We start from the raw sequence: 214,898 nt of genomic DNA, 5'->3' as shown, positions 1-214,898 counted from the left end.
CACGATCAACATCCCGTTCTCGCCAACTGATCAAAACCAGTCGGCCGACTAAATCCCCGGGATGAAGGGGTCCTTTTTGCACGCCGATCACCCCACGAAGGGGGTGCCTATTGCACGCTGATCCTCACCCGGCGCGACCGATCGTTTTAGCTGGGTCAGACGGTGACCCGTGCTTGTAGAAAAGATTGGCTCCTGTCGGCAACCGATAGCGCCGTGCTAGAACCTGGAACGGCGGCTACGCTGGGTAGGTGCCCGAAACCTGCTGGCCTCCTCACGGCCAAAATAGCTTGTTTGGACACCTAAAGGTGTCAGCTACCTGCTCTTATCAGAGGAAGGCAGAACAGCGACACACATCTCGCTTAAACGCAAATCGCCGGCGCTCACGAGAGAAAGGCGATGGAAAGCAATTCTCGATTGGCAGATCAAGCAGCCCATCGGTCTAGGTCAGGAAACAACGGCAGGACCGGAGGATCATAAGGTTCAACCACATGCGGGTCGAACGTTCCGACGGTGACCCATTCCATGCGCCATTCGACATGAACTGCGTCACTTTCAAACCGTACAATCCCAGCGCCATCGCGCACCACTTCCCATCGGCAAAGGAGACGTTTGTCATACGTCCCCATCAGAAGCGTCCCATCGCTTAACCCAATCAAGAAACGTTCATCTGCGTCATAGGGCACGGTCAGGACGGTTTCCACGTCGCCCGACACGCGCAACCGCACGCTGTCAGAGATAGGACGGATCAAGACGCACATTGCAGAATCACTCTTTCCCACATGAGAACATTTAGGGAACATGCCGCAAAGGAAAGGAGTCGGCAATGGTGATAATCGATGGATCGTTTCTCTTGGGAGTCGCAGCAGTCCTCCCCAGCATCGCGCCCTTGTGGTGCAGCGTGAAAGGTGCAGCGAAACACACAAACGTGGAAAGGATCAGCTCAAGCAACCTCCCACAAGATAAATCGTTGAGAAGGCGGACAGCCAGAGAGGTATCATGACCCAAAAGCCAGCAGTGCCGCCGGCAAGCCGAGCGCCTTACCTGCCCCATCCGGCGCCCCACGCGGAAAACATTCAGGCTGATCCGACCGCCGAAAGCACTGAAGTGGCGCAGCCTAGCCAATCGCCAAAGCGAGTTACAGCACTCGGTGCCGCCGTAGGTATAGGATCGGCCGCGATTGTCGCGGCATTGCTGTACGTGCGGCATAGGAAAGCATGAACCCGACCTGGCCCAGCTCTCAGCACCGGGAGGAGGGCCCGGTTTTAATTCCCCGTAATCTTTCATTACCGGTGCCGTTCACACGCCGTAATCGGAATGAGCGCAGGTTCGCCATAACCGCCATAAACGTCACTGAGCAGCCAGCTACGCTCGGCGTCTGCCTCCCCCTGGCCGATGCTCTTCCACCAGAAGCGCAACGCTGCATCCCAGCGATACCCCCGCGCCTTCAGACGATCCTTGGCATCGAAAGGAGCATCGACGGCATTGACGCGCCAGGTGGGCTGCTCAGAGCAAGCAATCAGCTTGGCGAGGATCGTCTTGCCCTCCGGCAACCCGTGCGAAAGCAGATACAGAAGGGCAAGGATATCGTTTTCGGCCCGGTGCCCCTCGTAGAACCACCCACATTGCGCAACGAGATGCGCAAGCGCGCGCCCCTCGAAACCAAGCTCGAGCCAGTCCAGCTCGGCCATTGAACAGGCCCATGGCTTGCCGGCAATGGCTGGCAGGCGACGATCAACAAATGGCCGGTCGAAAGCGGCATTATGGGCAACGATGATGTCAGCGGAGGCAAGTATGTCCACGGCCGCAGCATCGTCGATAGCCTGGCCTGCAAGGTCTTCCGCCGTCAGGCCGGTCAACCTCGTGATCCTGGGGTCCAGCGGCATGGCGGGATCCTCACGCCAGACGCGGGGGGTGCCTACCTGAATAATGCGCCCTCGTGCGTCGAACCGGAAGCGCTGGACAGCCAGCTCGATGATGCGATCCGCATCATGGTTCAGCCCGGTTGTCTCAACGTCGATCACGACGCCAATCCGGCTCGGGACGGATGGGACCGCCTCATGGAAGGCCGATACCGGCATGAGGCGCCGCTGCACGCGGAAGTCAGGATGTGCGCCCAACAATTCGGCCGCATGCGCATGGCGATCATGGACGGCGTTCATGCTGCCTCGACAACCCTGAAGACGGCGCCGCTTCCTGCGTCGCGCACGAGATCGACCCTCTTTCCATCCCAGTGATAATCCAGATGTCGCCCCTGAACAGGACCGGACGCGCAATCCGGGTAGAAGAGAGCGACGCATTCCCCACCCGTCTGTCGAACGCTTGGATAGGCAATGCCATCTGACCCTCCAGCCCGCAGCCGCGCCGCGAGTTGCTGCGCCGTTCCATAGCTATTCGCGTCAAGACAGGCCCGGAATTCCTCCCTGTCGTCACGAAGATCGTGAAGCTCGGCATCGACCTTCATCACGATCTCGCGGAACTGAGACGTCCAGCCCGCTGGCTCGCTGGTCCTCGCCATGAAGGCCGCATGGTGATGGATCGTCTCGAACAGCGCGGTTTGATAACTGCGCGCCACGTACAGGACGCCAAATTCTCCGCCCGAGAAGCGGCTCGGCCGATCGATACTGACATGCGTGAACGATGCCATCAGATATGAGGCACCACCACCTCCAACCCGGCGCGCCGACGGCACAAGATCGATATTGCCGACGGATGCCATGATGCGCGGGTTCGTCTTCTGCTCTGCCGAAAGCAGAAGGGGCCAGTCGGCGGGGTCCGCAATATCCTCGAACAGGTCGATGGGAGGATAGATGCTGCGGATGATCCTGACCGCCCCCTCCCATTCGACTTTGCTGACCGGCGGTTCGTCTTCCGTCGTCACCAGCCGCCACGCTCCGCGTCGAGATAGCGCCGGACCCGCATGATATCGGTCAATTCCCCCCCGATCATCACCTGCAAGGCGCTGGCGCCGCCAAAAGCGGCATTGGGGGCCTTGATCCAGTCATAACCGCGCTGCGGCTCCTGAAAGATGATCCGTAGCGCCTTGTGGATACCCATCAGGTTGGAAAGCCGGGCCAGCCCGTCGCGCGAGATACGTCCCGGACCCTCCGCCTTCCATCTACGATAGGTCCGCACCGGCATGTCGGTCAGCACGGCCGCCTGCTCATCCGTGACACCCCACCGCGCAAAGAGGTTGAGCGCCGCACGAAACAGCGCGCCACCCTCTTCCTGCGAAATCGGTTCTGGCCGGAAAGGGGCCGGAACAGTGTCAATCCGCTGCAACATCGCCATATGCGCCTCCATTTGGCATGATATAATTCATAAAATGCCATTTGGCAATAATGGGGCAGTCGGGGAGCTGAGAACGCTCAGGTACCGAACTTCGGACGGATTACCTCCGCGCCATCACGCAGCCTGACAAGATGATCGGACCACCATTGGGCCATCCGCACCCGCTCTTCCCAATGCGCGCCGCGATGATACGCCGCTCTGACACTGTCGCGCTCACGGTGGGCCAGCGACCGTTCGATGGCATCGGGATGCCAGAGCCCACTTTCGTTCAGCAGCGTACTGGCGATCGACCTGAAGCCGTGAGAGGTCATTTCCTCATTCGTGAAGCCCAAGCGCCGAAGGGCTATGTTGAGCGTGTTCTCGCAGATCGGTTTGAAAAACGTCTTGTTTGCCGGAAACAGGAATGTCCCCGGATTATCCAGCGCCTTGAGCTCCTTCAGCAAGGCGATCGCCTGCGTGGATAGCGGCACAGTGTGAGGCACGCGCATCTTCGTTCTCTCGCCCGGCACGCGCCATACCTTGGCTTCGAAATCGATCTCGCACCATTCTCCCTTCCGCAACTCTCCCGGCCGCAGATAGACGTGAGGAGCAAGCTGAAGGGCGATCCGGGTTTCGATCTTGCCGCCATAGCCGTCGATCGCGCGGAGAAGTTCGCCGACCTTCACCGGGTCTAGCAATGCCGCATGGTGCTTGACCTTCGGCGTGGTGAGTGCGCCTCGCAGGATGTCGGCCGGATTGTGCTGGGCGCGCAACGTGGCAACCGCGTAACGGAAAATGCGCCCGGAGAACGAGCGGAGGCGGATAGCCGATTCATGGTGGCCTTTGCGCTCCAGACGCTTGAGCGACTGGAGAAGCTCATGGGCGGTAATGTCGGCTATCGGCCGATGCCCGATGGAGGGATCGAGGAGATCGCGAAACCATCGCGCCTTCTTGAGAGTGGCAGGGGCCTTCGCCTCCCGCTCCATCTTTTCGATGAATTCGTCCGCCACGACCCGGAATGTGGTGCGGGCCGCCAGTTCGGCCTCCACCTTCGCCTGCAAACGGACGGCCAGGGGGTCTTGCCCTCCGCTCAACTGCTCGCGCGCTTCATCCCGCTTCTTGCGCGCCTCCTTCAGGCTCACATCGGGATAGCGGCCAAGCGCCATCTTCTTCTCTATGCCGTGAAACCGGAATTTCACCCGCCACAGATAGGAGCCCGATGGCGAGACAAGCAGGTACAGACCCTTCTCGTCAGCGACCTTGTAGGGCTTTTCCCTGGGTTTGAGTGCATTGATCTGAACCGTTGTAAGCATCTGGGGGCCTCGACTCAAAAATGTCAAAAAGGCCCCCAATCCGAGGCCCCCAAATCACCCGGATAGGGGTGGACAGGAGCAAACGACACCGGAAAGCCGATGCCCAATTATACCAGTTTTTCAGGGGTTTTTCGAGGTTTCAGGCCCCTCGAAAAGGGCAGTTCTGGTGCCGCTTACGTGACTCGAACACGTGACCCTCGCATTACGAATAAGAGGTTCAGCATAGTCATACGCAGTCACATGCCATCGCGTATCGCTTCTGTTTCTTGGGTGTTCCTGTAGTGTTTCGTCATATGTCGTCGCACGTCTTCACATGTAACCGCCAGCGTGATATTCCTGTGCTTATCCAGAAAGAGGTAAGCCCATGGCAACAGGGAAGATCACGAAAAGGGCTGTCGATGCGGTGCCAGTGCCCGCTACCGGGAAGCGCAGCCACCTATGGGACGACAGCCTAAAGGGCTTCGGCCTGATGGTGACGGACAAGGGCGCACGGTCCTATATCCTGCAATACCGGATCGGGGGGCGTGGCAATCCTACCCGCCGCGTGACCATCGGCAAGCATGGATCGCCATGGACGCCAGAGGCGGCACGGAACCGCGCATCCGAATTGCTGGAGCAGGTCCGCCGCAAGGTCGATCCTTTCGACACAGAGCGGGAGAAGGTCGAAACGGCGAAGGCCGAGAAGGAAAGCAGAGCCGCGCAGAAAGTCGTGTTGAGCCGCCTCGCCTTCGATACCATCGCGGACAATTTCATCAGCGGCTATGCGAAAAAGAACATCAAGCGCTGGAAAGAGTATGAGGGCGTGATCGCCCGCGACCTGAAACCGGCTTTTGGTTCTACCCCCCTCCCCTCCATCGCGTCGGCGGATATTTCCGATCTGCTGGACCAGATTGGAGAGCGCGGATCGTCCACCGCCCTGCGCGCCTACAATGTCCTGCGGGCTATCGACGTCTATGCGCTGGAAAAGGAGAAGAGGCATTATAAGGTCGCGCAATCGCCGCTGGCCGATGTTCAGCGCCCCGGCACGGTTGCAAAGCGCGAACGCCATCTTGCGGACGATGAACTTGCAGGGGTGTGGCAGGCTGCGGGCGGCATGGGCTGGCCGTTCCTCCCGATCATCCGCCTCCTGATCCTGACGGGCCAGCGCCTCCGCGAAGTCGCACATATGGAATGGAAGGAACTAGACCTGAAAGCCGCGACGTGGCTCATCCCCGGCGAGCGGACAAAGAACGGTCAGACAACCCTTGTCCCACTAAGCCCCGAGGCCTTGGCGATCATAACCGATCTGCCGAAGATCAAGAATGACCATGACCTTGTGTTCCCATCATCGAGTGGAACGGCCCTAACCGCTTTTTCAAAACCAAAGGCCAAGCTGGACGCAACCATATTGGCGCAGATGCAAGAAGCCGCGCAGGCGACCGGTGGCGATGTCGAGAAGGTGCAGTTGAAAGATTGGCGCTTCCACGACTTGCGCCGAACGCTGGCGGTGGGCTGTCAGAAGCTCGGCGTTCCCGTCGAAGTCACAGAGGAAATTCTGAACCACCGATCCGGCACCCGCGACGGGATCGTGGGCGTCTATCAGGTCTACCGCTTTCAAGACGAAAAGGCGGAAGCGCTGACCGCATGGGGCAAGCGGGTGAAAGCGCTGGCAGCGAGGCAGGCCAGCCCGGCGAATGTCATTGATATAGTGAGGTGGCAGGCATGAGCGGGGTTAGCATCACGCCTCCGCAAGACCCTACTCGGTTCTGCTATGGCGGGCGCCTGCTGAATATCCCAATATCGTCGGACGGCTCGTCATGGCCGGTAGCATCTGACGAATATCTCTATTGCTGGCAGGCGCTAATAGAGGTGGGTAAAGCGCTCTATGGTGATGAATGGTCGTTTTATGATCTTCTCGCGATGGTGCCACAAAGGCCGCCCGGGATGGTGCGCGCCGAAGCCCGCAGTCCGGTGAAAGAAGATGACGCCTTTTGGGACCGCGAGGCTAAAAAATGGCAAGGGAATTGGAATGCTCATAAGCGCGTGAGTGCCGCAATCGAGTGGTTCGGAGATGAGTTACGTAATAGTCGGGTTGCTGCCTTCACACTTAAGTCCGGGCGAATGCTGAAAGTGGAGCAGGGCTATTGGTTCGGGAAGGCCGCGCACGACGCTGCATTCTCGGCGGGCCAGATTGGCGGCTACTTCCTTTTCATAGGCCGCGATGAACTGATGGCGAGGCTGGCGCTGATCCGCGAACCAGAAATTGCCGTTCCATCGACGGCGGAAGGGCTGCACCTATCGCCCTACATGAAACTCATGCTCGCGATTGTGGAAAACTCCAAGATCAACCCAGACAACCAGCCTTCCATAGATTCACTGAAAGCGGAAGTCGCCCAGCTTGCGCCGAACTTTGGTTTGCAGGTCAACCCTTACTATGCGGATAGAGACCGTCCAGAGTATAAAGCATGGTCCCCCGACAAGGGCTATGCTGAATTGAGCGGCAAGATGCTCGACGCGATACCGTCGCTGGTGAGAGAAATTCCGAGCCAAGTTCGGAGGGGGTGACCCCTTCGAATGGCTGTTTTCTGTCATTTTCTAGCAGGGTGACCCCTTAATCAACGTCGATGGCATGGCGAGAAGGTCACCCCCTGACCCTCTCCGCAGGCCTAAATTCTGGTAGCAAATCGTCATCCGACCTCAGACGTAACCACGCAATTTCGCTGGTCATGATCTGGGCGAAGGATCGATTATGACGCAGGCATATCTTCGCACGCCTGATGCCGCGAAATATCTGGGCATCGGCAAAAGTACCCTGGAACGGAAGCGCATTGAGGGCACAGGCCCCTCCTTCCGTCGCCTCGGCTCCAAGATCGTCACCTACGCGGTGAAGGATTTGGATGCTTGGGCAAGCCAGCAGGTTCTGGAATCCACCTCGCAGGTTGCCGCCTAATGCCGCTCGTTACGGCACGGTGCACCGATAGCACCCCAAAACGAAAGGGCCGCCCCGGCAAGAACGGCCCCCTCAAAAACACTCTCAACAGCACAGACAAGGATAAGGGTTCAGACTGGCGGGCGCAACTGCTGATGCAGCGCCATCACGTCTCGCCCAGCGTTGGCGACCTGATCCTGTCCCTCCATTTCGGGGAGGTGTACGATGCAGCCTGAAACCCCCGAATGGTTCAACATCTGCCTGCTGATGCAGGACATGGGCCGCAAGCTCCCGCACGATTGGGACCATACTCCCGATTTTTGGATGGGCGCTGTCCAGCAGCTTGCCGAAATGACGGTCGCCCTTCGCGGCAAGATGCCGATCGAGCAGATTGGCGCGCTGATCGGCGCAGGTGGCATGATGATCGCCCAGGCCGAAAGGCAGGTTGATGCCGCGAACCTGACCGCCGCCTTGTTCTCCCGGATCAATGGAGGTGCCAATGACTAAGGAAACGAACGTCATGGCCCTGTCCGTGCTGATGAATGAGGCAATGGAACTGGCGCAGGGGAAAGCCTCGGAGGCGGCTGTTATGCTGATCGACGCGGCAATTTCGATTGCTGTTTCCACGCTTGGCGCAAGCGCCCGCGATCTGTCTGGCGATCTGGCTCAGTACATTGTGGACCAGACAATCTATGCGACGGGAGGCGCTGACAATGCCTGACCGTATCGTCATCGCCAAGGCCGCGATCGGTGGCCGCTTCATCGTCAGCTTTGAGCCGCGCACGGTCTCATGGCCCAGCCTTGAGTTCCGTAAGCACGGCGAGGCCAAGCGCTGCGCCGACGCCCGGCACGCTGCCCATGGCTGGCCCATCATCGACCAGACGACGGAAGGGGGAGCGGAATAATGGCCCCCTTCATCGACCATAGCGCAGCCGCCTTGGCGCTGCTGAACAGCGGCGAGCTCCTGACCCGAAAGGCTGGTTCCTTCCTCGGTCAACTCGCCGTCGATCCCACGCCCATGACCCCGGCGCAGGCTGAATGGCTTGCCAAGCTGCTCGACCGGGCCGGGCTTCCTCCTGTCGCGGGAGATGAAAATGTCTGATCTGTTCGACCGTGAATTCCATGCAAGCCGTGCAGGCGGCTATTCCTCTCCCGGCCATGTCTATCCAAATACTCCCGGCTTCAAGGGGTCGGCGGAGACGGGCCGGGAAGCCGCCGAAGCGATCAGCGATAAGCTGGGCAGGCTCCAGCGCCAGGTGTTTAATGCGGTGAAGGGCCGTGGCACCAACGGGCTGACTCCGGAAGAGGCGGCGGATTTGCTCGCCATCGATCGCGTGTCCGTCCAGCCCCGCTTCTCGGAACTGAAGGCGAAGGGTCTGATTGCCGACAGCGGCAAGCGCCGGGTGAACCCCTCCAGCCGCAAGAGGGCGGTGGTCTGGGTCATCCGGGAACTGGCTCCGAAGATGGAGGCGGCCCATGGGTGATGTCGTCGCCTTCGTCCGTCCCGATGCAGCGCAAGAGCCTGCGGCGGGCGGAACCATTCATATCTGGATGGGGAAACCCCAGCATTTCGAGATCGGGCACGAAAGCCGCTCCGGGAATAGCTGGGGATATTTCGCAGCCTTCACCAGTGCGGAGGCGGCCATAGGCGCCGCCTACCGGCTGAACCGGGAAGAATTGGGCGGGGAAGCGGAGGTTTATATCCCCGATGCGATCCGCGCTCATATGGCGGGAGGTGTCGAGCCATGAGGGAATTTTCCTATCAGACTCAACGCCCATATCGTTCCGCCCCAATGGAACAAGATACGGTCGCGGCCTTCCTATCGGCCATGGAAGCGGCAGGGATGCGTCCCGCCGAGCCTATCGCGGATCGCCTTGGCTCTGACCTGATCCGCTTCGCATGCGACGGTGACGGCAAGGGCAAGCGCAATGGCTGGGCGATCCTGCACATGGATGCCACCCCAGCCGGGGCGTTCGGCAATTATCGTCTGCAAATATCGGAACGGTGGCGCGCTGGTACTGTCGAGCGCCTGACGCCAAAGGAGCGTCGGGAACGTGCCGCCCGTTACCGCGCAGAAAAGGTGAAGCGGGATGCCGCCAAGCTGGCCGAACAGGGCGAGGCGGCGGAACAGTGCCGGGTCAGGTGGGCCAATGCGAAAAGCGCCGATCCCAGCCACCCCTATCTCGACCGCAAGCGGGTATCGGGTGAAGGGCTGCTTCAGGAAGGCAACCGCCTGCTGGTGCCGATGTTCGATGCTGGCGGGGTGCTTTGGAACCTCCAGGCCATTGCGCCCGATGGTTCGAAGCGCTTTGCCAAGGGCGGCAGGCAAGCGGGCCTGTTCTGCCTGATCGGCCAGCCTGACGCGGTGGTGATGGTTGGGGAAGGCTTCGCTACCTGTGCCGCTGCGCGCCGGGCAACGGGTCATGCGGTGGCGGTTGGCTTCTCCGCGAAGAACCTGACAGCAACCGCGCTGGCGATGCAGGCCGCCTATCCTGACTGCGATCTGGTGATCCTCGCGGATGATGACGCGCACCTGATCGACCATCCGACAATCAAAGCAAATGTGGGGCTGGAAGCCGCCCGCGCCGCTGCTCAGGCAGTTGGTGGACGTGTGGCGCTTCCGGTTCGGGAGGACAGCAACAATGGCTAACGTCGCAACTGCCATGGACATGGCGGACATGAAAGATGACGCGGCGATGGCCGACGCCATCAACATCGGGTCGAAGCGGGAGCCAAAGCTCCCCAGCGGCTATTATATCAAACCTGACGGCCTCTATTTCGACGGCGGCGAAGGTCCGGAGAAGATCGCGGGGCCGGTGCGCGTGGTGGCTCAGACCCGCGACCGCAACAGTCAGGCGTGGGGTCTTCTCCTGCGCTGGCGTGACGATGACGGGGTGGAGCATCAATGGTCGCTGCCCCGTTCGCTGATGGCGGGCGATGGTCGCGAGGTCCGTTCCGCCCTGCTGGACGGCGGGCTTTATGTCAGCCCCAGAACCAGCCACCGCAATGCGCTGCAAACCTTCCTTGCATCGATCCGGGTAGAAGATCGCGCCCGTGCCGTAACGCGGGTGGGCTGGACCGATGGCGCTTTTGCTCTGCCGGATCGCACCATCGGGGAAGATGGGCATCTTGTGGTCTATCAGGGCACGGCGGCGCTCGATCACGAATACAGGGTGAGCGGGGATCTAGGCCAGTGGCAGAAGTCCGTTGCCGTTTATGGCGTCGGCAACAGCCGCATCGCCGTGGCGCTCGCTTCCGCCTTCGTCGGGCCACTGCTGGCTGCGATCGGGGAGGAAGGTGGCGGCGTCCATTTCCGGGGTCCGTCATCCATCGGCAAGTCCACCACGCTCCTTGCGGCGGCGTCGGTATGGGGTCCGCCCTCCTTTGTCCGCCAGTGGCGCGCAACCCAGAACGGGCTGGAAGGTCTGGCGGAGCAGGCGAATGAAACCCTGCTGATCTTGGATGAACTGGCCCAGCTAGACGCGAAGGAAGCGGGCAGCGTGGCCTATCTGCTGGCGAACGGGACCGGCAAGTCCCGCGCCTCGCAATCGGGTGAAGCGAAGGCCGCGAAGCGCTGGCGGGCATTCTTCCTGTCATCGGGTGAGATCAGCCTGAGCGATCACGCAAAGTCCGATGGCCGGGGCCGCCGATCCGCCGCCGGGCAGGAGGTCCGCATTCTCGACATCGAGGCGGACGCGGGCGAAGGGCTGGGCCTGTTCGAAACACTGCATGGGGCGGCGACGGGGGAAGCCCTGTCCCGGATCATCAAGGCGGGTGCAGCCGAATCCTATGGGATAGCGGGACCGTCTTTTGTCGAACGCCTCATTGGTCGGCTTGACGTGGTCGCACAGGGGGTGCGCCAAGGCATCGACGCATTCGTAGCTGAGAACATGCCCAAGGGCGGCAACGGCCAAGTGTCGCGGGCCTGTCGCCGGTTCGGCCTGATTGCTGCTGCTGGCGAAACTGCCGCCCGCCTTGGTGTGCTGCCATGGGGTGAAGGCGTGTCGATCGACGCGGCGAAAAAGGTATTCTCCGCATGGCTCGTCTCTCGCGGGGGCGTCGGCGCGGCGGAGGATGAGGCGGCGGCCGATCAGGTGCGGACCTTCCTCATGGCGCATGGCATGTCCCGCTTTCAACCTGTCCACGATGACACATCGGCGCCGATCTATAATCGAGCCGGGTTCTGGCGTGCCGATGCCATGGAGCGGCGTGAATATCTGATCCCGGCTGCGACGTGGAAGGGGGAAGTCTGCCAAGGCATGGACCCCAAATCGGTCGCTCAAGTGCTGGCTGCTCGCGGCTTCCTCGGCGTCGATGGCGCGGGCAAGTATTCCGTCCCGGTCACGGTCCCCGGCATCGGCAAATCGCGCTTCTACATCGTCCTCCCTGCCATCTTCGGAGAAGAATGATGAAGGTCGAATGGCTCGACTCCCTACCAGATATGCGTGTTCCGGGTGTTCCCGGTGTTCCGCCGCAGAAAACCGTGGGTTTCGCTGGAACACCTACTTTTTCGCGAGGTGTTCCCGGTGTTCCGGAACACCTGCCGGAACACCTTGGAACACGGATTGGAACACCAATTGAAGAACGCAAAGCATTGAAAAACAAAGAGGAACACACGGAACACCAAGAACACCCAAAAAATAGGCATGGTCCTGTGTTCCTGCTGGAAGAATGGGAGCGCGGCGTTGCATCCCTTGATCCTGACCACCCATTGGGCGGCTATGATCCTGACCACTGGCGGCGGATCGTCCGCGACTGCGACAACCTGATTGCGGACTTCGGTAGGAGCGCTGCGGCGCTAGGCTGGTCGACCATCGACCTATTCGGTTTCGATCCAGCGGGCGGCATTGTCGCTGGCCTGATCCGGCGTCTCGATGGCGGGCGGATCATTGCCATGGATGATAACTGCGCAACCTATCGCTGGCCCTTCTCGGATCGGACCAGCCGGTTTGCGCGGGGCTATCTTGAGAACTGTCTGGCGCAGCAGTTCGTGCCGGTGTGGGAGTTGGGGGTATAATGGCAAAGCAGCCGAAAAATATCGGGCGAAATACGGACGGCACTTTTGCGGAGGGCAATTCGCTCGGCGGCAAAACCCCCGGCGCACGCCACAAGATCACGCGGGCAATCGAAGCTTTGCTGGACAAAGATCATGAGGCGCTGACCCGCAAGGCCATCGAAAAGGCGCTGGAGGGTGACATGGTTGCGCTTCGCCTGTGCCTGGACCGGCTGGCCCCTCCCCGGAAGGACGCGCCCGTCTCGATCGCGCTGCCTGCCGTTCGCTCTGCGGCTGATGCGGTGGAGGCATCAGCGGCCATTCTCGCGTCGGTCGCGGCGGGAGAGATCACCCCGGACGAAGCGGGGCGCGTCATGGCGCTGCTGACCGCGCACAAGACCATAGTTGAGGCTGGCGATCATGAAGCCCGGATCGCGGCCTTGGAAGCCAGGGCGAAATAGGAGGTGAGTATGGCGAATTTCGACAAGCGGCTTTCCGTACTGGAGGCTGGCTATAGCGATCCGCAGCGGGTGGATGCCGTGTTTGCGGGAGAGGCTGACATTTCCGCTTGGCTGCTGTCCGACAGCGGCGACCCGGCCGACCGGGGCGCGGTATGGGATTATATTCTTGGTGCGGTCGATGGGCGCTCAAAGGGTCTGCCGTCTGATATGGGCGGGCGTCATGTCGAATATTAAAAGGCGGCTGGCCGCGCTGGAAATGGCAAGCCCGCATGGCCCGGCGATATGGCGGCGGATCATCCAGCATAGCGACCAGACGGAAGACGAGGCGATAGCTGCCTATGGCCGTGATCGGATCGCACCATCCGATAGGCTGATCATTCGCAAGATCGTGGATCACACAGTCCAGCTAGGAGGGTGAAGTGGGGAATATCGAAAAGCGGATCAGCGCCTTGGAAGCTGTGTCGGGAACAGATGCCGGGCCGTACATCATCGAGATTGTGCGCGGTCAGACCCTCACGAAAAGCGAGGCCGCTGCACGCGAGCAGCAAAAGCCAGACGGCCCGGTGACCCGCATCGAATTGGTGGGCGTGCTGCCGGAAGCGGAGATATTGCCGATGGTGCGGGCTGAATAAAATAACGGGTGAAAAACAATCATCCGGTTTCAAAGGGCTGTCGCCGCTTTTCTAAAATAGAGGGAAATAGACATGCCCGAATAAAATAGAGGGCGGAAATACGATTAGCCCCGCATCATGAAGGGGGTTGATGCGGGGCTACGGGACCCTCCAAGGGAGAGGGAGGGGCATCATGGTCAGCCCCGCCTGATTCTACCATTCAGCGATGGATATAATCCCGAATTGCAGGCGGCCAACCGGCATACATCGTGCGCCATATCGTTCTGCGGCGCGTCCGCTGCTACAATCGTCCTGCTCTTGTTGCCCCGCGTCCACCCCGGCGCGGGGCTTTTGCTTTCAGGGGTGTGCCAGCGCGCTCTGCATGATGCTGGTGGCGGCGCTGAACATGGCATCGACGGCGACGATGCCAAGGATGCCAAGCGCCAGAGCGAAGATGATAAGGCTATACCGCATGGGGAGATTATCCTGTCGGCTGGGCCTGAGCGGAAATTGACAATTCGAATCAGTGCGTTCGGATTGAATCGCTCAGTCGATGAAGGGACGCCCCGATCCTTTCGAACCGGGGCGCTGGTCACGCGCTCTATTGCGCTTTGCTCTCGCAGCGCTCGGCAGCGGCGCGAGCGGCGCTAACTCCGATCGGACCCGTGTAGGGCATCACCTCGTTAATCTGCCCTTCGTCCTCGACGTTGCCGCCGCCCGGGTCGCTGACGGGACATCCGGGACCGGCCATGTAGGTGTTGTGGACGCAAAAATCGTCCTCACCCATGGAGCCGTCCAGTTCATCGCCGTTCGGCCCTAGGTCGAGATCGCCGTCCATGGCGTCCATGTGATCGATCATCCGTTGAACCAGCCGCCCAAGCTCTGGACGGGATAGGCTCGGAATGACGGTCAGCAGGGCCGCCAGCGTCGGAACGGGTTGAGGCTGGCGCTTGTCCCTGCGTCGGCGGGTGATGGGGTTCCTACGCGGCTGGTAGGCTCTGGCGCGTGGTGCTTTGCTCGCCATGGTCAGACCCTCCCTTCCAGCTTGTCCAGAAAGGCGACGATCCTTTCCCGCGTTGCATGGCGGATATTTTGACCATCCCCGATCCGGTACATGAGGCTGGGATCGTTGTTCAGCTTCAATCCGAAGCTGCGCGCCGAAAGACCGTGCGCGCCCATCGCCCGATGGATGCGGGGAAGGAGATCGTCGGCAGATATGGATTTGCCCTTCGGACATGCATCCGGGTTCTGCTCTATTGCCTGAATGAAAGCCCTTACTCGGGCCGCAACGCGGGATGATGGATCGCGCCCCTTGCGTAGATCGCTGACCAATCGCCCGTCGCGCACGGCCTCTTTGCCGAATGTGGTTGCCGTCATGCCGGTGCGCTTCAAGACCCGCTCAATCTCCATCAGGATCGGGGGCGCATAGCTGGATGGTTCACGAACAGGCCGGGCAGAAGGGAGGCGACCTTTGGGAACCGCCACGCGGCGCGGTGTGGGTCTATCGGTTTGTTGATCCGCTGACTGCGAAGCGGGGACGGGCACGGACGAAATTCGTTCGCGCTTCTCCTGCAATCGGCTGTTGATCCATTCAATATCGGGATCGGGTTGGATGGATGGCCGTGCGTGCGCCAGGGCGGAATAGTTCTGACGGTAGATCAGCATGGCAGCGCCTCCTTTGGGTTGGAGGCAAGCAGGAGGGATTTGACCGCATCCCGCTTCGTGAGGTCGCGGTGCAGCGGTCGCTCATGCTGGACAAGGGCGTCTCGCTCCTGTTCGGTGATCCGCAGCGACCAGTGCAGCCAGACGCTATCGCTGTTGACGGTATAGCCGCCGCCAAGCTCGACATAACGGGCCAGCCATTCGGCAGGGTCAAAGGGGCGTGCGCCATCGGTGGGGGCCGAAGCCCCCTGATGAATGTTCGCGATGTGCATGGCTCAGGCCTCCCCGGTGATGGAGGTCAGGAGGGGCGCAAAATCGCCCTCGTCATCCCCGAACTGGTCGATCAGCAGCCGCAGCTTGTGGGCGATGATGTCTGGATCGCGGGAGGGGTAGGCGATGATTGCCTTAATCGCGGCTATGTGCGTGTCGTGCGCCACGCTCCAGACTTCTTCCGTTTCTGCAACGCGATATTGGCTATTCAGCGCGGCGGTGGTCTGGTCGCGCTTCGCCTTCATCAATTTAGGGAAGGCGTTGTAGTCGACCATGCCCGCGTTGATGCGACAGTCGCCCTCTTCGTGGGCGGGGCGCGCATCGATGAATTTGTAGGGCTTGCCGTGCTTGTCGTCCCACTCGGCCTGCCAACCTTCCATGAAGGAGGCGCGGGCGTTGGAAAAGCGGCCGAAAGCATCGTCTGCGGCTTTCCCTGCCTGCTTTGCGGCGGCAGCGGTGCGGCGCTCATCCTCCAGCAGCGCCAGCCATGCCGGGTCTTGTGTGGTGGTCGGGGTGCAGACCAGCCCGGTAGCGGCGCTGGCAACAGGTGTCGCAATTAGAGACGGTGCGATAATCAGAGCGCGCATGACTTCGCGCCGCGAACTGTGTAGTTCGTTCATAGCTTCAATCCCTCTATATCAGGGGTTGCGGTTAGCGCCGGGCGGGAGGGGCCTAATCCTCCTTCTCGGCGCGTCGTTATATAACGACGGCTTGTGCTGACCTGTCAAGCGCGTTATATAACGGGAATGGTTTTATCGAATGCTGAGCGGCAGGCCCGCTACCAAAAGCGATTACGCGAGCGCGCTGCGCTTTCGCAGGCTGGCGTCCTCCCCGCTGACATCGATCGCGCTGTGCAAATTCTCTATGAAGGTATCCGACAAGATCAGGGTGATTTAAGCCTCCCCCCATGGAATGAATGGGTCGCCGGTCTAGACAAAAAGTCGGCTCAGAAAGCGGGGCGCGAATGGTTTGAGTTGGTGCCTGACAGGGACGACCCTGAGGATTACCCCGATTGCATACCGCTGGAGGATCGGCAGTTTCTTGCGAAGGTCGGTGCTGTGATCCGGGCGGCGCGCTGGCCCGCCAGCCATCGGTAATTAAGGGATCAGGCCCGCGATCCAGCGGCCAGCCGAAACAATGCCGGTGGCAATCGCCGCAAGAGACAGGCAGGCCAATAGGGCAAACTCGATCCGCAGCGGCCAAGGATTGCCCCTGTTCCGGTTCACAAGGTCGTCATGCCGGTCTTTCCAGCGGTAGCGATAGCGGCTCATTATTTCCGCGTCTCCTCGCAAACCTTTATCCCGCCCAGCCCAGGGCGGGCTTCGCATTTATACCCGCACTCGTAGTCGCCCCCATCAGGATCGGGCAGCGATCTCAGGCGACTGATCGCGGCGCTCTGGCAAAGCTCGAACGTCTTGAATCCGGCGATCTCTTCATGCTTGGTCAAGTCGTTCGCGTCTGGGTATATGAAGGCATCCCACTGATCTGGCCTGCTATCGCAACCGGAAAGGACACAGGATAAACCAAACGCAGCGATTAGCTGGAATTGCTTCGAACGCATCACCGGCAGTCCGCCGCCAGAAGTCCGCCATTGTCCCAGCGCTCGACGTAAACCGCCTGCCCGCGCCTGATCTGCTCGCAGGCGACATTGCGACCACCGACATATACCTGGGCAAGCGTCCGCCCATATCGATCCTGCCCGACGCGCTGAACGCTGATCCGACCGCCCATCATCGTTTGAAGGCTGCGCTTGCTGGCCTGTCCGTCACCGGGGACGCATTGCCGGAAGCTGGGGCATTCGTGAATCTCGGGCGCATCAATGCCAAGGAGGCGGATGCGTTCGCCGTCACAGCGGAGCGTGTCACCATCGACCGCGAAGCATGAGGCGAGGATCAGGGCTAGGGGAAGCATGGCCAGTTACTGCTGGCGATAATCCAGAACTGTGCGCAGCGCTCTTCCGGCATCCTTATTGGTGATGAGCCAAGGCAATGCTGTGAACACCGAGATGACAGCTATGTTCTCCTCTGACCCAAGATAGGGTGCGCCTATCAGCACTGCTAAAATCTTGACTGGGATTGCGGCGACGATGAAGGCGGCAAAGCCCGTCACCACCAGCATGCCTAGGAAAACCATCCCGGCTTTCCAGCGCTCGATTGCATCAGCAGCGCGATCTCCAGCGGCGGCGAGTTTACTGGTTGATTTGTCCATGGATCATTCCTCCCGGCACGAATTTCCCATGACTTCCGGAAGCTGGCAAGCCCGGCCTTGGCGCTGTCCCGATCTGGCTCATGGGCGCCGTCTGTCCTGCACTCATCGAAGGCCGACTTCGTAGAGCAATACGCGCGCGCGAGGCGGGGTATTTTCACGCGTCCCGACTCGGCAGAAAACCCGGATTTTCTTTGCTCCCGTATAACATGAGTGGTACTCTGATACCCGTCAAAGGAGCCAGTCATGCGGGAACAGGTACACACATCGCTTACCGCCTTTCGGATCAACCCGGCGCTGCTCGCCGCCGCCTCTGCAAAGGCGAAGAGGGAAGGCGTCACGTTATCGGAACTGCTGCGTCATGCGGTGCGCAAGGAAGTGAGGGATGCGGCATGATTACCAGCTTCGATCCGAACGACGCCATGGGGGACTTGTCGCCCCTGATCCGGGACGCGGCATCAGGCGACATGAACGCCCAGCGTCAAGGATGCTTCCTCGCCTGGCAAGGCATGAAGGAAGCCGTTGGGCGAGGTTCCTTTGCAATCGCTCATGGCTGCGCAATTGAAATGATGTTCTGGGCGCGGCTCGCGGCCAGCCACGGCGAGGATCAGGACGTTCTGACCCTCGCATCCGCTCTGTCCTATCTGGCTGAATATTGGGGCTATGACCAATTGGGGGCAGTGTACGGCAATGATCTGCTGGCCGAAGCTACTGCCCTTTTGGACCGCTTGGCATCGGACGGCAACGAAGCTGCTGCGAATGGGCTGAACCTGCTCGCGCAGGCGGTGGCCCCCCACATTTTTCAAAAAGCTAAGGAGATCGCATAATGGCGATGGCATTCAACGGTGTTGGTCGCGTGCCCGGCCTGTTCGGCTTGCCTCCCCGTTATTCGACGCCGGGGATTGGTGATGAGTTGCCTGTGGGTGGCAATACCCCGGCGTCCGATAGCATGCCCCAAGGTCTGGGCTTCTTTGGCGTCCCGCGCTTCGGTGCGCAGGCGATGGGGGATACCCCTGTTGGCCCGTCCCCGGCGAGCGCCCCCGCCAGCGGCTTCCCCGCATTGCCCGCTCCTGTCGTGGGAGGCTTTGGCCCGCCTGCTGGTGGCATCCCGAACAATCAGGGTTCCCCCATTTCGTTGATGCCGCTCGATATGCCGCTGCAAAAGCCCATTATGCCTGAGGCCCAACCGGGGCCGGAATTTGTGCCTATGGCACCACTGCCCGGCATTGCGCCCAAAAAGCCGGGGTTCTTTGGCAAGGGCGGTGCGGGATGGGACGTGATCGGCACCATTGGTGATGCCCTGTCGGCTGCGGGCGGCGGGCGGCCTGCATATTGGCCGATGAAAATTCATCAGCGCCAGCAACAGGCGGAATGGGATCGGCAGGACGCGCTGCGCCGTCAGGATCGCCAATGGGCGGTTGAGGATCGGGATTACAAGGCAAACCGGCCCCGCTATTTCGCGTCGGGCCGTGATCAGGTGGAATATGATCCCGCCACCGATATGGCGAGGGTCATCTATGACGGCCCGGCCGACTTTGAGGAATATGCGTCCACGCTGGGCCTCGAACCGGGGACCGACGAATACAACGAAGCGGTGCAGGACTTTCAATTGCGGGGCAACGGCCCGACCGCGCAGGCGGGGCGGCGGGAAATGGAAACGCTCCGCCAGGGCAACCGGGTTTCGCTGGAGGGCGTCAGGCAGCAGAACCGTGCCGCGCTGCGGGGCATGCCGACCTATGCCAATCTGCATCCTCGGCCTGCCGCTGCGGGCGGCGGGGGACATGGCGGGCCGCCGCGCTCAACCGGGAATGTCTATGCTCCGATCCTCGCCAAGATGGCTGCGGGGCAAACCCTGACGCCGGGTGAGCAACAGGTGATCGGTCTCTATGGCCGGGGCGGCCGCAGCGGGAGGACTGGCACGTCCTCGTCTGGCGGCGGCAACCCCATCGCAACCGACGCCAAAGGCAACAAGGTCCAATATGATCCCGCGTCCAAATCGTGGAGGCCTGTCCGCTGATGGCTGGTGACATTCCCCCGCCGCCTCCGGGTTTTCAGTTGGCTCCGCCTCAAACGCGCCCCGGCATGTTTGCAGGGAAGCGCAAGGACGTAGCGTCTTTTGTCCCGCCTCCGCCCCCCGGTTTCAGCTTGGGGCCAACAGGCGAAGCCCATGACGGCGACACGTTCCGACTGAACACAGGGCAGAATGGCCGGCTGTTCGGCGCTGATGCTTTTGAGCTGGATCAGCAGGGCATGCAGGGCGGGCAGATTATCCCGCTCGGCCAGCAGTCACGCGCAGCGCTGATCCCTTATCTTCGCCCTGACGCTACGGTGACGCCGACAGGTTCCAGCACCTACGGGCGTCCGGTGGTTTCGCTGTCTGCTGCTGGCGCTGATGCCGGGCGGAACATGATCCTTTCCGGCAATGCTCTGCCGACGCCGCAATATCTGGCGGCCGATCCGGCGCGACAGACTGACTATATCGGTGCGCAACGCGATGCCATCGCGGCGGAGCGCGGCGCATATGCCGGAACCTATCAGAACCCATCCGATTACCGGAAGCAGGGCGACAGCGCCCCGAAGCGCGGCAAGATCGCGATGACGCCGCAGCAGGCGGCGCAATATACCGCTATGCTGGTCAATCCCAAGACGACCCCGGCGCAGTTGGAGGGGTGGGCGAAGGGCCAAGGGCAGGCAATTACGAACGCGGCGAATATCCTGTCGTTCATGCGGCGCAACCCGCACGCGAAGGCGGCCACCTATTTCCAGCAGGCCGACGTGACGGGCGCCCCTGTCCTTCCGGATCGTCATAATGTCGTGGAACGCAATCTTGGCTCTCTCAACGAGGGGTTGGCCGAAGTCTTCGGCTTCCCGGTCGATGCGATGAACGCGGGGCTTCGTCTGACCGGATTGCCTATGTCGGATCAGCCCATCATGGGTTCGGACTGGATCAAGGGCCAATTGCACAAGCTGGGCGTCGGTCAGTACGATGAAGGATTTGCGCCGCGCTCAGATGCGGAGCGATATGCGCAAGCCTTCTTCCGGGGCACAGGTCAGGCGGTCTTGCCGGTGGGCGGTTCGCTGGCGGCTGGAACCAGAATGGCCGCCTCCGCCCTCCCATCAGTCCTTGAGACCGGGGCGGTTCGTCAAGCCCTGCGCAATGCCACGATGGAGGCTGCTGCCCGTCCCGGCGGGCTGATCGCTGGTGAGGCTGGCGCGAATATCGGCGCGAACCTCGCCGGGCAGGCCGCTGACGACTATGCGCCCGGCAACCCCTACGCCCAGATGGGGGCGCAACTGGCCGGTGGATTAGCTGGCGGCTTCGGGGCGGGTTTGCTCGCGGGTCGGATGGGTGGGCGTCCCCCGCTTCCATCTTCGCGGATGCCATCGCCTGAACCCTTCGATGGGCCGCCTCCCTCTGTGGCGAGCCAAGGCATGCAGGCGGACATTCCGCCACCTCCGCCCGGCTTCCGGATCAGCATGGAGAGTGAGGCGGCAATGCCCTCGCCTTCCATCTCTTCCCCGCGTCTGGTCGATCGCATCGACGTGAACGATGGGCCGCGTCCGCTGCTCGATCCCGCAACGGAGATGCAGCGCCGCGCCATGGCGGAGCGGGTGAACCCTGCCGATCTGCTGCCGCTTCCTTCCAATGTCGTTGCCAGCCAGGAAGAGGCCGCATCGATCGGTGCCGGACTCTATCCGCCGATCAAGGCGCCCAACGAAGCGTTGGCGCTGGAAAGCCGGATGCTGCCGCGTGGCGACGATCCGGAGCGGACCTTGCCGAAGCGCGGGCCTGCTGATCTTGTCACCTTCCTGCGCAGTCAGGGCGGCGTCATCGATCAGGGCGGCGAACTTCGGGCCTTGGGGATCAGCGATAATGCCGGGCGCGATCTGGACTTTGCACGCGGGGAACGGCGCTTCGGCAAGTTGGTGGATAATGAAAACGGAATGCCGCTCGATCAGGCGGCGGACCTTGCATGGCGTTCGGGCTATTTCCCCGACCATGCGGAGCGCCCGACCATCGGGGAATTTCTGGATGCCGTCGACAACACGAACCGGGGCGTCAATCGGTCCTTCCGTCCTGACGATCTGGCGGAGGTCGACGCCTTCAACGCTGCTCGCGATCAGCGGTTTGCAGTCGAGCGGGCGCGGGATCGGGGGACGCCTCTTGCGGAGGATCGCGGCCAGCCCGTCAGCATGGACGATCTGGAAGCGAACCAGCCGCCGCTGTCGGCCTATGAGGAATGGGGCGATCAGGCTCCGGACTTCGCGGGCAACATCCGCCTGTCGAAGTTGGACAGCCCGCAGTCGATCCAGCGCGCATTGAGCCAGGTCGACCGCATGACGGGTGGATTCGACGCAGCCCGGCGCGGTCGCATCACTCAGGCAGAGACGCAGAGCCTTGCCGATGAATTGGGGATGACGCCCGATCAGTTGCTATCGCGGCGCAAGGGGCAGGCGTTCAACGCAGAGGAAGCACTGGCCGCCCGTCAAATCCTCGCCAAGTCGGGCAATGAACTGGTGAACATGGCGCGGCGCATCCAGCGCATGGACGATCCGGGCGAAGAGGCGCTGTCGACCTTCCGGCAAGCGCTGGTGCGTCACGTCGCCATTCAGGAACAGATTGCCGGGGCGACGGCGGAAGCCGGACGGACGCTCGCGCAGTTTCGCATGGTGGCCGATGGTCGTAATGTGCGCGGCAATGTCCTCAACGCCCTGTCGGAAGGGGGCGGGGGCAAGAACCGTCTGAAGGAAGCCGCCGACCTGATCCTTGAAGGCGACAAGATCGATCCGGGTTCGATGAACCGCAACGCCGCCCTCGCTCTCAAGCCGGGTTGGGGTGACAAGTTCAAGGAGTATTGGATCAACTCGCTTCTGTCTGGGCCTCAAACCCATGTGGTCAATGCCGTGTCGAACACCATGACGGCGCTCGCACAGATACCGGAGCATGCCATTGCCGCGTCCTTCGGCGGCGTCCGCAATCTGGCGGCGCGGGGCAAGGTTGCTGACCGCGTGCTGTTTTCCGAATTGGGGGCGCGATCGGTCGGGCTGATCCAGGGCGTGAAGGATGGATTGCGACAGGCGGCGCGCACCATGCGAACGGGCGAGGCGTCGGACTTCGCGGGGAAGGTCGATACCGTACATCAAGACGCTATCGGCGGCGTGGCGGGCAAGATCATCCGGTGGCCTACACGGATGCTGTCCTCGTCGGACGAACTATACAAGGCGATGGCGCGGCGCATGGAGTTGAACGGGCTTGCGGTCCGGAAGGCCGCAGCGGAAGGCCTGCGCGGTGAAGAGGGTAAGCGCCGGGCTGCTGAACTGGTCGCGAATCCTACCGATGAGATGCTTGAACAGGCATTCGATTATGGCCGCTATCTGACCTTCCAGCGCCCGCTGGGTAAGGTAGGCAGGGCCGCCACGATGTTGAGCAATTCCAGCCCGGTCATGAAGATGGTTCTGCCGTTCGTGCGGACGCCGACCAATCTCCTGAAATTCTCACTGGAGCGCTCGCCCGCTGCGCCGCTGCTGTCGGAATGGCGTCGTGACTTCCGGGCAGGCGGAGCGAAGCGCGATCTTGCCGTGGCCCGCGCCATGGTCGGATCGGGTGTCGGTGCGCTGGTGATGGAACTGGCTTCGCGGGGGCTTGTGACCGGCAACGGCCCAGCCGACGAAAAGGCCCGCGCCCTGATGCTGGCCGATGGCTGGCAACCCTACTCCATCAAGATCGGGGACGAATATCTTAGCTACCAGCGCCTCGATCCCTTCGCCTCCACCCTCGGCGTAGCGGCCGGGATGGTCGAGTTGCAGGATCATATGACCGAGAAGCAGCGCGAGGACGTGGCGCTACTGGTTACGGCCTCTGTCATGCAGAACCTTTCCAGCAAGACTTGGCTTTCCGGGCTGGGCGATCTGGTGGACGCGGTGAACGATCCGGGCCGCTACGCCAATAGCTGGTTGAAGCGCACGGCGGGATCGCTGGCCATTCCTGCCGGTGTCGCACAGTTGGCGCGGACGGCTGATCCGACGCTCCGGGAAGCGGATACGGTCCTTGATGCTGTGCGCCGCCGCGTGCCGGGCCTGTCGCAATCCCTACCGGTACAGCGGGACGTGTGGGGCCGCCCTGTCACCAGCGAAGGCGGGGTTGGTCCTGACATCGTGTCGCCCGTTTGGCTTTCGACGCGCCAAGGCGATCCGGTCAACAATGCCCTGCTGAACGCAGATGTCACAGTGCCGTCCTTCGTCCGCAAGGACATGACGCCAGAAGAATATGGGCGGTTTCGGGAGATGGCTGGCGCGACCAGCTACAACGACATTGCCGGGCTGATCGGTTCGCCGGATTGGGCCGGGATGCCGGGTGACGATCAGCAGGAGGCGGTCAACAAGATCGTCAAGGCGGCCCGGAAGCTGGCGAAGGAGAATATGGGCGTCGGCGCGGGATCTATTCCGCCACCCCCTCCGGGCTTCTCGATCCCTCCGCCGCCACCTGGATTCACGATCCAATGACGGCGCCCCGCCGTTCCCTTGTGGGCCGCATGTCGGGCTGCTAGAATCGATCCATGGCGCTCCCGAACATCTATCAAGTCACCATGGTTGCGATGCCGCTCGTCTTTGGCAGCATCGCGTTGACTGTCGCAAAATGGCAGGGCCGGAAGCTTGATGCACTGCTTGCGAAAGGGCGCGCAGAGCAACAGCGGACGGGTGAATGAGTACCGACGAATTTCGTCGGCACTCGCTGCGACCATAACTTAAACTTAGTCTTCTGGTTTCTGCCGGGATGGCAATATCTTCCCCCGCTGGGGGATCACGCAAATCTGGGCCACGCTCACTTCCTCAAATTGAGGAAGTCAGACTGCGGACGAAACTCGTTCGCACTCCGGGGTCGCCTCAGTTTTGAGGGCGCCTACCGAAACGAGCAAAATGGGCAGGAACCAACGTCGCACGCTGCGACATTGGTTTTTCGGAAAATGTCGAAAAAGCCTTCGTCCGTTTCCCGGACGATAGATCGCCCCGCTGCATCCGCCGTTTCGATATCGGTATACTGGAGCCAGGAATTTGCGACACCAAGGCGCAGCCCCTTCATCACTAATGAGGGCTGGGGTGCGTGTTCAGCACGCCCCCTTGATCGGGTTTCGCGGCCCTGCCGTAAAACTGCCCCTGACGCTCTTTGCGCAACACAGGACGATCGAACGAATTTCGTCCGATGGTCCAGATTTGGATCATCCGCCGCCTTCCGGAATATTCCCCGAATTTGGGGAATACCCAAGCGTCCGAATTTCAGGCGGCCGGGGAGTGATTGTACAACCCCCAATGGGGGACGTGCCTATGGTTTGCCCGATTTGGCGAGCAAAGCGCAGCGGCGATGACCAGACTTTTTTGGACAACACCCAAAAAGCCACCATCCGGATCGCGGATAGTGACCAGCCAGACGAAATTCGTTCGCTTGGTCTGGCGCGGCGCTCTACCGCGACGTTCGCCCCAGCCTGTTACGAACGTCACGGGCTTAATTTTAAGCCGATGATCGTTGAGGAGGTTGCGTCACGGCCTGAGATGCAACCTGGCCATTCATGTGCCTTTGACGAATCACCCGCGCATTTGGTAATGAGGTGTCTGTCCTTTGGGGCGCTCCCAGAGGATGGTGGGCACCCAAGGTGCCCGCCTTTGTTCAACTCATGGAGGAGCAAAGTGCGCAAAGTTCCAGATCGGGCGTATTACGAGCGCCGCGCAAGAGCGGAAACCCGCAAAGCCGCTCTTACCGACGATGCAGTTTCCAGGCGAGTGCACCTGGTGCTGGCGGCCAACTATCTGAAGATGCTGAACCAACTTGACGAAGAGGCTAAAGCCGCCTGAGTCAATTCCAGTCCCCTCCTGCCCCCGCTTTGGCGGGGGTTTCTTTTGCCTATAGTGCCCCGTGCGACGAGCCGAGGAACACCGTCGCTCTCCCAAGGGTTCTCTCCCTTGTGCTACCCGCACATGAGAGGATTAATGAAATGGCAGACGAAAACCAACGCCAGCAAGGCGGCCAGATGGGCAACCAACAGAACCAGAACCCAGGCCAGCAGCAGCAGGACCAGGATCGCAAACAACAGGGCGGCAGTCAGCAAGGCGGCCAGCCTGAAAGGAATCCGGGACAGCAGAACCAAGAAGATGAACGGCGCCGCCAGCAGGGTGGTGGGCAGCAGGAACGCAAAGACGATCAGGGCGGACAGCAGAGGTAAACCTCTCCGCTGCTAGTTATACTTGCCCCGCTTCGGCGGGGCTTCTTTTGCGCTCGCCATGTCTGAAATTCTCGGGCCATCTCGCGATGCATGCGCGCTAACCGCCGATGCCGCGCAGCGATCAGCAACCCGCTAAATTCGACCGCATCCCTATGCTCCTCCGAGGCGCGGCGGACATGGTACTCAAATTGTGTTTCGATGCTCATTAGGTCTCCCGGGAGCGGGAGCAGCTATCTCTCTGTCGCTAGCGCGCTCATTATGGCCAGCGATCTGTCCGGTATATCAGCTTTGAGTGGCTGAGTCTGTTCTTCATCTGCCAACCCTCGGGGCGGCCGAACGGCAAGATTCGCTGGGTTGAAGACGCTCAAGCAAACCTATCGTCCCAAGGGCGCTTCCCATATCCTGCCCAGATGATGACCCGCGATCAGGAGCTATGGGGCATGGCGTCGGTGCTGCTGCGCCAGCACGGCGACCGTGCGCCGGTCGTGGTGGCGGAGAGGATCGGCCAGCTTGCCAGCGAGGGGAAGGCCGAGGGTGTGGCGATGTGGAAGGAGGTTGCGCGTCGGCTGGAGCGACTGATCGGGCAGGAACCGACCCAGTAGCGCGAGTTTTCTCCCCGCGCTTATCGCGTGCTTATCCAGGGCCGTTGATGAAAATGACCTATCGCCAGATGCTGCTAAGTGCTTGAAAACTGGTGCCGCTTACGTGACTCGAACACGTGACCCTCGCATTACGAATGCGGCACCAGCACCGTTTTTCACAGAAAATTGCGCCGAAAATGCGCGGTTTTCCGTGAACAACCGTAGAACAAATGGCAATCTGTGATCCCAGCGCGATCCCAGAAGAGGCATGCTTCCCCTCCCCCCGCTTAATGCTATACCCGGCCGTCCGTTTCGAGGCACGAGCGACCGATGGGCATCACACAAGGCAATATGACCGATCAGGAGCAATGGGCTGCGGCGGCCCGTTTGCTGGAGGTCCATGGCGATGACGTCGGAAACGTGATCGTTCGGCAGGTCAGGGTGCTCTTGGATCGCGGCGATCAGGCCTCCGCGAAGGACTGGATTGACATCAGCGTCAAGGTCCAAGCGCTCTTTAGCCCCGCAGGAGATGCGTAGCATTCATGCCGCTGGACGATTGGGAGCTATGGGCCTGCGCCCAACAGGTCATAAAACAGCATGGGGCTAAGGCCCCGCTGCACGTCGCCAGCCGCATCGGCGAACTGGCCACGGCAGGCGATCTTGATGGCGTCCAGACATGGCAGGCCATAGCGGAGCGCGTCGACCAATTGATGGACTATCGATCCGGAAGGCCGCTAAGCAAGCAGTAGGTTGCACGAACCAGGCAGCGCATTATGTTGCCGGTACAACAGGTCGCGGAAAATAAACATGGAAGAGGATGGTCTTTGTCCTGAAGTGGCCCGCGCCTATGATCGCGCGCGACGACTTCTAAAGGCCCAGATGGTTCACGAGCGAGCGGGCAGGATCGACATCCTTGTGCGGGATGTTTCTGAGCGTGGGCTCGGAGGTAAATGTGCGGCCGAAATAGCAGTTGGTGATCGAGTTACGATCCAAATTGCGGACTGTGATCCGGTGAATGGAACCGTAATGTGGCGGAAGGGGCACGGCTTTGGAGTACATCTAGACTCGCCGATCCGCCCGGCTGATCTGCGCCATCGAGATCTGCCGGCGACCCAGTATCAGGTTCCGACGCTCTTCAGGCCAACCCTTTCATTTCGGCGCCCCGGATTCGGGAGCAGGCGATAGCCCTGCGCGCTACCGGCTGACACACTGTCCGAGTGCGAGTCCCAGCAACGATAATTGCCACCCCGTAGAGCAGGGAAGGGGATTTAGGGGATGAGGGATTATTCCAGCCCGAAATCCCCTTGGTCGCCAACCTGCGGGAAGCGCTTCTGGAAAAGGCGCTTAAACTGAGAAACATTGTCCGATATGGCCATCAACGTCATGACTTCCTGCATCTGACGCTTGAGCTTCTGGATGCCATAATCGAAACTGAGATGCTGGTGGAAGCGCGCACGCCGATTGCCGCGCCGGTCGACCTTGGGGTTCAACTGGTCCAACTCATCCAACACCGCACCATTTTCCAACGGATGATAGACATATTTGCGGGTGAACAATGCGAAATGCTGAGGCCTATTCTGAATGACAATGCCCGTGCTGGTGCGGGTCATTCTCTTGCTGCCATACAACTCATTCAGGCGGTCATAATATTCATCCGGAAACTGTTTTTCCCACTCTCTCTTTTCAGCCTCAACATATTGCTGGACCAACAAGCGAAGGGCATCCGGGCCACGCACCTCTTGGAAGCCGGTGGCCTCATCGATCAGCGCCGCAACACCGACTTTAGCGAAGGCATTGAGCAAGATTCTTGCTTGAGCGGCAAGAAAATCCTGAGAATTTGTCAGCTTTCCGCCTTCATCGGCGCGGACAATCGCTTTGCAGACCTCGACTAAAACCTCAGCGTCATATCCATGGGCCGAATCCAGGGTTAAAGGCTTGAAAATCACGGGATTTTCAATGATTTCGACCAGTTTTTGGCCTAGTTCGGATCCAATGCCTTTCCGGGTCATCGACCGCAGGAACGCATTGCCGCCAGCAGATTTGAGGTTGAGGGCTTTCGCCATGCCGCGCTTGTGGATTAGGCGCCGGCCGTCTGCGAGGACGTAGCAATCCAGCTCGACTTCACCCACAATCATCTTGCCCTGGTGCGTGGCCTTAGGGAGGTCGGTAGCCACCTCTTTCTTGCCCCACCGCGCTGACGCCGCCACCTGGGCAATCGCCTTGCGCTCATCAGGGGTCAAACTCTTGGCCCGCGCTTCTCCGCCCTTCCTGCGATCGTTCATCTTCCACCTATGCTTGCTGCATGAAATTATGGCTTCATGCTTGCAAATGCACTTGTGCCTGTCAAGTGCTCCAGTTCGGCGGGCTTTTTTGCGCCCCGTCTCCCCGCAGGCTTTTTGTGCGCTAAAAAACAACCCGGCAGCTTTCACCACCGGGCCAGGAGAAAGGCTTGAAGCCTTCGGGTCGCGGGCGCGCTCATATCGCCATCGCAAGGATTCGCCTTGTATGGACCGGACATATTGCTCCGCTTCGTTCAGCCGATCCCTATTTCATCGGACATAATCTCGGAGTGCCGGGCGCATGATCTTAAGCGGTATTGCCGGTGCAGGCGCCTACCTACGTGCGACCCAAACTAGCCCCTCATCCCTTTCTGGGCTTGCAGGACAGCCCAGCGTTCCCCAGCCGGGCCGCCCGAGACTCAGTGCCAGCTAGCCCCCATCTCCTCCAGCCAGACGCTGGAGGATTCATCCACCAGCATATCGATGCGCCGCAGGTCGCTATCGGCACCGATCGTTTCATCGAGAGATCGGGAGAGATAGGCGTTTGCAAACTCCTGAAGCGCCCGATTGCCGAACGACCGCGCCCGTTTCTCTATGTCCCTGATCGGGACGCTACCGCTGACGACCGCTAGCATCAGATCGGCGGCGGCATCGGCCGCGATGTCGCGTGGCAGGGACGTACCGATCGCCTTCACGATCCTGTCTTGCAGATCATGCAGTTGCCGCGCCCTGTCTTGCCTCCGCCTGAATGCATTGCTCTGGTTTGCGGGAAGGCTATTGGACCGGCGCCAATCCAGTACAGCCGCCGCTGAAACGCGCTGCTCCTTAGCGATATGCGGGTCCCGCCATTCCAGATCATACAGAAACTTGCGGCACTGAGCGACAGGACGCGGGGCCTTCTGGACCACCGTATTCACTGGAAGACCATTACGCTTCCTCCAATGCGCTACCGCATTCGGGCTGACCTGCTGGATGCGGGCAATTTGACCATCATTGAGACCCTGCTTGTAGAGCTTTTGACGTTTAGACGTTTGGTTTTGCATTGCATTTCTCCCGCCGACTGCATGCCGGTGGAAGGTTGCATGATCCTTCTTCTCGCTGCTTGCGCCGCCTTTTTGATTGATTGTGGCAGCGTGACGCTGAAGCGGCCGGTTCGTCGCGCAAGCGAGCGGAACTGCCGTCAACCTGATTGGCGATAGCCGAAATGGCTCCGTCAAATCCCATCGACTCAGCAGCGACCAATCGGGCGAGACTGATCAACATTAAGGACCAGCAACGGGCGGGGGCGTAGCCTAACTGCTTCAGGGACGGGGCGGACGGAGGCTTGTCTTGTCACGAAGGGCGGGCCTCCGTCTTAGCCACGCAATAGATTTTCCGCTGTTAGCGCGTCGGTCGCGAGGATGGTTCTCGGCACCGCAAAGGGCGGCCTTCGTCGTGTTCGCCATGAGACCTTCCACGTGCGACAAAACATCAATTACTGTTTGCGCAACGGCGGCTTGACCGATGGTGCCGCCTGCAAAGCAGGCATCGGATCGGCCGTGTCGCTCACAAGATGGCGATGAACTGCCTCATCCAAAAGGGCCTGCCTGTAATCGGCTTGCGCCGGGCTCAGGGCGACGTTTCGGATCGCGGCCAGAAGCTCAGCATCGCTCATGCCGATAACTTTGGCAGCAAACATGATCGGATCGGACGTACTCATCAGATGGTCTCCACTTTATGCGGACAGACCGGTCAAGCCGTGGTCAAGAGGCTTGGAGTCGTTGGCTTGGTTAACTGATCATACATCGTTTTGCGCTCGACGCCTATTTCTGAGCGCCTAAGCTTTATTTGTCCCTTTCGTTGCTATGTCTCAGACCGTGACGTAACAAAGTCCCGATTTGGCGAGCAGTTTGCGCCATGGCGCCGCAAACCCGCCCTCCGGCCGGCCATCCTAAATGTCGCCGCGCAGGCCTCGCCTATTTCATGTGCCTTTGACGAATCACCCGCGCATTTGGTAATGAGGTGTCTGTCCTTTGGGGCGCTCCCAGAGGATGGTGGGCACCCAAGGTTCCCGCCTTTGTTCAACTCATGGAGGAGCAAAGTGCGCAAAGTTCCAGATCGGGCATATTACGAGCGCCGCGCAAGAGCGGAAACCCGCAAAGCCGCTCTTACCGACGATGCAGTTTCCAGGCGAGTGCACCTGGTGCTGGCGGCCAACTATCTAAAGATGCTGAACCAACTTGACGAGGAGGCTAAAGCGGCCTGAGTCAATTCCAATCCCCTCCTGCCCCCGCTTCGGCGGGGGTTTCTTTTGCCTATATTGCCCCGTGCGACGAGCCGAGGAACACTGCCGCTCTCCCAAGGGTTCTCTCCCTTGTGCTACCCGCACATGAGAGGATTAATGAAATGGCAGACGAAAACCAAGGCCAGCAAGGCGGCCAGATGGGCAACCAACAGAACCAGAACCCAGGCCAGCAGCAGCAGGACCAGGATCGCAAACAACAGGGCGGCAGTCAGCAAGGCGGCCAGCCTGAAAGGAACCCGGGACAGCAGAACCAAGAAGATGAACGGCGCCGCCAGCAGGGTGGTGGGCAGCAGGAACGCAAAGACGATCAGGGCGGACAGCAGAGGTAAACCTCTCCGCTGCTAGTTATACTTGCCCCGCTTCGGCGGGGCTTCTTTTGCGCTCGCCATGTCTGAAATTCTCGGGCCATCTCGCGATGCATGCGCGCTAACCGCCGATGCCGCGCAGCGATCAGCAACCCGCTAAATTCGACCGCAACCCTATGATCCTCCAACGCGCGCCGTGCTGGCGGCGGCTACGCAGGCGTGAAGGACGCCCTCTTCAAGCTGGAAGTCCTGATCGTCGGCGGCCTTGTCATATGGGGCAGCGCGGAGATGGTCATAGGGTTGTTCAATTAGCCGCGATCGTGACGGAACGGGCATGACGCTTGAGCGCTTCTGTCTTTGAAGGAGCCGCGTCATGATCGCCGAGTTCACCCTGAACGACGGAAATCCTGTCTCTGTCAACATGGCTCAGGTCGACTATTTCCAGCCGAGCGTTGAGGGAACCCTGATCGCCTTTTCTGGTGGCCGCCGTCTGGAGGTCCGCGAAAGCTATGACGCCGTGGCCGAGGTGCTGAACCCCGAGCGGCAGGCGGGTCTTTAGAACAACGACAGCCCAGCCGGTTCACTCCCCTTGGCGCGATACCAGGGGCGGTCAGTCGCTTCGATGACCATGCGATCGGCAGGATATGGCCGGTTGAACTGATATAGATCCTCCAGCGGCGCATGGAGCCATGCCTCCCAATCCTGCGTATCTAGGATCACTGGCGAGCGATCGTGAATGTCGCATAACTCGGGCGCATTGTCCGTCATCACCCCGGTATAGACGGCGCCCCATTCGTCGCTGTTCGTCCAAAGGCCCGCCCATGCGAATATCGGCTGGTCCTTCACCGACAGCCAGGTCTCCGTCATCCATCCGGGCTGACCGACCGCCTCGGCATAGCGCGCTGTCGGGATCAGGCAACGATTCGCCGGGTGAATAGCCCATCGCTTCCAATAGGTGCCCAGCTTGTCGAACCGGGCATTGTTGACCGGCTTCGGCTTGAGCGGCTGACCGGTCCGTTTGCTCTTTTGAGCCAGAGGGAAACCCCAGGTCATCTGTTCGAGAACGCGCTCGCCATCTTCCAGGCGAACGACCGTGCCGGGCTGGGCCGGATGCGTTTCCAGCGGCCCTTCATTGAAGCGCATACCGCGCCGGGCGCCGAACAGCTTCAGCACCGCCTGCGTGTCGCCCCGTTCTGCCCTATTGCACATGGACTTAGCCTGAGACGCGCCCAGCCGAGAGTCAATATGCTTGACCGACTCGAAATCCGTTCTTCATATGTTCCCTATCGGAGAAGATTTATGGAACGAATTGACGACATTCGCGAGGCGGTCGCGGATGCGCTGGAGAAGCGCGGCCATGACAACCGCGAGTTCCTGCGCGAGATAAGGGCAGGAGACCGGGACGATGGCCCCTTCATGCTGGGCGCGCTGGCGTGGGACGCCCGATTGAGCGATGCGAACAAGTGATGTGGCGCGCTATGATGACGACCTCAAGCTGGCGACGTGCATCTTCGAAGCCGCCGCATGGCACTATTCCGTGCGAGTCGTCTGCCGTTGCCGCCGCGAAGGCTTGTTCGATGCGCATGGCCTATGGTGGAAATTCCAGCGCAAGGGCTGGAGCGACGATTTTCGCGAGGCGAAGCGCCGCCTCTACTGCCGGGCCTGCACGCAGCGGACGGGCCGGAAGGTCCGGCCGATCACCATGGAGACCAGCAACAAGCCTGCAAAAATTCGTTTGCCGCTTCCCGATGAACGGGAATGGAAACGGGCTGTGAGCCGCTTTAGAGGATAGGAGCGCGACATGACGAATGAGCAACTGGAAGTGCGGGCCGCCTTCGACACGATCGCGGCGCGTCTGGATCAGGGCATCGCGGAATTTGATACCCGGTTCCAGATTTCCGACCTCTGCCGCACGCTGGGCATGGACCTGACCGACCTTGCCGACGGCATGCACGACGAGATGATTTTCAGCCTGGTACGCGGCGATGCAGAGACCGAACTGCTCTACACCTATATGCCGGGCGAAAGCGGCGACTTCGATCACCGCTATGACCTGACGGAGAAGCTCAAGGGCGAACCGGTCCGCGCAAGGAAATGGACCGTTCCGTCAGCCCATGAGATGCAGATGACGGACCTCTCTGCGCATAAATTGGGCTGAGCGTGGCTGGCGATCGATCGGCCGCATTGATGGCGGCCAGGGCGCGGGCTCAGCGCTACAGAGATATGTTGCCGACATTCGAAGAGGTCAATGACAAGGCCTACGGCTTCACTCGCGGCGATCTGGATTTGCTGCTCTGGGAAACCGCGCAAATGACCCCCTTATCGGCGGATGACCTCCGGATGCATCTGAAGGTGCAACTGACACGCTATCACAAGCGATTTGCCGAGACCGTGACGGGGCACAGGAAAGGTGAGCGCGACAGGATCGGCCTGCTGGTGTCCGAAATCACCCGAGGATGGGAAAGGTATCGCATCCATGCCCCCGAGGTCGGCGTGCGCGGGGTAGCGCCCTTGCAGGATTGGGTGGAGAATCTGCTCGGACATGAGGGCGTGGAGCGGATCGAACCGAAGTGATTATTATTACTGCGGATAGGTGATCGGGCACACCCGATCGAGCGTGGCCAGTGCAACAGCAGCGGCGGCGCGCACCTTATCGGCCTTGGCGCAGTTCACTTCCATGGATTTGCAGCCGACCAGCAGGGTGCAGAGCAGCGCGAGGGGAATCAGGCGAATCATTGTTCGTCTCCATCGAAGGTGCAGCCAAAAAAGGTGATCAGATAGGGGAGCCAAAAGAAGATCATGGCTTTGGCTCCGGCGCGGGCGGATCGGCCGGCGGCGCGTTGGCAAGGCTCTGGCCCATCCGGTCCAAACTGCGCTGGGTCAACCGCTCTTTGATGGCGGACACGATCGCCATGAGGATCGCGGTGTAGGCCGACGCCTCTCCCGCGTGGTTCGCCTCGATGGCGCCGTGCATGACGTACAGCACGCCGCCCGCGATGACCGACAGCAGCATGATCTCGCTGAAATGGTCGGTCGGCGGCTTGATGGTGATGATGGGTCGGGTCATGCCGCCCTCCGCACATAGGCGGCGGCGATATTCTCCGCATAATGGTTGAGCGCGGAGGCGGTCCCGTTATAGCCGTCCGCGAACGGCTTGCAGGTCGCCGGGTCAGCGCTGATTCGCTGAAGCGCCCGCTTCAACCCGCGCCCGGTTATGAAACGGGTGAACGCGTCAAGCTGGTCCCCCTCCGTCTGACACTGGCGCCAGGCGAAAGACCAAGCGTCCGGCGCATCACAGACGGCAAAGTTCTCGCCCAGGATCTGGAACGCGCCATAGCTGGCCGACATGAAACCGGCGTCCACGTCCAGCGCGACAGCATCGAGCAGTTGCTGCCAGCGTCCGGCCTGCGACGCGGGATAGAGCTTCCGGTTCCATGACCGGGATGAGAGGCGCGGATGACTGGCGTCATAGCGATGCCCCGTCGACCGGCTGAACCGATGGGGCTCGAACAGGATCGCAGGCCGCCCATCAATGAACGCGTCTCCGGCCGCCTCGACATCATAGACAGCCCAGACCTTCGCGGGATCGACCGATAGGTCTTTCGCCGCCTGGGCGATGTCGGCCGCCGTGATGGGATAATCCGGCCCGTCGGTCAGGCAGGCCAGCAGCGCCGCCTTGCTCGCGTCCTGAAACAGCCCGTCGATCGAGCCGTGATAATAGCCGCGATCCGCCAGGCGCCGCTGAAGCGTCGCTTGATCCATGAATTGCTCCTGTGGTGATCGAGCGCGGCGGCCGACTATTCGCCGCCAATGGGCCGCTTGCCCGTCGCGATGTCCTGCAGGGTGCGCTGCGCGCTCAGTTCGGCCTGCACTTCCTCGCGGATTTGCTGTTTCCGCCGCGTTGCCTCGTCAGCGATCATGACGTCGACCTGACGAACGAACCTGTCCGTTACCAGCTTGACGATGCGGTCGGCGCCAACGGTAGCAGCCGAAGCGACCAGCGCCGCAGCCTCGCCCTCGATGCCCATGCGGCCGATCAACCAATAGGCGATCAGTGCCACCATCGGCAGCAACAGAAGGTCGGCCAGCAATAGGTATCCCCGTATTTTGACGCCCTTCTTCATCAGCAGGGCATATTTTGCGGCCAGCCCGCAGGTCAGGCCAATCACGATCCACCCGTATTTCACGGCGAACGCCTCAATTGCTGGACTCACCCCCGGCGCTCCCTGTTGTGGTAAGATGATGGCCATGCGGTCTCCGCTGCGTCGCTGCGCGCATGAAAAAGGGGCGCTGGAGCGCCCCATGGTCAGAACACGGTCGGCCATGCCTAGCTGACGATCGTTTGCCGCCTGCGAAGCGAATCGTACCCGCCGCCGCTCCCCGGTCCCCCGTTGAAATTGAATATCACGGCATTCGCTACAGGCGGCCCATAGCTGCCCCTGAACTTGACGACGACGGCGTTTCCGGCCGGAGGCGTGTAGATCATACCGGCACCACCTGATCATAGATGATCGCGTTAAAAGGCGGATCGATCGCCACGGCAAAGACGCTGGTTCGACCAAGGGCAGGAATGCTGAAATTGCCCGACCCGTCGCTGACATCCTCCCCGATCTTCTCGCCGGTATGGACGTCATAGAGATAGACCGCCTTGCCGGGCACAGGGGTTCCATATTCCTGCACCTGACCCGATACGCTCGTCGCGGGGCTGGCGGGCGCCCAGACCCGGTTGCCGCCATACCATCCGCCGTCGTCATTCAACCAGGCCGACAGGAAGGAAGGCGTCGGCGTGGCATAGGACTGCTGCTTTTCCTGCGTCCCATTGATCGCGCCGCCCTGCTGCGCCGTGATCGACTGGAAGCCGGTCGGCGGCGTGCCCGCGAAGCTGTCGAAAGCGGCGGTGATGACTGTCCCGGTTGCCGAGGCGGTCACGGCGGGAGCGACGTTCATCGCGCTCAGCGCCGTATAGTCGATGCCCTCCGCGTTCGTGACTGGATCGGCGGTAGGCGAGTTGTTCCAGTTGCCGCCATTGACCCGGAACCAGACCCGCCGGTTTATGACGTCGATCGCCATGTCGACGCGGTCGCCCTGCGCATAGGTCGCGAGGGTTGTGATCGTCGCATTGTTCCGGGCCACGACGCCGCTCGAACGATAGGACAGGCCTTCATTGCTCGTCCCCATGACGACGCCGCCCGCCATATTGTAATAGACGTTGACGAAGCCGACGCCAGACGTCCCGGTCAGCGTCGTGATCGTGAACTCGCAATAGGTCAGGCCGGAGATGCGGCGGGCAGCCGCCGCCGTGCCGACACCCGAGGACGTGGCAACAAGGTTGCCCCCGCTCAGCGCCATGGTGGCTGACTTGTTGAGGGTATCGAACGCCGTCGGCATGCCTTAGCTCCAGGTATCGGAAGTCTCGATGACGACCTGGGCCTGACCGGGCGCATAATTGTTCGCCATGTAGATCCCCAGCGTCTGCTGGCAGAGCAGCGATTTCCCGCTCATATTCCCGGTTCCGCTGAACGTGTCGTTGTGGTTCATCGGCAGGAAATGGCAGGCGTCCCAGAGACCCTTGAGATAGCCCCGGACGAAGCCGTTGTGATGAACCCAGACCGGCGAAAGGAACATGCCGCTGTTGGGCGGCGCGGGATAAGGGAAGGAACTGGGCGTGTCGGCGTTGCCGCCGGTACTCCAGCCGCCGTTGCGGCCCATGTTCATGCCGATGCCGCCGTTCTGCGTCTTCTTGAACTGGTCGGAATGCTTGCCGAAATTGATCGAACTGCCGACGCCATTATAGTTCCGCGCCAGATAATGCCCCATGATGGTCGAAGCCAAACAGGCGCCGCTGACAAGATTGACCTGCGAAAACGGTTCGTAGAGGTTAAACGTCGGCCCCATATTGCCGGCGCCGCCCTCGCCCGTGTTTTCGAACGGGCGACCGATCAGCGCGCAATTATACTGATCGGACGAACTATAGGAGAAGAAGTCCCCGAACATCGTGGCGAACGCCATGATCGGCTGCGTCTTGTCGCCGGTCTCGATGAAGAGGTAGAAAGTGTGTCCGTCAGCGACGATCGTCCAGGCGCGGGCCGTGCTGTCGGCCGTGGTCGACTTGCGAATGACCAGCATGCCGATGCCAACACTCGACTGACCCGATGTCGGCCACTGACCGGAACCGGTCCCCAAGCCGGTAGGAGCTTCGAACCCGCAGAAGCGCGCTTCGCGTGCCGCCGCCGCGCCGGGCGCGGCATCGTCAATATAGACACTAAAGCCAGTCCCGCCCGCCGCCATGGTGTAGACGCGCTTATTCGTGCCGGTATAGGCGATCGTCCAGCCAGCGGCGGCCTTGGCGCCGTAGCCGTTGACCAGCACCGCATCGAGCACGGTCAGGAGGGAGCCGACCGTACCGTTGAGCGTAGGGGCGGAAGCATCGGTAGAACGATAAACGCGAACAGTCATTGGACGATTCCCACGATGGTGATTGCGACATTGGTGATGGCTGCGTCAGCAGAGGCGGGGCCGACGACCTTGATCACGTCACCCTCTGCGACGCTCTTCGCGGTCCCGCCGACCGTGACGAAGGTGAAGACGCCTCCGGTCGAAATAGTGATGGTGCCGATGGACGAACCGTTCTTCTGAACATCGAGCGCGAAAGTCGCGGCGGGATGGACTTCTACCGCCCCCCTGCTGGCGGGCGCGCCAAAGTTGGCCGGTATCTCGAAATCTTCCGTCGCAATATGCAGGGCGAGAACTTCGGACGACGTCGGCGCGGTCGTGAAGAAGAAACCGATGCGATATTGCACGCTGATCGGATCAAATCCGAGGCTGTTCAGATAGACAATGAACGCGTTGATTTCGGTGACCAGAGTCGGCCACGCCTCAACAAAGGCTTCCGCCGTGCCGGAAAAGGTCGTCGGGCTCTGCGATCGGAGCGGTGGCGGGGGAAGCGGCGTGATGGGCGATGCGGGCATATCAGTAACCCTCCGCGATCCAGAAGCCGGTTGCGGACGAATCGTCGCCGTTCGACCAACTGGCCGTCGTATCGGTGTTCGAATAGATGGTGGGACCCCGCGAAACCTGACCGAAATTGGACGGATCGCTGGTGCCGTTCATGATGCATGAAACCTTGGTCGCATCCGTGAATGCGACGGGAAAGGTTAGCGTGCCCGTGCTGTTACCGGCGCAGGTGACCCGGCCCCATTGGCGGAGATACGTCACCCCGCCGATGGTCGTGGCGATGCAGATGCCGTTCGCATTGCTGGTTACCGTCGGCACGGCGAGCGCGCCGAGCGTCGTCAGGGCGGTGGCTTGATCCGGGTCATTCAGCAAGTTCATGATGAACGACGAAACAGCGCTTTCCAGCAGATATTGCGCATGGGGATCGCTGGCCGCGACATGGGCCGCCATCGCGGAACCCACGGACCCGGTTGCCTCAAAATCCCCATAGCTCGCCATTGCCGCTGTGCCGAGACCCAGCCCCACGGTCCGCATGTTGGCCTGGCTCGTTTGTGCCAGCAGCGTACGAGCGACCGCCGTCAGGTTGGTGAGCGCCGACGATCCGGTGCCGGTAAAATAGGCCAGCCGGTCCGCTGCTGGGGTCAGGCCGCTGAGCGCGACCAAGCCGGGATCGGCATAGGCAGGCGCGGCGGCGATCAGAGCGGCGGCCGTCTGCAATTCAGCGATGAACACGTTCAATTGTTGGGAAAGCACCTGCATCGCCACGACGAAGATGTCCGCACGATCGGCAAACGTGTCCGGGTCGCTATCTCGCTGCGGCGGATCGGGCAGGATGTCGATTTCACTGAATGGCATCAAACCATCCCTTCAAGCTCAAGATTGACATAGGATTCGTTCGGACCGGCGAACTGCCACGACCAATCCTTGATGAAGCCAAGGAGCCAGGTTGCCCGGTAGGCTTCGACGCCGATGAACACGGTTGGCGTGGCGCGAACGGATTTCAGATAATCGGTGATCGCGTCGACGTTGCGTTCATCGACCGAGACCTTCAGTGATTCCCGGTTAGCATAACCGCGCTTGACGATCGTGAAGGCGCCGAACTCGTCTTGCTCGAGACGGCTGAAGTCCTGAATGCCGATGCTCGCGGGATAGATGACCTTGCCGATATTGCGTGACAGTCCGGCCGCGACCGTGCCCACCTTGGCGATGCCATCCGGTTCGGTGACGATCGTGCGGACGGTCGGATTGATGTTCGTCGGGAGGTCGGCAAAGGTCCAGTCGCCGTAGCGCGTGACCGGCTGGAAGAAATATTCCCACCACGTACTGACTCCCCCGCTCGAAACGAGGTTGACGGTATCATTGTAGATTTCGCCATCCGCTTCTGTCGACATGATCAACTGCACGGTCGCGGCGGTCATATTCAGAACGGACACAGCATTGACGCGGCCGGTCACATCGAAAGTGGTGTCGATGCTCTCGCCATTGGCCGTCTGCGAACTGCTGGCCCGATCGAACATCAGGAAGCGGTTCGTCGGCCCCAGATCGAGCCACCACGCCGCATCGGACAGGCTATGTCCGGTGTTCGCCGCCTGGAGAGACTGATAGGCGTGGTTCGTCGCCGTGCTGATGACAATCGCGTTGACCGCGTAGGTCGTGCCGCTGTCCCACTCCGCATAGCTGTCGGCCAGATAGAGCCAGAAGTCGTCATCAGTGACCGCGTTACCGACATTTCCGGCGACGAGGCTTTCATAGACCTTGTAGGTGAACCCGTCGCCCTGGAGGACACTGACGCGTGCGCCGTCCGCATAGGTCGTCCCGCCCGCGTAGGCGGCGGGCGGCACGTCCGGGACGTTGCTCGCCACCAGATTGGACCCGGTCACCTCGACCGGCGGAACGAGCCTCATGCTGCCTCCGTCGCGAGCGGGCTGGTCGTGTCGTTGCGGACCGGCATCCCCGAATTGTCCCAGCGGCGGAATTGGCGCTCGACCCATTCCCCCTGTTCGATCAGGCGCTGGTGATAGACCGCCAGTTCCGCCTTCATGCTGGACAGGATGTCGGTGTTCGCGGCGATGGCGTCGATCTGAAGCTGGGCATATTCAACCTGGCTGTCCGCCGCGAAGATACCGCCGTCGGTCGCCGCCAGGACTTCGCCCAGGGCGCGGCGATATTCGAGTTCGGACGAGGCATTCGCCTTCGCCGCGTCGAGGAAGGCGGTCGCGTCATTGCGCAGCGCGCCCAGCGCGTCGGCATCTCCCGTACGAGCCATTGCGGCGGTGTTGCGGAACTGGCTGGTGACGAACGCCAGACTGCTGGTCGTGCCGCCCAACAGTTCGTTCTTGAACGCCTTCAGGCCATCCGCCAGCGGCCCGAATTTCTCGATGACCGCCCGCGCATCTTCCAGTTGATAGATCATCTTCTGCATGGGACGCAGGCTGTCCTTCATCGCCGCCAGTTCATGGAGGCGGGACAGGGCGAGCGCGTCCTGATCGCGGCCGATCAGTTCGAGGAAGCGGGATTCCTGCGCGCTCTGATTGGCCAGATCGTCAATGACCTTCTGCGCCGCCTCATCCATGATGTCCTTGCGCTTGAGGGCGAGAAGCTGCTCAAGCTGGGCATATTCCTCCGCCGATGCGCCGGCTTCCTTGAAGATGTCGCGAAGGTCATCGAATTGCTTGATGAGTTGGTCCAGCGCATAGGCCGTTGGGTCCAGTCGCTGCTGCAAATCGGTGAATACGCCTTCGAACGACAGCGCCTTGGACAGCTTCGTCTGGAGATCGCCCGACGCTTTCAGCAGGTTCTGCGTCGAGTTGCGAATGCCCGTGATGGCCCCGCGCTCGATCGCCGTCTGGATCGCGAAGGCAATGGCGCCCTGCGCATCATCATCGAACTCGGTCGCGCCGTTCTTCTTCTTGAGAGACGTGCCGGTCGTGTTGACGCGCCAGTCGCCATGGCGCTGGCCAATCGTGATGTTGCCGAAGTCCCCCAGCGCGCCGCCGAAAGCATCCGCGATCTGGTTGAGCGACGACATGACATTGTCGCCCACGGAGACCGCTGCCCGTTCCGCTGCGCCGCTGTTGCCGCGTGCCGCCGACGCGCCGCTGGCCGACAGGTCGACCGCGCCCCATTTGACCTTCTTCATGAGCCCGCCCACGACGCCGCCCAGCAGGCCGCCAGCGATCGAACCGAGAGGCCCGGCCATCCCGCCCAGCGTCTTGCCGAAGAGGTCAGTGAGCGGCTTCTCAAGGAACTTCGTCCCCAGCTTGCCGCCCAGCGCGCCGCCGATCGAACTTCCGAGCTTCTCGGTCTTGCTGTCCATGCCCAGCATGCCGGCGGAAAGGTTGCCCGTCGCGGCATCCGCGAGGACAGTCGACAGACCCTTGAAAAACTCGCTGTCCTTGCCGAACACGTCCTTGAGTTCGTCGCCTATGGTGCGGGCGAACTCATTCCCCTGCGCGTCGAACCCGGTGACGCCAGAAGGCATACCCAGCAGCGTGCCGAGCTTACCGCCGACGCCGGAGAAGTTGCCGGTCTTCAACCCAGACAGGGCGCCCGCGAGCGACCCGAACAGGCCGCCCATGCGGCCGACGGCGTCAAGCTGCTGGAGATACACCTCCAGCTTCTGCCGCTCTATCTCAAGCTGTTCCTCGCTGGCCTTGGTCGCTGCTTCGCGGGCGGCCTTATCCTGGTCCTGCCAACTCTGCATGTCGTCGCGCCATTCCTTCTGGCGCTTTTCCATTTCCTGCGCGAGTTTCCAGACATTGCCCTGAGCTTCAGCCCGAGCGTCCATCATTTCCTTGTAGATCTTATCTTCGTCGTTCGCGGCCTTCGCGGACTTGTCCTTGCGGTCCTTGATCAGTTCGTCAGCCTGCTTTTTCAGGCGGGCGTTGCGCCGGGCGATGGTACGATCTTCCCAATCATCAAACGCGCCCATTGCCTCAGCCCGGCGCTTGTCGAAGCTGTTCGACCACGCCGCCGCCACGGCGTTGCCCGCCGCGCTATATTGGAGTTTCATGTCCGACAGGTCGATCGCGGAAACCTGAGCGAAGTTGGTGCCGAGGACTGCGTTCGCGCCCTTGGCAAGCAGGTTAACCCCGTAGATTGCCGCGTTGACCATGCTCTGGAGCGCGTCGATCGTCTTGTTCGCCGCCAGCCGCACCGTATCGCCAAGGAGCGCGGGCAGGTTTTTCCAAATCAGGCCGATATTGTCATAGGTCGCAGCGAATGCGCCATAAACCGACGCAACAGCATCCTTGAACTGGTCGTAAAGCCATTTCGCCGTTGCGCTGACCCAGCCGCGCACGGTCTTGAACACGTCATCGAGGCCAAGCGCCTCCTTGATCATGTCCCAGGCTGCACCCGCCGCATCTCCGAGCGTCACATGCGTGTCGGTGAGCTTCTTCGCCTCTTCGGTCGTCAGGCCCAATGACTTGATATAGTCATCAACTGGAGCCTTCTTTTCAAGCGTGTCGCTGAAGCCTTTGAAGGCGAGCGCCGCACCGCCAGCGGCGACGCCAGCCCCCAAGACAAGCGGATTGGCGATAAGGAATCGGCCGATGATGCCGCCCACCTGCTTGACCAGCCCACCTACCCCGATACCGGCCTGCATCATGATCCCGCTGATCTGCGAGCCCTGCTGGACGAACGCGGTCAATGGGTTTGATCCAGACGCGATCTGGACGCCCAAGTCCTGAAACTGGAATGCCAAGTTCTGGATATGGTGCCCGGCGAGTTTACCGCCCTGACCAAGCTTCGCGAAATTGTCGTTTGCGGCATTCACGCGGCGACCAATGTCGTCGGTCGTGTCCCCGACGACCCGCTTCACCTGGCGCATGTCCTCTTGCAGTCGCGCAAGTTCCGCGACAATTTCAATGGATAGAGTACCTGCTGGAACGCCGCCGGACATACCCGCCTCCCTATTTATTGATCTTTCGTGCGGATTTGGCGCCCTGCGCCTTCTGATTGGCCGCCATCGCCCGGAACATTCGCTCGAACTGCTTGGAGACCGCTTCATCGTTATCCGCCCGCGTCGTGAACGGCGCCGGGCATGCAGGCTCTTTGGCCTTGTTCATCTGGTCGAGAAAATCACGCGACAGGCGCCGCAGCGTTCGGGCTTCCCATGTGGTCAGGTTTATACCGATCTGGCGGGCCCAAGCTTCTATCTCACCCCACGCGAGGACCGCTGGCCCCATGCCGGTGGAGGCTGTTGGGCCGATCTCCATCAGCCAGTCTGTCAAATAGGGCGTGGGATTGGGAGGCAATTCGACCGCAATCCCGTCCTCTTTCATTCGGAGAAGGCGGATCGGCGGTTTTTGCTTCTGCCCTTTTGCGGCGTCCGGCGCAGTGTTCAGCCACGCCAGTTGCCGGACATAAAGGCTCAACTCGTCGCTGAGCCCTTGGTAAAAGCCGACCAGTCGGTGACCTCGCCATAAACATGGTCGCGGATGAAGCCGAGCGCATCATCCTCATAAATGGCCCGCACCAGACCCTTCGCCTCCGCGTCCGGATGACTGATGTCGCCATTGAAGCTGATCGTCACGCGGCACAGAAATTCAATCTGGTCCTCAGTGGCCTTGCTGATGGCGGCGTCCACCTTGCCGCCATTCTTGCGCAGCCGTTCGGCCCGCTTGCGGTTCGTGTCCGCCTGCGCCTGCTGCCACTGCTTGGTGCCGGGCGAATAGGCGGTGACGGTGATCGGGTCGCCTTTATCGTTGGTCAGCGGAGCGCCGTCGCCGTCCTTCAGGTCGATGACGCCGGTATCGGCAGCGCGCTTTTTCGTAATATCGAAAGACATTCTCACCTCTCACGGAAGGGTGCCCGCCGCCGCTCCGTGACGCGACGGCGAGCGCAACAGGCCCGGCAAGGGGCCGGACCAAATCAACTCACGGATTTTCGGGATCAGCCGGCGGGAACCGCCACAACGCCGTCTTCGGTGTCGCTGACGATCGTATATTCAATCGTGATCGAGCGGGTGGAAGCCGTGTTCACGTCGCCATAGGTCTTCGGCCCGCCCATGATGAGGGCGCGGGCGTAGATCTCGCCATGCTGGGGGTGGCTGAGCTTGACCGAATAGGCGCTGTCGCTCTCGCTGGCGGCGTCCACCAGCGTCTGACCGGCATCGTCGCCGTCGATCGTGAAGACGATCGTCTGGCTCCCCAGATTGTAACCGCCCTTCGCCTTGGCCTGCCCACGCGAGGCGACGTAATAGACCGTCACCAGTTCGTAGACGCGGCTGGGGATTTCCCCCAGGTCGGTGACCTTGCCGATATTGGTGAAGGTCAGGGCCTCATAGCCCGCTTCATTGTAGGTTGCCGGCGCAGCGGCGGCGAGTCCGACCGTCGCGCCGGCCGAGGTGGCGAAACCATCCATTTTCTTTCACTCCAGGCTGTAAATGCTCCAGATGGAGCGGGCGCCACCGTCACGGCCGGGGCTGTTCATCCCTTGACGGGAAGGTCTATGCGTCCTGCGTGTAGTGGACGCGGAAATCCTGCGTTTGAATGTGGATCGAGGCGCTTTCGATCATCAGCCATGCGCCTTGACCGTCGGTCCGCACGCTGACCGCCTCGATGCCCTCGACAGTGGGGCGCTTGGCGTCGCCTGCGGACTTCACGGCCTTGAGCACCGCCTTCATGGTCGGATAATCCTCCGCCATGATGGTGACCTGGATACGGTCGCTCGTGATCCGCTTGGCTTCGTCGGGAATGAACTGGACGTCGACGCTCGACACGGCGGCGACCGCCACGGCAGGAAGGGCAATCCCCTGCGGCAGAACGCCCGCCATCATGCGCTCGATCGGCACCAACGCCAGCAAGTCGGCGTCGGCCATCAACAGTTGCAGGACGGCGGCCTCTCCGTTCATTCCTCTACCTCGTCAAGCTGGGCAGGCGCGGTAAAACCGGTCTTGTCCTTGAGATAGGTACGAATGCGCCCCGCGAATGCCTGGACGGCTTCCTCCGCCTTCGTGTCCAGCGCCGGGCGCATGAACGGCTTCGCGGCGAAACCGGGATGCTGGATAATGCCCGAGACAAAATCGTCACCGATCTTCATCACGCCGCCCTCGACCTCGCCCCGGCCCTCAAACGCCTTGCGCACAGCGACACGGCCCTGTCCTGCGCCTGTACGGGCGATCAAGTGGGGGGCGACGCCCGATTCAATGAACTTGCCCAGGAAGCTATGCGGACCGGCAAGACGGACCTTGATCGTCACCCGGCCGCCTTCTTCAACCTTAGGGCTCCCGGTCTTGATCGCCTTCGCCATTTTGCCGCTGGCCCGCGCCGCGTTCAGGCGCGCCTCGTCGCGGACCGGCTTAGCCGCGGCTGTCAGCCCGGAGCGCACCGCGCCATTTTGGATGCGCTTGGGGAATGCGTCCAGAAAGGCCATCGTTTCCTTGATGCCCTTTACCGGGATCGTGCGGCTCACCGCGTTTTCCGGCGCCTTGCCGCGCCCTGGGCGGCGGTGGATTCCGCGCCCGACTTCGACCCGCCAGCGACGCCGTTGCCGTCATGGTCGAGCGGGTCCGGCGCTGGCACGATCAGCTTCGAGCGGCGCAGCGCCTTGAACCGATGGCTGGGAATGGTGGCGGGAACGACGGCGCCCGCCTTGGCCTTCACCTTCCCATCGTCATAATCGACCGCGAACAGAAATTTCATGGCTCCTGACCTCCAGTGCTGAGTTCTTCGGCCATCATCTCCCACTCCTTGCGGCGGCCCTTCATGGCTGGGCCGGACACGATCCGGAGCTTGCGGCCGTCAATATCGATCTGCATGTCTGACGTGATGTCGATGCCATCGACATAATCGATGCGGACCCGCGCCGGACGCCGCTGGATCGCAAGATTTTCGTCAAGGCTTTCCGCCCGCGACGGGAGGACGTCCATCACCTCCGCCCAGGCCTGAGAATGCTCGACCCATGACCCGCTGTTCGTGCCATAGACCGCGTTCCGCACCTTTTCGCGCCGCATGAAGATGATCAGCGTATCGCGGGCGCCGGACGTCATCCGATCAGCCTCAATCGGTAGGGCATGCAGAGCATTTCGACCGCCATCGGCACTTCGGTCAGAGGGCGCTCTGAAACGGACTCGCGATTATTGTACCAAGACCCGATCAGCAGCAGCATCGCTTGCTTGAGGCTCTGCGGCACGGCGGCGGCATCACTATAGCCCGCCGTGACAGTCACGCCGACGGGGCCGTAGGTGGTTGGCCAGACGGAACCCATCGCGGGCGCGACGTCAGCCGATGCGTTGCCGACGACAAGGCGAGCGTCGCCAATATTCTGCGTCTCGCCCGCGCTGTCGACATAGGTGACGGCGATAACGGCGTCGGCGGCGATCGGCCAGGCGTGCAGGGCCAAATTGCAGAAGGCGTCAAAGCGTTGCGTGATTTCAAGCGGAACGAGTAGCTGGCCGGTAAAATTCTCAACCCATTCGCGAGCGGCGGTAATCAACCCGCCAATGAGCGCGTCCTCCGCATCCCTGACGACGCGGAGGTGCAGCTTCACTTCGTCAAGGTCGAGCGGTTCAGCCATTATGCCGCGACCGCCGCCGAAGCGTTCGACGTAGCACTGGCGGAACCTGTGCTGTTGGTCGCAGTCACGACGCAGGTGATGACCTTGCCAACGTCACCAGATACCGGGACATAAGTCGTCGCCGTCGCCCCGCCAATATTGACGCCGTTCGCCCGCCACTGGCGCGCATAGGTCGCGCTGTTCCCCGCCCAGGTGCCATTCGTCACGGTCAAGGTCTGCCCTACCTGCGCCGTACCGGTGATGGCGGGCGCAACCGTGTTGCGGGGAATGGTTCCGGCTTGCGCAGCGCGGCGATACGCCGCCGCGCCCCGTGCGCGTGCAATCGAACCGCCCATATCAGCCCTCCTTCTTCGCCGGCTTGCCAGATGGCTTGCTAGCGGGTGCAGGCTTCTCGCTGGTCTCGGGTTCGGAATCAGCAGCGCCCAAAATTTTGACCGCGCCGAAATCCTTGAGACGCTTCGCATCGGTCGCGTCGAACTCAACTTCCGCGCCAATCGGTTCATCATCGAGCGGACGGAGCAGTTTCACTTTAACTTTGCCGGTCATGGTGATCTCCTTTCCATGGAGGGCAGGCGCCCCCGGCGCCGGCCTTCAATGAAATGGGGAGGACGAAACGCCCTCCCCATCGAGATTAGACGCGGCCCAGATCGCCGTAGACGAAGCTCTGCGGACGATAGATCGCCAGTGCGAGCCGCTCTTCGGCCATGATCGTGACCTTGTTCTTGATAAAGTTGTCCTGATCTTCGTTCGAGACGCTGACCGTCGCATCCATGCGGTCGAAAATCTGCGCGCCCAGATCGAAGGCGCCGACCAGGAACTTGTCTTCGGTCATCGCCTGCGTCGGGACAACCGGCAGGCCCCACAGGGTCGGCGCGATTGCACCCTGAGGATTGCCGATCAGATAGCCGCCCGCCGCGTCCTTCAGCATTTCCATCACCGCCCAATCGATCGGATTGAGGACGATGCCGTTCGCCGGATATTCGGCCAGGACGACCTGAAGGATACCGAGCCGGATCGTGTCGAGCATATTGGCGCTCGCCAGCGACGCAGGGGCGGAATATGCCGTGGCGGCAGTCACAAGGCCGGTCAGGTTCGTGCCCGTCCCCGAACCGTTCAGAAGCTGGGCCTCTTCCTTGAAAGCCAGGCCGTAGCGCAGGCGCTGGTCGATCACCGACCGCAGACCCGGAGCATCCGCGAGGATTTCCGACGACATACGGAACCAGTGGGCAATCTTGCGGACCGGCGACGTCGCCTCTTCGAACTGCAGTTCCGACTGAGGCTTGGCCGCGCCCTCCGCGACGGTCGCCGCGTTGTTGGTGAACACCTTCTCCCGATCATATTCGATCGTGTTGCTGGTGGTCTGGCCGGGTGCGATCAGAGCCCGGACGGTCAGGCGGCGCTGCGGCAGCGGCACCATGGCGGGGCGCGTGTCATTCTCGATCAGCGCGCCGGCCGATCCGGCTGCGTCGGTCGACAGGGACGTGATGTCCTTGACTTCGACCGTGATGCGCCCACGCGGGTTCGGCTGCTCCGCAAAGCTCTTGAACTCCGCCGAATTGACATAGGTCGAGCCAGCCGACTGCGGACCAGTGTTTTCACGACGGTCGGTCGCAATCTTCTGCTCCAGTTCGGTGAGAAGCTGCTTGACCTCGTTCGCGCCGGTCAGCGCGCCGTCGATCTGCTCCTTAAAGGACTTGGAAGCCTCCTCGCCCTTTTCAGCCATGCCGAGAGCGCGCTCAGCGAGGGCCTTCACCTCATCGAACTTCTTGTCGACAAGCGCCTTCGTTTCAGCGGCCAGTTCGGCCGCCGACTTCGTTTCGGTAGTCATTGATTTTCTCCCTTGGGGATGAGCCTCAGGCGGATAGTCCCGCCCGTAATGCCGACAGAAAGTCGGCGCCGGTTGCTCCGCCGGGCTCACCCCGGAGCAGATGCGAAAGACCCTTGCCTGCAATGGCAGTGGCCTCTGACTTCGAGAATCCAGCCTCGCGCAAGAAACTCTCGAATTGCGACAGCGAAGGCAGGCCGCCCTCGCGAATATTTTTGACGTCGGTGATGGTGGCCAGCGGGTTCATGCCGACGGACACAAGGGATACCTCATGCAGATCGAGTTCGATAAGCTCGCGCACCTTGCCGTCCATCCGCTTGCGGAGCAGGTCATAGCCGATCGAAAGGCCGCTCAGTGCCTTGTCGCGGACCAGCTCATAGGCCTCGCCGCCATCGCGGGTCTTGGTGCTGATCTTTCCCTCGACAGAAAGGCCCGCATCCGTCTCCGCGATCTTGCCCCAGCGGCCGATCGGGCGGCGCATGTCGTGAAATAGCAGCATCGGGACCGACGATTTGGCCTGAAGCGACTTGGCGAACGCGCCTGAGACGATTCGGTCGCCGCCATAGTCGACATTTCCATAGGCCGCCGCGACGCCCTCGATATAACCGGCTTCGTCCAGGTTCTTCACCTCGAACGCAAAGGCTGAGCGTTCCATCATTCTTCCTCCTGCCCCGATTGAGTGATGGGCACGTTCTGCATCTGCATGCGGGGCACGTCGCCGCCCGCGACGGGGGGCAAATTCTCCAGTGCACGGACCTCGTTGATGGTCGTCCAGCCGTTCGCCAGACCGGACTGGTAGAAAGCCGCCCTTGCCTTGCTGTCGCCCCGCAGCAGACCCTCAAGGTTGAACTCGATCTTGACCCCTTCGACCCGGTCGCGGGCGCTCAGAAGCTGCTTTTCGAGCGCCTGTTCGATACGCTTCAGGCGGCGGCGCAGGGAGAATTTGACGAAACCCAGCGTCTGCTGCTCAAGGCCAGTGCCCCAGGAGGTGCTATTCTCGGTATGGCCGACCATATGCGGGGGGATGCCGAACAAGCGGCAAATCTCTTCGACCGAGAATTTCCGGCTTTCCAGCATCTGGGCGTCTTCGGGATTGATGGTGAGTTGCTCCCACGTCATCCCGCGATCCAGCAGCATGGGGCGCCCGGCCTTCATGGCGCCCACAAACTTCTCGTTCAGTAGATCCTCCGCAACCTGGCGCTGGGGGCCGGTCAGGCTGTCGGCGGTTTTCAGAATGCCGGACGGACGCACGCCATTTTCGAAGAACGCCGACGCCGCGCCATCCGCAAATGCGGCCGCGTCCAGAGTGGCGCGGCAGGCCGCCAGCGTGGACACGCCGGACATGGCGTCGCCAAGCGGGCCGCGAATATGCAAAATCTGATCGCCGGGACGGGTGAACTCCTTCCCGTTTTCGCGCCAGGTGTAGCGTATCCTGCCGTTGACGCGCTCCGCCTTGACTGCGTCGGGGCGCAAGGGAACGAGCGATCCGATGTCGCCATTCACCCGCTGCTCGATCAGCGCATAGGCATTGCCCTGCAACTCGATCGCGGCGACTTGGTATTCCCAGAAGTCCAGCGCCGTCTGATCCCAATTGGCGCTGTCATGCAGGACGAAATAGAGAGGATGATCCCGCGCTACCGAGCGCGAACCGTCGCGGTTCGTCCGGTAGACCATGAGCGGCAGCGATGCGATCGTACCCGCCAGCAGATTGATGCATGCCCATACGGCGGACAGACCGACCACGCTTCCGCTCCGGCGCGCAACCGCGTCAGCGAACGATTCTGTCGTGATCTGGCTAGTCGTGAAATTTGCGCCGGTTTCAGTCGACGCATTGCCTCCCCGCCAAGGCAGAATGTCCTTTCGCCCACGCGGGGCCTGCCAATGGGACTCCGCCAGCGCGGCTCGCCGGCTGAGATTATAACCGGTCATGCAGCGAGCCCCGCCAGCCAGTCATCAATGCTGACATCTTCCGTCGGCAGCATTTTGGGCGCGAGCGAATGCACCGTGGCGTCAATGCCATCAATCTTGTTCATCGACATTGGCGTCTCCTTCTTCGGGAGGATCGATCCGTCGATGCGGCGGTCCACGACCGCATTCCCGACGCACCACGTCATCACTGGATTGTTGTCGTGACGGAGCAAATGAGGTCCGCCGTTAACCCGCGCTTCCAAATTTCGGGCGGGGTTCGTTACATTCTTCGCGTTCTTCGGCAGGATCGATGCAAATCCGGTCCCGTCATCAAGGTCGGCATTAAGCCGGACGGCCATTTCTTCCGCCGCCGAGAAGTGATCGAATACAGTGTTATTGACCCGCAACACTGACTTGAGGCGACGGATCAGCCGCTCAACCCGCATCTGATCGACCCAATCGCCCGGCGTCAGGATCAGTTTTCCCTGCTTATGCCATTGCCGATACAGTTCGACATTGTTGCGGTCAGTCTGCCCGTCCCGCTGCAAGACGGCGGCAGGCAGGAAAAACCATGTCTTGAGCAATAGCTGATCATCCGGCGTGATGGCCGACAGCGCCAGCGCGGTAAGGTCGCTCTTGTGGGCGAGGTCGGCGCCGATGTCGCAGTCCAGTCCGGCGAAGTCACGCAGCCTCAGGCTATTGTCACCGCACGCGTTCCACTTCGGAACGCTCAACCAGGCAGTCGCCGCCGACATCCACCGATTCAGACGCTTGGTGAAGAACTCCCCTTCCTCCCCTGGGGCGCCTTTTGCTTTGATCGCCAGACGCCGCATAGATGCGAGGCTGGGCGTGATCGGCATGAGCGGGTTGGCCTTGGGCCAATTCCGCTCATCATAAGGATCATCGCCAACTTTACGCTCCGGGGTGAAATCCTTCGGACCATCCAGCGTGAAAATGATCCCGAACACATGGTCAGCGACGATCGCGCCATCGAGCATTTTAGTCGTGAACGTCCGCTGCTCGAAACAAACGCCATCCAAAATGTAGCCGGCCGTCGTGATCTTCCAGTAAAGCGGGTTGCGGCGGGCGCCGTCCGCCGAATGCACCACGTCGTACAGGCCGCGATCCTTATGGGCATGCAGTTCGTCCAGCACGGCAAGGTGAGGGTTATGCCCGTCCTGTGTGGCGGACTTGGAATTGATCGTCTGGATCGTGCCGCCGTTATCGCCGCATGTGATCGCCCGCGCCCATGCCTTCAGACCGAAGGCGTCCTGAAGATCAGGCGTCTTCTGCACCATCAGCTTGGCGGGGTTGAACACCTTCTGCGCCTGTGCGCCGGTCGTTGCGCCGATCAGCGTCAACGGGCCGGGTTCGTCCTCGCAGCAAGTGCAGTACAGCACCACGCCAGCGGTCAGCGTCGACTTGGCGCCCTTCCTCGCCATCTCGATATATGTGTCGGTAAACCGGCGCAGGCCGGTCACCTTGTCCCGCCAGCCGAACACCATGGCGAGGATGAAGATCTGCGGCGGCTCTAGCCGAAGCGTCGGCGTCTCCCAGCGCCCCTCGACATGCGGCAAGCCTTCAATGAAATCGCAGACGTCATTCGCGTGCCAGGGATCGAACTTGTACGGCCAATCCTTGCTTTTCGAGCGCGCCAGGTCGTCAAGATGACGCTGGGCGGCGAGCCGAACCCATTTGCAATGGTGAACCTGCTGCTTATCCGCCGCCGCCTTCTTGGCATATGCCAGGGCAACAGCGGCATAGTCACGCCCGGTTTCGATTGCCGTTGCGGGCAAAGCGGTTTGCCGACTTCGCGCCATCGCCAACTCCAACACCGACACGGCTCTTCGGCCCGGCGATGCGCAGCAATTCCTCATGCTGGCGCAGGACGGTCAGATATGCGGCGGGCGGCGGCTCGTCATCAGCCTTGAACGCGGCGCGAACCAGCGCCTCCAGCGAACAGTATCGCGCAAACATCGCGCTATCGACTTCCGTCACGCCCGCCGCCATGACGCGGGGCAGAACTTCCTGCCAGACGTCGATCGCCTCCGCCGTCAGATAGTCCGGCATGCGAGGCGGATCGCCGGGGACGACAATCTCCACCTTGCCCGCATCCCGATAGGGTTTTAGAGTGCCACGCGCCTTCTTTTCAGATGGCGGATCGGCCTTCCGACCACGCTCCATATCACCTCGTCATGACGTTGCGGGCGGCGGTCAAAAATTCAAATCGGCCCGGAAGTTTAAATCGTGCGCGCAAAAAAAGTGGACCAAGCGCGGTCCTGACACCCGGAAGGGGGGACTTTTGACCCGCCCCCCCCCGGTCTCGTTGCGCGACTGCGTAATAATGTTGCGCGGGGTCAACCGGGCCGCTGGCCTGCGCCGACCCGCTCATGAGGCGCGGCGTCTTCACCCCTGAAACCGACCGTCACGACGCCCTGCACGGTCTCCCTCAACAGTTCGTTGTGCCATCCGACCGGACGGCCCTCCGCGTCGCGCACATAGCGCTCCACGGTTCCAGCCTCGATGTCATAGGCGGTCACGCCGTCCTGCGCTGCTCCATCGAGATAGACGACGAGGCGCGTCCCGACGCTGCGATAGAAGTCGTGATCGTCCACCGACAGCCGCATAGGGATGGCGGCGCCGATGGGCTCCGCCTTCTCGTCCGCCTCGACAATGGTGTGGCACCCTGCGATCAGGCCGACCAGCCCGACGGCGCGAGACGCGAGCCATAGGCGCAGGCGAGTGATGCGCACGAACCGGAACCGCAGCGTGATCTGTCCAATCAGGCGAGGCATGGACGCGGTCAGTTCAGCCATTGCTCATTCCCCTGTCTATGCGCCTTGGCCTTGCGGTGATGCCGCGTGCACGCGCCGACTCCTCAGCAGTCTTTGCATCGTGGCATGGCTTGCAGATGCCCTGGTAATTGTCCCTGTCGCCTGTACCGCCTTCACTCAGAGGTTTAATATGATCGGCTATGGCGGACGCTGTCACTCGCCCTTGCTTCTGGCAGGGGCGGCAGAGCGGTTCCTCCCGCAGCACGATAGCCCGCATCCGCTCATGTTCGCGGCCATAGCCGCGCTCCTGCCTGCTCTTGCGGGTGCTGGCCCATGCCTTGGCGCGGGGCCGCTGCTTCAGGGCGGGCGGCCTGCTGGGCATGCGCCTATTCCTTTTCAGGGGTGAGGGAATACCTCGAAGACGCTGGACGCGATCTGCATGACCCAGGCGGCAAAGGTAGCGCCGAAGAAGGCAAGGAGCAGCGTGAACGCGAGGATCATTGCGAGACGGGCTTCCATGTCGCGATGATGATTGAACGAGTCCACCGACTGAAATTGAAAATCTGACTCAATCCTGCGCTATTGAGTCACCGGCTCTATCACCAACCATTCGTCCGGGTTCGTAACCTCGGTGGCGCGGATCGCGGTCATGGACCCGCTGCGCCGACTGACCACGACCATTGCGTCCCCGCTTCCTCGGTTGCGGATGATAGAACCGATACGAAGCTCAGCGATGTCGGCCTGGTCCATGGGGCGAACCTTCATGCTAAGCTCCTGTCTTTCGCATCACGAATCAGGGGGATCAATGAGCGAACAGATCAAAGCGCACCGCGTGGAAGGGCTCAATTTCACCAGAGCCGATGACGGTCAGCACGCACTTATCCGCTTTCGAGCTAAGCCCAACTTCCCGGATGGAGGCGACACGATATGGCTGGCATTCACGAATACGATGCTGCCCTATCTTGCCTCGTTAGCAGTCCAAGCTCTCCCGCAACCCGTCGGTGGAATGACTCAGGACGTCCCGGCCGCCTTCTCGCCGGATGAAGTGCAGTTCGGCGTTGGTCCACAAGGCGAACTGGTTCTAACCGTGACGCTTGAGAAGGGCGCGGCACTTTCATACCGGCTGGACAGCGGCCAAGCGCACGGACTGCTTGCAGGGCTTCAGGCCGCTTTGGCGCCTGAAACCTTGCCTCAGTCGCCTCCGATGGGGAAAGCAAACTGACGATAACTGCCGCTGGCCCCTCCATCTCAGGGGTTACCGAAAGGCCAGCGGCTTCCACCGTTGCCGGGGGAACTGTCGTGACGCGGGCCGGGCTTGATACCGGCTGCTGGCGGGTGTCCCTCTGGCTGTACCCGTCCGCTGCTGGTCGGGGGCCTTGGCTGGTGGTTCGGTTAAGCCAGCGTTCCTTGGCCTGCGCTTCCATCAGCGCCGCCGCGTCACAAGCCCGCTAACTGGAACGGCGCATGCACCGGGACAAACCAGTCAGAGCGGGAACATGAAACCAATGAAAAAGGCCCACGCGTTTCCGCTGGGCCTTCTGTGGACGCAATGATCCTAGGGCTTTTTTGGACGATTTCGTGGCCACTTGCAAGAGGGTTTTTACAACTCCCGCTTGGACTTAAAGCTCTTTGCGTCTGCCTCAAACTGGGCGGCCCATGTTTCCTCCGCCATCGTGAAACCTGCGTCGGGATGGAGACGCTTCACAGCACAGAGCAGCGGTCGTGCGAGATACTCCATCACGCGGAGTTGCTTTCCATTGCCGTCAGTGATGTCCCAGCCGAGCCGCGACCAATATTCGTCAGCCTCGTCGCGCATCAGCTTGAGGAACTCGAAACGGGGATCGTCCATGGCGATTTCATCCTCGATGTCGATCTCGCACACGCCGAACAGATCTTCAGCGAGGTCGTGAGCCCACTCGATTAGCTCGTTCTTCCAGCCGTGCTGCTCCACTTCCCATTCGAGCACCCCGACGCCGGGTTGATTACGCAAGCAAATTAACGCCATCAGGCTACCCCGTTTATTCTCGACCGAATGATCTCAGCGATGTCTGTCCATTCTCGCAACATACCACGATCGTTCAAGAACGCGGCGTCGATTGGTGGCATCGTAGGCGCGCTGGACGTATCTGCGTGGATGAGATTTTCATGCTGCTGTTCAACCTCATTACGCGACAGCCGGATCGAAGGATTGAGCCAAGTCGGCGGGACCGCCTGGCCATGGTTCATCGCCTCGATTTCCTCACGCCCGACCAATGAGAACGCAGCGGCCACGCACAGCGGCCAGCGATCTATTGCAGCTATGAGTTCGCGCCGCGCCCGCCGGTTATGGACGCGATAACGCCGGGCTGCAACCGTGAACCCGACGGCGTCACCTACGATCATATCCAGCACCATCTGCTTGGGCATTGGCAGCAGGTCGCGCCAATAGCCATAGGCCAGGTGCATTCGGACGCGCAGCACGCCTTCCGCCGCCCGGCCGCCACCGCGTGACTGATCGACGCGGGCTTCAAGACTCGCGACCTTCACTGCCACGTCGGCCTCCAGACTGCGATAGACGTTCGCGATCTGGGCGGCCCATTCAAGCTGATCCTTGTCAATCGTCCCGTTGCGATGGAGCTGGATCAGCGCGCCGTCATGGGTGCGGGTGGATCGCTCCCACGTCTCAGGCGTCCCATACGCCTTGTGGTCCCACGCTTCGCGCACCCGCACAGCCTCCTCGATGCCGGGCTCCAGCCGCATAGGACGCTCCACCATCTTCGGCTTGCTGCGGCCCTTCCGCTTACCCTCCATCACGCGTTCAACTGGACGCGGAAGGCCCAGCACCAGATGCTCGATCCGCTGCTGCTCACGCTTCCGCGCCGATGCAAGGCGCGACATGCGGGCGTTGAACCGCGCTACTCCTTCCGGGTCCGCCGCATAGGCCGCCGCGAGATCAGCGCGAGCCTTTGCGATCCGTTCTGCCCGCGTCATCGTCTTGTCCGTCACCGCTTCATGCTCCCCAAGTCTTCGATCACATCATCAATCCGTTCGCAGGCATCACGCCGCATCTCAGCCGCCAGCGTTGGCATGGCGCCGTTCATGCCCTTAATCAGCAGCTTGACCGCCGTCAGGGAGGCGGCAAGGTCGGCGGGGGTCGGGCGGGAGCGCTTCACGATTTTCCCCCAACGGCCCGAAGCGGTGGATTATGCTTGCGCAGCCAATCCTGACGGCAATATCGCCACCAAAAAGCACCCGCATCTTTCGGCGCGACATGGTCCGGGTTCGGGGCTTGATCCCTCATCCGGATCAGTTCGTTCGACGCGACCAGCACTTCGGCCTGCCAGACGGCTCGATCGTCCCGCAGAACGAAAACGGAGCCGGAACCGCCAAGGCAGACCGTCCCAGTCATCTTGTGAAACGAATATCCAGGTGTGTCGAAGCGGACCCGTGTTCCTTCCGAGAAATGCCGGTCGCACCTGGTCATGGCCGTGGAAACCCATCCCAGCGGCGATTGAGGAAGACATGGGCATGCACGTCATCCAAGCGCTCTTCGACTTCGAGAATGACCCGATGCACCAGCGGATCGCCGCCGATCGCATCAAGCGTCAGCCCAATGTGGTGGATGGCAAAGAGCATGCCGGTCATGCGGTCGCGCACATCGGGATGTCGCGTGATCGCTGGCACTGACCCTGCCAGCACTTCCCCCTGATGCTCCAGGCGTAGCGCCTCGTATAGATCCGCCATCTGCTCAGCGACCTTCGAGATTGCAGTAGGAGAAATCATGCCCAGTCCCTTTCGATAGAGAGTTTGAGCAGTTCGGGGGCCGGGCGCTGTTGGCCACCGAACAGGCGATGCCTAGGGCAGAACAAGTCATCCAGCGCCAGCGCCAGATGCCCCACCGTCTGGGCGTCGCCCCAATTCTTCGCCGCGATATGGCTGATCCAAAACAGCAGACTTTCCGCCGTCTCAATCCGCTCGATGTCGACCTCGTACCGGGCACTAAGCGGATCGTCATGATCCCGGCAGAGGCACAGGACAAGGCGCTCGGTGTCGAGCAGCCATGGCCCCCAGCGGTGGAGATGATTGAACTTCGCCGCTGGCGTCGGAAAGTCGCTGAACCGCATCAACCGGAAGCCTCCGGCCGCGCTGTGATTTTCACCGATCATGGTTGATCTCCCTGCGGGCCGTCTCGCGCGCCCGCGCGGTTAGAGTTATTAATATACCTGAAGGGATATCCCCCCTTTCAGGGGGGTATCCCGTACAGGGCGCGCATACGTGCGTGACGGTGCGCGCACGCGTGAGGCAAGACCTTGCCGGAACTTCCGGAACCCCGTCTTCCGGAAACCTCCGGAACCTCCGGAACGAGGCGCAGTCGTCCGTCAAAGCTGAAGCCATCGGCCCACCTCCACGAACTCCTTCATCTGGTCGTGCGAAGTCTTGCGCTCCACGATTTTTAGAGCGCCTTCCCTGATCCAGACCGTCAGCATCTTGTTGATACGGCGCTTTTCCGCATCGTCATGGGGATCAACATCAAGGACTTTGGCGACCAGCTTACCGACCCAGAATGTCGATGCGGAATGCTTCCGCGCCTCCTTCGGGGCTGCTTCGATCTGCTGCTGGATGAGATAGAGTTGCCGGGCCGTGACGCCCGCAAACGTGTCTGGTGCTTCCCAGCACTCTATCGCGCCGATATTGTCCTCGGGGCCTGTGTCGTCCCCGTTACCGAGCCCCACGCCGATGAACTGAAACCAGTTCGCTGACGATGGCGCTGGTGCCTTGTTATTCTTGTCGTCATAGACGGAGAAGAACCGCTTGCGGTCGCACTCCGGTATCCGAAATTCCTCTGCCACCTCCTTTGTCATCTTCTGGAAAACCAAGCACGAGCGTGCCGCATTGATCATCGCGACTGCGCCGCGAGCATCGAATGCTGACGGCTCCGATCCGTTCGGCTTGCGCACGTGATGCGCGAGGCTGACTGCGCAGTTCGTTTCATGCGCGATGCGGACCCACTCTTTACTGACCGCATCGATCGCACCGTTGTTGTTTTCATCGACTGAATGACTGGACACGAAGGGGTCAATGTCGAGATAATCGATCTCGCGTTCGCGGATGGCGTCGATAAGCGCACAGGATACCGGCCGCTGCAAGGTGAAGCCACCGGTCTTGTCCTCGACAGCCAACTTCAGGATCGGCGATGAAGGGCTGTCGACACCGTCGATGAACAGCCGGCCGCCCAGATCGTCCATGGTGAGGTCCCATGCCTTCAGGAATGCATGGACGGTCTTCTCGACCTCCTCCATTTCGTCCTCAAGGTTCCAGAGCCACACCCGATGCGGTCCGTTCCAGACATTTGTGTTCAGCAGATTGCGGCCAGTCACCATGCAAATCGCACGACCGACCTTGTAGGTAGTCTTGCCAGCAGCGCCGGGCGCAATGACGGACGAAACCTGCTTTCGGCGCAATTCGTACCCATATAGGAATTGTCGCCTGGGGATCGTTGATGGATCTCGCCATGTGAAGGGCGTGGGCGCGATGGCGAGCGGCGATGTCTCCATAGTGACGCTGTGGTCAGGGGCCACGGGCCCGAGCCACCGTGCCGCATCCAGTGCGGCTCGAACGGCAGCGCTACCGAACTCACGCTCATCATCCTCGAAGTCGCGGGCCACGCTCATGCCGCCCTTCCGAGAGGAAATGCCACCTTCGCGCCGATCTCATGCGCTGCCGCTTCAGCAACCTCTCGGCCGATGTTCTTGGGCAGATGACTGTCATCGTCACCGCAGATGATGAAATGAAGGTCCGGCCGGGCGCTATTCCAAAGCCTCGCGACCGCGCCGAGGTTCTTGGCCGAGAAAGCAGCGATGCATGGGTACCCAGTCGATCGGCAAACCGCCGCCATGGTGGCGACACCTTCCCCGATGCAAACGATCTCACCTTTGCGGCTCATGTCCCCCATCAGGAAGAACAGCCCGTCTGTTCGGCCCCCGCGCAGGAAGCGCTTCGTGCCGTCGCCAGCAATCCGCTGGAGATTCCAGAGAGATCCCGATCCGTCGTACATTGGAACCAGCAGCCGGCCTTCGCGCTCCCGAAAGAGAAATGGGTCGAGCCTTTTTCGGGCGAGATAAGGATGCTCCAGCGAAACAGGGGAGGCGCTGCTCCAAATGTCACGAGCGTCACGCGCAGCCTCGCCCTCGCTTCGCTCACGCTCTTCCTTTCGTTTGGCTTTCGCCGCAGCCCATTCCTCCTGAAGCTTGCGTTTCTCTTCAGGCGACAGGGATAGATCCCGATCGACCCGCCATTTGCGGCTGATGCCTAGGCGATAATTGCCGAATGCGCCTGCGGGGCGGTCATCTAGATAGAGGATAGCCCATCCGTTCTGTCGCCCCTTTCCGTCTCCGTCGCTGTGGAAGCGGATCAGTTCGCCGGACGCGAGCCGCTGAGCAATTGGTTCGGTGGGCTTTACGCCCTCCATCTCCATCGCGCCAATGAAGTCGGCTACAGCCGTATGCCATTCCCCCGCCATCTGCGTCACTCCGCGTCCGCTGGGGCTGCCAAATAACTTAGGGCGATCGGCGGAAGAGATTTACCCTTTCGACGCGCCAATTCAAGAATAGCGGGCCGTCTCCAGCGAGGGATCGAGCCCTTCGCCTTCCAGGAATATACCGTCTGGTACGGATCGCCCGTCTCGGCTGCGATGGCCTTAACGCCGCCGATGCTATTGAATATCGCTGCTACTGGCTCCATGAGCGCCATACATAAGCGCAATTCCGAAATTCGAAAAGAGGGTTAATTCTGTTTTTCGTAATTAACGGAGCTTGCAGATTATGATATTGCGATATCATGACCGACTTGCTCACAACCGAAGAACTGCTTGCTGAACTCAAGCGCCTTGGCGTCAAGGGGAAGGAAATCGCAGTAGTGCTGGGGATTGCGCCATCGGCGGTCACCGGGCTCTATCGCGGGACGCGGCAGCTCAAGCTGGATGAAGCCAGGAAGCTGATGCAGTGGATCTCCGGCGAGAATACAAGGGAGATACCGCTCATAGGAATGGCAGGGGCCGGACGCTGGGTCGAGGCAGTCGAACTGACAGACACGCGGCTGGAAATTCCCAAGGTGATCGACGCTCCAGGTACCTTCGCGGTGACGGTTGCGGGTGACAGCATGAATCTTGTTCTACCCGAAGGGGCGTTTGCGATCGTAGACGTGAAGCAGAATGAGCTTTTTAGCGGTAATATATATCTCCTTAAGAACGAGGAGAACGAAGCCACGATCAAGGTCTACCGCAACGACCCGGCCCGCTTTGAGCCGCAGTCGACCAACCCGGAGCATGAGCCTATCATCCTCGGAAACCGGAATTATCAAGTGATTGGGCGCGTCACCGGAGCCCTCCAAAAATTCTGATAAAAAGAATTTGACGATTCTGAAAATCGAAATTATTAACCAGTTCCGTTAGCCGGGACTCGTTTTCCTGTCCCGACTAACGGCAGGAGTGAGCGTCCGCAGCCCCATTGTACGGGGCGGGGCAAAGTATCTCCTGTCACTCAGACACAGGAGACCCCGACTATGCCTAACGGCAACCAGTCGCGGAGCGATCACGCTTCGCGAGAAGCGACCCCGCGTCTTGCTATTCCCACCTTGGCCGATCTTCGCATTATGGAAGGCATTGCGCCCTTCAAATATGCGGATGCGGATGAATTTTCCGACCAGGGTTTCGCGCTGCTTAGCCTCTTGAGCGCGAGCTTTCGCAACAGTTCCGCGATGGGCGCAGATGGGATCGAGCGCTCCGGGTTGCACCACGAAAACCTCATCGAAACCAGGCGTCACGACATAATCGCCCAGGCGCTCGACGGCATCTCCACCCTCTTCGCGCTGAGCGTCCATTATAACGACGTCCATCGCGCCGAGCGGTCGAACGCCGAACTCGATCTCCGGGAGGGCCGTTGACATGGCGCTACCCCCGGAAATCACTGCGATCTTCAGCGACAGTCCAGCAACTGCCCTGTCTTGGGCGAAAGCTATCCTGGTCGCTCAGTCTGCCGCTTTCGAGGCGGAGGACAATCTTCAGGCCAGCGCCACCGGAAACGCCGGCATTAGCGAGTTCGGGAACCTCCGGTGGATCATTCACGCCCAGGTTCTCGATGCTGTGGCTGGACTGATCGGCGTTGCCGAACTCATCACGAAGGAGGCTTGATATGCTCTCCAATACCATTGTGCGTGGCGACGCAGCCTTTCGTCTCCCGTCCGTCCCCGCCGGCACAAGCCTTGAACTGGCCAATCACTATGAAGCCATGTCGCGGGCCTTTTCTGCGGACGATGGCTGCGAATGGCAGAGGGCAAAGCGGGCGATCCGTGATTTTCGTCCCCAGTGTGGTGCGGACCTCGCGGTCAAGTTGGTCGCAGCATTGCATGAAACAGCCCCGGTTTTGACGAGCGGCACCACAGGCGAGGCGGCGATCAATCCTGGCGAGTTTCCTACCGACCTCGCGTTTCAGATGATCGCCACGGCAGTCAATGATGCCCTTACGCTGGATGTCCGTGCCGAATGGAACCGGAGGTTGGCGGCCTTTGATGAAGCCCGCGCCGCCGACATCGCCCATGCCAAATTGCGTGGCATCGACTGGAGTTCGACCAAAGAACAATTGGACGCCGGTTATGCCAACGCCTCGAAGGAGGTATTGGAGGAGGATGATCGGCTTGGCGAAGTTGCCTGCCAAGCAGAGGACGCCCTCATGGAGTGGCCGTCGCCAGATGCCGCCGCCTTCGCGCTCAAGGTACTCTTGGCCCATGATCGGAATATCGGCCGGTACGAGGAAATCATCCATGAAGAAGCAAAGCGTTTCAGCGGGAGGATTGCGCGATGAGCATTCTGACCGATGTGGAAACGCTGGCCGCGCCGACCGAACACCCTGACAACAAGATACTGGCTGCGTGGACTGCGTTCACCGATCGCCATTGGGAGACGATGAACACCGATGATCCAGGCGACAACGAGGCCGCCACGATCCTCGATACGCCCGCCCAATCTCTGGCCGGTGTCATCGTCAAGCTTCGGATGCTCATGTTCACAAGCACGGGCGTCAGCCGCATCGAGGCGACGGCGCTAGGTGCAACAGTTCCCGGCTTTGAAGAAAGCATCCGGGGCGACGACTACGTAACTGAACTGGTTTGGTCGGCCATCAAAGACCTCAAAGCGATGGAGGCTGGGCGTGCCTAACCTGCTCCGCGCTTGTCGGACGTGCGCCTATTGGCGTGCCGGCGCCTTGCCGGACACGGCGATCCCGGCACTTGATGAAAGCGCCGATCACATGGGCGTCTGCGAGAATATCGTGCCCATGGTGTTCATCATCAACGGCGGCCCGGTGACACTCCAACCGACCATCCACGGTTCCCGCCGCTGCGCGGAATGGACGCCGGATTGGCCCGGTGACGAAGATGACAACGGAGGCGGTGAGCCCGCCCCTGACCCGGCAATCAACCGTGTCCGCCAAATTTTCCCGATCCGCCCTGTCCCGACCGCAGCATGAAGGAGCGATGCCCCATGCCTACCGCTGACGCCACGAAGCGCGACTATACCGCCGCTGAAACGCAGGCATATGAACGCTACATCAGCGCCGTCGCTGATCACAACATCGTCTGCGCCCGATCCGGCGCCACCACCCGCGAGAAGATGGACGCCGCATTCGTCATGGACGCCCGGTTCCGGGAGTTCTGCGAGACAGCCGGGCTGGCGATAGGCCAGCCGCGCAATCCGGCAGACACGGCACGCATCGCTTCGCTGGAGGGCGAAGTTGAGAAGATCACGAACGCGGCCCGGAAGGTCGCGGAGGCGATCCGCAGCGGCGTGTCGATGCTACACGGCATCGAGAGCATCAGCGTCTTTCAATATCTCCCCGCCGACGAATCTCTCCACGACGATCACAACGCGTGCTGCACGTTGCTGGACGATGCGACCACTGTTTTGCGCGTGGCGCTGCGGGAGGCGAGCGAGCTGTGAGCGGCATTACCGTCACCCTGCGCGAAGCCTTCGCCTTCATGGCCTGGCGGCGTAATCCGTCGCGCGATCCGCGCTTCCGGCATCAGACCGCCGAACAGGCGATGGCCGATGCGGAACGGCTCGCCAAGGAGCGCCCCGGCTCGACGTACATCGTCTTGCAGGAAATCGCACGGGTGACGGCCGCAGATAGCAATTCAGTTCCAGCCGCGCAGGCCTCTGCGGCTGGTGGAGCCGGGCGGCGTTTGTCCCCCCTGCCGTCCGGCTCCAAAGGGGGTGCGTGATGCGGATGCATCTTGTCTTCGCGGGCATGCTGGCTGGCTACCTCCTCTTGCTGCTGATCGCGTTCCGGATCGCCATCCCTGCGCTGGTCAACATGCAGAACGATGGCGCGCTCATCCTCGCCATCCTGCTCGCCTTCGCCTTGGCGGCGCTCCCATTTTTCGTGTGTTTTTTGATGGAGAAGAATGATGAAGATTAAGACCGTTCTGACCGCGTCGCTGCTGGCGATGTCTCTCGCGGCTTGCACCCGCGTCGATCCCGGCCATGTCGGGGTGAAAGTCAATCGCTACGGCTCCAGCGCTGGCGTTGAGAGCAAGGCTCTTGGCGTCGGCACCTACCAGACTATGTTCGGCGTCGATATTTACGAGTATCCGATCTACACGAACAACTATGCCTGGACGCGTGGCGGCAGGGATAGCGACGGCAACGAACTGCCGAATAATGAGATGGCGTTTCAGGACAAGAATGGACTGATCGTCACCGGGGACGTGGCGGTGGCCTACCGCGTAGATCCGATCAAGGCGCCGGTCCTGTTCCAGAAATATCGCACCGATATGGACGGCATCGTCGCCGGCCCGCTGCGCAACGCCGTCCGCTCAGCGATCGTGGACACGGCTTCGAACATGACGGTCGAGGAGATTTACGGCCCGAAGAAGACTGTCCTCATTAATCGTTCGCTGCTTGCCGTGCGCAGGTATTTCGAGCCGTTCGGCCTGCATGTCGAACAGCTTTATTGGGCTGGCCCGGTTCGTATCCCTGAGAATATTTTGGAGCGCATCAACGCCCGCGCCCAGAACGAACAGGCCGCCATCGCGGCGCAGGCGAACGTCGCCACGATCGAGGCGCAGGCCCGCGCCGAAGTGGCCAAGGCCGAAGGTCAGGCGAAGGCTCAGACCGTCCGCGCCCAGGCGCAGGCAGAAGCGATGAAGATTCAGGCCCAGGCGCTCGAAGCGAACCCGAAGCTGGTCCAGTACGAATGGGTCCGCAAGTGGGACGGCCGGATGCCCAGCACGGTCTTCTGCTCCACCGCGAACCCCTGCGTTCAGGGCGGGCAGTAATATGATGGGCAACCTCCCCGTGCAGGCGGGTGCCCGTCTGGCGATCCAGCCGGCCGGGGAGGATGCCGCCGATCGCAAAGCGGCTTGGGCGCTCTGCCGCCATGAAAGCTGCGGCCATCGCTGGGTCGTGGTCTATCTGCCCATGGACCTGATCAAAGCCGCGACCGCGATGAAGCGGGCTACTTGTCCCATGTGCGGCGACACCCGGCCGTTCGCCTATGCGCCGCCAGTGGACAAGTCGGCCGAGCCTGAAATCGGGTGCGATTATTGCCGGAACGATGGGCCGCTGGTGCATGGCGGCACTCCCCGCTGCCCCCGCTGCGATGCGGAGTATCCAGAGGAGGATGGCGCTGATGCCTGACCTATTCGGTTATCCGCACACGCCTGGCGCCAAGGCCCGCGACACGTCGTTTCAGGCGGCGGAAGAGACGGCGGACAAGGCTCCGGTCATCCGCGCTCGCTGCCTCAAGGTGCTGGAGCATTCCAACGGCCTGACCGCCGATGAGGTCGCCGGTCGACTTGGCCTGTCGATCCTGTCCGTCCGACCGCGCATCACCGAACTGGCCCGCGACGGCAAGGTCCGGGACAGCGGTGATCGGCGGCACAACGCCAGCGGCAAGCGGGCGATAGTCTGGGCTCCCGTCACCCCGGCCCGGCTGCGTAGGAGCCCGGCGCGGTGAAACCGGACGATGACATTCGGCAGGAGGTCCGGCGCTGGCCAGGTGCAACGGTCATCTTTGAAATGGGCGGCAAGCATCGGCGCGCAATCTTCAAATTCAATGGAAAGGAACGCTTTGTGACAATGCCCACCTCACCGGGCGACACCGTCCACGGGCCGAAGAATAACCTAGCTATCATCCGCCGCAGCTTGAAGGCGCTTGGCGCGATCCGCGTCGCCATTCCGATCGGGCGCGGGCGCAAGCGCTGGCGCAATCCCGGCGTCATGCAGCGCGTGGTCGTGGCGGGTGAGCCTGCCCCGGTCATGCCGGACCCTTGGGACCCGCTGCGCCAACTGCGCCCCGATGACAACCATGTTGAGCTTGATGAGCGTCAAGGTTTTTCCCACCGCCGGGAAAAACCCTGCGACTGCCTTTCCTGCGCATCGGACATGAAGGGCATCTATCCCTGTCTACTGGAGGACGACCGTTGACCGAGAATGCGACCCTAACCGCCGTCGCGGTGGCCCGGCATGTGGAAACCCTCCTGCCGCCCCTCCCTGAATTTCTGTCGGCGCCTGATGCAGCCAGTCTGCCCGGCGCGGGCCTGGGGCCATCTGTTACAGTGCCCGCCATCTATCTGCACATCATCATCAAGGCGTTCGAAGGTGAGACGCTTGAGCGCCAGCGCAAGGAGATGGAAGATAAGATCGACAGCGCAGCGCTGAAACCGAAGTCCGAACTGGACGATGATCAAATCACCGCGCTCGCCGTGCATCTGGCGGCAGATGCGCACCGACGGTCATTCGAACCGCAGGAAGCGGCAATGTCGCTCTGGAAGGCGGCGGCGACGATCGCCGTCGCGCATATGCCCGCCGACACTGCCTTGAACGCGCTTGACGGCATTCACGCTATGACGCGGGCCGATGTCGCCCAAGCAATCGGCATGGGAGCCACGAAGCAATGACCGATTTTCAGCCCACAGGCGAGGTCGTCATCTTCGTGCGCGAGGAAGGCTTTTACCCGATCCAGCTTTCCGGCCTGAAGCCGCCTGCGGAGGAAGCGGCGGAACATGCCGTCTGTAATCCCGGCACTCTGCGCATCGAGGACATGGGCGGCAAGGTCATCTGGCCGGAGGGGGTAAAGCAATGAGCGAGGGGACTGGCATCCTCTTGCTGCTGGCGATCATCTGGATCGGCTGGCCCCTTATGCGGATCGCGGAACATCTGGGCGCGCTTCGGGCGCTGGCGGAAAGGAACCGGAAATGACCAACCTTCTCGACCTTGCTGCCCGCCTCGAAGCGGCCTGCGACATCACGGGCAAGCCGGTCGGCCGCCATATGGTTCCGGGTCTAAAGGCAATGTCCACAGCTTTCGCTGAGTCAGATGAACAGGAGGCGCGGGAGCTTGCTGAGACGCACGATTGCATGGCCCGCTGCATTGAGAACGAAGCTAAGCTGTTCGATGATCTGGCCGCCTGCGCCAAAGAGGCCATCGCCGCGCTACGGTCCCATGGAATCCCAAGGGACATCAGCGCAGCGCCGCCGGGTGACGGCTGGATATTGGGCTATGATCCGAGCATCGCGGATGATGGGCGATCCCCCTGGGTTCCGATGACTCGCGGCGATGGCGGCTGGTATGACGACGGCGTCGATGACTATCAGCCGACAATGTGGGTTCCGCTCCCCGATCCCCAGCCGGAGCCTTCAGGCTGGCGGCCAGCGGAAGGTCATGTTGAGATCGCGGCCGGCATGCTCCGGGGAAGGCCGGTCTTCATCGCATCCATCATCAAGCCGGACGGCACGCAGGACATTCCCCGCGACTGTCGGCTGGCGAACACGGCCGAGGGCATCCGGGCAGAAGGGTTTTCATGGGCAAGCGACCTTAACCTGCCTGTCGTGGATCTGATCGACGCCAATGTGGTTCCGTTCCGCCTGGGGGACCAGCAGTCATGATGATCCTGACCCGCCTCGACGCATGGCTGGGCATGACCCTGTTTCACCCGCCAATCATCCTGCTCTGCCAGCTAACGCGGCAGACGCAATACGCCATGTATCGGGCGCTGTGGTTCTTCGCCTGCTGCCATGCGACCTATTACGCGAAGGATGCCGGCTGGGGCGTGGCTGTACTCATGTGGCTCTTTACAGTCATTTCATTCCTGAGCGCGGCGATCGAGCCTGACCGGCCGACCAGTTCATGGGGAGGCTTCCGCCTGTTAATCTGGACGACGCTGCTCATCGCGACGGTATCGCTACTGAAGGGCACCGACGCATCCGCCGTCGCGGTCCGGAACCTCATCATCCTGTTCGCGGAGTACGCCGCGACCATCAGGACGATACCGCCTCGCCGGAAGCGCGAGCGGCGTTCCAGTGCTAAGGAGGCCCGCGCTTGAACTCTGGCCCCTTCACCGCGATCACGGACGCATTGGAGCGGGCGGCCCGAAATGGGACACGTGCGCACTTGAGCCCCGATCTCGTTCGCGCCCTCATCGCTTCTGATGCATATTCCCTGCTCCTGGCAGACAGGAAGAAGGAGATAGTTTCAACATGGCAGGACAACGAAGAAGCGTTGCCCCGGCCGGTCGAACCCAGCTTGGGCCATTCTGGCTTTGGTATAGGGCCGACCGCGACGACTGGCGCATATGCTGGTACGATGACGGCGGAGGAACGGGAAGCCGTCGGACACGCCGCAAGTCAACGGGCATTGGAGGCGGTCGGCAGGATAGGCCGCCGCAAGAGGCGCAAGACGCCCTAGTCGCGCACTATGAGGCGTGGCGCCAGCCGACGCATGAGCCGACCAATATCGCGATGGTTGAGGCCATCATGGCGGACTGGCTGGTCGAGCATGCCGAAAAGCATCTCGCGGACCCGACGCGTTACGCGAACTCGATCGCGCATTGGCTGCGCTTCTTTAGGTCTGAGCGACAGGCCGGACGCCTGACCGGCCCCCCAACAGTTTCAGACATCAAGAAGGCACTTGTCGAACGGTTCATATCGCTGCGCCAGTCCGAAGGGGCGAGCCTGTACACGATCAGCCGCGACATTGCTGCGCTCCGCCAGCCACTGAATTGGGCGTGGAAGGATGAGCGCATAGAAAGCGCGCCATTCGTACCGGACGTGAAGGGCAAGCCGGAAGGGAAGACGCTCGTCTATACTCCGAAGCAGATCGCCGCGCTTCTCGATGCCGCACGGGCAGAGCCCGACCGCGAACATATCGCCCTGCTGATCATCATCGCGCTCAGCACGCATGGCCGGATCGAAGCGATACTCGAATTAACCACGGACCAGATCCAGGACGGCCTAATCTACTTCAACGCCCCAGGACGGGCGCAGACCAAAAAGCGCCGCTCGATCGTGACGATCGCGCCAACGCTTGCTCCGTGGCTGGCGGACCTTCCGGACGGCAAGGTCATCCAATGGAAGAAGCCGAAGCGCAACCGCACGACCGGCAAGCTCGAATATGAGTTGCTGCCAGCCGGAAGCGTGAAAAGGGCATTTGAGAACTGCCTTTTGGCGGCCGGGATCAGCGCCGTGGAGACGGACGACCTGGGTGAACCCGTCTGGCTTCCAGCACGCAAGAAATTGGGCGAGAGTAAGCCACGCCCGAAACTCGTTGGGTTGGGATCACCGAATACGCTGCGTCATACATGCTCGACGGAGATGCACCGAAGAGGCGTCCCGGAAGCCCAGATCGACACGGCGGCCGGGCACAGCGGCGACAGCACGAACAAGAAGCACTATCGCCACCTGCGACCCGATTACCTTCAGGACTTCATCGCGGGCGTCGAATCATTCTGGGCCGACGTGGGACAGTTCACCACAGCCCATTTGCGATCCCATAGTGATCCCAAAATCATCCCGATCGGCGCAGCAAAGGCCAGCCGCTCCAAGAAAAAGTCCTGATTTCAAAGGGAAGCTCTGGTGCCGCTTACGTGACTCGAACACGTGACCCTCGCATTACGAATGCGATGCTCTACCGACTGAGCTAAAGCGGCGTTGGGGCGGGCAGATAACAGTGCTTGGGCTGGAGGACAAGCCGACAAATGCGATTCACCCGTCCCATCCCTCATCAAACCGCATCGGACCATCATTTCGCCCCGCCTTTACGGCCTGTTTACCATCCCGTGGCACTGTCGAGTCTGAAGGAAAAGCTTTTACCTGGGCTAAGGACCGATTGATGGACACTCTGCGGGGGCATGAAGTCGCGGATGACGAGGATGATTTCGGTCCTGCCGACGACGCAGCGATCGAAACGCCGCCCCTCGTCGGCTCCGACGAGCGCCGGATGCAAGTGCGCGCCTATAATTATTGGGCGTCGCTGCTGGGCGACCGCAGCTTGCCCTCGATCGAGGATCTGGCGCCGGAGGATCTGGAGGATTTCGGCCCGTACAGCGTCCTGCTCGACTTCAGCACGGGCCTTGAAAATCCCGCCATCGTCTATCTCGGCACCGCGCTGCGCGAGGAGTGCGAGATCGAAGGGCAGATTCAATATATCAACGATGTCCCTTCGCGCTCGCTGCTGTCGCGGCTGACCGATCATTATCTCCAGATCATCGCCAACGCCGCGCCGATCGGCTTCGAGGCGGGCTTCGTCAATCAACGCGGCGCGGAAATTCTCTATCGCGGCATATTGATGCCCTTCTCCTCCGATGACGAGACGATCGATTTCGTCTTCGGCGTCATCAACTGGAAGGAAGCGGCCAGCCAGGCCGTCACCGCGGAAATCGACCGGGAGGTGGAAGCCGCCCTGCTCGCCAGCCCTGCCGCGCCGCCGGTCGCGCCGATCTGGGCCGACGGTCCAGCCGCCGACGATTTCGACACGCTCGACCTCACCGGCATGGAAAGCCCGGATGAGGACGCCCCGTTGGCCGACTGGCTCGCCCTCGCGCGCGACAGCGCGGAGCAGGCCCGCACCAGCGAAGCGCGCAGCCATGCCGCGCTCTACCGCGCCATCGGCCTCAGCTACGACTTCGCGCTGGTCACCATTGCCCGGCCGGAGGAATATGCTGAGCTGCTGGAAAATAGCGGCCTCAAGGTTCAGGCACGCGCTCCGATGACCGCTGTGGTGAAGCTGGTCTTCGGCTCCAGCTACGACAAGACGCGCATCACCGAATATGCGACCGCGCTGGATCATGCCCGCGCGAACGGCATCCAGCTTGGCGCCTTTGGCGACTATCTCGCACATTATGATGGCGGCCTCAAAGCCCTGGTCCGCGACGAGCGCGCCCAGCGCCGCACCGACGGCCCAGCCAAGCCAGACCGCCAGCAGACCGCCCGCGCCGCGATGAAGGCCGCCGCCGTGCTGGACCCCTACGCGGTCGCCACCGATGGCGACGGCCTGGCCGTGGTCATCGCCCGGCGCGAGAAGGACGGATCGCTCGCCATTGTCGGCGCCCTACCGGAAGGGTCGGATCTCAGCCAGCGCGCGATCATCGCCGCGGCGAGTTAGGGTTCCCCAAACCCACGTCCAACCTTTGGCCCGTGCTCCTGCCTCCGCAGCGGAACGAAGATATTGCCATTCGAATAGAACACGCCTTAATCACGGCCCAAACCTCTTTTATCGGCAGAAACCGCCGCGCCGGATTGACAGAACGGGATCATGGTCCGATTCCGTGCATTATCCTCCGGGACGTTCGTCCCCCATGCTGCGCTGCATCATATTGTTACAACTTTAAGTAACTTTATTTCTCACCCTGGGTTGAGCCTCAAGACGCAGTGGCGCATAGTGGATGGCATCGGTTTGAGAAGTCGCGTGGCGGTTCTCCGGCGCCTTCTCCGTTCACAAGAAGCGGGAACAAATCCCGCGGGTAAGAGGCAAGCGCATGACGGCATTGGCTGAATCGAGGCAGGTTGACCACAGCATTCACGACGCGCTGGAAGCGGCGCTGGCACGCGGCGCGCTCCCGGGCGAGAGTGAAGGCTTCGATCAGGACGCGATGCTGGAGGCCGCCGGCTTCATAGCGCGCGCCGCCGCGACCCGCCGCCCCGGCCATGTCGCCATCGCCATGGAGACGCTGGGCGAAGGGGCGACGGGGCGCTTCATGCGGATCGCCATCGTCAATGACGACATGCCCTTTCTGGTGGATAGCATCGCCAATGCGCTGGCCGCCGCCGACATCATCATCCACCGCCTGCTGCATCCCGTCCTTTCTGTCGAACGTGACGCCCAGGGTCATTTGAAGGCGATATTGAAGGATGACGCCGCCGGCGCGCGCCGGGAATCGATGATCTATATCGAGGCGGACCGCGCCGACGCCAAGGCTCGCCGGGCGCTGGAAAAGGCGCTGGAAGGCACGTTGGCCGATGTCCGCGCCGCCGTCACCGACTGGCCGAAAATGCGCGAGGCGATGGCCGCCGATGCCGACGCCGTGCCCGATGAGGAAGGCGCGGCGCTGCTCCGCTGGTTCCTCGCCCGCCATTTCACCCAGATCGGCCATGAACGCCGCGACCGCGGCGGCAAGGCAGATGTGCGCATCGGCATCTGCGGCCTGCACGACCAGCCGCTGCTGGCCCCCGCCACGATCGAGGCCGCCTTCACCTGGTTCGAGGAAGGCAAGCGCACGCCGCTGATCATCAAGTCCAATCGCCTCTCCCGCGTCCACCGCCCGGTGCTGCTGGACCTGATCGTCGTCCCCGTGCGGGAGGGCAAGCAGGTCACCGCCCTGTCCATCCACGCCGGCATGTGGACCAGCGCGGGGCTGGCGACGACGCCGGACAAGGTGCCGCTGCTGCGATCCGCGCTGTCGGCGCTGATGGACAAGTTCAATTTCGATCCGCACGGCCATGCGGGCAAGGTGCTGACCCATGCGCTGACCGCCCTGCCCCATGATATTCTTATCGGTTTCGACCGCGAGACGCTGGAACGGCTGGTGCTGACCTTCATGTCGCTGACCGACCGGCCGCGCCCGAAGCTGGTGCTGGGGACAAGCGCGCTCGCCCGCCATCTCTACGCCTTCGCCTGGCTGCCGCGCGAGGAGCTGACCACGGCCCGGCGCGTGGCGGTGCAGGACATGCTGTCCCAGGCCTGCAACGGCCCGGTGTTGAGCTGGTCGATTGCGCTGGAGGAAAGCGGCCTCGCTTTGCTGCGCATCACGCTCGACCTGCGCGGCGAAGGCATGGTGCCGGACGAACAACCGCTCGACCGGCAGTTGAAGCAGATGGTGCGCGGCTGGCTGCCCGCCGTGGAGGAAGCGCTGGCCGACGGCGAGGAGGCGGGCCGCGCGGCGACGCTCGCGCAACGCTACGCGCCTGGTTTCCCCATGGGCTATCGCAATGGCGCGGGTCCGGTCGAGGCGGCGACCGACATCCGTCTGCTCCATGGCCTGTCCGGTCCCGGCGACAAGTCGATCCGCATCTACCGAAATGGAGACGACGCGCCCGAACGGCTGCGGCTCAAACTCTACAGCCATGACGCCATCGCGCTTTCCGAAGTGGTGCCTGCCTTCGAGAATTTCGGTTTCCGCGTGATCGACGAGATGATGACGGCGGTGGAGGGCGGCACGCTCGGCCATGTCCAGCGCTTCGTCCTGGAACTGCCCGCGGGCGGCAATGCCGATGCGGTGATCGCCCGTGCCGACATCGTCACCGAAGCCATTGCGCAGGTCACCGAAGGCGTGGCGGAAAATGACCGTTTCAACGAACTGATCGTGACCGCCGGCCTCGACCAGCGATCGGTCGTGCTGCTGCGCGCGCTCTTCCGCTATCTGCGCCAGACCGGCATGGCCTACGGTATGGCGACCTTTGCCGAAACGCTGCGGCGCGAACAGGTCATCGCCCGCCAGCTCATCGAACTGTTCGAAGCGCTGCATGACCCCGATGCGAAGGATGGCGCGGCCCGCGCCCAGGCCGCGCAGACCGCCATTGACGAAGGCCTCGAAAAGGTCACCGCGATCGATGAGGACCGCGTGCTGCGCCTGCTGCGCGCCGTCATCACCGCGACGCTGCGCACCAATTTCTACGCCCCCGCGGCGCAGGAAGCGCTGGCGTTCAAGCTCAACAGCGCTCTGATCCCCGGCCTGCCTGCACCACTGCCGTGGCGAGAAATCTGGGTCTACAGCCCCCGTGTCGAGGGCATCCATCTGCGCGCCGGGCCAGTGGCGCGCGGCGGGCTGCGCTGGTCCGACCGGCGTGACGACTTCCGCACCGAGATACTGGGGCTGATGAAGGCGCAGCGCGTCAAGAACGCCGTCATCGTGCCGACGGGCGCCAAGGGCGGCTTCTATCCCAAGCAGCTCCCCAGCCCGCAGACCGACCGCGACGCCTGGTTCGCGGAGGGCACGGAAAGCTATCGCATCTTCATCCGTTCGCTGCTCTCCGTCACCGACAATATCGACAAGGGCAAGGTCAAGCATCCCGCGCAGGTCGTCATCCATGACGGCGACGATCCCTATTTCGTCGTCGCCGCCGACAAGGGCACGGCGACCTTCTCCGACGTCGCCAACGCCATCGCATTGGAGCGGAATTTCTGGCTGGGCGACGCCTTCGCCAGCGGCGGCTCCAACGGTTATGACCATAAGGCGATGGGCATCACCGCCAAGGGCGCGTGGATCAGCGTGAAGCGCCATTTCGCGGAAATGGGCGTCGATGTGCAGAGCGAGCCGGTGCGCGTCGTCGGCTGCGGCGACATGTCGGGCGACGTGTTCGGCAACGGCATGCTGCTGTCGAAAGCGATCAAGCTGGTCGCCGCCTTCGATCATCGCCACATCTTCCTCGACCCCGAACCCGATCCGGCTAGGTCGTGGAATGAACGCAACCGCCTGTTCCAGCTCCCCCGGTCTAGCTGGGACGACTATGACAAGAAGCTGATCTCCAAGGGCGGCGGCGTCTTCTCGCGCAGTCTGAAAAGCATATCGCTGACCCCGGAAGTGCAGGCCATATTGGGCGTCACCGACACGGACATGGAGCCGACCGCGCTCATCGCCGCGATCTTGAAAAGCCCCAACGACCTGCTCTGGTTCGGCGGCATCGGCACCTATGTGAAGGCCGCCGCGCAGAGCCATGGCGACGTCGCTGACCCGGCCAACGACCGCCTGCGCGTCAATGCCGAACAATTGCGCGTGAAGGTGGTGGGCGAAGGCGCGAATCTGGGCACCACCCAGGCCGCGCGCATCGCCTTCTCCCTGCGTGGTGGCCGGATCAACACCGACTTCATCGACAATAGCGCGGGCGTCGACTGCTCGGACAATGAGGTGAACATCAAGATCGCGCTCAACAAGGAAATGGCGGAAGGCCGCCTGCCCTTCGATGATCGCAACAAGCTGCTGGTCAGCATGACCGACGCGGTGGCCGACATCGTGCTGGAGGACAACCGGCTCCAGGCGCTGGGCCTCTCCATCGCGGAGGCGGGCGGCGCCGCCGACCTTGCCAGCTATGTGCGCCTGATCGAAACCTTCGAAGAATCAGGCCGGCTGGATCGCCAGGTTGAGGGTCTCGCCGCCAACGACCAGTTGCTGCGACGCGGGCAGGATGGACTTGGCCTCACCCGCCCGGAACTGGCGGTGCTGCTGTCGACGGCCAAGCTCGCCTTGCAGGACGCGATCGAGCATGGCGATCTCGCCACCGACGCCAGCATGGACGGCGAACTCGCCGCCGCCTTCCCCCCCGCGATGCGGAAGAAGGAAGCCGACGCCATCGCGGCCCATGCGCTGAAGAAGGAAATCATCGCCACCAAGGTCGCGAACCGCATCGTCAACCGCCTCGGCCTTATCCATCCGTTCGAATTGACGGAGGAGGAGGGCTGCTCGCTGGCGGATCTGGCCAGCGCCTTCCTGATCGCGGAGCGGCTGTACGACATCCACCGGCTATGGGACGATATCGACGCGGCAGAGATGTCCGAAGCCGCGCGCCTCGCCCTGTTCGGTGACATCGCCAGCGGCATGCGGGCGCAGATCGCGGACATATTGCGCAGCCTGTCCTCCGGCACGCTTCCGCAGGCAGGTCATGCCGCGCTGGCCAAGGGCGTGGGCAAGCTGGCGAAGCAAGTGGACGACCTGCTCACCAGCGAAGCGCTGCGCCGCGTTACGGCTGTGACGGATCGCTTGCTGTCGCTCGGTGCGCCGGCAGAACTCGCTCGCCGCACCGCAGGGCTGTTCAAGCTGGACGGCGCGGTCGGCATCGCCGCGCTGGCGGGGCGCCTGTCGGTCGATGAGGTCGCCCTCACCCGCGCCTTCACCCATCTGGGCGAAGCGGTCGGCATCGATTGGGTCCAGTCCACCGCAGCGCGCATGGAGCCGTCCGATCCGTGGGAGCGGCTGCTGATCTCCGGCGTGGCGCGCGACATGCAGCAGGTCCGGCTCGATTTCCTTGCCCTGGGCAAGGGCAAGGACATCGGCCATCATGTCGAAGAATGGCTGAAGGAAAAAGGCGCCCGAATCCAGCAATTCCGCGCCCTCGTCCACCGCGCCAAGGCCGCGGCGACGCCCAATGTCGCGATGCTGGCCGAAATCGCCGGTCAGGCGCGCGGGTTGTTGGGAAGGTAAAACTGCCCGTCATTCCCGCGAAAGCGGGAATGACGGCTTGCCGGATTATTGCGGCGCGTCCGCCGTTCCCTCAATCACATCCTGCGGCGTGACCTTGCCCAACCCCGGCCCATAGACCGGCACCACAGGTTGCTCGGGCTTGCGTCCATGCAGCGCCTCGATCTCGGCCTTGCGCTGGTTCAGATACAGCTCGCGATAGAAGGCATAAGGGTTTTCCTCATCGCGGATCTGCTGGATCGTCTCGTCAAAGGCAGCGCGCTGGCCCAACTGGTTCAGGATCGTCGCCGGGATCACATATTTGGGCTCGTTGAACGGCTTGCCGATCGCGAAGGGCACGATCATCTTGTCCACCGTATCCCCGATAACGTCGCGCAGCGTCGTCGGCCCGATAATCGGCAGATACATGTAAGGCCCCGGCCCCACGCCATAATAGCCCAGCACATTGGCAAGCCCATTGGGCCGGTAGGGCAGGAAGAAGGGCTTGCGTTTCGCCACGTCGAACAGCCCGGCCACGCCCAGCGTCGTGTTGACGGTGAAGCGCCCGACCGTCTCCATCGCCTTGCCCGGTTTGAACTGGAGCATATAGGCCAGGAACACCACAGGCTCCTGCAGGTTGGAGAAGAAGTTGCGGAACCCCTTTCGCACCGGCTTGGGCAGACCCTTGTTATAGGCCTTGGCGACCGGCTCCACGACGGCCTTGTCGACCGCCTGTACCGTCTCGAAACTCTTCATGTTGAGCCGTTCCATCGGGTCGCCCGGCGGCGGAGTCGTGCGACCGGTGACGATGATGTCGCCCGTCCGCGCCGCCGGAACGGCAGGCTGGTTGCCGGTGCCGGGCAGGTTCGGCATCACCGGCGGCGGTGGCACGACCAGCACTTGCGGAGCGGCCTGCGGACTGGACCCTGCTTCGGTCGCCTGCGTCGCAACGGGTGTCGCGGGTTGCGACGCACCGGCCGCCTCCGCTTGCGCACCCATCATCAACATTCCAGCGGCAATGGCTGGCGTCAGCATATGTTCGTCCTTTGCGGGTAAGCCATCGGAACCGATGACGTTTTCATGTCACCCCCGTTTCAAAGGCGGCTAGTTGGGATGGCGCCACCCGTCAATAGCAGGACGCCGCAACCCCCAGCCAGCCGCCGCCGCCCGGCAACGATCCGGCTTCGCATCGTACATTTTGATACAATTTTGGCACAGCGGCAGGTTTGCAATTGCGAGTCGTTCGCGTTATGCCGCCAGCCTCATCCCCTACAGGACTCGTCCCGCTCCCGATGCACGCCCCCGTCCGCGCTCAGCCGAACAAGAAGAAGAGCCCCAAGGCCTTCTGGCTGAAACAGCTTCACACCTGGCATTGGGTGAGTTCCGCCATCAGCCTGATCGGCCTGCTGCTGTTCGCCTTCACCGGCATCACGCTGAACCACGCCGCCGATGTGGAGGGTTCGCCGCAGACGGTCACCAAATCCGCCACTTTGCCGCCCGTCCTCTTGAAACGGGTCGCTCCGGATGATGCGGTCTCCGACACGCCCGACGCCAAGAAGCCCCTTCCCGCCCCCGTCGCGCAGTGGATCGAAAAGCAGATCGGCCAAAGCGGCAAGGGCGAAGCGGAATGGTCGGCGGATGAGGTCTATCTCGCCCTGCCTCGCCCTGGCGGCGACGGCTGGGTGTCGATCGACCGGCATAGCGGCGAAGTCACCAGCGAAGCGACCAGCCGGGGGTGGATCAGCTATTTGAACGATCTGCACAAAGGCCGCAATGCGGGCGAGGCGTGGAAATGGTTCATCGACATCTTCGCCGTCGCCTGCTTCCTCTTTGCGCTCACCGGCCTGCTACTGCTGTGGCTCCATGCCAGGAAGCGCCCGACCACCTGGCCGCTGGTCGCCATGGGCCTCGCCATTCCGGCGATCCTCGCCATCATCTTCATCCATTAAGCGGGAATTTTCACCTCATGCAGATCAGCCACAAGATCGTCCTGACCGGCGGCGCGGCATTGGGCGCGGCCACCGCCCTCGCCGCTCCCGCGACCGCGCAGACGCTGGACGTCACGCTCACCCTGCCCCGCTTGTCGGTGGCCGAATATCACCGCCCCTATGTGGCGATCTGGCTGGAGAAGGAGGGCGCGCCCGCCCGCACCCTGTCGGTGCTCTACGATGTCGACAAGCGCAACAATGGTGGCGCCAAATGGCTGCGCGACATTCGCATGTGGTGGCGCGCCTCGGGCCGATCGCTGACCTTGCCCGCCGACGGCATATCCGGCGCCACCCGCGCGCCCGGCACCCATAAGCTCAGCTTCACCGTCGGCAAGGGCGGCATGCCGACGCTGACGCCTGGCAAATATACGGTGGTGGTGGAGGCCGCCCGCGAAAATGGCGGCCGCGAACTGGTGCGGGTGCCGCTCAACGTGACCGTCGCAGGGGGCAAAGGCAGCGCCACAGGCAAGTTCGAACTGGGCGCGGTCAGCGCCGTCCTGTCACGTTAAGCCTGCCTCCTCCGTGTTCCTGCGCAGGCAGGAATACGGCTTAAATTATTCGAGATATCCCAAGGAGATAAGCCGATGACCAAATTCCGCAAGCTCCTGCTGCTCGCCGCCGCCACCGCTTTCACCCTGCCGCAAATGGCAGGTGCCGCGCGCCCCTGGATGCTGCCGTCCGAAACCATGTTCGCAGGATCGGGCAATGAATGGCTGACGGTCGACGCCGCCATTTCCAGCGATCTTTATTATTTCGACCATCCGGGCCAGGACTGGCAGCCGGTCGTCACCGCCCCCGACGGCAGCACGGCGCAGGTCGAGAATCGCACCATCGGCAAGCTGCGCCAGACCTTCGACCTCGGCATCAAGGCCAAGGGCACGTACAAGATCGCCATCACCAACGAGATGCTGATGGGCAGCTATATGCTGAACGGCGAGCGCAAGATGCTGCCGCGCGGCACCACTGCCGTCACACTGGCGACCGCCGTGCCGCAGGGCGCGACGGAAGTGCAGACCGCGACCGCAACGACGCGCATCGAGACCTTCGTGACGGCAGGCGAACCGGACCGGAAGGTCTTCGCCACGACCGGCAAGGGGTTGGAAATGGTGCCCGTCACCCATCCCAACGATCTTGCCGTGGGCGAAGCGGCCACCTTCCAGTTCCTGCTCAACGGCAAGCCGGCCGCCGGGCTGGACGTGGTCGCCATCCCCGGCGGCATCCGCTATCGCTCCGACCTCAAGCAGATGGATGCCAAGACCGATGGGCAGGGCAAGGTGACGTTCACCTGGCCGGAAGCAGGCATGTATTGGATCAGCCTCAGCACCGGCGGACGGCGCGGTCCGGGCGAAAACCCTGGCGCTGGCAATCCGCAGAGCCAGGCCAATCCCGCAGGCGAAGGCGCCCCGCGCCCCATGGGTCCGCCGCAGGACCGCGCCACCTATGCCATGACGGTCGAGGTGCAGGGCTGACCCCCACCCCCATCCGCATCGCCATCCCGCCCGGCCTGTCGCCCGACGCCTTCGGGCCAAGGAAAGGGCTGGGCCGGATCAGCGACTTCGGCGGGCCGACCATGGGCACAAGCTGGTCGGCCCGCATCGTCGATGCGCCGCCGGGCAGCGCGATGGCGATCGAGGCAGTGCTGAACCGCGTCATCACGCAAATGAGCAATTGGGAAGCGGATTCCGCCATCAGCCGCTTCAACGCCGCGCCGGTCGGCCAATGGGTGCCCTTACCTGCCGACATGATGACCGTGCTGCGCGCAGGGCTGGACATGGCGCGGCTGTCCGGCGGAGCGTTCGATCCGGCGGTGGGCCGCCTCGTCGCGAGATGGGGCTTCGGGCCAGACGGCCTCACAGGTCTGTCCGCCGCGCCCAACCACCCCGCGCCATGGACCGCGATCGAGGTAGAGGGCGACCGCGCCCGCCGCACCGCCGACGTGACACTGGACTTTTCCGGCATTGCCAAGGGCTTTGCGGTGGATGCCGTGGCGATGGCCCTGCAAGGCCTCGGCGCCGCGCATTTCCTCATAGAGATTGGCGGCGAATTGCGGGGACAGGGCGTCAAGCCCGCCCTCCAGCCCTGGTGGGTCGATGTGGAAGCCCCTCCCGGCCTGTCCCTGCCCACGCTGCGCATTGCGCTATGCGGCCTGTCGGTCGCGACCTCCGGCGACTATCGCCGCTTCCGCGAGGTGGACGGCACCCGCCTCTCGCACAGCATAGACCCCAAGACCGGCGCCCCGATCGCAAACGATGTCGCTTCCGTCACGGTCCTCCACGAAAGCGCGATGCTGGCGGACGCCTGGGCTACCGCGATCATGATATTGGGCCAAGACCGGGGCATGGCCCTCGCAACGCGCCAGGGCATCGCCGCCTGCCTGATGCAGCGGACGGCATCCGGAGGGCAGGAATATATGACCCCCGCCCTCGCCGCCATGTTGGAGTGACTGGATTGGGTGGATTTCAGACACGCCCCCTCCCGCACGCGGGAGAGGGAATGTCTTGGAATGGCCCATTGCAGTTCTGGGTCAGCCTCAGCTCCGCACATCCTGCTCCGTCACCGGAGCAATCTTGATTTCGACCCGGCGGTTCGACGCCTTGCCTTCCGCCGTCGCGTTGGAGGCGATCGGCTGGGTCTCACCAAAGCCGCGCGTCGCGATGCGCGCCGACTGGACGCCGTGAGTCGTCAGATAATCGCCCACAGCCTGCGCGCGCCGTTCCGACAGGCTCTGGTTATAGGCGTCGGTGCCGTCGCTGTCCGTATGGCCGTATACGTCGATATAGGTCTTGGGATATTGCGCCAGCACCGATGACACATCGTTCAGCGTCGGCTGGAACTGCGGCTGCACGGCGGAGCTGTCGGTGGCGAAGGTGATGCCCGACGGCATGCGCAGCACCAGATTGTCGCCATCGCGGATCACGTCCACGCCGCTGCCGGCGGTTTCTTCCCGCAATTTCTTTTCCTGCGCGTCCATATAGGCGCCGATGCCCGCGCCCGCGACCGCGCCGATGCCCGCGCCCAATATCTTTTCGGTGCGGTCATGCCGCCCACCGACCAGATCGCCCAGCAAATAGCCGCCCAGCGCGCCGCCGATGCCGCCGATCGCGGCCTTGGAAATGGTGCGGTTGCCGGTGTTGGGATCGGTGGTGCAGGCGGTGGTGGCCAGCATGGCGGCCAGCCCGGCCGCGCCGATGATGCGATGAAAATTCCGCATGGATTCAATTCCCTTTTTTTGTGCGTCCGACAAGCGACGGATGCATCCCCAATGGTCGAGACGGAGCATTTGTTCCACAAGCGAACTGAACTGTGGCTGATGGAACGGTTGTGAAATTGTAAGAATCAAGGTTATAGGTGGCCCTTGACCGCCATGGCCAATATCCCCCCGCACGCTCCGACGCCCTTTCCCTGGGTCGACCTCGTCATCATTCTGGCGCTTGTCGCGCTGAATGGCGTTTTCGCCATGTCGGAACTGGCTATCGTGTCCGCCCGCAAGCCGCGCCTTCAGGCGATGGAGAAAGCGGGACGGCGCGGCGCGCGCTCCGCCCTCGCGGCGCAGGCCGATCCGGGCAAGTTCCTCTCCACCGTTCAGATCGGCATCACGTTGATCGGCATCGTCGCGGGCGCCTATTCGGGCTCCAGCCTGGGCGGACCGACGGGCGAGCGGTTGCAGGTGCTGGGCCTGTCGGCCAATGTCTCGGAAAATATCGGCTTCGCGCTGGTGATCGGGCTCACCACCTATGCCTCGCTGATCATCGGTGAGCTGGTGCCCAAACAGTTCGCCCTGCGCGCACCGGAACCGATCGCCGTGGTGATGGCGGCGCCGATGCTGTGGCTCGCGCGGATCACCGCTCCCATCGTCTGGCTACTGGACAGGTCGAGCGCGCTGATCTTCCGCCTGCTCAGAATGACCCGCGAATCGGAACATCATGTGACGGCGGAGGAACTGCATCTGATCGTGGCCGAAGCGAGCAAGTCCGGCGTGATCGAGGAAAGCGAGCGCGCCATCATCTCCGGCGTGGTGCGGCTGGCCGACCGCCCGGTGCGCGAGGTGATGACGCAGCGCATGGATGTCGACTGGATCGACATCCATGCCGATGAGGAGGCGATTCGCGCCAAGTTGCTCGATACGCCGCACACACGACTGCCGGTGGGCCGGGGCACGGTGGAGGACATCATCGGCGTCGTGCAGGCGCGCGACATCATGACGGCGCTGTTCCGGGGCGAAGGGCTGAACCTGGAAACGCTGATGCGCAAGGTGGAGATCGTGCCCGACCAGGTCGACGCCATGGACGCTCTGGAAGTGCTGCGCCGCGCCGAAGTGCCGATGGTCATGGTCCATGACGAATATGGGCATTTCGAGGGGATTGCGACGCCCGCCGACCTGCTGTCCGCCATCGCCGGGCATTTCGTGTCCGATCTGGGCAGCGAGGATGAACCCGATCTGGTCGAACGAGAGGATGGCAGCCTGCTGGTGTCGGGCCAGATGGCGGTCGACCTGCTGGCCGAGCGGATCGGCATCGACCTGCCGGATGATCGAGATTATGCGACGGTCGCAGGCCATGCGCTGTGGCTGCTCAAGCGCTTGCCCGAAGTGGGCGATTTCATCGACGATCAGGGCTGGCGATTCGAGATTGTGGATATGGACGGGCGCAAGATCGACAAGCTGCTGATCGCGGCGCGCTAGCAATGGCGCATGAGGCGCTGGATGCGGTCGACGAACTGGTGCGGCGGGCGCTGGCGGAGCGCGGTGACCGGCTGCTGGTGATCGGGCTGTGCGGGGCGCAGGGCAGCGGCAAATCGACCCTGGCGGACGGATTGCGGACGCGGCTCGCGCAGGACGGGGTTCCAGCGGCGATCCTCTCGATCGACGATCTGTATCGTACGCGGGCGGAGCGGGAGGCTCTGGCCAGGGCCGTGCATCCGCTACTGCGCACGCGGGGGGTGCCGGGGACGCATGACGTGGCGTTGGGATTGCAGGTGATCGAAGCGCTGGAGCGCGGCGAGGCGGCGTTGTTGCCGCGCTTTGACAAGGCGTCGGATGACCGCTTGCCAGAGGCGCGGTGGGAACGGGCGGCGGCGGGGACGCGGCTCCTGTTGCTGGAAGGCTGGTGCGTGGGTGCGCGACCTCAGGAGGCATCGGAGCTTGCGGCGCCGGTCAATGCCCTGGAGCGGGAAGAGGATGCGGACGGTGTCTGGCGCGCTTTTGTGAATCGGGCGTTGGCGGGCGATTATCAGACCCTGTTCGGGCGGCTCGACCGGCTGGTGATGCTGGCCGCGCCGGGCTTCGAGGTGGTACGGCGCTGGCGAACCCAGCAGGAGCATGGTCTGCGAAAGGCGGCGGCGGGTGGCATGTCCGATGCGGAAGTGGCGCGCTTCATCCAGCATTATGAGCGGCTGACCCGGCATATGCTGGTGGAGATGCCGGGCCGGGCGGACTTGGCGATCGCGCTCGACGCGGCGCGGCGGGTGACGGGGATCGGCGGCACGCGAGTCTGACGAAGCTCCGTGCGGCGGCCGGTCAATCCATGCCGAGGGACTTGACCCAGAATTGCATGGGATGGCTGGTTTCGGTGGGCTCGCCCAGATCTTTCCAATCAAAATGGCCGACCAGCCCCTCAGCCGGGGCATAGCCGCGGGCCCGCCAGAAGGGATCGAGCGGCGCATAGCCGGTGGGGCGGGCCAGGTGATCCGGTGGACGGACGACAGCGCAGAAGCTGGTCATGGCGAAACCCAGTTCCCGTGCCTTGGCTTCGCGCCGGTCGAAAAAGGCGTGGCCGATGCCGCGCCCTCGCCAGTCGGGCAGCAGCACCGATTCGCCAAAATAATAGATTTGGCCGATGTCCATGCCGCATGTCCGAAAGGGGGCGGCGAATTCGGCGGCATGGTCGGCCATGGGAGCGGCAGTGGCGGCGCCGACCAGCCGATTGCCCGCAAAAGCGCCGGCGATCAGCGCGCCCGGGCTGTTCGCATAGGCGGTGAGATAATCGCGCTCATAAGCGCGGCCAGCAGGGCCGCGCCCGTCAGATCCTCGACCCGAACGGGGTCGCCGGTCAGCTTTTACTTGCCCGTGGCGGCTTTGGCGGCGGGAGCCTCGGCCACGTTGGACGCAGCGGCATTGCCGCCCTCCACCGCTGCGGCATTGTCGCCGGCAGCAGCCGGAGCCGCATCGGCGGCGGGCAGCGGCAGGTTCGAACCCTGGGTGTTCAGCCAGGCGATCAGATTCGCGCGATCGGCAGGATTGCCCAGGCCCGCGAAGGTCATCTTGGTGCCAGCCGCGAATTCACGCGGGGAAGTCAGCCAGTGATCCAGGCTCTCGAAAGTCCAGTTGCCGCCCTTGCTCTTGAGCGCTTCGGAGAAGGCGAAGCCGGCCTTGCCCTGGCCGATCGGTTCCCCGACCGTGGCATAAAGGTTCGGGCCGATGCCGTTGGCGCCGCCCTGGTTGACGGTGTGGCAGGCCGCGCACTTGGCGAATATCTTTTCGCCCGCCGCGACATCCGCGCTGGCGAGCAGGGTGTTGAGGCCGGGACCGCTCGCCGCGCCGCCCGTGCCTTCCGCCTCGACGCCTTCGATGGCGTAGCCCAATTTCTCGGGCCGTTCCTCATGGAAGAATTTGGAACTGACGATGGCACCGCCCAATGCGATGATACCCGCGAACAAAGCCCAACCGGCAGCGGTGTTGAAACGATCGCCCATTCGCTCGAATTCCCCTGGATTTCTATTCTGGCCGCTGGTTGTCGCGTCCCCTCTAGCGCGCTGCCATAATGGCGCAAGTGCGAACGCGCAAGCGGGGTTGAGAGGGATCGCGCACGCTTTTTCATGGCTTTGCATCCAGACAGGATGCTTGCGCGGGCACGATGAAGCGAATAAGCGCGCTAGCGCCCATGGAAAATTATCCCGCCCCCGCCCGCGATCTGGTCGCGGACCTCGCCGCAAAGGCCGCCGTCGATCCCGCGCGCGCGGTCGCCTTTCAGGGCGCGCCGGGCGCCAATTCGCATCTCGCCGCGCTGGATTATGCGCCCGATTGCGTGCCCCTGCCCTGCTTTGCGTTCGAGGATGCGATCGATGCGGTGCGGGAAGGACGTGCGGCGCGGGCGATCATTCCGATCGAGAACAGCCTGCATGGGCGCGTGGCCGACATGCATTTCCTGCTGCCCGAATCCGGGCTGCACATCATCGACGAATATTTCCTGCGCATCCGGCACTGCCTGATGGCGGCCGATATCGCGCCGGTGACGAGCGCGGTCAGCCATCCGCAGGCGCTGGGCCAGTGCCGCCATTATCTGCGCGAGCGGGGCATTCAGCCGGTTTCCTATGCCGATACGGCGGGCGCGGCGGCGCTGGTCGCGGAAACCAGAGTGGCGGGCGAAGGCGCGATCGCGCCCTATCTGGCGGCGGAACTCTATGGCCTGCGCCTGGTGGCGGAGAATATCGAGGATAGCGACGACAATATGACGCGCTTCCTGGTCCTCTCGCGCGAGCCGAAAATGCCGGCGGCAGGGGTTGGCCCGGTTATGACCACCTTCCTGTTCGAGGTGAAGAATATTCCGGCCGCGCTCTACAAGGCGATGGGCGGCTTTGCCACCAACGGCGTCAACATGACCAAGCTGGAAAGCTATCAGCGGGGCGCGAGCTTCGCCGCGACGGAATTCTATTGCGACATCGAGGGGATGCCGGGCGATCCGGCGATCGACCGGGCGCTGGCGGAGTTGGAATTCCATACCAAATGGGTGCGGATACTCGGCAGCTATCGGCAGGCGCGCCCCCGCACCTGAAGCCTGTGGGTGACGGCGGGCTTCGGACTGCCTAAGGTCAGCGCCATGCCTGCCACCATCTTTCTGTCCACCCTGGCCATGAGCATGATCGTGGGCGTGCGCTATTTGCTGGCCAGCGGGGCTTTCGCGCTGGCGACCCGCTATCGCAAGCCGGGCCTTTATGCCGGGCTGCACCAGCAGATCCGGCGGGAAATCACCTGGTCGCTGGCGTCCGCGCTGATCTATGGCGTGCCTGCGGGCGTGGTCGCCTGGGGTTGGCAGGCGCATGGCTGGACGCGGGTCTATACCGACGTTCACGCCTTACCGCTCTGGTATCTGCCGCTGTCCGTGCTGCTCTATCTCGCCGCGCATGACGCCTGGTTCTACTGGACGCATCGCTGGATGCACCGGCCCCGGCCGTTCCGGATCGCCCATGCCGTGCATCATGCCAGCCGCCCGCCGACGGCCTGGGCCGCGATGAGCTTCCACCCCTGGGAAGCGCTGACCGGCGCGGTCGTGATCCCGGCGCTGCTGTTCCTGATTCCGATCCATGTGGCCGCGCTGGGCGTGGTGTTGACGATCATGACCGTGATGGGCGTCAGCAACCATATGGGGTGGGAAATGTTTCCCCATTGGATGGTGCAGGGTCCAGCCGGGCGCTGGCTGATCACCGCCAGTCATCATCAGCGGCATCATGAGCAATATGCGTGCAATTATGGGCTCTATTTCCGCTTCTGGGACCGGCTGTGCGGGACCGACAGGGGATTGGGCAGCTTCGAGGAGGCGACGTGAGAATCAAGGCAGGGTTGACGATCGTCGCGGCGGCAATGATGGCGGGCGCCGCTCCCCCCGACCAGGCGCAGCCGCTCAGCTTGGACGTGCGGGGCTTGCGATCGGTCAAGGGCGATTTCCTGATCTGCGTCACGCGGCAGGCAGCGCATTTTCCCGATTGCCGCGACGATCCCGAGGGACGGCATTTCACCGTGCCGGTGACGTCCGGCGCCATCGCGCTGGGGCGGATGGAGCCGGGAACCTATGCCATTGCCATCATTCACGACGAAAATGGCAATGGGAAGCTGGACACCTTCGCAGGCATTCCGCGTGAAGGGGTCGGTTTTTCGCGCAATCCGGCGATCCGTTTCGGCGCGCCCAGCTTCCGCTCTGCGCAGTTCGCCATGGCGGGGACTGCGGTGCGGCAGGATATAAAGGTCAAATATTTCCTTTAGGGCGAGGCAAATATGCGCTGATTTTGGCCGATCATGCCGACTCGACCATCATTTCCTTCGCCGGATCGAGGCCCGGCCGATCGGCGCGATCGGCACCGGCCACGCCTTCCAATCTCCCTTGTTCCTATGGGGTGACGCCCCACATAAGGCGCTGTATGAGAGCGGCTTGGCAACCGCGTTTGCAGCAGGAGATAAGTGAAGTGGCGACCCTTGGACTGAGCGAGGCCGACAAGGCATCGGTGGAAACATTCCGCCGCGATGTGGTGGAGCCGTCGCGCACCAGCCTGGTGATCGTCGATTTCTGGGCCGAATGGTGCGGGCCGTGCAAGCAGCTCGCCCCGGTGATCGAGAAGGTCTGCGCCGATTATGCGGCAAAGGGCGTCAAGCTGGTCAAGATCAACGTCGATGAGGACAAGTTCATCGCCGCGCAGTTCCGTGTCCAATCGATCCCGACCGTCTATGCGGTGTTCCAGGGCCAGCCGGTAGCCGACCTCAGCCAGGCGCGGACAGAGGGGCAGTTCAAGCAGTATCTCGACCAGTTGCTGGGCCAGTTGCCGATCGAATCGGATGAGAAGGCGCAGCTTCAGGAAATCGCGCCGTTGATCGCCATGGGCGAGGAGTTGCTGACGGGCGGCGAAGCGGAGCGGGCGCTGTCGGTGTTCCAGCAGGTCGCGCAAATGGTGCCGGACAATGCCGATGTCGCTTCGGGCGAGGCGCGGGCGCTGGTGGCGCTGGGGCAGTGGGACGAGGCGGAAGCGGTTTTGGCGGCTCTCCCCGCCGATATCGCCAAGGATCAGGCGGTGGAGCGAGCCCGCGCCGCGATCGCCCTGGCACGAGACGCCAGGCCGGTGGCGGACCTGTCGGGCGTGGAGGCGAAGGTGGCGGCCGATCCCGACGATCATGAAGCGCGCTTCGAACTGGCCAATGGCTTGATGGCCAATGGCGACCGCGACCGGGCGGCGGAAGAATTGCTGGAACTGGTGCGGCGCGACCGGGCATGGAATGACGGCGCGGCGCGGGCGCAGTTGCTCAAGCTCTTCGAGGCGACCGGGCTGGAAGACCCCTGGGTCGCGGGGCAGCGGCGCAAGCTTTCCCAGATACTCTTCTCCTGATCGGCGCAGGGTCATGTCGCGCATCTCGATCTTTCCCCTGCCCGGCGCGCTGCTGCTGCCGGGCATGGAACTGCCGCTGCATATTTTCGAGCCGCGCTATCAAGCGATGATTCATGACGCCATGGCCCGCGACCGGCGCATCGGCATGATCCAGCCGCGCGAGGAAGGCGTGAAGCCGGCCTTGTTCGATGTAGGCTGCCTGGGCCATATCACCCATATCGAGGCGCTGGAGGGCGGACGCTACAATATCCTGCTGAAGGGGCTGGCGCGCTTTCGGGTGGTGCGGGAACTGGACGTGCCCACCGCCTTTCGCCAGATCGAGGCGGATGTGGAGCCGATCGGGCAAGAGGATGAAATCCTCTCTGCCGTCGAGCGGGCGGCGCTGGAGCAGGAATCGCGGCGCTTTGCCGATGCGCTGGGCTATGTGGTGGACTGGACGGCGGTGTCGCGGCTGGACGACATGGCGTTGGTGAATGGGATTGCGCAGATCGTGCCCTTCGATCCGGCGGCCAAGCAGACCTTGCTGGAAGCGGACACTCTGAACGAGCGGGCGGACCGGATCATCCAGCTCATGCAGATCGTCGGGCGGATCGAGCGCAACGGCGGAGCGACGATGCAATGAGCGAGGCGCCCGATCCGGCGCTGCTCGCCAAGCTGGTGTGCCCGGTAACGCGCACGCCGCTGCGTTGGGATGCGGAACGGAGCGAGCTGGTGTCGAAGGCCGCGGGGCTGGCCTTTCCGGTGCGGGATGGCGTGCCGGTGCTGGTGGTGCGCGAGGCGCGGGCTATCGGCGGTTGATTCGGGCTGGAAATGCCCGGGTTGAGCAGATGGTGGCCCATATTCCACCTCACAATTCTTCGCTGTCCCGCAACCCTTATGCGATCAGGCGTCGGCCCAGCGCCGCAGCAGATTGTGATAGACGCCCGTCAGACGGATGACCTGCGCATTATCATGCCCCAGATCGACCGCCAGTTGTTGGATGCTGCTGTCGAGATCGAACAGCATCTGCCGTGCCGCATCGTCCCGCACCATGGACTGAAGCCAGAAGAAGCTCGCCACCCGCCGCCCGCGCGTCACCGGCTCCACCCGATGCAGCGAGGATGACGGATAGAGCACCGCATGCCCGGCGGCCAGCTTCACCTGCTGTACGCCGAAATTGGTCTCGACCGTCAGCTCGCCGCCGTCATAGCTGTCCGGCTCCTCCAGAAAGACGGTGATCGACAGGTCCGAGCGCACGCGAAAGCCGGTCCCGGACTGAATCCGCACCGCATTGTCGACATGGGTGCCGAAGGCCTGTCCGCCCGCATAGCTGTTGAACAAGGGCGGAAAGACCTTGAGCGGCAAGGCGGCGGCAATGAACAAGGGCGAGCGGCCCAGCGCATCCAGCACGATCTGTCCCGCCTGCTTCGCTTCAGCGCAGTCTTCGGGCAATTGCAGATTGCGCTTGGCCAAGGCCGATTGATGCCCGGAGGTGACGTTGCCGTCGACCCACTGCGCCGCGTCGATCAGCGCCCGGACGCGTCCTACGGTATCGGCATCCAGCAGCTCGGGAATGACGGTCAGCATGTCGGCAACTCCTGTTCCAGCAGGGCAGCCAGACCCGCCTGCCGCGCTATCTCATCGGACGAATGGCGCAGATAGTCGGCCGCCTTGGCCATGAAGGCGGGCGTAGCCGTCTCCCGCACCCGGCCAAGCCAGCGCAGCGCCTCTTCCATCGCGCCATCCTCGGCCAGCAGCCGGGCGAGATTGAACTGACCGCGAAAATCCCCGCCCTCGGCAGCGATACGATAATGGCGCAGCGCCTCGGCCCGGTCGACCGCGACCGCCCAGCCGTCCTCGTGAAAGCTGCCGATATAATTGGCCGCCTTGGCCCCGATCAGCCCCGGATCAAGCGCCGCCCGCCGAAACCAGTCCAGCGCCGTCTCGTACTCCTCCACCAAAGCGAGGCGGGTCGCATAATTATACATGGCCTCGGCCAGCCCCTGCCCGGCGGCGACGCGATAACATTCGGTGGCGCGATCCAGATCGATGGCGATGCCCCAGCCCAGCTCATAACAACGCCCGACCATGTTGAGCGCGAACATGTCATGGCTGGCCGCCGCCCGGTTGAACCAGCCGAAGGCCGCGCGCGGATCGGCGGGCAGTTCGGTCCCGTCCAGCAGCATCTGCCCCAGCAGCAGTTGCGCCTGGGCGACGCCACCCTCCGCCGCCACGCGGATCAATGCGGCGCGATCCGCCCCCGGCTCCGCCAGCCGCGCGGCAAGTGCCTCGGCACTCATCGCGCTCAGATCGGCCAGCGAAGGCGGGGACGCTTGCGCCATCAATATTTGACGCTGAGCGTCGCGAAGGCCGACCGCCCTGCTGCCATCGTCGCATAATGGTTGGAGAAGGCCTGGCTGAAATAGAGTTTGTCCGTCAAGTTCTGGACATTGACGCTGAGGCTTACCTTGTCGTTGAACTCATAGCTGGCGCGGGCGTCGAAGCGCCAGTAGCTCGGCACCGACCGGGCGATGATCCTGCTCGCGGGGCTGACCGTCACCGCGCCTGAACTGTCCTGCGTGGCCTTCCGGTCGTCGGCATAGCCGCCGAACACGCGGCTCATGTAGAAGGCGCCGCCGCCGATGTTGAGCTTGGGCAGCACTTCCACATTGGTCCAGAGCGAGAAGCTGTGCTTGGCGGTCTGCGGGAACTGGCGGCCGGTGTTGACGGATTCCACCAGCACCGTCTTGGTCGTCGGCTGCCCCGGAACAGCGGCCGCCGTCAGCGCGGTGAAACCGCCGTCGACAATCTTGGCGTCCATATAGGTATAGCCGCCGAAGACGCTCCACTTGGGCAGGATTTCGCCGTTGAAGCCCAGTTCCACGCCCTTGATCCGGCGCTCACCGACGAACTCGACCGTATTGTTCGGGCCAGTGACGCGAGCGTTCTTCGTCTCGGTCCGGAACAGCGCGACGTTCAGCGACAGGCGGGAGTTGAACAGATCCGCCTTGGCGCCGACCTCGTAGCTTTTGGTCCGCTCGGTCTTGAGCGCGTCGACGCCCGCCGCATTGTTGACCGTGCCGAAGCTGTTGCCTTCCTGCCCCTCGCCCACCAGGCTGTTCGGCGGCGTAGCGGCGGTGGAATAGGAGGCGTAGATGCTGGTGTTCGGTGTCGGCTTGGCCACCAGCCCCGCCTGCCAGTTCCAGATATCGTCCTCCCGCGTCAGGCGGAAGCTCTGGGTCGCCGCGATCGGCTGACCGGGCAGGACCGAGGATTTGAAGCTGTCGAAGCGCAGGCCGAGATTGGCGATCAGCCAGGGCGTCAGCGTGATCGAATCGAACAGATAGGCCGATTGCGTATCGGCGTCGGTCTGCGTTTCCGCGATTGGCAGAGTCCTGGAGATCGCCGCCGGAACCGGGGAGGTTTCATTGGCATAGTTGACCCAGGGATCGGCCGGATTGGGCGCGAACAGGCTGGTGCAATTATAGCGCAACTGGGCTGCGGCGGAACAACGGGTGGAGGCGCCCTGAGTCCCTCCGGTCGTCAGCGCCTCGCTCCCCACATTATTGCCGCTGGTGTTGAGCAGGCCGCGGGTGACATAGGAACCGCGCCGCGCCTTTTCCCAGGAAAATTCGACGCCGGCGGCGAAGCTGTGCTCGATGCCGCCAGTGTTGAACTTGCCGAACAGGTCGGTCTGGTTGGTCAGCGTATCGACATAGCCGTAGCGGCTGTTGGCGCGGCGCCACACCAGGCCGTTATTATAGACATTGCCCAGGCTGTCGTCGGGCTGGGTATAGATATAGGCCTGGTTGTTGTGGCTGTAGCGCACCGTGTTGCGCAGCGTCACGCCGCCGAAATCATGTTGGGCGCGAACCGTGAACTGGTCCGTCTTGCTCTTGCGGAAATCGCGGTTCTCAAGGCCGTAGAAAGTGTCGCGGCCGACATGGCCTGTGGTGCCGTTGGCCAGCGTCACATCCCCAATCGCCGGTTCCGAAAAGGTGAAGCCGGTCGGCGCGTTGCAGGTCGTGGTCGAGCAGACATAAGTATAGGGAATGCCGCTGTCGGGCAGCTCGTCCGTATCGAGATGATACCAGGACAGGGTGAGCTGCGTCGGAGAGTTCATCCCGATGGTGAGCGAAGGCGCCACGCCCCAGCGCTTCTGCCAGATGGCGTCGCGACCGGCCACGTCCTGATCGTGCCACATGCCCGCCACGCGGAAGGCGACCGAGTCGGTCAGCTTGTAATTGATGTCCGCCGTGATCCGCTTGTAGTCGGCGGTGCCGTAGGACAGGTCCATGCTGGCGAAATCGCGGTCGCGGGGCAGCTTGGTAATGATGTTGAGCGACCCGCCCGCGCTGCCGCGCCCGCCCAGCGAGCTGTCGGAGCCGCGCACCACCTGGATCTGCTCGATCGCGAAGGTTTCCCGCGACTGAGCGGAGGTATCGCGCACGCCGTCGACATAGGTGCTGCCCTGGCTGTCGAAGCCGCGGATGAAAGGACGGTCCCCGATCGGATTGCCGCCCTCCGCCGCGCCGAAGGTGATGCCCGGCACGGTGCGCAGCGCCTCCACCAGCGTGGCCGATCCGGTATCCTTGATCACATTTTCGCTGACGATCGCGATCGACCGGGGCGTGTTGATCAGGGGCGCGGTCGCCTTGGGCGAGATGATTTCCTGATTATAGCGGCCATTGACGATGATCTGACCTGCATTCGTCTGCTGATCGGCCGCAGCGTCGTCAGCCTTGTCGATCGCCAAGGCGGGACTCGATGCAAAGGCTCCGACGCAGCCCAGCGCCAGAAAGGCGGGCGCCACGCGGCGGCGGTTATCGGATTGCATGACGGATAGTCCCCTTTTTCTGCCTTCTTTTGGGAGGGCAGTTATTGAGACGCGTTCTCAGAGTCAAACACTATTGAGAAACAAAAGCAGAATAGGGTGGGAAGGCCGCCCCTCTCCTACCCCGCTTCGCTGCGCAGAATGAAGGGGATTTCGACTACTCCTTTGACGCGAACGGCCTGCCCGTCGCGCATCACAGGCTTCCAGCGCCAGCCGCGCACCGCGTCACGGGCCGCATGGTCGAGTCGGGGGAAGCCGCTGCTCTGCGCGATGCCGAGGCTGTCCACCGCGCCATCGACCCCCAGCGTCAGGGCGAGAACGACCGTGCCCTGCTCGCGCTTGCGGCGGCTTTCGATCGGATAGCGGGGCGGCCTGCCCGCGACCATCTGCGTGCCGAGGTCGCCGCCCTGAACGATGCCGGTGCCTGGCGATGCGACCGGTGGAGCGGGCGGAGCAGCGATCGCCACAGGGGGAGCCGGTGGCGCAGGGGGCAAGGCGTCCGGCGTCGTCACCACGGTCGGAGCGGGCGGCACAGGTACCTGGACCAGTGGCGGCGGCGCGACGACCTGCGGTGGGGACGGCGGTGGTGACGTATCGGCTGCCGGTGGAGGGGGCAGCGGTGGCAACAGGTTCACGACCGACAAGCGCGTTTCCCGCACGCGCTGCACATGATGCCGGGCCTGGATCAGCGCGGCGATCAGGACGGCATGGAGCAGCGCGATCAGGATGACCGCCGGCACATTTATCCCGCTCCGCGCTCCATAACGGGCGGGCGGCACGTTGGGCTGGACAGCCGCGCTGGAAACGAGGGCCAAGCTTGCCGGTGGCGAGATAAACAGGTCATCCGCCGCCTCAAATCCATCCGCTACGCGAAGCATGCCAGATTCCCTTTGAGCCGTGCGGGCGAGAGGCCCGCTCATAACGATAAATCTAATACGAATCAATCGCATCATTGAAAAGGGACCGGACGGGTGGCGACCCGAGGAGGAGAGGAGTGCATCGCCACCCGCCCGTTTCCCCCGGCAAGGGACAAGTGCCGGGGGTATGAGGCTTGATCAGAACATATAGTTGAGGCTGAACACCGCCGACCGGGTCGGGGCCGGCTGCGCCCAGCTATTGCCGGTGTTGTTGCGCACGGTCGTCACATATTTCTCATTGGTGAAGTTCTGCACATTCACCTGCGCCTTCAGATTCTCCGTGATCGGATAGGAGGCCATGAAGCGGTGAATGGTGTAGCTCGGCACCCGATAGCCGACATAGCCGTTGGCGACCAACTGGGCGAGCGTCGGCTGGTTGAGCAGGAAGCTGCCCTGATAGGTCAGGCCATAGCCCAGTTCCAGACCGAAACCGAAGCGATAGGTGGTGAACAGGCTGCCCGAATGCTTGGGCGTATTGGTGAGCGAATAGCCCGCCGTCGGATCGGGGAAGGCGGCGCTGTTGGCGCAGGTGCCTGCCGCCGGATCGGTCGCGCCGGGATGGGCAAGGCAATAGTCTGAAACGCCCTGCTTGATCCTGCTCTTGAGGTACATGTAGTTGGCGGAGATCGTCCAGTTGCTGGTGATGTTGCCCGACGCGCCGAAGGACACGCCCTCCACCCGCTGGAAGCCGTCCGTCGCCTGATCGGGCAGGGTCGGATCGCCTGACACCACCTTGATCTGGTCGCGGTCGTTCCGGAACAGGGCCAGCGTCAGCAACAGCTTCTTGTCGAACAGGTCCGCCTTGGCGCCGATCTCGTAATTCTTCGTCGTTTCCGGCCTGACGTTGCAGGTGCCGCTCCCGCCCGACGCGTTGTCCGCCGTGCAGCTCCCGTCGACGGAAGACTTGGAGGGCAGCTTGCTGTTGCCATAGGCGACATAGAGGCTGGTGTTCGGCGTCGGCTTCACGACCGCGCCGATACGGAAGGAGAAGAGATTGTCCTCCACCTTCAGATAGGTGGGATTGGTCGCTCCGGCGGCGGGCGGCGACAACTGGCCCAGCGTGGCGCCCGGCGCGGTCACATAGCTGAAGGTCCGGTTGAAACCCTTCACCTTCTCGTAGCGCAGACCGCCGTTGATTTCGAACCAGTCGGTGAACTTCAGCGTGTCGAACAGATAGGCGGCGTAGCTGGTCTGCTCACCGACATTATGCGTGCCGAGGATGAAGTTGACGGGACCGACATAAGCGTTGCTGCCATAGACGCGCGCCAGGCCGCTGGTGGCGGCCGGGCCGACGATGCCCGAAGACGGATCGGCTATGTTGACGAGCGGAAGGTAGAAGCCAAGGCTGCTCCCGGCGCCGTAGGTCGGAGTGGCGGTGCCGTTGCCGCTGGCCGGTGCGCTGAACGGCGCGGCATAGGGATCGAAACCGTTGGCGGTACGGCCAAGGCTGCCCTGCAACTGATCGTAGCGCTCCCACAAGGCCGAGCCGCCGACGACCAGCGTATGGCCAATGCCGCCGGTATCGAAATCGGCGCTTAGGTCGATCTGGTTATAGGCCGTCTCATTGGTGATGAAGCGCTGGTTGCCGCGACCGCCGGTCGGGACATAATAACCGACCGGAATGGTGAGCGTCTGGCCTATGGCGGTCGATCCGACGCGCAGCGTGCAGGCGCCGCCGGTATCCGGGTTGAAGCCGCCCGCCGTGCCGTTGTCGAGGCAGAAGACGCCGTTCGGCTGGCTCGTGACCGTGTCCTGGCGGATATGTTCGTAACGCGTCAGGTTGCGGATCTTGACCGTGTCGCTGAAGGCATGGCTGAAGATCGCCTGCAGCGACTTCGTCTTGCTGTCCTGATGGTCGAGATTGGCGAAGCCATAATAGCCCGACCGATCGAAGTCCTTGACGATGCCGCCCAGCGCCGGGAAGTAGCGAATGCCATATTGCGGCATTGCCTTGTCATCCAGATATTCGCCCTGGAGCGTCAGGCTGGTCGGCCCGTCGATACCAATGGTGATGGCGGGCGCGATGCCCCAGCGTTCATAATCCTCGACATCGCGGCCCGGCACGTCGTTCCTGTGGTAGACGGCGTTCAGGCGCACTGCGATCAGATCATTGACCCGTTTGTTGGCGTCGATCGTCGCGCGATAATAATTATCGGTGCCGATGCCTGCATTCAATATGGTCTGATCATCGGCCAGCGGACGCTTCGTCACCAGATTGATCGTGCCCGCGACCGAACCACCGCCGTTCATGACCGAATTGGCGCCGTTGGTGACTTCGACCTGCTCGATATTATAGACTTCATTGCGGTTCAGGAACGCGCCGGAGCGCACGCCGTCAACCGTGACGTCGTTCTTGGCGTCCTGGCCGCGCAGGATGATGCGGTCGCCATAGCCGAAGCCGCCCTCACCCGCGCCGAAGGTGATGCCCGGCACAGTCGACAACACTTCGCGCAGCGTCAGCAGATTCTGCTGCTGGATCGTTTCCTTGCCGATCACCGTGATGGTCTGCGGCGTGTCGAGCAGCGGGCGGGTATATTTGGGCGACTCCGCCTTCTCGACCTTGATCGATGACTCGTCGATCGCCGTGTCGGTGACCGTCATCCCGCCGAGCTTGGCGCCCCGCGCGCCGTCCTGCGTAGCATTTTGCGCATGGGCGGTGGAGGCGAAGGCCATCGCGCCGACGCAACTCAGCGCCAGGAAGGAAGGACGTGACATTGCTTTGGACATGAAAACAGAACCCCTTTTTGAACCTTGGGGATCCTGCTATTGCGACTCGTTCGCATAGTCAATGCTATTGCGAATAATTATTATATTATGGCTGCATATTATCCCTGAAAAGCCAGCATCTTATCGCGCTCGCCAGATTGGGGGGATCGGCCGCCGCCATGCGCGCGACGTCGATGCGCGCGATCAGCGCATTGACAGGCAAGCCCTCGCGCGCGGCGACCGCACGGAGGGCTTGCCAGAATATCGGTTCAAGACTGATCGCGGTCTGATGGCCCGCAATGGTCACGCTGCGCTTGACCGGCGGAGCGAAGGGCGATCCCGCCAACGCCGAGGCGTCATCGGAAGCGCCCCCTTCCTCCATCAGTACATGTGCTGGCCGCCGTTGATCGACAGCGTGCTGCCGGTCACAAAGCCGCCATCCTCGCTGCAGAAGAAGGCGACGCCGCGCGCGATTTCATCGGCATGGCCCAGACGGCCTACCGGAATCTTGGCGACGATCTTTTCCAGCACAGCCGGAGGAACGGCCGCGACCATGTCAGTGTCGATATAGCCGGGCGCGATCGCATTGACGGTAACGCCATATTTCGCGCCTTCCTGGGCCAGCGCCTTGGTGAAACCATGAATGCCGGATTTGGCGGCGGCATAATTGACCTGGCCATATTGGCCCGCCTGCCCGTTGATTGATCCGATATTGACGAAACGGCCCCAGCCGCGCCCGCGCATCCCCTCAAAGGTCGCCTTCGCCATGTTGAAGCAACCGCCCAGATTGATGCGCATCACTTCGTTCCAGTCATCGAAGCTCATCTTCGCCAGCACGCCGTCCCGCGTGATGCCCGCATTGTTGACGACGACATCGATCGGGCCGAGCGCTTCGGCCACATGCGCGCAGCCGTCCAGGCAGGCCTGGTGATCGCCCACATCCCATTTGAAGGATGCTATGCCCGTCTTGTCCGAAAAGGCCTGCGCCTTGGCATCATTGCCCGCATAATTGGCAGCGACCGTGAACCCCATCTCCCTGAGCGCCAGGCTGATCGCCTCGCCAATTCCACGCGTTCCGCCCGTGACGACTGCAACCTTGCTCATAGTGGCTCTCCTCAGCAAAAAATGACGGGACGAAACTTACCTCTCCAACCAACCAGCCAGTTCGCGACGGGCCAGATTCTCATATAGGTTCATAGCGTCCGGAGACGCGTTCAAACAACTCAAATGGACAAAATTATTACCACCGAAAGAGATAAAATCCTCTTTGCCGCGCAGGGCGATTTCCTCTAGGGTTTCCAGGCAATCCGCCGAGAATCCGGGGGTCAGGACAGCAACATTTCCGACACCTTCGGAGGGGAGCTGACGCAGCACCGCATCGGTCGCCGGACCCAGCCATTTCGCACGACCGAAACGCGATTGAAACGTGACCCGCACCTCCCGTCCCAGAGCCTCGCCCAGCAGCCGCGCACTCTCGACGCACTGGTCGCGATAGGGGTCGCCCAATTGCCGCGTCCGTTCCGGCATGCCGTGGAAACTGGCGATCAGCAGGTCCGGCGCGAAATCGAGCGCGGCGAGTTGCGCCTGCGTCGATGCGCGCAGAGCCTCGATATAAGCGGGATCGGCGTAATAAGGCGGCAGGGTGCGGACCGCCGGCTGCGCCCGCATCTTCGCCAGCGCCGCATAAGCGGCATCGAATGCGGTGGCCGTCGTCGCCGCGCAATATTGGGGATAAAGCGGCGCCAGCAGGATGCGGTCGCACCCCGCCGCGATCATCGCCGCCAGCCGGGTGTCGATCGCCGGATTGCCGTAGCGCATGGCCCAATCGACCATCACGGCGGCCCCCATCCGGTCTTGCAACGCGCGGGCCGTATCGCGGGTGTAGACGGCGAGCGGCGATCCCTCCTCCATCCACACCTGGCGATAGGCATGGGCGGATTTCTTCGGCCGGGTCAACAGGATCGGGCCGCGCAATATCGGCTGCCAAAGCAGTTGCGGGATCTCCACCACCCGTGGGTCGGACAGAAATTCGGCCAGATAACGCCGCACTGATGCGGGGTCAGGCCCGTCGGGCGTGCCGAGATTGATGACGAGGATACCGATCCTGCCCATGGCCTTCACCCTTCCATCAACAGGGGCAGGGTGCGGTACCGTTGCCCGGTGGTGGTGAACAGCGCATTGGCGACCGCCGGAGCCACCAGCGGCACGCCCAGATCGGTCAGTCCGGCGGGCGGCGCGGTGCTGCGGATCAGTTCCACGGTCACTTCCCCGACATCCCCCAGACGTGGCAAACCCATGCGGCCCAATATCGCCCGCGTGGGCATGCCCTTCGCATAGGGCACGGACGCCCCCATGGCGAGCGCCAAGCCATGGATCAGGCCGCTTTCGATCTGCTGCCGGGCGATGTCGGGATTGACCTGCTCCCCACCATCGACGGCGGCGACGATCCGCCCGACCTGCAACTTGCCTTCGATGATGCCCGCCTCCACCATGATCGCAATGAAGGCGCCGTTCATGACATGCGCCGCCAGCCCCTGCCCGCTCCCGACGATACCGCCCTGCCAGCCGCCCATGGCGCCGACGGTGGTCAGGCAATGCGCCAGCCTAGGATTGCCGCCCAGCATCTGGATGCGGAAGGACATGGCCTCCATCTGCGCCTGATGCGCCAGCTCGTCCATGAAACTTTCGGTGAAGAAGGCGCCGTGCAGATGCGCGTTGCCCCGCGCAAAACCCAGCGGCAGGCCGACATCGGCGGGAAAATGATCGACTGCCCAATTGGGCACCGCATAGGGCAGTTCCATGCCCGCCACCGCCAGCCGGGTCGAAACGTCCGAAGATTCCGCGCTGGCTTCATGCGGCAGCTTGCCATGAGCGATGCGCGCCCAGCTCTGGCTCATGGCGCAGGGCGCCGCGATCTTCGCGGACCACCCTTCGATCGCGCCGTTGCGGCCAAGCTTCCCTGCCATGCGCGCATGGGCGGGGGCGCTGGGGCGATCCTGAATCACATCCTCCAGCCGCGACCAGAGCAATTGCACCGGCCGCCCCATGTCGCGGGAAAGAAGCGCCGCCTGCACGCCCGCCTCGAAATCCATCCGGCGGCCATAGCCCCCACCCGCATGCAGCGGATAGAGCGTCACCGCCTCCGCCGACAGGCCCAGCGCCTTGGCGATGGCGGCGCGGGCCAAGCCGGGCGCCTGGGTCGCCATCCACACTTCCGCGCCGTCGTCACTGATCCGCGCCGTGGCGCACATGGGCTCCAGCGCCAGATGCAGACCCGGACCCACCCGATATTCGCTGGCAAGGATGGTCGCATCCTCGAACAGCGGCTTCAAATCCCCGCGCGCATAAAGCCGCTCCCCGGAGGAACCGGCAAAGGCCTGCTCCAGCGCCGCCTCGATCCCGGCGCTGTCCACCGGACTGCCGGATAGTTCAAACACCGGATCGGCCAGGTCCAGCGCCTTGTTCGCCGCCCACCAGTTGCTGGCCACCGCCGCCACCCAGCGTTCCTGCCGGACCAGCTTCAGGAAGCCGGTGACGGATTTCGCCGCGCCCTCATTGACGCTTTTCAGCACGGCGTCCCCGATCGGCCCCTGCCGGATCGAGGCGAAGACCATGTCGGGCAGGCGGACGTCGGCGGCGAAATTATGGCTGCCGTCAATCTTGGACGGGGTGTCGAGCCGCGGCAGTTCCTGCCCCGCCAGCCGATCCACATCGCCCTGACGGAAGGGCAATATGTCGGGCAGGTCGAAGGTCGCTGCGTCCTCCACCACCTCGCCCAGCTTCAGCCTGCGCTGCCCGCCGTCGGAGATGATGCCGTTCTGGATGTCGCAGCTTTCCCACGCCACGTCCCAGCGCGCCGCCGCCGCCTTGCACAGCAGCACCCGCGCAGCCGCGCCCGCTTCCTGATAGGCCTGGTGGAACATCGGGATCGAGGTGCCCGCCCCGGTCAGCATCAATGCGCGCCGGGTCGCATATTGATCGATGGCCCAGTCGCCCGCTTCGCCCGCCAGCCGGCTCCAGTCATTGGCCAGCCATTCACGCGCCAGCAGGCTATTGGCGTAAAGCGGGCTGACCGGCGCGCTCTGCACCCCCACGGTGCGCCAGTCCGCGCCAAGCTCGTCGGCCAGAATCTGCGGCAGCAGGGTGCTGACCCCCTGTCCCATCTCCGTCTGCGGCACGATGACGATGACCTGCCCGGACCGGTCGATCTTGAGGAAGGCGTTGAAGGCGGTTTCGCCCGGCGCGGTGTTGAGATTGGGGCGATAAGCTCGCGGCCACACCGCCCATGCCAGCAGCAGCCCCGCCGTCGCGCCCCCGCCGATCAGCAGCGTGCGCCGGTTCAAACCCTTTTCCGTCTGCTGACCCTGCTTCCGCGGTGCGCGCCCCATAAGTCCGCTGATAAAGAGGCTTGCAAGCTCTGGAAAGCCCTATTGCGCGTCGACCGGCTGGAGCTGGAGACGGCGTATCTCGATCACCGGACAACGGTCCATCACCACCTTGAGCCCGGCGGCCTCGGCACGGGCTGCCGCGGCTTCATCGATCACAGCGAGCTGCATCCATACCGCCTTGGCGCCAGTGGCTATGGCATCGTCAACCGCGTCCCCAGCGGCCTCGCTGCGGCGGAAGATGTCGACCATGTCGATCGGCACGCCGACGTCGGACAGTCTCGCCCAGACGAACTCGCCATGGACATGCTCGCCCGCGATCTGGGGATTGACCGGCAGGACGCGATAGCCGTGGCCCTGCAAGGTTTTCATCACGCCATAGCTCGGCCGGTCCGGCCGATCGGAAATACCGACCAGCGCTATGGTGCGAGTTTCGTTCAACAGATCGGCAATGTCCTGCGCGGCGGTAAGTGGCATCGGCCAGTCTCCTCGATATCCTTCCGACATGGGAAGGACGCGGGAGGGACGCAAGCCGTTCCCTTTAAATGAAGGACTTTGGGATGGGTCTTGGGTTGGTTTTAGAAGCCACCCCTCTTCAGCCAGTCCGCCACCTTGTCCGCGATCGCGCGGAAGGCGGCGCCATGCACATCGTCCCCCGCCGCCGGAGGATCGCCCGCATCGGAGCGGCGGCGAATGTCGATGGCGAGCGGAATGCGTCCCAGGAAAGGCATCCCCATCTCCCCGGCCGCTGCCTCCGCGCCGCCTTGACCGAAGGGATCGGACGACTCCCCGCAATGGGGGCAGACATAGCCCGCCATATTCTCGACCAGCCCGATCATCGGCACATGGGTCTGCTCGAACAGGCTGACGGCGCGGGTCGCGTCGATCAGCGCCAGATCCTGCGGCGTCGAGACGATGACGGCCCCGGCAGGCTTATGCTTCTGCACCATCGACAACTGCACGTCGCCGGTGCCCGGCGGCATGTCGACGATCAGCACCTCCGCATTGCCCCAGTCCGCCTCGATCAACTGGGCGAGCGCGTTGCCCGCCATCGGCCCGCGCCAGGCCAGCGCTTTGCCCGGCTCGACCAGATGTCCCATGGACAGCATCGGAATACCCAGCGGGCTTTGCACCGGGATGAGCTGCTTGTCCTTAGCCTGCGGCTTCCTGTCCTCGCTCGCCATCAGCCGCGCCTGCGAAGGGCCGTAAATATCGGCGTCTACCAGCCCGACCCTGACGCCCAGCCGCTGGAGCGCAACGGCCAGATTAGCCGACAGCGTCGATTTGCCCACCCCGCCCTTGCCGGAAGCGACGGCGATGATCTTCAGCGGCTTGCGCTCTGCCGTCATGGCGATGCGCACGTCGCTCACGCCCGGCACGGTCAGCGCGCCCTCGCGGATCGCGGCGGCCACGGCGTCGCGCTGATCGGACGACAGGCCCGCCACGTCCAGCGCCAGCGTCATAATCCCGTCCTTCAACCGCGGCGCGCTGGCGCGCCCTTCAGTCAGCGTTTTCAGGCGGGCGGCGAAATCTTCAAGCTCGGTCATAGGAGCGCCATCTAATGGCTTTCGACATCCAGCGAAACCGGCCCAACCCCTTTTTTGTCAGGAAGATTCTCGTTTGCCGTGATTTAGCTTCGCTGGCCTTCGGCTCCAAGTCGCCAGATGTGTCCCATCTGGCTCGAAATCACTCTAGCGACATCATTCGAAACAATAATCGTTGCGAAGGGCACTGTTTTTCGCCGGAAAGCCTTCCTATAGAGGAGCGATGAAGAGAATTTTCGGGTGGATGCCGGGCATTGCGAGCGCCATGGCCCAGGGTCCCTGGGGCGGCAAGAGCGACGGGCCGGACGGCAATGACAGCCAAGGCAAAGGGGGCGATGGCGGACGTGAAGGCGGCCCGCGCAATCCCTGGACGCAACCCGGACGCCCTGGCGCCAAGGGACCTTCCGCGATCGAGGAACTGCTCCGCCGCAGCAAGGAAAGCTTCGGCCCGGGCGGCGGCTTCGGCAACCTGCCCCCCCGCCCCTCCGGCAAAGCGCTGTGGCCCGCCGCGATCGGCATATTGGTCGTGCTGTGGCTGGTGCTGACCTGCTTCCACCGCGTCGGCCCGCAGGAGCGCGGCGTCGTCACCCTGCTCGGCAAATATAGCCGCACCCTCTCGCCCGGCATCAGCCTGACCCTGCCCGCGCCGCTCGAGAATGTGACGACCGTCGACGTGGAGGAAATCCGCACCATCGACATCGGATCGACGCGGGCGGAGAGCGAGAATCTGGTGCTGACCGGCGACCAGAACATCATCGACCTTGCCTATTCAGTGCGCTGGAACATCCGCAGCCCGGAACTTTACCTCTTCCAGCTTTCCGATCCCGACGCATCCGTGCGCGAAGTCGCGGAAAGCGCGATGCGATCCGTCGTCGCCAGCGTCAGCCTGGAGGATGCGCTGGGCGCCGGCCGCACCGAGATCGAGCAGCAGGTCGAGCAGCGGATGCAAGAAATCCTCGACGGCTACAGGTCCGGCATCCGCGTGCAGGGCGTCGCGATCAAGCAAGCCGACCCACCCACCGCCGTCAACGACGCGTTCAAGGCCGTGTCCGCCGCGCAGCAGACCGCCCAGACCTATCTCAACGAAGCCCGCGCCGCCGCGCAGCAGGTGACGGCCAAGGCGCAGGGCGAAGCCGCCGCCTTCGACAAAGTCTATGAGCAGTACAAGCTCTCGCCCGACGTGACCCGCCGCCGCATGTATTATGAAACCATGGAGGGCGTCCTGTCGAACGTCGACAAGACCATCGTCGAAAGCGGCAATGTGACGCCGTTCCTGCCGCTGCCCGAACTCAAGCGCCGGGCGCAGGCCAGCGCCGCGCAGGGCGCCGCCGCCGGGGAGGGCCAGTGATGCAAGGTCTGATCCGTCATCCCGTCGCGCTCGCGCTGCTCGCCATCGCCGCGCTGCTGCTAATCGGCAGCACCATCGCCATCGTGCCCGAAACCAAGCAGGGCGTGATCGTGCGCTTCGGTGATCCCAAGAAGATCATCAACCGCTACCGCCCGAACGAGGATTTCGGCAAGACCGGCGCGGGCATCATCCTGCGCTGGCCGTTCATCGACCAGGTGGTCTGGATCGACAAGCGCGTGCTGTCGGTCGAGATGGAGCGGCAGCAAGTCCTCTCCACCGACCAGTTGCGCTTGCAGGTCGACGCCTTCGCCCGTTACCGCATCGTCGATCCGCTGCGCATGTATATCGCGGCGGGCAGCGAGGAACGCGTATCCGACGCGCTGCGGCCCATTCTCGGCTCCGCGCTGCGCAACGAATTGGGCAAGCGTCCCTTCGCGGCGCTGCTTTCGCCCGAACGCGGCCAGGTGATGGACAATATAGAGGCGGGCCTGAACCGCGTCGCCCGCCAATATGGCGCGCAGATCGTCGACGTGCGGATCAAGCGCGCCGACCTGCCCGACGGCGCGCCGCTGGAAAGCGCCTTCACCCGCATGCGCACCGCGCGCGAGCAGGAAGCGCTCACCATCCGCGCCCAGGGCGCCAAGCAGGCGCAGATCATCCGCGCCGAAGCCGACGCCAACGCCGCGCGCATCTATTCGGACAGTTTCGGCAAGGATCCGCAATTTTACGATTTCTATCGCGCCATGCAGGCCTATCGCTATACTTTCTCACCTGACAAGCAGGGGTCGACCTCCATGGTCCTCTCCCGCGACAATGATTTCCTGAAGCAGTTTCAGGGACGTTGAGTAGGCGTTGAATTCATTACGGAACCAGCGCCATTCAAAGTCGGTTAAGGCAAGGCGGCGCATCCCGCTCTCTTCGCAGAGTCCCGCCTTTCCTTCGCCCAGTTCATGAGAGGACCGTCACGAGTGCGTTACGCTTATGCCATTACCGGCGCCCTGCTGCTCGGCGGCACCGCCATCGCCGTTACGACCAGCTCCAATGTGGGCGCGCAAATCGCGCAAAATGAAGGCATGCAGGCCGCCGCCCCCGCCGGCGCCCCGGCCAGCCTGGCCGACATGGTCGAAAAGCTGCAGCCCGCCGTGGTCAACATCTCGACCCGCCAGCGGGTGCAGGTGCAGAATCCCTTCGCGGGCACGCCCTTTGGCGACCTGTTCGGCCAGGGGCAACAGGGCGGCAAGCCCCAGACCCGGCAGGCCCAGTCGCTGGGGTCCGGCTTCATCATCTCGGCCGACGGTTATATCGTCACCAACAACCATGTGGTGTCGGCGGGCGCGGAAGGCGCATCGGTGGATTCGATCACCGTCACGCTGACCAACCGCGAGGAATATCCGGCCAAGCTGATCGGCCGCGATCCGGCGACCGACATCGCCGTGCTGAAGATCGAGCCGAAAAAGGCTCTGCCCTTCGTGAAGTTCGGTGACAGCACCAAGGCGCGCGTGGGCGACTGGGTGATCGCCATCGGCAATCCCTTCGCCCTGTCGGGCACGGTGACGGCGGGCATCATCTCCGCCGTGCATCGCGGCACTGGCGGCACTTACGACAAGTTCATCCAGACCGACGCGTCGATCAACCAGGGCAACTCCGGCGGCCCGATGTTCGACATGCGCGGCAATGTGATCGGCATCAACAGCCAGATCCTTTCGCCTTCGGGCGGCAATGTCGGCATCGGCTTCGCCATCCCGTCGGAACAGGCCGCGCCGATCGTGGACACGCTGCGCAAGGGACAGGCCGTCAAGCGCGGCTATCTGGGCATCCAGATCAGCCCGCTGGGCGAGGATTTGGCCGATTCGCTCGGCCTTGCCAAGAATCGCGGCGAGTTCGTCCAGGGCGTCGAGCCCGGCAAGGGCGCCGACAAGGCCGGGATCAAGGCGGGCGACGTGATCGTCAGCGTGGCGGGCCAGGAAGTGACGCCGGACCAGAATCTCTCGTCCATCGTCGCCAACCAGCCCATCGGCGGGCGCGTCCCCATCGTGCTGCTGCGCAACGGCCAGCGCCAGACGGTGACCGCCATAGTCGGGGAGCGTCCTTCCGAGGACGAACTGAACGCCTTCGCCCAGCAGCAGGATGACGATTTCAGCCAGCAGCAGCAGGACGACCAGTCCAGCAGCGGCCAGGCGACGCAACAATCGCTCGGCATTTCCGCCATCCCGCTGACCTCGACCATCATCCGCCAGCTCGGTATCGCGGCCGACACGCGCGGCATCGTGATCACGGCGGTGGACGGCTCGACCGATGCGGGCGCCAAGGGGCTGCGCCGTGGCGACGTCATCATCACCGCCAACAATCGTCCGGTCGCCACCCAGGCGGAACTCGACGCGCAGGTCAAGGCCGTGTCCTCGCAAGGCCGCAGTGCGATCCTGCTCCAGGTGCTGCGTCGCGGCCAGCCTGCGGTGTTCCTGCCGGTGCGGCTGCGCGACAAATAAACCGCTGATAATCAGCGGATCGTTACGGGCCGCGCTTGCCGGGAACCCTGCCTCCCCTCTACACTGAGGCGACAGACTCCGGCGGGCGTGGCCCGAAGCTTTTGGGGAGCATGACGGAATGAGCGACGGCATTTTCATCGGCCTTGGCGCACCGGACAAGGATGGCGGCATCCCCCAGACGCTGAACCTGCGCAGGGCCAATCGCCATGGCCTGATCGCGGGCGCGACCGGCACAGGCAAGACCGTGACGTTACAGGGCATTGCGGAGAGCTTTTCGGCGCTCGGCGTCCCCGTCTTCCTTGCGGATGTGAAGGGCGACCTGTCGGGCATTTCCATGGCCGGCTCTCCCACCGCGAAAAATGCCGACAAGCTGGTCGCCCGCGCCAAGGAGATCGGCCTCGAAAATTACAGCTATGCCGATAATCCCGCCATCTTCTGGGATTTGTATGGCGAGCAGGGCCATCCCATCCGCACCACCGTCAGCGAAATGGGACCGCTGCTGCTCTCCCGCCTGATGGACCTCAACGAAACGCAGGAGGGCGTGCTCTCCATCGCCTTCAAATATGCCGATGAGCAGGGGCTGCTGCTGCTCGACCTGGGTGACTTGCAGGCGATGCTGGCCTATTGCGCGGAAAATGCCGACACGCTCTCCGCCCAATATGGCAATGTGACCAAGGCCAGCGTCGGCGCGATCCAGCGCCAGTTGCTCCAGCTCGAAAGCCAGGGCGGCGCGCATTTCTTCGGTGAACCCGCGCTCGACATTCACGACATGCTGCAGGTCGACGACAAGGGGCGCGGCTATGTGAATGTGCTAGCCGCCGACAAGCTGATGCAGAGCCCCAAGCTCTACGCTACCTTCCTGCTCTGGCTGCTGTCCGAACTGTTCGAGACGCTCCCCGAAGTGGGCGATCCAGACAAGCCCGTCCTGGTCTTCTTCTTCGACGAGGCGCATCTGCTGTTCGACGACGCGCCCAAGGCACTGACCGACAAGATCGAGCAGGTCGTGCGCCTGATCCGTTCCAAGGGCGTCGGCGTCTATTTCGTGACGCAGAACCCGATCGACATACCGGAGGATGTGGCGGGCCAGCTTGGCAACCGCGTCCAGCATGCCTTGCGCGCCTTCACGCCCCGCGACCAGAAGGCGATCAAGGCCGCCGCCGACACTTTCCGCGTCAATCCCGACCTCGACGTCGAAACCGCCATCACCGAACTCAAGGTCGGTGAAGCGCTGGTATCGCTGTTGCAGGAGGATGGATCGCCCGGCATCGTCCAGCGCACGCTGATCGCCCCACCCCGCTCACGCCTCGGTCCGGTCGATGCCAAGGAGCGGGCGATCATCCAGTCCATTTCGCCCTGCGCGGGCAAATATGACACGACCGTAGACCGCGAATCCGCCGAGGAAATCCTCGCCGCGCGGGGGCAAGCCGCCGCTGCCGCCGCGCAGGCGTCCAAAGCGCAAGCCGAAGCCGACAAGGCCGCCGCCGCCCAAGCCAAGGTCGAGGCCAAGCAGCGCGAGGCGCAACTCAAGGAACAGGCCCGGCAGGACGCCGCGGCGGCCCGCGACGCCGCCAGGCCATCCGGCATCGACAAGGCGATCCAGTCGGCCACCCGTTCCGCCGCCTCATCGGTCGGGCGTCAGGTCGCCAATGAGCTGGGCCGCGCGGTGTTCGGCGGGTCCAGCCGCAAAAGCTCGGGCGGGATCGCGGGGCAGTTGGTGCGGGGCATATTGGGCAGCCTGTTCAAATAGGCTGCGGGAGAGGAGAAGGTCATGCAAAAGGCGCTTATCGCCACTTTGGGTCTGGCGCTTGCCATTCCCGCTCATGCGCAAGATTATCGCGACCTCCACCGCGCCGCCGATGCCGCCATCGCCAGCGACATCGCCCGCGACCGTCAGGCTGAGCGCGACGCCAAGCGCCAGCCCTATGCCTCGCCCGGCTATGGCGCGATCCACACCGCCACGGCGGCCCGCAACGCCTGCGCCGCCAAGGCACGGGAAGAGGCTGGGCCCGGCACGAAAATCCTCGGGCGGATCGCCGCCAGCACCATGTCCACCGGCTGGGAAGTGGAAGGCGAAGTCGGCCCCTTTGGCAACCAGCGTTCCGTGCCCTTCGTCTGCTCGGTCCGCAACGGGTCGGTGAGTGGGATCATGTTGCAGCCCGATCGCTAGGATACTCACACGCCGCAATTCCATCTGCGATCCAACGTAAAGCCAGACCATCAACACCCCAAATATTGCTGCGCCTTTTCTCTACCGATCAGGTTGCGAAATTCATTGTGCAGGCGCTAAGGAGGGCCGATGCATAGCCCTTCCATCCCCAGCCATCCTCTGCGCTTCGGCAATTTCCGGGCCTATCTGCTGGGGCGGCTGACGGCGGTGCTGGCGCAGTACAGCATGATGATCGTCCTCGCGTGGCAGGCCTATAATGTCGCCCGCGAGACGATGAGCACGGGCGCCGCCTCGGCCCAGCTCGGCCTCATCGGCCTGGCCCAGTTCTTGCCCCTGTTCTTCCTGACCCCGGTGACGGGCTGGGTGGCCGACCATTTCGACCGGCGCAAGATCACCTGCTTCACCCTGATCCTTCTGGTGCTGGCGTCGGGAACCCTCGCCTTTGCGACCTATGAAGGCAGGGTCAGCCTGCCGCTGATCTTCGGCATCGCCGCCATCGTCGGCATCGCCCGCGCCTTCAACGGCCCGGCCTATAGCGCGCTCGCCCCCAATCTGGTGCCGCGCGAAGTGCTGCCCAACGCCATCGCCATTTCCAGCGTCGTCTGGCAGACGGGGATGATCGCAGGCCCGGCGCTGGGCGGCTATGCTTATGCGATCCAGCCCTGGGGCGCCTATGCGCTGGCATCGGGCCTGTTCGCCGTGGCGTTCCTTTGCATGCTGCTGATCGGCCCGGTGCCTCAGCCGCCCCGTGACACCAGCCGCCATCCGGTGCGTCAGATGATCGACGGCCTCACCTATGTCCGCGGCAACCGGCTCGTTCTGGCGACCATCACGCTCGACCTGTTCGCGGTGTTGCTGGCCGGAGCGACGGTGCTCCTGCCGGTTTATGCCCGCGACATATTGCATGTGGGATCGGCGGGGCTTGGCCATCTCGCCGCCTCCCCCGGCATCGGCGCGGGCATCACCGCCCTCTTCTTCTCCTTCCGTCCCATGAGGACCGAGGTGGGCCTCAAGATGCTGGGCTCCGTCATCCTGTTCGGCATCGCCACGATCATCTTCGGCGCCACCGCCTTCCTGCCGCGCAACATCGCGCCGGAAGTCGGCATCGGCGCGCTGATCCTGCTGGGATCGGCGGATATGGTTTCCGTCTATGTCCGACAGTCGCTGATCCAGCTCCACACCCCCGATGAGATGCGCGGCCGGGTGTCCAGCCTGTCGCAGCTCACCATTTCCGCCTCCAATGAATTGGGCGAGGCGGAATCCGGCTTCCTCGCCGCGCTGGTCGGCCCGGTCGCGGCGGTGATCGGCGGCGGCATCGGCGCCATCGTGATAACCCTAATCTGGGCACGGCTCTTCCCAGAGCTGCGCCTTGCCCGTACCTTCGACCCACCTGAAACAAAGGCGGCCGAATCCAAGCAGGAGAAAGCGCAATGAAGGCATCCAGCATTTTGGAAACTATCGGCAATACGCCGCATATCCGCGTCAACCGGCTGTTCGGTGACGCGGAGGTGTGGATCAAGTCCGAACGTTCCAACCCCGGCGGGTCGATCAAGGACCGAATCGCCCTGTCCATGATCGAAGCGGCCGAAGCATCGGGCGACCTGAAACCTGGCGGCACCATCATCGAGCCGACATCGGGCAATACCGGCGTCGGCCTGGCCATGGTCGCGGCGGTCAAGGGTTACAAGCTGGTCCTGGTCATGCCCGAAAGCATGAGCCTGGAGCGCCGCCGCCTGATGCTGGCCTATGGCGCCAGCTTCGACCTGACGCCGCGCGAAAAGGGCATGAAGGGCGCGATCGAGCGCGCCTTGGAACTGGTCGAACAGACGCCCAATAGCTGGATGCCGCAGCAGTTCGAGAACCCGGCCAATATCGACGTCCATGTCCGCACCACCGCGCAGGAAATCGCCGTCGACTTCGCGGACAGCCCGATCGACGCGCTGATCACCGGCGTCGGCACCGGCGGCCATATCACCGGCGTGGCGCAGGTGCTTAAAACACTCTGGCCCCACCTCAAAGTCTATGCGGTCGAGCCTACCCTGTCCCATGTCATCAGCGGCGGCCAGCCCGGCCCTCATCCGATCCAGGGCATCGGCGCGGGCTTCATCCCGGCGAACCTCCATACCCAGTTGCTGGACGGCGTGATCCAGGTCGACCCCGCCGACGCCAAGGAATTCGCTCGTCGGGCGGCGCGGGAGGAAGGCGTGCTGGTCGGCATCTCCTCCGGCGCGACACTGGCGGCGATCGCGCAGAAGCTGCCGGAACTTGCCGAGGGCAGCCGCGTTCTGGGCTTCAACTATGACACCGGCGAACGCTATCTGTCGGTACCCGATTTCCTGCCCGAATAAGGCCCAGAAACAGGCACGATCCGGACCGGGCATGACCGACGAAACCTCCAACGGCCAGCCGCATCGCGCGATGTGGCTGTTGTGGCTCGTGCTGTTCGTCGGCCTGCCCGCCCTGGTCGCTGCATGGGAGGCTCGGACGCCTTCGGGCAAACCGCGGCTCGACGCCGTCGCCGCCGCCCGGTTCAAGCGCCCGACGACCCTGCCCCCGGCGGTCGCGCCGGTTCAGATCTATGCGCTCGACCGCGATGAGGCGGAAGCGTTCAACGCCGCCATTCCCTTTTCCCGCCTGCCCAATCCGGCGGCACGGCCCTTCATCTTCTCAGGCTCGCAAACCGACCTCGCCCGCGCCACGGACTGCCTGGCCGCAGCGCAGATCTATGAGGCGGGCGACGACGCCGTGGGCGAGCGGGCCGTGGCGCAGGTGGTGCTGAACCGGGTGCGGCATCCGGCCTTTCCCAAGACCGTCTGCGGCGTCGTTTTCCAGGGGCAGGAACGCGCGACCGGGTGCCAGTTCACCTTCACCTGCGATGGTGCGCTCGCCCGCACGCCGACCCAGGCGGCGTGGGAAAGGGCGCGGGACATCGCGAAATCGGCGCTGGCAGGCAAGGTTTACAAGCCGGTCGGCTATGCCACCCATTATCATACCGACTGGGTCGTGCCCTATTGGAGCAGTAGCCTGGACAAGATCTCTTCCGTCGGCACGCATCTCTTCTTCCGCTGGCGGGGCTGGTGGGGGACGCCGCCCGCTTTCCGCCGGACGGGGGAGAATGGCGAACCGCTGGTCGAGCGCATCGCGCGCCTGTCAGCCGCGCATCAGGGCGGACCCGCCGGTCTGCCGGTTCTGGCTGGCGGCACGGTCGTGGATCTCGCGGCGCTGCCCCAGCAGATGATCGGAATGGAATCCCTGGGCCAGATGATGGCGGGCGTACGGTTGATCGCCATCGCGCCGGGGGCGAAGAGTTTTCTCGTCGAACTGGGCCACACGGCTTCGCCCGACAATTGGCCGACGATGGCGCAGACCTTCTGCGCCGGGCGGCCCGAATGCCGGATCATGGCATGGCGAGCCGGAACCGCGCCGACTGGCCTGCCACTGTCGGGCGATCAAATGGAAAGCATGGCCTTCGCCTATATCCACAACAGCGCGACGGGGTTGCAGCGGTCGCTGTGGAACTGCATCCAGACGCCGCGAGCCAACAAGGATGAATGCATGCGCCAGCGGATTCCGGCGGCGACCGCCACTGCACAGCCCGCTGCCGCTCCGGAGTTGGCCGGAGTCCGGCGCAAGGAAAGGTTCGAGGTGGTGAAGATCGTGCCGCCTGCAACGCCACCCCAGGTCATGGTGCCGCCGGTCAAGCCGTAAGAGGGGAGTCTATTCTTCCTCGAACCCGCTCAAACGCGGCAGCGCGCCGATGCGGGCGACCAGTTCGGACTGGCGGCTGCAATCCAGCTTCACATAGATATTCTTGATCTGCGTCCGCACCGTGTTGAGCGCCACGCCGCGTTCCTGCGACAGCTCCTCCAGGCCACGGCCCGCGCAAAGCGCTTCGGCCACCTCCGCCTCCGCCCGGGTAAGGCCGTAGAGCGCGCGGATGCGGCTGGTAAGGCTCAGATCCCGGTCAGCCGGATCGGTCACGATCACGACGATCTGCCGTTCCATGCCGACGCGCACCGAAGCGATCGACAGCACATAGGGCAGACCCTGTTCGCGATGGACGAAGATCGCGCTCGCCTGCCCGCCCTGCCGCGCCGCCGCGCCCCTCAGCGCAGTCTGCAAGGCTTCATCATCGCGCGGCGCGCGCGCCTTCAATTGCCGCTGCCGCAAGCTCAGCGCATCGGCACGGCGCAACAGCGCGTCCGCCAGATGATTGCAGTCGATCAGCACGCCGTTGGGGCGGAGAGTGAAGACCGCATGGCCCACCATGTCGAGCGTCGCATGCAGCGACCGGCCATAATGATTGGCGCGGTCCAGCTTGCTGCGGATCGCGAACATGCGGCCGATATGGTCGATGCTGCCCTGTACCGCCCGCACCTCACCCTCGCTGAAGGGCTTTTGCGTGCGCCCGCGGTGCAGGCCGATATGGCCCGTCGTCCCATCCTTTTGAATCATGCCGCCCAGGCAGCGAAAGGTGTCGTCACCCATCCCCCTGATCCACTCATTGTAGATCCGGCTGCCTTCATAGGTCTGGGCTGGCACGAAGGCTTCGATATTCCAGACGCGATTGATCGCTTCGGCCCGGTCCAGCGCCACGCCCCAGATATCGTCATCCTGAAATTGCTGGTCGTAAACCGCCATCTGCGCATCGGAAAAATAACCGGAATAGGATATTTCCGCGACATGTTGGGGCGCGCGCCCCCAATGCAGGACGCCCGAGCGCGCGCCGACCGCCTCCGCCAGCGTCGAAGCCAGCCGGTCGAACACTGCATCGTCGGTCGCCGCGTCGTAGATTTCCTCCGTACGGATCACAATCCTGCCCCAACTCCCCATGCCATCTGGCAATAGGGGAATATACGCAGCTTCCGCTTGCCGCATTGCACAAATCGGACATCAGCCCATTCAAATCACTGAAAAAACGGATAATGCTGCTGCCATGTTCCGCCGGTTCTCCCCTTTGCCCCCGGTTTCTGCGGATAGTGAGGCGCAAAACGCCTGGCTTCCAGTCGGCGCATTGTCTGCGATCACCCTACCGATCCAGGGCTGCACGCTGATGTCGCTGGGCGTGTTTCTGCCTGCCCTCGCGGTCGATTTCGGGGGTCAGGCGGGCGGCGCAGCCACCGCCTTCTTGCTGGCGATGAGCCTTGCCAGCCTGGCGGTCGGCTGGGCGCTGGGGAAGGTGGGCGCCCGGTCGGTCCTGCTGATCGGCATCGCGCTCAGCGCCGCCGGATATGAGCTTGCCGCCATGGCGCAGGACCGGCTGGCCCTGACAGCCGCCATGGCCTTGACGGGCCTAGGCGTCGGCGCATCGACCATCGTGCCCGGCATCGCCGTCATCACCCGGCATCATTTGGCGCGGCGGGGCATGGCGCTGGCGATCTTTCTGGGCGCGGCGGTCGTGGCGGGCGCGCTCGTGCCGCCTTTTGTCGGGGCGGCCATGGCGATCTGGTCGTGGCGCACGGCCATGCTGCTCTGCGCGGCGGTCATGGCGCTGGCCTGCCCGCCGCTGGTCCTGATGGTGCCCGGCGGCCGGATCGACAGCGGCCAGCCGACGGCCGGTCCGGACGCGACCAGAGCCGCGCTGCGCAGCGCGAATTTCTGCCGCATCGTCCTGGCGATGACCCTGTTGCAGCTCGCGATCAACGGCGTGCTGTTCGCGACGGTGGACAGCCTGATGGCGCAGGGACTGACGCAATCCAGCGCAGTGCTTGCCTATAGCAGCGCCAATCTGCTGGGTCTGCCCGCGCTGTTGATGGGCGGTATGCTGGCCGACCGGCTCGGCGCGGGGCGCAGCCTGATCGCGACGGCCCTGCTGCTGGCGATGGGGACGATGGCGCTGATGGGGGTTCGCGCCCTGGATATGGCCGGGGTCTGCCTGTTCGTCCTGATCTGGGGCGTCGCGAGCGCGCTGCCCGGCCAGTCGGGATCGATGCTGCTGGCCGATGTGGTGGAGGCGGAGGCGTTCCCCAGGCTGCTTGGCCTCAATACCGCGATCATCAGCCTGGTCGGCGCGCTGGCGCCGCTCTTGACCGACCAGATGCGGGCGGCGGGCGGCGGCTATGGCTTGCCTATATTGGTCTATGCCGCACTCGCGCTGATAGCCGCCCCGGTCATCGCGCTGGTGCGCCCGTCAAAGGCCGATGCTGGCTGACAGGCCGATGGTGCGCGGGCGCTGCGCCATTTCGCGCAGCGGCGATCCGGTGACCGGCACCAGTTCCGCATTGCGGTAGAGAACCGCCCGGCTGTCCAGCAGATTGTCGGCAAAGGCGGACAACCGCCAGCCATCCCGGCCAAGCCCCACGCGCAGGAACAGCAGATCGCTCCCCTCCCCCGCATAGACACGGGGATCATAAGCGACCGACCGGGGCGAAGGCGCGCGGCGATAGCGGCCCGCATGCCGCCATTCGGACCGGATGAAGCCGTCCACCCGGCCTGGCAGCACGAAGCCATATTCCGCCGCCAGCGTCCCCGACCAGCGCGGCACATAAGGAACACGATCCCCGGCGGCAACGATGCTACCCGCTCCGGCAAGCCCGACATCGCGGCGAAAGCGCGCATCGACAAAGCCCAGCGAAAAGTCGAGCTTCAGCGCACGCAACGGCTCGGCCTGCACCGCCAGCTCGACGCCCCGGTTGCGCGCCGTGCCCAGATTGTCGACATAGGAAAAGCCGCAATTGGGCAAGGAGACCGATTGCTGGATGCGTTCCCAATCGATGCGGAAGGCGGCCAGCGACAGATGAAATCCCTGCGCCGGAAATCCAGCCTTCACCCCTGCCTCAAAGCTCCAGAGGGAGTCCGAATCATAGCTGTCCGGCGCGGCGATGCGTCCCATGGCGGACAGATCGGCGGCGCAACTCGCCGCCGGAACCGCCCCATTGGTGCCACCGCTGCGAAAGCCCTTACCCGCGCTCAGATAGACCAGGCTGTCGTCCGCCGGACGCCAGGACAGGCTGGCATGCGGGATGACGGGCGTGCCGCTCTGGCGGCGGGGGCCGACGGCGTTGCTCCCGCCTGCGAACGGCCCCTCGGACATCAGGCGGAAGCTCAGCGGATTATGCGACACGCGCAGCCCCGCCGTCACCTCCCAGCGGGGTGCCAGCGCCCAGCTCGCCTGCCCGAAAGCGGCCAGCGTGCGCTCGCCAATCTGTTGACGGCTATGATAGCTCTGGCCGCCGGGCAGCAACGGCAGGCCGAAAATCTCCTCGATCGACAGGCCGAGCTGCGATTGCGCGAGATCAGCGATCCCCGGTTCGACCACGCGCTGCTCCATGACGATCCGCGACCGGCCGTAAAAGCCCCCGATCAACCAGCGGACCGCCCCCTCCGCGCCGGAAGCGAGCCGCACTTCCTGCGTGAAATTGCGCTGGCCGACGGTGGTGCGGCTATAGCTGCCGCCCGGCGTACGGATGCCGGGCACGGCGCCGCCCAGCACGATCTCGCCAAAGAAGCCGGAATAATCGACGATCTGGCGGTTCCGGCGATCCAGCCAAGCGGTGACGCTGGTCAGCGTGGCCCCACCCAGATCCAGCCGGGCGGTCAGGCTGGGCAGCAGGAAGCGGTCGCGGCCGGGCTGGCGCAGGGTTGCGGACTGGCGGAATCGGCCAAGGGTGCTTTCGTGGAAAGGCAGGTCGCCTCGCTCCGTCCTCTGGTAGAAAAGCGACGGCGTCAGTTCCAGACGCTCGCTCGGGGCCGCCTTGACCGCCAGGCGCAGGCCCAGCGCCGCGCCATGATCGACATTCTTCGTCAAAAGCGCGCCGGAAGCGGGGTCGAACCGGTCGATGACGCCGGCATCGCGCCGATAATAGGCGCTGACCCGCGCACCGATCCGGCCCGGCAGGATGGCGCTGCCCAACGCCGCCTGCATCTCGCGGGTGAGGCCGCCGCCCCTGACCGCCGCCGCCTCGCCGCTGATCTGCGCGTCCATGCCCTCCAGTTGCGGCTGACGGGTCAGGGTGCGGATGGTGCCGCCCATGGAATCGGCGCCGAACAGCGTCCCCTGCGGTCCGCGCAACACCTCCACCCGCTCCAGGTCGAAACGGCGCAGGTCAGGATTGCCCGCTACCTCCAGCGAACGGATCTGCACCGGCACATCGTCAACATAGAGGCCGACGGTGGACGCCCCGATGGGCGAAAAGACCCCGCGAATGATCGGCTGCCGCGCCCCGAAGGCGCCGACCGTCGGCATGGTCAGATTGGGCACCGCCCCCGCCAGATCGGCCAGCGCGTCGATGCCCCGCCGTTCCAGATCGTTCCGGTCGAGGCGGACAAGGCTGATCGGCACCTTGTCCTGCGCTTCGGGAACCCGGCGCGCGGTGACGATGACGATCCGTTGGCCCGCCAATTGGCCATAGGCTTCATCCTCTTCCTGGCCGAAAGCAGGCGCAGCGATCGCCAGCACAGACGCGCAGCACAGACGCGCCCACCCCTTCACGCAAGGCGCGCCATCGGCGGAAGGGATTGAATGACCGAGAGAATCATTCCATCTCTCTACAGCAACGCCCCAAAGCGGCAACTAAACTGGATCAGGCAAGCTGCCCCCTTCACAAAGGAAGGTGCGGCGCCTATATGGGTCGTTCAAATTCGGTTCGTGCCGCGCCTTCGGGCAAGGCGGGAACCGTCCCCCGGATCGCCCGGGGACCGGCTTCGTTTAGCGCACGAAACCGGCGGGATTGGGCGAAAACGGCGGGTCACCAGACGCTGACAGTGCGGATCGGACAGTCCCGGCCCGCACTTTTTTGCGTGACGATAGAGGGGCGAATCACCCCCGAAATCGACAGGCCAGGCTGAATTTTCGCTGCGATGCGAAAAAATGCGACGAATAACACGCTTAGGCAACAGGCAGGATACGCAATGGCGACCAAAGCTCTCCCCACGATCAGCAATACCGGCGCGAAGAAGCGCATCAGGAAGGTGTTCGGTGACATCCACGAAGTGGTGCAGATGCCGAACCTGATCGAAGTTCAGCGGGAGAGCTATGAGCAATTTCTCCGTTCGAACCCGGCCATCGGCTATGTGTCGGGCCTGGAAAAGACCCTGCGCTCGGTCTTCCCGATCCGCGATTTCGCGGGCACCGCAGAGATGGACTTCGTTCACTACGAACTCGAAGACCCGAAATATGATGTCGAGGAATGTCGTCAGCGCGGCATCACCTATGCGGCGCCGATGCGCGTCACCCTGCGCCTGATCGTGTTCGAGGTGGATCAGGACACCGAAACCCGCTCCGTGCTCGATATCAAGGAGCAGGACGTCTACATGGGCGACATGCCGCTCATGACCGGCAACGGCACCTTCATCGTCAACGGAACCGAGCGCGTCATCGTGTCGCAGATGCACCGCTCGCCGGGCGTGCTGTTCGACCATGACCGGGGCAAGACCCATTCGTCGGGCAAATATCTGTTTGCCGCTCGCGTGATCCCGTACCGTGGTTCGTGGCTCGACTTCGAGTTCGACGCCAAGGACATCGTCAACGTCCGTATCGACCGCAAGCGCAAGCTGCCGGTCACCGCGCTGCTCTATGCGCTGGGCCTGACGCCCGAGGACATGCTCGGCTATTTCTACAACAAGGTGGTCTTCGTCCGTGGCGAAGGCGGCTGGCAGATCCCCTATCTCGCCGAAGCATGGCGCGGCCAGAAGCCGGCTTTCGACATCGTCGACGCCAAGTCGGGCGAAGTGGTGTTCGCCGCCGGTCACAAGATTTCGCCCCGCGCCGCCAACAAGGCGGAGAAGGACGGGCTTGAGACGCTGTTGATCCCGACCGAGGAAGTCTATGGCCGCTACAGCGCCTATGACCTCATCAACGAGACGACCGGCGAGATCTACATTGAGGCCGGTGACGAAGTGTCGCCCGAAAATCTCGAAAAGCTCGACAAGGCGGGCATCGACCGTCTCGAACTGCTCGACATCGACCATGTCACCACCGGTCCGTGGATCCGCAACACGCTCAAGGCCGACAAGGCCGAGGAACGCGACCAGGCGCTGTCCGACATTTATCGCGTCATGCGCCCCGGCGAACCGCCGACGAAGGAAACCGCCGAAGCCCTCTTCGCCGGTCTATTCTTCGATCCGGAACGCTATGACCTGTCCGCCGTTGGCCGCGTGAAGCTCAACATGCGCCTCGACCTCGATGCCGAGGACACCGTCACCACCCTGCGCGTCGAGGACATCCTCGCCGTGGTCAAGGAACTGGTGAACCTCAAGGACGGCAAGGGCGAGATCGACGATATCGACAATCTCGGCAACCGCCGCGTCCGTTCGGTGGGCGAACTGCTGGAAAACCAGTATCGCGTCGGCCTGCTGCGCATGGAGCGCGCCGTCAAGGAGCGCATGAGCAGCGTCGACGTGTCGACCGTGATGCCGAACGACCTCATCAACGCCAAGCCCGCCGTGGCCGCGGTGCGTGAATTCTTCGGCTCCTCGCAGCTTTCGCAGTTCATGGACCAGACCAACCCGCTGTCGGAAGTCACCCACAAGCGCCGCGTGTCGGCGCTTGGGCCGGGCGGTCTGACCCGTGAACGCGCAGGCTTCGAAGTCCGCGACGTTCACCCGACCCATTATGGCCGTATCTGCCCGATCGAAACGCCGGAAGGCCCGAACATCGGTCTGATCAATTCGCTCGCGACCTTCAGCCGCGTGAATAAATATGGCTTCATCGAGACGCCTTATCGCAAGGTGATCGACGGCAAGGTGACCAATGAGGTCGTCTATCTGTCCGCGATGGAAGAGGCCAAGCACACCATCGCACAGGCGAACGCCGAACTGAACGTCGACGGCACGCTGGCCGAAGACCTGATTTCGGCGCGTGAAGCGGGCGAATTCCTGATGGCGCCCAAAGACCATATCACCCTGATGGACGTCAGCCCCAAGCAGCTCGTCTCGGTCGCGGCTTCGCTCATTCCGTTCCTGGAAAATGACGACGCCAACCGCGCGCTCATGGGATCGAACATGCAGCGTCAGGCCGTGCCGCTGGTGAGTGCCGAAGCGCCGTTCGTCGGCACCGGCATGGAAGGCACCGTGGCTCGCGATTCCGGCGCGGCCATCGCCGCCAAGCGGGCGGGCATCGTCGATCAGGTCGACGCGACCCGTATCGTCATCCGCGCCACCGGCGACATCGCGCCGGGCCAGTCGGGCGTCGACATCTACACGCTCCAGAAGTTCCAGCGTTCGAACCAGGACACCTGCATCAACCAGCGTCCGCTGGTGAAGGTGGGCGACCTGATCGAAGCCGGCGACGTGATCGCCGACGGCCCGTCGACCGAGTTCGGCGAGCTGGCGCTGGGCCGCAACACGCTGGTCGCGTTCATGCCGTGGAACGGCTACAACTACGAAGACTCCATCCTGATCTCCGAACGGATCGTGAAGGATGACGTCTTCACCTCGATCCATATCGAGGAGTTCGAGGTCATGGCCCGCGACACCAAGCTGGGGCCGGAAGACATCACCCGCGACATCCCGAATGTCGGTGAGGAAGCGCTACGCAACCTCGACGAGGCGGGCATCGTCTATATCGGCGCCGAAGTGGAGCCGGGCGATATCCTGGTCGGCAAGATCACCCCCAAAGGTGAATCGCCAATGACCCCGGAAGAAAAGCTGCTCCGCGCCATCTTCGGTGAAAAGGCGAGCGACGTGCGCGACACCTCGCTGCGTCTGCCGCCGGGCGTCGCCGGGACCGTCGTGGAAGTGCGCGTCTTCAACCGCCACGGCATCGACAAGGACGAACGCGCCATGGCGATCGAGCGGGAGGAAATCGACCGTCTCGCCAAGGACCGCGAGGACGAGCGCGCCATCCTCAACCGCGCGACCTTCAACCGCTTGCAGGAAATGCTGCTCGGTCAGACCGCCACGGCCGCGCCCAAGGGCGTGCGCAAGGGCGTCGAGATCGACGAAGCCCTGCTGGGCGAAGTCGAGCGTCATGAATGGTGGAAGTTCGCGGTTGCGGACGACACCCGTCAGGCCGGCATCGAAGCCGTCAAGGCACAGTATGACGAAGCGGTGAAGCTGATCGTCGAGAAGTTCGAGGACCGCGTCGACAAGCTGCAGCGCGGCGACGAGCTGCCGCCGGGCGTGCTCAAGATGGTCAAGGTGTTCGTCGCGGTGAAGCGCAAGCTCCAGCCGGGCGACAAGATGGCCGGCCGTCACGGCAACAAGGGCGTCATCTCGCGCATCCTGCCGATCGAGGACATGCCGTTCCTCGAAGACGGCACCCATGTCGACATCGTGCTGAACCCGCTGGGCGTGCCGTCGCGCATGAACGTCGGGCAGATTTTCGAAACGCATCTGGGCTGGGCCGCGCGCGGTCTGGGCCAGCAGCTCAAGCATGCGCTGGAGGACTGGCGGGAAGCCAATCCGAACGCGCAGGCCGGTGAGATGCCGGATGCGGTCAAGACCCGCCTGCTGGAAACCTATGGCGAGCATTATGCCGATCAGATCAACGGCCGCACTGCGGAACAGATCGTCGACCTTGCCGAGCATCTTGCACGAGGCGTGCCGATGGCGACCCCGGTGTTCGACGGCGCCCGCGAAGCCGACGTGTCGGCGATGCTGGAGCTGGCGGGGCTGCATACATCGGGTCAGTCGGACCTGTACGATGGCCGCACTGGCGACCGGTTCGACCGCAAGGTGACCGTTGGCATCATCTATATGCTCAAGCTGCACCATCTGGTCGACGACAAGATCCACGCCCGTTCCATCGGCCCCTACAGCCTCGTCACCCAGCAGCCGCTGGGCGGTAAGGCGCAGTTCGGTGGCCAGCGCTTCGGTGAAATGGAGGTGTGGGCGCTCCAGGCCTATGGCGCCGCCTATACCTTGCAGGAAATGCTGACGGTGAAGTCGGATGATGTGGTCGGCCGTACCAAGGTCTACGAGGCGATCGTCAAGGGCGACGACACGTTCGAAGCCGGCATCCCCGAAAGCTTCAACGTGCTGGTCAAGGAAATGCGCTCGCTGGGCCTCAACGTCGAACTCGCCGCGATGGACGAGGTCGAGGATGACGACGGCTTCGCGCAGGCGGCGGAGTAAGGGTTGTCGGGCGCTGCCTGTCGGCGGCGCCCCTCCCCTTCTTCACCCGGAAATTTTACCCTCTAGAGGGACATGAAATATGAACGAACTGACCAATTTCGCCAATCCGGTCCAGAAGCCGGAAACCTTCGACCAGATCCAGATCGGCCTCGCCTCCCCGGAACGCATCCGCAGCTGGTCCTTCGGTGAGATCAAGAAGCCGGAAACCATCAACTACCGCACGTTCAAGCCCGAGCGTGACGGCTTGTTCTGCGCGCGCATCTTCGGTCCGATCAAGGATTATGAATGCCTGTGCGGCAAGTATAAGCGCATGAAGTACAAGGGCATCGTCTGCGAAAAGTGCGGCGTGGAAGTGACCGTGTCGAAGGTCCGCCGCGAGCGCATGGGCCATATCGAACTGGCCGCCCCGGTCGCGCACATCTGGTTCCTGAAGTCGCTGCCCTCGCGCATCGGCCTGCTGCTCGACATGCAGTTGAAGCAGCTTGAGCGGGTGCTGTATTTCGAATCATACATCGTCACCGAGCCGGGCCTGACCCCGCTCGAAAAGTTCCAGCTTCTGACCGAAGACGAACTGCTGGACGCGCAGGACGAATATGGCGAGGACGCCTTCTCCGCCGGGATCGGCGCGGAAGCGGTCAAGCAGATGCTGATGGACCTCGACCTTGAGGGCGAGAAGCAGGCGCTGCTGGACGAACTGGCCGTCACCAAGTCGGAACTCAAGCCCAAGAAGATCATCAAGCGGCTGAAGGTCGTCGAGAGCTTCCTGGAATCGGGCAACCGTCCCGAATGGATGATCCTGGACGTCGTTCCAGTCATCCCGCCGGAACTGCGCCCGCTGGTGCCGCTGGACGGTGGCCGCTTCGCGACGTCGGACCTTAACGACCTCTATCGCCGCGTGATCAACCGCAACAACCGCCTGAAGCGGCTGATGGAGCTGCGCGCGCCGGACATCATCGTCCGCAACGAAAAGCGCATGTTGCAGGAAGCCGTCGACGCCCTGTTCGACAATGGCCGCCGCGGCCGCGTCATCACCGGCGCCAACAAGCGTCCGCTCAAGTCGCTGTCCGACATGCTCAAGGGCAAGCAGGGCCGCTTCCGTCAGAACCTGCTCGGCAAGCGCGTCGACTATTCCGGCCGTTCGGTCATCGTGACCGGCCCGGAACTCAAGCTGCACCAGTGCGGCCTGCCCAAGAAGATGGCGCTCGAACTGTTCAAGCCCTTCATCTACGCCCGCCTCGACGCCAAGGGTCTCTCCATGACCCTGAAGCAGGCGAAGAAATGGGTCGAAAAGGAGCGCAAGGAGGTCTGGGACATCCTGGACGAAGTGATCCGCGAGCACCCGGTCATGCTGAACCGCGCGCCGACGCTCCACCGCCTCGGCATCCAGGCGTTCGAACCCGTGCTGATCGAGGGCAAGGCGATCCAGCTTCACCCGCTGGTCTGCTCGGCCTTCAACGCCGACTTCGACGGTGACCAGATGGCCGTCCACGTGCCGCTCTCGCTGGAAGCCCAGTTGGAAGCCCGCGTGCTGATGATGTCGACCAACAACATCCTCAGCCCCGCGAACGGCAAGCCGATCATCGTCCCCTCGCAGGACATGGTTCTGGGTATCTATTACCTGTCCATGGAACGTGAAGGCGAGCCGGGCGAAGGCATGCTGCTGTCCGACATGCAGGAGGTCCATCAGGCTCTCTATGCCAAGGCCGTGACGCTGCACTCGAAGATCACCAGCCGCGTGCCGCAGACCGACGAAGCCGGCAATCAGTATATGAAGCGCTTCGAAACGACGCCGGGCCGCATGCTGCTGGGCGAATGTCTGCCCAAGAGCCACAAGGTGCCCTTCGACGTCGTCAACCGCCTTCTCACCAAGAAGGAAATCGGGGACGTCATCGATCAGGTCTATCGCCACACCGGCCAGAAGGACACGGTGCTGTTCGCCGACGCCATCATGGCGCTGGGCTTCCGCCACGCGTTCCAGGCCGGCATTTCGTTCGGCAAGGACGACATGGTGATCCCGGACTCGAAGGAAGGCACCGTCGCCGAAACCAAGGCGCTGGTGGCTGATTACGAGCAGCAATATCAGGACGGCCTGATCACTCAGCAGGAAAAGTACAACAAGGTGATCGACGCCTGGAGCCGTTGCGGCGACGTGGTGGCGAACGCCATGATGGACGAGATTCGCGCCCAGCCCAAGGATCCGGCGACCGGCCGCATGGCCCAGATCAACTCGATCTACATGATGGCGCACTCCGGTGCCCGTGGTTCGCAGGCCCAGATGAAGCAGCTTGCCGGTATGCGCGGCCTGATGGCCAAGCCGTCGGGCGAAATCATCGAAACGCCGATCATCTCGAACTTCAAGGAAGGCCTGACCGTCCTTGAATATTTCAACTCCACCCATGGTGCTCGAAAAGGGCTTGCCGACACCGCGCTCAAGACGGCGAACTCGGGTTACCTGACCCGCCGTCTGGTCGACGTGTCGCAGGATTGCACCATCGTCGAGGAAGATTGCGGCACCGAAAAGGCGCTGGAGATGAAAGCCATCGTCCAGGGCGGTTCGGTCATCGCCTCGCTTGGCGAGCGCATCCTGGGCCGCACCACGGCGCAGGATATCGTCGACAGCAAGGACGGCACCGTCATCGTGCCGATCGGCACGCTGCTCGACGAAGCGCTGGTGGCGCAAATCGAGGCCATCGGCACGCAGGCCGTGAAGATCCGCAGCCCGCTGATCTGCGAAAGCAAGATGGGCGTCTGCGGCAAGTGCTACGGCCGTGACCTCGCCCGTGGTACGCCGGTCAATATCGGTGAAGCGGTCGGCGTCATCGCGGCGCAGTCCATCGGTGAACCGGGCACGCAGCTGACCATGCGTACCTTCCACATCGGCGGCGCGGCGAACTTCAACGAAACGTCGAACCTGGAAGCCATGTCGGACGGCACGATCGAGCTGCGCGACATGCCGACCATCATGGACAAGAATGGCCGTCGCCTGTCGCTCGCCCGTAACGGCGAGATCGCGATCATCGATAGCGAAGGTCGCGAACGCGAAACCCACCGCCTGCCTTACGGCGCCACCGTCCTCATTGCCGACGGTGACCCCGTGGCGAAGGGCGAACGCTTTGCCGAGTGGGATCCGTTCACCATGCCGGTGATCACCGAAAAGCCGGGTATCGTGAAATATGTCGACCTGATCGACGGCAAGACGCTGGCCGAACAGACCGACGAAGCCACCGGCATCGCGCAACGCGTGGTGACGGAGCATCGCGGTGCCGCCCGTACCAAGGAGGATCTGCGCCCGCGCCTGACCCTGCTGGACGACGGCTCGGGCGAAGCCGCCCGCTACATGCTGGCGGTCGGCGCGACCCTGTCGGTCGATGACGGTGCGCAGGTGCAGGCCGGTGACGTGCTGGCGCGTGTCAGCCGCGAAGCGGCCAAGACCCGCGACATCACCGGCGGTCTGCCGCGCGTCGCCGAACTGTTCGAAGCCCGCAAGCCCAAGGACAATGCGATCATTGCCAAGGTGTCGGGCCGCGTTCAGTTCCTCAAGGATTACAAGGCGAAGCGCAAGATCGCCATCAATCCCGAGGATGGCGGCGAGCCGGTCGAATATCTGATCCCCAAGAGCAAGGTGATCGACGTTCAGGAAGGCGACTTCGTGAAGCGCGGCGACAACCTGATCGGCGGTTCGCCCGACCCGCACGACATTCTGGAAGTGCTCGGCATCGAGCCGCTGGCCGAATATCTGGTCGCGGAAATCCAGGAAGTCTATCGCTTGCAGGGCGTGAAGATCAACGACAAGCACATCGAGACGATCGTTCGCCAGATGCTGCAAAAGGTCGAGATCATCGAGTCCGGCGACACCACTTTGCTGGTGGGCGAGCAGATCGACCGCGAGGAAATGGACGAGATCAACAGCAAGCTCCAGCCGGGCTTCGCGCCCGCCGCGGGCAAGCCGGTGCTGCTCGGCATCACCAAGGCCTCGCTCCAGACGCGTTCCTTCATCTCGGCGGCGTCCTTCCAGGAAACCACCCGCGTCCTCACCGAAGCGGCGGTTCAGGGCAAGAAGGACACGCTGGTGGGCCTCAAGGAAAACGTCATCGTCGGCCGCCTCATCCCGGCGGGTACCGGCGCCGGCATGAACCGCATGCGCGTCGCCGCCTCGTCGCGTGATGCGGCGATGCGGGCCGCGCTGCGGGCGTCGAGCCAGGTCGACCTGATCGCGCCCAAGACGGCCGCGCAAGAGCATGCCGCCGAACTGGCCCAGGGTCCGGAAGCCGCCATCGGAGACGATCCGCTGGCTGCTGTTCAGGGTGAGGATTTCACCACCGAGGACATGGAATAAGTGCTTTGAAAATCAGGGAGTCGCTTCCTATCTCGGGAAGCGGCTCCCAGCCCTTCGTACCCTATAAGGGGTCGATGAAGAGCCCGCCGGAAGCGACAGCCTGTCCGGCGGGTTTTCTTTTGGGGTGGCGCCCGGCAAGCCATGAAATTGTCCGGCAAGCCTGTCGCAAACCCTCTTGACCAATCCGGAATCGCCGCCTATTTGCGCCTCTCCGGTGAGCCACTGGCCCACCCTGATGCCCGATCCTCTAATGGTAAGAGAGCGGACTCTGACTCCGTCAATCAAGGTTCGAATCCTTGTCGGGCATCCAGACTTTTCCTCGAAAAGCGCGCATCGCCGGCGAAACGCGCTGCGCCGGGATTCTCTAGGCAAGCCCGGTCATCGCCTCGACAGGAAACGGCATTCCTTCGCCAGACGGCGGCCCATATCCCAGGCGGGCTTATAAACGGCCATGCCCTTTCGAATCTGCTCGCAGGACATGTTGAGCCCCCCGGCATAGACGATCGCGACAGTCCGGCCATTGGCGTCGCGGGCCACCGGAACGATGGTGATGGGATCCCGCAACGCGCGCTTCAGGCTTTCCTTGCTCTGCCGGGGACTGATGGGCGCGCAAGTCCCGCGCTTGGCGCAACGGCTGGCAACGTCCGGGGCGTCGATGCCCAAAAGCCGGATACGCTCGCCATTCACGCGCAGCATGCCACCATCAACGACAGTCAAGGCAGATGCGAAGAACAGGGCGGCGATCACTCTTCCACCCCCGCAATGGCCGACGCGGCGTCCAGGCTAAAAATCATGCCCTCTCCCCATCATCGCCGCTCCCTGCCATTGGGTGCCGGCGCGGCCCTCGCTTGCTTACACCCCAGTCCACCAGCATTCTTGCCTCGGTTCAATTTTTAGCCAGTAAATCTATCTGTAAATTCTATATTGATCTCTTCACCCAGTTTTTCATGATATTTAACGATAATCGACAGATATGTATCGCTTTGATACGAATGAATTAATTTCACTCGCCCATCCTCTGTCTTTGGATATACCCATCCTCTGCCCGAAACGGATGCGAGGCCCGGTCGCCCTCCCCATTTCATCATCAGGGGATGGGGTTGGCGGCCAGGAGGCGGATGCCACCTTCCATGCCGTTCGCAATCCCTTTTCCGAATTTGCTTGGGGTTTCGGCGGGTGTCGCCGCGACTAAGACCAAAGCAATATGGCTTTGCATATCCCACGATCCGACCGACGAAATAAGCATTAATGGGCAGCCATTACCCATTATCGCAAATTGTCCTGAACCATCCGGCAGGGGTAAATTATCCCGATAAATCAAATAGCTCATATGAAATATGAAATGGGCATGGTTTATTGGGGAGATAAGATGCACCCAGCATGGACCGTCCTGCCCGCGCTGTCCCTGTGCATCGGCTCCACCTCCGCTGCCGCGCAAAGTGGCGATGATCCAGGCCTTCGATCTGCCGCTCCCAGCCAGTTGGCTCTCATGGATACCGCCTTCGATCTGGGCGCCATGACACCCCACCCCCCGCCAGCCAATCCTGTCGTGCAAGGGCCAGCCGATCCGCAAAGCCCGGCAGCTCCGGATGCCGATACCGACAGTCGCTATCATTCGCTTGGCAGCCGCATCGGCGCCGCCAAATGGGAAACCATCGGCCTCTTCGCCTATATCAGCGCGACGCAGGCCTATTGGACGGACGGCACGACTCATTTCCATTTCAAGGATGAAGGCTGGTTCGGCAAGGACACCAACAATCTGGGCATCGACTAGCTGACCCACGCCTTCAACGCCTATCTGTTCGCGGAATTTCTCGGCGCGCGGATAGCCCGCAAAACCCATGACCGGGCCAGGGCGGCAGCCCCGGCCGCGCTGCTTTCCATGGGACTGATGCTCTATGGCGAAATGTGGGACGCGCATAAGAAGGATAGTGGCTTTTCGCCACAGGATCTCCTCTTCAATACCGGCGGCGCGGCCTTTTCGGTGCTGCGCCATACGGTGCCGGGACTGGAGGAGAAGCTGGATTTCCGCCTGCTGATGATGCCCAATTCAGAAGTCTACAGCTTCAAGGGCAAGCGCCATTATGAACAGCAGCGCTTTCTGCTTTCGCTTGAACTCGCCGGTTTCGCAAGGTTGCGCGACAGCCCGTTGCGCCTGGTCGAACTGCAACTCGGATATCGCGGCAAGAATTTCACCAATGCCGACCGCGCCGCCGGCATAAGGCCGGAACGCGACATCTTCTTCGGCGTCGGCCTCAACATCAAGCAGTTGTTCTTCCGAAACAGCCGATCGCGCCTGGGTCGCGCGATCGGTAGCGGGCTCGACTATTTTCAGCTCCCCTATACCGCCGCCTATGTCCATTGAAGGAGAGCGGAAGCTGGAAGAGCGAAGGAGGCAGATGCGCGCCGGCTGAACCGCGCGCATCGGGTCGCCAACCCGGCCGCTCCTCCAGACTCCGCATCGGGCCAACGCCATCCGGGGGGAAGGGCGGCGTTCAGCGCGACGCAATCAGAACGGGCTGCTCGGCGCCTGCCTGCGCCAGCGTCTGTGCCCGATGGTCCGTACGAAGCCGGTTCAGCATATCGTCCCGTTCCCAGGCATCGTTGGCGACGATGATCCACGCCTCGAACCTGGAAGCCGCGCCGATTTGCGGCGGCAACGGCGTCAACCGCCCCATGGTCTTGACCGCCCGCATCGATATCCGGTCGATGGAACGAGACGACGAAGGCTGGGCAAGGGCGATGGCCTGGGGCCGCCCCTCATCATCCAGACGGAACTGAACCCGGGCATAGCCGGTCGCGCTATGGTCGGAAGCCAGATTGGCGGTCCGGCGAATGCTGCTGGTCAGCCGGTTCGCGGTCCGATTCTGCCATTTCTCGTACGTCATTTCCTTTTCCGGCGACGCCACCACGGTCAGTTGGTCGCCTGGCTGTCTGGCACTAACCCCTGTTGACAGCAGCAGGGACGAGCAAAGCGCCAAAATCAAGGGCTTGGCATGCATGAGAGCCTCCTCTGCGATGATGTAGGATTATGATTGGAGCGGCTGCGGCGGCATCTGGCCGGCCGAAAAGCTGCGGGACTTTATATATTACAAAGACGATCGATTGAGTAACCAATATAAATGAATGATCTCATCGGCATACATAATATTTCAAACCTGGGCCATCCTGTCCCATTTTGAAGCATCGTTTCCGCGCCGTCGCAGCACCCTTCGGCAAGTCGTTTCAATCAAGGCATTTTGCGAGGGCGGCCGATAACGCTCCGGCGCATCGACTCGGGCTTCAGAGGAACGGTGCGTGACGGAAGGAGTCAGCCCGCCGCGATGCTCAAGCCCACCGCCTCCGCCACCTTTATCCCATCGATCGCGGCGGAGAGAATGCCGCCCGCATAGCCCGCCCCCTCCCCGGCGGGATAAAGGCCCGCAACATTGAGGCTCTGATGATCCTTGCCCCGCGTGATGCGGATCGGGGAGGAGGTGCGGGTTTCCACCCCCGTCATCACGGCGTCGGGATGGTCGTAATTGGCGATCTGCCGCCCGAAGACGGGGATCGCCTCATGGAATGCCTCCAGCACGAATTCGGGCAGGCAGCGCGAGAGGTCGGTCAGGGTCACGCCCGGCTTGTAGGACGGAATGACCTCGCCCAACTCGCTCGAAGCGCGGCCCTCAAGGAAATCCCCCACCTTCTGTCCCGGCGCATGGTAGGAGGAACCGCCCGCGACAAAGGCCATGCTTTCCCAATGACGCTGCAATTCGATCCCCGCCAGCGGCCCGCCGGGATAGTCCCGCTCCGGATCGATGCCGACCACCAGGCCAGAATTGGCGTTGAACTCGGCCCGTGAATATTGGCTCATGCCGTTGGTGACGACGCGCCCCTCCTCCGAAGTCGCCGCAACCACCCGTCCACCAGGACACATGCAGAAGCTGTAGACCGTCCGCCCATTGGCGCAATGATGGGCAAGGCTATAGGCCGCCGCGCCCAACACCGGATGCCCCGCGCAATTGCCGTAGCGCGCGCGGTCGATCCAGCTTTGCGGATGCTCGATGCGCACGCCGATGGAAAAGGGTTTCGGCTCGATATGCACGCCGCGCCGGTGCAGCATCTCGAAGGTCGGGCGGGCGCTGTGGCCCACCGCCAGCACGACATGGTCCGTCTCGATGAAACCGCCGTCCGCCAGATGCAGCCCGCGCAGCTTCTGCATGCCCTCGCCCTGCCGTTCCAGTTCCAGTTCATCAACCCGGTGCTGCCAGCGATATTCGCCGCCCAGCCCCTCGATCTGGCGGCGCATGGATTCAACCATGGAGACGAGGCGGAAAGTCCCGATATGCGGATGCGCTTCGGTCAATATGTCATCGGGCGCACCCGCGGCGACGAATTCTTCCAGCACCTTGCGGCCCAGAAAGCGCGGATCCTTCACCCGGCAATAAAGCTTGCCGTCGGAGAAGGTGCCCGCCCCGCCCTCCCCGAACTGCACATTGCTGTCGGGATTGAGTTCGGCGCGGCGCCACAGACCCCAGGTATCCTTGGTCCGCTCCCGCACCACCTTGCCCCGGTCGAGGATGATCGGGCGAAAGCCCATTTGCGCGAGGATCAGTCCCGCAAACAGTCCGCACGGTCCCGCACCGATCACGACGGGCCGCTTGCCCGACCAGCCCTGCGGCGCCCTCGCCACGAATTTGTAGTCGGTGTCCGGGCGCAGACGGACGTCATGATCCTTGGCGAAGCGCTCCAGCACCTCCGCCTCGTCCGTCACTTCGACATCGACGGTGTAGACGAGCTGGATCGCATTTTTGCGTCGCGCATCATTGCCCCGGCGCACCACGGCATGGCTCAACAGTTGCTGCGGCGCGAGATCCAGCCGCTCGCAAATGGCGGCAGGCATCGCCTCGGCGGGATGGTCGAGGGGCAGTTTCAATCCGGAAAGGCGCAACATTCGCCTGCCCCTAAACCTATTAGCGAGTCGGCTCCAGTCCTCCTTGGATCATCTCTCCCATCGTCGTTCCCGCTGGGGCGGGAACCCATCTCCCATAAGAATAGACTTGATGCAGCGTCGGAGATGGATTCCCGCCTTCGCGGGAATGACGATTGAATTAGAACCGGGCGCGCACCCCACCATAGAACGCCCGCCGCTCGACAGGATAAAAGGCGACGCTACCTTCATTCACCAGAGTTGCCGGATTGTCCGGCACATAGCGAACCAGAGCGCTGATATCCCCCACAGCCCGCTCGCCGGTCAGATTGCGGGCATCGAGGAACAGGGTGACACCCGGCTTCACCTCTGCCTGCGCCCCAAGGTTCAGCGTGGCGTAATCGCCCACCCGTTTCGTGTTGGCATAGTCCACCCAGGCACCCTGCGGCAGCCATTCGACCGCCGGCGAGACGCTGAACCGCTCCGTCCCCAGCTTCAGCTCCGCCCGGTAAAAATGGCGCGGCACCACCGGCAAGCGGTTATTGCCGAACTGCTCATCGTCGCGGAAGCGGAAATCGCTATATTGATAGACCTGCCGCAGCATCGCCCAGGGCGCCAGCGCAAGGTCCAGCCCCGCCTCAATCCCCTGATGCCGCGTGCGGCCTGCATTGAAAGTCGCGGCGGGAATAGCGCTGTCGCCCGCGCCATATTGCAACATCTCGCCACGAAGATCGGCCCGATAGATGCTGATGTCCCAATGGGCCATGCCAAGCGTCCCACGGGTGCCGATCTCCCCTGTCCATGCCTTTTGCGGCTGAAGGGGGACAAAGCCGACGGCCAGCGTATCAAACTGTGTCTGCCCCAATTCGATAAAGCCCGGCAGCTCCACCGACCGGCTATAATTCGCATAGAATTGCACCGTCTGCGCGGGCTCGAACAACAGCCCGAATTTCGGGGCGAAGGCATCGAACGACGCATCCCCGCTCCTTACCGGGGCGAAACGATTGTCGAGCCGCCGCTCGCCATGGGTATAGATGCCGCCCGCGATCAGCCACAGCCCTGCAATCGGTGCGATCCGCGCCTCGCCATAGCTGTTGATCGTCTGCGCCCGCGCCTTCTGATAGGAGGTCGGCGCGCCGGGCCTGCCGTTCAGATTGACGAACTGCCGGAATTTGCCCTGCCCGAAGCGCGCCTGGCTACCCAGCGTCAATTCGACCGGCAGCCCGCCCAGATCCCCTGCCAGATCAAGGCTGGCGAAGACGCCGCGATCCTTCGACTTCTGGTCGACGAGCTGATAGATCGGATGGTTGAGCGCCTTGGCATTATAATAGACCCCGAAGGCCAGCTCGCCGCCGTCAAGCTGAACCGTGGTGCGGTTCTGCAAGCGGATCGAATCGATATTGCGCGCCTGATCGCCAGCGAAATTGCCCTTGGCCGGATGGTTCAGCGCATCGCTTTCATTGAGCGCGCCCGACAGTTTCTGCCGGATCGTTTGCGCGCTGGCGTAGAAGCGCGTCTCCACCCGGTCATTGAGCTTCAACCCGACATTGCCGTTGAAGCGCAGCGCCTTGCGCCGCCCATGAGCGCGATCGCCATCGGACCGATCGGCGGTGACGGCCGCCCAGGCATCGCCCCGCTCATCGGCATAGCCGTAGGCCGCCTTGGCCCGCAGCGTATCGAACGACCCGCCATCGACCCGCAGCTCGGCCCCCGGAGCCGTTCGCCCGGTCGGCGTCACCGCATTGATCGCCCCGCCCAGCGTCGACCCGCCTCGCCGCAGCGCATTGCCGCCGCGATAAACCTCCAGATGCTGGAAGATCTGCGGGTCCAGCTCCTGAAAATCGCCATTGTCGTCGGCCATGTTGATGGGGATGCCGTCCTGCAACAGCGTCAGCCCGCGCATATGATAGCCACGCGACAGGCCGGACCCGCGAATGGAAATCCGCACCTCCTGCCCGAAGCGCGGCTGGGTATAGACGCCGGGCGAAAAGCTCAGCGCATCGCGCAGGGAAACGGCCAGCTTGTCTTCGAAATCCTCGGCGGACACGACATCGATCCCGCCGGGCGTGCGGGCGACTTTCGCCGCGGCCTCCTCGACCACGGGGCTGGCGGTGACGATGATCCGGCTTTGCTCGGCCACCTCATCGGCCAGAGCGGGAGAAGATAGCGAGCAGGCAAGCGCACACAGCGAAACGCCGCGCGAAATGGAAAAAACGGACATGAAAAAACAACCTTACTGAAAAAGCACGAGAAACAGCGGATTCAGAAGGTGGCGGGCGGTCCCGAAGAAGGCGGCGGCGGTGCGGCCAGCCGCGCGATCAGCCCGGTCTTGAGCGCGAAGGCGATCGGCCCGAAGCCAAGCTGCCAGACCGGCAGCGGCAGATCGGCCAGCGCGAGCGGCGGCACCACCGGCTGAACGGACGCGGCAAAGGGGCAATGCTGCTGCCCCGCCATGCCGTCATCCGGCGCGTGATCCTTGGCGGGAGCCTGCCCCCGGTCGACCACGATATTGACCGCGCCCTGCCCCGTGCAAAGCGTCACCACGACGCCCCGATCGGTCCGCACCGGCATGAAGCCCGAGGGCGCAACAAGCTGAATCGCCAGCACGAGCAGAGCCAGCGCGGCCAGCAGGCCTTTCGCCAATTCCGATCGTCTGACTGCCCCCATCATGGCGCCAAGCCCTAGCGGCGACGGCCCGCCCTGTCACTAGGACAAAAGGGCCACGGGCCGCACACTCACCTTGACGTAAACGTAAGGCAGCGTTACATCACCCGGCATGGACAAACGCACCAGCATCGCCGGCATCGAACTCCCCGATCACAGCGACCGGCAATCTTACACCATCACCGACCTGTCCGAGGAGTTCGGCGTCACCGCCCGCGCCCTGCGCTTCTACGAGGATGAAGGGCTGATCGCGCCGGAACGGCAAGGCCTGGCCCGCATCTATTCGCGCCGCGACCGCGCCCGGCTGGCGTGGATATTGCGCGGCAAGCGGGTGGGCTTCAGCCTGTCCGACATTCGCGAGATGATCGACCTCTACGATGCCGACGAGGGACATGAGGAGCAGCGCCGCGTCACCATCGCCAAGTGCAAGGCGCGCATCGACCTTCTGACCCGCCAGAAAGACGATATCGATGCCGCCATCGCGGAACTCTCCCAGTTCGTGACCGTCCTCGACAGATAATCCCCCTCACCAGAACAGAATCGTCCGGAGAAGATCATGCCCAGCTATACCGCCCCCGTCCGCGACACCCGCTTCGTGCTCGACCATGTGCTGGGGCTGGACCGCTACACCAATCTGCCCGGTTTCGAAAATGCGACCGCGGATCTGGTCGAGGCGATCCTGACCGAAGGCGGCAAGATCGCCGCCGAAGTCCTCTTCCCCTTGAACGCCGTGGGCGACAAGGAAGGCTGCACCCGCCACCCGGACGGCAGCGTCACCACGCCGACCGGCTTCAAGGCGGCCTATGACGCCTATGTCGAGGGCGGCTGGACCACGCTGCATGCGCCGGTCGAATATGGCGGGCAGGGTCTGCCCCATGTCGTGGCGACGGCGGTCAGCGAATATATACTCTCGGCCAACCACAGCTTCGAAATGTATCATGGCCTGACCAGCGGGGCCGTGGCCGCCCTGATCGCCAAGGGCAGCGAAGAGCAGAAGCAGACTTACCTCCCCAATATGGTGTCGGGCCGATGGACCGGGACGATGAACCTGACGGAACCGCATTGTGGCACCGATCTCGGCCTCATCAAGACCAAGGCCGTACCCCAGCAGGACGGCAGCTTCACGATCAGCGGGACCAAGATCTTCATTTCGGCGGGCGAGCATGACCTGGCGGAAAACATCATCCACCTCGTCCTTGCCAAGACTCCCGACGCGCCGGAGGGCAGCAAGGGAATCTCGCTGTTCGTCGTCTCGAAATTCCTCGTGAAGGAGGATGGATCGCTGGGTGAACGCAATGCGGTTTCCTGCGGCTCGCTGGAACATAAGATGGGCATTCACGGCAATGCCACCTGCGTCATGAACTATGACGGCGCGACCGGCTGGCTGGTGGGCGAGGAGAATAAGGGTCTGGCCGCCATGTTCATCATGATGAACGCGGCGCGGCTGGGGGTTGGTCTCCAGGGTCTGGGCCAAGCGGAAATCGCCTATCAGAACGCCGCCGCCTATGCGCATGACCGGCGCCAGGGCCGGGCGCTGACCGGCCCCAAGGAGCCGGAGGAAAAGGCCGACACCCTGTTCGTCCACCCCGATGTGCGCCGGATGTTGATGGAGGGCAAGGCGCTGACCGAAGGGCTGCGCGCGCTGATGCTCTGGGGCGCGCTTCAGGTCGACCTCTCCCACCATGCCGCCACGGAAGAAGAACGTCAGGCGGCCGACGACCTCGTCCAACTGCTGACCCCGGTGATCAAGGGCTATGGCACGGACAAGGGCTTCGATGTCGCCGTGACGGCGCAGCAGGTGTTCGGCGGTCATGGCTACATCTGGGAAAATGGCGTCGAACAATATGTCCGCGACGCCCGCATCGCCCAGATTTACGAGGGCACCAACGGCATACAGGCGATGGACCTTGTCGGGCGCAAGCTGCCCATGAACGGCGGCCGGGCGCTCCAGGCCTTCCTCAAGATCATCGCGGATGAGGTGGCGGCAGCCAAGGCCGACGAAAAGCTCGCACCCCTGGCCGAAGCGCTGGAAAAGGCGAGCGGCCAGCTTGGCGCCGCGACCATGTGGTTGATGCAGAATGCAATGAAGAATCCTGACAATGCCGGGGCGGGCGCGGTGCACTATATGCACATATTGGGGATCGTCGCGACGGGCCTGATGTGGCTGCGCATGGCCAGGGCGGCTACGGCCCAGATCGCGGCAGGCTCGGAGGATGCCAAATTCCATGAAGCCAAGCTGGTGACGGCCCGCTTCTTTGCGGAACGCATCATGCCCGACGCCGGCGCGCTCCGCCGCAAGATCGAGGGCGGCGCGGACAGCCTGATGGCGCTGGATCCGGAGATGTTCCTGGCGGCTTGAAGCGTCGCGGGATGCAAGACGCTCCGCTCGGCCAGCCGCAGCGGAGCGTTCTTTTTCCGGGCCGCCAAAGAGCGGGAATTGGGTGAATTCCTACCATTTAAATCCGTCATCCCAGCGCAAGCTGGGATCTCAGGCGAGAGGGCACAGCCTAGACTCACGAGATCCCAGCTTGCGCTGGGATGACGAATGTTATCGATGTCCGCCTCTGGCCATTCGCAGCCATCGCCCTTGGCTCTTCGTTTCGCCTCCCCCTCCATGCCCCATTGCACCCAGCGCCGCATAAGCCCATCAAACGGCACATGATCCAGCCAGCCACGGCCCCTCCCTCCACCAGCCGCACGTTGGGCCTTGCCGCCTGCATCGCGCTGGTCATGGGCAATATGATCGGCTCCGGCGTGTTCCTGCTCCCCGCCTCGCTCGCGCCCTTCGGCTGGGATGCGGTGGCGGGATGGGTGTTCACCATCGCCGGATCGCTCATCCTCGCCTATGTCATCGCGCGGCTGACGGTGCTGATGCCCGATGCCGGCGGCACAGCGCAGTTCATCACCCGCGCCTATGGGCCGCTCGCCGGTTTCGCGATCGGCTGGATCTACTGGATTTCGGTGATCTTCACCAATGTCACCATCGCGGTCGCCGCCACCGCCAATCTCAGCAGCATCCTGCCCGCGCTCAACCGCCCCGGCATGGGGGCGCTCGTCTCGATCGCCTTTCTTTGGCTAACCACCGGCATCAACCTGATCGGTGCGCGGGCCGCGGGCGTGACTCAACTCGCCACCACCGCGATCAAGCTGATACCGATCATCCTGGTCTTCCTCCTGCTCGCCCTGATGCTGGGCAGCGGCAAGGCGGAGGTCGCGCCCTTTCCCGCCCAAGGCTTCACCAGCGCCGGCATCACCGCCTCGGCGGCGTTGACGCTCTGGGCGCTATTGGGCTTCGAATCCGCCAGCGTCGCCGCCGACAAGGTGCGCGATCCCGCCCGGACCATCCCCCGCGCCACGCTGATCGGCACGGCGGTGACGGGCCTTATCTATCTGCTGGTTTGCTCCGGCATAGCGCTCACCCTGCCCGCGGCGGAAAGTCAGTCAGGCTCGCCCTTCGCCGCCTTCGTCGCTCATTATTGGTCGCCCGGCCCGGCGCATTTCATCGCCGCCTTCGCCACGATCAGTTGTCTTGGCGCGCTCAACGGCTGGACACTGCTGCAAGGCGAAGTGCCGCTCGCCATGGCGCGGGGCGGCGAATTGCCGTGCTGGCTGGCCGGGACCAACCGCCAAGGCACCCCAGTCCGCGCACTGCTGCTGTCCTGCGTGCTGGGAACATTGATGCTGATCGCCAACAGCCTGCAAGGACTGGTCGCGCTGTTCACTGCCATGGCGCTGCTGTCGACATCGGCCACGCTCTGGCTGTATGTCGGCTGCGCCCTGGCGGCGTTGCGGTTCCGGCTGGTGGTGCTGGCGGCGCTGGTGGGGCTGGCTTATGCGCTCTGGACGCTCTGGGGCGCGGGATTGGTGCCGAGCGGGGCGAGTTTTCTGCTGATGGCGGGGGGTTTTCCCTTCTACGCCTGGGCGAGATGGGAAGCGAAGAAAACAGCCTAACTATGCGATCCGCGCTCCCGCCCCCAGGAGCCTCAATCCCCCCACATTTCCTTGAGCTTGCTGAAAAATCCGGTCGACTGCGGGCATTCCTCGCCGGTTTCCGTCTCGCGGAAGGCTTCCAGCAATTCCCGCTGCTTCGCAGTCAATCTGGTCGGGGTTTCTACATCGACCTGAATCACCAGATCGCCCTGCCCCCGCCCGTTGAGCACGGGCATGCCCGCCCCACGCTGGCGGATCTGCTTGCCTGACTGAATACCGCTCGGGATCTTGATTTCATGCCGCTGGCCGTCGAGACCCGGCACTTCGATCACGCCTCCCAACGCCGCCGTGGTGATGCTGACCGGCGCGCGGGCAAACAGGGTCGTCCCGTCCCGCTCGAAGATCGAGTGCCGCTTCACATGCAGGAAAATATAGAGATCGCCCGCAGGCGCCCCGCGCGCGCCCGCCTCGCCCTCGCCCGACAGGCGGATGCGCGTGCCTTCATCGACACCGGCGGGGATGCTGACGGAAAGCGTCTTGGGCTTGTCCACCCGCCCTTCGCCCCGGCACGAACGGCAGGGGCTTTCAATCACCTGTCCCGCGCCATGGCAGGACGGACAGGTCCGCTCGACCACGAAAAAGCCCTGCTGCGCCCGCACCTGGCCATGACCATGACAGGTGCCGCAGCCCTTGACGCCCGTCCCCGGCTGCGCGCCGGAACCGTCGCAGCTTTCGCAGGCCGCCGAAACCTCGATCTCGATCTCGGTCTTCTTGCCATGATAGGCATCGTCCAGCGTGATCTCCAGGTCATAGCGCAGGTCCGCCCCGCGCCGCTGGGCCTGTCGTCCGCCGCCGCCGAAACCGCCTGCGGCCTGACCGAAAATCGTCTCGAAAATATCGCCCAGATCGGAAAAACCGCCCGCGCCGCCGCGTCCGCCGCCAAAGCCGCCCGGACCGCCATTCTGGAACGCCGCATGACCGAAACGGTCATAGGCCGCGCGCTTCTGCGGGTCTTTCAGGCACTCATAGGCTTCGGAAACGGCCTTGAACTTGGCCTCGCTGTCAGTGCAGCCCCCGGTCTTGTCCGGGTGATATTTCATCGCCAGCTTGCGATAGGCGCTCTTGATAGCCCCGGCATCCGCCGTGCGTTCGACTTCAAGCAGTTCGTAATAATCGATTTCGGTGCTCATTTCGCCCCCGGCGTCCCTGCCCCATCATGACCACAGCAGCCATGACGGGGCAAGCACATCAGCTTACGCCTTGTTGTCGTCCACTTCCGAGAATTCGGCATCGACGACATCATCGTCCGCCTTAGGCGCGTCCGCACCCGGAGCAGCCGCAGCCGCCTGCTCCTTCTCATAAATGGCCTGACCCAGCTTCATGGCGACCTGCGCCAGTTCCTGCGCCTTGGCCTTCATCGCCTCGGCATCGCCGCTTTCAACCGCCGACTTGGTGGCGGCGATGGCGGTTTCGATTTCCGACTTCAGGCCAGCGTCCACCTTGTCGCCATGCTCGGAAAGCTGCTGCTCGGTGGTGTGGATCAGGCTCTCGGCATTGTTCTTCGCCTCGGCCGATTCGCGCTTCTTCTTGTCCTCTTCCGCGAAACGCTCGGCATCCTTGACCATCTGGTCGATGTCGGCGTCCGACAGACCGCCCGACGCCTGAATGCGGATCTGCTGTTCCTTGCCGGTGCCCTTGTCCTTGGCATGGACGTTGACGAGGCCGTTGGCGTCGATGTCGAAGGTGACTTCGATCTGCGGCACGCCGCGCGGCGCGGGCGGGATGCCGACCAGATCGAACTGGCCGAGCAGCTTGTTGTCCGCCGCCATTTCACGCTCGCCCTGGAACACGCGGATCGTCACCGCCTGCTGATTGTCGTCGGCGGTCGAATAGACCTGCGACTTCTTGGCGGGGATGGTGGTGTTGCGGTCGATCATGCGGGTGAACACGCCGCCCAGCGTCTCGATGCCGAGACTCAGCGGGGTAACGTCGAGCAGCAACACGTCCTTGACGTCGCCCTGCAACACGCCAGCCTGGATCGCCGCGCCCATGGCGACCACTTCGTCCGGGTTGACGCCGGTATGCGGTTCCTTGCCGAAGAAGTCCTTCACGGCTTCGCGCACCTTGGGCATGCGGGTCATGCCGCCGACGAGGACGACTTCGCTGATCTCGGCCGCCGAAACGCCCGCATCGGCCAGCGCCTTCTTGCACGGTTCCATGGTCCGCTTGATGAGGTCGGCCACCAGCCGCTCCAGGTCGGAACGGGTGATGTTCTTCACCAGATGCTTGGGGCCGTTCTGGTCGGCGGTGATGAAGGGCAGGTTGACTTCGGTCGACTGGGCCGAGGACAGCTCTATCTTCGCCTTTTCAGCGGCTTCCTTCAGACGCTGGAGCGCCAGCTTGTCCTTGGTGAGGTCGATGCCCTCTTCCTTCTTGAAGTCGGCGGCCAGATATTCGACCAGCTTGGCGTCGAAATCCTCGCCACCCAGGAAGGTGTCGCCATTGGTCGACTTCACCTCGAACACGCCATCGCCAATCTCCAGGATCGAGATGTCGAAGGTGCCGCCGCCAAGGTCATAGACCGCGATGGTCTTGCCATCCTGCTTCTCAAGCCCATAGGCCAGCGCAGCCGCGGTCGGCTCGTTGATGATGCGCAGCACTTCCAAGCCAGCGATCTGGCCGGCGTCCTTGGTTGCCTGACGCTGGGCGTCGTTGAAATAGGCCGGAACGGTGATGACCGCCTGCGTGACCGTCTCGCCCAGATAGCTCTCGGCGGTTTCCTTCATCTTCTGGAGGGTGAAGGCGGAAATCTGCGAAGGCGAATAATCCTTGCCGCCGGCATTGACCCAGGCGTCGCCGTTCGGACCCTTGGCGATGCTGTAGGGCACCAGCTCCATGTCCTTCTTGGTCATCGGATCATCGAAGCGGCGGCCGATCAGGCGCTTCACCGCGAAAACCGTATTGTCCGGATTGGTCACGGCCTGACGCTTTGCAGGCTGACCGATCAGGCGCTCGCCATCCTTGGTGAAGGCGACGATCGACGGCGTGGTCCGCGCGCCTTCCGCATTTTCGATGACCTTGGGCTTGCCGCCGTCCATCACGGCGACGCAGCTATTGGTGGTGCCAAGGTCGATACCGATTACTTTTGCCATCTTGTCCTCTTTGAACCCCAAATCACATTCAGCGGTTGACGGCCCCATACCTCACGAAAGCGCCAAGGCAAGGCCGTTTGCGAAAGGGATATAGGCGCGCTTTCGCTTGGCACAAGAAGCTGCCAGCATTAGCTAGTCAATCGACCGGAAACGAGACAGTCACGAAGGCCTTCCCCATGCGCGCTTATTTCTCCCTTATCACCCTCGCTCCCCTTGCCCTGTCGGCCTGCGGCGATCCAGCGCCCACCTATGTCGATCAGGCCTGGGTGCGTCTCAGCCCCAATAAGGACACCCCCTCGTCCGGTTATTTCGTCGCCCATGGTGGCGATGCGGACACGGCCCTGCGCGGCGTGCTGACCGACTATGCCCTGAAGGTGGAGATGCATGAGAGCATGAGCGAGGGCGGGAAGATGACGATGAAGCCGCTCGACAGCGTCCCCATCCCCGCCAAGTCGAAGGTCGCCTTCGCGCCCGGCGGCAAGCATCTGATGCTCTGGGGCGTGAACGACACGGCGATCAGCCGGGGCAAGATGACGCTGACCTTCCTGCTCGCCAATGGCGACCGCCTGCTGGTCGACGCGATGATCCAGAAGCCCGGCGCGGCCACCCCTGCACACAAGCCAGAGGAGCATAAGGCGCATTGACCGGCCGGCCGCTGACGGCGGCGGAAACCGCCCTGGCCCGCTCGATCTTCGCAGATGCGATCGATTATGACCGGGTGCGGGTACATAACCGCAAATGGTGGCTCTTCCAGCCCCGGCAAGTCACCATGTCGCCCGATGGCGACCTCTGGTTCCATCCGGCTGGCGGTCTGTTCTGCGCGGATTTCTGCGACAGCCCGCTGCATATCCAGGGGCATTTCATCCATGAGATGACCCATGTCTGGCAGGCGCAGCGGGGCGGCAAATGGTATCTGCCGCTGATGCGCCACCCCTTCTGCCGCTACGGCTATGAGATCGTGCCGGGGCGGCCCTTCCACCGTTATGGGTTGGAACAGCAGGCGGAAATCGCGCGCCATGCCTTTCTGCTGCGGCAAGGGGTTCGCGTGGATGGCAAGCCGCCCTTGCCGGTCTATGAGGCGCTGCTGCCCTTCACGACGGTTTAGGGTGGATAAGGGACGTTCTGTTTCGCGCTGTTTTCTTGAAGTACACCGTGTTCCTGCGAAGGCAGGAGCCCAGTTCCTACGGTGCGATGATCCACAAGCGGCGGAACTGGGTTCCTGCCTTCGCAGGAACACGGATCAATCAATGGCAGCTAATGGCCAAAACCCGCCACCATTTCCCTCATCTTAACTGCACCGCCCCCACGCCTGGCACGCCTGTTCCCCCGCGCCATCCTGTGCCATGATCGCGGGATGATGCGCGCGCCCACCGCCCTTCTGCCTCTCGTTGCCTTCCTGGCCAGCCCTGCATGGGCGCAGAACCCCGAACGCGTGGGCCATTATTATCTGCGCGGGGTGATGGAGACAGGCTCTGAACTGATGCTCCATCCGGACGGCCGTTTTCAATGGTATCTGGTCTATGGCGCGCTCGACCTCTTCGCGGAGGGCAAATGGAACGAGAAGGACGGCACCGTCATCCTCACCGCCGAAAAGACCAAGGATGTGCCCGAACCCGGCTTCCAGACCCTCGCTTTGACCATCAAGGACAAGGCGCTGGTGCCGCCGGACGGGCATGGCGCCTATGTCCGTCCTGCCGACGACAAGGATTGAACCGCTACCGCCTCTGAGCGATCGGCTTTATCGGACGGCAGCCTCCAGCAACCGGATCGTTCCCGCGTCGGCGTCGATTTCCGCCCGGCACCCGACCGGCAGGCTGAACTGGCTGGCGACATGCCCGAACAGCGCGCCCTGAAAAGCCGGAACCCCAAGCGCGCCCAAATGCTGCTGCAACACCTCCGACAGCGTAAAGCCACCGTAAGACGCCCCGCTCGGACCGCAATCGGTGCACTGCCCGAACACCACGCCCGCTACCTTGCCCAGCACCCCGGCAAGCGACAACTGCGTCAGCATCCGGTCGATCCGGTAGGGCTGCTCGCTGACATCCTCGATAAACAGGATCACGCCCTCGAAATCCGGCACCCAGGGTGTGCCCATCAGCGTCGAGAGCACGGTCAGGTTCCCGCCCAGCAACCGCCCGCTCGCCTTCCCGCCCCGGAAGGTCCGGATACGTCCGCTCCGCTGCACCAGCCGGTCTTCATGCCCATCCGGATTGGCGAGCAAGGGCGTCGCCCCGTCGAAAGCAATGGCCCGAAAAGCATCCCAGGAAAAGCGCGGCCAACTACTCGCCGCATTGGGCCCATGGATGGTGACGAACCCCGCCCGCGCCGCAAAGGCGAGATGCAGGGCAGTGATGTCGGAAAAGCCGATCAGCAGCTTGGGATTGGCCCTGATCGTCTTGAAATCCAGATAGGGCAGAACCCGCGCGCAACCCCATCCACCCCGCGTCGCGAACACGGCCCGCACCTGCGGATCGGCGAACATCGCGTTGATATCCGCCGCCCGGTCCGCATCCGTCCCCGCCAGATAGCCGTTGCGTTCGACCAGATGCTTCGCCGGTTTCGGCACCAGCTCCATGGCGACGATCGTCTCCTTGACCAGATCGAGGTCGAATGCGTCATCGGTAAAGCCCGCCGGCTCGACCAGCCCCACCGTGTCGCCAGGACGCAGCCGGGCCGGCTTCACCACCCCGGCCGGAACCGCCGCCAAAGCCCTGGGCGCCGCCATCGCCACCCCCAGCAAGGCTATCGACGTCCGCCGGTCCAGCTTCAAAAGCCGCTTCCATTCTTGCGGCGATAGGCTCCCTTGACCCATTGCATGTCGATATCGGGATAGTGCGCATCCCCCAGCGGAACGCGCCCTACCGCCACGAAAACGCAATCTTCGCCGCTCTCGTTGACCAGATGGTGACCATTGGGATCGCCCTTCGCGAAAGACGCCATGTCGCCGCCGCGCAGCGTGGTCCGGCTCCCCTCCTCGACCAGAACCGCCTCGCCACTCAACATGACGACGAACTCGTCCTCATCCTCGTGCCAATGCCGCTGGGAGGATGCCGCACCAGGCTTGAGCACCACATGGCTGACGCCGAAATCGGCAAGGCCGGTCGCGGGACCGAGCTTGCGCACCCAACGTTCCGCCACTGCATCCGCATATTCCGGCGGATAGCCGGTCCGATTGGTCTGTTCGATGGCCGCAAGGTCGATCTTGGGCATGATACGTCCTCCTGCTGGCAAAGCCGCTTCGTTTTCGTGCCGCCTTCCGCCGCATTTTGCGAGCCGTCGGCTGTCCAGCCGGCTTCAAAATGCTTTGCCTTTTCTGCCGCATTTTGCGAGCCGCCGACTGTTCCAGCCGGCTTCAAAATGCTCTAACGCAACCCCATGACCAAGACCAGCACCGATGCCGACCCGATCATCATAGCCGAGAAGCTGATCGCCTGCCCGTCCGTCACGCCTGCCACGGGCGAGGTCTTCGCGGTGCTGGAGGCGATGCTGAAACCCCTGGGCTTCACCGTCGACCGCTTCGTGACCGGCGAGGCGCCCGACGGCCCGGTGGAAAATCTGCTGGCCTGGCGGACGACCGGGCCAGGCAGGCATTTCGCCTTCGCCGGGCATCTGGACGTGGTCCCGCCGGGCAATGGCTGGACCAGCGATCCCTTCCAGCCGGAAAGGCGCGGCGAGTTGCTCTACGGCCGCGGCGCGGTGGATATGAAGGGCGCCATCGCCGCCTATGTCGCCGCGCTGCATGACCTGCCCGAAGACCTGCCCGGCACGATCAGCCTGATCATCACCGGCGATGAGGAAGGCGCGGCGGTCTACGGCACGCTCGCGCTGATGGATCGCATGGCCGCCCATGGCCTGCGCCCCGATCTCTGCCTGGTGGGCGAGCCGACTTCCTCGCAGCGGCTGGGCGACGTCATCAAGATCGGCCGTCGCGGCTCGGTCAATATGTGGATCAATGTGCAGGGCGTGCAGGGCCATGTCGCCTATCCCCACCTGGCCGACAATCCGGTCCCGCGCCTCGTCCGCATCCTGTCGGCCATCGACGCCATCGTGCTGGACGAAGGCAATGACTGGTTCCAGGCCAGCAATATCGAGATCACCAATCTCGACGTCGGCAATCCCACCACCAACGTCATCCCCGCCGCCGCACAGGCGCGCATCTCGATCCGCTTCAACAATGAACATAGCGGCGCGGAACTGGTGGAACGCATCACCGCGCTCGCCGCAACCGAAGGCGGCACGGTGGAAGCCAAGATCAGCGGCGAACCCTTCCTGACCGAACCGGGCATATTGTCGGATCTGGTCGCAGGCGCGATCCGCGAAGTCACCGGCGTGGAGGCGGAACTGTCCACAACCGGCGGCACGTCCGATGCCCGTTTCCTTTCACGCCTTTGCCCGGTGGTGGAATTCGGCCTCAACAATGCGACCATGCACAAGCTGGATGAAGCCGTGGCCCTGGCCGATCTGCACGACCTTACGGAAATCTATCGGCTGGTGACTGTGCGGGCCTTAGGGGGTTAAAAACCTGTCCTGAACGCAAATATCCGATTTAGACCGACCGGCGCTCGACCATCGGTACAAAGGCAAAGCGGGCGAGATAATCCTCCTCGCCCGTAGGCCGCGCCAGATGATAGCCCTGGAACAGGGTGCAGCCGATCACGCGCAGCATCTCCATCTGCGCCTCGGTCTCCACGCCCTCGACCACCACCTCCATGCCCAGACCCTGAATCAGTCCGACGACCGCGCTGCAAATCGTGCGCGCTTCGGCCGAAACGGCGATGTCGCGGACCAGCGAACGGTCGATCTTCACCCGGTCGACGGGCAGTTCCCGCAATCGCGACAGGTTGGAATAGCCCGTTCCGAAATCGTCGATGGCTACGCGCACGCCATCACGCCTCAGGGCGCTCAACTGATCGAGCGTCCACGCCTTCATGTCCATCGCCAGCGATTCGGTGATTTCCAGTTCCAGCATGATCGCCGGAGTCTGATGCGCGTCCATAGCGTGGCGCAGGCGCAGGAAGAAATCCGCCTGCCCCAGTTCCCGTGAAGAGATGTTGATCGCGATACGCTGCGCGATCCCGCTCCGCGCCCAGCGCGCCGCCGTTTCGCATACCCGGCCCATGACCCAGTCGCCCAGCGCCACGATCGCGCCGCTTTCCTCGGCAACGGGCACGAAAGAACTGGGCATGACCAGATCGCGTTCCGGATGCACCCATCGGACCAGCGCTTCGGCGCTGACCGCCCGGCCGCTGCCGATCTCGATCTGCGGCTGGAATTCCAGCAGGAACTCGTCGCGTTGCAGGCCCAGCAGCAGGTCTCGCTCCAGTTCGGCGCGATCGGCGGCTTCCAGCGCCAGCTCTGTGGTGAACATCTCGGCCCGGTTACGGCCCTGATGCTTGGCATGATACATGGCGATGTCAGCCGAGCGCAGCAGCGCGGGCAGCGTGTCGCCATGTTCGGGATAGCAGGCGATGCCGATCGACGCGCCCAGGTCGACATGCTGGCTGCCCAGGTCGAACCGCTCGCGCAGCGCGAACTGGATGGCGCGGGCAATCCGGCCGGCGGTTTCCAGATCGGGCAGGGCAGGCACGAACAGGGTGAATTCATCCCCCGCCAGACGGCCGATCAGGCAGTCGCCGGTCCCCGCGCTGGCCTGCGCCATGGCGACTTCACGCAGGCGCCCGGCGACGCGCGCCAGCAACTGGTCGCCCGCCGCATGGCCCAGCGTGTCGTTGACACCCTTGAACCCGTCAAGGTCGATGAAGAACAGGGCCGCCAACCCCTCTTCGCTGCGCTCGGCAAGCAGCCGTTCGACCTGCCTGCAAAAATTCGCGCGGTTGGCAAGGCCGGTCACCTGATCGAACAGGGCCAGTGCCTGGACATGGTCCAGATTGGTCCGCACCTGGCTGAACAGGCTTTCCATCGCCACGGAGAGGTCAGGCAGTTCCTGGCCGATGTCGGCAGGCACGGCGGATTGCAGGTCGCCATGCGCCGCCGCCAGCAGCCGCTCGGTCGCCCCGTCTATGGCGCTGGCAGTCGTCGCCACGGTTCGGCGGGCGGAAGCCCAGCTCAATGTGCCGCACAGGATCGCGATGATGAGGGACCGGCCAATGCCGTCGATATCCGTCGCCTGCCCTTGGCCCAGGACCAGCGACAGGATGAACACCAGCGCCCCCGCGGCGCAGGCGAAGGCAGTGGCGCGGCTTGTCAATGTCACGCCCTGCATGTGCCTCCCTACCCGTGCAGCCCGATCCCGGATCAGCCGGATATGAAGGACAGTGGTTAAGAAAAGGTCAGTGCATTGCTCAAAAAAGGGCTTATTTCTTGCGCCGCATTATCACGTAGAGCGCGCCGTCGCCGCCGTGGCGCTGATGCGCGATCCGCACGCTCGCGATGCGGTCGGCGTAGCTGCTGGTTTCCAGCCAATGGCCGATCTCGCCGCGAATGGCACCGCGACGCGATCCGCCTGAAGATGAGGTTTTTGGCGGTTTGCCGGTGACCACCAGCAATATCCGGGCGTCCCGTGCCCAGGCCGTGGCCAGCGCCTGGTTAAGCTGGGCATGGGCCGCCGCCAGGCTATGCCCGTGCAGATCTATGGCCATGTCCGGCGCCAGATTTCCGCTACGGATTCTGCGCTCCCAGCTCGAATCCAATGTCGTTGCCGGAGTACGCGCCGGGGCCGCGGCAACGGTCTGAACGGAGAGAGGCGTTAACCTTGTTGCGCCCGTCGCCTCGACCGCCACCGCCGGAAGAGCGGGCGTCCGCGCGCCGGGCCGCATCGGCCTTACCGACCGGGTCAGCGCCGTCCAGAGCGCCTGTTCTTCAGAGGTGAGATTGCGCCGGGCCATCGCAGCATGACGTCAGGGCTGGCCGAGCCGCGCCGCCGACCCGAGCGGCAGCAGGATCAACGCGCTGCCGCGCGCCGACATGCCGCCCGCGATCATCCGGGCATCGCTGCCCGCGCCCCAAAAGCTGTCGAAGCGATTGGCGCCCTTGATCGCGCCGCCGGTATCCTGCGCGATCCAAATGCCATTGGGTTCGGCCCGGTCGAGCGACAGGAGAACCGGCGCACCCAGCGGCACATATTTGGGATCGGCCGCCACCGTCGCCTCCGGCGTCACCGGCACGCCCAGGGCTCCCAGCGGGCCCGCGCCAGTCAGTTCACGAAAGAAGACGAAGCTCTTATTCTCGTCCATGATCGCCGCGCCCTCGGCGGGATTGGCGCGCAGCCAGGCCATGATGTCCTGCATCGATCCTGCCTGGATCAGGCCGCGATCCTTCATCAGCTTGCCGATGCCGGTATAGTCGCGGCCATTCTGCCCGTCATAGCCGATGCGCATCACGCCGCCATCGGGCAGGATCAGCCGCCCGCTGCCCTGCACCTGGAGGAAGAAGAATTCGACCGGATCGGCGGCCCAGGCCAGTTCCAGCCCCCTGCCCGCCAGCGATCCCGAAACGATCTGCGACCGATCGTCGAAGGGGACGAAATTGCTGCCGTCCACCTTGCCTCTGATGGTCTTGCCCTTCAGGCTGTCGCTGAACAGGCCGAGATTGACGTCGACCAGATTGGGCGGGCGACGGTAGATCGGCACCTGATAGCCGGGCTGGCGCGTCCGCGATCCGGCGATCTCCGGCTCATAATAGCCGGTGACGAAGGCCTTTCCCTCGCCCACCTGCACCGCTTCGAAATAGCGGGAGAAAAATTCATTGGCCGATGCTTCGGGCCAGCTTGAGGCGGCAGCGCAGGCGCTGTTCCAATCCGCTCCCTGCGTCAGCCCGCTCTGGTCGCCCCGCTTCATCAACGAGGGGCAGGACAGGCGGAAAGCCTGGAGCGCTTTGCGCGAGCGCTCGCCCGAGGGAATGAGATCGGCAATATCGGGGCCACGCGTGACGCCAGCACTGACTGCATTGGCCGTGTCGACAGGCACCGTCACCGGCGGCGTTGTCGGCAAGGTCGGCCGGGGCGTGGAAGGAATGGGGCGTGTCACCGTCTCGCCACCGCCACGGGGCGGACGCGTCGGCGCGGGGCCGCCCGCGCCCGGCGGAATCACGCCGCCCGCGCAAGCGGACAAGAGCAGCGCTACGGCCAGCGCGCAACCCGCCCGCACTCCACCACCCAAGGACGGCAGGCTCATGCCGCCTCGTCGGTCTCGCTGAGCCTCCAATTGGGATCGGTGCTGCGCAGATCGCGCGAGAAGGTCCAGATATCGTTGGTGCCGACCGCGTCGGTCAACGAACCGGCGACGACATGGCCGTCCTTGTCCCGGGTGACCGCAGCGATATCCGCCTCGAACCGCAGCGATACCTCCGCCATGCGGCCCGTGACGCTGGCGTCGATGATCTGCGCCTTTTCGATCCGGACCAGACGATTGTCGAGGACGTGGCCCTCCGCCTGACGCGCGGCGATCGCTTCCTCGAAAGAGGCCAGCACATCGGCGTCGCAAAGCCATTCCAGCTCCTGCCGGTCGCCCCGCCAAAAGGCTTCCAGCACCATCTTGTAGGCGGCCTTGGCGCCCTCGACGAACTGGGGCACGTCGAAACTACGGTCCGCCGCGATCAATGCGCGCACGCCCGCCTCGCCGCCAGGGGCGATCAGGCCATCGGAAAGGCGCACCGAATCGCCCGCCATTTCCGCAACCGGCCGGGGCTGCACGATCGTCACTTTCGCGCGCTCGTCAGCCGGGCGCAGGGCGGGCTCCTGCTCATGCCCGGTGCGCTTGCCGAGCACGGAATAGAGCCGCAGCGCCAGAAAACCGGCAATCATGGCGAGGATGACGATCACATACACGGGGTCACGTACCCTTTGGACTGAATCTGAAAAACTGTAACGCTGCCAACATAAGCATGTTTCCCCGCATATTCAAATGGCCGCTTTTCATGTGCCGCATTGCTCCGCCCTGCCGCCCCTGCTAAGCGCGCGGATCAACAAGCGCGGGCATTCTGCCCGCCAGACGAACCTTAAACCTCAGGGAAATAAGATGGCCGAGGAAGCCGATATCATTCAAACCACCGGCAATGGCGCCGACACCGGCCCGCAGATTGCGCTGATCAGCCAATATGTGAAGGATCTGTCGTTCGAGAACCCGAACGCCCCGGCCGTCTACCAGTGGCAGGATCAGCCACAGATCGACGTCCAGTTCAACATCGGCGCCGACAAGGTGGGCGAGGAGGTCGTTGAAGTCTCGCTGAAGGTCGAGGTCAAGGCGACCGCGCCGCAGGGCACCGCCTTTGCCGTCGAGCTGGTCTATGCCGCGATCTTCGGCATGCGCAACGTGCCCGAAGACCAGATGCAGCCCTTCATGTTGGCCGAAGCGCCGCGCCTGCTCTTCCCCTTCGCCCGCCGCGTACTGGCCGATGCGATCCGCGACGGCGGCTTCCCGCCGCTGCTGCTCGACCCGATCGATTTCGGCGGCCTCTATGTCCAGCAGGCCAATGCCATGGCACAGACCACGGGCGAACCGGCCGGTCACGCCTGAGCAAAGCCAGAACATTCTCCTGTCCGTTTGTGCTGAGTAGGGACTGAGCTTGTCGAAGGCCCGTATCGAAGCAGCTCCGCAACCATCCTTCGATACGCCGCTTCGACTTCGCTCAGCGGCTACTCAGGACGAACGGGAAGCCATGGCATGAAACTGGCCAGGGCGCTGGGCTCGGTCGGCGGACTGACGCTCGCCAGCCGGATACTCGCGCTGGTGCGCGATTCGCTGGCGGCGCGCTATGTCGGCGCGGGTTTCGCGTCGGACGCGTTCAACGGCGTCGCCTTCCGCCTGCCCAACATGTTCCGCGCCCTCTTTGCCGAGGGGGCCTTCTCCGCCGCCTTCATCCCGATGTTCAACCGCAAGGCGGCGGGACCGGGCGGAATCGCGGAAGGCTATCATTTTGCCGAGCGGGCGCTGGCAGTGCTGCTGCCGGTGCTGGTGGTCTTCACCGCGCTGCTGATCGCGGCGGCCTGGCCGATCACCTGGGCGCTATCCGGCGGCTTTTCGCGCCAGCATCCGACGGCCGAGCAATTCGCCTTCGCGGTCATGCTGTCGCGCATCACCTTGCCCTATCTGGCGCTGATCAGCCTGGCCTCGCTGCTGGGCGGCATATTGAATTCGCTCGACAAATTCTGGGTGAATGCGGCGGCGCCGATCCTGCTCAACGTCGCCATGATCGCGGGACTTTGGCTGTTCCACGGCGCCAATGAATATGAAACGGCGCGGGTACAGGCGATTTCCGTCACTGTGGGTGGCGCGCTGCAATTGCTCTGGCTGGTCTGGGCCTGCCGCCGGGCGGGCGTGTCGATGAAGCTCAAGCGGCCGCGTTTCGACGCGGATGTGAAGGAGTTGCTCCGCCTGATCGTTCCGGCAGCGGCGGGCGCGGGCGCGTCACAGATCAACCTGCTGATCTCCACCGCCTTGTCGGGCTGGCTGCTCGCTTCGGGATCGATCACCTATATCTATTATGCCGACCGGCTGAACCAGTTGCCGCTGGGGCTGATCGGCATCGGGCTTGGGACCATCCTGCTGCCGACCATCTCGCGCCTGCTTTCGACCGGGCAGGAACAAGTGGCAATGGACACGCAGAACCGAGGCATCGAACTGGCGCTGTTCCTGACGCTGCCCGCCACCGTCGCCTTCATCATTGTGGCCGAGCCGATCGTGCGCGGGCTGTTCCAATATGGCCGCTTCACCGTGGAGGACGCGCAGCGCTGCGGCTGGGCCTTGTCGGCCTTTTCCATCGGCCTGCCCTCCTATGTGCTCGTGAAGGTGCTGACGCCGGGCTATTATGCGCGCGGCGACACCCGGACGCCGGTGCGCTATGCGATGCTGTCTATCGTCATCAACATCATCGGCAATTTCGTGCTGATCCCGCTGCTTGGTCAGCTAGGCATGGGCCATGTCGGCCCGCCGCTGGCGACGGCGCTGTCCTCCACCGTCAATGTCGCCATGCTCTATTCCACGCTGGTGAAGCGCGGACACTTCGCCGCCGATGCGCAATTGCGGCGGCGGCTGCCCCGGCTGGCCGTGGCCGCTGTCGCCATGGGCGCGGCGCTTTATGCGGGCGAAGGGCTGCTCGACCCCTGGCTTGGCGGGGTGATGATCCAGCGCTATGTCGCGCTGGCCGTGCTTGTCGGCGTGGGGATCGCGCTGTACGGGGTGGCCTGCTTCGTCACGGGCGCCTATCGGCTGTCCGACCTCAAGGCGCTGATGCGCCGCAAAAGTGCAACCTCATAAAGAACGGATCAAGACATGCGCGTCCTTTCCGGCATCCAGCCGACCGGCAATCTGCACCTGGGCAATTATCTGGGCGCGATCCGCAACTGGGTGCGGATGCAGGACGAAATGGACGCCGACAGCCAGTGCTTCTTCTTTCTGGCCGACATGCACTCCATCACCGTGCATGAGGGGCGCGAGCAGCGCATCCGCAACGTCCGCGACATGGCCGCCGCGCTGGTCGCCGCCGGGATCGATCCCGACCGCTCGGTCCTCTTCAACCAGGCGCGAGTGCCGGCCCATGCGGAACTCTGCTGGCTGCTGAACGGCACGGCACGGATCGGCTGGCTGAACCGCATGACCCAGTTCAAGGACAAGGTGGGCAAGGACCGCGAGGGCGCCTCCATCGGCCTGTTCGTCTATCCGGTGCTGCAAGCGGCCGACATCCTCGTCTACAACGCCACCCATGTGCCGGTGGGCGAGGACCAGAAGCAGCATCTGGAACTGGCGCGCGACATCGCCACCAAGTTCAACACCGATTTCGGCGTGGAACTCTTCACCCTGCCCGACCCGATCATCCCCAAGGAATCGGCGCGCATCATGTCACTGCGCGACGGCACGGCGAAGATGTCCAAGTCCGACCCTTCCGACATGAGCCGCATCAACCTGACCGACGATGACGATGCCATCATGCAGAAGGTGAAGAAGGCCAAGACCGATCCCGAGCCGCTGCCCGAAACCGCCGCTGGGCTGGCCGGGCGTCCGGAAGCGAACAATCTGGTCGGCATCTATGCGACGCTGGCGGGCACCACTGCCGACGCCGTCTGCGCCGAGTTTGCGGGCAAGGGCTTCGGCGCGTTCAAGCCCGCGCTGGGCGAGCTGTTGGTCGAAACGCTTCGGCCGATCCGGTCGCGGTTCATGGAATTGCGCACGGATGACGCCGCGCTCGACGCGATCCTGGAAAAAGGCGCGGCCAAGGCATCCACCGCAGCCGCGCCGACGTTGCGTGCCGCTTATGACGCCATGGGACTGATGCGCTGATGCCACAGGGGTCGCCAAAGCGGCGGCCCCTTCCCTGTCCGCGACGGAATAATCCTGCCCGCGCCGTCGTAAGGTTGGCAGGACATGGTTTGCGCCCATTCGCCCGTTACGCGCGTTCAAACGATGTTCAGTTGCGTTTTGCTATGGCACGACGCAAGATGTTTGGCAGGCGTAGTGCCTGATACAGGACGCAGAAAAATGACCCGTTTCAAAAAGATCGGCCTGATCGCGGCGCCCGCCCTGGCGCTCGTGGCGCTGTCGGGCTGCGCAACTTCCTTCAAGGCGGATGTCGCCCGCTTTCAGCAGCTCCCGGCGCCCGCCGGGCAGAGCTTCACCATCGTTGCGGACGATCCGCGTCTCGCCGGTGGTCTTGAATTTTCGCACTATGCCGATCTCGTCGGCCAGCGCCTGACCCAGACCGGCTATGTCGCGGCCGGTGACCCGGCGCGGGCCGACCTGATCGTTCGGGTTTCCTACGGCGTGGACAATGGGCGCGAGAAGGTGCGCTCGACCGGCGTCGGCGCGCCCGATCCCTTCTTTTACGGCGGCTGGGGCTGGCGCGGGCGCTGGGGCCGTCCCTGGGGCTATGGCTTTTATGATCCGTGGCTGTTCGGACCCGGCGGCTATAACGACATCAGCAGCTATACGGTCTATACCAGCGACCTCAGCATGAAGATCGACCGCGCCGCCGACCATCGCCGCCTGTTCGAAGGCAAGGCGCAGGCCCAGTCCCTGTCGAACAAGCTAACCTATCTGGTGCCGAACCTGATCGACGCGATGTTCACGGGATTCCCCGGTCAGAATGGCGAGAATGTGAAGATCACCCTGCCGCCCGAAAAGAAGGGCTGAACGGCATTTCGGAAGGGCGGCTCCCAACCATGCCCCTTTGCCCGGCGGTCGATGATCGCCGGGTTTTCTTTGGGGGGGTGTTGGCCAATTGCTGACGTTGATAATATCGTCATCCCAGCGAAGGCTGGGATCTCGTGAGGCTAGACCGTGCGCTATCGCCTGAGATCCCAGCTTTCGCTGGGATGACGGAAATGGGGTCCGCAACCCACCCTAAACCACCATCCTTCAGGGCATGCGCCGCACCGTCAGAATCTTCACCGGCTGCTCCAGCATCTGTCCCTTCATCACGCCCTCGCCAGCCGTGGGCGATTTGGGCGCGGCCAGGATCGCCTTCACCACTTCCATGCCTTCGACAATATGGGCGAAGACGGCGAAACCCTGATTGTCTCCCGCCGCCTCCGGATGCGCATCCATGCCCGGCATCTTGCCCAGCACGATGAAGAAATCGCCGGTCGCGCTGCCCGGCGCATAGCGGGCCATGGAAAGCGCGCCGTCATCATGGGTAAGGCCCGTCTGGCTTGTCGGTTCATGCTTGATCGGCGGCAGGACGCGCTTGGGATCGTTCTGCGCGCCACCCTGCACGAAGCCATAATCGGCCGTGCCGACACCGCGATAGAATAGCGTGCCGTCCAGCCGCTTCTGATCGACATAGCGCAGGAAGTTCGTGGCCGTGACCGGCGCCTTGGCGACATGCACGGCTACAACAATGCGCCCGACGCTGGTTTCGAGCGCGACCCGCACATCGGCGGGTGACGGCGCGGCAGCGGTCTGCGCGAAGGCAGAGCCAAGACAGAAAAAAGCGGCGAGGAAAAGAGAAAGCTGTCGGATCATGGCGTGAAGCCTAATCCAAAGCCCCGCCCCTGTCAGCCTTCCAACTGGCGCTGCAGAGCGCGGATATCGGCGTCGATATCCGGATTGCTCTGCCGCAATTCCTCGATCGTGCGCACGGCATGGATAACGGTGCTATGGTCGCGTCCGCCGAAGATGCGGCCGATCTCCGGCAAGGAGCGCGGCGTCATCTTCTTGGCGAGATACATCGCCACCTGGCGGGGACGAGCCACCGCGCGCGCCCGGCGCTTGGAGCGCATCTCCGCCGCGTCGATCTTGTAATGCGCGGCGCAGGCCTTCTGAATTTCGTCGACGGTGATCCGGCGGGCATTGGCGCGCACCGCGTCGGCCAGCATCCCCTGCGCGAACTCAAGGTCGATCGACCGGCCGGTGAGCTGGCCGTATGCGATGAGCTTGTTGAAGGCGCCCTCCAGCTCGCGGACATTGGAGCGGATCGAGCGCGCCAGGAAATCCACCACAGCGTCGGGGACCGGCGGGTCGCCGGCAATGGCGCGCTTGGCCTCCAGGATCGCAAGACGCAGGTCCAGCCCGGCCGGGCGGATGTCCGCGACCAGCCCGCCCGCCAGGCGCGAGAGAATCCGCGGATCGATCGCGTCCAGCATCTGCGGCGCGCGGTCGGCGGTGACGACGATGCGGGCGCCGGCATCGATGAGGTCGTTGATCGTGTGCAGGAACTCTTCCTGCGTCGACCCCTTGCCGGCAATGAACTGGATGTCGTCGATCAGCAGCAGCCGCGCCGCGCGCAGCCGCGCCTTGAACATCATGGTCTCATTGGCGCGCATCGCGTTCACAAATTCCATCATGAACCGCTCGGCCGACATGTAGAGGACCGGGGCCGAGGGCGAATGGCTTGAGAAAAGCTGAGCGATGGCGTGGAGCAGATGCGTCTTGCCCTGGCCGGTGCCGCCATGGATGAAGAGCGGGCTGAAACGCGGCTGGCTCTTGCCGGCCATGGCCTGGGCTGCCGAAAAGGCGAGATGATTGGTGTCGCCCGTCACGAACTCGTCGAAGCTGTGGCGCGGCTGAAAGTTCGAAGCTGGACCCTGGGCATCCGCAACGGCGTGATCGGGACTGACAGCCGTTTCCGCCTGATGCAGTTCCAGAATGCGGGGACCGACCGCATTGGGCGCACGTAGAAGGCGCACTTCGCGCACGCTGGCTCCTGCACAACGCCACGCCATCCGCAACCGGTCGCCAAACTGACCCGAGACGAAGTTCGCCGTGAAGTCGGAGGCGAACAGCAGATCGAGCGTCTGCGATTCGGGGCAATAATCGCCCAATTGCGCGGCCTTCAGCCACTGATCGAACATGCGCGCGCCGATGTCGCGGCGCAGACCGGCGCGAATGGTCGCCCAGGCCGTCTCCAGGCGCGCAGTCTGCTGCGTGTCGAGACCGCTGAAACTTCCAATCACTGCCGTAATATCCTTCATAAACAGTCGACCCCCATCAACTGCACCCCCATAGGCAGGGGCGATGCGACGCAGAAACCCGTTCCGGAAAAGCCCCGCCTTCCCGAGTTTCGTGCATCAACTAACCTTCTGATGGCCGCCGGAAATTCGATTCGAGTGGCGGCCGGAGGATCAAAATAGACAGGCCTGCTTCGCCGGATCAAGGGCACTGGCAGTCAAAAATGTGAAATAAAGCCGTTGACTCGGCAAACCCGCAGAAAAGGCCGGGTTGAATAAATTCATATATATATCAGATACTTAATATAGCGCCTTGGGTGCCACCTGTCTCGAATCGAGAGAGAATCGCCGGAAATGGGCACTTCCTCCAAAATGACCCTTTGGTGAACGAAACATGAAAAAGCCCGCCCCGCTGAGAATCGCGGGGCGGGCGTATTTCTTCTGACGAGTTTGAAAGTGGCTGGGGCTTAGCCCAGCGCGCCGACGCGCTTCGTCAGGCGGCCGAACTTGCGAGCCGCGGTATTCTTGTGCAGCACGCCGCGGGCCACGCCACGCGCGAGTTCCGGCTGGACCGACTGAAGCGCCGTGGTCGCAGCCGCCTTGTCGCCGGCGGCGAGGGCGGTTTCGACCTTCTTCACCAGGGTGCGAATCCGGCTGATGCGGGCGCCGTTGATTTCGGCGCGGCGGGCGTTGCGGCGGATGCGCTTCTTGGCTTGCGGCGTATTGGCCATTTACTGTCCTCGGTTCTCGTCAAATCTCATGAAAAGGCCCGCCGGGAATCGCCAGCCAGCCCTGTGAAGGTGCGCCCCTTACAGGGGATCATGAGGGGCGTCAACCGCTGAACGCCCCGCTATCGCTGGCATTTCGGGCAGAAAAAGGTCGATCTGCCTCCATCCACCCGGCGGCTTATGGGCGTGCCGCAGTGGCATGGCTGCCCTTCGCGGCCATAGACCCGCCATTGTTTCGAGAAATAGCCCAGCTCCCCATCGGGCCGCGCATAGTCGCGCAAGGTGGAGCCGCCAGCGGCAATGGCGGCGGTCAGCACCTCGCGAATCGCCTCGACCAGCAAAGTAAGGCGCGGGCGGCTGATCTTGCCCGCTTCGCGGGTCGGGGCGATGCCCGCCATGTTGAGCGCTTCGCAGACATAGATATTGCCCAGGCCCGCGACGATGCGCTGATCGAGCAGCGCGGCCTTGATCGAGGTCGCCTTGCCATGGAGCCTGGCCGTCAGGGCAGCGGCGGTGAAGTCCGGACCCAATGGTTCCGGCCCCATGCGGGTGAACGGGCTGTAGCTTTCCCAAACCTCGCTGCGGACGAGATCGAGCGAGCCGAAGCGGCGTGGGTCGTTGAGGGAGAGCAATCGCCCGCCCGAGGTCTCGATCAGCAGATGGTCGTGCGCACCGATCTCCGCCGGATCGATTCGCCAGCGGCCGGACATGCCGAGATGGAAGATCAGCGTGTCGCCCCGGTCGGTGTCGATCAGGCCATATTTGGCGCGGCGGGACAGTGCCGTGATCGTGGCGCCGGTCAGCCGCTGGCGCAGGTCGACGGGAATCGGGAAGCGCAGGTCGGCGCGGCGCGGCTCGACACGGGTGAGGACGGCGCCCTCAAGAACCGAGCGGAGGCCCGCGACCGTGGTTTCGACTTCAGGGAGTTCGGGCATGGCCTTTCTATGTCGTGCGTCAACCGGCCGGGCAACAGGCGACTTGATGCATGCGCCGCTCCCCGGACATTTTAGCTGATCTCAGATGTTTCCTCTCCCCGGGAAAATGCTCTAGAGCGTGCGCCCATGAGTGAAACCGCTTCCTTTGGCTATCGCGATGTCGAAGCCACCGACAAACAGGGGATGGTCCGCGCCGTCTTCTCCAACGTGGCGTCCAAATATGACCTGATGAACGACGCCATGTCGGCGGGCGCTCATCGGTTGTGGAAGGACCAGTTCGTCAATCGCGTGAAGCCACGGCGGGACGAGCAGATCCTCGACATGGCGGGCGGCACCGGGGACATTGCTTTTCGGATGCACAAGCATGGCGCGCAGGTCACGGTGTCGGACATCAACCCCGAAATGCTGGCCGTGGGCGTCGAGCGGGCACAGAAGAAAGGCTATGAAGGGCTGATCTGGTCGGAGCAGAATGCGGAAGTGTTGAGCTTCGGGGAACGCGCTTTCGACGCTTATACGATCGCGTTCGGCATCCGCAATGTGACGCACATCGACAAGGCGCTGCGGGAAGCGCATCGGGTGCTGAAATTTGGCGGGCGCTTCTTCTGCCTCGAATTTTCCACCACGACCTGGCCGGGCTTTTCCGATGTCTATGACGTCTATTCGCATCGGCTGGTGCCCAAGCTCGGCAAGCTGCTGGCGGACGATGAGGACAGCTATCGTTACCTGATCGAATCGATCCGGCGCTTCCCGCCCATGCCGGAGTTCGAGCGGATGATCCGGGAAGCCGGGTTCGTGCAGACCAAGGTCGAGCCGATTCTCGGCGGGCTGGTCGCAATCCATAGCGGCTGGAAGATTTGATGGGCATGCAAGTAAAGCCCCTCCCCTTCAGGGGAGGGGTTGGGGTGGGAGCCATCCATTTTGCACAGCGCTTGGGGCACTCCCCCACCCCCAACCCCTCCCCTTCAGGGGAGGGGAGCAAGTAACGTGGCCTCCCATATCACGCATATCTGGCGGCTGGTTAAGTGGAGCCGTATCCTAGCGCGCCATGGAGCCTTGCGGGGAATTGAGCGCGATCCCTTGACCCCGACGCCAGTGCGGCGGCTGATCAAGGTGGCGCGTTTCGGCGCGCGCGTGCCCAGGCAACCACGCTATGCCGACGCCTTTCAGTCCATCGGCCCGGCGGCGATCAAGCTGGGGCAGACGCTGGCGACGCGGCCCGATCTGGTGGGCGACGAGGCCGCCAACGATCTGCTGCGCTTGCAGGACGCGCTGCCGCCCGTGCCCTTTGCGACCATCAAGGCGCAGATCGAGCAGAGTTTCGGGCGACCGCTGGAGGCGCTGTACAGCCGCTTCGATGAGGAGCCGGTGGGCGCGGCCTCCATCGCGCAGGTGCATCGGGCGGTCACTACGCAGGGGCGCGACGTCGCGGTCAAGGTGATCCGCCCCGGCGTCACCGATCAGTTCAATCGCGACATCCAGACCTATGAATGGGCCGCCGCCCATGTCGAGATGCTGGGCGGGGAACTGGCGCGGCTGCGGCCCCGGCTGGTGATCGCGAACATGAAGCGCTGGACGGCGCGGGAACTCGACCTGCGGCGCGAGGCGGCTTCCGCCTCCGAATTGGGCGAGGCGATGGAGGCGATGCCCGGCTATCGCGTGCCCGCCATCGACTGGGACCGCACCAGCGGCAAGGTCATGACCATGGAGTGGATCGACGGGGTCAAGATCTCCGATCGGGACGCGCTGATCGCCGCCGGGCATGATGTGAAGGAGATCGCGTCGCGGCTGGTGAACGCTTTCCTGCGGCAGGCGATTGCCGAGGGCTTCTTCCATGCCGACATGCATCAGGGGAACCTGTTCGTCACCGCCAATGGCGATATCGTCGCCATCGACTTCGGCATCATGGGGCGGATCGACCGTCGGGCGCGCATGTGGCTGGCGGAGATTCTCTATGGCCTGATCACCGGCAACTATAAGCGCGTGGCGGAAATCCACTTCGAGGCGCAATATGTGCCGGGCCATCATAATGTGGAGGAGTTCGCGACGGCTCTGCGGGCCGTGGGCGAGCCGATGCGCGGCAAGCCGGTGCGGGAACTGTCGGTCGGCGGCATGCTGGACGGGCTGTTCGCGATCACCCGCGATTTCGACATGCAGACCCAGCCGCATCTGCTGCTGCTGCAAAAGACCATGGTGATGGTGGAGGGCGTGGCGACCTCGCTCGATCCCGACATCAACCTGTGGGAGACGAGCGGGCCTTATGTGAAGGAATGGCTGCGATCGGAACTGGGACCGGAGGCGAAGGCGGCCGATGCGCTGATCGAAAATTGGCGGATTTTGCAGCGGCTGCCGGGACTGGTGAAGCGGATCGAGGAGGCTTTCCCCGAAAAGGGTGGCGCGCCGCCGCCGCCGCCTTTGCCGGAGGTGCGGCTGATCCGGGTCGGGGCCGGGTGGCGCTATGTGGTGGTGGCGTTGCTGGCCGGAGCGATCGGGGCTGGCGCGATGGCGGCGGTGACGTCCTTTCTGTAGGGGTTGTTTTCGGCCGGAGGTGGACGTTGATAATAGGCTACATATATCTTTTCAGTTACCGTTCATCCCGTTCAAGGCATTGACAGTCAGCGATGGAGCCTCTTCCCCTGTCCCGGACCGCCCTCGCATGCCGAACCATGATCGCATGAGCGCCCGCTGGCTTCGCGTCGCCGCCATTGCCGTGGCGTCACTCGCCTTGATGGCGCGCCCGGCGGCGGCGCAGCAGATCTTGCGGGACGCGGAAACGGAAGCCTTCATGGCCGATATGTCCGCGCCCTTGGCCAAAGCGGCGGGCATGGAGCCGCGCAATGTCCAGGTGCTGGTCATCAATGACCCGGATATCAATGCCTTCGTCGCGGGCGGCCAATATGTCTGGGTGCATAGCGGGCTGATCGCCGCGGCCGACAATGTGAACCAGGTGCAGGGCGTGGTCGCGCACGAAATCGGCCATATCGAGGGCGGCCATGTCATCCGCTATGGCGAAGGGATGAAGGAGGCGACCGGCATCACCCTGCTCAGCCTGGTTCTGGGCGCTGCGGCGATCGCGGCGGGCGGCGCGGAAGCGGGCATGGGCATTTTGGGCATGGGGCAGCAGGCGGCGATGGGCAAGTTCCTCGCCTTTTCGCGCGCGCAGGAAAGCTCCGCCGATCTGGCCGGCGCGCGTTATCTCAGCAAAGCCGGGATTTCGGGCAAGGGCAGCCTGGAATTTTTCAAGAAGCTGCAGAACCAGGAATATCGCCTCGCCATCCCGCAGGACGACAGTTACGGCCGCACCCACCCGCTGTCGGGCGAACGCATCAATGTGCTGCGGGAGGTTTATAGCGTCGATCCCGCCTGGGACAAGCCGATGGACCCGAAGCTGGAGGCGCGGTTCGAGCGGATCAAGGCGAAGCTGGTCGGCTTCGTGTCGGAGCCTAATCAGACCCTCATCAAATATCCCGAAAGCGACCAGTCGATCCCGGCCCATTATGCGCGCGCCTATGCCTGGCACAAGAGCGCCTATCCGGACAAGGCGCTCAGCGAGGTCGACGCGCTGCTGACCGCTGCGCCGCACGATCCCTATTTTCTGGAGTTGAAGGGGCAGGTGCTGCTGGAAAGCGGCAAGCCCACCGATGCCATTCCGCCATTGCGGGAAGCGGTGCAGCTTACCAACCAGCCGCTGATCGCCACCCTGCTCGGCCATGCGCTGATCGCGACGGAGAATGACGCGAATTTCGCGGAAGCGGAAAAGGTCTTGCGCAACGCCATAGCGCGGGACCGGGAAAATCCCTTCGCCTGGTATCAATTGGGCGTCGTTTACGAGCATCGCGGCGACCTGCCCCGCGCGGCGCTGGCGACGGCGGAGCGCTATTCGATGATAGGCGAGGACCAGATGGCGCTGCGCAGCGCCGACGCCGCGATGCAGGGGTTGAAGCCAGGCACGGTTGACTATCTGCGCGCACAGGATATCGCCATGGTCTCCCGCGCCGCCGTCGAACAGAAGCGAAAGAAAAAATGACCGAAAATTCGCGACCCGGCTTTCGCGCGGCGCTTTCCAACAGGACCATATTGATGACCCTTGGCGTTTTCGCCTTCATCGCCGTCACCGCGACCGGCGCTGCGCTAGGCACGCAGAGCACTGGCCGCGTGGATGCGAGCGACAAGGCTGCGATCGAGCAGATCGTCCACGACTATATATTGGAGCATCCCGAGATCATTCCGCAGGCGGTCGAGAAATTGCAGACCAAGCGGATGGCCGGCACGATCGACGCCAGCCGCCAGACCATCGAAACGCCCTATGCCGGGGCATGGGAGGGCGCGGCCAAGGGCGATGTGACAGTGGTCGAGTTTTTCGACTATGCCTGCGGCTATTGCCGGGCTTCGCTGCCTGACCTTGCCAAGCTGGTGGGTGAGGACAAGGGGGTCAAGGTCGTCTATCGCGAACTGCCGATTCTGTCCGACGAGAGCATCAATGCCGCGAAGGTGTCGCTGCTGGCGGCGGAGAAGAACCAATATATGCCTTATCACCGGGCGCTTTATGCAGCGGGGAAGGTGACGCGCGAGACGATCCTGGCTGCGGCGGCCAAGGTAGGCATCGATGCAAAAGCTGCACAGGCGGCGATGGCGGACAGCAAATATAATGCGGAGATCCAGTCGAATATCGGACTTGCGCAGAAATTGCAGGCTAGTGGCACGCCGACCTTCGTGATCGGAGGACAGGTGCTGAACGGGGCTGTGGGTTATGATGCGTTGAAGGCGGCGGTGGCTTCGGCGCGGGGGAAATAAGCGGCGGTTTTGGGTGGGGGCGGACATTCTGCTTGCGCCGTTTCCCAGAAACGCAACGTACTCCTGCGCAGGCAGGAACACGTTGCGCCTAATGTCCCGTACTGACCAAGAACGGACATTCCGCTCCACCATTTTCAAAACCATGACCTCCTGCCTCCTCCGCCATTGACTCAGCCATGCCTTTTGCCTATCGGACGCCCCCTGACATGCGGCCGCCCGCCCGGCGGCCCTTTTTTGTCACGCCCGATTCTTTAGATTTTTTGAGGAATGAACGATGAAGCGCACCTTTCAGCCAAGCAATCTGGTTCGGAAGCGCCGTCACGGTTTCCGCGCCCGCATGGCGACCCCCGGCGGCCGCAATGTGATCCGCGCACGCCGTTCGCGCGGCCGCAAGAGCCTGAGCGCCTGAACGACGCGCCGCTAGCGAGCGCGCCTGCCGTCATGGCACGGCGCGCCGATTTTCTGGCGGCGAATCGCGGGCGGCGCGCGCCCATGCCGGGCTTTGTCCTGCTGGTGCGCGAACGTGGCGATGGCGATCCGGCGATGCGCATCGGCATCACGGTCACGAAAAAGATTGGCGGCGCTGTCATCCGCAACCGGATGAAGCGCCGTTTTCGCGTCCTCGCGCGGGAACTGCTGCCGTCGCTTGGCGTGCCGGGGGCCGACCATGTGCTCATCGGGCGCGTCGAGGGGATCGAGCGCGATTTCGGCCTGCTCCGTGGCGAGATGGAGAAGGCGCTGCGCAAGGTGATGAGCCGGCCTGTTGGCGAGGCGCCGCGCAGGAAGGGGCGGCCTTCTGCCCCGAAGGATAAGGCGCTTTTGCGAAAGCACCCGACCGAAACCGTCGGCTCGGGAGAGCCTGGTCCAGACACAGCGATTCCAGGCGACGACCGAACCGGGCCGCCGCGAGCCGGTCTCGCTCCAGTGCCTTCGCAGGAACATGGAGCGGAAAAGCCTTGATCGGGCGCATCCTCATCCTGATCGCGCGCTTCTGGCAGCTTGGTCCTTCGCGCATTTTACCGCCCAGTTGCCGCTATGCCCCCTCCTGCTCGGAATATGCCATTCAGGCGATCCGCAAATATGGTGCTGTGAAGGGTAGCTGGCTGGCCACGAAGCGGCTAATGCGATGCCACCCTTGGGGCGGTTCGGGTTACGACCCGGTCCCCTGACACAGATTTCAAAAGATACGGCGGAGCCGACAAGCGTGGACGACAAGAAGAATATCATTCTGGCGGTGCTGCTGACCGCGGCGATCCTGTTCGGCTGGCCCTATGTCACCAAACATTTCTTCCCCGCCGCCAATCCGCCCGCGACCAAGGTCGAAAGCGGCAAGACCACGCCGCTGACGCCCTCCGGTTCCACTCCGGCGGCCGAAGGCTCCGCCGCGGTCCGCGATCTGGCGCTGGTGTTGAAGGACAGCCCGCGTATCCCGATCCGCACGCCCAAGATCACCGGCTCGATCAACCTCAAGGGCGCGCGCATCGATGACATCGTGCTGCCGACCTACAAGGAAACCATCGCCAAGGATTCGCCCGCGATCCGCCTCTACAGCCCGAGTGGCACGAAGGACGCCTATTTCGCAGGCTTCGGCTGGCAGGGCGAAGGGGTAAAGACGCCCGATGGCAGCAGCGTCTGGACCGCGCAGAGCCAGGAACTGACCCCGACCAGCCCCGTCACGCTGACGTGGAACAATGGCGCGGGCCAGACCTTCGAGATTCGCTATGCGATCGACGAAAATTACATGATCACCGCGCAGCAGAAGGTGTCGAACAGCAGCGCCGGCGCGGTGGGCGTAAAAAGCTATGGCTATGTCAGCCGGGCGCATCCTTCGGTCGATCCCGACACCTGGACGATTCACGTCGGCCCGATGGGCGTGTTCAACGGCGCGGCCAATTATGACGTGAATTACAAGGATCTGGCCAAAGGACCGGCGAGCCAGAGCTTCCAGTCGACTGGCGGCTGGATCGGCTTTACCGACAAATATTGGCTGTCCGCGCTGGTGCCTGATCAGAAGGCCGCCTTCTCCGGCCAGATGCGCAAGGGTGCGGGGACTCAGTTCCAGACCGACGTGTCGCTGGCCCCCGTGATGCTCGCGCCCGGCAAGGCGGTGACGCAGACCAACCGGCTGTTCGTCGGCGCCAAGGAAGTGAAGACGTTGCAAGCCTATGAGCGGGCGGGCGTGCCGCTGTTCGACCGGGCGATCGATTGGGGCTGGTTCTACTGGTTCGAACAGCCGATCTTCGCGTTGCTGCACTGGCTGTTCACGGTCATCGGCAATTTCGGCGTGGCGATCATCTGCCTGACCTTCGTGGTGCGCGGCCTGATGTTCCCCGTCGCCCAGCGCCAGTTCGCCAGCATGGCGGCGATGCGCGCCGTGCAGCCCAAGATGAAGGCGCTGCAGGAAAAGCATAAGGACGACAAGCAGAAGCTCCAGCAGGAGATGATGGAGCTGTACAAGCGCGAGAAGGTGAACCCGCTCGCCGGCTGCCTGCCGATCTTCATCCAGATTCCGATCTTCTTCGCGCTGTACAAGGTGTTGCAGCTCACCATCGAAATGCGGCACCAGCCCTTTGTCCTGTGGATCAAGGATCTCTCCGCGCCCGATCCGTTGCACATCGTCAATCTCTTCGGTCTGCTGCCGTTCACGCCGCCCGCTTTCCTCGGCATCGGCCTGCTGGCGCTGCTGCTCGGCATCAGCATGTACTTCCAGTTCAAGTTGAACCCGGCCCAGATGGACCCGATGCAGCAGCAGGTGTTCGCGATCATGCCGTGGATGATGATGTTCATCATGGCGCCCTTCGCGGCGGGCCTGCTGGTTTACTGGATCACCAACAACTGCCTGTCGATGTTGCAGCAGTGGTTCCTCTACAAGCGCCACCCGCAGCTCAGCGCAGCGACCGCGAAATAAGGCTGCAATCTCAGTGACCTCCGAATTGACCGAACAGGAACAGGCCGATCTGATCGAGGAAGCGCGCAAGGTCTTTGCCGGACCGATCGCCTTCCTCAAATCCGCGCCCGACCTCAAATTCCTGCCCGACATGGCGGTGAATGAGGTCGCGTTCGCGGGCCGGTCCAATGTCGGCAAATCCTCGCTGTTGAATGCGCTGACCAATCGCAACGGGCTGGCGCGGACTTCCAACACGCCGGGGCGGACGCAGGAGCTCAATTTCTTCGACGTGGGCGATCCGCTGCGGTTCCGGCTGGTCGACATGCCAGGCTATGGTTATGCGAAGGCGCCCAAGGACATGGTCCGCAAGTGGCGCTTCCTGGTGAACGACTATCTGCGCGGGCGGGCGAAGCTCAAGCGCACGCTGGTACTCATCGACAGCCGCCATGGGATCAAGGATGCCGATACCGACATTCTCGACATGCTGGATGCGGCGGCGGTCAGCTATCGCATCGTGCTGACCAAGGCGGACAAGGTGAAGGCCAGCCATCTGGCCGAAATCTCCCAGGCTGTCGCGGAAGCCATTCGCAAGCGGCCTGCCGCCCATCCCGACATCATCGCCACATCAAGCGACAAGGGCATGGGAATAGCGGAACTGCGCGCGGCTGTGCTGGAAAGCGTGATGCAAGGATAAGCCGCCATGACCGACGACGATTACATCTATGACGAAGCCAGCGGGGAATGGATCAGCGCGGCCGAGGCAAGTTCCAAGGCCAGCGCCGCCGACAGCATCGAGGTTCGTGATGCGGTCGGCAATCTGCTGGCCGATGGCGATCAGGTGACGCTGATCAAGGATCTGGCCGTCAAGGGCGCGGGACAGACGCTCAAGCGCGGGACGCTCATCAAGTCGATCCGTCTGACCGGCGATCCCCAGGAAATCGACTGCCGCTATGACGGCATCAAGGGGCTGGTGTTGCGCGCAGAATTTGTGCGCAAACGCTGACTCACATCAAAACAGGCTATATTGCCCGCTGCCGTTCAATCCCCAGGTCGCCAGCGTTTCATGATGGGTACGGCCGACATGGCTGCACACCAGCATGAACTGGTCGACATGCCAACTGAACCCGTCAACGGGGCGCACCTCTGATCGGCCGTTTCGGTAGAACAGCGTCTGGTGCGGGCTGAAGCTCCAGCCGGGCCGCAGCATCACCCCTGCCTCTTTCATGCCGGCCACGATCTGCCTTTGCAGCGCATTCAGCAGCGGCATGGCGTGCGATGGGCGCAGAGCCGCCGAGCGATTGCCGATGCTGAGCTGGTCCAGCCGCAGGTCGAAGGGTTCGGCCATCACGCCTGTCCCGGCGCGTATCAGCGCCTTGATGACCGCATTGGGATAGTCGACATAATCGCTGCTGATCGCCAGCGTCACATGTTGATGATCCACGGCAATGCGCCGGGCGCCCTGGGCGATGGTTTCAGCGAAATGGTCTGTTTGGCGCGCGATCAGCGGGCTGGGCTTCAACGCGAAGAAGAGACGGAAGAGGGTCTGGGTGGACCGGCTTTCCATGGCATTTTCTCCATGCGACTCGATACTATTTGTTCATGATATGTTCTTTTTTCCCGCAAGGCGAATCTGCGGGAGCCGCCCATGATTTCATGCGTTTGCGCAAAATGGGACAAGGAGAGTGGATGATGATGCAGTTGACGCTCGCCAGCCTGGCGGAGAAGATGAAGGATATTGATTTCGCGATGCTGTCGACCCACGCGGACGACGGCCAGATCGGCGCCCGGCCGATGAGCAACAATCGGGATGTCGCCTATGGCGGCGACAGCTATTATTTCACCACGGAAGACACGCTGATGGTCAAGGATATCGAGCGCGATCCACGCGTCGGCCTGTCCTTTCAGGGGCGAACGGGGTTGCTCAAGCAGAACCCGCTGTTCATCGCCGTGGAGGGCCGCGCCGACCTGATCCGCGACCGCGATGCGTTCGAAGCGCATTGGAACAGCGATCTGCAAGGTTGGTTCGAGGAAGGACCGGACACGCCGGGCCTGGTGATGATAAGGGTCCATGCCGAACGCGCCCATGTCTGGGACGGCGAGAATGAGGCTGAAATGGAGCTTGGATGACATTCGACCGCAAGGTGCCGGAAAGGCGGGGAAGACGGATCGGGCGGATCGTTCTGGCGGCGGCTTACGGATTGGCCGGGGTAGCGCATCTGGCCCGGCCCGGCGGCTTCGTGGCGATCACGCCTGAATGGGTGCCAGCGCCGGAGATGGTGGTGGCGCTGACCGGCGCGGCGGAGATTGCCGGGGCGGCCGGGTTGATGATCCCGGCGCTGCGCAAGCCGGCAGGGATTGGACTGGCTCTATATGCGCTGTGCGTCTGGCCGGCGAATTTCCACCATGCGCTGGACGATATTGCCTTGAGCGGAGTGCATTTGAGCTGGTGGTATCATGGGCCGCGGTTGGCGGTGCAGCCGGTGATCATCTGGTGGGCGCTTTGGGCGAGCGGGGTGGTGAATTGGCCATTCAGGGGTGATTGGAGACATTAAGCTCCTCGCCCGAAGGGAAGGCGCGGTGCAAGAGACGATTGTCTTTGCAAGGCGCGGCTTTACTGTGGCGGCCTTCGGACGAACAGGCGGCCAGAGAGAGTGATGACCCGGCATATTCCATGGATAATGATCGCGATCGTCGGTGCGGTGGCGCTGTCGGTCGTTGCCGTGTCACGCGGCGAAGCGGTCAATGCGCTGTGGATCGTGGTGGCGGCGGTCAGCAGCTTCCTCGTCGCCTATCGCTATTATGCGCTCTATATCGCGCAGAATGTGATGCGGCTGGACCCATCGCGGCCCACGCCCGCGATCCGGCGGGCCGATGGGCTGGACTATGTCGCGACGGATCGGACGGTGCTGTTCGGGCATCATTTCGCGGCGATTGCCGGCGCTGGGCCTCTGGTGGGACCAGTGTTGGCGGCGCAGATGGGCTATCTGCCCGGCACGCTCTGGATCATCGTAGGCGTGGTACTGGCGGGCGCGGTGCAGGACTTCATGATCCTCTTCATCTCCATGCGACGCGACGGCAAGTCGCTGGGCGAGCTGATCCGCATGGAAATGGGGCAGGTCGCGGGCGCCATCGCCCTGTTCGGCGCCTTCATGATCATGGTCATCATCCTCGCCGTGCTGGCGCTGATCGTGGTCAAGGCGCTGGCGGAGAGTCCCTGGGGCATGTTCACCGTGGCGGCTACCGTGCCGCTCGCCATGTTCATGGGCGCCTATACGCGCTGGATAAGGCCGGGGCGGATCGGGGAAGTCTCGCTGCTGGGACTGGTCGGGCTGCTGGCGGCGATCGTCTATGGCCAGAGCATAGCGCAATCGCCGGTCTGGGCTCCGGTGTTCACCTTCACGCCGGTGCAGCTCTGCTGGATCTTGATCGGCTATGGCGCGGTGGCTTCGGTGCTGCCGGTGTGGCTGTTGCTGGCGCCGCGGGATTATCTGTCGACCTTCCTTAAGATCGGGGCGATCGCGGCATTGGCGATTGGGATCGTCATCATGGCGCCGCCGCTGAAAATGCACGCCGTCACCCAGTTCGTGAACGGCAATGGGCCGGTCTGGGCGGGCGGGCTGTTCCCCTTCCTGTTCATCACCATCGCCTGCGGGGCGGTGTCGGGGTTCCATGCGCTGATCGCCAGCGGCACCACGCCCAAGCTGATCGCCAGCGAGGCGCATGCGCCGATGATCGGCTATGGCGCGATGCTGATGGAGGCTTTCGTGGCGATCATGGCGCTGGTCGGCGCGTCGATCCTCGATCCGGGCATCTACTTCACGATGAACAGCCCGGCAGCAGTGATCGGCAAGGATGCCGCCAGCGCGGCGGCGGCGGTGACGGCAATGGGTTTCCCGATCTCGCCCGACCTGATCCTCCAGACCGCGAAGGATGTGGGCGAGCACAGCATCATATCCCGCGCGGGCGGCGCGCCGACCTTGGCGGTGGCCATGGCGGAGATATTCTCCCATGTCGTGGGCGGGCCAGCGATGAAGGCATTCTGGTATCATTTCGCGATATTGTTCGAGGCGCTGTTCATCCTGACCGCCGTGGACGCGGGCACCCGCGCCGGACGCTTCATGCTGCAGGATCTGATCGCGCTGCTGGTGCCGGGGTTCAAGGAAACGAAGAGCATGGCGCCAGGGATCGTCGCGACGGCGCTGACCGTCGCGGCCTGGGGCTTCTTTCTCTATCAAGGCGTGACCGATCCGTTGGGCGGGGTGAACACGCTCTGGCCGGTGTTCGGCATCTCCAACCAGATGCTGGCGGCGATCGCGCTGATGCTGGGGACGGCGGTGCTGTTCCGGATGAAGCGGGATCGGTTCGCCTGGGTGACATTGGTGCCGACGGCCTGGTTGTTGATCTGCACCCTGTCGGCGGGGTTCCTGAAGCTATTCTCGGCCGATACCAAGCTGGGGTTCCTGGCACATGCGGCCAGATTCAGCGCGGCGGCGGACGAGGGTCAGGTGCTGGCGCCGGCCAAGTCGATGGCGGAGATGCGGCAGATCATCTTCAACGACCGGGTCGACGCCGGGCTGGTGGCGATCTTCCTGTTCGTGGTGCTGGCCGTGCTGTTCTTCACCATCCGAACCTGTCTGGCGGCGCGGAAGGTGACGGCGCCCACTGCTCGGGAAATTCCGGCGCGACTGGTGCCGGCGGAATGAGCGTCTTTCTCCTCCGACTGCGGCAGATGGCGCGCATGATGGTTGGAGTGCCGGATTATGACGTCTATTTGCGGCATATGCAGGAGCATCATCCCGAGCATGATCCGATGGATCGAACCGCCTTTTTCCGGGAGCGGCAGGAGGCGCGCTATGGGGGAAAGAATGGGGGGAAGTGCTGTTAGGGCCAATCGACATTCAGCCCTGACGGCCTGCAAATGGCGGTTTTCCGTGCTTCCGGTGCTCACGTACTTTTAGTACGCTGCGTTGAAGCGAGGCACGTGACTCGCTTCAAGGGTCACGAAAAACCGCCATTTTCGGCACGTCATCATCTGAATGTCGATTGACCCTAGGACACGGCGTCCTTTCCCCTCCCCGCCCGCTTCGCGATAGGATGGATTTTCAGCGCGTGACGTTGAAGCCCGCGATCATGCCGGCGGCGATCGACAGCGCGATTTCGGCGGCGCCGATCGCGCCTATGTCGAGGCCAGCGGGACCATCTATGCGCGCCAGATCCTCCGGCGAAAAGCCCATTGCGGTCAACCGTTCCAGCCGCGCCGCATGGCTTTTGCGCGATCCCAGCGCGGCAATATAGCCCGTCGGCGCGCGTAACGCGGCGGCCAGCGCCGGATCGTCGATCTTGATGTCATGGCTGAGCGTCACCACCGCCGTCGATTCGCCGGGAAAGCGGGCGGCGACCGCTTCATCGGGCCAGCGATCGTCCAGTTCGACGCCGGGAAAACGCTCCTCCGTCAGGAAGCGGCCGCGTGGATCGATGACAACCGGCGTGACGCCGATCGCCTGCGCCAACGCGCTCAGCGACTGGGCGATCTGCACCGCACCCACGATCAGCACCCGGCGCGGCGGATCGTAGCGGTTGTGGAACCGCCCCTCGATCGCGCCTTCCCGCGTCAGGCCGGTTGCCAGGTCGGTCGACAGGGTCAGCGCCCTGCCCTTCTCGCTTGCCGTGTCGATCCGATCGAACAGCGCCGGATCGAAGCCATCCGGCCCGACCGGCTGGACCAGCACGCTGATCTCCCCGCCGCAGGGCAAGCCGACGACCCAGGCGTCTCCATCGGCCACGCCATAAATTTCCAGATGGGCCGGACGCCCGGCGATCACCTCGGCAGCGCGCTGGAGCACGTCGGTTTCGACGCATCCCCCGGATATGCTGCCTTCGAATCGGCCATCCTCGTGCACGACCATATGGCTGCCACGCGGCCGGGGCGCCGATCCCCAGGTCGACACCACCGTAGCCAGCGCCAATCGCGCGCCGCGCCATTCCCTGGCCTTGCGGATGACCGCGCCATTGTCGTTCAAAATCTCGCCTCCTAAACCAGCCGTCTTCCGGTCCATACCACCCGTCCCACGATCACGACCAGCGCCGGATCGATGTCGATCCAGTCGGGATAATGGGGATTATCGCTAAGGACAGAGAAAAAGCCCCGGCGCGGTCCCATGGCAACCCGCTTCACCATCAACACCCCGTCCAGCCTCAACACATAGACGCCATCGCGCAGCCGCGCCGCGTCGTCATCATGATCGACCATGATCTCGTCGCCGTCGCTCAGCGTCGGCGCCATGGATTCGCCGTCGACGCGGATGATCGATATTTTTTGCGGCCGCACGCCCAGATGGCGCAGCCAGTTGGCGTCGAACGCCATCACGCCGGTCGTCCGCTCATCTTCGTCCAGCGATCCCGGCCCGGCGGACGCACCCAGGGACAGGCGCGGCACGGTAACGACCGAAGGCAAGGACCGTACCTTGACCGGCGATGTCCCCCGCACGGTCGATCCGCCCAGCATCTCCTCCGCCACGCCGAAATAGCGGGCCAGGATGCGCCGGTCCTCCTCGTCCAGCTTGCGGGGCGTGCCGCGCTTGATGAACTGCTGGATATAGGCGGGATTGCGGTTGAGCAGGCGCGAGAGATCGGAATAGCTGTCCCCCCGCTCGGCAATCAGCCGTTCCAGCACGATGCGTGGATCTTCTCCGTTACCGACCATATTTCATCCATAATGATAGGAATTTTCCTAGACAAGTAGGAAATAGGGCAACAAGAAAATGACTTCCGGATTCGCAGGGGGCGAATCGAATCGACAGAGGAGAAACAGGACGATGCTGTTGCGTGCCGTCGAAAAATTTCTGCGAGAAAATGCTATCCCGGCGACCAGATTTGGCCGCGAGAGCGTTCGCGACCCACGGCTGGTCTTCGACCTGCGCAAGGGGCGCGAACCGGGCGACAGAATGAGGAGACGCGTAGAACATTTCATGAACACATATCGCAGGAGCGTCAGCCAATGACAAGCATCGACATGAACGCCGCCAAGGCAAATCTGGTCCGAAATGGGGAGCCGACGGCGAAGGCGCGCGATCCCCTCCCCCGGCTTCTGGCGCAATTGCTGGAGCGGGCGGGGGGGGCCGTCACGGTGGAACGCGCCGCCAGCCGCCCCTGGGCCAGCGCGCTGTTTCAGGGACGGCGCCACGTCATCGCGCTGACCCTTACCGGAGTGGATGCGGCAGAACGATGCGCGGCCTTTGCCGAAGGGATCGAGGAAGCGGAATGGAGCCTGGCCGGCCATTTCGTCGCGGACATCAGCATCGACGACCGCCATCCGGTGCCGGGCGGCGAATGGATCGAGCTGTCGGCGCTCACCATCGAGGATTGGTGATCATCTTGATCGGAGCGCGCATGGCCGCACGCTCCCGGCCATCAATTCAACGCGCGCGGCCAGCCATGTTGCGCAAATTCCCCAAGGCGGCGCGCAGGGCTTCGTCGACGCCCTGTTCGACATGGTCGCGCACGGGCACGGCGGCCTCGACGGGCATGTCGGCCAGCACCGAGGCGGGGCGTCCCATGCGCTTGCGCTGGGCGAGGCCGCGTTCCAGCCGATGGGTCAGTTCCGCCAGGGAAAGATGCGCTACGGGGGTGTGAGCGCGAGCGTTAGTGGTCTGGGGCTGCGCGGGCTCCGCGATCTCCTCATAATCGGCGTCGACGGTTTCCGGGGAAAAAGCGCGCTGAAGGCGGGCGAAAGCGCTCTCTTCCGTCATCTCCTCGGGCATGCTGGGGATGGAAAGGCCGGCGGCGGGCGCGACATCGTCCGCAACCTCTGCCTCGACCTCGTCACGTCCCGGCGCGGTCCGGGCGAAAATATCCAGCCCGCCAAAGTCACGGCTGGCGAAGATCGGCGCACGTGCGGGCGCATCGGGATGGGCGTCGGCGCGGCGCAACGCCGGTCCCGACTTGCTCCGGTCACGCGACAGCCAGCTCAGCTTGGACAATGCAAAACCCATCTTGCTCACTCCTGCGGCGCCGTTCCCGCGCCCTTGCTTGTCATGCGTCAGCAGAGCGACGCGCTTTTCCCTTTTCCCCGCCCCGATCAGGCCCAACGCCATCACCGCGCCGAAACCCGCCAGCAGCAGCCGGGCCGTCATCCCCAGCGGCGGCGCGGCGGCGGGGATGGCTTCGCTGAGTCCGCTCGACGCCACCACCGTCTCGACCAGCCCGACCGGCAGCGAGAACAGCAGCAGCCCGGCCCCCAGCGCGCCCAGCAGCGCCTTTGCCAGCCTACTCATTTTTCTCAGGCCGCCGCCCGCACCCTTTGAGGGCGCGCCAGCAATTGCCGATAGACAGGTTCGTAACGAAGAATGTTTGACGACCAGTTACGCTCGCGCTCCACAAAGGCGCGCGCCACTGTCCGGCGCTCGTCCCAGAAGCCGCGATCCGCGAACATTTCCGCCAGGGCGGCGGCGATGGCGGGCGGATCGTTGGGTGCGAACAGCGTGCCGGTAACGCCATGCTCGATCAGTTCGCGATGGCCGCCGACGCTGGACGCGGCGACCAGCCGGCCCTGCGCCATGGCTTCGAGCGGCTTCAAAGGCGTCACCAGATCGGTAAGCCGCATCGCCTTGCGCGGGTAAGCCAGGATGTCGACCTGCGCATAATAATGCTCGACCTCATCATGCGGCACGCGGCCGACGAAGACGATATGGTCGGCAAAGGGCGAGGCCATGGCCTGATCCCGCAGCGCCTGTTCGCATGGGCCGCCGCCTACCAGCAGCAGCTTCGCCTTCGGGCGGGCGCGCACCAGTTTCGGCAAGGCGGCGATCAGGTCGTCCAGCCCTTCATAATCGTAGAAGCTGCCGATGAAGCCGACGACGTCGGCGCCCTCCAGCCCCAATGCCTTCGTCAGCGCGGGGTCGCGGGGGACGGGCGTGCCGAACTGCTCCATGTCGACGCCGTTGGGCGAGACGATGATCTTGTCCGCATCGATCCCCCGCGCAACCAGATCGCCGCGCAGCCCTTCGCAGATCACCGCGACCGCATCGGCGGCGCGCACCGCATGGGTTTCGAGCTGGCGGGTCAGCCAATAGCGGGGGCTGCCCTCCGTCCCCGTACCGTTGCCGACCGCCGCATCTTCCCAGAAGGCGCGGATTTCGTAGATCATGGGGATCGCATGGCGCTTCGCCACCTTCTGCGCCGCCATGGCGTTCAACACCGGCGAATGGGCGTGGATGATGTCGGGCCGCCACTGGCGCACCAGCGTTTCGATGGCTTCGGCGTGGGCGGAAATATCGCGCCATTCGCGCAGCAGCGGATTGCCGCCGGTCGATTCGCCCGGCGTGCGATGGAAATGCAGGCCGTCGACGATTTCCTCCAGCGGCCCCGGCGCGGCGTGACGATGTCCGGTGATGCCGCGCACGTCCCAGCCCTTCGCCAGTTGCGCCCGCAGAATAGCGCGGGTGCGGAAGGTATATCCGCTATGCATCGGCAGGCTGTGATCCAGCACATGGAGAATCCGTGTCATGGCCCTGAGTCTTGCCGGAAAAGGTTTAACGGGCCGTCAACTCTGTTGGGTTAGAGGTGGGATGGTTCGGGGCAAGAGCGCGGTGTTCCTGCGAAGGCAGGAACCCAGTTCCCACGTCCGAGCTGGGCTCCTGCCTTCGCATGAGCACGTTGTAGATTATGGATAGACCGCGCACCCGCGATGATCGACGCCCTTTCCCTTCTCATCAGTCATGGCGTCATCATGCTGGCGGCCTGGCGCCTGCTGTCGCGGCCCGATCTCGACCGCGATCCGGATGAGGTCCGCGAAGATGCGTGACCTGTTCTTCGTCGCCTTTCTGGGCGTCTTCTTCTTGGCTGGCTTGCGCAGGCCTTTCCTGCTGATCGCGGTCTATGCCTATATCGACATCGTTTCTCCTCAGCGACTCTCCTATTTCCTGCTGAACAGCATCCCGATTTCCTTCATCGCCTTCCTGCTGGCGGTGGGGACTTGGGCACTGGTCGACGACAAGAAGGACTGCCGCTTCTCCGCGCGGCAGGTGATCCTGCTGCTGCTGCTCGCCTGGTGCGGATATACCACGGCGACGGCGGACTTCCCGATCAACGCAGTCACCAAATGGGGCTGGGTCTGGAAGGCGATGGTGTTCGCCATCTTCCTGCCCGTCACCCTGCGCACGCGCCTGCGGATCGAGGCGCTGACCCTGTTCATGGTGCTCTGCGCCAGCACGATCATCATCAATGGCGGCATGAAGACGGCGCTGTCGGGCGGCGGCTATGGCGTGCTGAACCTGATGGTCGACAATAATAGCGGCCTGTATGAAGGCAGCATCATCTCGACCGTCGCCATTTCGCTGATCCCGCTGATCCTCTGGCTGTCGCGGCATGGCACCATCTTCCCCCCCGACTGGCGGGTCAGGCTGTTCGCCTATGCGCTCTGCTTCGCCTGCCTGCTGATGCCCATCGGGACCGAGGCACGCACAGGGCTGGTCTGCATCGCCGTCCTGGCGGGACTGATGCTGATGCGGTCGAAGCGGCGCTTCATCTATGGTCCGCTGATGGCGGTCGCAGCGCTGGCGGCGATCCCCTTCCTGCCCGCCAGCTTCACCCAGCGCATGTCGACCATCGAAAATCACCAGAGCGACGAGAGCGCCTCCACGCGCCTCGAAGTGTGGAAATGGACGCTGGACTATGTGAAGGAGCATCCGGGCGGCGGCGGCTTCGACAATTATCTGCAGAACAAGTTCACCTATGTCATGCAGGAGCGGGTCGTCGACGCCGCCGGATCGCGCATGGAAAAGCGCATCGTCACCGACCATGGCCGCGCCTATCACAGCGCCTATTTCGAGATGCTGGGCGAGCAGGGCTATTTCGGCTTCTTCCTCTGGGCGCTGCTGCATCTGACCTGCTTCGTCCGCACCGAAGCGATCCGGCGCATGTACCGCAAGCGCGAAGGCGATGAGGCCTGGGTCGCGCCCTTCGCCCTCGCCCTGCAACAGGGGCATGTCATCTACATGGTCGGATCGCTGTTCGTGGGCATCGCCTATCAGCCTTTCATCTTCATGATGCTCTCGCTGCAAATCGGCCTCGACACCTATTTGACCCGCAAACGCAAGTTCGCGGCGCGCCAGCCGTTATTTCCCGCATCACCAGTCGCGCAGAGGACCGCATGAAGGGCGAGTTGAAGATTTTGGGCGCAGCCCACGGGCTGCTGCTGGGGCTGGTGCTCGCGTCGCCGCTGATCGCGCCGTCGCTGCTGCCCTGGGGGGCGGAAGCGCTGTTCATCATCGCCGCCTTCCAGTTGCGGCTGGCCGACCGGCGCTGGGAAACCCGCGCGGGGTTGCACGGCTGGATCAGCCATATCCGCATGGCGCCGCTGCGGCTGGCGCCCTGGGCCGGAACGACGGTCGTCGCGCTGATCGCGGGGCCGGAACAGGCGCGGCTCGCCGCCGCGATCCTGATCGCCATCGCCATGAGCGAATTGCTGATCTATCCGGTCATCGCCCATCTGCTCGGCCGTCTGCCGCGCCTGGGTCTGGCGGGAGCGATTTTGCTGCTGCTCATCGGCTGTGGCCTGACGGAGCCGGGACAGGCGGCGCGCTTCGCCATGGCCTTTGCGTTGGGAATGGGTGGTTGCGTCTTCTGGCTGCGCGGCCCGGATGGGGAGGCGGGCGCGACACTCGCCGCGCTGGCGGGCGCGGTTGCCGCGCTGATCATCGCCCTGCTGTGGCCGCTGGCAAAGACAGTGGCTATTCCCGCCGCGATTCTCTGCCTGACGCTGACGCTCGCTCATTTGTCGGTCATGCGCCGCCATCCGCTGCATTGGCGGCTGCCGAGCGGCATGCGGTTCATGCGGTTTCACTAGGCGGCGTTCGGAAGGCTTTGGCGACGGCTATTGGTCAGTTCCAGCCATTGAGAGGCACGTGTTCCTGCGAAGGCAGGAACCCAGTTCCTGCGATGCGACGATCCACGAACGGCAAGGCTGGGCTCCTGCCTTCGCAGGAGCACGGTGCACTTCAAGGAAAGCGACGCAAAAGCGGATCTTCCACTCTCCACCCAATTCTCCTCCCCCGATCGTGCGTTGCGGAACGAAGCTATAAACGGCGGGTTGAAGAAAAATCATGCCGCCAAAGCCCATCGTCCACGCCAATGACAGCCTGCCCGGCATCACGCGCCGGACCCTGAAAAGAGGATGGGCCTATTTCGACGCCAGCGGCGCGCGCATCACCGACCGGGAAGAGATCGACCGGCTGAACGCCATCGCCATGCCGCCCGCCTATCGCGATTGCTGGTTCTGCTCCACGCCCAATGGCCATATCCAGGCGACCGGCTATGATGATCGGGGCCGCAAGCAATATCGCTATCACACCGATTTCCGCGCTGCGCGGGAGGCGGAGAAATATGCCGGATGCGCCGCCTTCGGCCATGCCCTGCCGAAACTGCGCGCCCGGATCGAGGCCGATCTCTCCAAAAGGGGTCTGCGCAAGGAAAGGACGCTGGCCGCCGTCGTGCGCCTGCTCGATCTGGCCAAGGTCCGCATCGGCAATGAGCAATATGCCGCCGCGAACAAGAGCTTCGGCGCAACCACGCTACGCCGCCGCCATGTCGACCTGCGCGGTCAGGCGCTGCGCCTGCGCTACCGCGCCAAATCGGGGCGCGAGCATGAGCTGACCGTCACCGACCGCCGCCTGGCCCGCTTCGCGCGCGCGGTGCAGGATCTGCCGGGACAGCATCTGTTCCAATATCTGGATGAGGAAGGCCTCGCCCGGCCGATCACCTCCAGCGACGTCAACGCCTATATAGCGCAAGCGATGGGCGGCGATTTCACCGCCAAGCATTTCCGCACCTGGGGCGCTTCCGTCATCGCCTTCGAGGTTTTGGCGGCGGAAAGCCTGTCGCTCAAGCAGATGATCGCGCCGGTGGCGGAAGCGCTGGGCAACACCCCGGCGATCAGCCGCAAAAGCTATATCCACCCCGCATTGATCGAGCTTTGCCGCAACGGACAGGATGAATGGCGCGAAGGGCTTCGCCTGCCGCGCGCAACCCGCTATCTGTCCCGTTACGAACGGGGACTGATCGCCTTGTTGGAGAGCCTGGACACCGTTTCCGCGCTCCCGCTGGCGGCCTGACCCGCACCCACGGCTTCAAGGATGTTCATGGCCAAGAAAGACCCCGTCGCCCTGCCAGAGATCGACGTCCGCCCGCCTAATCTGGCGGAAATGTGGCATTCGACGGTCCACTGGTTCTCGCTCCACTATCTGCAAATCCTGATCGCGATCGGCGCGGCGGTCGTCATCTACAGCCTGCTGACGGCGCTGCGCAGCGTCGGCGGGCGGCTGAAGGGCGCTCCCGGCGACACGCTGGGCTTTACCAATGTCGCGGGCCGGGCCTTTGCCCGCACCACCCATTTCTTCATGGGCGCAGTCGCGGCGCGGCTGGTGGTCAGCTATGCCAACCCACCACAGATGGTGCTGAAGACCGTCGCCTTCCTCTTCACCATCGCCGCCGTCTTCCAATGCGCCATCTGGGCGCGGGAGATCATCCTGGGCCTGGTCGAGCGGCGCACTTCGGCGGATGAAAGCCAGAGCCTGGCCAATGCCATGGGCCTGATCCGGGTGCTGGTGACTTTTGCGCTGTTCGCGATCGCGCTGATCGTCGTGCTGGACAATCTGGGCGTCAACGTCACCGGCCTGGTCGCGGGCCTGGGCATAGGCGGCATCGCGATCGGTCTGGCCGCGCAGGGCATCTTCTCCGACCTGTTCGCCGCGCTGTCGATCATCTTCGACAAGCCCTTCCGCCAGGGCGAGGTCATCACCTATGACCAGACCACCGCCCGGGTCGAGCATATCGGCCTCAAAAGCACGCATCTGCGCGCGATGAGCGGTGAGAAGAAGGTGATCTCCAACGCCAATCTGCTGCAGAAGGAGATCACCAGCCTTCAGATGCTGACGCAGCGCCGCGTGACCTTCGCGATCGGCATCATCTACCAGACTCCCGAGGACAAGGCCGATGCGATCACGGCGATGCTCAAGGAGATCGTGGAGGCGCAGGGGCATATCTTCGTCAATGCGGGGCTGGTGAGCTTTGGCGCCAGTTCGCTCGACTATCAGCTCAATTTCGACGTGCTCGACCCCGACACCCATGATTATTTCCTGTCGCGGCACGGGGTCGGCCTCGCCATCTGGAAGCGCTTCAGGGCGGAGGGGATCGAATTCGCCTATCCGACGCAGACCAGCTTCACCGCCGCGCCGGATGGCCGGACGGTCATGCCCTATCCGGAAGCGCCTGCCCGACTCGCCTGACCGCATATCGGACTCGGCCCATCATGCTCCTGCTTGCCTGACCCGGCGGCGGGAGTCAGGCCGGGCCGACCATGAACAGACATTTCGGAATTTCCATGAAACCGATCTATTTGCTGGCCGCGGCAGCATTTGCTCTCGCTCCCGCAGCCCATGCCGAGGGGATCGGCGCCGAACTTGATTATGGTCGGGCCGACGGCCATTGGGGCACGGAAATCGGCGCGGGCTATGCGCTGGACATTGGCGGCTTCAGCCTGACGCCGGGCGGCGGCGTCTATCTGCGCGACGGCGATGCGAAGCTCTATGGACGCGTGGAGGCAAGCTATACCCTGCCCGCCTCCGCCACCATCGGCGCGGGCGTGCGCTTCAGCGGCGACAACACGCGGCCCTATGCGACGCTTGCCATGCCGCTGATCCCCAAGTTGCGCGCCAAGGCCAATGTCGGGCCTAAATATTATGCCGTGGGTCTAACGTTGGGCTATTGATGATAACCCGGAATTCTAGCCCACGCCCCACAGGCTACCGGGATGGAGCAGCCCATCATGTAGAGTAAGTGCGCCTTCCCTGTCCTTCGCCAGCAACAGCGCGCCATCCAGATCGATCCAGTCGGCCCCCTGCGCCACCAGCGCCGCCGGCGCGATCCCCAGCGACGTGCCCAACATGCAGCCGACCATCACGCGAAACCCCCGCACTCTGGCCTCCCGCGACAGGGCCAGCGCCTCGGTCAGCCCACCCGCCTTGTCGAGCTTGATGTTCACCGCGTCGAAATTCCCCAGCCGGTCGAGATCGGCCCGCGTATGACAACTCTCGTCGGCGCAAAGCGGCAGCGGCGACCTGATCCCGGAGAGCCGCTCCTCCCTGCCATGGACGATCGGCTGCTCGACCATCTCCACACCCAGTTCCGCCAGCGCCTGAGCCTCGGCCACGATATCCAGATCATGCCAGCTCTCATTGGCGTCGACGATCAACCGCACGTCCGGCGCGCCCGCCCGCACGGCGGCGATCCGCGCCCGGTCGCCCTCGCCGGTCAGCTTGCATTTGAGCAGGCCGAAGCCGCGCCCCGCCGCCGCCCGCGCATCCGCCTCCATCTTTTCCGGCTCGCCCAGGCTGATGGTGAAGGCGGTCGGCAAGGGCTGCGGCTCCTCCAGCCCCGCCAATTTCCAGACCGGCACCCCGGCGCGCTTCGCCTCCAGATCCCAGAGCGCGCAGTCCAGCGCATTGCGCGCCGCCCCACGCGGCATCGCCTCCAGCAACGCCTCGCGCTCCAGCGGCCCGGCATAGGCGTCGATCGCCGCCGCGCAACCTTCCGCCGTCTCGCCTTCATAATAGATCGCCGTGCCCTCGCCCCGGCCGACATGCGCGCCGTCGCCCACGGTGCAGACGACGACGTCCACCGATGTCTTCGCTCCCCGGCTGATGATGAAGGCTCCCGCGACCGGCCAGCGTTCAACAGTCGCGGATATGATGCGTGTCATCGGCGTTCCCTGTGCTGAATATGGTCGGGCCTATGCGAACCGGCTATCCCGCCGCATAACCAGTCTCAACCCGCAGATAAAGGATAGGCGCACCCGTGACCTCCAGAGAATTGACCGGCTTCCTGTCCCTCAGCGATGCCGACGCACTGGCGGCCCGGCGCCGGCTGTCCGATATGGCCTGGCGCATCGGCTTCGGCGCAATCACCTGGCCCTGGCTGCTGGCGAGCCTGTCGGGCGGGCGCAAGGCGGACAAGCGCGCCTTGCTCGATGAACTCGGCCTGCCCCATGACGCCCTGCCGCATCTGGGCAGTTGGAAGGCCGATGTCGGCTTCCTGCGCCATATCGTCAGGGAAATCGCCCGGCTGCGGCCCGCCCATGTGGTCGAACTGGGCGCGGGCGCTTCCACGCTGATCGCGGCGCGCGCCCTTGCGCTGCATGGCGGGGGACGGCTGACCAGCTTCGACCAGCATGACGGTTTCGTGCAGGCGACTCGCAACTGGCTTGCCGATCATGGCCTGACGGCCGATTTGCGCCACGCGCCCCTCGCGGTCGAGAGCCGGGATTGGCCGGGCCGCTGGTACGATATCGACAGCCTGCCCGACAGCATCGACCTGCTGATCATCGACGGACCGCCCTGGGCGGTGCACCCGCTGGTGCGCGGCGCTGCGGACAGCCTGTTCGCGCGCCTTTCACCGGGCGCGGTCGTGCTGCTCGATGACGCCGCCCGCCCCGGCGAGCGGCTCGTCGCCCGGCGCTGGCGCAAGCGCTGGCCGCATATCGACTTCCGCCTGAAGCATGACGGGACCAAGGGCACGCTGGTAGGGCGCCGCCGCGACACCTCAATCCCCGTCGCCAACGACAATGAACAGGGCCGCGCCTGGCGCCATCTCGCCCGCGCCGCTGGCATCGCCGCGCTGATCGCCACCGGCTGGATCGCCCGCGGCGAACTGGGTGAATTTCCCCAGGCGGCACAGGCCAGCACCTTCCTGGACGAAGCAGCCGCGTCCCACCGCACGGGGCTGCTGCGGCAGCGCATGGCGTCGCAGGTGGAAAGCGCCACGCTCAACCCCTACGAAATCCAGCGATCGACCGGCATCATCCTGCCTCCGCTGCCCGCAAAGTGGCGCATCCATGACGTGCAGCTTTATCCGACGCCCGACAGCCCGGCCGTCGCCGTGTCGATCACCACGCCGGAGGGCGAACAACTGTCCTTCTTCGCGGACCGGGCCGAAACCCCGGCGGAGGCGCGTCCACTGCTCGCCCGGCGCGCGGACGACGTCATCGCCTATTGGGAAGCGGGCGACATGGCCTATGCCCTGACCGGCCGCGCCGGGCCGCAGCGGATCATGGCGCTGGCGGCGGAGATCGCGCCCGCCGGTTGACGCGATCCGGGTGGGACCGGATTATATGACACCGAGATTTCGGCGTCGTGCAATGTTCCATTTCTCGCGAAATCCCTTTAGAGCCCGGCGCCATGGAGGATGTGGAACAACCATCGCCGCGCGGCAGCGCGCGCCCCGCACTTGGCAGCCTGGCGATGATCTGGCGTTTCGCCAGCCGCTATCCGGGCCGCATTGCCGGGGCGATGGCCGCCCTGATCGTCTCGTCCGCCGCGACGCTGGCGATCCCCAGCGGTTTCCGGCTGGTCATCGACCGGGGCTTCATGGGCGGCGGGGACATCAGCCGCTGGTTCGAATATCTGTTCCTGATCGTCGCGATCCTGGCATTGGCCACGGCGGCGCGCTTCTATTTCGTGTCCTGGCTGGGCGAACGCGTCGTCGCGGACATCCGGTCGGCCACCCAGGCCAATCTGCTGCGGCAGGAACCGCGCTTCTTCGAGGAAAACCGCCCCTCCGAAATCGCATCCCGCATGACCGCCGACACGGCTATCATCGACCAGGTGGTGGGCTCGACCGTGTCGATCGCACTACGCAATCTGGTGACGGGCACCGGCGGGCTCATCTATCTCTTCGCCCTGGCGCCCAAGCTCGCCGGACTGCTGCTGCTCGGCATTCCCGTCATATTGGTCGCGATCGTCGGTCTGGGACGCCGCGTGCGCGCGTTGTCGCGGGCGAGCCAGGACCGGCTGGCCGATGTCGGCAGCGTCACCTCGGAAACCCTGGGCGCGATGAAGATCGTCCAGGCTTTCGGCCAGGAAGGCCGGGAAGCAGCGCGGTTCGACACGACCGTCGAGGCGGGCTTCACGACCGCAAGGCGGCGGATCGCCCTGCGCGCAGCGATGACGGCGATCGTCATCGCTCTGGTCTTCGGATCGATCACCGCGGTCATGTGGCAGGGTGCGCTGGACGTCGCCGCCGGACGCCTGTCGGGCGGCAGCATCGCCGCTTTCGTCCTGACCGGCGGCCTCGTCGCGGGCGCGTTCGGCGCGCTGTCCGAAACCTGGGGCGACCTGCTGCGCGGCGCGGGGGCAGCCGGACGGCTGCATGAACTGATGATCGCGACGCCGCAGATCATGGCTCCGCCCCGCCCCGTTCCAGTGCCGCGAACCGAGCATGGCGCGCATCTCCAGTTCGAGGATGTGCATTTCCGTTACCCCACCCGGCCCGATCAGGCGGCCCTGCACGGCATTTCGATCGACATCGCGCCGGGCGAAACCGTCGCGATCGTCGGCCCGTCCGGCGCGGGAAAATCGACCCTGATCCAGTTGACGCTGCGCTTCTACGATCCGGATTCGGGTGTGATCCGCCTGAACGGCGTGCCTTTGCCTCAGGCCGATCCAGCGGCGGTGCGCGACATGATGGCGATGGTGCCGCAGGAAAGCATCATCTTCGCCGCGTCGGCGCGGGACAATCTGCGCTACGGACGATGGGACGCCAGCGACGACCAGATCTGGGCAGCGGCCCGCGCCGCCAATGCGGAAGCTTTTCTGCGCACCCTTCCAGAAGGCCTCGACAGTTTTCTGGGCGAAGGCGGCGCCCGGCTTTCAGGGGGCCAGCGCCAACGCCTTTCGATCGCCCGCGCACTGCTGCGCGACGCGCCGATCCTGCTGCTGGACGAAGCAACCTCCGCGCTGGATGCCGAATCGGAGCGGCTGGTGCAGGACGCGCTGGGGCGGCTGATGCAGGGCCGCACGACCATCGTCATCGCCCATCGCCTGGCGACGGTCAGGGCAGCGGATCGCATCCTGGTGCTCGATGAAGGGCGGCTGGTCGAACAGGGCGATCATGCCACGCTGATGGGGAAAAAGGGTCTCTACGCCCGGCTGGCCAATCTCCAGTTTCAGGATGCGCCTGCGGCCTGAGCGGGGCGGGCAGCCCGTCAGAATTTCAGGCGGGTCAGTGCCTCTTTCTTGCCGATCAGCGGCAGTATCTGTCCCATGTCGGGGCCGTGATCCATGCCCGTCAGCGCGCGGCGCAGGGGAAGGAACAGCGCCTTGCCCTTGCGGCCGGTTTCCACCTTCAATGCCTCGGTGAGCGTCCGCCAGACGGCGGCGTCGAAAGTCGCTTCCGACAAGGCGGCGTGCGCCAAGGCAAGGAAGTCGCGATCTTCTTCCGCAGGGGTCGGGGTGTCGATCGGGCCGGTGACGATCCGCCACCAGTCGGCCACACCCGCAACCGTTTCAAGGTTGGGCCTGATAACCTCCCACGCCGCTTCGTCCATCCCTTTGGGCAGACGATCAGCGACGGCGGCATAGGGCAGGAAGTGGACGATCTTCTGATTGAGGGTCGCCAGTTCCGCCTCATCGAAGCGCGCGGGGGCACGGCCGAAATGAGCGAAGTCGAAGCTGTCGATCAGCGGCTCAGGGCTTGTGAATGGCTCGACCGGCATGGAACTGCCCAGGCGGGCCAGCAGCGAGGCGATGGCCATGGGTTCAAGGCCGATCTCGCGAAAATGAGCGACGCCGAGCGAGCCAAGGCGCTTGGAGAGCTTGCCTTCGCTGCCGGTGAGCAGCGCTTCATGAGCGAATGCGGGGAGCGGCGCGCCCAAAGCCGTGAACATCTGGATCTGGGTGGCGGTGTTAGACACATGGTCCTCGCCGCGCAGGACGTGGGTGACGCCCATGGCGATGTCGTCAATCACCGATGGGAGCATGTACAGCCAGCTTCCATCGGCGCGGCGGATCACCGGGTCGGACAGCAGCTTGGGGTCGAAGCGCTGCTCACCGCGGATAAGGTCGGTCCAGGCGATGGGCTGGTCATGATTGAGCTTGAAGCGCCAATGGGGCTTGCGGCCTTCGGCTTCGTAGGACGCGATCTGGTCCGGGGTCAGGGACAAGGCCGTACGGTCATAAACAGGAGGCAAGCCGCGACCGAGCAGCACCTTGCGGCGCAGGTCCAGTTCCTGGCTCGTTTCATAGGCCGGATAGACATGGCCTGCGGCTTTGAGGGCTTCGAATTTCTCTTCGTAGAGGGCGAAGCGGTCGGACTGCTTTTCCTCGCCGTCCCAATGGAGACCAAGCCATTTGAGGTCCGCCTTGATCGACTCCGCATATTCAGGACGCGAGCGTTCGAGGTCGGTGTCGTCGAGGCGCAGCAGGAATTGGCCACCACTCTTCCTCGCCCACAGCCAATTGTGAAGCGCGGCGCGGATATTGCCGACATGGAGATTGCCGGTGGGCGACGGGGCGAAGCGGGTGATGACGGTCATGGCCGTTACAACGTCCGGAAGGCGTTGGTGATCGGATAGCGGCGGTCGCGGCCGAAATTGCGCATGCCAAGCTTCACGCCGGGGGGCGACTGGCGGCGCTTATATTCGGCCACGTAGAGCAGACGTTCGATGCGGGCGACGGTATCACGGTCGAAGCCACGGGCGACGAGTTGTTCGACCGATAATTCCTCTTCCACCAGGCCGTAGAGGATCGGGTCCAGCAGCTCATAGGGGGGCAGGCTGTCCTCATCCTTCTGATTGTCGCGCAGTTCGGCGCTGGGCGGCTTGGTGATGACGCGCTCCGGCATGACCGGACCCTTGGAACCTAGGCCCAAGCCCAGCGACGGCACATTCTCGTTGCGCCAGCGGCAGAGGTCGAACACCGTGGTCTTATAGGCGTCCTTGAGCACCGAATAACCGCCCGCCATGTCGCCATAAATGGTGGCATAGCCGACCGACATCTCGCTCTTGTTGCCGGTGGTCAGCAGCATATGGCCGAATTTGTTGGACAGGCCCATCAGCGTAAGCCCACGAATGCGGGACTGGATATTTTCTTCGGTGAGGTCGCGCTGGCGGCCGGTGAAGACATCGGCCAGCATGGAATCGAAGGCTTCCACCGCCGGTTCGATCGGAATGGTGTCATAACGAACGCCGAGCAGCCGGGCGCATTCTACCGCATCGTCCAGACTTTCCTGACTGGTGAAGCGCGACGGCATCATCACGCACCAGACGCGATCGGCGCCCAGCGCATCCACGGCGACAGCGGCGGACAAGGCGGAATCGATGCCGCCGGACAGGCCGAGGACCACGCCCGGGAAACGGTTCTTGTTCACATAGTCGCGCAAGCCGAGAACCATGGCGTTATAGATGTCGGCCGGGCGCTCATCGAGGATATGCCGCTCGCCGGGCAGGCAGACCCACTGGCCTTCCCATTTTTCCCAGTTGGTGAGGACCAGGGCTTCTTCCCAGTCGGGGAGCTGCTGGGCAAGGCTGAGATCGCCGTTCATCACGAAGGACGCGCCGTCGAACGCCAGCTCATCCTGGCCGCCGACGCGGTTCAGATAGATGAGCGGCAAGCCCGTTTCGCGGACGCGCGTGCCGGCCACGGCGTTGATGCGGCGGTCATCCTTGTCGACCTCGAACGGGCTGCCATTGGGGCTGATCAGGATTTCAGCGCCCTCCGCCCGCAGATGCGCGGTGACGAAGGGGAACCAGATATCCTCGCAAATGGGGACGCCGATCTTGACGCCCCGGAAGTCGATCGGCGCGGGCAGCGGACCGGGGGCGAAGAGGCGCTTTTCATCGAAGGTGCCGTAATTGGGCAGTTCGCGCTTCTGGCGGATGGCGGTGACGGCGCCATTTTCCAACAGGGCGACGACGTTGAAAAGGACGCCCTGCGAGGCGACGACCGTGCCCACCAGCATGGCCGGGCCGCCATCTGCGGTCGCCTGGGCCAGGCGGTCGAGTTCATGGTTGGCGCGGTCGACCAGAGCGGGCTTCAGCACCAGATCCTCAGGCGGATAGCCGATCAGTTGCAGTTCGGGATAGACGATGAGGTCAGCATCCATGGCGCGGGCGCGCCATTCCAGCATCGCATCGGCATTGGCGGACAAGTCGCCCACCGACTGCGTCATCTGGGCAAGGGCTATCACGAGTTTGTCGGTCATGAGGAGCGCCCCTAGAGCATTTTGGCCGTGAGCCAAAATGCTCTGTCATTTGTTGCCGCATTTTCAAACCCGATGCCCCGTTTCAGGACCGTTCTAAAAATGCTCGGGTTCATTTTGCCGCGAGGCGCGAAAGCGCCTTTTCAGGAGAGACCTCCGCCGCTAAAGGGGCCGCGTTCTCGCCATCGTCATCAATTCGTCACGGGGGTTTGGCCATGAAGCTCATGACCGGCAATTCCAATAAGCCGCTCGCGGCCGCCATCGCCGACTATATCGAGATTCCCCTGACCGACGCGAGCGTCCGCCGCTTCGCGGACGAGGAAGTTTTCGTGGAAATTCATGAGAATGTCCGCGGCGAAGACGTGTTCGTGCTGCAATCGACCAGCTATCCGACGAACGACAATCTGATGGAATTGCTGATCATGATCGATGCGCTGAAACGCGCGTCGGCCAAGCGAATCACGGCAGTCGTCCCCTATTTCGGCTATGCCCGGCAAGACCGGAAGCCCGGCCCCCGCACCCCGATCTCGGCCAAGCTGGTGGCGAACCTGATCACCACGGCGGGCGCCAACCGCGTGCTGTCGGTCGACCTGCACGCCGGACAGATCCAGGGTTTCTTCGACATCCCGACCGACAATCTGTTCGGCGCGCCGGTCATGTCGGCGGATATCCAGGCGCGCTTTGGCGATCGCAACCTGATGGTCGTGTCGCCCGACGTCGGCGGCGTGGTGCGTGCGCGGGCGCTCGCCAAGCGGCTCGACAACGCGCCGCTGGCCATCGTCGACAAGCGCCGCGAGCGGGCGGGCGAATCGGAAGTCATGAACATCATCGGTGACGTGAAGGGCCGCTTCTGCGTGCTGATCGACGATATCGTCGATTCGGCGGGCACGCTCTGCAACGCCGCCGCCGCGCTGAAGGCGGCAGGCGCCGAGGAAGTGGCCGCCTATGTCAGCCATGGCGTGCTGTCGGGCGGCGCGGTGGCTCGCGTCGAAGCGTCGGAGCTCAAGGAACTGGTCATCACCGACACGATCCAGGGCACCGACGCGGTGAACGGCGCGAAGAGCATCCGCCACCTGCCCATCGCGCCCCTGCTGGGCGAAGCGATCAAGCGCATCGCGGACGAAAGCTCGGTTTCCAGCCTGTTCGACTGAGACCGACGGATTTTCCGATTTCAAACGCCGCCGGTGGAAACATCGGCGGCCTTTTCATGCGCGATGAAGCAAGGTCGCGCGGCGCGTCTTCAGGCGGTCGGCAACAGCACCGCTGGCACGCTAAGGAAGAGGATCAAGGCGACAAGGATGCGCTGGCTCCGCGAGATCCCCAGCGGATTTTCCCGCCAGATCATCGGGCAGCTCAGCAAGGCAAGCAGGAACAGCATGTTCGACAGCGTGATGGCCCCGTCAACGGGGATGTCCTGCCGCAGCGCCAGAGCGCCGAAAAGGGCAACGAAACTCAAGATCCAACCGATCAACGCCACGCCCAACTCCTTGCCGATACAGAAGAATAGACGGCTCATGTTGCGGAAGATTTAAAGCCCGCTCGCCCAGGGATCATAGGTGCCGAAGCTCCAGACGTTACCCTCCGGGTCCAGCGCCTCGTAACCGCGGCCGGGATAGCCGTCATTATCGTGCGGTTCGCTCACCACCACCGCGCCTTCGTTGCGGGCATGGAGGCAGTGGGCATCGACGTCGGGCACAACCACATAGATGCAGGTGGTGACGCCGCCCAGATCCTTCGGCGTCGTCCAAATGTAAAGCGACTCCCCTTCCCCGTCGCGGACGCTGCCCAGCATCACCATGCCCTCGCCCAGCGCCAGTTCGGCATGATGGACGATATGGGGATCGGCTTCATCCTCGTAGCAGGCGCGCAATTCAAAGCCGAAAGCGTCGCAGAGAAAGCGGATGGCGGCGGGCGCATCGGCATAGCGCAAGCCGGGGATGACGGGTGAACCGGGCATCTTTTCCTTCCTTCATTTTAAAGGAATCGGGCGGGATTAACCTAACCTTTCCGTCCCTTTGCCGCGATATTTGTTTTCCGCATTTTCTTGGGCCGTCAGGCGTTCCGCCCGACTTGAAAATGCTTTAGGTCGAGGCGCATGACGACCCGCGATGACCTGACCCTTGCCAACCGCCTTGCCGACGCTGCCGGTGCGGCGATCCGCCCTTTTTTCCGTGCCCGCTACGACATGGAATTCAAATCCGACAAGTCGCCCGTGACCGAGGCCGACCGCGCCGCGGAAGCGGCGATCCGGACGATATTGGAAAAGGAACGGCCGCAGGACGGCATCATCGGAGAGGAATATGGCGCGACGCGCGAGGATGCGGAACGGGTGTGGATACTCGATCCGATCGACGGGACGCGCAGCTTCATCGCCGGTCGGCCGATTTTCGGGACGTTGGTGGCGCTGACCCAGGCGGGTTGGCCGACCATCGGCATCATCGACCAGCCGATCGCCGGAGAGCGCTGGGCAGGGATGATGGGGCAGCCGACCACCTTCAACGGCAAGCCGGTGACGACGCGGGCGTGCCGGGGTCTGGATCAGGCGATCCTGGCTTCAACCGCGCCGCAGCTTTTCCCCGGCTGCACCGCCGAGCATTTCTCCCGGCTGGCGGGACAGTGCCGGGACACGGTCTGGGGCGGCGATTGCTATAATTACGGGCTGATCGCCTCTGGTCATGTCGATATCGTCGTCGAGGCGGGATTGAAATTGCACGACATTGCCGCGCTGGTGCCGGTGGTCGAGGGCGCGGGCGGGCGCATGTGCGATTGGGCGGGCGATCCGTTGACGCACGACAGCGCCGGGCAGGTGATCGCGCTGGGCGATCCGGCCCGGCTGGACGATGTGCTGGAGGCGCTGGCTGAGGGGCATGAGGGCCATTAAGAAGCCCATTCTGAAGAGTGGCTTTTTAAGGTGACGGCCGGTTAACAGCCGGATGACTGAACATGGCTAAAAACTCGCCAATGCGGGAAAAGCCCCCCATGGCGGAGCCGAAAAGCTTACTGGCTGATCTTGAGGATATGGTCGAGAATCGCCGGATGTAACGGACGTTCGAAAACGCAGCCCGACTCGTGGGACCGGCTCCACAGCACGCGGGCGCGGCGGCCTTCGAAGCCCGGCAGCATTATCCATACATCATCGTCCGCCGTGAGCTTCATGAAGCTTTTCAGACGAAAGCCGATTTCGGAAACGTCGGTAATGTGGCTCTTGAACCAGGTTTCGCCGGGCCGGCGGACCCGAACGCCGATCAAAGCCGTGCGGCGATCCGCTAGACGGTTATTGCCGCGATACAGGTTTGTCTGAACTTTAGCGCCCATGATCCCATGCCGATTTGACCGTCGGCATCATCGCCCATCACGGTGAAGAAAGCATTAAGCCGGACCGTGCGGAGCAAAAATAAGGGGCCGCCGAAGCAGCCCCTGTCCAGGTCGGCGCATTGCAAGGCCGATTGCGTCACCCCAGCCCGCGCCCGGAAACGGGAAGTCGAACATTCCCGGCCAAACGGCGGCGGCGTATTCGTGCCTTGAGAGCCCGGAAACCATCGGATGATCCCATCCGACGGCGATCGCGCGCTCCTGTCCGATGCGCATTTCCCTTTTTTCCGAACCGGGTTCCGGCAATGCCGGAACCCGGTCCCGATGGCTTTAGAACTTGCCGTACTGTTCGTTGCCGACGAAGCCGAGCTTCGTCACGCCAGCACGCTTGATCTCCGCCAACACCTGGTCGACCACGACATAGCGGGTCGCCGCATTGGGCTGGAACTGCAGTTCGGGTTCGACCGGCAACCGCAGCGACTGCTGCAGATACTGACGCAGGGTCAGCAGGTCGATGGCCGAACCGTTCCAGGTGATGATGCCGCTGGGATCGATAGCCACCTTGTTCTTGACAGGGTCAATGACGCTGTCGGTCGGCGGCGCGTTCTGCGGCAGGTCGATCTTGACCGCGTGGGTCTGGATCGGGATGGTGATGATGAACATGATGAGGAGAACGAGCATGACGTCGATAAGCGGCGTCGTGTTCATTTCCACCATCGGTTCGCCATCGTCTCTTCCGGCACTCATTGCCATGGCGATACTCCTAGAGCATTTTCAACAATGGTCGTCTGACGGCCATTCGGTTCGAAAATGCGTCAACAAAGGACATTAACTTAAAGCCGGCGGGTCGTCGTGCCCGGTTCAGGCTCGGAGATGAAGCCGACCTTCGGGAAACCGGCGCGCTGCATCGTGTAGATGGTGCCGCCGATGCACCGATAGGGGACGTTGATGTCACCGCGGATATGCACTTCGGGCAGATCCTCGGGCGTCATATTTTCAACGCCGCCCGCCTTCTTGATGTCCGCTTCCAGCTTCGCGACCGCGCGGTCGAGCAGCTCGTCGGAGGACACACGAGTCAGGTTCCAGTAGACCGCGCAGCTACCGTCGGAGCTCTGCGTGACCGACAGGGAGACGTTTTCCGGTTTCGTCGTCGTCGGCTCGAACGCGACCTTGGGAAGCTGTAGCTGAACCGTCTGGACGACGACCGGGACCGCGATAAGGAAGATGATGAGCAACACCAGCATGACGTCGACGAGCGGCGTCGTGTTGATGTCGGACATCGGCTTGTCTTCACCGCCGTCAGAGCCAACACTCATTGCCATTGATTATTTCCTAACATGCTTGTCGAGGGCGCCCCGGCATTTCGGGACCCACGTCCGATAAGGGGGACCAGGCGTCGCAGCCGCCGCCGGCCCCCTTGCCGGCATCTCAGCCTATCAGGCCTTGGTCGGGGCAGCGGCGGGCTTGGCAGCCGCAGCGGCCGGGGCAGCGGCGATCGCGGGCTTCACGGCGCCGTTCGACACCAGATAAGCCAGCAGGTCGACGGTGAAGCCGGCGAGCTGCTCGGAGATCGACTTGTTGCGGCGCTGCAGGAAGTTGTAGGCGAGCACCGCGGGAACGGCCACGGCCAGACCCAGGGCGGTCATGATCAGAGCTTCACCGACCGGGCCGGCGACGGCGTCGATCGAGGCCTGACCGGCGGCGCCGATCTTGATCAGAGCGCGGTAGATGCCGATAACCGTACCGAACAGACCGATGAACGGCGAGGTCGAACCGACGGTCGCGAGGAACGCCAGCCCACCGTTCAGCTTCGAGTTGATCGCGGCTTCCGAACGCGCCAGCGAGCCGTGCAGCCAGTCATGCGCTTCGACCGGGTCGGTCAGCTTGGTGTGTTCTTCCTGCGCCTTGATACCGTCGTCGACGATCTGCTTGTAGGCCGAGTTCTTTTCGAGCTTGGCGGTGCCTTCCTTCAGCGAAGCGGCGCGCCAGAAGGTCGCACGAACCTTCTTGCCCTGGTTGATCACCTTCTGCTGTTCGATCAGCTTGGTGAACAGGATGTAGAAGGTACCGACCGACATACCGCAAAGGATGATGAAAACGGTCCAGGCGATGGTGCCGCCCTGCTGGAGCGCTTCCATCAGGCCGTACGGGTTCTCCGACTTCGGCGCGGCGGCCGCTGCGATAGACATCAACATGTTCAAGACTTCCCTCTCAAAGGATCAATAACAAGGGGCAGGCGGCTTCCAGTCATTCGGAGGCGCGCGCCTGCCCTTTCAAAATCACTCCGGCAGACGCCAGGTAATGCGGCCATTGTACGTGTCCGACATCGGACCACCCCCGGCTGCTACCGCGGGCTTGAACCTCGCGCGCTTCGGCAACAGGCGGCAGGTCGCCTCATCGAGGTCGGCATGGCCGGTCGAAGAGGTGATCGTGCAGTTGGTCACGCGACCATCCGGACCGATTTCCAGCCGGAACCCAGCCGTGCCCGAGCGTTCTTCACGCTGCGCGCGGCTCGGATAGTCGGCGTCGCTGAGCCAGCTGCCGGGGCTGCTGCGCGGAGACGCACGAGAGGCGGGAACCTCCGGCGGCGGCGGAGCAGGCGGCGGCGGAGCAGCAACCGGAACCGGGTTGAAGACCGGCGGCGGAGTCCGAACCGTCTGAATCGGCGGTGCGGGGGCCGGGGTCTGAACGATCGGCGGCGGCGCGACGACCGGCGGCGGTTCAATCGGTTGATCCGGCGGGGGCGGCGGCGGCTCCTCGTCCGGTGGCGGCGGTTCCTCCTTCACGTCGATCACGTTCAGCTGTTCCGCCGCCTTTTTGACATATTTCATGCCAAGACCGGTGACGAAGGCATAACCCAGAACAGCGTGAATCAGGGCGACGATAATGATCGAGATCGTGCGACTCGATCCTTGCGAGTGGTCAGCATAGGCCATTCGGCAACGACACTCCTTAACTCAGCTTTACCAGTTGATTATCGGCAAATAAGCCAAAAACGGCCCGAGCTGGCCGGGTCATCCCGGTCATCTTGGCCCCTATCCGTTCATTTGCTACCGTGCGAACTCCTATCGCGGCGCATCGTGGCACGCAAACGCTTTATCGATATGATCATTTGCGACCACCATTACACAGCAGAAAGACTTGCATGTGACAAAGATGTCACGGCCTGCCATCATTAGGACGAAGATGAAAAAGAAATCCACCATGACCTTGCGGAAGCTGGCCCTGCTCTGCCTCATTTCCGCCGCACAATCGCAGATTTCCGCGGCTCAGACGACCGTCGACAAAATGGCGGCGCGACCATCCGAACGGGTCGCCGGTCTCGCTTATGCCGATATCGCGGACCTCGCGGACGCCGCGTCGCTGGTGGCACAGGCGCGGATTGGCAACATCATCAAATTGAAGCCCGGGCAGGCCGGCACCGTCCCGGCAGGGTATCAAAGGGTCTATGTCGAGGCGAATGTCGCCAATCTGATTCGCGGCGAGGGAGGAATCACCCCTACGGTCCGCTATCTTTACGACGCGCCGCTCGATGCGCGGGGCAAATTGCCCAAGCTCAAGAAGGCGCAGGTCATTCTGTTCGCCCGCCCGGGCACGCGGCCTGGCGAAATCCAGCTCGTCGCGCGCGACGCGCAGGTCATCGCCTCTCCCGCCGAAATTGCGCGGGTGAGGGCGATTCTGTCCGAACTGGTCGCCAATGACGCTCCCCCGCGCATCATGGGGCTGGGCGATGTCTTCCATGTCGCGGGCACGATTGCCGGCGAAGGCGAGACCCAAATCTTCCTGCGCACGGAAAATGGCGATCCCGTCTCGCTGTCCATCCTGCGCCGGCCCGGGCAGGAACCGCGCTGGGCCGTGGCGCTGGGCGAGATCGTGGATGAAGCCGCCCGCCCCCCGGCACGCGGCAGCCTGCTTTGGTACCGTCTTGCCTGCGGCCTGCCCGACGCGCTGCCAGCCCGGTCGGTGCGCGCCCTTTCCCCGCAGGATGCAGAGGCGGCCCGTGCCGATTATCAGGTGGTTCTGAGCGCTCTGGGGCCCTGCGGCCGGACGCGGGCGGCTCGCTGATCGCTCGGAACGGCCCTCTGGTTCCTTTTCCTTGGACAGAAACGCAGAGGCGGCTATCAGCGCGGCGTCCCGTGATCAGGAAGGATGAAGAGAAGCCATGACCAATCTGCACCGCCATGCCCCGCTGCGCGTCGCGCTCGTCGGCCTCGGCACGGTGGGCGGCGGCGTCATTCGGCTGCTTCAGACCAATGCGGACCTGATCGCCCGCCGCGCCGGATGCCCGATTCAGATCGTCGCCATTTCCGCGCGCGACCGGAACAAGGATCGCGGCGTCGACCTGTCCCCCTATGAATGGGTGGACGACATGACGACGCTGGCGACCCGCGACGACATCGACGTGGTGGTGGAGCTGATCGGGGGGGCGGACGGCCCGGCCCTCACCCTCGCCCGCCAGTGCCTGACCGTCGGCAAGCCTTTCGTCACCGCGAACAAGGCGATGCTGGCCCATCATGGGCTGGACCTCGCCGGTCTGGCGGAGAAGGCCGGCGTCGCGCTCAAATATGAAGCGGCGGTGGCGGGCGGCATCCCGGTCATCAAGGGCATGCGCGAAGGCGCCGCCGCGAACGAGATCAGCCGGGTCTACGGCATCCTGAACGGCACCTGCAATTACATCCTCACCACCATGGAGAAGGCCAAGGAATCCGGAAACCCCCGGGGCTTCGACGAGGTGCTGAAGGAAGCGCAGGAGCTGGGCTATGCGGAAGCCGATCCCAGCTTCGACATCGATGGCGTCGACGCCGCGCACAAGCTGACCATCCTTGCCAGCCTGGCCTTCGGCACGGAGCTGGATTTCGATGCGGTCGCGACCACCGGCATCCGCCATGTCATCGCCGCCGACATCGCGGAAGCGGCAGCGTTGGGATACCGCATCCGTCTGGTCGGCATGGCGGAGAATGGCCCTGAGGGTCTGTTCCAGCGCGTCCACCCGATGCTGGTGCCGCTCGACCATCCGCTCGCCCATGTCGATGGTTCGCTCAACGCCGTCGTGGCGGAGGGCAATTTCGTCGGCCGCCTCTTCTTCCAGGGGCGCGGCGCGGGCGATGGCCCGACCGCTTCGGCCGTGGTCGCGGACCTGATCGACGTGGCCCGCGACGAATATGGCGACGCGCTGGCGATGCCTGTCGCCGCCCTGGCGCAGCAAAAGCCCGCCGATGCCGGCAAGCGCGTGGGCCGCGCCTATCTGCGCTTCAAGGTGCAGGACCGGCCCGGCGTGCTGGCGGAGATCGCGGCGGCAACCCGCGATGCGGGCGTGTCGATCGAAAGCATGATCCAGCGCGGCGCCAATCAGGCGGACGGCGTATTGGTCGCCATCGTCACCCACGCAGGCGAGGAGCGCTGCGTCCTCGACACGCTGAACCGTCTGGCGGGTTCCGAGAGCCTGCTCCAGACGCCGATGGTGATGCACATATTGGACTGATCCGTCAGTCCAGCCCGAAACTCCGCGCCAGCGTTTGTTCGATCGGCTCGCCAAGCCGAAAGATCCGACGATTGGCGCGCTTGGGGCAATTCATATTGCCGATGATCCGGCATGGCCGCGCATCGAAGCGATAGGCATTCATCTTGCCATCACCGCCCGGCGCGACGCTGCTGCCGAGGCGCGGTCCTTCCGTCTCCCCGCCCCCCAGGCAGAGCGACGGCACGGCCTGACAGGGCGCCGGACGGACCTTGCCGATCCGGCGCGTGACGCCTTCGGGTTGAGCGGCAAGGCTGGCGGCAATCAGCAGGAAGATCATTTGCGCGGCCCTTGAGCGATTCCGACCGGCCGGAATCGATCGCCGGTCAAGAAATCGCGTAAAATCAAAGAAACGGAGCGGTTCTTGCTCTTGTTATCCTGCGAACGTGACAAACGTGCTTCCGTTGCATGGGCCTGCTGAAAAGCGCACCCTCGACAAGGATCGGCCGACATCCTATCGCGCTTCACAATAGCGATAGAAGAGGAAACGACATGGTGCAGGCAAGCTCGATACTCGATCGTGTGCTGGTGCTGGAGATGGTGCGCGTGACCGAAGCGGCCGCCATCGCCGCATCGAAGCTGATCGGACGCGGCGATGAAAAGGCCGCCGACGCCGCAGCGGTCGAAGCGATGCGCCTGGCCTTCAACGACCTCTATATGGACGGCACCGTCGTCATCGGTGAAGGCGAACGCGACGAAGCGCCGATGCTCTATATCGGGGAGAAGGTCGGCAATGCGATCGGCACCGGCCCCCGGATCGACATCGCGCTCGATCCGCTGGAAGGCACGACCATCACCGCCAAGGCCGGTCCCAACGCGCTCGCCGTGCTGGCGATCTCGGAGGAAGGCGGCCTGCTGAACGCGCCCGACGTCTATATGGAAAAGCTGGCGGTCGGTCCCGGCCTGCCCGACGGCATCATCGACCTCAACAGGTCGGTGCAGGAGAATGTCGAGGCCGTCGCCAATGCCAAGGGCGTCGACCCGCATGAGATCATCGTCTGCGTGCTCGACCGGCCGCGCCATGAAAAGCTGATCGCGGAATTGCGCGCCATCGGCTGCGGCATCATGCTGATCCCCGATGGGGACGTGGCGGGCGTGATCGCCACCACCAATCCTGAAACCAATATCGACATGTATATGGGTTCGGGCGGCGCGCCCGAAGGCGTGCTGGCTTGCGCGGCGCTGCGCTGCGTCGGCGGGCAGTTCAAGGGCAAGCTGCTGTTCCGCAATGATGACGAGCGCGCCCGCGCCCGCAAATGGGGCATTACCGATCTCGACAGAATCTATGACCTCAAGGAACTGGCCAAGGGCGACTGCATCTTCGCCGCGACCGGGGTCACTGACGGCTCGCTGCTGAACGGGGTCAAGCGGCTGCCCGGCGGCAAGCTCACCACCGACAGCGTCGTGATGCGCGCCAGCACCGGTACGGTGCGCTGGGTGAAGGGCGAGCATCGGCTGGACCGGAAGCCGATCTGATCGATCATGAAGGGGTAAGAAAAAAGGGACTCGCTTGAGTCCCTTTTTTCATGCGCGGCGTCGGCGCTTGCCTATCGCCCTGCGCGGTGGTTCAGATCGTGCCCGAGCGCCAGGATCGCGACGCCCAGCAGCGTATAGGCGCTTTCCTGCCAGCCATGATCCATGGTGAGCGCGCCCGCCATGATGCCCAGGCCCAGCGATCCGATAGCGGCGGGCATCATATAGCCATGCGCCACCGCGCCATGGCCGAGCGCCACGGCGCCGAGCAGGATCGCCAGCACAAGGCCGGTCTCATGGAAGATCGGGCTTTCGAAAATCCCGCCCGCCGAGGCCAGCACACCCAACAAAACGGCGGTGCCGAAGCAATGGGCCACACACATGCCCGACAGCACGATCGCAATGCGATCGATCCGACCGTTGAGCAAATGCTGGCGAAGGCTGATCGGCATGGTGTGAGCTACATAGGCGAGGCGGAGGAAAGTTACAACATATCATAACCTGATTTTTGCGATGTTGTGACAAAGGGACGTTCATGGCCAATGCAAGCCATTAAAGTGATACGTGTTCCTGCGAAGGCAGGAACCCAGTTCCGCCGCTTGTGGATCATGCACCTTAGAAACTGGGCTCCTGCCTTCGCAGGAGCACGATGCGCTTCAAGAAAAAGCGCGAAGCAGACCGTCCGCTCTCTACCCTATGCCGCCAGCCGCAGGCAGTTCCGCCCGCTATGCTTGGCGTTGTAGAGCGCCTTGTCCGCTGCCTCCAGCACCGCCTGGTCGTCGCTTTTCCCGTCCAGCCCCACCAGCCCCGCGCTGAACGTCACCGGAATCGCCTCGCCCGAATCGATCTGCACCGGATGGGCCGCCACCATTTCGCGCAGCCGTTCGCAGATCATGCTCGCGCGCCCGACATCGGTGCCGCTCAGCAGGATGGCGAACTCCTCGCCCCCCAGGCGGCCGATGCTGTCGACGCTGCGCAGCCCCGGACGCAGCCGCTCGACGAAACCGGCCAGCACGCGGTCGCCCGCGCCATGACCGTAGCAATCGTTGACCGCCTTGAAATGATCGATGTCGATCAGCAGCAGGCAGGCGCGGGCGCCCAGGCGAACGCGCAACATCTCCTCCTCCAGCTTTTCGAGGAAGGCGCGCCGCGTATCAGCCCCGGTCAGCGAATCCAGCGCGGCTTCCTGCTGCAAAGCGCGTTGCCGCGCCTTGTGCCGGGACATGTCGCGGATCGTGCTGACCAGGCCAGTGGGCAGGCCGCGTTCATCGACCACCGCGCGCGCCACCATCTCGCACCATTCCCGGCCCTGGGCGGAGATGAAGGGGCGAAATTCCACCGTCTGCACGTCGCCCGGCTGGGCCAATGCCCGATCCAGCGTGGCGATCACCTGTTCCCGGTCCTCCGGATCGACCAGATTGGCGGCATCCTGACCGACCAGCAATTCCGGCGCGCAACCGATCTGCTCGGCCGCGGCGGGCGAGGCATATTCGATCACCCCCTCGACGCTGATGTTGAGCACGACGTCGCCGCTATTTTCCGCGATAGCGCGATAGCGCGCCTCGCTTTCCTGCAGCATCTGGAACAGTCGGCGGCGGCTGTTCAATTCCGCCGCGATCGGCATGGACAACAGGAAGCAAAAGGCAAGGAAAAGCTGAAAATACTGCATCCGCTCGCCCAGGGTGCCGGGGATCATGTGCAACGGCCCATGGCCGGTCATGGTGGCCATACCGCCGATGATCGCCAGGATCATGACCGATGCCGCCGCCCCCAGATTGCCCAGGCGGAACACGATGGCGACCATCGGCAGCAACAGCGCGAACAGCATCGGATAGCGCGCGACATAGAAGACATAGGCAGTCGCCAGGGCGAACAGCAGCAACAGGCCCAGCGCTTCCCATTTTTGGCGATGGCTGGTTTGGCCGAACCAGCGCCGCAATTCGCCCTGCATCAGCATCATCAGGATCGGCGTGCAGGTCAGCCCGCCCAGCACATGCCCGGTATACCATTGCAGCAGGGCCGCGCCGAAGGACACGGCAGTCAGCGTCGACGCGACCGACGCCGCGGCCATGCCCGCAATCAGATTGGCCGGGCCGCAAAGCGCCAGGATGAAAACGAACAGCGGCTGCATCGATCCGGCGAATTTGCCGCCCGGCGCGAATCGGCGGCAGAGCAGCGCGACGATCAGCCCTTCCAGCAGGTTGATGCCCGCCATCGGCGCGGCGGCAAGCGGCCCCATGCCCCACAGCGTCGTCGACAGCGCGCTCGCCACGCCGCAGGCGATGAGAGCCCATGGCCAGCTATTGGTCCGCGACGTCAGCAGATAGGCCATCAGCAACGCGTTGGCGCCCCAGATGAAGGCCAGCCCCCCTTCGAAGCGCGAACTGGCGAGCGCCAGCGACGCCATCAGGAAATAAGCGCAACCCAAGGCGATCGGCGCCAGGCGGGAAGAAGGATGTCGAAGAGACGTCTGCATGTTCCGCCCCGCCCTAGACGCTTATCGTTAAAATATACTCACGATAATGATTTTACACAGAGGAAAATCATGCGGAGGCCAGCAAAGCCTGCCATCCCCGCAGCCTTTCCCGTCGGACGTCATCCGGCAAGGCCGGGGTGAAGCGCTGTCCTCCCGCCCCCATCGCCGCCGATGCCGTAGCAAGCGAGGGGAACAGGCCGCTGCCCACCGCCGCCAGCATCGCCGCCCCCTTGGCGGTCGTCTCCACATCGGCCGGACGATCGACGGGCAGGTCCAGAATATCGGCCAGATCCTGCGCGATCCAGTCGTTGGCGCTCATCCCGCCGTCGATGCGCAACGTCCGCCAGGGCACGCCGTCAGCAGCGAAAGCCCCGGCCAGGTCATGAATCTGGTGCGACAGCGATTCGAGCGCCGCGCGCACGATATGCGCCCGCTTCGTGCCCAGCGTCAGGCCGTGGATCATGCCCTTGGCCTCCGCCCGCCAGTGCGGCGCGCCCAGCCCCGCCAGCGCGGGCAGCATGGCGACGCCACCGCTGTCCGGCACCGACCGCGCCAGCCCCTCCGTTTCCTCCGCCGAGGCGATCAGGCCCAGCTCGTCGCGCAACCATTGGATCAGGCTGCCCGCGACGAACAGCGATCCCTCCAGCGCATAGCTCGTCTCGCCCGGCAGCCGGCAGAGCAAAGTCCCGAGCAGGCGATGCCGCGAAACCGGCACGGCGCTGCCCATATGGGCAAGGACGAAGGCGCCGGTGCCCAATGTCGCCTTGGCATCGCCCGGCGTCAGACAGCCCTGGCCAATCGTTGCCGCCTGCTGATCCCCCATCAATCCCCGGATCGCAATCGGCCGCCCGAACCATTCCGCCCGCGTCTCGCCAAAGGCACCGATATTGTCGGCAATCTCCGGCAAAGCCCGCAACGGCACGCCGAACAGGTCGCATAGACCCCGATCCCATTCCGTCCCGTCCAAAGCCATCAACTGGGTGCGGCTGGCATTGCTGGCGTCGCTGACATGCAGACCGCCGGTCAGCTTCCACACCAGCCAGCTTTCGACCGTACCAAAGGCCAGAGCGTCTCCCGCCTCGACCACCGCAGGCGCATGATCCAGAAGCCAGCGCATCTTGGTCGCGGAAAAATAGGGATCGAGCACCAGCCCGGTCCGTCGCTGGATCGCCCCCTCCTCGCCCGCCTCCCGCAATGCGGCGCAATGATCGGCGGTGCGGCGATCCTGCCAGACGATGGCGGGGGCCAAAGGCCGCCCCGTCCGCCGGTCCCACGCCACCATGGTTTCGCGCTGGTTGGTGATGCCGATCGCGGCGATGTTCTCCGCCCCGCCCGCCAGCGCCACCATCTCGCGCGCGCAGGCCAGGGTCTTCTCCCAGATCTCCGCCGCGTCATGTTCGACCCAGCCGGGCTGCGGATAATATTGGGTTAGCTCCGCCTGCGCCATGCCCAGCCGCCGCCCGTCCGGCGCATAGAGCATCGCCCGGGTCGACGTCGTGCCTTCATCCAGCACCAATATGTGCGGCTCGCTCACGCCCTCTCCCCCAGCCACCGTTCGACGCGCGCTTTCTGCTGTGCGTCCAGGCGCAGGCCCAGCTTGGTCCGGCGCCACAATATGTCGTCGGCGGTGATCGCCCATTCCCGCTCGACCAGATAGCGCAGCTCCGCCTCGGTCAGGCCATGGCCGAAATGAGTCCCCAGCCCATCCATGCCGTGCGCCGTCCCAAGCCAGTCCCAGGCGCGGGTGCCATAAGCGCAGGCGATGCGCTGCAATGAGGCATAATCGAGAAAAGGATAGTCGCAGCCCAGATCCGCGATGAGCTGATCGCGCCCCTGCATCGGGAAATCGCCGCCCGGCAGCGGAGCCTTTGCGGTCCAGTCGCCGCCCGACAGGCTGGGGAGAAAGGGTTTCAGCATCGCCACCGCTTCGGCGGCGAGGTGGCGATAGGTGGTGATCTTGCCCCCGAACAGGCTGATCAGCGGCGCTTCCCCCTGCGGCGCGTCCAGCTCCAGCCGGTAGCCACGCGTCGCCGCCTCCGGCCTGGCCGAACCGTCGTCGATCAACGGGCGCACCCCGGCATAGGACCACAGCACATCCTGCGGCGCGATCGCCTTTCTGAAATAGCGATTGGCCGCGTCGCAGAGATAGGCGATCTCCTCCGGCTCCGGCCGCACATCATCGACTGGTCCGGCATGATCGCGGTCGGTCGTGCCGATCAGGGTGAAATCCCGCTCATAGGGCAGCGCGAAGAAGATGCGGCTGTCGGGCAGTTGGAAGAAATAGGCGAAGCCATGATCGAACAGGCGGGGCACGACGATATGCGATCCGCGTACCAGCCGCATGTGGCGCGCCGTGTCGCCATGGGCGCGATGGAGCAGGTCGAGGACCAACGGCCCGGCAGCGTTGACCACGGCGCTCGCCCGGAATCGGGCCGCCGATCCATCCGGCCCCTGCGCATGGATCGTCCAGCCGCCGCTTTCCCGCTCCAGGCGCTGCACCTCGGTCCGGGTGCGGACGTCCGCGCCCCGGTCGGCGGCGTCGCGGGCGTTCAGGATGACAAGGCGCGCATCGTCCACCCAGCCGTCGGAATAGACATAGGCCTTGCCGAAGCCGGATTTCAGCGGCTGCCCGGCGGGATGGCGGCGCAGGTCGACGCCCTCCGTCGGCGGCAGGGCGCGCCGGCCGCCAATATGGTCGTAAACGAAAAGGCCAAGGCGCAGCATCCAGCGCGGCCGCAGACCCGGCACCCAGGGCAGCACGAAGCGCAGCGGATGGATGATATGCGGCGCGATCGCCCAGAGCCGCTCGCGCTCGGCCAGCGATTCGCGCACCAGGCCGAATTCGCGATGCTCCAGATAACGCAGCCCGCCATGGATGAGCTTGGTGGAAGCGGAGGATGTGCCTTGCGCCAGATCGCCGCGCTCCAGCAGCAGCACCCTCCCGCCTCGCCCGGCGGCATCGCGGGCGACGCCGCAACCATTGACGCCGCCGCCGATCACGGCGAGGTCATAGGCGGCTGGGTCCGTCTCCCTTGTCACGGAGGCATGTTAGCGTGGTTAGGCGGTGGGGGGAACCTTGATGCCGCGTCAGCACGCAAGCGCTAACTTAAAATCCCCCTGCGCGAAGCGTGGGGAAGGAAAAATCTCCTACGCCTTTTCCAGCGTGCACTGAAGCGGATGCTGGTTCTGCCGGGCGAAATCCATCACCTGGTTCACCTTGGTTTCCGCCACCTCATAGCTGAAGATGCCGCAGACGCCGACGCCGCGCTGGTGGACATGCAGCATCACGCGGGTCGCTTCCTCCATGTCCATGCGGAAGAATTGCTGGAGGACATGGACGACGAATTCCATCGGCGTGTAGTCGTCGTTCAGCATCAGCACCTTGTAGAGCGAGGGCTTTTTCGTCCGGGCGCGAGTGCGCGTAGCGATGCCGACATTGGGACCGCCCGAGCCGTCGCCCTGGTCGTCCTGATCCCTGCCCGCCATCATTGCGGGATATGCCGATATCGAAATGCTGCTCATAATGCGGAAGGATATGGCGATTTGGTCTTGCATGGCAAGAGGGCGGGCGGGCCGTAAACCATGCTTCTCGATAGGAATGGCTCGGGAAAGTGGAAATGGGTGGAAGGCGGTCATTATATCGTCATCCCGGCGAAAGCTGGGATCTCATGGGGCCAGGTCGTGCGCTATCGCCCGAGATCCCAGCTTTCGCTGGGATGACGGAAATGATCAAACCGTCCACTTTTGGCCATGTGCCGCCTTGGGTTCGCCGGAAAAGGAAACGGCCTCCGCGCTAGGCGAAAGCCGTTTCCTTTTTCCAAAGCCCGAAGGCAAGATCAGGCGGCGAGCGACTTCACCTTGTCGGTCACCACGGTCACGCGGGCGGTCAGCGGCGACGCCACGTCGCCGGCCAGCTTGATCAGCGCTTCGCTGCTCTTGGCCGCTTCCTTGGTGAATTCGTCGAAGCTGCTCGAAAAGAGCTGGCTCTGGAGCTGGAAGAATTCGGTCGGGGTCTTCACGGTCGAGAAGCTCTTGAAAGAGGCGGTCGCCTTTTCGAAGCTCTTCTTGCTGTAATCGACAGCTTCCTGGCCCAGGGTTTCAAACCCCTTGGCCGCGATCTTGCCGGATTCGACCAGCGCTTCGACATTGCCCTTGGCGATGTCGCTGAACTCTTCGATCGCCTTGGTCGACTTCTCGACGCTCACCTTCGCCTTCTCGTTCAGGTCGGCATAGACCGTTTCGAGCTTGGCCTTGGTTTCTTCAGCAAACTTCTTTCCGGTTTCGATCACGTCGTTCATCATCTTTGTTCCTTCTGTGGCGGGCAGCAATGTGGGCTCTGACGGCCCGGCCTTCGGCAGGCTCTTGACTTCCTTGGGCTCCGGAGGCGCAGCCTTTGCCACCGGCTCAATCTTCGGCGTTTCTACCTTCGGCGCCGCAACAACCGGCGGCGGCGCAGGCGCAACGGGGGTCGGTTCGGGCTTGGCTTCCTTGACCGGTTCAGGCTCAGGCGCTGCATCGACGGCGGTGGTCGCCGCGATCACCGCCACCGGATCGGCCTTGGCCACTGGCGCCGGTTTGGCGACAGGGGTTGCAGGCTTGGGGGGCGCCGGTTTTTTCGCGGCAGGCTTCGCCGGTACATTGATCGCAGCTTCGGCGGCCTTCAGCGCCTCACTGGCGGACAGGGTCGACGATGCCTTCTTCGCGACGGGTTTCTTACGCACTGGCTTTGGGGTAACGGCCATGGACCAACCTCCCTTTGTTGCAGTGCACAATATGACTTTTGCAGCGCCGTTGCAAGCACTTTTGTGCACTGCAACAAATTTGACATATGCATATGACCGCAAGGAAAAGGCGGACTACCGCAAATTTCCGGCAAGCGGATGATTCAGCGCGTTTTCACGTAACGGCCCGGCGCATCCTCGATCGTCTTGAGTCGGCCCTTGCCCGGCTGGCGCGCGCCTTTCGCCGGCACGGTTTCAGGATTTTGCCCGCGAATCCACTCGATCCAATCGGGCCACCAGCTTCCCTTTGTCTCCTTTGCCTGCGCAAGAAAGGCGTCCAGAGTCGGCTGCGATTCGTCGCAGGCCCAATATTGATATTTCCCCGCCGCCGGCGGGTTGACCACGCCCGCAATATGCCCCGATCCCGCCAGCAGGAAACGGATCGGCCCGGCAAGATGCTCGGTCAGCTTCCACACGCTTTCCAGCGGAGCGATATGGTCCTCACGCCCCGCCTGCACATAGGCAGGGGTCTTGATCTGGCGCAGATCGATCGGCGTGCCCGCCACGCTGATCGCGCCCGGCTGCACCAACAGATTGTCGCGATAGAGCTGGGTCAGATAATCCCTGTGCCAGCGCGCCGGCAGATTAGTCGTGTCGCCATTCCAGTAGAGCAGGTCGAAGGGCGGATAATCCTGCCCCAGCAGGTAATTATTGACGACATAGTTCCAGATCAGGTCGCGCCCGCGCAGCAGGTTGAAGGTCGCGGCCATATAACGCCCGTCAAGGAATCCGCCGGTGGAAAGCTGCTCCACCATCTTCATCTGCTCATCGTCGACGAACAGGGTCAGATCGCCCGCCTGGGCAAAATCGACCTGGGCGGTGAAGAAGGTGGCGCTGGCGACCTTGTCCGCCTCCCCCCGCGCCGCCAGCAGGGCCAGCGTGGCGGCGAGCGTGGTGCCCGCGACGCAATAGCCGATGGCGTGGACGCTCGGCACCTTCAGCAGATCCCGCACCGTGTCGATCGCGTCGATCTGGCCGTCCAGGATATAATCGTCCCAGATCAAATCCTTCATCGAGGCGTCGGCCGACTTCCAGGAGACGAGGAAGACGCTGAGCCCCTGATCCACCGCCCATTTGACGAAGCTCTTTTCCGGCGAGAGGTCGAGAATGTAGAAGCGGTTAATCCAGGGCGGGAAGATGATCAGCGGCGTTTCCAGCACCGTCTCCGTCGCCGGCGCATAATGTATGAGCTGGTAGAGCGGCGTCTCCTTGATCACCTTGCCAGGGGTCGAGGCGATGTTGCGCCCCACTTCGAACGCCATGCCGTCCGTATGGGTGAGCTGGCCCTTTTCCAGATCGGCCAGCATGTGCTGCAGACCCTTCACCAGATTTTCGCCGCCGCTCTGAATCGTCCTCTGCACGACCATGGGGTTGGTCAGCGGGAAATTGCTGGGCGCCATGGCGTCGAGCATGCCGCTGGTGGCGAAACGCAGCTTCGCCTTCTGCTTCGGATCGACGCCGTCGACCGCATCGGCCAGCTTCATCAGATAATCCGACAGCAGCAAATAGCTCTGCCGGATCAGGTCGTAAAAGGGATGTTCGGTCCAGGCCGGGTCGGCAAAGCGCCGGTCCCTGGCGGCGGCGGGGCTGCCGGGCGGCGGCGGTTCGGGCTGGTCGCGCAACAGCCCGCCCGAATCGAGGAAACGCTGCCACAGGGCGAGCCCTTCATCGGCAAAACTGGTCTGGATGCGGGACACGGCTTCAGGATCGAACGGCAAGGTGCGGCCGGTCGCGCCGGCCGCCTGTTCCAGCAGCAATTGCTGCGCGCGGCCAAGCACCTGGGTCCATTGCTGCATTTCTTCGAGCGTGGGGAGATGGGGTTCCATGATGTCCTGTGCTTTCATGGCCACCTTCGTCCTCCTGGCATGGTCCGGTTCGCCGCTTTCACTGGCGTGTCGCAAGTTGGCGAGTTATAGCCAGATTGTGACGCGTCGAATGCGCATCACGCACTATTCCTTACCGAGAGCTTTCAGGAAAGCCCCAAATGTCTGAAGAATTCTACCGCATGAAGCGTCTGCCGCCCTACGTCATCGCTGAAGTCAATGCGATGCGGGCCGCCGCGCGAGCCGCGGGAGAGGACATTATCGATCTGGGGATGGGCAATCCCGACCTGCCGCCGCCCGACCATGTGATCGCCAAGCTGTGCGAAGTCGCGCAGAAGCCGAGCGCGCATGGCTATTCCCAATCCATGGGCATTCCGGGGCTGCGCAAGGCGCAGGCCAATTATTATGGCCGCCGCTTCGGCGTCGATCTGGACCCGGAAACCGAGGTCGTCGTGACCATGGGGTCGAAGGAAGGCCTCGCCAGCCTCGCCACCGCGATCACCGCGCCGGGCGATGTCGTGCTGGCGCCCAATCCCAGCTATCCTATCCACATGTTCGGCTTCATCATCGCGGGGGCGACCATCCGTTCCGTGCCGACCACGCCGGACGAGCATTATTGGCAGTCGCTGGAACGGGCGATGGCCTTCACCGTGCCGCGCCCCTCGATCCTGGTGGTGGGTTATCCCAGCAATCCGACCGCGGAGACAGTCGACCTCGCTTTCTATGAGCGGCTCGTCGCCTGGGCGAAGGAGAACAAGGTGTGGGTGCTGTCCGACCTTGCCTATTCCGAGCTTTATTATGACGGCAATCCGACACCCTCCATCCTGCAGGTGCCGGGCGCCAAGGATGTGGCGGTGGAATTCACATCGCTGTCCAAGACCTACTCCATGGCGGGTTGGCGCATCGGCTTCGCGGTCGGCAACAAGCAGTTGATCGCCGCGTTGAAGCGGGTGAAATCCTATCTCGATTATGGCGCCTTCACCCCGATCCAGGCGGCGGCCTGCGCAGCCTTGAACGGGCCGCAGGACATCGTGCAGAAGAACCGCGAACTTTATCACAAGCGCCGCGACGTGATGGTGGAGGCTTTCGGCCGGGCGGGATGGGACATTCCCGCGCCCAAGGCATCGATGTTCGCCTGGGCGCCGCTGCCCCCTGCCCTCAAGGAGATGGGGAGCCTGGAATTTTCCAAGCAGCTCCTGACCCATGCCAAGGTCGCGGTCGCGCCGGGCGTCGGCTATGGCGAGGATGGCGAGGGCTATGTCCGCATCGCCATGGTCGAGAATGAGCAGCGGCTGCGGCAGGCCGCGCGCAACATCAAGCAGTATCTCAAATCCATGGGCGTCAACACACCCGCCCAAGGCGCAGCCTGAGAGAATAGATGGCATGCTCCTGCGCAAGCAGGAGCATGATTCCCAAGGACATAATGGCGCGCAGCCCATAGAAGCATTTCGGTCCTTGCCATTTCCCTCGCTCTGCGCTGTTTGAAACCATGATCGCACTCCCACAGGTTTCCCAGGTCGCGCAGACCATCCAGCTCGCCTTGGCGCCCGTCTTCCTGCTCGCGGGCATCGGGGCGTTCCTGAACGTCTGCGTCGGCCGGCTGGCGCGCATCATCGACCGGGCACGGAAGATAGAGGAGAAGATACTCGCCTCCCGCGGCAAGGAGCATGACCGCATGGTGAGCGAGATCCGCGTGCTCGACCGGCGGATGAGCGTGGTCAATGGCGCGATCTTCCTGTCGGTGGCGTCGGCCTGCGCGGTCTGCCTGGTGGTCATCCTGCTTTTCGCGGCGAACCTGTTCGGCGTGCATCTGGGCACGCCGATCGCGATCCTCTTCATCCTGGCCATGGTGTTGCAGGCGGCGGCCTTCGGCACCTTCATCCAGGAAATCCGGCTGGCCTCGCGGACCATCCACATCCGCAATGAAGTGCTCTACCATCAGGTGGAGGAAGAGAGCGCGGCATGACGAAATTCACGGTCAACGACCGGCCTGTCCAATATCGCATGGACCCGGCGACGCCGCTGCTGTGGGCCTTGCGCGACGCATCCAACCTGACCGGGACGAAATATGGCTGCGGGACCGGGGATTGCGGCGCCTGCACCGTCGATATCGATGGGGAGGCCGTGCGGTCCTGCCAGGTGACGATCGCCGCCACCGAGGGGAAGTTCGTCACCACGATCGAAGGCCTGTCGCCCGATCGGGGCCATCCGCTGCAACAGGTGTTCGCGGCGGACAATGTGTCGCAATGCGGCTATTGCATTCCCGGCGTCATCATGACGGCCTCGGCGCTGCTGCGGCGGACCAGCGATCCGAGCGACGAGGAGATCGACGCCGCGCTGACCAACATCTGCCGTTGCGGCATCTATCCCCGATTGCGGGGCGCGATCCAGCGCGCCGGAAGGGTGATGCGGGGCGAGGAAGTGGTGGACGCCGTCCCGCCCTCAGGGATCACGCCCGATGAGGCGGCCAAGGCAGTTCCGGCGCTGCGAAAGCCTTAGATGCGTTATGTTCCTGCAAAGGCAGGAACAGGTTGCTCCTCATATAATAAGCCAGCTAACCGAAGCGATAGCCGGACACGGTCCAACCCAGCACTGTGCTGGCATGATCGCGCACCGCCGCATCCTCTCCGCCCGCGCCCAGGGCGACCATCAGGGGAAGGAGATGCTCCTCTCGCGGATGGGCGAAATGGGCTTGCGGCAGGGCGGCCCAGGCAGCGACGCGCCGGGCGCGGCTGGCCGGGTCGGGATCGGTGACGGCGGCGGTCAGGGCGTCGTCCCACAGCTTGGAGGGCGCGGTGGCCTGCGCGCCGCGGACCCGGAGATTATGGAAGCTCATGCCCGAACCGATGATGAGGACGCCTTCGTCGCGAAGCGGCGCGAGCGCTCGACCAGCGGCGATATGCGCTTCAGGATCGAGATCGCGGCGGAGCGAAAGCTGGGCAAGCGGGATGTCGGCGTCGGGAAGCGCCACCTTCATCGGGATGAAGACGCCATGGTCCCAGCCCCTCTGCTCCTCCGTGCCGGTGGGGAAGCCCGCCTGTTCCAGCAGGCTCGCGGCGCGGCGGGCTAGCGCGGGCGCGCCGGGTGCATCCCAGCGCAGCGTGTAGCTGTGCGGGGGAAAACCATAATAGTCGAACAGCAGGCCCGGCTTTTCGCCGCTGAGGACCGTGAAGCGGCTTTCCTCCCAATGGCCGGAGATCAGCAGGATCGCGCTGGGGCGTTCAGGCAGGGTAGCAATAAGCTTCGCCAGATAGTCCTGCATCGGATGCCACATCGGGTCGCTGTGCGGACGATCGGGATCACTGGGGTCCATGAAGAAGCACGGGCCGCCACCATGGGGGATGAAGAGGGTCGGTTGTCTCATGGCCCATAGATCGGAGCCGTTGCGGGCAGGCGCAAGCTGGCGGGTGGAAACGAATTGTTTCGAGTGATGTGGGGCGGGATCGAGCGGCTTCCCACCACTCATGGGAGCGAAGCGCCAGTCGCCCGGAGAGGCTAAAGTTCGGCTTCTTCCAGGACGGGGGCAATCGCCTGCGCCAGCGTCGCGCCGGAATAGGGCTTTTTCAGCAGCGTCACATCACCGAACCGTTCCGGCAAATCCAGCCCATCGCCATAGCCGGTGGCGAAAAGAAAGGAGACGCCCTTTTCCGCCAGCATGTCCGCCACCGGAAGGCTGGTTTCATTGCCGAGGTTGAAGTCCAGCACCGCCAGGTCGACATCATGGATCGCAAGCGCTTCCCGCGCGCGGCCCACGCTGGCGGCGGTGATCACTTCGGCGCCCAGATCGCGCAGCGCATCCTCGCCATCCATGGCGATGATCATATTATCCTCGACCAACAGGACGTTGCGGCCCTTGAGCAGCGTCGGGGTCGGCGCTGGCGCAGGCCTGGCGCGTTCCGTGCCCACCACGTCCGGCAGGATGGAGGCGACATGGGCGGAGGGAATGCAGAAATGCGCCTCCACCCCCGAGAGGCGGTAATTGACCTCCGCCCGGCCACCCAGATCATAGGGGATGGAGCGTTCGATCACCGTCGAGCCGAAGCCCCGGCGCGTGGGCGCGACGACCGCCGGGCCGCCGCTCTCGCACCAGTGAAGCAGCAGACTGCCGTCGCCGTCGACCTCCCAGTCGATCGCCACGCTGCCATTGTCCGACAGCGCGCCATATTTGGCGGCATTGGTCAGCAGTTCGTGGATCACCAGCGCCAGCACCGTGAAGGCCGCAGGGGTGAGCAGCACATTGGGGCCGGTCAGCTTCACCCGGTCGCGGCGCTCGCCCAGATAGGCAGCCGCCTCCACCTCGATCAGGTCATAGAGCCGCGCGGGCGCCCAGCGATCGGCGGTGATCTGGTCATGGGCGCGGGCAAGCGCATGGACGCGGCTTTCCAGCGTGTCGATGAACTGGTCGACCGACTGGGCATTGTCGCGAGTCTGGGACAGCAGACCCCGGATCAGCGAAAGGATGTTGCGAACGCGGTGATTGAGTTCCGCGATCAGCAATTCCTGCTTTTCATGCGCCTTCTGCCGTTCCTCATGGGCGGAATCGGACAGGCGCAGGACGACTTCGAGCAGCGCCGTCCGCAACGCTTCGGCCACGCGCAATTCGGCGGCGGTGAAGGGCACGGCGGTGCCGCGCACCAGTTGCGACCATTCCTCAAAGCTTTTGCGTGGGGTCAGCCGCGGGCCGTTGGGACCATATTCGACATGCTTTTCCGGGCTTCCCGCCCAGCGCACGGAGCGGAGCTGTTCGGCCCGGAACAGGACCACATAGTCGCGCGGACGGCGCGACAGCGGAATGGCGAGCAGTCCCGCCGCCCGATCGGCATAGGCGGATGCTTCAGGCATCAGGCCCGGCAGATGGTCGGTGGTGAAGACCTGGCTGGCCGCCGCCTGGTTCAGCATGGCGACGATCGCCGCGAAGCTCGGCCCGTCCGGGGTCAGGCCGGAAAAGGTCATCTGGCCGTCAATATAGACGCCGACCCCATCCGCGGGAATGGTGTCGAAGATCACATCGCCCAGCCAGCGGGCGTTGGACAGCAGGTCATGGTCCTGCGCGACCGCCGACATCAGCCGGTCGGCCACCTGCCGCGCCTTGCCCTCATAGGCGGCGGTTTCGCTGCGCTCGCGATTTTCGAGCATCATCGAGAAGATCTGGCCGAACAGTTCGGCCGCGCTGCGCTGCGCGAAACTGGGCAGGCGCGGGGCATAATGGTGGCAGGCGAACAGACCCCAGAGCCGCCCCTCGACGATGATCGAGATGGAGAGCGAAGCCCCCACCCCCATATTGCCGAGATATTCGATATGGATGGGCGATACGGCGCGAGTGAGGCACAGCGACATGTCCAGCGCCGCGCCCGAAGGGTCGAGCTGCGGCACGACGGGAACCGGCTTCGCCCGCACGTCGGCAATTACGCGAAAGATGTTGCGCAGATAGAGCGCGCGCGCCTGGGCCGGAATATCCGAAGCCGGATAGTGCAGGCCGAAAAAGCTGTCGATGCCGGGACGGAGCGCTTCGGCCACGACTTCGCCGTCGCCGCCATCAGCGAAGCGATAGACCATCACCCGGTCGAAGCCGGTCAGCGCCCGCACCTGCCGCGCGCCATCGCGCAGGAAGGCGGCCATGCCCTCCGTCTGGCCCAGGCGCGACACCATGGAGCGGACCATGCTGCTCGCTTCCATCTCGTCATGAGCGGCGGGTTCCGCCTCGATCACGACCAGCGATCCGGAGAAATGCACCGCCACATCGAATGGAGCGATCCCATCGACCAGGGCGAGCGAGAAGATGCGTTCCACCGCGTCGGGTCCGCGCAACAGGGTGATGCGGTTGCGCAAGGAATGGACCGCCTCCGCATTGAAGATGCCGCTGACCGGCTGGCCCAGCATCTGTTCGGGCGAAAGGCCGATATGGTCGGCGCTGTTGGCCGAAACGCGCGACACCAGCCAGTCGGCGGTCAGTGCGATCAGAAAGCCGAAGGGTTGGACGGCGCCCAGCACATGGATCGGCTCCCGGTCGCAATTGCTGAGGTCGACGGCGAAATCCCCGGCCGGAATATTGCCGCCATCAGCCATGGACGATCGCCACTTCGTCGCCGGCGGCGGTCGCGAACAGATCGAAGGCTGCTTGCGCGCCACGAATCGCCTCGTCAATCCATTGGTCGCCCCCTTCGGCTGCGGCCTCGTCCAGCGTCCGCTGAAAATCGGCCCATCCCCCCTTGTCATGCGTGGCCGACAGATAGGCATGCGGCAAACCCGGCGCGACCCGGCGAGCGAGCACCGCCCCGCCCAGCCGCGACCCTTCCAGCGTGTAGCGCGCGCCCCAACGAAAGGCATCGGGCAGCGGCATGGGCATCGAAATGGCGAAGGGCATGGGCAAGGCTTCGTCCAGCGCCGCGAGATCCTGCGCCACCATCGGCAGGCGCGGCGCATCGGGCTGGGCGATCTCCTCCAGCGGGGCCAGCGCCCTGGCGTGCGCCTTTAGGAAAGCGGCATAGCTGGACCGTTCCTCAAGCGAAAAACGCGAGAACAGGTCATCCACACGCTGATGGCTTTCCATCGTCGCTTGGCGCAAGGCTTGTCGGGCGCGGCCGGCATTGGGCGTTCTCGTCACTCGACGGTCCTAATGTGGTTCACGGGGCAGCGCACTGATCTGGATCAGCTTTCATTTCCTCCTGTCCCATTTCCAGGATTCCCGCCGCGAAGCGAAATTGTGCGGCGGTCGTGGACCGATGTCCATCGCGCATCAAAAGATTCTTTCAAATCGCTGACAGACAAGTTCAGCATCGCGACATCGCCCGAGTCTTAAAAGCGACATATGAGGGGCAATGGCCCCGTGAAAATGAAGGCTAATGGCATGTTGAGGAAAATGATGCTGGCGGGGTTGATGACCGCGACGGTGCTGGGCGGGATCGCCCCGGCCTACGCCCAGCGAGGCGATGACAACGGCTGGCGCGGACGCGGCGGCGAGCGGTCGGGACGGCCCGATGGCGGGCGCGGCGGTCAGGGCAATGGCCAGGCGCAACGTCAGGACGGCGGCGAGATGCGGCAACAGCAGGCGCAGCGCTGGGAACAGCGGCAGGCGGAACGGCCCGCGCCGGTGGCTCAGCCCCAGGCCCGACCGGACCGGCAGTGGCGCGGCAATGAAGCACGTCCCGAACAACGCGGACCGGACACGGTAACCCGTTGGAACCGTGGCGAACGCCGCTTCGAAACGACGGTTCGCGGCGATGACCGCAACGACCGCAACTGGAACGACCGCGATCGCGACCGCAACCGTCAGGGCTGGCAGGACAACCGGCGCGACGATGATCGCCGGGATCGGGATTGGCGCGACCGCGATCGGCGCGACGACCGCAACGACCGGCGGTGGAGCAATGACGACCGGCGCTGGAATGGCGGCAATCCGGGCTGGAATTCGGGACGGCGTTTCGATGACCGCAACCGTTGGGAAGGACAGCGGCGCTGGGACAGCGGCTGGCGCAACGACCGGCGCTATGACTGGTCGAGCTATCGCTCGCGCTATGGCGATCGCTACCGGATGGGGCGCTATTATGCGCCGCGTGGATGGAGCTACGGATATTCCCGCTATTCGATCGGGATCTTCCTGAATAGCCTGCTCTATTCGAACAGCTACTGGATCGACGATCCCTATTCTTACCGTTTGCCGCCCGCTTACGGCACGCTGCGCTGGGTCCGCTATTATGACGATGCGCTGCTGGTCGATATCCGCGACGGTTATGTGGTGGACGTGATCTACGATTTCTTCTGGTAACGCCGGAAGACAAGCGCTCCTGGACTGGCCTTCAGGAACCACTGGACCCGGAGCCACGTGCTCCGGGCTCTTTTCATTTGCGTGGACATGGGGGCCGGTGGCAGGAGGGCGTCATGAGCGAGATTGTTGACGATGGCGGCGTCGCCTCGATTGTCCGCGCACAGATCGGGGAAACGGTGCGGGCGCGGCTGGACCGCAATCCGATGGTCAGCCGGATCGATGCGCCGCACCTCGAAATCTATGGGCGGCACGAATTTCTGAGCCCGGAGGAATGCGCCGGACTGCGGGAACTGATCGATGCGGGCGCGCAGCCCTCCACCCTGTTTTCCGGCAGCGCCAACGCGGATTACCGCACCAGCGCGAGCTGCAATCTCAGCCCCTGGAGTCCGCTGGTCAGCGCGATCAGCGACCGCATCTGCGCGCTGATGGGCATCGCCCCCGAACATGGCGAGACGTTGCAGGGGCAGCGTTACCAGCCGGGGCAGGAATATAAGGCGCATTGGGACTATTTCCCGGTGACCGCCAATTACTGGCCGAGGATGCTGAAGACGGGCGGACAGCGGAGCTGGACGGCGATGATCTATCTCTCCCCCGTCGAGGCGGGCGGAGAGACGCATTTCCCGCATTGCGAATTCATGGTGCCGCCGGTTCAGGGCATGCTGCTGATGTGGAACAATATGGAGCGGGACGGATCGCCCAACAGCTTCAGCCTGCACGCCGCCCGCCCGGTGGAAAAGGGCAGCAAATATGTCGTCACCAAATGGTTTCGCGAACGGGTCTGGACGCCCTGAAGCGATCCGGCGCTGATACAAACTGCGACATAAATGACTGATTCCTGACTACTTCATT

At 63.4% G+C, this 214,898-nt stretch carries 234 protein-coding genes, 2 tRNA genes and 2 pseudogenes; 125 read left to right on the top strand and 113 right to left on the bottom strand.

The window, feature by feature from the left end; genetic code table 11:
- Positions 1–422: 422 nt before the first annotated feature.
- The 5 genes from HHL26_RS07020 to HHL26_RS07000 form a co-directional block, all read right to left on the bottom strand.
- A complete protein-coding gene (locus tag HHL26_RS07020) occupies positions 423–758 on the bottom strand; it encodes a hypothetical protein (protein WP_169576048.1) in 336 nt (111 codons plus the stop codon).
- Between the two features lie 525 nt (positions 759–1,283).
- A complete protein-coding gene (locus tag HHL26_RS07015; RefSeq protein ID WP_169576047.1) occupies positions 1,284–2,159 on the bottom strand; it encodes a 3'-5' exonuclease in 876 nt (291 codons plus the stop codon).
- Positions 2,156–2,881 (bottom strand): RES family NAD+ phosphorylase, encoded by a 726-nt coding sequence (locus tag HHL26_RS07010; RefSeq protein ID WP_169576058.1) that lies wholly within the window; start codon positions 2,879–2,881, stop codon positions 2,156–2,158. The genes HHL26_RS07015 and HHL26_RS07010 overlap by 4 nt, the downstream gene beginning before the upstream one ends.
- Positions 2,875–3,288: an MbcA/ParS/Xre antitoxin family protein gene (locus HHL26_RS07005; RefSeq protein WP_169576046.1), complete on the bottom strand. Its 414-nt coding sequence runs from the start codon at positions 3,286–3,288 to the stop codon at positions 2,875–2,877. Before HHL26_RS07005 ends, HHL26_RS07010 begins: the two co-directional genes overlap by 7 nt.
- A gap of 77 nt (positions 3,289–3,365) precedes the next feature.
- On the bottom strand, positions 3,366–4,580 hold the full coding sequence (locus tag HHL26_RS07000; RefSeq protein ID WP_169576045.1) for an integrase arm-type DNA-binding domain-containing protein: 1,215 nt from the start codon (positions 4,578–4,580) through the stop codon (positions 3,366–3,368).
- 364 nt (positions 4,581–4,944) lie between these two features.
- Here HHL26_RS07000 and HHL26_RS06995 point away from each other — a divergent pair, with 364 nt between their 5' ends.
- The 16 genes from HHL26_RS06995 (at position 4,945) to HHL26_RS06920 (ending at position 13,575) form a co-directional block, all read left to right on the top strand.
- Positions 4,945–6,285 (top strand): site-specific integrase, encoded by a 1,341-nt coding sequence (locus HHL26_RS06995; RefSeq protein WP_169576044.1) that lies wholly within the window; start codon positions 4,945–4,947, stop codon positions 6,283–6,285.
- Positions 6,282–7,124 (top strand): hypothetical protein, encoded by an 843-nt coding sequence (locus HHL26_RS06990; protein ID WP_169576043.1) that lies wholly within the window; start codon positions 6,282–6,284, stop codon positions 7,122–7,124. The genes HHL26_RS06995 and HHL26_RS06990 overlap by 4 nt, the downstream gene beginning before the upstream one ends.
- A gap of 184 nt (positions 7,125–7,308) precedes the next feature.
- Complete coding sequence (locus tag HHL26_RS06985) at positions 7,309–7,509, top strand: helix-turn-helix domain-containing protein (RefSeq protein ID WP_048578352.1); 201 nt, start codon at positions 7,309–7,311, stop codon at positions 7,507–7,509.
- 204 nt (positions 7,510–7,713) lie between these two features.
- A complete protein-coding gene (locus HHL26_RS06980) occupies positions 7,714–7,995 on the top strand; it encodes a hypothetical protein (protein WP_169576042.1) in 282 nt (93 codons plus the stop codon).
- 13 nt (positions 7,996–8,008) lie between these two features.
- Positions 8,009–8,209 carry a hypothetical protein gene (locus tag HHL26_RS06975; protein WP_169576041.1) on the top strand — a complete coding sequence of 67 codons (201 nt, stop codon included), beginning with the start codon at positions 8,009–8,011 and terminating at the stop codon, positions 8,207–8,209.
- Positions 8,202–8,393: a hypothetical protein gene (locus HHL26_RS06970; RefSeq protein WP_169576040.1), complete on the top strand. Its 192-nt coding sequence runs from the start codon at positions 8,202–8,204 to the stop codon at positions 8,391–8,393. Before HHL26_RS06975 ends, HHL26_RS06970 begins: the two co-directional genes overlap by 8 nt.
- Positions 8,393–8,590, top strand: coding sequence for a hypothetical protein (locus HHL26_RS06965; RefSeq protein WP_169576039.1), 198 nt, complete (start codon positions 8,393–8,395; stop codon positions 8,588–8,590). The genes HHL26_RS06970 and HHL26_RS06965 overlap by 1 nt, the downstream gene beginning before the upstream one ends.
- Complete coding sequence (locus HHL26_RS06960) at positions 8,583–8,972, top strand: hypothetical protein (protein WP_240962368.1); 390 nt, start codon at positions 8,583–8,585, stop codon at positions 8,970–8,972. Before HHL26_RS06965 ends, HHL26_RS06960 begins: the two co-directional genes overlap by 8 nt.
- Positions 8,965–9,237: a hypothetical protein gene (locus HHL26_RS06955; RefSeq protein WP_169576038.1), complete on the top strand. Its 273-nt coding sequence runs from the start codon at positions 8,965–8,967 to the stop codon at positions 9,235–9,237. The genes HHL26_RS06960 and HHL26_RS06955 overlap by 8 nt, the downstream gene beginning before the upstream one ends.
- Before the next feature lie 44 nt (positions 9,238–9,281).
- A complete protein-coding gene (locus HHL26_RS06950) occupies positions 9,282–10,139 on the top strand; it encodes a toprim domain-containing protein (RefSeq protein ID WP_169576037.1) in 858 nt (285 codons plus the stop codon).
- Positions 10,132–11,898 (top strand): DUF927 domain-containing protein, encoded by a 1,767-nt coding sequence (locus HHL26_RS06945; protein WP_169576036.1) that lies wholly within the window; start codon positions 10,132–10,134, stop codon positions 11,896–11,898. The genes HHL26_RS06950 and HHL26_RS06945 overlap by 8 nt, the downstream gene beginning before the upstream one ends.
- Positions 11,895–12,506 carry a hypothetical protein gene (locus tag HHL26_RS06940; RefSeq protein ID WP_169576035.1) on the top strand — a complete coding sequence of 204 codons (612 nt, stop codon included), beginning with the start codon at positions 11,895–11,897 and terminating at the stop codon, positions 12,504–12,506. The genes HHL26_RS06945 and HHL26_RS06940 overlap by 4 nt, the downstream gene beginning before the upstream one ends.
- Positions 12,506–12,943 (top strand): hypothetical protein, encoded by a 438-nt coding sequence (locus HHL26_RS06935; protein ID WP_169576034.1) that lies wholly within the window; start codon positions 12,506–12,508, stop codon positions 12,941–12,943. The genes HHL26_RS06940 and HHL26_RS06935 overlap by 1 nt, the downstream gene beginning before the upstream one ends.
- 9 nt (positions 12,944–12,952) lie before the next feature.
- A complete protein-coding gene (locus tag HHL26_RS06930) occupies positions 12,953–13,177 on the top strand; it encodes a hypothetical protein (RefSeq protein ID WP_169576033.1) in 225 nt (74 codons plus the stop codon).
- The gene (locus tag HHL26_RS06925) at positions 13,164–13,361 is read left to right on the top strand and encodes a hypothetical protein (protein ID WP_169576032.1); all 198 of its coding nucleotides are present in this window, start codon (positions 13,164–13,166) and stop codon (positions 13,359–13,361) included. The genes HHL26_RS06930 and HHL26_RS06925 overlap by 14 nt, the downstream gene beginning before the upstream one ends.
- Position 13,362: 1 nt before the next feature.
- Entirely contained in the window at positions 13,363–13,575 is a 213-nt protein-coding gene (locus tag HHL26_RS06920; protein WP_169576031.1) for a hypothetical protein, read from the top strand.
- A 580-nt stretch (positions 13,576–14,155) separates the two neighbouring features.
- Here HHL26_RS06920 and HHL26_RS06915 read toward each other — a convergent pair.
- The 7 genes from HHL26_RS06915 to HHL26_RS06885 all read right to left on the bottom strand — a co-directional run bounded on the left by HHL26_RS06915 (position 14,156) and on the right by HHL26_RS06885 (position 17,694).
- A complete protein-coding gene (locus HHL26_RS06915; RefSeq protein ID WP_169576030.1) occupies positions 14,156–14,578 on the bottom strand; it encodes a hypothetical protein in 423 nt (140 codons plus the stop codon).
- A gap of 2 nt (positions 14,579–14,580) precedes the next feature.
- The gene (locus HHL26_RS06910; RefSeq protein WP_169575957.1) at positions 14,581–15,219 is read right to left on the bottom strand and encodes a hypothetical protein; all 639 of its coding nucleotides are present in this window, start codon (positions 15,217–15,219) and stop codon (positions 14,581–14,583) included.
- Entirely contained in the window at positions 15,213–15,488 is a 276-nt protein-coding gene (locus HHL26_RS06905; RefSeq protein WP_169576029.1) for a hypothetical protein, read from the bottom strand. Before HHL26_RS06905 ends, HHL26_RS06910 begins: the two co-directional genes overlap by 7 nt.
- A 3-nt stretch (positions 15,489–15,491) precedes the next feature.
- Complete coding sequence (locus HHL26_RS06900) at positions 15,492–16,106, bottom strand: hypothetical protein (RefSeq protein WP_169576028.1); 615 nt, start codon at positions 16,104–16,106, stop codon at positions 15,492–15,494.
- Positions 16,107–16,583: 477 nt separating this feature from the next.
- Positions 16,584–16,757 (bottom strand): hypothetical protein, encoded by a 174-nt coding sequence (locus HHL26_RS06895; RefSeq protein ID WP_169576027.1) that lies wholly within the window; start codon positions 16,755–16,757, stop codon positions 16,584–16,586.
- 289 nt (positions 16,758–17,046) lie between these two features.
- A complete protein-coding gene (locus HHL26_RS06890; protein WP_169576026.1) occupies positions 17,047–17,397 on the bottom strand; it encodes a thermonuclease family protein in 351 nt (116 codons plus the stop codon).
- A gap of 6 nt (positions 17,398–17,403) precedes the next feature.
- Complete coding sequence (locus HHL26_RS06885; RefSeq protein WP_169576025.1) at positions 17,404–17,694, bottom strand: hypothetical protein; 291 nt, start codon at positions 17,692–17,694, stop codon at positions 17,404–17,406.
- A 243-nt stretch (positions 17,695–17,937) separates the two neighbouring features.
- Between HHL26_RS06885 and HHL26_RS06880 the strand changes: the two genes are divergently transcribed.
- The 11 genes from HHL26_RS06880 to HHL26_RS24585 all read left to right on the top strand — a co-directional run bounded on the left by HHL26_RS06880 (position 17,938) and on the right by HHL26_RS24585 (position 27,673).
- Positions 17,938–18,087: a hypothetical protein gene (locus tag HHL26_RS06880; protein ID WP_157009762.1), complete on the top strand. Its 150-nt coding sequence runs from the start codon at positions 17,938–17,940 to the stop codon at positions 18,085–18,087.
- Entirely contained in the window at positions 18,084–18,518 is a 435-nt protein-coding gene (locus HHL26_RS06875; RefSeq protein WP_169576024.1) for a hypothetical protein, read from the top strand. The genes HHL26_RS06880 and HHL26_RS06875 overlap by 4 nt, the downstream gene beginning before the upstream one ends.
- Positions 18,518–19,708, top strand: a complete 1,191-nt coding sequence (locus HHL26_RS06870) for a hypothetical protein (RefSeq protein WP_169576023.1) — start codon at positions 18,518–18,520, stop codon at positions 19,706–19,708. The genes HHL26_RS06875 and HHL26_RS06870 overlap by 1 nt, the downstream gene beginning before the upstream one ends.
- Before the next feature lie 65 nt (positions 19,709–19,773).
- Positions 19,774–24,195 carry a hypothetical protein gene (locus HHL26_RS06865; RefSeq protein ID WP_169576022.1) on the top strand — a complete coding sequence of 1,474 codons (4,422 nt, stop codon included), beginning with the start codon at positions 19,774–19,776 and terminating at the stop codon, positions 24,193–24,195.
- A gap of 53 nt (positions 24,196–24,248) precedes the next feature.
- Positions 24,249–24,398, top strand: coding sequence for a hypothetical protein (locus HHL26_RS06860; RefSeq protein WP_169576021.1), 150 nt, complete (start codon positions 24,249–24,251; stop codon positions 24,396–24,398).
- Positions 24,399–25,374: 976 nt separating this feature from the next.
- Positions 25,375–25,539 carry a hypothetical protein gene (locus HHL26_RS06855; RefSeq protein ID WP_169576014.1) on the top strand — a complete coding sequence of 55 codons (165 nt, stop codon included), beginning with the start codon at positions 25,375–25,377 and terminating at the stop codon, positions 25,537–25,539.
- Positions 25,540–25,679: 140 nt separating this feature from the next.
- Positions 25,680–25,907: a hypothetical protein gene (locus HHL26_RS06850; protein ID WP_240962366.1), complete on the top strand. Its 228-nt coding sequence runs from the start codon at positions 25,680–25,682 to the stop codon at positions 25,905–25,907.
- Between the two features lie 410 nt (positions 25,908–26,317).
- A complete protein-coding gene (locus HHL26_RS06845; RefSeq protein ID WP_169576020.1) occupies positions 26,318–26,509 on the top strand; it encodes a hypothetical protein in 192 nt (63 codons plus the stop codon).
- Between the two features lie 309 nt (positions 26,510–26,818).
- Positions 26,819–27,025, top strand: a complete 207-nt coding sequence (locus HHL26_RS06840) for a hypothetical protein (protein ID WP_169576019.1) — start codon at positions 26,819–26,821, stop codon at positions 27,023–27,025.
- A 5-nt stretch (positions 27,026–27,030) separates the two neighbouring features.
- Positions 27,031–27,237: a hypothetical protein gene (locus HHL26_RS06835; protein WP_169576018.1), complete on the top strand. Its 207-nt coding sequence runs from the start codon at positions 27,031–27,033 to the stop codon at positions 27,235–27,237.
- Positions 27,238–27,295: 58 nt separating this feature from the next.
- Complete coding sequence (locus HHL26_RS24585) at positions 27,296–27,673, top strand: PilZ domain-containing protein (RefSeq protein ID WP_346765566.1); 378 nt, start codon at positions 27,296–27,298, stop codon at positions 27,671–27,673.
- Between the two features lie 98 nt (positions 27,674–27,771).
- On the opposite strand, the gene HHL26_RS06830 is transcribed toward HHL26_RS24585, so the two are convergent.
- The 3 genes from HHL26_RS06830 to HHL26_RS06820 all read right to left on the bottom strand — a co-directional run bounded on the left by HHL26_RS06830 (position 27,772) and on the right by HHL26_RS06820 (position 30,466).
- Positions 27,772–28,770: a P63C domain-containing protein gene (locus tag HHL26_RS06830; protein WP_169576017.1), complete on the bottom strand. Its 999-nt coding sequence runs from the start codon at positions 28,768–28,770 to the stop codon at positions 27,772–27,774.
- Between the two features lie 416 nt (positions 28,771–29,186).
- Complete coding sequence (locus HHL26_RS06825; RefSeq protein ID WP_169576016.1) at positions 29,187–29,951, bottom strand: hypothetical protein; 765 nt, start codon at positions 29,949–29,951, stop codon at positions 29,187–29,189.
- Positions 29,952–30,241: 290 nt separating this feature from the next.
- A complete protein-coding gene (locus HHL26_RS06820) occupies positions 30,242–30,466 on the bottom strand; it encodes a hypothetical protein (RefSeq protein ID WP_169576015.1) in 225 nt (74 codons plus the stop codon).
- Between the two features lie 381 nt (positions 30,467–30,847).
- Between HHL26_RS06820 and HHL26_RS06815 the strand changes: the two genes are divergently transcribed.
- The 3 genes from HHL26_RS06815 (at position 30,848) to HHL26_RS06805 (ending at position 31,915) form a co-directional block, all read left to right on the top strand.
- The gene (locus HHL26_RS06815; protein WP_169576014.1) at positions 30,848–31,012 is read left to right on the top strand and encodes a hypothetical protein; all 165 of its coding nucleotides are present in this window, start codon (positions 30,848–30,850) and stop codon (positions 31,010–31,012) included.
- Positions 31,013–31,152: 140 nt separating this feature from the next.
- Positions 31,153–31,380 carry a hypothetical protein gene (locus HHL26_RS06810; protein ID WP_240962364.1) on the top strand — a complete coding sequence of 76 codons (228 nt, stop codon included), beginning with the start codon at positions 31,153–31,155 and terminating at the stop codon, positions 31,378–31,380.
- A gap of 349 nt (positions 31,381–31,729) precedes the next feature.
- Positions 31,730–31,915 (top strand): hypothetical protein, encoded by a 186-nt coding sequence (locus HHL26_RS06805; protein WP_169576013.1) that lies wholly within the window; start codon positions 31,730–31,732, stop codon positions 31,913–31,915.
- Here the strand turns inward: HHL26_RS06805 and HHL26_RS06800 are convergent.
- Positions 31,912–32,565, bottom strand: coding sequence for an SOS response-associated peptidase family protein (locus tag HHL26_RS06800; protein WP_169576012.1), 654 nt, complete (start codon positions 32,563–32,565; stop codon positions 31,912–31,914). The two genes, HHL26_RS06805 and HHL26_RS06800, sit on opposite strands and share 4 nt — an antisense overlap.
- Positions 32,566–32,655: 90 nt before the next feature.
- Here HHL26_RS06800 and HHL26_RS06795 point away from each other — a divergent pair, with 90 nt between their 5' ends.
- The 4 genes from HHL26_RS06795 (at position 32,656) to HHL26_RS06780 (ending at position 33,930) form a co-directional block, all read left to right on the top strand.
- Positions 32,656–32,823: a hypothetical protein gene (locus tag HHL26_RS06795; RefSeq protein WP_169576011.1), complete on the top strand. Its 168-nt coding sequence runs from the start codon at positions 32,656–32,658 to the stop codon at positions 32,821–32,823.
- Positions 32,810–33,148 (top strand): hypothetical protein, encoded by a 339-nt coding sequence (locus HHL26_RS06790; protein WP_206377376.1) that lies wholly within the window; start codon positions 32,810–32,812, stop codon positions 33,146–33,148. The genes HHL26_RS06795 and HHL26_RS06790 overlap by 14 nt, the downstream gene beginning before the upstream one ends.
- A 9-nt stretch (positions 33,149–33,157) precedes the next feature.
- On the top strand, positions 33,158–33,514 hold the full coding sequence (locus HHL26_RS06785; RefSeq protein ID WP_169576010.1) for a hypothetical protein: 357 nt from the start codon (positions 33,158–33,160) through the stop codon (positions 33,512–33,514).
- Positions 33,515–33,579: 65 nt separating this feature from the next.
- Positions 33,580–33,930 carry a hypothetical protein gene (locus HHL26_RS06780; protein ID WP_169576009.1) on the top strand — a complete coding sequence of 117 codons (351 nt, stop codon included), beginning with the start codon at positions 33,580–33,582 and terminating at the stop codon, positions 33,928–33,930.
- A 6-nt stretch (positions 33,931–33,936) separates the two neighbouring features.
- Here HHL26_RS06780 and HHL26_RS06775 read toward each other — a convergent pair whose 3' ends face one another.
- From HHL26_RS06775 to HHL26_RS06640, 28 genes are all read right to left on the bottom strand, one after another.
- Complete coding sequence (locus HHL26_RS06775; protein ID WP_169576008.1) at positions 33,937–34,092, bottom strand: hypothetical protein; 156 nt, start codon at positions 34,090–34,092, stop codon at positions 33,937–33,939.
- Positions 34,093–34,153: 61 nt separating this feature from the next.
- Positions 34,154–34,423, bottom strand: a complete 270-nt coding sequence (locus HHL26_RS06770) for a hypothetical protein (protein ID WP_206377375.1) — start codon at positions 34,421–34,423, stop codon at positions 34,154–34,156.
- Positions 34,420–35,118, bottom strand: a complete 699-nt coding sequence (locus tag HHL26_RS06765) for an N-acetylmuramidase domain-containing protein (RefSeq protein WP_169576007.1) — start codon at positions 35,116–35,118, stop codon at positions 34,420–34,422. Before HHL26_RS06765 ends, HHL26_RS06770 begins: the two co-directional genes overlap by 4 nt.
- A 35-nt stretch (positions 35,119–35,153) precedes the next feature.
- Positions 35,154–35,681 carry a hypothetical protein gene (locus HHL26_RS06760; RefSeq protein WP_240962362.1) on the bottom strand — a complete coding sequence of 176 codons (528 nt, stop codon included), beginning with the start codon at positions 35,679–35,681 and terminating at the stop codon, positions 35,154–35,156.
- Positions 35,682–35,838: 157 nt separating this feature from the next.
- The gene (locus HHL26_RS06755) at positions 35,839–36,744 is read right to left on the bottom strand and encodes a hypothetical protein (protein WP_169576006.1); all 906 of its coding nucleotides are present in this window, start codon (positions 36,742–36,744) and stop codon (positions 35,839–35,841) included.
- Between the two features lie 3 nt (positions 36,745–36,747).
- Complete coding sequence (locus HHL26_RS06750) at positions 36,748–37,812, bottom strand: hypothetical protein (RefSeq protein ID WP_169576005.1); 1,065 nt, start codon at positions 37,810–37,812, stop codon at positions 36,748–36,750.
- Positions 37,809–38,324 (bottom strand): hypothetical protein, encoded by a 516-nt coding sequence (locus HHL26_RS06745; RefSeq protein ID WP_169576004.1) that lies wholly within the window; start codon positions 38,322–38,324, stop codon positions 37,809–37,811. The genes HHL26_RS06750 and HHL26_RS06745 overlap by 4 nt, the downstream gene beginning before the upstream one ends.
- Position 38,325: 1 nt before the next feature.
- Complete coding sequence (locus tag HHL26_RS06740; protein WP_169576003.1) at positions 38,326–39,165, bottom strand: hypothetical protein; 840 nt, start codon at positions 39,163–39,165, stop codon at positions 38,326–38,328.
- Positions 39,165–40,214, bottom strand: a complete 1,050-nt coding sequence (locus tag HHL26_RS06735) for a hypothetical protein (RefSeq protein ID WP_169576002.1) — start codon at positions 40,212–40,214, stop codon at positions 39,165–39,167. Before HHL26_RS06735 ends, HHL26_RS06740 begins: the two co-directional genes overlap by 1 nt.
- Positions 40,211–43,141, bottom strand: a complete 2,931-nt coding sequence (locus tag HHL26_RS06730; RefSeq protein WP_169576001.1) for a phage tail length tape measure family protein — start codon at positions 43,139–43,141, stop codon at positions 40,211–40,213. The genes HHL26_RS06735 and HHL26_RS06730 overlap by 4 nt, the downstream gene beginning before the upstream one ends.
- An 82-nt stretch (positions 43,142–43,223) precedes the next feature.
- Entirely contained in the window at positions 43,224–43,688 is a 465-nt protein-coding gene (locus HHL26_RS06725; protein WP_169576000.1) for a hypothetical protein, read from the bottom strand.
- Entirely contained in the window at positions 43,685–44,101 is a 417-nt protein-coding gene (locus tag HHL26_RS06720) for a hypothetical protein (protein ID WP_169575999.1), read from the bottom strand. The genes HHL26_RS06725 and HHL26_RS06720 overlap by 4 nt, the downstream gene beginning before the upstream one ends.
- A gap of 104 nt (positions 44,102–44,205) precedes the next feature.
- Complete coding sequence (locus HHL26_RS06715; RefSeq protein ID WP_169575998.1) at positions 44,206–44,676, bottom strand: hypothetical protein; 471 nt, start codon at positions 44,674–44,676, stop codon at positions 44,206–44,208.
- Between the two features lie 85 nt (positions 44,677–44,761).
- On the bottom strand, positions 44,762–45,166 hold the full coding sequence (locus HHL26_RS06710; RefSeq protein WP_169575997.1) for a DUF3168 domain-containing protein: 405 nt from the start codon (positions 45,164–45,166) through the stop codon (positions 44,762–44,764).
- Positions 45,163–45,726 carry an HK97 gp10 family phage protein gene (locus HHL26_RS06705; protein WP_346765565.1) on the bottom strand — a complete coding sequence of 188 codons (564 nt, stop codon included), beginning with the start codon at positions 45,724–45,726 and terminating at the stop codon, positions 45,163–45,165. Before HHL26_RS06705 ends, HHL26_RS06710 begins: the two co-directional genes overlap by 4 nt.
- Positions 45,723–45,956: a hypothetical protein gene (locus HHL26_RS06700; RefSeq protein WP_169575996.1), complete on the bottom strand. Its 234-nt coding sequence runs from the start codon at positions 45,954–45,956 to the stop codon at positions 45,723–45,725. The genes HHL26_RS06705 and HHL26_RS06700 overlap by 4 nt, the downstream gene beginning before the upstream one ends.
- Positions 45,953–46,303 carry a head-tail adaptor protein gene (locus HHL26_RS06695; RefSeq protein WP_169575995.1) on the bottom strand — a complete coding sequence of 117 codons (351 nt, stop codon included), beginning with the start codon at positions 46,301–46,303 and terminating at the stop codon, positions 45,953–45,955. The genes HHL26_RS06700 and HHL26_RS06695 overlap by 4 nt, the downstream gene beginning before the upstream one ends.
- Positions 46,300–46,830: a head-tail connector protein gene (locus HHL26_RS06690; protein ID WP_169575994.1), complete on the bottom strand. Its 531-nt coding sequence runs from the start codon at positions 46,828–46,830 to the stop codon at positions 46,300–46,302. Before HHL26_RS06690 ends, HHL26_RS06695 begins: the two co-directional genes overlap by 4 nt.
- The gene (locus HHL26_RS06685; RefSeq protein WP_206377374.1) at positions 46,830–47,165 is read right to left on the bottom strand and encodes a hypothetical protein; all 336 of its coding nucleotides are present in this window, start codon (positions 47,163–47,165) and stop codon (positions 46,830–46,832) included. Before HHL26_RS06685 ends, HHL26_RS06690 begins: the two co-directional genes overlap by 1 nt.
- A 1-nt stretch (position 47,166) precedes the next feature.
- A complete protein-coding gene (locus tag HHL26_RS06680; protein ID WP_169575993.1) occupies positions 47,167–47,376 on the bottom strand; it encodes a hypothetical protein in 210 nt (69 codons plus the stop codon).
- A gap of 85 nt (positions 47,377–47,461) precedes the next feature.
- Positions 47,462–48,658 carry a phage major capsid protein gene (locus HHL26_RS06675; RefSeq protein ID WP_169575992.1) on the bottom strand — a complete coding sequence of 399 codons (1,197 nt, stop codon included), beginning with the start codon at positions 48,656–48,658 and terminating at the stop codon, positions 47,462–47,464.
- Between the two features lie 25 nt (positions 48,659–48,683).
- Positions 48,684–49,313 carry an HK97 family phage prohead protease gene (locus tag HHL26_RS06670; RefSeq protein ID WP_169575991.1) on the bottom strand — a complete coding sequence of 210 codons (630 nt, stop codon included), beginning with the start codon at positions 49,311–49,313 and terminating at the stop codon, positions 48,684–48,686.
- Positions 49,310–50,398 carry a phage portal protein gene (locus HHL26_RS06665; RefSeq protein ID WP_346765564.1) on the bottom strand — a complete coding sequence of 363 codons (1,089 nt, stop codon included), beginning with the start codon at positions 50,396–50,398 and terminating at the stop codon, positions 49,310–49,312. Before HHL26_RS06665 ends, HHL26_RS06670 begins: the two co-directional genes overlap by 4 nt.
- A 182-nt stretch (positions 50,399–50,580) precedes the next feature.
- Positions 50,581–52,383, bottom strand: a complete 1,803-nt coding sequence (locus tag HHL26_RS06660; RefSeq protein ID WP_169575989.1) for a terminase large subunit — start codon at positions 52,381–52,383, stop codon at positions 50,581–50,583.
- Complete coding sequence (locus HHL26_RS06655) at positions 52,328–52,747, bottom strand: hypothetical protein (RefSeq protein ID WP_169575988.1); 420 nt, start codon at positions 52,745–52,747, stop codon at positions 52,328–52,330. Before HHL26_RS06655 ends, HHL26_RS06660 begins: the two co-directional genes overlap by 56 nt.
- A gap of 173 nt (positions 52,748–52,920) precedes the next feature.
- Entirely contained in the window at positions 52,921–53,379 is a 459-nt protein-coding gene (locus tag HHL26_RS06650) for a hypothetical protein (RefSeq protein ID WP_169575987.1), read from the bottom strand.
- On the bottom strand, positions 53,372–53,719 hold the full coding sequence (locus HHL26_RS06645; RefSeq protein ID WP_169575986.1) for an HNH endonuclease signature motif containing protein: 348 nt from the start codon (positions 53,717–53,719) through the stop codon (positions 53,372–53,374). Before HHL26_RS06645 ends, HHL26_RS06650 begins: the two co-directional genes overlap by 8 nt.
- Positions 53,720–53,916: 197 nt before the next feature.
- Positions 53,917–54,102, bottom strand: a complete 186-nt coding sequence (locus HHL26_RS06640) for a hypothetical protein (protein ID WP_169575985.1) — start codon at positions 54,100–54,102, stop codon at positions 53,917–53,919.
- A 40-nt stretch (positions 54,103–54,142) separates the two neighbouring features.
- On the opposite strand from HHL26_RS06640, the gene HHL26_RS06635 reads away from it, so the two are divergent.
- The gene (locus HHL26_RS06635) at positions 54,143–54,559 is read left to right on the top strand and encodes a hypothetical protein (protein ID WP_169575984.1); all 417 of its coding nucleotides are present in this window, start codon (positions 54,143–54,145) and stop codon (positions 54,557–54,559) included.
- A 378-nt stretch (positions 54,560–54,937) separates the two neighbouring features.
- Here the strand turns inward: HHL26_RS06635 and HHL26_RS06630 are convergent, their stop codons facing one another.
- The 7 genes from HHL26_RS06630 to HHL26_RS06600 form a co-directional block, all read right to left on the bottom strand.
- A complete protein-coding gene (locus tag HHL26_RS06630) occupies positions 54,938–55,327 on the bottom strand; it encodes a hypothetical protein (protein WP_169575983.1) in 390 nt (129 codons plus the stop codon).
- Positions 55,328–55,341: 14 nt separating this feature from the next.
- Positions 55,342–56,322 (bottom strand): hypothetical protein, encoded by a 981-nt coding sequence (locus tag HHL26_RS06625; RefSeq protein ID WP_169575982.1) that lies wholly within the window; start codon positions 56,320–56,322, stop codon positions 55,342–55,344.
- A complete protein-coding gene (locus HHL26_RS06620) occupies positions 56,319–56,489 on the bottom strand; it encodes a hypothetical protein (RefSeq protein ID WP_169575981.1) in 171 nt (56 codons plus the stop codon). Before HHL26_RS06620 ends, HHL26_RS06625 begins: the two co-directional genes overlap by 4 nt.
- Before the next feature lie 307 nt (positions 56,490–56,796).
- Complete coding sequence (locus tag HHL26_RS06615; protein WP_169575980.1) at positions 56,797–57,099, bottom strand: hypothetical protein; 303 nt, start codon at positions 57,097–57,099, stop codon at positions 56,797–56,799.
- Positions 57,096–57,482, bottom strand: a complete 387-nt coding sequence (locus HHL26_RS06610) for a hypothetical protein (protein ID WP_169575979.1) — start codon at positions 57,480–57,482, stop codon at positions 57,096–57,098. The genes HHL26_RS06615 and HHL26_RS06610 overlap by 4 nt, the downstream gene beginning before the upstream one ends.
- 213 nt (positions 57,483–57,695) lie before the next feature.
- A complete protein-coding gene (locus tag HHL26_RS06605) occupies positions 57,696–58,988 on the bottom strand; it encodes an AAA family ATPase (protein WP_169575978.1) in 1,293 nt (430 codons plus the stop codon).
- Positions 58,985–59,836, bottom strand: a complete 852-nt coding sequence (locus HHL26_RS06600; protein WP_169575977.1) for a toprim domain-containing protein — start codon at positions 59,834–59,836, stop codon at positions 58,985–58,987. The genes HHL26_RS06605 and HHL26_RS06600 overlap by 4 nt, the downstream gene beginning before the upstream one ends.
- A 317-nt stretch (positions 59,837–60,153) precedes the next feature.
- On the opposite strand from HHL26_RS06600, the gene HHL26_RS06595 reads away from it, so the two are divergent.
- From HHL26_RS06595 to HHL26_RS06510, 18 genes are all read left to right on the top strand, one after another.
- Positions 60,154–60,714, top strand: coding sequence for a S24 family peptidase (locus HHL26_RS06595; RefSeq protein ID WP_169575976.1), 561 nt, complete (start codon positions 60,154–60,156; stop codon positions 60,712–60,714).
- 162 nt (positions 60,715–60,876) lie between these two features.
- Complete coding sequence (locus HHL26_RS06590) at positions 60,877–61,257, top strand: hypothetical protein (RefSeq protein WP_169575975.1); 381 nt, start codon at positions 60,877–60,879, stop codon at positions 61,255–61,257.
- Position 61,258: 1 nt separating this feature from the next.
- Complete coding sequence (locus HHL26_RS06585) at positions 61,259–61,504, top strand: hypothetical protein (protein ID WP_169575974.1); 246 nt, start codon at positions 61,259–61,261, stop codon at positions 61,502–61,504.
- A 1-nt stretch (position 61,505) separates the two neighbouring features.
- A complete protein-coding gene (locus HHL26_RS06580) occupies positions 61,506–62,174 on the top strand; it encodes a hypothetical protein (protein ID WP_169575973.1) in 669 nt (222 codons plus the stop codon).
- Positions 62,171–62,527: a hypothetical protein gene (locus HHL26_RS06575; RefSeq protein WP_169575972.1), complete on the top strand. Its 357-nt coding sequence runs from the start codon at positions 62,171–62,173 to the stop codon at positions 62,525–62,527. The genes HHL26_RS06580 and HHL26_RS06575 overlap by 4 nt, the downstream gene beginning before the upstream one ends.
- Positions 62,528–62,573: 46 nt before the next feature.
- A complete protein-coding gene (locus HHL26_RS06570) occupies positions 62,574–62,837 on the top strand; it encodes a hypothetical protein (protein ID WP_169575971.1) in 264 nt (87 codons plus the stop codon).
- A 14-nt stretch (positions 62,838–62,851) separates the two neighbouring features.
- Complete coding sequence (locus tag HHL26_RS06565; protein ID WP_169575970.1) at positions 62,852–63,307, top strand: hypothetical protein; 456 nt, start codon at positions 62,852–62,854, stop codon at positions 63,305–63,307.
- The gene (locus HHL26_RS06560; RefSeq protein WP_169575969.1) at positions 63,304–63,588 is read left to right on the top strand and encodes a hypothetical protein; all 285 of its coding nucleotides are present in this window, start codon (positions 63,304–63,306) and stop codon (positions 63,586–63,588) included. The genes HHL26_RS06565 and HHL26_RS06560 overlap by 4 nt, the downstream gene beginning before the upstream one ends.
- Entirely contained in the window at positions 63,585–63,785 is a 201-nt protein-coding gene (locus tag HHL26_RS06555; RefSeq protein WP_169575968.1) for a hypothetical protein, read from the top strand. The genes HHL26_RS06560 and HHL26_RS06555 overlap by 4 nt, the downstream gene beginning before the upstream one ends.
- The gene (locus tag HHL26_RS06550; protein ID WP_240962360.1) at positions 63,772–64,644 is read left to right on the top strand and encodes an SPFH domain-containing protein; all 873 of its coding nucleotides are present in this window, start codon (positions 63,772–63,774) and stop codon (positions 64,642–64,644) included. Before HHL26_RS06555 ends, HHL26_RS06550 begins: the two co-directional genes overlap by 14 nt.
- 1 nt (position 64,645) lies before the next feature.
- On the top strand, positions 64,646–65,005 hold the full coding sequence (locus HHL26_RS06545) for a hypothetical protein (RefSeq protein WP_169575967.1): 360 nt from the start codon (positions 64,646–64,648) through the stop codon (positions 65,003–65,005).
- Positions 64,998–65,324: a hypothetical protein gene (locus tag HHL26_RS06540; protein WP_169575966.1), complete on the top strand. Its 327-nt coding sequence runs from the start codon at positions 64,998–65,000 to the stop codon at positions 65,322–65,324. Before HHL26_RS06545 ends, HHL26_RS06540 begins: the two co-directional genes overlap by 8 nt.
- A gap of 62 nt (positions 65,325–65,386) precedes the next feature.
- A complete protein-coding gene (locus tag HHL26_RS06535) occupies positions 65,387–65,794 on the top strand; it encodes a hypothetical protein (protein ID WP_169575965.1) in 408 nt (135 codons plus the stop codon).
- Positions 65,791–66,267 carry a hypothetical protein gene (locus tag HHL26_RS06530; RefSeq protein WP_169575964.1) on the top strand — a complete coding sequence of 159 codons (477 nt, stop codon included), beginning with the start codon at positions 65,791–65,793 and terminating at the stop codon, positions 66,265–66,267. Before HHL26_RS06535 ends, HHL26_RS06530 begins: the two co-directional genes overlap by 4 nt.
- Positions 66,264–66,452: a hypothetical protein gene (locus HHL26_RS06525; protein WP_169575963.1), complete on the top strand. Its 189-nt coding sequence runs from the start codon at positions 66,264–66,266 to the stop codon at positions 66,450–66,452. Before HHL26_RS06530 ends, HHL26_RS06525 begins: the two co-directional genes overlap by 4 nt.
- A gap of 112 nt (positions 66,453–66,564) precedes the next feature.
- Positions 66,565–67,254, top strand: a complete 690-nt coding sequence (locus HHL26_RS06520; RefSeq protein WP_169575962.1) for a hypothetical protein — start codon at positions 66,565–66,567, stop codon at positions 67,252–67,254.
- Positions 67,251–67,691 carry a hypothetical protein gene (locus HHL26_RS06515; RefSeq protein ID WP_169575961.1) on the top strand — a complete coding sequence of 147 codons (441 nt, stop codon included), beginning with the start codon at positions 67,251–67,253 and terminating at the stop codon, positions 67,689–67,691. Before HHL26_RS06520 ends, HHL26_RS06515 begins: the two co-directional genes overlap by 4 nt.
- Before the next feature lie 430 nt (positions 67,692–68,121).
- Complete coding sequence (locus HHL26_RS06510) at positions 68,122–69,201, top strand: tyrosine-type recombinase/integrase (RefSeq protein WP_169575960.1); 1,080 nt, start codon at positions 68,122–68,124, stop codon at positions 69,199–69,201.
- A gap of 16 nt (positions 69,202–69,217) precedes the next feature.
- On the opposite strand, the gene HHL26_RS06505 is transcribed toward HHL26_RS06510, so the two are convergent.
- Positions 69,218–69,293, bottom strand: a tRNA-Thr gene (locus tag HHL26_RS06505).
- A 182-nt stretch (positions 69,294–69,475) separates the two neighbouring features.
- Here HHL26_RS06505 and HHL26_RS06500 point away from each other — a divergent pair.
- Both HHL26_RS06500 and HHL26_RS06495 read left to right on the top strand, forming a co-directional pair.
- Positions 69,476–70,747: a hypothetical protein gene (locus tag HHL26_RS06500; protein ID WP_066559788.1), complete on the top strand. Its 1,272-nt coding sequence runs from the start codon at positions 69,476–69,478 to the stop codon at positions 70,745–70,747.
- Between the two features lie 373 nt (positions 70,748–71,120).
- Positions 71,121–75,776, top strand: coding sequence for an NAD-glutamate dehydrogenase domain-containing protein (locus HHL26_RS06495; RefSeq protein ID WP_066559791.1), 4,656 nt, complete (start codon positions 71,121–71,123; stop codon positions 75,774–75,776).
- A 45-nt stretch (positions 75,777–75,821) separates the two neighbouring features.
- Here the strand turns inward: HHL26_RS06495 and HHL26_RS06490 are convergent, their stop codons facing one another.
- On the bottom strand, positions 75,822–76,787 hold the full coding sequence (locus HHL26_RS06490) for a VacJ family lipoprotein (RefSeq protein WP_066559793.1): 966 nt from the start codon (positions 76,785–76,787) through the stop codon (positions 75,822–75,824).
- 257 nt (positions 76,788–77,044) lie between these two features.
- On the opposite strand from HHL26_RS06490, the gene HHL26_RS06485 reads away from it, so the two are divergent.
- The 4 genes from HHL26_RS06485 to HHL26_RS06470 all read left to right on the top strand — a co-directional run bounded on the left by HHL26_RS06485 (position 77,045) and on the right by HHL26_RS06470 (position 80,183).
- The gene (locus HHL26_RS06485; protein WP_066559796.1) at positions 77,045–77,701 is read left to right on the top strand and encodes a PepSY-associated TM helix domain-containing protein; all 657 of its coding nucleotides are present in this window, start codon (positions 77,045–77,047) and stop codon (positions 77,699–77,701) included.
- 17 nt (positions 77,702–77,718) lie between these two features.
- Positions 77,719–78,249 (top strand): DUF2271 domain-containing protein, encoded by a 531-nt coding sequence (locus HHL26_RS06480; RefSeq protein WP_066559799.1) that lies wholly within the window; start codon positions 77,719–77,721, stop codon positions 78,247–78,249.
- 75 nt (positions 78,250–78,324) lie between these two features.
- Positions 78,325–79,209 carry a DUF4198 domain-containing protein gene (locus tag HHL26_RS06475; protein WP_082748678.1) on the top strand — a complete coding sequence of 295 codons (885 nt, stop codon included), beginning with the start codon at positions 78,325–78,327 and terminating at the stop codon, positions 79,207–79,209.
- 101 nt (positions 79,210–79,310) lie between these two features.
- Positions 79,311–80,183, top strand: coding sequence for an FAD:protein FMN transferase (locus tag HHL26_RS06470; protein WP_066559803.1), 873 nt, complete (start codon positions 79,311–79,313; stop codon positions 80,181–80,183).
- Positions 80,184–80,270: 87 nt separating this feature from the next.
- Here the strand turns inward: HHL26_RS06470 and HHL26_RS06465 are convergent, their stop codons facing one another.
- A complete protein-coding gene (locus HHL26_RS06465) occupies positions 80,271–80,951 on the bottom strand; it encodes an OmpA family protein (RefSeq protein WP_066561943.1) in 681 nt (226 codons plus the stop codon).
- A gap of 153 nt (positions 80,952–81,104) precedes the next feature.
- Here HHL26_RS06465 and HHL26_RS06460 point away from each other — a divergent pair, with 153 nt between their 5' ends.
- Positions 81,105–82,421 carry a hemolysin family protein gene (locus HHL26_RS06460; protein WP_066559806.1) on the top strand — a complete coding sequence of 439 codons (1,317 nt, stop codon included), beginning with the start codon at positions 81,105–81,107 and terminating at the stop codon, positions 82,419–82,421.
- A 2-nt stretch (positions 82,422–82,423) separates the two neighbouring features.
- Entirely contained in the window at positions 82,424–83,233 is an 810-nt protein-coding gene (locus HHL26_RS06455) for a kinase (RefSeq protein WP_066559808.1), read from the top strand.
- Positions 83,234–83,255: 22 nt separating this feature from the next.
- Here the strand turns inward: HHL26_RS06455 and HHL26_RS06450 are convergent.
- Both HHL26_RS06450 and HHL26_RS06445 read right to left on the bottom strand, forming a co-directional pair.
- Positions 83,256–83,705: pseudogene (locus HHL26_RS06450) on the bottom strand (GNAT family N-acetyltransferase); the annotation flags it as partial.
- An 89-nt stretch (positions 83,706–83,794) separates the two neighbouring features.
- Positions 83,795–84,430 carry a cytochrome c family protein gene (locus HHL26_RS06445; protein ID WP_066559810.1) on the bottom strand — a complete coding sequence of 212 codons (636 nt, stop codon included), beginning with the start codon at positions 84,428–84,430 and terminating at the stop codon, positions 83,795–83,797.
- A 188-nt stretch (positions 84,431–84,618) separates the two neighbouring features.
- Between HHL26_RS06445 and HHL26_RS06440 the strand changes: the two genes are divergently transcribed.
- The 6 genes from HHL26_RS06440 (at position 84,619) to HHL26_RS06415 (ending at position 88,624) form a co-directional block, all read left to right on the top strand.
- The gene (locus HHL26_RS06440) at positions 84,619–85,509 is read left to right on the top strand and encodes a prephenate dehydratase (protein ID WP_066559813.1); all 891 of its coding nucleotides are present in this window, start codon (positions 84,619–84,621) and stop codon (positions 85,507–85,509) included.
- Positions 85,510–85,554: 45 nt separating this feature from the next.
- On the top strand, positions 85,555–86,280 hold the full coding sequence (locus tag HHL26_RS06435; RefSeq protein WP_066561946.1) for a sterol desaturase family protein: 726 nt from the start codon (positions 85,555–85,557) through the stop codon (positions 86,278–86,280).
- Positions 86,281–86,318: 38 nt separating this feature from the next.
- Complete coding sequence (locus HHL26_RS06430) at positions 86,319–86,714, top strand: DUF2141 domain-containing protein (protein ID WP_176392234.1); 396 nt, start codon at positions 86,319–86,321, stop codon at positions 86,712–86,714.
- 200 nt (positions 86,715–86,914) lie between these two features.
- A complete protein-coding gene (locus HHL26_RS06425) occupies positions 86,915–87,826 on the top strand; it encodes a tetratricopeptide repeat protein (protein ID WP_066559816.1) in 912 nt (303 codons plus the stop codon).
- A gap of 13 nt (positions 87,827–87,839) precedes the next feature.
- Positions 87,840–88,448 (top strand): LON peptidase substrate-binding domain-containing protein, encoded by a 609-nt coding sequence (locus HHL26_RS06420; protein WP_066559818.1) that lies wholly within the window; start codon positions 87,840–87,842, stop codon positions 88,446–88,448.
- On the top strand, positions 88,445–88,624 hold the full coding sequence (locus tag HHL26_RS06415; protein ID WP_066559820.1) for a Trm112 family protein: 180 nt from the start codon (positions 88,445–88,447) through the stop codon (positions 88,622–88,624). Before HHL26_RS06420 ends, HHL26_RS06415 begins: the two co-directional genes overlap by 4 nt.
- Before the next feature lie 84 nt (positions 88,625–88,708).
- Here the strand turns inward: HHL26_RS06415 and HHL26_RS06410 are convergent, their stop codons facing one another.
- The 11 genes from HHL26_RS06410 to HHL26_RS06360 all read right to left on the bottom strand — a co-directional run bounded on the left by HHL26_RS06410 (position 88,709) and on the right by HHL26_RS06360 (position 102,194).
- Entirely contained in the window at positions 88,709–89,392 is a 684-nt protein-coding gene (locus HHL26_RS06410) for a Fe2+-dependent dioxygenase (protein ID WP_066559823.1), read from the bottom strand.
- Positions 89,386–90,147 carry a tetratricopeptide repeat protein gene (locus HHL26_RS06405; protein ID WP_066559826.1) on the bottom strand — a complete coding sequence of 254 codons (762 nt, stop codon included), beginning with the start codon at positions 90,145–90,147 and terminating at the stop codon, positions 89,386–89,388. The genes HHL26_RS06410 and HHL26_RS06405 overlap by 7 nt, the downstream gene beginning before the upstream one ends.
- Positions 90,147–92,642: a TonB-dependent receptor gene (locus HHL26_RS06400; RefSeq protein ID WP_066559828.1), complete on the bottom strand. Its 2,496-nt coding sequence runs from the start codon at positions 92,640–92,642 to the stop codon at positions 90,147–90,149. The genes HHL26_RS06405 and HHL26_RS06400 overlap by 1 nt, the downstream gene beginning before the upstream one ends.
- 116 nt (positions 92,643–92,758) lie before the next feature.
- Positions 92,759–93,517, bottom strand: a complete 759-nt coding sequence (locus HHL26_RS06395; RefSeq protein ID WP_066559830.1) for an energy transducer TonB — start codon at positions 93,515–93,517, stop codon at positions 92,759–92,761.
- Positions 93,518–93,694: 177 nt separating this feature from the next.
- Positions 93,695–96,283: a TonB-dependent receptor gene (locus tag HHL26_RS06390; protein ID WP_066559832.1), complete on the bottom strand. Its 2,589-nt coding sequence runs from the start codon at positions 96,281–96,283 to the stop codon at positions 93,695–93,697.
- Between the two features lie 85 nt (positions 96,284–96,368).
- Entirely contained in the window at positions 96,369–96,644 is a 276-nt protein-coding gene (locus HHL26_RS06385) for a ribbon-helix-helix domain-containing protein (protein ID WP_066559835.1), read from the bottom strand.
- Entirely contained in the window at positions 96,644–97,366 is a 723-nt protein-coding gene (gene phbB / locus HHL26_RS06380) for an acetoacetyl-CoA reductase (RefSeq protein WP_066559837.1), read from the bottom strand. The genes HHL26_RS06385 and phbB overlap by 1 nt, the downstream gene beginning before the upstream one ends.
- Before the next feature lie 36 nt (positions 97,367–97,402).
- Positions 97,403–98,374, bottom strand: coding sequence for a ferrochelatase (hemH, locus tag HHL26_RS06375; RefSeq protein WP_066559840.1), 972 nt, complete (start codon positions 98,372–98,374; stop codon positions 97,403–97,405).
- 5 nt (positions 98,375–98,379) lie between these two features.
- Positions 98,380–100,650 carry a molybdopterin cofactor-binding domain-containing protein gene (locus tag HHL26_RS06370; protein WP_066559842.1) on the bottom strand — a complete coding sequence of 757 codons (2,271 nt, stop codon included), beginning with the start codon at positions 100,648–100,650 and terminating at the stop codon, positions 98,380–98,382.
- A gap of 39 nt (positions 100,651–100,689) precedes the next feature.
- Positions 100,690–101,124, bottom strand: coding sequence for a CoA-binding protein (locus HHL26_RS06365; protein WP_066559844.1), 435 nt, complete (start codon positions 101,122–101,124; stop codon positions 100,690–100,692).
- Between the two features lie 101 nt (positions 101,125–101,225).
- Positions 101,226–102,194: an Mrp/NBP35 family ATP-binding protein gene (locus tag HHL26_RS06360; RefSeq protein ID WP_066559846.1), complete on the bottom strand. Its 969-nt coding sequence runs from the start codon at positions 102,192–102,194 to the stop codon at positions 101,226–101,228.
- A 220-nt stretch (positions 102,195–102,414) separates the two neighbouring features.
- Here HHL26_RS06360 and hflK point away from each other — a divergent pair, with 220 nt between their 5' ends.
- The 8 genes from hflK to HHL26_RS06320 all read left to right on the top strand — a co-directional run bounded on the left by hflK (position 102,415) and on the right by HHL26_RS06320 (position 111,900).
- Positions 102,415–103,539, top strand: coding sequence for an FtsH protease activity modulator HflK (gene hflK, locus HHL26_RS06355; RefSeq protein WP_176392232.1), 1,125 nt, complete (start codon positions 102,415–102,417; stop codon positions 103,537–103,539).
- Positions 103,539–104,384, top strand: coding sequence for a protease modulator HflC (locus HHL26_RS06350; RefSeq protein ID WP_066559848.1), 846 nt, complete (start codon positions 103,539–103,541; stop codon positions 104,382–104,384). The genes hflK and HHL26_RS06350 overlap by 1 nt, the downstream gene beginning before the upstream one ends.
- A 123-nt stretch (positions 104,385–104,507) precedes the next feature.
- Positions 104,508–106,025 (top strand): Do family serine endopeptidase, encoded by a 1,518-nt coding sequence (locus tag HHL26_RS06345; RefSeq protein ID WP_066559853.1) that lies wholly within the window; start codon positions 104,508–104,510, stop codon positions 106,023–106,025.
- 118 nt (positions 106,026–106,143) lie between these two features.
- Positions 106,144–107,772, top strand: coding sequence for a helicase HerA-like domain-containing protein (locus HHL26_RS06340; RefSeq protein ID WP_066559856.1), 1,629 nt, complete (start codon positions 106,144–106,146; stop codon positions 107,770–107,772).
- A gap of 21 nt (positions 107,773–107,793) precedes the next feature.
- Positions 107,794–108,192, top strand: coding sequence for a hypothetical protein (locus HHL26_RS06335; RefSeq protein WP_066559858.1), 399 nt, complete (start codon positions 107,794–107,796; stop codon positions 108,190–108,192).
- Positions 108,193–108,321: 129 nt separating this feature from the next.
- Positions 108,322–109,626 carry an MFS transporter gene (locus tag HHL26_RS06330; protein ID WP_066559860.1) on the top strand — a complete coding sequence of 435 codons (1,305 nt, stop codon included), beginning with the start codon at positions 108,322–108,324 and terminating at the stop codon, positions 109,624–109,626.
- Positions 109,623–110,540 carry a cysteine synthase A gene (cysK, locus tag HHL26_RS06325; RefSeq protein ID WP_066559863.1) on the top strand — a complete coding sequence of 306 codons (918 nt, stop codon included), beginning with the start codon at positions 109,623–109,625 and terminating at the stop codon, positions 110,538–110,540. The genes HHL26_RS06330 and cysK overlap by 4 nt, the downstream gene beginning before the upstream one ends.
- 31 nt (positions 110,541–110,571) lie before the next feature.
- Positions 110,572–111,900 carry a cell wall hydrolase gene (locus HHL26_RS06320; protein ID WP_066559866.1) on the top strand — a complete coding sequence of 443 codons (1,329 nt, stop codon included), beginning with the start codon at positions 110,572–110,574 and terminating at the stop codon, positions 111,898–111,900.
- Positions 111,901–111,909: 9 nt separating this feature from the next.
- On the opposite strand, the gene HHL26_RS06315 is transcribed toward HHL26_RS06320, so the two are convergent.
- Positions 111,910–113,004 carry a LuxR C-terminal-related transcriptional regulator gene (locus tag HHL26_RS06315; protein WP_237229829.1) on the bottom strand — a complete coding sequence of 365 codons (1,095 nt, stop codon included), beginning with the start codon at positions 113,002–113,004 and terminating at the stop codon, positions 111,910–111,912.
- A 202-nt stretch (positions 113,005–113,206) separates the two neighbouring features.
- On the opposite strand from HHL26_RS06315, the gene HHL26_RS06310 reads away from it, so the two are divergent.
- A complete protein-coding gene (locus tag HHL26_RS06310; RefSeq protein WP_237229830.1) occupies positions 113,207–114,343 on the top strand; it encodes an MFS transporter in 1,137 nt (378 codons plus the stop codon).
- Here HHL26_RS06310 and HHL26_RS06305 read toward each other — a convergent pair.
- Positions 114,323–116,623: a TonB-dependent receptor gene (locus HHL26_RS06305; protein ID WP_082748680.1), complete on the bottom strand. Its 2,301-nt coding sequence runs from the start codon at positions 116,621–116,623 to the stop codon at positions 114,323–114,325. The two genes, HHL26_RS06310 and HHL26_RS06305, sit on opposite strands and share 21 nt — an antisense overlap.
- A gap of 419 nt (positions 116,624–117,042) precedes the next feature.
- Between HHL26_RS06305 and rpoB the strand changes: the two genes are divergently transcribed.
- The 3 genes from rpoB to HHL26_RS06290 all read left to right on the top strand — a co-directional run bounded on the left by rpoB (position 117,043) and on the right by HHL26_RS06290 (position 125,852).
- On the top strand, positions 117,043–121,206 hold the full coding sequence (gene rpoB / locus HHL26_RS06300) for a DNA-directed RNA polymerase subunit beta (RefSeq protein ID WP_066559874.1): 4,164 nt from the start codon (positions 117,043–117,045) through the stop codon (positions 121,204–121,206).
- Positions 121,207–121,285: 79 nt separating this feature from the next.
- The gene (gene rpoC / locus HHL26_RS06295) at positions 121,286–125,542 is read left to right on the top strand and encodes a DNA-directed RNA polymerase subunit beta' (protein ID WP_066559877.1); all 4,257 of its coding nucleotides are present in this window, start codon (positions 121,286–121,288) and stop codon (positions 125,540–125,542) included.
- 236 nt (positions 125,543–125,778) lie between these two features.
- A tRNA-Gln gene (locus HHL26_RS06290) sits at positions 125,779–125,852 on the top strand.
- Positions 125,853–125,920: 68 nt separating this feature from the next.
- On the opposite strand, the gene HHL26_RS06285 is transcribed toward HHL26_RS06290, so the two are convergent.
- On the bottom strand, positions 125,921–126,289 hold the full coding sequence (locus HHL26_RS06285; RefSeq protein ID WP_237229832.1) for a thermonuclease family protein: 369 nt from the start codon (positions 126,287–126,289) through the stop codon (positions 125,921–125,923).
- A gap of 340 nt (positions 126,290–126,629) precedes the next feature.
- Positions 126,630–126,872, bottom strand: a complete 243-nt coding sequence (locus HHL26_RS06280; protein ID WP_145907427.1) for a hypothetical protein — start codon at positions 126,870–126,872, stop codon at positions 126,630–126,632.
- A gap of 39 nt (positions 126,873–126,911) precedes the next feature.
- Here HHL26_RS06280 and HHL26_RS24205 point away from each other — a divergent pair, with 39 nt between their 5' ends.
- Both HHL26_RS24205 and HHL26_RS24200 read left to right on the top strand, forming a co-directional pair.
- Positions 126,912–127,316: a hypothetical protein gene (locus HHL26_RS24205; RefSeq protein ID WP_237229835.1), complete on the top strand. Its 405-nt coding sequence runs from the start codon at positions 126,912–126,914 to the stop codon at positions 127,314–127,316.
- On the top strand, positions 127,317–127,907 hold the full coding sequence (locus HHL26_RS24200; RefSeq protein WP_257721817.1) for a YfiM family protein: 591 nt from the start codon (positions 127,317–127,319) through the stop codon (positions 127,905–127,907).
- Positions 127,908–128,037: 130 nt separating this feature from the next.
- On the opposite strand, the gene HHL26_RS06270 is transcribed toward HHL26_RS24200, so the two are convergent.
- From HHL26_RS06270 to HHL26_RS06255, 4 genes are all read right to left on the bottom strand, one after another.
- Positions 128,038–128,430 carry an energy transducer TonB gene (locus HHL26_RS06270; protein WP_240962359.1) on the bottom strand — a complete coding sequence of 131 codons (393 nt, stop codon included), beginning with the start codon at positions 128,428–128,430 and terminating at the stop codon, positions 128,038–128,040.
- A 422-nt stretch (positions 128,431–128,852) separates the two neighbouring features.
- Positions 128,853–130,475, bottom strand: a complete 1,623-nt coding sequence (locus HHL26_RS06265; RefSeq protein ID WP_066559883.1) for an NAD(P)/FAD-dependent oxidoreductase — start codon at positions 130,473–130,475, stop codon at positions 128,853–128,855.
- A 157-nt stretch (positions 130,476–130,632) separates the two neighbouring features.
- Positions 130,633–132,672 carry a TonB-dependent receptor gene (locus HHL26_RS06260; protein ID WP_066559888.1) on the bottom strand — a complete coding sequence of 680 codons (2,040 nt, stop codon included), beginning with the start codon at positions 132,670–132,672 and terminating at the stop codon, positions 130,633–130,635.
- Between the two features lie 41 nt (positions 132,673–132,713).
- Entirely contained in the window at positions 132,714–133,121 is a 408-nt protein-coding gene (locus HHL26_RS06255; RefSeq protein WP_066559890.1) for a DUF2946 family protein, read from the bottom strand.
- A gap of 106 nt (positions 133,122–133,227) precedes the next feature.
- Between HHL26_RS06255 and HHL26_RS06250 the strand changes: the two genes are divergently transcribed.
- The 3 genes from HHL26_RS06250 to HHL26_RS06240 all read left to right on the top strand — a co-directional run bounded on the left by HHL26_RS06250 (position 133,228) and on the right by HHL26_RS06240 (position 137,066).
- On the top strand, positions 133,228–133,635 hold the full coding sequence (locus tag HHL26_RS06250) for a MerR family DNA-binding transcriptional regulator (RefSeq protein WP_066559892.1): 408 nt from the start codon (positions 133,228–133,230) through the stop codon (positions 133,633–133,635).
- Between the two features lie 36 nt (positions 133,636–133,671).
- Positions 133,672–135,474, top strand: coding sequence for an acyl-CoA dehydrogenase C-terminal domain-containing protein (locus tag HHL26_RS06245; RefSeq protein ID WP_066559894.1), 1,803 nt, complete (start codon positions 133,672–133,674; stop codon positions 135,472–135,474).
- 299 nt (positions 135,475–135,773) lie between these two features.
- Entirely contained in the window at positions 135,774–137,066 is a 1,293-nt protein-coding gene (locus HHL26_RS06240; RefSeq protein ID WP_066559897.1) for an amino acid permease, read from the top strand.
- Positions 137,067–137,098: 32 nt separating this feature from the next.
- Here the strand turns inward: HHL26_RS06240 and dnaJ are convergent, their stop codons facing one another.
- Positions 137,099–138,235 (bottom strand): molecular chaperone DnaJ, encoded by a 1,137-nt coding sequence (dnaJ, locus tag HHL26_RS06235; RefSeq protein ID WP_066559899.1) that lies wholly within the window; start codon positions 138,233–138,235, stop codon positions 137,099–137,101.
- Between the two features lie 63 nt (positions 138,236–138,298).
- The gene (dnaK, locus tag HHL26_RS06230) at positions 138,299–140,197 is read right to left on the bottom strand and encodes a molecular chaperone DnaK (protein ID WP_066561953.1); all 1,899 of its coding nucleotides are present in this window, start codon (positions 140,195–140,197) and stop codon (positions 138,299–138,301) included.
- Between the two features lie 176 nt (positions 140,198–140,373).
- Here dnaK and HHL26_RS06225 point away from each other — a divergent pair, with 176 nt between their 5' ends.
- From HHL26_RS06225 to HHL26_RS06215, 3 genes are all read left to right on the top strand, one after another.
- A complete protein-coding gene (locus HHL26_RS06225) occupies positions 140,374–140,841 on the top strand; it encodes a copper chaperone PCu(A)C (protein WP_066559901.1) in 468 nt (155 codons plus the stop codon).
- Positions 140,838–141,302 carry a vgr related protein gene (locus HHL26_RS06220; protein WP_066559904.1) on the top strand — a complete coding sequence of 155 codons (465 nt, stop codon included), beginning with the start codon at positions 140,838–140,840 and terminating at the stop codon, positions 141,300–141,302. The genes HHL26_RS06225 and HHL26_RS06220 overlap by 4 nt, the downstream gene beginning before the upstream one ends.
- A gap of 249 nt (positions 141,303–141,551) precedes the next feature.
- Positions 141,552–141,908, top strand: a complete 357-nt coding sequence (locus HHL26_RS06215; RefSeq protein ID WP_237229838.1) for a hypothetical protein — start codon at positions 141,552–141,554, stop codon at positions 141,906–141,908.
- Between the two features lie 27 nt (positions 141,909–141,935).
- Here HHL26_RS06215 and HHL26_RS06210 read toward each other — a convergent pair whose 3' ends face one another.
- The gene (locus HHL26_RS06210) at positions 141,936–142,922 is read right to left on the bottom strand and encodes an LD-carboxypeptidase (protein WP_066561957.1); all 987 of its coding nucleotides are present in this window, start codon (positions 142,920–142,922) and stop codon (positions 141,936–141,938) included.
- A gap of 41 nt (positions 142,923–142,963) precedes the next feature.
- On the bottom strand, positions 142,964–143,407 hold the full coding sequence (locus HHL26_RS06205; protein WP_066559906.1) for a cupin domain-containing protein: 444 nt from the start codon (positions 143,405–143,407) through the stop codon (positions 142,964–142,966).
- A gap of 165 nt (positions 143,408–143,572) precedes the next feature.
- Between HHL26_RS06205 and dapE the strand changes: the two genes are divergently transcribed.
- Positions 143,573–144,715 carry a succinyl-diaminopimelate desuccinylase gene (gene dapE, locus HHL26_RS06200; RefSeq protein ID WP_066559908.1) on the top strand — a complete coding sequence of 381 codons (1,143 nt, stop codon included), beginning with the start codon at positions 143,573–143,575 and terminating at the stop codon, positions 144,713–144,715.
- A 28-nt stretch (positions 144,716–144,743) separates the two neighbouring features.
- Here the strand turns inward: dapE and HHL26_RS06195 are convergent, their stop codons facing one another.
- The 4 genes from HHL26_RS06195 to HHL26_RS06180 form a co-directional block, all read right to left on the bottom strand.
- Positions 144,744–146,420, bottom strand: coding sequence for an EAL domain-containing protein (locus HHL26_RS06195; protein ID WP_066559911.1), 1,677 nt, complete (start codon positions 146,418–146,420; stop codon positions 144,744–144,746).
- Positions 146,421–146,511: 91 nt separating this feature from the next.
- The gene (locus HHL26_RS06190; RefSeq protein WP_066559913.1) at positions 146,512–147,042 is read right to left on the bottom strand and encodes a Smr/MutS family protein; all 531 of its coding nucleotides are present in this window, start codon (positions 147,040–147,042) and stop codon (positions 146,512–146,514) included.
- 12 nt (positions 147,043–147,054) lie between these two features.
- Positions 147,055–148,329 carry a murein transglycosylase A gene (locus tag HHL26_RS06185; protein WP_066559916.1) on the bottom strand — a complete coding sequence of 425 codons (1,275 nt, stop codon included), beginning with the start codon at positions 148,327–148,329 and terminating at the stop codon, positions 147,055–147,057.
- On the bottom strand, positions 148,326–148,982 hold the full coding sequence (locus HHL26_RS06180) for a Tim44/TimA family putative adaptor protein (protein WP_066559918.1): 657 nt from the start codon (positions 148,980–148,982) through the stop codon (positions 148,326–148,328). The genes HHL26_RS06185 and HHL26_RS06180 overlap by 4 nt, the downstream gene beginning before the upstream one ends.
- A gap of 190 nt (positions 148,983–149,172) precedes the next feature.
- On the opposite strand from HHL26_RS06180, the gene secB reads away from it, so the two are divergent.
- From secB to HHL26_RS06160, 4 genes are all read left to right on the top strand, one after another.
- Positions 149,173–149,670: a protein-export chaperone SecB gene (secB, locus tag HHL26_RS06175; RefSeq protein ID WP_066561959.1), complete on the top strand. Its 498-nt coding sequence runs from the start codon at positions 149,173–149,175 to the stop codon at positions 149,668–149,670.
- A 147-nt stretch (positions 149,671–149,817) separates the two neighbouring features.
- Positions 149,818–151,410 (top strand): murein biosynthesis integral membrane protein MurJ, encoded by a 1,593-nt coding sequence (gene murJ / locus HHL26_RS06170; protein WP_066559919.1) that lies wholly within the window; start codon positions 149,818–149,820, stop codon positions 151,408–151,410.
- 15 nt (positions 151,411–151,425) lie between these two features.
- Positions 151,426–152,430: a tryptophan--tRNA ligase gene (trpS, locus tag HHL26_RS06165; RefSeq protein ID WP_066559920.1), complete on the top strand. Its 1,005-nt coding sequence runs from the start codon at positions 151,426–151,428 to the stop codon at positions 152,428–152,430.
- Positions 152,431–152,628: 198 nt separating this feature from the next.
- Positions 152,629–153,279 carry a DUF4136 domain-containing protein gene (locus HHL26_RS06160; RefSeq protein ID WP_066559924.1) on the top strand — a complete coding sequence of 217 codons (651 nt, stop codon included), beginning with the start codon at positions 152,629–152,631 and terminating at the stop codon, positions 153,277–153,279.
- Positions 153,280–153,504: 225 nt separating this feature from the next.
- Here HHL26_RS06160 and HHL26_RS06155 read toward each other — a convergent pair whose 3' ends face one another.
- The 4 genes from HHL26_RS06155 to mutM form a co-directional block, all read right to left on the bottom strand.
- Positions 153,505–154,110 (bottom strand): peptidylprolyl isomerase, encoded by a 606-nt coding sequence (locus HHL26_RS06155; RefSeq protein ID WP_066559926.1) that lies wholly within the window; start codon positions 154,108–154,110, stop codon positions 153,505–153,507.
- Positions 154,111–154,142: 32 nt separating this feature from the next.
- Positions 154,143–155,558: a chromosomal replication initiator protein DnaA gene (gene dnaA, locus HHL26_RS06150; protein ID WP_066559928.1), complete on the bottom strand. Its 1,416-nt coding sequence runs from the start codon at positions 155,556–155,558 to the stop codon at positions 154,143–154,145.
- 443 nt (positions 155,559–156,001) lie between these two features.
- Positions 156,002–156,265: a 30S ribosomal protein S20 gene (rpsT, locus tag HHL26_RS06145; RefSeq protein WP_066559930.1), complete on the bottom strand. Its 264-nt coding sequence runs from the start codon at positions 156,263–156,265 to the stop codon at positions 156,002–156,004.
- Between the two features lie 119 nt (positions 156,266–156,384).
- Positions 156,385–157,197 (bottom strand): bifunctional DNA-formamidopyrimidine glycosylase/DNA-(apurinic or apyrimidinic site) lyase, encoded by an 813-nt coding sequence (gene mutM / locus HHL26_RS06140; protein WP_066559931.1) that lies wholly within the window; start codon positions 157,195–157,197, stop codon positions 156,385–156,387.
- A 126-nt stretch (positions 157,198–157,323) separates the two neighbouring features.
- Here mutM and HHL26_RS06135 point away from each other — a divergent pair, with 126 nt between their 5' ends.
- The 10 genes and pseudogenes from HHL26_RS06135 to HHL26_RS06090 all read left to right on the top strand — a co-directional run bounded on the left by HHL26_RS06135 (position 157,324) and on the right by HHL26_RS06090 (position 165,878).
- Positions 157,324–158,055 carry a class I SAM-dependent methyltransferase gene (locus HHL26_RS06135; protein WP_066559933.1) on the top strand — a complete coding sequence of 244 codons (732 nt, stop codon included), beginning with the start codon at positions 157,324–157,326 and terminating at the stop codon, positions 158,053–158,055.
- Between the two features lie 126 nt (positions 158,056–158,181).
- Positions 158,182–159,723, top strand: coding sequence for a 2-polyprenylphenol 6-hydroxylase (gene ubiB / locus HHL26_RS06130; RefSeq protein ID WP_066559939.1), 1,542 nt, complete (start codon positions 158,182–158,184; stop codon positions 159,721–159,723).
- A 127-nt stretch (positions 159,724–159,850) separates the two neighbouring features.
- Positions 159,851–161,221, top strand: coding sequence for a M48 family metalloprotease (locus HHL26_RS06125; protein WP_066559942.1), 1,371 nt, complete (start codon positions 159,851–159,853; stop codon positions 161,219–161,221).
- Complete coding sequence (locus HHL26_RS06120; RefSeq protein ID WP_066559944.1) at positions 161,218–161,988, top strand: DsbA family protein; 771 nt, start codon at positions 161,218–161,220, stop codon at positions 161,986–161,988. Before HHL26_RS06125 ends, HHL26_RS06120 begins: the two co-directional genes overlap by 4 nt.
- 274 nt (positions 161,989–162,262) lie before the next feature.
- Positions 162,263–162,397, top strand: a complete 135-nt coding sequence (gene rpmH, locus HHL26_RS06115) for a 50S ribosomal protein L34 (RefSeq protein WP_021317369.1) — start codon at positions 162,263–162,265, stop codon at positions 162,395–162,397.
- 32 nt (positions 162,398–162,429) lie between these two features.
- Positions 162,430–162,774, top strand: a pseudogene (gene rnpA, locus HHL26_RS06110) (ribonuclease P protein component); the annotation flags it as partial.
- 170 nt (positions 162,775–162,944) lie between these two features.
- Complete coding sequence (gene yidD, locus HHL26_RS06105; protein ID WP_082748686.1) at positions 162,945–163,157, top strand: membrane protein insertion efficiency factor YidD; 213 nt, start codon at positions 162,945–162,947, stop codon at positions 163,155–163,157.
- 35 nt (positions 163,158–163,192) lie between these two features.
- Positions 163,193–164,896: a membrane protein insertase YidC gene (yidC, locus tag HHL26_RS06100; RefSeq protein ID WP_066559954.1), complete on the top strand. Its 1,704-nt coding sequence runs from the start codon at positions 163,193–163,195 to the stop codon at positions 164,894–164,896.
- Positions 164,897–164,921: 25 nt separating this feature from the next.
- The gene (yihA, locus tag HHL26_RS06095; protein ID WP_066561960.1) at positions 164,922–165,569 is read left to right on the top strand and encodes a ribosome biogenesis GTP-binding protein YihA/YsxC; all 648 of its coding nucleotides are present in this window, start codon (positions 164,922–164,924) and stop codon (positions 165,567–165,569) included.
- 6 nt (positions 165,570–165,575) lie between these two features.
- The gene (locus HHL26_RS06090) at positions 165,576–165,878 is read left to right on the top strand and encodes an alkylphosphonate utilization protein (protein ID WP_066559956.1); all 303 of its coding nucleotides are present in this window, start codon (positions 165,576–165,578) and stop codon (positions 165,876–165,878) included.
- A gap of 6 nt (positions 165,879–165,884) precedes the next feature.
- Here HHL26_RS06090 and HHL26_RS06085 read toward each other — a convergent pair whose 3' ends face one another.
- Positions 165,885–166,439, bottom strand: a complete 555-nt coding sequence (locus HHL26_RS06085) for a 2'-5' RNA ligase family protein (RefSeq protein WP_066559962.1) — start codon at positions 166,437–166,439, stop codon at positions 165,885–165,887.
- A 125-nt stretch (positions 166,440–166,564) separates the two neighbouring features.
- On the opposite strand from HHL26_RS06085, the gene HHL26_RS06080 reads away from it, so the two are divergent.
- The 4 genes from HHL26_RS06080 to HHL26_RS06065 all read left to right on the top strand — a co-directional run bounded on the left by HHL26_RS06080 (position 166,565) and on the right by HHL26_RS06065 (position 169,760).
- Positions 166,565–167,002, top strand: a complete 438-nt coding sequence (locus tag HHL26_RS06080) for a pyridoxamine 5'-phosphate oxidase family protein (RefSeq protein WP_066561961.1) — start codon at positions 166,565–166,567, stop codon at positions 167,000–167,002.
- Positions 166,999–167,427, top strand: coding sequence for a DoxX family protein (locus HHL26_RS06075; protein ID WP_082748688.1), 429 nt, complete (start codon positions 166,999–167,001; stop codon positions 167,425–167,427). Before HHL26_RS06080 ends, HHL26_RS06075 begins: the two co-directional genes overlap by 4 nt.
- Before the next feature lie 102 nt (positions 167,428–167,529).
- Positions 167,530–169,578, top strand: a complete 2,049-nt coding sequence (locus HHL26_RS06070; protein WP_066559964.1) for a carbon starvation CstA family protein — start codon at positions 167,530–167,532, stop codon at positions 169,576–169,578.
- Positions 169,575–169,760 carry a YbdD/YjiX family protein gene (locus HHL26_RS06065; protein ID WP_066559966.1) on the top strand — a complete coding sequence of 62 codons (186 nt, stop codon included), beginning with the start codon at positions 169,575–169,577 and terminating at the stop codon, positions 169,758–169,760. Before HHL26_RS06070 ends, HHL26_RS06065 begins: the two co-directional genes overlap by 4 nt.
- A gap of 217 nt (positions 169,761–169,977) precedes the next feature.
- Here the strand turns inward: HHL26_RS06065 and HHL26_RS06060 are convergent, their stop codons facing one another.
- Positions 169,978–170,895, bottom strand: a complete 918-nt coding sequence (locus tag HHL26_RS06060) for an XdhC family protein (RefSeq protein WP_066561968.1) — start codon at positions 170,893–170,895, stop codon at positions 169,978–169,980.
- 11 nt (positions 170,896–170,906) lie between these two features.
- The gene (locus HHL26_RS06055; RefSeq protein ID WP_066559968.1) at positions 170,907–171,578 is read right to left on the bottom strand and encodes a S24 family peptidase; all 672 of its coding nucleotides are present in this window, start codon (positions 171,576–171,578) and stop codon (positions 170,907–170,909) included.
- A gap of 112 nt (positions 171,579–171,690) precedes the next feature.
- Between HHL26_RS06055 and HHL26_RS24195 the strand changes: the two genes are divergently transcribed.
- Complete coding sequence (locus HHL26_RS24195; RefSeq protein ID WP_082748690.1) at positions 171,691–171,876, top strand: hypothetical protein; 186 nt, start codon at positions 171,691–171,693, stop codon at positions 171,874–171,876.
- A complete protein-coding gene (locus HHL26_RS06045; RefSeq protein WP_066559970.1) occupies positions 171,873–172,244 on the top strand; it encodes a hypothetical protein in 372 nt (123 codons plus the stop codon). Before HHL26_RS24195 ends, HHL26_RS06045 begins: the two co-directional genes overlap by 4 nt.
- 46 nt (positions 172,245–172,290) lie before the next feature.
- Here the strand turns inward: HHL26_RS06045 and HHL26_RS06040 are convergent, their stop codons facing one another.
- A complete protein-coding gene (locus HHL26_RS06040; RefSeq protein WP_066559971.1) occupies positions 172,291–173,148 on the bottom strand; it encodes a hypothetical protein in 858 nt (285 codons plus the stop codon).
- Positions 173,149–173,153: 5 nt separating this feature from the next.
- Positions 173,154–174,380 carry a TIGR04063 family PEP-CTERM/XrtA system glycosyltransferase gene (locus HHL26_RS06035; RefSeq protein ID WP_066559972.1) on the bottom strand — a complete coding sequence of 409 codons (1,227 nt, stop codon included), beginning with the start codon at positions 174,378–174,380 and terminating at the stop codon, positions 173,154–173,156.
- A 289-nt stretch (positions 174,381–174,669) separates the two neighbouring features.
- Between HHL26_RS06035 and HHL26_RS06030 the strand changes: the two genes are divergently transcribed.
- The 5 genes from HHL26_RS06030 (at position 174,670) to HHL26_RS06010 (ending at position 179,639) form a co-directional block, all read left to right on the top strand.
- Entirely contained in the window at positions 174,670–176,028 is a 1,359-nt protein-coding gene (locus HHL26_RS06030; RefSeq protein WP_066559973.1) for a putative O-glycosylation ligase, exosortase A system-associated, read from the top strand.
- Positions 176,025–176,720 (top strand): hypothetical protein, encoded by a 696-nt coding sequence (locus tag HHL26_RS06025; protein WP_066559975.1) that lies wholly within the window; start codon positions 176,025–176,027, stop codon positions 176,718–176,720. Before HHL26_RS06030 ends, HHL26_RS06025 begins: the two co-directional genes overlap by 4 nt.
- A 256-nt stretch (positions 176,721–176,976) precedes the next feature.
- Positions 176,977–177,984 carry a DNA topoisomerase IB gene (locus HHL26_RS06020; protein ID WP_066559977.1) on the top strand — a complete coding sequence of 336 codons (1,008 nt, stop codon included), beginning with the start codon at positions 176,977–176,979 and terminating at the stop codon, positions 177,982–177,984.
- 27 nt (positions 177,985–178,011) lie between these two features.
- The gene (locus HHL26_RS06015) at positions 178,012–179,157 is read left to right on the top strand and encodes a mechanosensitive ion channel domain-containing protein (protein ID WP_066561970.1); all 1,146 of its coding nucleotides are present in this window, start codon (positions 178,012–178,014) and stop codon (positions 179,155–179,157) included.
- A 95-nt stretch (positions 179,158–179,252) separates the two neighbouring features.
- Complete coding sequence (locus tag HHL26_RS06010) at positions 179,253–179,639, top strand: hypothetical protein (RefSeq protein ID WP_066559978.1); 387 nt, start codon at positions 179,253–179,255, stop codon at positions 179,637–179,639.
- Between the two features lie 15 nt (positions 179,640–179,654).
- On the opposite strand, the gene dgcA is transcribed toward HHL26_RS06010, so the two are convergent.
- Positions 179,655–180,629, bottom strand: a complete 975-nt coding sequence (gene dgcA, locus HHL26_RS06005) for an N-acetyl-D-Glu racemase DgcA (protein WP_066559980.1) — start codon at positions 180,627–180,629, stop codon at positions 179,655–179,657.
- Between the two features lie 95 nt (positions 180,630–180,724).
- Between dgcA and HHL26_RS06000 the strand changes: the two genes are divergently transcribed.
- Both HHL26_RS06000 and HHL26_RS05995 read left to right on the top strand, forming a co-directional pair.
- Positions 180,725–182,011: a class I SAM-dependent methyltransferase gene (locus tag HHL26_RS06000; protein ID WP_066559983.1), complete on the top strand. Its 1,287-nt coding sequence runs from the start codon at positions 180,725–180,727 to the stop codon at positions 182,009–182,011.
- Between the two features lie 92 nt (positions 182,012–182,103).
- Positions 182,104–183,891, top strand: a complete 1,788-nt coding sequence (locus tag HHL26_RS05995) for an ABC transporter transmembrane domain-containing protein (protein WP_066559986.1) — start codon at positions 182,104–182,106, stop codon at positions 183,889–183,891.
- Between the two features lie 17 nt (positions 183,892–183,908).
- Here HHL26_RS05995 and gltX read toward each other — a convergent pair whose 3' ends face one another.
- Positions 183,909–185,237, bottom strand: a complete 1,329-nt coding sequence (gltX, locus tag HHL26_RS05990; RefSeq protein ID WP_066559989.1) for a glutamate--tRNA ligase — start codon at positions 185,235–185,237, stop codon at positions 183,909–183,911.
- Positions 185,238–185,242: 5 nt separating this feature from the next.
- Positions 185,243–186,904, bottom strand: a complete 1,662-nt coding sequence (locus HHL26_RS05985) for an NAD+ synthase (protein WP_066559992.1) — start codon at positions 186,902–186,904, stop codon at positions 185,243–185,245.
- Positions 186,905–187,116: 212 nt separating this feature from the next.
- Between HHL26_RS05985 and HHL26_RS05980 the strand changes: the two genes are divergently transcribed.
- Positions 187,117–188,052, top strand: coding sequence for a ribose-phosphate pyrophosphokinase (locus HHL26_RS05980; protein ID WP_066559994.1), 936 nt, complete (start codon positions 187,117–187,119; stop codon positions 188,050–188,052).
- Positions 188,053–188,141: 89 nt separating this feature from the next.
- Here HHL26_RS05980 and HHL26_RS05975 read toward each other — a convergent pair whose 3' ends face one another.
- Both HHL26_RS05975 and HHL26_RS05970 read right to left on the bottom strand, forming a co-directional pair.
- Positions 188,142–188,378 carry a hypothetical protein gene (locus HHL26_RS05975; RefSeq protein WP_066561971.1) on the bottom strand — a complete coding sequence of 79 codons (237 nt, stop codon included), beginning with the start codon at positions 188,376–188,378 and terminating at the stop codon, positions 188,142–188,144.
- Between the two features lie 51 nt (positions 188,379–188,429).
- Complete coding sequence (locus tag HHL26_RS05970) at positions 188,430–188,858, bottom strand: VOC family protein (RefSeq protein WP_066560001.1); 429 nt, start codon at positions 188,856–188,858, stop codon at positions 188,430–188,432.
- 138 nt (positions 188,859–188,996) lie between these two features.
- Between HHL26_RS05970 and hisN the strand changes: the two genes are divergently transcribed.
- Positions 188,997–189,782, top strand: a complete 786-nt coding sequence (gene hisN / locus HHL26_RS05965; RefSeq protein WP_066560004.1) for a histidinol-phosphatase — start codon at positions 188,997–188,999, stop codon at positions 189,780–189,782.
- Positions 189,783–189,898: 116 nt separating this feature from the next.
- Here hisN and HHL26_RS05960 read toward each other — a convergent pair whose 3' ends face one another.
- The 5 genes from HHL26_RS05960 to HHL26_RS05940 all read right to left on the bottom strand — a co-directional run bounded on the left by HHL26_RS05960 (position 189,899) and on the right by HHL26_RS05940 (position 193,149).
- Positions 189,899–190,216 (bottom strand): PilZ domain-containing protein, encoded by a 318-nt coding sequence (locus HHL26_RS05960; RefSeq protein ID WP_066560006.1) that lies wholly within the window; start codon positions 190,214–190,216, stop codon positions 189,899–189,901.
- A gap of 327 nt (positions 190,217–190,543) precedes the next feature.
- Positions 190,544–190,966, bottom strand: coding sequence for a biopolymer transporter ExbD (locus HHL26_RS05955; RefSeq protein WP_066560011.1), 423 nt, complete (start codon positions 190,964–190,966; stop codon positions 190,544–190,546).
- Between the two features lie 80 nt (positions 190,967–191,046).
- Complete coding sequence (locus HHL26_RS05950; protein ID WP_066560013.1) at positions 191,047–191,535, bottom strand: biopolymer transporter ExbD; 489 nt, start codon at positions 191,533–191,535, stop codon at positions 191,047–191,049.
- A gap of 114 nt (positions 191,536–191,649) precedes the next feature.
- Positions 191,650–192,408: a MotA/TolQ/ExbB proton channel family protein gene (locus HHL26_RS05945; protein ID WP_066560014.1), complete on the bottom strand. Its 759-nt coding sequence runs from the start codon at positions 192,406–192,408 to the stop codon at positions 191,650–191,652.
- Between the two features lie 84 nt (positions 192,409–192,492).
- The gene (locus HHL26_RS05940; RefSeq protein WP_066560017.1) at positions 192,493–193,149 is read right to left on the bottom strand and encodes an energy transducer TonB; all 657 of its coding nucleotides are present in this window, start codon (positions 193,147–193,149) and stop codon (positions 192,493–192,495) included.
- 268 nt (positions 193,150–193,417) lie between these two features.
- On the opposite strand from HHL26_RS05940, the gene HHL26_RS05935 reads away from it, so the two are divergent.
- The gene (locus HHL26_RS05935) at positions 193,418–194,278 is read left to right on the top strand and encodes a hypothetical protein (RefSeq protein WP_082748936.1); all 861 of its coding nucleotides are present in this window, start codon (positions 193,418–193,420) and stop codon (positions 194,276–194,278) included.
- A 97-nt stretch (positions 194,279–194,375) separates the two neighbouring features.
- Complete coding sequence (locus HHL26_RS05930; RefSeq protein ID WP_066560022.1) at positions 194,376–195,695, top strand: homoserine dehydrogenase; 1,320 nt, start codon at positions 194,376–194,378, stop codon at positions 195,693–195,695.
- A 4-nt stretch (positions 195,696–195,699) separates the two neighbouring features.
- On the opposite strand, the gene HHL26_RS05925 is transcribed toward HHL26_RS05930, so the two are convergent.
- Positions 195,700–196,011 (bottom strand): hypothetical protein, encoded by a 312-nt coding sequence (locus HHL26_RS05925; RefSeq protein ID WP_066560024.1) that lies wholly within the window; start codon positions 196,009–196,011, stop codon positions 195,700–195,702.
- Positions 196,012–196,223: 212 nt separating this feature from the next.
- On the opposite strand from HHL26_RS05925, the gene glpX reads away from it, so the two are divergent.
- Positions 196,224–197,207 (top strand): class II fructose-bisphosphatase, encoded by a 984-nt coding sequence (glpX, locus tag HHL26_RS05920; protein ID WP_066560030.1) that lies wholly within the window; start codon positions 196,224–196,226, stop codon positions 197,205–197,207.
- A gap of 71 nt (positions 197,208–197,278) precedes the next feature.
- Here the strand turns inward: glpX and HHL26_RS05915 are convergent, their stop codons facing one another.
- The 7 genes from HHL26_RS05915 to phaC form a co-directional block, all read right to left on the bottom strand.
- Positions 197,279–197,656 carry a MerC domain-containing protein gene (locus tag HHL26_RS05915; protein ID WP_066560034.1) on the bottom strand — a complete coding sequence of 126 codons (378 nt, stop codon included), beginning with the start codon at positions 197,654–197,656 and terminating at the stop codon, positions 197,279–197,281.
- Between the two features lie 242 nt (positions 197,657–197,898).
- On the bottom strand, positions 197,899–199,680 hold the full coding sequence (locus HHL26_RS05910) for a sensor domain-containing diguanylate cyclase (RefSeq protein WP_066560037.1): 1,782 nt from the start codon (positions 199,678–199,680) through the stop codon (positions 197,899–197,901).
- 67 nt (positions 199,681–199,747) lie between these two features.
- Entirely contained in the window at positions 199,748–201,214 is a 1,467-nt protein-coding gene (locus tag HHL26_RS05905; protein ID WP_066561974.1) for a glycerol kinase, read from the bottom strand.
- Positions 201,211–202,719: a glycerol-3-phosphate dehydrogenase gene (locus tag HHL26_RS05900; protein ID WP_066560039.1), complete on the bottom strand. Its 1,509-nt coding sequence runs from the start codon at positions 202,717–202,719 to the stop codon at positions 201,211–201,213. The genes HHL26_RS05905 and HHL26_RS05900 overlap by 4 nt, the downstream gene beginning before the upstream one ends.
- A 108-nt stretch (positions 202,720–202,827) precedes the next feature.
- Positions 202,828–203,235 carry an ATP-dependent Clp protease adapter ClpS gene (gene clpS, locus HHL26_RS05895; RefSeq protein WP_066560041.1) on the bottom strand — a complete coding sequence of 136 codons (408 nt, stop codon included), beginning with the start codon at positions 203,233–203,235 and terminating at the stop codon, positions 202,828–202,830.
- A gap of 281 nt (positions 203,236–203,516) precedes the next feature.
- Entirely contained in the window at positions 203,517–204,422 is a 906-nt protein-coding gene (locus HHL26_RS05890) for a phasin family protein (protein WP_066560043.1), read from the bottom strand.
- A gap of 143 nt (positions 204,423–204,565) precedes the next feature.
- A complete protein-coding gene (gene phaC, locus HHL26_RS05885) occupies positions 204,566–206,305 on the bottom strand; it encodes a class I poly(R)-hydroxyalkanoic acid synthase (protein WP_066560045.1) in 1,740 nt (579 codons plus the stop codon).
- Positions 206,306–206,445: 140 nt separating this feature from the next.
- On the opposite strand from phaC, the gene HHL26_RS05880 reads away from it, so the two are divergent.
- From HHL26_RS05880 to HHL26_RS05870, 3 genes are all read left to right on the top strand, one after another.
- Positions 206,446–207,654 (top strand): LL-diaminopimelate aminotransferase, encoded by a 1,209-nt coding sequence (locus tag HHL26_RS05880; protein ID WP_066560047.1) that lies wholly within the window; start codon positions 206,446–206,448, stop codon positions 207,652–207,654.
- A gap of 119 nt (positions 207,655–207,773) precedes the next feature.
- A complete protein-coding gene (locus tag HHL26_RS05875; RefSeq protein WP_066560049.1) occupies positions 207,774–208,250 on the top strand; it encodes a DUF2721 domain-containing protein in 477 nt (158 codons plus the stop codon).
- On the top strand, positions 208,247–208,783 hold the full coding sequence (locus HHL26_RS05870; RefSeq protein WP_066560051.1) for a (2Fe-2S)-binding protein: 537 nt from the start codon (positions 208,247–208,249) through the stop codon (positions 208,781–208,783). The genes HHL26_RS05875 and HHL26_RS05870 overlap by 4 nt, the downstream gene beginning before the upstream one ends.
- A 55-nt stretch (positions 208,784–208,838) precedes the next feature.
- On the opposite strand, the gene HHL26_RS05865 is transcribed toward HHL26_RS05870, so the two are convergent.
- The 3 genes from HHL26_RS05865 to HHL26_RS05855 form a co-directional block, all read right to left on the bottom strand.
- A complete protein-coding gene (locus HHL26_RS05865; RefSeq protein WP_066560053.1) occupies positions 208,839–209,648 on the bottom strand; it encodes a class III extradiol ring-cleavage dioxygenase in 810 nt (269 codons plus the stop codon).
- 131 nt (positions 209,649–209,779) lie between these two features.
- A complete protein-coding gene (locus HHL26_RS05860) occupies positions 209,780–212,350 on the bottom strand; it encodes an HWE histidine kinase domain-containing protein (RefSeq protein ID WP_066560056.1) in 2,571 nt (856 codons plus the stop codon).
- Positions 212,343–212,888: a biliverdin-producing heme oxygenase gene (locus HHL26_RS05855; RefSeq protein ID WP_237229839.1), complete on the bottom strand. Its 546-nt coding sequence runs from the start codon at positions 212,886–212,888 to the stop codon at positions 212,343–212,345. The genes HHL26_RS05860 and HHL26_RS05855 overlap by 8 nt, the downstream gene beginning before the upstream one ends.
- A gap of 243 nt (positions 212,889–213,131) precedes the next feature.
- Between HHL26_RS05855 and HHL26_RS05850 the strand changes: the two genes are divergently transcribed.
- Together HHL26_RS05850 and HHL26_RS05845 are read left to right on the top strand one after the other, a co-directional pair.
- Positions 213,132–214,049, top strand: a complete 918-nt coding sequence (locus tag HHL26_RS05850) for an RcnB family protein (RefSeq protein ID WP_066561976.1) — start codon at positions 213,132–213,134, stop codon at positions 214,047–214,049.
- A gap of 113 nt (positions 214,050–214,162) precedes the next feature.
- Positions 214,163–214,840 (top strand): 2OG-Fe(II) oxygenase, encoded by a 678-nt coding sequence (locus tag HHL26_RS05845; protein WP_066560060.1) that lies wholly within the window; start codon positions 214,163–214,165, stop codon positions 214,838–214,840.
- Positions 214,841–214,898 lie beyond the last annotated feature (58 nt).

This window comes from Sphingobium sp. TB-6, from assembly GCF_012927365.1.
Classification (GTDB): Bacteria; Pseudomonadota; Alphaproteobacteria; order Sphingomonadales; family Sphingomonadaceae; genus Sphingobium.
The sequence above is the reverse complement of the archived record's forward strand: the minus strand, read 5'-3'. Positions and strand labels throughout refer to the sequence as shown.

Bases quoted from the DNA above. Each gene is read 5' to 3' on its own strand.
- HHL26_RS06840 (WP_169576019.1), top strand. From the start codon at position 26,819: ATGGGCATCACACAAGGCAATATGACCGATCAGGAGCAATGGGCTGCG.
- HHL26_RS06605 (WP_169575978.1), bottom strand. From the start codon at position 58,988: ATGAGCGTGGCCCGCGACTTCGAGGATGATGAGCGTGAGTTCGGTAGC.
- HHL26_RS06495 (WP_066559791.1), top strand. From the start codon at position 71,121: ATGACGGCATTGGCTGAATCGAGGCAGGTTGACCACAGCATTCACGAC.
- HHL26_RS06070 (WP_066559964.1), top strand. From the start codon at position 167,530: ATGACCCGGCATATTCCATGGATAATGATCGCGATCGTCGGTGCGGTG.
- HHL26_RS06010 (WP_066559978.1), top strand. From the start codon at position 179,253: ATGAAACCGATCTATTTGCTGGCCGCGGCAGCATTTGCTCTCGCTCCC.
- HHL26_RS06765 (WP_169576007.1), bottom strand. From the start codon at position 35,118: ATGGATCAAGCGACGCTTCAGCGGCGCCTGGCGGATCGCGGCTATTAT.
- HHL26_RS06690 (WP_169575994.1), bottom strand. From the start codon at position 46,830: ATGGCTGAACCGCTCGACCTTGACGAAGTGAAGCTGCACCTCCGCGTC.
- HHL26_RS06205 (WP_066559906.1), bottom strand. From the start codon at position 143,407: ATGCCCAAGATCGACCTTGCGGCCATCGAACAGACCAATCGGACCGGC.
- HHL26_RS05935 (WP_082748936.1), top strand. From the start codon at position 193,418: ATGACCTTGCGGAAGCTGGCCCTGCTCTGCCTCATTTCCGCCGCACAA.
- HHL26_RS06040 (WP_066559971.1), bottom strand. From the start codon at position 173,148: ATGAGTAGGCTGGCAAAGGCGCTGCTGGGCGCGCTGGGGGCCGGGCTG.
- HHL26_RS06925 (WP_169576032.1), top strand. From the start codon at position 13,164: ATGTCGAATATTAAAAGGCGGCTGGCCGCGCTGGAAATGGCAAGCCCG.
- HHL26_RS06745 (WP_169576004.1), bottom strand. From the start codon at position 38,324: ATGCCCGCATCGCCCATCACGCCGCTTCCCCCGCCACCGCTCCGATCG.
- HHL26_RS06035 (WP_066559972.1), bottom strand. From the start codon at position 174,380: ATGACACGGATTCTCCATGTGCTGGATCACAGCCTGCCGATGCATAGC.
- HHL26_RS06455 (WP_066559808.1), top strand. From the start codon at position 82,424: ATGGCGCATGAGGCGCTGGATGCGGTCGACGAACTGGTGCGGCGGGCG.
- HHL26_RS06965 (WP_169576039.1), top strand. From the start codon at position 8,393: ATGGCCCCCTTCATCGACCATAGCGCAGCCGCCTTGGCGCTGCTGAAC.
- HHL26_RS06895 (WP_169576027.1), bottom strand. From the start codon at position 16,757: ATGAGCCGCTATCGCTACCGCTGGAAAGACCGGCATGACGACCTTGTG.
- HHL26_RS06015 (WP_066561970.1), top strand. From the start codon at position 178,012: ATGGCCAAGAAAGACCCCGTCGCCCTGCCAGAGATCGACGTCCGCCCG.
- HHL26_RS24585 (WP_346765566.1), top strand. From the start codon at position 27,296: ATGGAAGAGGATGGTCTTTGTCCTGAAGTGGCCCGCGCCTATGATCGC.
- HHL26_RS06405 (WP_066559826.1), bottom strand. From the start codon at position 90,147: ATGGCGCAAGCGTCCCCGCCTTCGCTGGCCGATCTGAGCGCGATGAGT.
- HHL26_RS06585 (WP_169575974.1), top strand. From the start codon at position 61,259: ATGGCGCTACCCCCGGAAATCACTGCGATCTTCAGCGACAGTCCAGCA.
- secB (WP_066561959.1), top strand. From the start codon at position 149,173: ATGGCCGAGGAAGCCGATATCATTCAAACCACCGGCAATGGCGCCGAC.
- HHL26_RS06785 (WP_169576010.1), top strand. From the start codon at position 33,158: ATGACGAATGAGCAACTGGAAGTGCGGGCCGCCTTCGACACGATCGCG.
- HHL26_RS06575 (WP_169575972.1), top strand. From the start codon at position 62,171: ATGAGCATTCTGACCGATGTGGAAACGCTGGCCGCGCCGACCGAACAC.
- HHL26_RS06930 (WP_169576033.1), top strand. From the start codon at position 12,953: ATGGCGAATTTCGACAAGCGGCTTTCCGTACTGGAGGCTGGCTATAGC.
- HHL26_RS06990 (WP_169576043.1), top strand. From the start codon at position 6,282: ATGAGCGGGGTTAGCATCACGCCTCCGCAAGACCCTACTCGGTTCTGC.
- HHL26_RS06210 (WP_066561957.1), bottom strand. From the start codon at position 142,922: ATGGCGGCGCCCAGGGCTTTGGCGGCGGTTCCGGCCGGGGTGGTGAAG.
- HHL26_RS06490 (WP_066559793.1), bottom strand. From the start codon at position 76,787: ATGCTGACGCCAGCCATTGCCGCTGGAATGTTGATGATGGGTGCGCAA.
- HHL26_RS05950 (WP_066560013.1), bottom strand. From the start codon at position 191,535: ATGGCAATGAGTGTTGGCTCTGACGGCGGTGAAGACAAGCCGATGTCC.
- HHL26_RS06890 (WP_169576026.1), bottom strand. From the start codon at position 17,397: ATGCTTCCCCTAGCCCTGATCCTCGCCTCATGCTTCGCGGTCGATGGT.
- HHL26_RS06600 (WP_169575977.1), bottom strand. From the start codon at position 59,836: ATGGCGGGGGAATGGCATACGGCTGTAGCCGACTTCATTGGCGCGATG.
- HHL26_RS06135 (WP_066559933.1), top strand. From the start codon at position 157,324: ATGAGTGAAACCGCTTCCTTTGGCTATCGCGATGTCGAAGCCACCGAC.
- trpS (WP_066559920.1), top strand. From the start codon at position 151,426: ATGCGCGTCCTTTCCGGCATCCAGCCGACCGGCAATCTGCACCTGGGC.
- rpsT (WP_066559930.1), bottom strand. From the start codon at position 156,265: ATGGCCAATACGCCGCAAGCCAAGAAGCGCATCCGCCGCAACGCCCGC.
- HHL26_RS06615 (WP_169575980.1), bottom strand. From the start codon at position 57,099: ATGATTTCTCCTACTGCAATCTCGAAGGTCGCTGAGCAGATGGCGGAT.
- hemH (WP_066559840.1), bottom strand. From the start codon at position 98,374: ATGGGCAGGATCGGTATCCTCGTCATCAATCTCGGCACGCCCGACGGG.
- HHL26_RS06880 (WP_157009762.1), top strand. From the start codon at position 17,938: ATGCGGGAACAGGTACACACATCGCTTACCGCCTTTCGGATCAACCCG.
- HHL26_RS06270 (WP_240962359.1), bottom strand. From the start codon at position 128,430: ATGACGTACGAGAAATGGCAGAATCGGACCGCGAACCGGCTGACCAGC.
- HHL26_RS06905 (WP_169576029.1), bottom strand. From the start codon at position 15,488: ATGCACATCGCGAACATTCATCAGGGGGCTTCGGCCCCCACCGATGGC.
- HHL26_RS05875 (WP_066560049.1), top strand. From the start codon at position 207,774: ATGATCGCACTCCCACAGGTTTCCCAGGTCGCGCAGACCATCCAGCTC.
- HHL26_RS06820 (WP_169576015.1), bottom strand. From the start codon at position 30,466: ATGAGTACGTCCGATCCGATCATGTTTGCTGCCAAAGTTATCGGCATG.
- HHL26_RS06025 (WP_066559975.1), top strand. From the start codon at position 176,025: ATGAAGGGCGAGTTGAAGATTTTGGGCGCAGCCCACGGGCTGCTGCTG.
- HHL26_RS06340 (WP_066559856.1), top strand. From the start codon at position 106,144: ATGAGCGACGGCATTTTCATCGGCCTTGGCGCACCGGACAAGGATGGC.
- dnaJ (WP_066559899.1), bottom strand. From the start codon at position 138,235: ATGAGCACCGAAATCGATTATTACGAACTGCTTGAAGTCGAACGCACG.
- HHL26_RS06730 (WP_169576001.1), bottom strand. From the start codon at position 43,141: ATGCGCCAGGTGAAGCGGGTCGTCGGGGACACGACCGACGACATTGGT.
- HHL26_RS05845 (WP_066560060.1), top strand. From the start codon at position 214,163: ATGAGCGAGATTGTTGACGATGGCGGCGTCGCCTCGATTGTCCGCGCA.
- HHL26_RS06830 (WP_169576017.1), bottom strand. From the start codon at position 28,770: ATGAACGATCGCAGGAAGGGCGGAGAAGCGCGGGCCAAGAGTTTGACC.
- HHL26_RS06480 (WP_066559799.1), top strand. From the start codon at position 77,719: ATGCAGATCAGCCACAAGATCGTCCTGACCGGCGGCGCGGCATTGGGC.
- HHL26_RS06720 (WP_169575999.1), bottom strand. From the start codon at position 44,101: ATGTCTTTCGATATTACGAAAAAGCGCGCTGCCGATACCGGCGTCATC.
- HHL26_RS06760 (WP_240962362.1), bottom strand. From the start codon at position 35,681: ATGGCCGACCGTGTTCTGACCATGGGGCGCTCCAGCGCCCCTTTTTCA.
- hflK (WP_176392232.1), top strand. From the start codon at position 102,415: ATGAAGAGAATTTTCGGGTGGATGCCGGGCATTGCGAGCGCCATGGCC.
- HHL26_RS06985 (WP_048578352.1), top strand. From the start codon at position 7,309: ATGACGCAGGCATATCTTCGCACGCCTGATGCCGCGAAATATCTGGGC.
- HHL26_RS06775 (WP_169576008.1), bottom strand. From the start codon at position 34,092: ATGATTCGCCTGATTCCCCTCGCGCTGCTCTGCACCCTGCTGGTCGGC.
- HHL26_RS05915 (WP_066560034.1), bottom strand. From the start codon at position 197,656: ATGCCGATCAGCCTTCGCCAGCATTTGCTCAACGGTCGGATCGATCGC.
- HHL26_RS05945 (WP_066560014.1), bottom strand. From the start codon at position 192,408: ATGTTGATGTCTATCGCAGCGGCCGCCGCGCCGAAGTCGGAGAACCCG.
- HHL26_RS06080 (WP_066561961.1), top strand. From the start codon at position 166,565: ATGATGCAGTTGACGCTCGCCAGCCTGGCGGAGAAGATGAAGGATATT.
- HHL26_RS06430 (WP_176392234.1), top strand. From the start codon at position 86,319: ATGGCGGGCGCCGCTCCCCCCGACCAGGCGCAGCCGCTCAGCTTGGAC.
- HHL26_RS06255 (WP_066559890.1), bottom strand. From the start codon at position 133,121: ATGATGGGGGCAGTCAGACGATCGGAATTGGCGAAAGGCCTGCTGGCC.
- HHL26_RS06055 (WP_066559968.1), bottom strand. From the start codon at position 171,578: ATGGTCGGTAACGGAGAAGATCCACGCATCGTGCTGGAACGGCTGATT.
- HHL26_RS06660 (WP_169575989.1), bottom strand. From the start codon at position 52,383: ATGGCGCGAAGTCGGCAAACCGCTTTGCCCGCAACGGCAATCGAAACC.
- HHL26_RS06945 (WP_169576036.1), top strand. From the start codon at position 10,132: ATGGCTAACGTCGCAACTGCCATGGACATGGCGGACATGAAAGATGAC.
- HHL26_RS06370 (WP_066559842.1), bottom strand. From the start codon at position 100,650: ATGGGGCGCGCACCGCGGAAGCAGGGTCAGCAGACGGAAAAGGGTTTG.
- HHL26_RS06695 (WP_169575995.1), bottom strand. From the start codon at position 46,303: ATGACGTCCGGCGCCCGCGATACGCTGATCATCTTCATGCGGCGCGAA.
- HHL26_RS06500 (WP_066559788.1), top strand. From the start codon at position 69,476: ATGGACACTCTGCGGGGGCATGAAGTCGCGGATGACGAGGATGATTTC.
- HHL26_RS06675 (WP_169575992.1), bottom strand. From the start codon at position 48,658: ATGACTACCGAAACGAAGTCGGCGGCCGAACTGGCCGCTGAAACGAAG.
- HHL26_RS05930 (WP_066560022.1), top strand. From the start codon at position 194,376: ATGACCAATCTGCACCGCCATGCCCCGCTGCGCGTCGCGCTCGTCGGC.
- HHL26_RS24205 (WP_237229835.1), top strand. From the start codon at position 126,912: ATGCACCCAGCATGGACCGTCCTGCCCGCGCTGTCCCTGTGCATCGGC.
- HHL26_RS06655 (WP_169575988.1), bottom strand. From the start codon at position 52,747: ATGGAGCGTGGTCGGAAGGCCGATCCGCCATCTGAAAAGAAGGCGCGT.
- HHL26_RS06510 (WP_169575960.1), top strand. From the start codon at position 68,122: ATGGCGGACTGGCTGGTCGAGCATGCCGAAAAGCATCTCGCGGACCCG.
- HHL26_RS06960 (WP_240962368.1), top strand. From the start codon at position 8,583: ATGTCTGATCTGTTCGACCGTGAATTCCATGCAAGCCGTGCAGGCGGC.
- HHL26_RS06020 (WP_066559977.1), top strand. From the start codon at position 176,977: ATGCCGCCAAAGCCCATCGTCCACGCCAATGACAGCCTGCCCGGCATC.
- HHL26_RS05995 (WP_066559986.1), top strand. From the start codon at position 182,104: ATGGAGGATGTGGAACAACCATCGCCGCGCGGCAGCGCGCGCCCCGCA.
- HHL26_RS06185 (WP_066559916.1), bottom strand. From the start codon at position 148,329: ATGAGCCTGCCGTCCTTGGGTGGTGGAGTGCGGGCGGGTTGCGCGCTG.
- HHL26_RS05970 (WP_066560001.1), bottom strand. From the start codon at position 188,858: ATGCCCGGTTCACCCGTCATCCCCGGCTTGCGCTATGCCGATGCGCCC.
- HHL26_RS06470 (WP_066559803.1), top strand. From the start codon at position 79,311: ATGGGCACAAGCTGGTCGGCCCGCATCGTCGATGCGCCGCCGGGCAGC.
- HHL26_RS06195 (WP_066559911.1), bottom strand. From the start codon at position 146,420: ATGCAGGGCGTGACATTGACAAGCCGCGCCACTGCCTTCGCCTGCGCC.
- dapE (WP_066559908.1), top strand. From the start codon at position 143,573: ATGACCAAGACCAGCACCGATGCCGACCCGATCATCATAGCCGAGAAG.
- phbB (WP_066559837.1), bottom strand. From the start codon at position 97,366: ATGAGCAAGGTTGCAGTCGTCACGGGCGGAACGCGTGGAATTGGCGAG.
- HHL26_RS06190 (WP_066559913.1), bottom strand. From the start codon at position 147,042: ATGGCCCGGCGCAATCTCACCTCTGAAGAACAGGCGCTCTGGACGGCG.
- HHL26_RS06435 (WP_066561946.1), top strand. From the start codon at position 85,555: ATGCCTGCCACCATCTTTCTGTCCACCCTGGCCATGAGCATGATCGTG.
- HHL26_RS06465 (WP_066561943.1), bottom strand. From the start codon at position 80,951: ATGCGGAATTTTCATCGCATCATCGGCGCGGCCGGGCTGGCCGCCATG.
- HHL26_RS06650 (WP_169575987.1), bottom strand. From the start codon at position 53,379: ATGGCTGAACTGACCGCGTCCATGCCTCGCCTGATTGGACAGATCACG.
- HHL26_RS06365 (WP_066559844.1), bottom strand. From the start codon at position 101,124: ATGCCACTTACCGCCGCGCAGGACATTGCCGATCTGTTGAACGAAACT.
- HHL26_RS06795 (WP_169576011.1), top strand. From the start codon at position 32,656: ATGGAACGAATTGACGACATTCGCGAGGCGGTCGCGGATGCGCTGGAG.
- HHL26_RS06610 (WP_169575979.1), bottom strand. From the start codon at position 57,482: ATGATCGGTGAAAATCACAGCGCGGCCGGAGGCTTCCGGTTGATGCGG.
- HHL26_RS07000 (WP_169576045.1), bottom strand. From the start codon at position 4,580: ATGCTTACAACGGTTCAGATCAATGCACTCAAACCCAGGGAAAAGCCC.
- HHL26_RS06915 (WP_169576030.1), bottom strand. From the start codon at position 14,578: ATGGCGAGCAAAGCACCACGCGCCAGAGCCTACCAGCCGCGTAGGAAC.
- HHL26_RS06770 (WP_206377375.1), bottom strand. From the start codon at position 34,423: ATGACCCGACCCATCATCACCATCAAGCCGCCGACCGACCATTTCAGC.
- HHL26_RS06940 (WP_169576035.1), top strand. From the start codon at position 11,895: ATGATGAAGGTCGAATGGCTCGACTCCCTACCAGATATGCGTGTTCCG.
- HHL26_RS06710 (WP_169575997.1), bottom strand. From the start codon at position 45,166: ATGAACGGAGAGGCCGCCGTCCTGCAACTGTTGATGGCCGACGCCGAC.
- HHL26_RS07020 (WP_169576048.1), bottom strand. From the start codon at position 758: ATGTGCGTCTTGATCCGTCCTATCTCTGACAGCGTGCGGTTGCGCGTG.
- HHL26_RS05985 (WP_066559992.1), bottom strand. From the start codon at position 186,904: ATGACCGACAAACTCGTGATAGCCCTTGCCCAGATGACGCAGTCGGTG.
- HHL26_RS06740 (WP_169576003.1), bottom strand. From the start codon at position 39,165: ATGCCATTCAGTGAAATCGACATCCTGCCCGATCCGCCGCAGCGAGAT.
- phaC (WP_066560045.1), bottom strand. From the start codon at position 206,305: ATGAAAGCACAGGACATCATGGAACCCCATCTCCCCACGCTCGAAGAA.
- HHL26_RS06265 (WP_066559883.1), bottom strand. From the start codon at position 130,475: ATGTTGCGCCTTTCCGGATTGAAACTGCCCCTCGACCATCCCGCCGAG.
- HHL26_RS06685 (WP_206377374.1), bottom strand. From the start codon at position 47,165: ATGGGCGGTTCGATTGCACGCGCACGGGGCGCGGCGGCGTATCGCCGC.
- glpX (WP_066560030.1), top strand. From the start codon at position 196,224: ATGGTGCAGGCAAGCTCGATACTCGATCGTGTGCTGGTGCTGGAGATG.
- HHL26_RS06260 (WP_066559888.1), bottom strand. From the start codon at position 132,672: ATGTCCGTTTTTTCCATTTCGCGCGGCGTTTCGCTGTGTGCGCTTGCC.
- HHL26_RS06870 (WP_169576023.1), top strand. From the start codon at position 18,518: ATGGCGATGGCATTCAACGGTGTTGGTCGCGTGCCCGGCCTGTTCGGC.
- HHL26_RS06245 (WP_066559894.1), top strand. From the start codon at position 133,672: ATGCCCAGCTATACCGCCCCCGTCCGCGACACCCGCTTCGTGCTCGAC.
- HHL26_RS06520 (WP_169575962.1), top strand. From the start codon at position 66,565: ATGACCAACCTTCTCGACCTTGCTGCCCGCCTCGAAGCGGCCTGCGAC.
- HHL26_RS06225 (WP_066559901.1), top strand. From the start codon at position 140,374: ATGCGCGCTTATTTCTCCCTTATCACCCTCGCTCCCCTTGCCCTGTCG.
- HHL26_RS07005 (WP_169576046.1), bottom strand. From the start codon at position 3,288: ATGGCGATGTTGCAGCGGATTGACACTGTTCCGGCCCCTTTCCGGCCA.
- murJ (WP_066559919.1), top strand. From the start codon at position 149,818: ATGAAACTGGCCAGGGCGCTGGGCTCGGTCGGCGGACTGACGCTCGCC.
- HHL26_RS06065 (WP_066559966.1), top strand. From the start codon at position 169,575: ATGAGCGTCTTTCTCCTCCGACTGCGGCAGATGGCGCGCATGATGGTT.
- HHL26_RS06250 (WP_066559892.1), top strand. From the start codon at position 133,228: ATGGACAAACGCACCAGCATCGCCGGCATCGAACTCCCCGATCACAGC.
- HHL26_RS05925 (WP_066560024.1), bottom strand. From the start codon at position 196,011: ATGATCTTCCTGCTGATTGCCGCCAGCCTTGCCGCTCAACCCGAAGGC.
- HHL26_RS06875 (WP_169576024.1), top strand. From the start codon at position 18,084: ATGATTACCAGCTTCGATCCGAACGACGCCATGGGGGACTTGTCGCCC.
- HHL26_RS06535 (WP_169575965.1), top strand. From the start codon at position 65,387: ATGGGCGGCAAGCATCGGCGCGCAATCTTCAAATTCAATGGAAAGGAA.
- hisN (WP_066560004.1), top strand. From the start codon at position 188,997: ATGACGACCCGCGATGACCTGACCCTTGCCAACCGCCTTGCCGACGCT.
- rpoC (WP_066559877.1), top strand. From the start codon at position 121,286: ATGAACGAACTGACCAATTTCGCCAATCCGGTCCAGAAGCCGGAAACC.
- HHL26_RS06645 (WP_169575986.1), bottom strand. From the start codon at position 53,719: ATGCCCAGCAGGCCGCCCGCCCTGAAGCAGCGGCCCCGCGCCAAGGCA.
- mutM (WP_066559931.1), bottom strand. From the start codon at position 157,197: ATGCCCGAACTCCCTGAAGTCGAAACCACGGTCGCGGGCCTCCGCTCG.
- HHL26_RS05890 (WP_066560043.1), bottom strand. From the start codon at position 204,422: ATGGCCGTTACCCCAAAGCCAGTGCGTAAGAAACCCGTCGCGAAGAAG.
- HHL26_RS06805 (WP_169576013.1), top strand. From the start codon at position 31,730: ATGATCGCCGAGTTCACCCTGAACGACGGAAATCCTGTCTCTGTCAAC.
- HHL26_RS07015 (WP_169576047.1), bottom strand. From the start codon at position 2,159: ATGAACGCCGTCCATGATCGCCATGCGCATGCGGCCGAATTGTTGGGC.
- HHL26_RS06635 (WP_169575984.1), top strand. From the start codon at position 54,143: ATGAGCGAACAGATCAAAGCGCACCGCGTGGAAGGGCTCAATTTCACC.
- HHL26_RS06400 (WP_066559828.1), bottom strand. From the start codon at position 92,642: ATGCAATCCGATAACCGCCGCCGCGTGGCGCCCGCCTTTCTGGCGCTG.
- HHL26_RS05960 (WP_066560006.1), bottom strand. From the start codon at position 190,216: ATGGGCGCTAAAGTTCAGACAAACCTGTATCGCGGCAATAACCGTCTA.
- HHL26_RS06590 (WP_169575975.1), top strand. From the start codon at position 60,877: ATGCCTAACGGCAACCAGTCGCGGAGCGATCACGCTTCGCGAGAAGCG.
- HHL26_RS06085 (WP_066559962.1), bottom strand. From the start codon at position 166,439: ATGGAAAGCCGGTCCACCCAGACCCTCTTCCGTCTCTTCTTCGCGTTG.
- HHL26_RS06780 (WP_169576009.1), top strand. From the start codon at position 33,580: ATGTTGCCGACATTCGAAGAGGTCAATGACAAGGCCTACGGCTTCACT.
- HHL26_RS06900 (WP_169576028.1), bottom strand. From the start codon at position 16,106: ATGAACGAACTACACAGTTCGCGGCGCGAAGTCATGCGCGCTCTGATT.
- HHL26_RS06580 (WP_169575973.1), top strand. From the start codon at position 61,506: ATGCTCTCCAATACCATTGTGCGTGGCGACGCAGCCTTTCGTCTCCCG.
- HHL26_RS06515 (WP_169575961.1), top strand. From the start codon at position 67,251: ATGATGATCCTGACCCGCCTCGACGCATGGCTGGGCATGACCCTGTTT.
- HHL26_RS06755 (WP_169576006.1), bottom strand. From the start codon at position 36,744: ATGCCGACGGCGTTCGATACCCTCAACAAGTCAGCCACCATGGCGCTG.
- rpmH (WP_021317369.1), top strand. From the start codon at position 162,263: ATGAAGCGCACCTTTCAGCCAAGCAATCTGGTTCGGAAGCGCCGTCAC.
- HHL26_RS06240 (WP_066559897.1), top strand. From the start codon at position 135,774: ATGATCCAGCCAGCCACGGCCCCTCCCTCCACCAGCCGCACGTTGGGC.
- HHL26_RS06565 (WP_169575970.1), top strand. From the start codon at position 62,852: ATGCCTACCGCTGACGCCACGAAGCGCGACTATACCGCCGCTGAAACG.
- HHL26_RS06485 (WP_066559796.1), top strand. From the start codon at position 77,045: ATGCACGCCCCCGTCCGCGCTCAGCCGAACAAGAAGAAGAGCCCCAAG.
- HHL26_RS06955 (WP_169576038.1), top strand. From the start codon at position 8,965: ATGGGTGATGTCGTCGCCTTCGTCCGTCCCGATGCAGCGCAAGAGCCT.
- HHL26_RS06415 (WP_066559820.1), top strand. From the start codon at position 88,445: ATGAGCGAGGCGCCCGATCCGGCGCTGCTCGCCAAGCTGGTGTGCCCG.
- HHL26_RS06790 (WP_206377376.1), top strand. From the start codon at position 32,810: ATGCGAACAAGTGATGTGGCGCGCTATGATGACGACCTCAAGCTGGCG.
- HHL26_RS06120 (WP_066559944.1), top strand. From the start codon at position 161,218: ATGACCGAAAATTCGCGACCCGGCTTTCGCGCGGCGCTTTCCAACAGG.
- HHL26_RS06320 (WP_066559866.1), top strand. From the start codon at position 110,572: ATGACCGACGAAACCTCCAACGGCCAGCCGCATCGCGCGATGTGGCTG.
- HHL26_RS06680 (WP_169575993.1), bottom strand. From the start codon at position 47,376: ATGACCGGCAAAGTTAAAGTGAAACTGCTCCGTCCGCTCGATGATGAA.
- HHL26_RS06215 (WP_237229838.1), top strand. From the start codon at position 141,552: ATGATGCGCGCGCCCACCGCCCTTCTGCCTCTCGTTGCCTTCCTGGCC.
- HHL26_RS05860 (WP_066560056.1), bottom strand. From the start codon at position 212,350: ATGGCTGATGGCGGCAATATTCCGGCCGGGGATTTCGCCGTCGACCTC.
- HHL26_RS06395 (WP_066559830.1), bottom strand. From the start codon at position 93,517: ATGCTTCGCGTAGCGGATGGATTTGAGGCGGCGGATGACCTGTTTATC.
- HHL26_RS06030 (WP_066559973.1), top strand. From the start codon at position 174,670: ATGCGTGACCTGTTCTTCGTCGCCTTTCTGGGCGTCTTCTTCTTGGCT.
- dnaA (WP_066559928.1), bottom strand. From the start codon at position 155,558: ATGAAGGATATTACGGCAGTGATTGGAAGTTTCAGCGGTCTCGACACG.
- HHL26_RS06975 (WP_169576041.1), top strand. From the start codon at position 8,009: ATGGCCCTGTCCGTGCTGATGAATGAGGCAATGGAACTGGCGCAGGGG.
- HHL26_RS06075 (WP_082748688.1), top strand. From the start codon at position 166,999: ATGACATTCGACCGCAAGGTGCCGGAAAGGCGGGGAAGACGGATCGGG.
- HHL26_RS06390 (WP_066559832.1), bottom strand. From the start codon at position 96,283: ATGTCCAAAGCAATGTCACGTCCTTCCTTCCTGGCGCTGAGTTGCGTC.
- HHL26_RS06360 (WP_066559846.1), bottom strand. From the start codon at position 102,194: ATGACCGAGCTTGAAGATTTCGCCGCCCGCCTGAAAACGCTGACTGAA.
- HHL26_RS06045 (WP_066559970.1), top strand. From the start codon at position 171,873: ATGACAAGCATCGACATGAACGCCGCCAAGGCAAATCTGGTCCGAAAT.
- dgcA (WP_066559980.1), bottom strand. From the start codon at position 180,629: ATGACACGCATCATATCCGCGACTGTTGAACGCTGGCCGGTCGCGGGA.
- HHL26_RS06885 (WP_169576025.1), bottom strand. From the start codon at position 17,694: ATGGACAAATCAACCAGTAAACTCGCCGCCGCTGGAGATCGCGCTGCT.
- HHL26_RS06460 (WP_066559806.1), top strand. From the start codon at position 81,105: ATGGCCAATATCCCCCCGCACGCTCCGACGCCCTTTCCCTGGGTCGAC.
- rpoB (WP_066559874.1), top strand. From the start codon at position 117,043: ATGGCGACCAAAGCTCTCCCCACGATCAGCAATACCGGCGCGAAGAAG.
- HHL26_RS06845 (WP_169576020.1), top strand. From the start codon at position 26,318: ATGATGACCCGCGATCAGGAGCTATGGGGCATGGCGTCGGTGCTGCTG.
- HHL26_RS06865 (WP_169576022.1), top strand. From the start codon at position 19,774: ATGTTTGCAGGGAAGCGCAAGGACGTAGCGTCTTTTGTCCCGCCTCCG.
- HHL26_RS06330 (WP_066559860.1), top strand. From the start codon at position 108,322: ATGCATAGCCCTTCCATCCCCAGCCATCCTCTGCGCTTCGGCAATTTC.
- HHL26_RS06950 (WP_169576037.1), top strand. From the start codon at position 9,282: ATGGAACAAGATACGGTCGCGGCCTTCCTATCGGCCATGGAAGCGGCA.
- HHL26_RS06835 (WP_169576018.1), top strand. From the start codon at position 27,031: ATGCCGCTGGACGATTGGGAGCTATGGGCCTGCGCCCAACAGGTCATA.
- HHL26_RS06860 (WP_169576021.1), top strand. From the start codon at position 24,249: ATGGCGCTCCCGAACATCTATCAAGTCACCATGGTTGCGATGCCGCTC.
- HHL26_RS06550 (WP_240962360.1), top strand. From the start codon at position 63,772: ATGATGAAGATTAAGACCGTTCTGACCGCGTCGCTGCTGGCGATGTCT.
- HHL26_RS06335 (WP_066559858.1), top strand. From the start codon at position 107,794: ATGCAAAAGGCGCTTATCGCCACTTTGGGTCTGGCGCTTGCCATTCCC.
- HHL26_RS06280 (WP_145907427.1), bottom strand. From the start codon at position 126,872: ATGAGCTATTTGATTTATCGGGATAATTTACCCCTGCCGGATGGTTCA.
- HHL26_RS06525 (WP_169575963.1), top strand. From the start codon at position 66,264: ATGACCGATTTTCAGCCCACAGGCGAGGTCGTCATCTTCGTGCGCGAG.
- HHL26_RS05980 (WP_066559994.1), top strand. From the start codon at position 187,117: ATGAAGCTCATGACCGGCAATTCCAATAAGCCGCTCGCGGCCGCCATC.
- HHL26_RS05880 (WP_066560047.1), top strand. From the start codon at position 206,446: ATGTCTGAAGAATTCTACCGCATGAAGCGTCTGCCGCCCTACGTCATC.
- HHL26_RS06810 (WP_240962364.1), top strand. From the start codon at position 31,153: ATGGCAGACGAAAACCAAGGCCAGCAAGGCGGCCAGATGGGCAACCAA.
- HHL26_RS06440 (WP_066559813.1), top strand. From the start codon at position 84,619: ATGGAAAATTATCCCGCCCCCGCCCGCGATCTGGTCGCGGACCTCGCC.
- HHL26_RS06160 (WP_066559924.1), top strand. From the start codon at position 152,629: ATGACCCGTTTCAAAAAGATCGGCCTGATCGCGGCGCCCGCCCTGGCG.
- clpS (WP_066560041.1), bottom strand. From the start codon at position 203,235: ATGCAAGACCAAATCGCCATATCCTTCCGCATTATGAGCAGCATTTCG.
- HHL26_RS24195 (WP_082748690.1), top strand. From the start codon at position 171,691: ATGCTGTTGCGTGCCGTCGAAAAATTTCTGCGAGAAAATGCTATCCCG.
- HHL26_RS06595 (WP_169575976.1), top strand. From the start codon at position 60,154: ATGACCGACTTGCTCACAACCGAAGAACTGCTTGCTGAACTCAAGCGC.
- HHL26_RS06410 (WP_066559823.1), bottom strand. From the start codon at position 89,392: ATGCTGACCGTCATTCCCGAGCTGCTGGATGCCGATACCGTAGGACGC.
- HHL26_RS06670 (WP_169575991.1), bottom strand. From the start codon at position 49,313: ATGATGGAACGCTCAGCCTTTGCGTTCGAGGTGAAGAACCTGGACGAA.
- HHL26_RS06700 (WP_169575996.1), bottom strand. From the start codon at position 45,956: ATGAAATTTCTGTTCGCGGTCGATTATGACGATGGGAAGGTGAAGGCC.
- HHL26_RS06910 (WP_169575957.1), bottom strand. From the start codon at position 15,219: ATGCTGATCTACCGTCAGAACTATTCCGCCCTGGCGCACGCACGGCCA.
- HHL26_RS05955 (WP_066560011.1), bottom strand. From the start codon at position 190,966: ATGGCAATGAGTGCCGGAAGAGACGATGGCGAACCGATGGTGGAAATG.
- HHL26_RS06935 (WP_169576034.1), top strand. From the start codon at position 12,506: ATGGCAAAGCAGCCGAAAAATATCGGGCGAAATACGGACGGCACTTTT.
- HHL26_RS06735 (WP_169576002.1), bottom strand. From the start codon at position 40,214: ATGAGGCTCGTTCCGCCGGTCGAGGTGACCGGGTCCAATCTGGTGGCG.
- HHL26_RS06385 (WP_066559835.1), bottom strand. From the start codon at position 96,644: ATGGAGGAAGGGGGCGCTTCCGATGACGCCTCGGCGTTGGCGGGATCG.
- gltX (WP_066559989.1), bottom strand. From the start codon at position 185,237: ATGACCGTCATCACCCGCTTCGCCCCGTCGCCCACCGGCAATCTCCAT.
- HHL26_RS06445 (WP_066559810.1), bottom strand. From the start codon at position 84,430: ATGGGCGATCGTTTCAACACCGCTGCCGGTTGGGCTTTGTTCGCGGGT.
- HHL26_RS05850 (WP_066561976.1), top strand. From the start codon at position 213,132: ATGTTGAGGAAAATGATGCTGGCGGGGTTGATGACCGCGACGGTGCTG.
- HHL26_RS06125 (WP_066559942.1), top strand. From the start codon at position 159,851: ATGCCGAACCATGATCGCATGAGCGCCCGCTGGCTTCGCGTCGCCGCC.
- HHL26_RS06800 (WP_169576012.1), bottom strand. From the start codon at position 32,565: ATGTGCAATAGGGCAGAACGGGGCGACACGCAGGCGGTGCTGAAGCTG.
- HHL26_RS06420 (WP_066559818.1), top strand. From the start codon at position 87,840: ATGTCGCGCATCTCGATCTTTCCCCTGCCCGGCGCGCTGCTGCTGCCG.
- HHL26_RS06540 (WP_169575966.1), top strand. From the start codon at position 64,998: ATGCCTGACCTATTCGGTTATCCGCACACGCCTGGCGCCAAGGCCCGC.
- HHL26_RS05940 (WP_066560017.1), bottom strand. From the start codon at position 193,149: ATGGCCTATGCTGACCACTCGCAAGGATCGAGTCGCACGATCTCGATC.
- HHL26_RS05865 (WP_066560053.1), bottom strand. From the start codon at position 209,648: ATGAGACAACCGACCCTCTTCATCCCCCATGGTGGCGGCCCGTGCTTC.
- HHL26_RS06750 (WP_169576005.1), bottom strand. From the start codon at position 37,812: ATGACTGTTCGCGTTTATCGTTCTACCGATGCTTCCGCCCCTACGCTC.
- cysK (WP_066559863.1), top strand. From the start codon at position 109,623: ATGAAGGCATCCAGCATTTTGGAAACTATCGGCAATACGCCGCATATC.
- HHL26_RS06350 (WP_066559848.1), top strand. From the start codon at position 103,539: ATGCAAGGTCTGATCCGTCATCCCGTCGCGCTCGCGCTGCTCGCCATC.
- HHL26_RS06980 (WP_169576042.1), top strand. From the start codon at position 7,714: ATGCAGCCTGAAACCCCCGAATGGTTCAACATCTGCCTGCTGATGCAG.
- dnaK (WP_066561953.1), bottom strand. From the start codon at position 140,197: ATGGCAAAAGTAATCGGTATCGACCTTGGCACCACCAATAGCTGCGTC.
- HHL26_RS05870 (WP_066560051.1), top strand. From the start codon at position 208,247: ATGACGAAATTCACGGTCAACGACCGGCCTGTCCAATATCGCATGGAC.
- HHL26_RS06850 (WP_240962366.1), top strand. From the start codon at position 25,680: ATGGCAGACGAAAACCAACGCCAGCAAGGCGGCCAGATGGGCAACCAA.
- HHL26_RS06475 (WP_082748678.1), top strand. From the start codon at position 78,325: ATGACCAAATTCCGCAAGCTCCTGCTGCTCGCCGCCGCCACCGCTTTC.
- HHL26_RS06640 (WP_169575985.1), bottom strand. From the start codon at position 54,102: ATGAAGGTTCGCCCCATGGACCAGGCCGACATCGCTGAGCTTCGTATC.
- HHL26_RS06545 (WP_169575967.1), top strand. From the start codon at position 64,646: ATGATGGGCAACCTCCCCGTGCAGGCGGGTGCCCGTCTGGCGATCCAG.
- HHL26_RS06155 (WP_066559926.1), bottom strand. From the start codon at position 154,110: ATGATCCGACAGCTTTCTCTTTTCCTCGCCGCTTTTTTCTGTCTTGGC.
- HHL26_RS06970 (WP_169576040.1), top strand. From the start codon at position 8,202: ATGCCTGACCGTATCGTCATCGCCAAGGCCGCGATCGGTGGCCGCTTC.
- HHL26_RS05910 (WP_066560037.1), bottom strand. From the start codon at position 199,680: ATGCAGACGTCTCTTCGACATCCTTCTTCCCGCCTGGCGCCGATCGCC.
- HHL26_RS06090 (WP_066559956.1), top strand. From the start codon at position 165,576: ATGACCGACGACGATTACATCTATGACGAAGCCAGCGGGGAATGGATC.
- HHL26_RS06715 (WP_169575998.1), bottom strand. From the start codon at position 44,676: ATGGATGGTTTCGCCACCTCGGCCGGCGCGACGGTCGGACTCGCCGCC.
- HHL26_RS06995 (WP_169576044.1), top strand. From the start codon at position 4,945: ATGGCAACAGGGAAGATCACGAAAAGGGCTGTCGATGCGGTGCCAGTG.